We start from the raw sequence: 230,686 nt of genomic DNA on the forward strand, positions 1-230,686 counted from the left end.
ACCTCTCCAAAACTTTTAAATTACTCTTCGAATATATCGCAGAGTTAACACATCCATGATGATCGGCACCCAGTCCGCACATCCATGTCCGGCCGTTCAGCCGGGCGGTGCTTCGCACCTAAAGAGGCCGGCTTCACCCACCTCTCCAAAACTTTTAAATTACTCTTCGAATATATCGCAGAGTTAACACATCCATGATGATCGGCACCCAGTCCGTACATCCATGTCCTGCCGTTCAGCCGGGCGGTGCTTCGCACCTAAAGAGGCCGGCTTCACCCACCTCTGAAAAAACTTTTAAATCGTTACCGTTTTTCGAAATTCAGTCATAAATCTGACATCCCTTGACGACGGGTGCGTATGTTAGGGAAATACGCGTCTGTAAGCAAGTAGAAAAATCAATAATCTGGCGTTTGTAGGGCTATTATCTGCCGTTATTTCATAGAGTTTAGGATAAGTGATGAATACTTGTTCAAAAATCAAGGATGTTGCACTTTTCCATTTATGACCATGATGCAGTCCATGCCAGCGTGCTCTGCTGCTTGTTTGCCTATTTTAGTGTCTTCAAATACGACACATTCATTCGCAGCTAATCCCATATTCTTAGCCGCCGTTAGAAACGTCTCACCATGGGGCTTGCCGTAGGTAACATCGGATGAGGTGACAACGGTTTCTAATCTATCCAGCAATCCGGTTTCCGATAACATACGCAATGCATTTTCGCGATCTGCGCCCGTTCCCACGCCCATTTTAAGTTTACCTTCGTAGCGTTGCATAATCTGAAACGTATCATCAATAACCGTTAGGGTTTCGTCTAGACCTAGCCAAATTTCACGTTTCTTTTGGGCAACTTGGTCTAAATCTCGGTCCAATCCATATTTTTCATTTAGAATTTTCACGATTTCCCGCGTTGGAACACCTCCTAGGGAGTAAATAAAGTCTCCATCACAGGGAATATCAAAGATTTCACAGGTTTTTTGCCACGCCGTGGCATGGGTTCCCATAGAGTCGATTATGGTGCCATCCATATCAAAAACGATCCCTTTGTACTGACTTAAATCGACCATAATGTAATCCTATTTTTTGATTTTGAACGGTAGCATGGTCTTTTGACCATTGGATGACAATACCCGCTCTCGGGGCTAAAGCCGCCGACTACAACGTTACCTGTAGCATGGTCTTTAGGCCATGGGGTGACAATTCGTCCTCTCGGGGCTGAAGCGCCCGACTACAGGTTGTGAATATCCCTCTCTCGGGGCTAAAGCCGCCGACTACAACGGTGCCTGTAGCATGGTCTTTAGGCCATGGGGTGACAACACCCTCTCTCGGGGCTGAAGCCGCCGACTACAGGTTGTGGATATCCCTCTCTCGGGGCTAAAGCCGCCGACTACAACGTTACCTGTAGCATGGTCTTTAGGCCATGGGGGGACAATTCGTCCTCTCGGGGCTAAAGCACCCGACTACAGGTTGTGGATATCCCTCTCTCGGGGCTAAAGCACCCGACTACAGGTTGTGGATATCTCTCTCTCGGGGCTAAAGCACCCGACTACAGGTTGTGGATATCCCTCTCTCGGGGCTGAAGCACCCGACTACAGGTTGTGGATATCCCTCTCTCGGGGCTGAAGCCGCCGACTACAGTTTAGGCGTTGCCGGCTACTTTCATTTTTAATTCTGCGGCGAAATCGAGCATACGATTTAGCGGCACCAGGGCTTTTTGTCTGAGGTTTTCGTCTACAAAAATTTCGTGTCCACTATTATCCATCAACGAATCATAAACAGCTTTTAAACCATTCATTGCCATCCACGGACAGTGGGCACAGCTTTTACAGGTCGCGCCATTGCCAGCAGTTGGGGCTTCATAAAATGTTTTATTCGGTGCCAATTGCTGCATCTTGTAAAAAATGCCTCGGTCAGTGGCAACGATGAATTTTTCGTTATCTAATTTTTGAGAGGCATTAATCAATTGGGTGGTTGAACCTACGGCATCAGCCATCTCAACTACACTTGCGGGTGACTCAGGGTGCACCAATACAGCTGCATCGGGATGCAGATGCTTCATATCATTGAGGGCTTTGGCAGAAAACTCGTCGTGCACAATACACTCGCCTTGCCACATCAACATGTCAGCACCGGTTTGTTTTGCAATGTAGGCGCCTAAGTGACGATCCGGACCCCATAGGATTTTTTCGCCCATGGCATCCAAATGTTCAACAATTTCTAGGGCAATACTCGAGGTAACTACCCAATCAGCTCTGGCCTTAACGGCTGCGGAAGTATTGGCATACACCACGACTGTGTGATCCGGATGAGCGTCACAAAACGCACTAAATTCATCAATTGGACAACCTAAATCTAACGAACAAGTGGCGTCTAGCGTTGGCATCAACACGGTTTTTTGTGGACTGAGGATTTTTGAGGTCTCCCCCATAAACTTCACACCCGCGACGATAAGGGTTTGTGCGTCACTATCACGGCCATAGCGCGCCATTTCTAATGAGTCTGAAATAAAGCCACCGGTCTCTTCAGCCAGTGCTTGAATTTCAGGATCAGTATAATAATGGGCAACAAGAACGGCGTTTTTTTCAACTAATAAACGTTTAATTTCATCAGTGTAAAAAGCGTTTTGTGCTGCATTTAGTACTTCTGGTTTTGCCGGAAATGGGTAATCAATAGAATCAATACGATTCACCTGCGTCATCATGGTCTCTTATAAACAGGGTTAAGATGTCCGCGTATTATACAATTATTACAAACGAATGAAAAACCCAGTATTTTTATTTACAGTATTTTTATGATTTATTTAGTTTTAGGCCAAATAACCATCTAGTGATGGGGGTGCGTTTTACTATTTCGTAGCCTAAACCACAACCAACCATAGTGGCGAGCAATATTACAATGAACTCGATAAAAGTGGGCAAACCATAGGGTTTAAAATACCACGCAAACATAACAATCAGGGTTTGGTGGAACATATACCAAGGCAAAACAGCGTTATTAGCGTAGGTAATCAGTTTATTTTGACGGTTTAAATAGCGCCCTCCGTAACCAATCAACGTCAATATCCATGCCCACATATTGATAATAAAAATACTGCCGTAAATGCCACGAACCAACAGTGAACCTTCGTATTGCTCAGCCAACCAGGTAAAACCATCATTTCGGTCAGCAACAATAAATAAATATCCTAAAATCGCCATCCCTAAAAACCAACGACGTTTGTTAATCACAGTATTCCACCAGCAAGACTGTTGGACAAAGACATAGCCAAACACAAAGATCAGAAAATACTTCCCGTGGTTATACCAATCACTGATGAGATCATGGGTGGTAGGATAAGCAAGACGTAGCGTTAAATACACTAGCAATAACCCTAAAACAATGCAGACAAAGGCGGCACTAAACGGCATATTTTGAACAACACCCGAGCCGATGGCCTTTGTGAGCAATGGCCTAATCGCCAGTATGAGCAAACTGTAAATCCACAAGTAAGGTAAAAACCAAAGGTGATTCCAGGTGAGTAAACCAATAATCGACTGGTGTTCTTTTAATAAATCTGTATTGGGATTGATATATTCCAACCAAAACGTCCACATCCCCTCTGAAACTAAGTTCTGAGCCCGGGCCTCGATATATACCTGAGGCGCAACAATCACAAACATGCCAAATATGAGTGGTACCAGTAAACGGTTGCTTCTGAGCCTCATCAAACTGCCGATGGAATACCGTTTTTCGATTAAAGACAATGCCATCGCACTGATAAAAAACAACAGTGACATACGCCAAGTATTGGTGAGTATCATCACCTCTTGTAGCCAACGGAAAGTATGTTCACTTTTGATATGCCAACCCCAATCAAAAACATAGTACATACCAATGTGATAAAAAATCAGAATTAAAAACGCTAAATTTCGTAGCCAATCGATATCATATCGACGTGGTGAGGATATTTGTGTCATGCTTGGGTCTCGATTCTTATGGAATAAATGGGATGACTTAGCATCAACCTAAAACTTCAATAAAAACAGAGCATAATGACCATTCGAAGGGCAAAAGGGATAAGCGGTGGATTTACGGGATAAACAAAAATCAACGTGGTTTGAAAAATTCGATCAACATAGATACCTGTATAGCTATTTGTTTATCGCGGCTTATCTACTGATCAACAACAGCATTAATGCCTCTAGTGTCTGGATGGAACATAATCGTTCGAGTGATGTACAAATTCAAATATGGGAACCTTATGTATGGGAATATTCTAGTGCTTTGAGCACCCTCATTTTGTTGCCTGTTATATTCCAGTTTTTTCGTCGTTTGCCATTGCGGTTTGCCCATCTGGGTCGGCAACTTTTTATCCACTTTTTGATCACCATTTGTTTTTCCGCAGCCCATGTGGGATTGATGGTGATGTTTCGAGAGTGGATCTATTTTTTGGAAGGTGGAAATTATGACTTTTCCCCATGGTTGCGTGAATTTTGGTACGAATACCGCAAAGATGCGTGGGGTTATGTGTTCTGGCTGCTCCTATATCAAGTGATGCAGTCATTGTACGCCCGCCTCAAAGGTGAAGCGAGTTTGGTTAATAACCAAGAAGAACCTGTATCTGCAGAAGCCGACACTATATCAGCGCCCTCGCCCGCCGCAGCACCAGATTTCTTATTAGTTAAGAAGCTCGATAAAGAGTTTCTGGTCAAAGTGGATGAAATTGAATGGTTAGAATCTGCAGGGAACTATGTGAATTTGCACAAACAAGGGCGTATCTACCCCTTACGTGGCACTTTAAATGACACCACGTCGCGCCTAAATGACAAAGGTTTTAGCCGCATCCACCGCAGTTTTGCGGTGAATTTAGCAGCCATTGACAATATTCAATATCAGCCCAGTGGCGATGGCAAGATTACATTGAAATCGGGGAACACCTTGAATTTGTCGCGACGCTATAAAGATGAACTGAAAGAAAAACTCCGTTTAACCTAATATTTGATTGCCTCATTTTGACTCAACATTTAAGTAGTATCATGTACTTAATTGGTTTCTAAACCTTCGAATATCGTTGTAATATCGATTTAATTTAACTGCATTTGTGTTTACGGAATGAATATGCGCATTACCTTATTAATCTGCTTACTGATGTCCCAAGTGGCTTTTGCCAATCATTTTACTCTCGATGAATATGCCGGTGTAAAACTCGGCTCCCATGGTGACAAGGCTCTGGAGCTTCTCAAAAATTACTATCCAGAAAAAAGCTCATATGATGAAGCTCAGTCCTGTTTTTATTTAATTCCGCCCGCTGATTTCGACGGAGCCTATATTATGGTTTTAGATGGAACCGTGGAACGTTTTGAGGTGGATGAGCAAAGCTCAAAAATAACCACTCAAGAAGGGATTGGAATAGGTTCATCTAAAGCGGATGTTGTTGGGGCTTACAAAGACGTAAAAGTTTCTGTGCACCCTTATCTTGGTGAAGCAGGCGAGTATTTAGAAGTGACTTTAGACAATGGCAACGGTCTTATTTTCGAAACGTACCAAGATAAAGTCAGCAGTTTCAGATTAGGCCGTTACCCTGCCGTTTTATTTATTGAGGGTTGCGCTTAACGGCACAGCTCAACCACTATTACCGGTTTAGTTTATTCCTAGTAACCAAAACAATCTAACCACTTGGGCTTGTACACTCATCTAACGAGGTTTAGCCATTAATCTAGCCTGTGAGCTAATACATCAGCAAACGTCTCATAGCCGCCCCCGTAGCACGGTATTTAGGCCGTAGATGACAATACACCCACCCGTAACACGGCCTTTAGGCCGTGAATATGCAACCAAATAACGCGGACGCGGGACGCGGAGCACGGGGCTAAAGCCACCGCCTACAGGCCGTGGATGACAATACACCCACCTGTAGCACGGTCTTTAGGCCGTGAATGTGCAATCAATTAACACGGACGCGGGACGCGGAGTACGGGGCTAAAGCCACCGCCTACAAGCCGTGGATGACAATACATCCAACCCACACCTGTAGCACGGTCTTTAGGCCGTGAATATGGAATTAATTAACGCGGACGCGGGACGCGGGACGAGGAGTACGGGGCTAAAGCCACCGCCTACAGACCGTAGATGACAATCCATCCACCTGTAGCACGGTCTTTAGGCCGTGAATGTGGAATTAATTAACTCGGACGCGGGACGCTGGGTGCGGAGTACGGGGCTAAAGTCACCGCCTACAGGCCGTAGATGACAATACACCCACCTGTAGCACGGCCTTTAGGCCGTGAATGTGCAATCAATTAACGCGGGACGAGGAGTACGGGGCTAAAGCCACCGCCTACATGCCGTGGATGACAATCTATCCACCCCACACCCGTAGCACGGTCTTTAGGCCGTGAATGTGTAATCAAACAACACGGACGCGGGACGCGGCGCGGAGTACGGGGCTAAAGCCACCGCCTACAGGCCGTGGACGACAATACACCCACCTGTAGCACGGTCTTTAGGCCGTGAATATGCAACCAAATAACGCGGACGCGGGACGCGGAGTACGGGGCTAAAGCCACCGCCTGCAGGCCGTGGACGACAATCTATCCACCACCCACCTCTAGCACGGTCTTTAGGCCGTGAATGTGCAATCAATTAACACGGACGCGGGACGTGGAGTACGGGGCTAAAGCCACCGCCTACAAGCCGTGGATGACAATACATCCAACCCACACCTGTAGCACGGTCTTTAGGCCGTGAATATGGAATTAATTAACGCGGACGCGGGACGCGGGACGAGGAGTACGGGGCTAAAGCCACCGCCTACAACTCATCCTGCACGACTTGCATGATGTTTTGAATTTGGATGTTTAGGAATTTAACGTTGAGGATACTAATAAGATGGTGGGTCGTGCTGGATTTATTCCAGGCATCCTGCCTTCCACCCTTCGGGCAGCCTGCGGCTGTACAAATTGTTCCCGACAATTTGTCGAACGGGCTGGTTCTCATCCTGCACGACTTGCGTGATGTTTTGAATTTGGATGTTTAGGAATTTAACGTTGAGGATACTAATAAGATGGTGGGTCGTGCTGGATTCGAACCAGCGACCAATTGATTAAAAGTCAACTGCTCTACCAACTGAGCTAACGACCCATCTATTGAAGCTTTTTATGAATCCAGCAATGTGTGCTGGATTATTCCGGACATCCTGTCCTCCACCCCTTCGGGGCCATGCTGCGCATGTTCAAAACTGTTCCCTACAGTTTTGTCGAACCAGCGACCAATTGATTAAAAGTCAACTGCTCTACCAATCCTTCGGACGAGTGAACTAACGACCCATCTATTGAAGCTTCTTACTAATTCAGTAAATATTGTACTGAATTATTTTGGACTTCCTGTCCTCCCCGGAGGGATTATTTATTCTAAACTGAAATTGGTGGGTCGTGCTGGATTCGAACCAGCGACCAATTGATTAAAAGTCAACTGCTCTACCAACTGAGCTAACGACCCTTTTTCAGTTTTGTTACAGACCTCCTGCAACGGCGGCATATAATACTCAAATATCTTGTGGGTGCAACCTAAATATGAAGTTATTTTTAAACTAATTGTCTTTTCGATGAAAAACTAAGCAAGGGGAGCAAAAACGGTATGATTTATGTTCACATAAAACTGATTTATACCGCTTTCGACTCTAAAATTAATTCAAATTATTTTTCAAACTAGGGTCTAAATTGTCTATTTGAGAATTAATTCATTGCACTTAAACGAGAATTAGCCAGACGACTGGAAGCAGAATCTGGGTACTCAGACAAAACTTGTTCAAACAATTGTTTTGCTCTTGCCAAATTATCTCTGCGTTGTTCAACCACTCCTAATTTGAATAATGCATCTGCACGTTTTGATGAATCAGGATAGCCACTGACCAAAATTTGGAATTGTTCTGCCGCACTTTCCCATTGCTGTTTATTGAACAACAATTGCCCCAACCAATAGTGAGCATTTGCTGCATAGCTGGAATTTGGGTAGGTTTTGATAAATGACTGAAACTCAGGAATGGCTAAATCATATTGCTTATCACGCAAAATCAAGTTAACCGCGCGGTCATAGGCATCACTCTCACTAACATTAGTAGTAACAGGCATGTCTACTTGAGGTTGCTGTACAGGATTGTTGGTAGTTGAATTGGCCGTTGATTGTTGCTGAGTAGTCTGAGAATTCACAGCGGCGATGCGCTTATCAATTTCCAAGTACAGCTCACGTTGCCTTTCCAAAATCTTTTCAAGCTGATGATTATGCAATTCTAAAGTACCGCGCATTTCGCTGACTTCGTTTTGCATTTCATCTAACTGTTGCTGTATTCGATGCTGCATCTCTGTACGTGAATCTAAGATACGTTCTAACACTTCAACACGTTTAGTAAGGGAACCATCGTTTAAGTCTGTTACAGGCGCAGGAGCCGCATTAACTGCGGCTCCATATACTAGTAATAGACTAATCGCTTTCATGCGTTTAATCATAATGACTCTATTCTATTGATATACCAAAACACCGCGGCGATTTTGTGCAAAAGCAGATTGAGAAGTGCCATTTGCTACAGGTTTTTCTTCGCCATATGAAACCACAGACATCTGTGATGAACTTACGTTAGCATTTAGCAGGTATGTTTGTATTGATTTAGCGCGTCTTTCACCAAGAGCAATATTATACTCTGGCGTACCACGACGGTCACAATGACCTTCAATAACAATTGATTGACTTGGGTTGGCTGCTAAAAACTGAGCATGCTTAGACAATATAGCACGTGCAGATGAGGTCAAATTTGACGTATCAAAATCAAAGTAAACGACTTGATCTTGCTCTAATGTTGCCAAATCTTTAGCGCGCTGCTCAGCTTCCATTTGTTCACGTTGCTGCATCGCCATGATTTCTGCTTTTTCAGCTTCAGCATCTCTTGCTGCCTGATCAGCTGCTGCTTGGGCTGCTGCGGCTTCTTTAGCTGCTGCTTCATCAACACCATTATCTGTTGAAGTACACGCCATAACGGTCACCAATGGCAGAGTAATCACAAGACCTTTTAATACTTTCTTAAGTTGCATTTCGTTATTCCTTCTCGTTTTCGAAATTTCTAACAGTTTTTAGTTTATGTTACAAAAATGGTGACCAGCTAGGTGACTTAACCTGCCCTTCTGACACCGGCAACCTTGCCTTAAATCGTCCATCAAGTGACACCAATGATAATACCTGTCTGCCTTCGTGCAAAGTACTATAGATTATCATACTGCCATTCGGTGCAAGACTGGGTGATTCATCTAGAAATGTTTTCGTTAACACCAACATATCACCTGAGTCTACGCCTTGCTTAGCTATATGGTAATTTCCGCGGGTACGATTAACCATGACCATTTGAGTGCCATCTGGTGTGTAGGTTCCTCCAAGGTTCATATCTCCCTCAAAAGTGACCCGCCGAGTTTTACCTGTATTTAAATTTACTCGATAAATCTGAGGTTTACCACCCCGTTCTGAACTAAAGATTAAATGTTTACCATCTGGAGACCAACTTGGCTCAGTATCGATTGCGCGATTACGGGTAATCTGACGCAAACGCTTAGAGGCCAGATCCATCACGTAAATTTCTGGATTACCATCTTTAGATAAAACCATTGCCAACTGATTTCCATCTGGTGAAAACGTTGGTGCACCATTTATGCCAGGAAAGTCGGTGATCATAGTACGACTGCCTGTATAAATATCCTGAATAAATATCTGTGGTTTTTTGTTCTCAAATGACACGTAGGCTAGCTTTCTGCCATCTGGAGACCAAGATGGTGACATAAGTGGCTCATTGGAGCGCAACAAAACATTCTCATTCTTACCGTCGTAATCTGCCACTATTAATTGAAAAGGCTTAGCTTCGGTTTCTGAGTCTCTGACAATAATGTATGCAATTTGCGTCAGAAAGGCCCCTTTTTCACCGGTAAGCTTCTCATATATTATGTCGCTAATACGATGGGCGTATTGGCGAAAGTCATCACCACTGATCACCCAGCTCCACTCGTCCAGTATATGATCACGGTTAGTGACTAATTGCCCATTGCTCCTCATTTGCGTTTGACCACCGGTTATTTGACCACGGATCACGTCAAGGAGTTGTAAGCTCACTTTGAATTCATCAGCGCCTTGTTGCTGAACATGGCCGATAAGCAAGGCCTCAGCACCCGATGCAGCCCATTCACTGTAATCCACTTCGCTATCTGATTTGGGTAACTGGGGCATTTGTTGACGGTTTAATGCGAAAAATTTGCCACTGCGAGTTAAGTCTGCGGCAACCACTTCATCGATACTACTGGGTAATACAGTTCCAGCAGAAACATGAAAAGGAACAATACCAATGGGACGGGCGTTATTGACGCCTTCGGTAATGTATATTTCCAAGGTCGCGTGTGACTCCAATGAGAAACAGATGAAAAAGAGCGATAGTAAAATACTGTTTATTTTATTCATTCATTAAAAACCAAAGTTAATAGTTATATCTTTTAGATTATTGTAAACCTGTGGATCTGAAGACATCGGTAGCTCCCCAGCCCGTCGAATTGCTTGCTCGCCCGCTACACAGACAACTTTGTCGCCGCCTAAGGTGCGAATTTGAATGACAAACCCAGACGAAGACAAACGAATGTTAATTCGGCATGACTTGCCTTTCATGGAATCATCCTTATAGGTATTTTGATCAATTTTGGCATTGATCAACGCAGTATACTTTTCTGTTTCAGATAAAACCTGGCGCTGTCGTTGTTGATTCCGCGAAGCTTGTTCCATTTCCAGCTGCTCTTGCATTAATCGTTCCTGTTCGCGTAACTCAGCTTCTTCTCGTTTTTTGCGCTCGGCTTCTTTCTTTGCTTGCGCTTCTTTTTCACGCTTTTCTCTGGCTTTACGCTCTCTTTCTTCAGCCGCTTTACGTTCTAGCTCTCGTTGTTTTTTCTGTTGCGCTTCTTTTTGCGCTTTCTCTTGAGCTAAGCGTTTCTTTTCTTTGGCTTCAGCTGCAGCTTGTTTCTGACGTTTGGCATCTTCTTTACGTTTTTTCTCCTTTGCTGCAAGGTCACGTTTTCGCTGTTCAGCTTCGGCTTTACGTCTTTGAGCATCGCGTATTTTTTGCAGCTCTTTTTGCTTTTCAGCTTCTTTTTTCTGTTCAATACGTTTGAGTTGATCATTTACTGCCTTTTGATCAACCACAGTCGCTTCAATGGGCGTAAAAGTAGCGGTACTCAAATCAATCTGTTTAGGAGGCGAATGGAAGTCGACACTTATCGCCAGCAATCCGCCTAAGATAATATGTAAAACAATAGAGATAGAAATAGGGCTTAACTTAAACATGCAAAGCCTATTGTTCAGGGGACTCGGTCATTAAACCCACTGACGGCACACCCGCCCGCTGCAAAAGCACCATTAACTGCACAACATTGGCATAAGGTACTGCACCGTCGCCTTTTACAACAACAGGAGTAGTCGGCTCTTTTTTGATTTGCTGGGCAACAATTACCGCCAAATCTGTGGCTGACATTGGATCTTCTTGGTTATCCCCAACATTGATGAAGTATTCACCATCGGCATTTACCGATGCAATGATGGGCGGTTTTGAGTCATCTTGTAACGACTCTGCCTCAGCCTTAGGTAAATCGACTTTTACCCCTTGTGTTACCAGCGGTGCGGTCACCATAAAAATGATCAACAACACCAACATTACATCAATGTAAGGTACAACGTTGATTTCAGAGACTGGACGTCGGCGTTTACGCTCGTACACAACCATCGTTAAACACTCTCAGCTCGTTGTGACAGGGTTTGGCGATGGAGGATACTAGAAAACTCTTCCATAAAATTACCGTAACTGTTTTCTAACTTTTCAACTTGGTTGCTAAAGCGGTTGTACGCTATAACAGAAGGTATCGCAGCGAAAAGCCCCATGGCTGTAGCAATAAGAGCTTCGGCAATACCAGGAGCAACCATAGCTAAGGTAGCTTGTTGCACTTCACCCAATGCGATAAACGAGTTCATTATTCCCCAAACGGTGCCAAATAGGCCAATGTAAGGACTAATGGATCCTGCTGTGGCAAGAAACGGTAAATTTGCTTCTAGGTGATCTACTTCACGTGACAATGAAACACGCATCGCTCTGTATGTCCCTTCCATTGTCGCTTCGGTAGAGCTACCACTGGCTTTTCGTAAGCGCACAAATTCTTTAAACCCGGCACAAAATAAGCTGCCCATACCTTGCACAGATTGGCGAGCAGAAAGTTCTTGGTACAATTTATTTAAATCAACACCAGACCAAAATTTATCTTCAAACTTTTTGGTTTCTGATTTTGCCTGCTTTAGCACTTTTATCCGCTGGAAAATGAATGCCCAGGACACAACAGATGTTGCCAGTAATAGTAACATTACCAATTGAACTAAAAGACTTGCCTGCAAAAACAGGTCAAAGAATGACAAATTAGATGACACTTGAGATTTCCCCTAAAATGAACGCAGGGATTGCTATGGGTTTCATCTTTTGAAGATCCACACAGGCAACCCTGATTTTCGCACTAACCAAACTTAGGTTGTTCGAATTTGTTATTTGTTGTTGGAACAACATGCTAGCACGTTTTAATTCAATTATTTGTGTATTAATTTGTAAAAAATCATCGAATTTTGCGGCTGCAATATTGTCCATTTCCACCCGTTTGACGACAAAACCCACGGATTGTTCCAAAAGACTATGTTGTTCTATACCAAAACTTCTTAGCCATTCAGTTCTTGCGCGCTCAAAAAACTTTAAATAGTTAGCATAATATACGATACCACCTGCGTCTGTATCTTCGTAGTAGACGCGCACGTTAAATTTGTGAACAGGAAATGGCATCGAATTTTCTACCTCTTTAAATAACGCTAATGCTTAGTCCAGCAGACTTGAAAATAATTCAATTTAAACATCATAATCAAGATAAATATGTCGCAGTTAAAATCACTATTTTAATGGTAAATAGCTAAATTATGCAGTTAACCTCATAAAAGTGAGTTTTAGTTTTTAATAAGCATGCATAAAATCAGCATAAAATTCAACTTTTACACTAGTTTTGTTAATCCAATTTCATTTAAGAAAAATTCATTCAAAATTAACAACCACGATACATTACTTGCCAAATATAGGAATTTACATAGGAATGGAAAACCATTCAAAGTTTTCATCATTAGTTAATCTAATCTGAAAACACAATTTTTTTCAATTGTAGATTTTTTGCTGATGTATAGAATACGCCTCGTTCTCCTGACTAAGGCGACGAGCTTTCGAAGCGGTAGTCAGAAAATGTATCAATTGCTTATTGATAGATGTGTTCCCTGGAATTTTCCTTTCCAAATACTTGTTGCTTTGCCCGCGAATTTCGCGGGCTTTTTTTTGCCTCAGACTTTGTTGCCTGAAACCTAGCCTGCTTAGTTAATTCTGAGGTTTGTAGTCTTTACCAAAATGCAAGAACGCACGTTGAGACACTATGCGCCCTCTTGGGGTTCTTTGTAAAAACCCTTGTTGAATTAGAAAGGGTTCAATTACATCTTCAATGGTTTCTTTTTCTTCACCAATGGCCGCCGCCAAATTGTCTAACCCCACAGGTCCGCCCATAAACTTGTCAATAATGGTAAGCAACAACTTGCGATCCATGTAGTCGAAACCTTCTTTATCCACATCAAGCATGTCTAACGCTTCTGCGGCTACCGCTTCAGATATATCACCGTCGGCTTTAACTTCAGCAAAATCTCGTACTCTGCGCAATAAACGATTAGAAATCCGCGGTGTCCCTCTAGAGCGTCTGGCTATTTCTAACGCCCCTTGATGATGGATATTGAGATTTAAATAGTTTGCTGAACGCGTGACAATTTGAGTGAGATCTTTAAGGCTGTAAAACTCTAAACGCTGCACTATGCCAAATCGGTCTCGTAACGGCGAGGTTAACGAACCAGCGCGGGTAGTCGCTCCCACTAAGGTGAACGGCGGCAAATCTAATTTAATCGAACGCGCTGCAGGCCCCTCACCTATCATAATATCTAATTGATAATCTTCCATAGCGGGATAAAGGACTTCTTCTACCACTGGGCTCAGACGATGAATTTCATCAATGAACAATACATCATGCTCTTCTAAGTTGGTAAGCAATGCAGCCAGATCACCGGCTTTTTCCAATACCGGCCCTGAGGTAGTCTTAATACTTACCCCCATTTCATTGGCTACAATATTCGCCAGCGTTGTTTTACCTAAACCAGGCGGGCCAAAAATAAGCAAGTGATCGAGTGCATCACTTCGATTTCTAGCCGCTTGAATAAAGATATCCATTTGTTTACAAACATGATCTTGGCCTGTGTAGTCGGCCAATAACTTGGGGCGTATAGCACGGTCCACAGCTTCATCTTCGGTATCTGCCGTGGGGTGGATTAATCGATCAGCTTCAATCATGAATGTGTCTTCTGGTTAAATTCTAGCATCGGGTAAAAAGAGTAATTAGCGTGCAAGTAACCTTTTTATTGCAAGCACCTAAACCTCACTAACGAACAGTGTTTTTTTATACAGTAAATCGTAATATCTGTACAGTCTAGTTTATCTGCTCAAGGTTAAACCATTGAACGTAATGCTTCCCGGATCAGCTCTTCGCTGCTAATACCTTGGTGATACACCGAATTAATGGTTTTTGCCGCTTGTGCGGGTTTATAGCCCAAAGCGACCATTGCACTTAACGCATCTTCTTTTACGTCAGTGGGTTTCACTAAGGTGTCTTGTGGACTTTCCACCTGCATAGGCGGTAAATGATGTTTACCTTCACCTTGTTCTTCGAGCTTTTTCAATCTATCGCGCATTTCAACCACAAGTCTTTCTGCGGTCTTTTTACCGACACCTGGGAGTTTCACTAACCCAGTGAAATCATCGTGACTAACACACTGAATAAATTGCGATGCCGACATGCCAGAAAGAATAGTAAGGGCTAATTTAGGACCGACACCATTCACTTTAATTAACTCTCGAAAGAGTGCACGCTCAGATTTATCGGCAAAGCCAAACAGCAATTGGGCATCTTCACGCACCACAAAATGAATATATACAGTGGCTTCTTGACCAATTTCTGGCAACTGGTAAAAGCTTGTCATGGGTAATTGCACTTCATAGCCTATACCACCCGCTTCAATTAAAATTTCAGGGGGTTGCTTTTCTAATAGTTGGCCTCGAATTAAGCCGATCATAAACATGTCCTATTATGCTGGGTGTTAAAATTGGGTATCTAGAAAACCTTGTTACCTTAATCTACCACGTACGGTTTTACTCGCTTTTCCAGCAAGTTTAATTAAGGTTTGATAACTGTGTCCATGACACAATGCTACGGCTAGCGCATCTGCGGCATCGGCCTGCGGGGTTTTAGTGAGTTTAAGTAAGTAGGTAACCATATGCTGAACTTGAGTTTTTTCAGCACTGCCTTTGCCCACAACACTTTGTTTGATTTGTCGGGCAGAATATTCAGCCACGGGTAAATCTGCGTTGGTGGCCGCCACTATCGCAGCTCCACGCGCTTGCCCGAGTTTTAGGGCTGAATCAGGATTTTTCGCCATAAAGACCTGCTCGATGGCAAAAAACTGTGGTTGAAACTGACAAATAATTTCAGTCACACCTTTATAAATTTGATTCAATCTTGGGGCAAGTTCGTCGCCTTGAACACGTATACAGCCACTGCCGAGATAACTAAAGGTATTACCCGTTTGTTTAATCACCCCGTAACCGGTTATCCGCGAGCCGGGATCGATGCCAAGGATTATCGACATCTTTGCTCCTGCGGATCAGTTAGCGAAACATTAGGTACAAACTTTTCAATGGCTGATTTATTGGTGGGCGACCAGACTTTTTCCATGGCCAGGTGTTTAGGCAACCACTGGAAGGCAAGATGTTCTGTTAGCCGAATGGTTTCATTGCCTTGCACTTTCAATGCAAATACATGTTCGGTGTTGAATCGACAATCCGGTGGATAGCGATGCTGCCACCTCTGACGAATAGGGTATTGATTAACACTTCGACAATCCACAATCTCAAGATGATTGAGGGCGATATCAATACCGGTTTCCTCTTCCACTTCTCGAATTGCCGTTTGTAACGGCAATTCGCCGGGCTCTAAGGTACCTGTCACACTTTGCCAGAAATTAGGGTCATCTTGACGCTGCATCACAAGTACATTAGCGGCCTGGTCAAAGATGACAACTAATGCAGATTCTGGACGTTTATACGCCATATTAATCCGCTTTTTTATCCATTACCGTGGCGATAGATAGCTCTTTCAATTGCACTGGATTGGCTTCAGATGGCGCATCCGTTAACGGACATGCTGCTGTGGTTGTTTTCGGGAATGCCATCACATCACGAATTGACGTAGCCCCTGTCATCAACATCACTAAGCGATCTAAACCAAACGCTAGCCCAGCATGAGGTGGCGCACCAAATTTAAGAGCTTCTAGTAAGAATCCGAATTTTAACTCGGCTTCTTGTTCGCTGATCCCCAATAATCGGAACACTTCAGACTGCATCGCCTGATCGTGAATACGCACCGAACCGCCCCCAAGCTCTACGCCATTTAATACCATATCGTAGGCATTAGAAATTGCATTGGCTGGGTTAGCTGCAAGCTCATCAGGTGTCATGTCACGAGGTGCAGTGAATGGGTGATGTAATGCATGGAAATCGCCGTCAACCTCTTCAAACATAGGGAAATCGACAACCCAAAGTGGCTTCCATTCACCTTCTAATAGATCCAGATCTTCACCCAGTTTTAAACGTAACGCGCCTAGGGCTTCAGTTACCACATTGGCACTATCGGCTCCAAACAAAATAATATCGCCATCAACCGCACCGCAGCGTTTAACGATCCCCATAGCGACATCTTCAGTTAAAAATTTTAAAATGGGCGACTGTAACCCTTCCATGCCTGCTGCAAGGTCGTTCACTTTCATCCACGCCAAGCCTTTAGCGCCATAGATACCAACAAAACTGCCATAGTTATCAATGTTTTTGCGGGATAAGGCTGCTCCGCCTGGCACACGAATCACCGCGACTCTGCCTTTGGGATCATTAGCCGGCCCAGAGAACACTTTAAACTCAACATCTTTAACAAGATCAGCAACGTCAACCAACTCTAGCGGGTTACGTAAATCAGGTTTATCACTACCAAAACGACGCATTGCATCTGCAAAGGTCATGTGCGGGAATTCACCCAAATCAACATTTAGCATCTTTTGGAATAAATCTTTGATTAACCCCTCAGTAATCGACATCACCCCTGAGGCATCAAGGAAGGTGGTTTCAATATCAATTTGGGTAAATTCAGGCTGACGATCTGCGCGTAAATCTTCATCTCGGAAACACTTAACGATTTGATAGTAGCGGTCCATACCTGACATCATTAACAATTGTTTGAACAATTGGGGTGATTGAGGCAATGCAAAAAACTCACCTTTATGGGTACGACTTGGAACCAGATAATCCCGCGCGCCTTCTGGTGTTGCCTTGGTCAGAATTGGGGTTTCTATATCGAGGAAACCATCGTTTTCTAAATAACTTCTCACCGCGCTGGTGACTTTTGCTCTGAACTTTAAACGATCACTCATCACCGGGCGACGTAAATCTAAATAGCGGTATTTTAAACGTTGTTCTTCAGAGTTTTCTTGATTCCAATCTAATGGCAATGCCGCAGATCTATTCAGTATGGATAGACCCTTACCTAATATTTCTATTTCACCCGTAGACATGTCTTTATTGATCTGACCTTCTGGACGACTGCGGACCAAGCCCGTAATTTGTACGCAAAATTCATTACGCAGACTATTGGCAGTGGCAAAGACATCTTCCAAGTCAGGATCATACACAACTTGCACAATGCCTTCGCGATCCCGTAAATCGAGAAAGATAACACCGCCCAAATCACGACGTTTATTTACCCAGCCACATAAAGTAACTTCTTGACCTATAAAACTTGCGTTGATGTTTCCGCAATAATCTGTGCGCATGTAAAGCCTCTGTTGCCAGTTCATGACTTGTAATGTAAGTCATGTCACTTAAAATTATCGATAAAATCCGAAAGGATTGAAAAGCCGCATAGTATAAACAAATCCGCGCCAAAGCACAGTGTTCAGAACAAGATTTATGGGGGATTTTGCATCAAGCAGTGAAAAAAATGTAGCTACGGCGATTATTTTAACGAATTTGCACTTTGATGGGCTACAGCAACCAAGATACAGAATCGACTCACCCTGAAAACCAGAGGCTAACAGAGCAAGTCGTTGGTATTGATTTTGGTAAGGGTAATTAGGCGACTTCGGGTTTGAAATCGCTGGAATGTAAATCGTGTTTCTTCATTAATTTGTGCATATCGGTTCGATTACGACCGGCTAGCTCAGCTGCGCGAGTGACGTTTCCGTCGGTCATTTTCAGCAATTTCAGCAAGTAGTTTTGTTCAAATGCATCTCTGGCTTCAGTCAGTGTCGGCCATTTTTGTTCAGAAGCAGACAGCGCTTGTTCCACTAAATGGGAAGCGATGACTGAGGTTTGGGTTAACGCGACACATTGTTCAACCACGTTAACTAACTGTCTAACATTGCCCGGCCATGGCGCGGTTGCTAACAACTGCATCGCATCATCGGAAAAACGGCTGACGTTGACGCCATGACGCTCAGCACTTTTAGCCAACAGGTAGCGGGCCAACAGTGGAATATCTTCCGAGCGCTCACGTAATGATGGTAGGGTTAAATTCACCACATTCAGACGATAATACAAATCTTCCCGGAAATTCTGTTCTTGCATCTCTTTGGCAAGGTTTTTATGGGTAGCAGATATGACTCGAACATTGATAGGGATCTGTTTGCTACTGCCCACAGGGCGAATTTGTTGTTCTTGCAGAGCTCGTAATAACTTCACCTGCAATGGTACCGGCATATCGCCTATTTCATCCAGAAAAAGCGTTCCGCCATCGGCTTCCCGAAAAAGACCTTGATGCTCATTTACTGCGCCAGTAAAAGCCCCTTTTGCATGGCCAAACAGTTCCGATTCCAACAAATTTTCTGGTAACGCACCGCAGTTAATAGCCACAAATGGTTTATTGCCCCGGGTACTTGCTTTGTGTAGAGCCTTAGCAAGTAGCTCTTTACCGGTACCACTAGCGCCGCTGATCAGAACGCTCACATCTCGTTTGGCGACTCTGAAGGCCTGATCTAACAGTTGTTCCATTTGCATGGAGCGCGTAATAATCTCTTCACTCCAGGTTCCATTTTGCGCACTTTGACTTTGACTAACGGCTTTCACGAGTAAGTCACGTAGCGCATCATGGTCAATGGGTTTGGTTAAGAATCCAAACACACCTCTTTGAGTGGCTTCAACGGCATCTTGAATAGTGCCATGGGCGGTCATTAAGATAACGGGAATATCACGTCGAAGGGATACAATTTCTTCAAATAAGCTAAGACCATCTAACCCTGGCATCCGTAAATCACTTAACACCACATCAAAACTTTGTGTGTTGAGTAAACGTAACGCCTCTTTGCCACCTTCTGCAGTGGCAACTTGATAGCCTTCACCTTGCAATCTGATCGTCATCAAACGCAACAAATTTTCATCGTCATCCACTAACAAAATACGTGGTAATGCGTTTGCTTCAGATTTGCTCATTGGCTTATCCCCTCTTTCTTCTCCATCATAGATGCCTCAATTTTTAATAATTGGTCAATTTGTTGTTGCTGTTCAAACAGTTTTTGTTGCTGAACATCAAGTTCTTTGGATTGATTGGTATTCATTCGCGTCAATATGGTTAACGCAGATTCAAATTCTAATAATTCCTGACTGGGTCGGTAAACCAATACGAAAAATAACTGCTTCATTTGTTCCGTAAGGCTAGGCACTAATTCATCTGCCCATCCTTGTGCTCTCAACCTATTTTGATAGGGAGTCCCTTTACCTTGACTTAACAGCACTTTTTTCATCAATTCGGTTTTTGTCTCACCCAACTGCGTGATCAACTCTTTGCGTTTGGTCCAAGACAAGCCGTCATGCTCAACCCAAAAATCCAGCCAGTAGGTTAACTCGCAATTATGTTCAACGGCTGAATCAGGTACAAACACACAAAACTCATTTTCTATAGGTACAATCACCTGTTCTACCGGTATTGGTGTTTCTGGAGTCATTTCGCACCCAGATAACCCCATAAAACAGCCCATTAGGATGAATGTTAACTTTTTCATGCCGCTACCTCATTTTGCGGCAAACTGACACGCATACAAACATCTGCATAGTCAACATCAACTATTTCCACCGTCCCATGCATCATTCGTGCACAATCTGCAACTATCGATAAACCTAAGCCTGAGCCAATCACCCGGTCGTTACGTTTGTGTTCACCCCGTTTGAAAGGTTCGAAAAGTGATTTACGCTGTTCCAATGGAATCTTTCGACCACGATTAGCCACATCCAAAATCAACCTATCCTCTTGATTATAAAGCTTAATATCTATTGGACGCCCTGTTGTTCCATGGGCCAATGCGTTAGACAAAAGGTTATCAATAATCCGTCTATATAAATTGGGATCTACAGTCATATTTATCACTTTGTTTTCAACATTCACTTCATTATTATGTTGTTGTATTGCTAAAGCGTTATCAACTAGCGCCGCATCTAGCAAACTTTTAGTGTCTGTTTTTTCATACACAGGCTTAGCCTGTTGCAATAACAAGTTGTAGTCAAGTAATTGTTCAATCAGCAAGTTCAAACGTTCTGTACTACTGGTTAGTAAACTCACCACTTCTTTTTGTTGATCGTTCAAGGTTCCCACGACACTCTCGGAAAGTAATGAGCACCCTTCTTTGATGCTGGCTAATGGTGTTTTTAACTCATGGGAGGCGTGGCGCAACAGGGCGTGACGAAGATGTTCAAGTTGATTTAATCGCTCAGCCAACCAATGCAGTTTGTGTTCGACTTCAATCAATTCCTTAGGACCGGAAGTCGAAACCTTAGGTAAGGTTTCGGATTGTTTGGCGATTTCGCCAATAATACGTTCGATTTTCGTGACGGGAGAGAGGATCAACTGACTTGCGAAAATAATCAGCAACAATGAAACCGTTACCAATACGCCGGTGGACCAGGCTTGTGTCTGTTGGACAGAATCTACATAATCTTGCTGTTGTTTAATTCTTTCATCGAGTAAATAATCAACCTGCTCTTGGAGTTCTTCAAGAGAACGGCGAAACTCGGCTAACTGCGCATCCAAAAGTAGTTTATCTTCAATTTCCACATTATTTTCAAACCAAGCAATGCGCTTTTGCAGAGCTGAACACACATATTCATTGGGTAGCTCAGCACAAACGTTAATAAGCTTAGTTTCAAGACGATTAATTGAATTATCAGAGAGCTGTTTTAATTCTGGCTTTTTTAACACATGGTACTGTCGAATTAACCGTTCAACGTCAATGGCGATATTTTCCATGTCGCCGATTTGCCGAGCCATGGTGACCGAAAACTGCGCTTCGCTAGCGGCAATTTGGGCCATTTTAGTCAAGGTACTTTGACTGTGCCACAGCAAGACAGCAAGGGGGATCAGCGCAATAAGAAAGCTGATTAATGTGAGTTGTCGCAACGATCCAATTTGCATTTTCATACCTCAGACTACTTTGTACAAATTGGAGTATCCTATCTTAAGACGTGAAATGAAACCAAACAAATTGCTGCTTATTAAAAGAACCTCAACATCAGGTTTTTTTGGGGAGTAATATCGTTTCAGAACCGAAAAAACCAGAATGTTGAGGCAGAAAACCTGTAGCCTAAGATTTCGTTTAATAGAGACCCGTTAGGCTTTTTTATTGATTTGCTTAATTAGATTTGATTCGCTCAGCTCCTCAGCACTAATTTTTCCATCACCGTTGCTATCAATTTTACCAAAAGCTGCCAATAAATTAGGATCGGCAACCGCTTCGCGAATACTAATCATGCCATCATCATCTAAGTCCATTTCGGCAATTAGATCGGATTGAGCAAAGGCGGTATTACTTACCAGTGAGTGCAAGACGGTGGCACCTACAAACACAATGCCCATGAAATTGAACGTTTTCATACAACAATCTCCATTTGAACTGATTAGCTGACCCCTTTAGCGAAAAAAGGAAGAGGCATCCATGCCATGCAATGCGTTAAAACGCATTCAGAATGACTTAAATTAAGTTGCAAACGCCATCGCAGCCAATAACAAAACCGTTATTTATAAGTCACCATCGCTGTGTTCTTCCTTGAATAGTCGTAGGAACCAGTACGACTAACACAGTTACACCCAACGGCTATAACATGTTTCATGCCACTCTTGATTTTACTTGTATTTTCAGTAGGTTATGATTCTTTATAAAGAAATTGAAAGGGAGAATGAGCAGGCAGCGTTACTTATTTGCAACACCTACCACTCAGGTTTTATTTTATTGTTTATATTCAATAAGTTAGCATGTATTCAATTAATGACAATTAGGGTTTTAAGGGCCGTTAGCCTGTATTTTCGGTCACTTTAAGTTTAGATTGAATGAATTCGCTGTGGGGAATATGCAGTAGATCTGATATTCGGCGTATTAAATTAATTTCATGCACATCAAGATGCTTATCAGCGTAGGCGACGCGCCACAGAGATTCCAAAATTTGACGTTTTTCTTGCACATCACAATGCTGATTGATGGTGCGCGTAAACTGATGATAATCCACTGCTTGTTTTGCTTGATCAGAAGATAGCTTCATCAAACTAGCTAGTTCAGACTCGGTTAAATCAAAATGGGTTTTTAGTATCTGTTGGTAAGTATCTTGTTCAGACGCTTCAAACTTACCATCTGCACGCATAATTTCAAACAATAAAACAGCCGTAGCAAGCTCTATGGTTTGTTGCTCTGACACGGGATCATGCTGCTGTAAGTTCTGTTGGAACCAGTCACTTAGTGCTTTAAACATAAATACTCCTAGTTGTTAAAGCGAGCCAACAAAAAATAATACTTTCAAGCAATTCAAAACAAGCTTGATGGGCTGAATAGACCAAGATTTAAGTTTGCTGACCCTGGCACATTTGAGTTGTGTACTAAACCTGCCTATTTATTCTATTTTAGTTATCGGTTTCATACATATAATAATGACTGGGCTGCATTCCAAGTTTTTGGTATGTTTGTTGTGCGATTACATTGTCGTGTTCAACATATAATCGAAAACCGCACACTCCTTGAGTTTGATCTGCCAACTCCTTTACTTTTTCATATAACCCTGAGTAAATGCCCGTGCGTCTGTTTTCTGGTCGCACATACACACTTTGAATCCACCAAAATTGGCTGTTCCGCCAATCACTCCACTCAGTTGTTACCATTAAACTGCCAACAATAACGCCATCTTCTTGCTCCGCAACCAGGTAAAAACCTTTAGTCCTATCCCCAATAAGTGCACTAACTCCGGCAGTTAATACTTCATTTTGCAGTTTTTTCTGTTCCGTTTCCCAAGCCATTGCTTGATTGAAATCGACAATTGCTTGGATATCATTTTCTTCGGCTTGCCTGATTGTTATCACACTTCACACCTTTATTTTTGCTAATACTGAGCGTCCTTCATCAAAGTATTGAACGCTTTGACACAAGGTTTTAATAAGGGAAATCCCTCTCCCATAAGTATCTGATTCTTGATTCGATTGCACCCTTTGATAATCAAACCCATCTCCGGAGTCGGATAGTTTAATCGACAACAGGGTTGCTTGGGGCTCATAGCCGATGGATATTGTAATCTCCCCTTGCTTTAATTTCTGTAATCTTTGGTTGCGAATTTTAAAATATTCAAAGAAGCCTTCCGTAGACTTTTTGATATTGGAATCTAATTTTAAAATTCCATGATCTAACGAATTCATAAATAACTCGCTTATTACCGTAGATAAATCAGAGCGCACTCTTTGCATACCTAACTGACTACAGACCATCACAACTATGTCGTAAATAGGCGTAAACTTGATTAACTGCTCTACTTTCAATTCAACGGTGATGGTAAAAGGCAATTGGGTGATTTCTATTTGCGACTTAAGTTCGCTTAAATCTTGGCAGGTATAACTAATTAAAGTGATGTCGTCTAATTGCTCTGCCTTGCCTCTAAATTTTTCAGTACGGTGACTAATTTCCTCTACTGTTATGGCTGGGTCAGATGTCAGCCAACTCAGTATCGCTTCGTCGCCCAACATTTGTTCTTCAGCATTGGTAAGTTCGATAACGCCGTCTGAGTACCCAATTAACCGATCTCCCAGTCTTGCGTTAAAGTATTCTATGTTTTCCTCAAAATCATCGACTTCTAATATACCCAAGGCCATATGTAACGAAATAAAGCGCTTAGATATGCGTCCTTCAGGTGTGACCACCGCCAGATCGGGCATACCGCCATTCCAAACTGAAAATTGTTGACCAGACACTGAAATTTCCACCACAACTGCCGCAAAAAACATATCTTCTGGGAGCAAAGATAACAGGATTTCATTGAGGGTTTGGGAGATTTCTGAAACCGATAAGCCTTTCCTAGACATCGCTTGAAACGCTCTAGCCACGGGCAGAGCGCCCACTGCTGATGCAAGGCCATGGCCGGTAAAATCTCCCATCAAAAAATACAGACCACCTGATGGACTCGGCTCACTTAAAAAGACATCTCCGTTAAAGGTACTAGCAGGAGCTAATCGATAATCAAAAAACCTTTTAGTGCCTGGATTAAGAGTTAATGCATTGGCAAAAATATGCTCAACAATGGCGTGTTCTCGCTCAACTCCTTTACGAAAATAGTTTAGTTCCCTATTTTGTTTGTTGGTGCGAATACTTAACAAACGAGTGCGGGCGTGGGCTCTTATTTTTGCAGTTAAAATATTCCTGTCGAATGGCTTAGTGGCAAAATCATCCCCACCTACTTCAAGACAACGAGTCAGTGCCGCCTGATCGTCCATTGCCGTGATAAAAATCACGGGCAAATAGATATCGCCTGCCATCTTTTTTAACAGCGGTGCGACTTCATAACCGTCCATATCAGGCATAACAACATCAAGGAGGACTAAATCAGGACGAATTTTTTTCGCCAATTGTAAGGCTTCTCTGCCAGTCTCAGCTTCAAAACAATCTGGGTACCCTGCTTCTTCAAGCATGTGAAGAAGCATAAATCGATTCAAAGACTCATCATCAACGATTAATATTCGCAAAGTAATAACTACCTAATTCATTTCGAACTTTTTATCAAAGCGAGAAATTTTTAAAATTTTGGCTACTTGAGGGCGGCAGTTGATAATTTTGAAGGTGCTGATTTTATCGACCATAGTCTTTTGCATATTCAATAACATACCCAGTGCGGAACTGTCCATGTACTCGGTGTTAGATAGGTCAACAGTAATTGTATTTACCTCATCGGGCGCTGATAAATAAGCGTCTCTAAACTCTTGCACTTTGTCAAAATCAAACCTTTCCTCCATAAAAATGATCAAATCTTTATTGCCGTTAACCAAGCAGGTATCCAAGCTCATTCTCACTCCATAAACTTTCTAGCGTTGAATTAACTATACTTTCTCATAAGGAAGTTAATTGGCAAATATTTTTAGTATGGCCGCTCAAAGTATAGTGCGTTTAGTATAAAGCGTTATTTCGTTTTCGTCGGATTAATACGAAGAACCCACGGATTTGGTTTTAATGGGCTCATTTTTTGTCTAAACTGACGCTATCTTTAGATTAAACTAGTGTAAATATGTCACAAAATAACCTGGTATACAGCACGGGCTTGGGTAGACTAAAGCCACAAGAAGAAACGCCTCACAAACCTAAAAACTCCGATGGAATAGTTAGAATACGTCGCGAGACCAAAGGCCGAAAAGGCAAAGGAATGACGACCATTGATGGAATAGATCTGCCAATGGATGAACTAAAAAGTTTATGTTCCGAACTCAAGAAAACCTGTGGAACAGGTGGTGCGGTTAAAAATGGCGTCATTGAAATTCAAGGCGATAACCGTGATAAAATTAAATTATTACTTGAGAAAAAAGGGTTAACTGTCAAGCTTGCCGGCGGTTAAGTTTTCTACTCCAATTCAGGATTTTTATGGACCACCTATCGTTAAGCGATGTCAATATTCTTTTAATTGAGCCATCAGATACCCAACGAAAAATTATTTCGTCACTGCTGATTAAAGAAAATGTTGGCTCTGTAGATTCCGTTTCAACTCTAGCTGAAGCTAAAAGTGCGCTGCAATCCCACCGCAGTGACGTTGTAGTGAGCACCATGTATTTTGAAGATGGGACTGGCTTAGACTTAATAAAATACATTAAAAGCAACACTGAAACGGCTTCAATTCCGTTTATGTTAGTCAGCAGTGAAAACCACGTAGCCAAATTGGAAGAATTTAAGCAAGCTGGGGTGGCGGCTATTTTGCCTAAACCCTTTAAACCAATTCATTTAACCAGAGCACTAAACGCAACCTTAGACTTAATAAATACCGAAGAACTCGAACTCGAATACTATGATGTTAATAATGTGAGAGTGCTGTTGGTGGATGATAGTCGTTTAGCCAGAAACCATATTCGTAGAGTGTTGGAAGGGTCTGGGTTAACCGATATTAAAGAAGCTGAAAATGGCGCATCGGCATTAACCCTGTTAAAAGATAATGTTTTTGACTTGGTTGTCACCGATTATAATATGCCTGAAATGGACGGACGAGAGTTATCTGAGTACATTCGGTTTAACCCTGAAACCTCCCACATACCCATTATTATGGTGACCTCAGAAGCGACTAACAGTGCTCACATGGCAAATATTCAGCAAACTGGAGTTAACGCTCTGTGCGACAAGCCTTTTGAAGCTCAGGAAGTACGTAAAATTCTGGCTACCCTATTAGGCAACTAGTGATTAGCGAAGATGTACCACATTGCAATTAGCAATATCTAATATCAACTTGCGATTGACAAAATTAGGGTGAATCAATAAATTCAACGCATCACTATCTAATCCAGTGTAATAACTGATTAGTTATTGTTTTCTTACCCATTTGAGTAGCGCTCAATTAAGTCTCGTATTTAAAAACAAAGCGCTCAAAAAATTGGCTACATGAATATGGCTCAATTGAGATTAAGTCATTCTGGTAGTCCAGTAGTCTTCTATAGAGCCTCCTTAGTTGGAGGCTTTATATTTATAGTAAAAATAAAGTGAATTGTATGTCGACCTCAGAGCTAACTAAATTACGAGAACTCATTACCGCCCTTGACTCCCAATTGCTGGAAATGTTGGCAAAACGCCAGCAGTATACAAACAGTGTTGCTGAAACCAAAATTCGCAACCAAATTCCCGTTCGAGATCATGTAAGAGAAGAAGAACTGTTAATTCGTTTGATTAAAAAAGGACAAGAGTATGGTCTTGATCCGCACTACGTCACGCAAATTTTTCATGTCATTATTGAAGATTCGGTGCTGAATCAACAAGCCCTTCTAGCCGAACGAGCTAACCCCGGCAGCCGTTTACCTTTGAGCCGAGTGGCATTTTTAGGGGATAAAGGTTCATACAGCTACCTAGCTACTCAAAAATATTTTTCCAGAAGAGCTGGCGAGTTATTAGAGATTGGCTGTTCGAGTTTCGCTGAAATTATTGAAAAAGTAGAATCTAATCAAGCAGATTACGCCGTTTTACCCATAGAAAATACGACCTCTGGTAGCATCAACGAAGTATACGATTTGCTGCAACATACAAGGTTATCCATTGTTGGCGAGTTAACACACCCCATAAAGCATTCAATGCTAGCCGCAACTGACACAGACATTAGTAAAATAAAAACCCTTTATGCACATCCTCAAGTGTTTGCACAATGTAGTTATTTCTTAGCAGATTTGGGCAATATCGAAGTAAAACCTTGTGAAAGCACGTCTGCTGCTATGTTAATGGTTAACCAAATGAATAGTGAGTCTGTCGCTGCAATTGGCAGTGAAACCGGCGGCGCGTTGTACGGCCTAACGGCAATCAAATCTAATCTTGCCAATCAACAAGAAAACCATAGCCGATTCATTGTGGTGGCCAGAAATGCGGTGAAAGTGCCTCTGCAAGTGCCTGCCAAAACAACCTTAGTAATGTCAACGGTACAAAAGCCGGGAGCCTTGGTTGATGCGCTTCTGATCATTAAAAATAATCAAATCAATATGACAAAGCTGGAATCGCGCCCCATCAATGGCAATCCCTGGGAAGAGATGTTTTATATTGATGTTGAAGGCAATGTGCAAGACGGTCCAATGCAAAAAGCCTTAGAGGAATTAGCTGCCACCACTCGTTATTTCAAAGTACTAGGGTGTTATCCTAACGAAGAAATTAACGCCACTAAGGTGGCAGCGGTCAATGCCCTAACCGCATAAACATTTAATCATATCCATACAAAAAGCCCCTAATTAGGGGCTTTGTTGTATATCGAGGTGTATTTCATTGGTTTGTATTAAGAATTTACATCCATAACTCTGTCATCATCCGCTTTTAACAATAACTTTTTACTACTGACCAAACACTGTTTAGCATATGGCCCAAACCAATGACCAATGGTGAAGAACTGTTTTACAAATTCACCTTTATCGCCCTTCTCTAAAAGCGCTAAGGCATCATCAAATCGGTCTCGAAAGCGTTTAAGCAAGCCGATACTTTCTGCATTCGTAAAAATGATATCTGCGTATAATTCTGGATCTTGCGCAAACAACCTGCCAACCATGCCAAGTTCCAATCGATAAATCGGTGAACTAAATGCAACTAACTGATTAAGATCAGGATCCTCTCCCGCCAAGTGAGCACCATACACGAAGCTACTAAAATGACGCATTACCTGAATAAAGGCCATAGCATCATCGTGCTCTTTGGCGGTACTTTCATGGACGATAGCCCCCCACGTTTTAATCTGTTCAACAAGCCATTGATAAGCTTCCGACTGTCTGCCATCACAAACGACTACCACCTGTTTCACCAAACTTTGTACATCTGGCCCAAACATGGGATGTAATCCAACCACAGGTCCTTGATGGCTTTCCATCATGGTGTTTAATGGGTTGAGTTTGGTACTCGTCACATCAGCTAAAATCGCGTCTTTGGGTAATAGAGGGCCCAACTTTCGAATGATGGACTCAGTTAATTTAATCGGTACCGCCACCAAAACCAATTTGCTATCTGCTAAAATACTCTCTGCATTAGGCCAATCATGCTGTTCTAAAACAGTCACTTCATACCCACTGCGAGTAAACATATCAACAAAAATTCTACCTAGTGCCCCTGCTCCACCGACCACCACAATTTTTTTAATCTCTGGACCTTTGCACAGATACTGATTATTTTGTGTCTGGTAAGACTCACGCATTATTCTGCGCAATAAATCTTCAATTAAATTGGGCGGAACGCCTTTATCCTGCGCTTCATCTCTGCGTTTAGCAATCAGCTCAGCTTCTCGGCTAGGAACATAAATAGGCATACCAGTACGACTTTTAAATTCGCCAACCTGCGTAGTTAACTTGGCTCGTTGAGCCAATATATCGACCAATTGACTATCCAATTTGTCAATTTTAACGCGCAGTTCATCAAGTGAAATCGGGGTATCTGGCATGCTAGTTTTACCTTAAGCAGAATCTTTAAATTTATTTAATCTCATTGGCAATACTGTAATGAGCTTTTCTCTGGATTGATTAATCAACACTTCAGTATCTTCCCAACCAATACAACCATCGGTGATGGAAATGCCATAGTCTAGCTCACTCGGCAGCTTTCCGTCACTTTTTTGATTACCTGCATTTAAATGACTTTCCAACATGATGCCAATAATTGACTGATTACCTTCTAAAATCTGATTTACCACGTTTTTTGCAACCAGTGGTTGACGACGATAATCTTTACTTGAATTAGCATGACTACAATCAACCACTAAACCGGCATGTAAATTAGATTTTTGTAGTTCGATTTCGCATTCAGACACACATACAGAATCATAATTAGGTTGTTTTCCACCACGCAAGATGATGTGACCGTCTGGATTACCCTGAGTTTTAATCACACTCACCTGACCTTGTTTGTTAATACCCATGAAACTATGACCAGAAGCAGCTGATTGCAGGGCGTTAATCGCAATATCTAAACTACCATCAGTACCGTTTTTAAAACCAACAGGCATGGATAGGCCACTGGCCATTTCTCTGTGTGTTTGAGATTCTGATGTTCTGGCTCCAATCGCCGACCAGCTGAAAAGTTCTGCTAAATATTGGGGACTGATAGGATCTAACGCTTCTGTTGCCAGTGGGATCTCTAGTTCTGCCAACCAAATTAGTAATTCTCGAGCTTTACGCAATCCAGCTTCAATATTAAATGTGCCGTCTAATGCCGGATCATTGATCATGCCTTTCCAACCGACTGTGGTTCTCGGTTTTTCGAAATACACACGCATAACAATAAATAGGGTGTCTTTGCATGACTCATGAAGCTCTTTAAGCTTAAGTGCATATTCTTTGGCTGATTCAATATCATGAATAGAACAAGGACCTGAAATCACCAGTAAACGATGATCTCTTCGATGAATAATATCACTAATAATTGCACGGGAATCTTCAATTGCTTTAAGAGCCTTCTCACTCACCGGCAACTCTCTTGCTAATTGGTCAGGTGTGACTAACACATCTTCAGCACTAACGTGTACATTGTTTACTAAATCTTTATGCATAACTATCTTTGATTACCTACATCTAAAAACGCTAAATTTTAACCGCAAAACTAATGTAAACTTTTAAATACACTTACAAATACATCAATTTCCGAAACAGGCTTGACTTTTTACCAGCCTTTAATTGCGAGTGCAACCTGATTTTATCAAAACCAGTAAATTCGCTCGTTTGCTGTACGAAAACAGTAAAGTTTACTTTAAAAAAAGCAGTATGTTGTATTTAGGTGAGTTAGCTGTCGCAAACTGTTGCCTGTGCGATTTTGCAAAAGCTAACTGTTTATCAAGGTTTTGAATCTAAGGTTTAGCAAGTTAATTTGGCTTAATCAGCAATGTTAATTCTACTACAGGCCTCGATTTTTATCGTTCGATAGTTTACCTTTGATAATGGATTATTCGATTTGCCAAGGAATAAAATTCATTCTCCCCTGAATTAAAAGGATTTTTAAATGGCTAGATTACAATTGGTTAGCAATAAGCTGATATCAATTGGTTATCAAGGAAGGTAGAAGTGATAAGCAATTTATTACTATTCGGTGGTTTGAGCCTAATTGCGGTTGCTGTTTTAGCTGCCTTGGTTTTTCCTCGGTTACGTAACCTGAGGTTAGCAAAAAGCCTCGCGTTATATTCATTGCACACAGAAAGTTTAATTATCTTACTGAATAAAAAAGGTCAGGTTGATTTTATCAACTCATCCGCTAGCCTATTCTTACAAAAGCATGGACTTTCAGGCGATAATGGTCAAGGATTGTTGCCAGAAAATTTACACTTTCACCAACAAAATGCCCTAGCAGAAAAATCACATCATCAACACTTTGAAGTAGAAATACAGCAGCATAATTTTGCCTGTGAACTTATATGGCATGCCGAAAATAAACTATGGACCTTAAGTTTAGTTGATGTTTCTGAATACAAATTGAACCAACAAAAACATCGCTCACAAATTCAGGTAAATCCAGATACAGGGTTCGATAACCATTACGCGTTCAAGGAAATTATTGAACAAATGGTGAATGAAAAATCAAACTTTATTGTAGGCCAATTAGAAATTCGGTCTTATTCAAAACTATTAGCCGATGATGATATTGAAACCAACCGTCGAGTATTGAAGCAGCTTGCGACCTTATTAAAACAAACTTGTTTAAAGACGGGTCTAAACATACGTTTATTTCAATTGAGTGAGAAAAGATTTGGCATAATTTTAGCTGATAATAATCGTCATCATACAGTTGAAAATTTAGTGACAACAATCAATACTCAGGTCGAAAAAACGCAGTTTTCTGGTCAACATTCACTGCAGCTTGATTATGGTTTTACGCACTTCCCATCAGATGGAAGCAGTGCTGAGGATATTATTCGCAATACACGTATTGCGTTAGAAAATTCCGCCAGTCAAGAATTTAGCGATTATATGATGTTTAATAATGAGCTAGGACAATCTGTAAATCGTCAAAATACCCTCCAAGACGCTATGCGCACAGCCCTAACAAGTAATCACTTTCAATTGTTTTTTCAGCCTCAATACTCACTTAAAGACAAAAAAGTAATTGGCGCTGAAGTCCTTATTCGTTGGCAATTTGAAGAACAATGGATTTCCCCTTCAGAATTTATTCCGTTAGCAGAACATTCAGGATTAATTTTACCCTTAGGTGATTGGATCTTAGCCAGCGTGTGTCATAAGGCCAAACATATGCTGACAGAAGGATATGAGGATATCGTTATTGCAGTGAATATTTCACCGAAACAATTTTCAGCACCTAATTTCGTAAAAATGGTTCAACACGCATTATTAGCCAGTGGATTGCCAGCCAAAAACCTTGAACTAGAAATAACCGAAGGCGTTCTTTTTAATATTGACACAGAGGCCATCAGCACATTGAATTTACTCAATGAAATGGGAATTAAACTCGCCATTGATGATTTTGGCACGGGTTATTCAAGTTTAAGTTATTTACAAGCTTTCCCAGTAAGCAAACTCAAAATAGATCAATCCTTTGTTCGTAACATGCATCTTAATAAAGCAGACAAATCAATTGTAAAAAGTGTAATAGAATTAGGCAATGAATTAGGGGTAACACTAATTGCTGAAGGTGTAGAGCAAAACGAACAGGTTGAATTGCTAACCCAAATGGGGTGTGACGAAATACAGGGATATTGGTTAAGTAAACCTTTAGATGAAAGTTATTTTAGTCATTTTCTGCATTCTAACCATTGTGTTTCTTAATTGACTGAGCTTGTGTAAAACCGGTTAAAATAGTGTTAATTACACATAGAAGTTTATTAAAAAAGACCTTTTTCTAATTTTAAAGGCCATTTAAACACACAAGTGGTTGACTCTTGCATTAAGCGTAGTATTTTTAGGGTTAATAAACATCCCAAATAGAAAATCGTTATTTTGAAACTATCAACGTTACAAATTTCCCTGTTTTGTTCCTTAATTTTCCTTGGCATTAGTCCTTCAGCCATAGCAAAAGATAATGAAAAACTGCAATTTTCTGGTTTTGCGCGAGTGGTTTTAGGGTACTTTGATGACGAAAACGCTGAATATGTAGGTTACGACAATAGTTTGAGTGTTGATAAACAATCTTTGCTGGGTATTCAAGGAGATTATTTATTTAGTGATGAACTTTCCTTTACTGGACAAGTTGTCGGCTTCACAGACGAACAGCGTAATTCAGGTTTAGAATGGTTGTATGTCACTTATGCGCCAAGTAATGCATGGCAGGTTAAACTTGGCAGGCAGCGAATTCCTTTTTTTAATTACAGTGACAGCCTTGATGTGGGCTTTGCATATCCTTGGTTGACCCTACCGCAACAATTTTATGACACGGCTTTCTTTTCCACTTTTGATGGGGTGTTAGCGAACTATGAGTTTGCGTTTGGCGACTGGCTAATTAGCTATGAAGGTTATTGGGGCCGATTTGACGACAAGATTTATTTGAATAGCCAAGAAATAAACACCAAAGTCATTGGTCTTTTTGGGCTTAATGCCAGTATCTATTACGATAATTTGACAGTTCGTGCATCTTTTAATCAAGGTGATACAAACATTGAGCAAACAGAAGCAGATGAGTTTGGCCAACTATTGCGCCAATTAGGATTTGAAAATAACGCTGATTGGTTAAACGCCAGTGGCGTCATTCAGCTTTATCATTTTAGTGCTAATTATGAAAACGTGGATTATTTTGTGCGTAGTGAGTTCTCTAAATTCAATGGAAAAAGTGGTTTAGTCGCAGATATAGAGAGTTTTTACATCTCTGCTGGTTACAATTTCTATCCCTACACAGTCTACCTATCTTATAGCAAGAAAAACCTTCATTTTGATCATCCGGAAAATGAAATTCCATTTGGTGTCTCTACACAACTAGATACCCTAGCAGCTACCTATCTTGGTGTTTTAGCTGCTTTTCCAGACGATAAAGCAGCAGGTACAAAATTAGGAGTGCGCTGGGATTACCTCGCAAACTTAGCGTTTAAAGCTGAAATGACTTTCGTAGAAGCTAAAGAAAAAATTAGTAATGATTATGCGGTTAAAGATTTAGGTGGTTTCGATGGCCATGGAATCTTATATCAACTAGGGGTAGAGTGGGTATTCTGATGAAAATTTGCTTTATTCTGTTATCTATAATTTTGCTCAATAGTACGCAAATAGCGTCTGCTGAACATATTATTATTATCGCCAATACACGGGAAAAATCCGTTGAGCTCAATCGACAACAAATTAGAAATTTGTTTATGGGAGGGGCTGTTCCTTACCAGTTACATGCCGTTGCGTTAGCCCCTGAAAATAAGAGTCGACTATTGTTTAACAACAAAGTGATTGGTCTGACTGAGTCTCGAATCCAATCATATTGGGCCCAAATGCGCTTTACCGGCCGTAAAAAAGAACCTAAACAAGTTAATTCAGAAAGCGAACTACTAGAATATCTTAAAAATAACGAAGGCTCTTTGGGATATTGCAGTTCCGATTTGGAGATCCCCAGCGAGTTAACTGTGTTGTTGACGGTTGATTAGCGGTTAATTAACGGCACAAGACCCCGCAACCTTACCTAGTCTGATTTGTAGCTATTACATTCACCTTGGCAACACACATACTCATATTATGCAAAAAGATAGCAATAAACAGTCTCAGAGGCTCCTGGAGAGCCTCTATGTGAGAGATTGAGTAAAGGTCTATGGCAAATTACGAAATGCGTTTTCTTTTATATGATTGTTCTTTTTAGGCTATTTCTTTTTAAAAAATGGAGCAACGGCTTGTTTAAATTCCTCAGATTCCAACTGGTTCACAAAATCAATACTCTCTTTAGTCATTTGAATGACTATCTCTTCTCTTTGTGGATTGCGGATCAGTGCTTTACTTTTCATCATGGCATTAACTGGCAAGCGCACAATATGTTGACTAACCTCAGCGGCAAGCGCCTGTAGATTATCGTCGGTCGTCACTCGCGACACTAAACCATAACTCAATGCTTCTTCACTATTAAGTGTGCGACCAGCAAGAAGAATATCGTTAGCAATAGCATGACCTACGATATTTGGAAGTAAAATGGATGAGCCTGCTTCAGGTACTAAACCTAATTTAGTAAAAGGGGCAGTAAAGGTAGCGCTTTGTGACGCTAACACAATATCACAATGCAATAGCATCGTTAGCCCTACCCCTATGGCCTGGCCATTTACCGCAGCAATCAATGGCTTATTCATTTTAGGCAGGGCTCTCAGAAATAACTGTACTGGTGACGCATCAGTCATTTTCTGCTGTAAGAAATCTTTTAGATCATTTCCGGCAGTAAAGGTATCACCTTCAGCACGTATCAAAACACAATGTATTTCATCATCGGTTAAGCTTCGCTCTAACCCATTGGCCAACTCGCTATACATTTGCTGATTGATGGCGTTTTTTTGGGCTGGACGATTAAACGTTAAGGTTAAAACATTATTCTCTAGTGTGGTGATAATTTCTTGCATATAGACCTCTCTCGTTAACTTTTTAACGAATGTTTAGTTTCTAGGGTTTATTGTTATTCTGATCAATCACAATAGCCGGTACTCCTGCTACAGTGGTATTCTCTGCCACATCTTTAGTGACAACAGCGCCCGCGCCAATAATGGCATTATTTCCGATCTTTACCCCTGGTAATATTTTAGCGCCCATACCTATCCACGCACCATCTCCGATACTAATGGGATGGGCAGTTTCCAGCCCTTTTTTACGTTTTTGTGGATCCTTAGGATGGCTGGCAGTTGAAATAAGTACCCCGGGAGCGAGCAGTACATCATCGCCAATGGTAACGGGAGCAGCGTCTAAAATGACAACGCCATGATTGGCATAAAAATTTTTTCCCAGATGAATATTGAAGCCGTAATCACAATAAAAGTGTGGTTCAATCCAAAAGTTGTGGCAATCACCAAATAACCCTTTGAGTAACTTCATACCTTGCTTAAAGTCTTTTGGTGCTAACTGGTTAAACAAGTGGCATTGTGTTTTGGCATGCATTCGCTGAGCTTGCATTTCTTTGTTGCTAGGAAAGTATTCCAGACCAGCAGTTAGCTTTTGTTTTTCACTCAAATCGTTCATTTCAGGCGATTCCCTTTATCATGACAAGCACTCTATATGATGACACTGTTTTTTTCGAATCATTGGCAATGATAACCAAATATAAATAATCTACCGTTGGTATTTAGTTATCATTTGCGGAGGCGGCCTTAGTTTCTAACCTTGATTAAGGAATGATTGCCAAAGCTTTTCGTAACCTTCGAGCCGAAGATGGAAGGATGATTGATTATGTCGTTGCCAATCTTGGGCGGAATAAAAAGGTCCTTTGCCACACAGATTACAATGGTTAGGTTGGTGTTTGCTACTAGGGCGTAAATTCAGCTCAGAATAATCAGATTTATGATCCCCCCAAACATAGGTTTTACTTTCAGTAGATTTAAGTATTTTATCCCGGTCAACATTACGTAGTTGATAACTGGGGAAGCCGGATTGCTTGAAGGTTACCCAGCCTTGAAACTCTATTTTTTGCGGTTGTGGATTTAAGTTCTCAATATTCCAATGGGAGTAAGGTTTGACGTCTTTAGAGGTGACATAAGCTAACTGCTTGCCGTTTGGATCGAGAAAATAATCAAAACTATGCTTCAAAAAATGCAAGATAAGCAATCTATTTAGGGTATTTTTATGTAATTGCCCTTTAGACTCAAACTCGGCTTTATTGCTGAACGCTGGGATTAAAGGGAATTGGAATATAACAACATCAAAGACTTTCGATAAACTTGCTGGAAAACTGCTTATATCACCAATATCCAAGTTATAAACAATCTTCACCCCACGGGCAGATAAATTCGCTATTTCATTTTTATGATATTTGCTAATTAACCTTTGCCTGTCGTCTAAAACAGACGCAGTCACATTTTTAATCGCTAAATCCTTGAAAATAGACCAGGAAAAAGACAAATCACCATCGCCAACGGTCAATACTCGCCAATCTTCGTGTAAATACATTTTTAGTGTTAAAGGTTCCAGTGTTATAACATCAATTTACCTAGACCCCAGATACAAAAACGGTTTCAAAAGAAACCGTTTTGAGATCTGTACAGAAAGATAAAAGCGCACATCTTCGTACTTAATATGATGCCGGTATTATTGCACAGGTATAATCCGCAATTCCACTCGACGATTCTGCTGACGACCGCTTGCGGTATCGTTACTGCTAATGGGTTGTGACTCACCAAATCCCAACGTCTGCAAACGGCTGGTAGCCACTCCATTTGATTCTAAATAAGCAGCCACACTATTTGCTCTTTGTATCGATAATTGTTGGTTGTAGGCTGCATCACCAACAGAATCAGTATGCCCCTCAACGCTCAAGCGAGTCTTTTCATAACGATTGATGACTTTAGCCACATCATTCAGTACCGGATAAAAATTGGTAACGATTGAAGCCTTTCCTGTTTCAAAGGTGATATTACCGGGAATAGCTAAGCGAATGCTGTCGCCTTCTCGATACACTTCAACACCACTTTGCGCCAACTCATCTCGGAACTCTTCTTCTTGATTATCCATGTAGTTACCAATAGCGCCTCCAGCTAAAGCGCCTAGAGCAGCCCCCCAAACATAGCGACTCTTGTCATTGTCGCCTGTGCCTTTTCCAGCCAGCGCTCCCAACACAGCGCCTATTCCAGCTCCTTTTTGCGCATTATTGGCATTAGAAGCACAGCCACTGATAATCAAAGTTGACAGGGTTATTGCTAAAAGTGTTTTTTTCATTCTTTTCTCCGTTAGTGAAAATACAGCAGAACTTTTCAACTTGTTTGCCTTTTTTGCAATCAAATCATTGGTTTTGGTAGTAGGGATTGCAGAAACTATACCAATACGTTACTCACTGTGGACTTAACTTAAATATTGATGCAAATCTGATAATTACAAGAGTAACAGGCAAAAACTGAAGGTTAACTGAACAGGTATTTATGACCCACTAGGTATTTTTTACAAAGTAAGTTGAAAATATGAAATTAAGCCTACAAATCCTCATTCATCAACTATTCATAAACTTCATAATTTTTCTTAGGGCATAAAAAAACCCGCTTTCGCGGGTTTTCACAAGTTAACAATAACGCATTAATTAAAATCTTAGTTAAGCTTTTCTCTGATACGTGCAGATTTACCTGAACGCTCACGAAGATAATAAAGCTTAGCTCGACGTACCGCACCACGACGTTTAACTTCAATAGAAGAAACTGCAGGGCTGTGTGTTTGAAAAACACGTTCAACGCCTTCGCCGTTAGAGATCTTACGTACAGTGAATGCAGAGTGTAGGCCACGGTTACGCTTAGCGATTACAACGCCTTCGTAAGCCTGAAGACGCTCTTTGTCGCCTTCTTTAACTCGTACTTTAACAACAACTGTGTCACCCGGCCCGAAGGACGGAAGATCAGTTTTTAACTGTTCTTGTTCAATTTTCTTGATGATATCTTGATTGATTTTGCTCATCATATCCTCTCATCCTAGATTAACTGTCATCTTGCTGCGAAAACGATTTTTGGAATGCTTCCAATAAACGTTCTTGCTCCTCAGTCAGAGCTAGGTCATTTAACAATTCAGGGCGTCGTAGCCAGGTTCTCCCTAGCGACTGTTGTAACCGCCACTGCCTGATTTTTTGATGATTTCCACTTAATAACACTTCAGGAACATTACGACCATCTAAGCTCTCTGGACGGGTATAATGAGGACAATCTAATAAACCATCAGTAAACGAATCTTGTTCTGCTGATTGTTCATGTCCCAACACACCTGGCACAAATCGCGATATCGCATCCATTAGCACCATCGCCGGAAGTTCTCCACCGCTTAACACATAATCACCAATCGACCATTCTTCGTCGACTTGTGACTGTATGACTCGCTCATCGATACCTTCATAACGACCGGCGACAAATATCAGGCTGTCATTTTCAGACAATGCCTTCACACCGGCTTGGTCTAACTTCTTTCCCTGAGGTGAAAGGTAAATCACCTTAGTTGGTTTACCCGCTGCTTTCTTGGCAGCGTGTATTGCGTCTGTTAATGGCTGAACCATCATCAACATCCCAGGACCACCGCCATAAGGACGGTCATCAACAGTACGATGCTTGTCGTGGGTAAAATCCCTTGGATTAAAGAAATCTACTCTCAACAATCGGTTTTTCACCGCTCGCCCTGTTACTCCCTGCTGAGTAAAGCTGCTAAACATTTCTGGAAACAGACTCACCACACCAAACCAACGAAGTTCGCAAGAGTTAGCCCCTTGCTCTGTCATTAGTGGGTTCATTTAAAACCCGGGATCCCAATCAACCTTGATTGTTCTAGCCTGCATATCAACCGTTTTAATAACCTGCTCTCGCAAGAATGGCAACATGCGTTCTTTTTGACCGAAAGCATCATTTGAATTGGCTTTCACTAACATCACATCGTTAGCACCAGTTTCAAACAGTTCTTTCACTACACCCAAATCGTAACCATTTTCGGTTATAACTTGCATGCCGACTAGGTCTCGCCAGTAATAGTCATCATCGGCCAGTTCAGGTAGCTGTTCAGCTTTAATGGAAATCTCTAGATTTTTGATACTTTCAGCATCATCACGAGATTCCACCCCAACCAGTTTCGCGACAACGCCTTTATTGTGCGTTCGCCAGAGGTCAACGATATATTCTTTTTTACCATCGCCCAAAAGCCATGGTGAATACTCAAATACACCTTGTGTTTCGTCAGTATAGGTAGTGATTTTAACCCAACCTTTCACACCATAAGGTGCACCGATTTTGCCAATCACTATTGTGTCAGACGCTAGACTCATCTATACCTCAATTTCTGTAGTGCTTACGCAGCTACGACTTTTGCATCTTTTACCAAGCGAGCAACGCGCTCAGACAAGGTTGCACCATGTCCTACCCAATGCTCAACACGCTCAAGATCTAAACGCAAACGCTCTGCTCGACCTTGTGCAGTTGGGTTGAAAAAGCCAATGTTCTCAATGAACTTGCCGTTACGTGCACGACGACTGTCTGCAACCACTACTTGATAAAATGGACGCTTTTTAGCGCCACCACGCTGTAAACGAATAGTAACCATATAAATGCCTCAAACTCGTAATAGCGTTACTGTTAACTTGTTTGCCCTGCTCTTCGATATCAAAGACACCGAAAATCAAGGCCGCCGAATTATACTGATATGACGTAGGAATGCAACTAAGAATAGCTTGGAATTGCTAATAATTAAGTAATTATCAATAAATTGCACGATTAACCACCCAATGTAAGGTACGCAATGGCAACTTTAACCACGTTCCTTCTTTTCAGCTCTTGCCACAACTCCATTTCACTTGCTCAATAAACAACCAATCAAAACAAAAATTACCGTGAAAGAGGAAAAAATGCAATCAACTAAAGGGAAATTCAAAAAGTTAGGAATTTAACGATACAGCTTTATTGTAATCAGGTGGGTTATTTCGACATTTTTGCGATGAATATATTCGAGGTTAGGTGTTTTTGATATTAAATGGCGGGGAAAGTGAGAGCTGAAGGTACATCTCCAGCTCAACATCTTAAACTGTTTTAACGCTTAGGTGGAAACATTCCTCCCATACCACCTGGACCAGGGCCACCCATTCCGCCACCTGGAGGCATCATACCTTTCATGTTTCGCATCATTTTTTTCATGCCACCACCGGACATTTTCTTCATCATTTTTTGCATTTGGGTAAACTGTTTTAGCAAGCGATTGACGTCTTGAATCTGCGTTCCCGAGCCAGCAGCTATACGCCGTTTTCGCGAACCTTTAATAATATCTGGTCGCTGACGTTCACCCGGCGTCATAGAATTAATAATGGCTTCCATTTGGGTAAACTGTTTGTCATTGGCCTTTTCTTTCATTTGCGCCGTCATGTTGCCCATGCCAGGCAATTTATCCATCATGCCCATCATGCCGCCCATGTTGCGCATTTGCTCTAACTGCTCTTTAAAATCTTGCAGATCGAAGCCTTTGCCTTTTTGCACCTTTTTAGCCAGTTTTTGCGCTTTGTCTTTATCAACCTTGCGCTCAACTTCTTCAATCAGGCTCAGTACGTCTCCCATGCCTAAGATGCGAGAAGCAATACGCTCAGGATGGAAAGGTTCTAAGGCATCGAGTTTTTCACCCATACCAATAAACTTAATCGGTTTACCGGTAATATGACGGACTGATAACGCGGCACCACCTCTAGCGTCACCATCTGCTTTGGTTAAGATCACCCCCGTTAACGGAAGCGCTTCATTAAAGGCTTTCGCGGTGTTAGCTGCATCCTGACCGGTCATGGCGTCTACCACAAACAAGGTTTCAATTGGCTTAACCGCTGCATGGAGATCTTTGATTTCTCCCATCATTTCATTATCTACGTGCAAACGACCCGCAGTATCCACAATTAGCACATCGAAAAATTGCTTTTTCGCATGATCGATTGCGCCGTTAGCAATATCAATGGGACGTTGTAGAGTACTAGAAGGGAAAAAGCCAACATCTAAATCTTCAGCAAGTGTTTGAAGTTGTTTAATAGCCGCGGGACGGTAAACATCGGCACTGACCACCAATACTTTTTTCTTTTCACGCTCTTTTAAATACTTTGCAAGCTTACCAACACTGGTGGTTTTACCCGCACCTTGTAAGCCTGCCATCAAAATAACCGCTGGAGGCTGAGCCGCTAAATTGAGGCTTTCATTAGCCGCGCCCATAACTGATTCAAGTTCAGATTGAACAATTTTGATGAAAACTTGACCAGGTTTTAGGCTTTTAGTGACCTCAGTGCCCACAGCTCGCTCTTTAACCTGTGCAACAAAATCACGCACCACGGGCAATGCAACATCCGCTTCCAGCAATGCCATTCTGACTTCACGTAGAGTGTCTTTGATATTATCTTCGGTTAATCGGCCTTTACCGCTAATATCTCTTAGGGTTTTACCTAAACGTTCTGTGAGGTTCTCAAACATAATTCTATTGTTTCCTATTTCTGATAATTAGGATTATACCTAATGTATTTGAAGATAAGAACCTTACTATTAAGAAGATTTATTTGGGCTGGTTTAATATATACGGTAAACTTAATCAGTTTTCTCACTCTAACTGTTTGAATTACGACTACTTACCATAGGGCTTTTAAAAGTGTTAATAGAAATTGTCTGCATCGTTTTTTATCTGTTTGCCGCAGGCTGGGTAACCTCACGTTTATTTCACCACCAAGGTCCGAACCCTAAACTTATGTTAATACCGGCTTTTCTAGCCTTAACAACTCACCTTTATTTATTGATAGAGGCTCTCAATCAAGCGCCTGGTGCGAATATGAGTATGCTCAATGTGGCCTCATTGATTGCATGGTTGGTTACGGTCACAATGACAATTGCATCTTTTGCACTGGCAACCGCCATTTTAATGCCAGTTGTTTTTGGGTTTTCCGCACTTATCGTGCTCCTTGGTGCGTTAATTCCAGAAGTACATATCATGCAAATTCAACTGCAACCCGATTTGGTGATACACATCACTTTGGCGTTGCTTGCTTATGGTTGTTTAATTATTGCCGTGTTGTACGCGTTGCAATTGGCTTATATTAATGAACGCTTAAAACAGAAAAAAACATCGCTATTGCATTCGTCCTTACCGCCACTGATGACCGTTGAGACCATATTTTTTAAATTATTATTAGCTGGCACCCTACTTTTGACCTTATCATTGATCAGCGGCTTCCTTTTTCTCGATAATATGTGGGCCAATGAGCAAGCTCATAAAACCGTATTATCGGTTATCGCATGGTTAATATTTTCTGCTACCACCATTGGTCATCATCAATGGGGATGGCGGGGCAAACCAGTTATATCTGCAACCCTAGTTGGCGCATTTTTGCTAACATTGGCTTATTTCGGTAGTCGATTTGTGAAAGAAGTGATATTGAGCGCGTAAAGTAATTACATATTCAGCTTGAATCCTGATGAAGATAAACATACATTCATACCTGACCCATAATATAGGAACTATTTAGTTGGACGACATCTCGACGAGTACGTTAATTACGCTGCTCGGCATTCTGATATTTCTTTCTGCGTATTTTTCTAGCTCTGAAACAGGAATGATGTCGATTAATCGATATCGACTAAAGCATCTTGAAAATGAAGGTCACAAAGGTGCCCTGCGTGTTACTAAACTGCTCGCGCGCCCTGACAGACTAATAGGATTAATCCTGATAGGGAATAACCTAGTCAACATTGCGGCCGCCTCTGTGGCAACAATACTGTGCTTGCGATTATTCGGTGATGTTTGGGGATTAGCTATCGCAAACTTCGGTTTAACCTTTGTCATCCTTATTTTTGCTGAAGTCACGCCGAAAACGGTCGCCGCTCTATATCCTGAGAAAATCGCCTTCCCCAGTTCCATTATTTTGCTGCCACTGATGTTCCTGCTGTATCCCCTGGTTTATTTAATAAATGGCATATGTAATGGTCTATTAATGTTGTTGCGCGTGAACCCGGTGAATAACGATGGTAAAAATCTAAGTCGTGAAGAGTTACGCACAGTGGTGCACGAAGCTGGCGCGCTCATTCCTCAAAAGCACCAAGAAATGCTGGTTGGTATATTGGACTTAGAAAAGGTTACTGCGGAAGATATTATGATCCCCCGCAGTGAAATCGTATCCATTGATATTAATGACGAATGGAAAGATATACAGCGCCAACTGGTCAACGCCCAACACACTCGCGTGCTGTTATACAGAGACAGCATCGACGATGCTGTTGGATTTGTTCACATGCGAGATGCACTTCGCCTTTTATCTAAAGACCAGTTTACCAAGGCGAGTTTACTACGTGCTGTGCGAGAAATTTATTTCACCCCTGAGTCAACACCTTTACACACTTTGATGTACCAATTTCAAGCGGCTAAAGAACGAATTGGATTAGTTGTAGATGAATATGGCGACATTCAAGGATTAGTGACGTTAGAAGATATCTTGGAAGAAATCATTGGTGATTTCACTACCAGTATTGTACCTGACCATTCCAAAGAAGCGAATATTCAGCAAGATGGAAGTGTGTTGGTTGACGGCAGCGCTAACTTAAGAGAATTGAATAAAGAGATGGATTGGCACTTTCCCACAGAAGGTCCTAAAACCTTAAATGGATTGATTCTGGAACATCTAGAAGATATTCCCGATGCCAATATCAGCGTGCGGATTTATGGTTATCCATTAGAAATTATTGAAATTAAAGATAACATGGTCAAAACCGTCAGAGTTTTACCTGCTTATTACAGTATCCCCCCAGAAGACGAAACAAACTAAGGTTACCATTTATAGAATGAATAAGAGGCTGGTAGTCTGCTTAATAGATTAGAAATAACGAACCGAATGCAGGAGGCTTAAGATTGCTTTTGTGAACGTTTAAGCAAAATTGCCTGTTTCATTTTTTCTACGTTTTCATTGAGGTTTGCCAGACGCACGTAAATACTTTCCAACTCATCATCATGAGTTAGTTGCGATTGTTCCACGTGCTGTTGTAAAGCCTGCTGTAAGTAAGCAGGTAAACTTTTACTAGACATAGGCCTCCCCTCAGGTTTTTATCGGAATAAAAATCAAAAACTGTAGGAATTTACACGAGAAATAAGCCGCAAACTACTCAGGGGTAAAAGTTTTCACAATGCGCCCTTTCGACTCTTCTAGATCATAATCAATACACACAATTGTACCGGTAGAAAACAATCTCAGTTCTTCTATTTCGCACATTTCATCTACCAAATAACTCACAAATGGCATATGACTAACTAATAATAATCCAGTCACATTTTGCTGCTCTTGGGCAAAATGGTCGATTGAATAATGCAATGCTTGGCAATTACCACTGGGTACTAAATCTGCATTAGAACGAATATCGGCAATCTTGGTGGCCAGATTTACCTGTTGAAATGTCTGTTGAGCTCGCAAAAATGGACTCACCATAGCGTGACTGAGTGATATTTTAGCGTTTTTTGCAAACAATTTTAGCCAGTCTCCACTTTTTTGAGCCTGGGATATACCATAATCATTTAAAGGTCTTAATTGATCATTTTGTAAAGATGGTTCGGCTTCACCATGACGCATCACAAAAATGTACATAATTGGTCCATATACGAAGTCTTCCAACACAAACTAATGTGCAGATTATTGCTAAAAAATATATTGCCTGAATTCAATTTCATATAGTAGAGCCGAAAGACGAGAAAAACGACCTGTTTTAGCGGTTTATTTTGGAAATTAGATAATTTCACTTTTTATGGTAAGTTAACTTCGCAAACATGAGGTTTCTATTCAGATTTTATAATCTACCCACTATCAGTAAATAACTTCACTTTGCTTATGCTATGAATTTTTGCAGTTGACTATTTTTAGTAAACAAATTCTTTCAGTTTATTTAAAAAAATTTTTAATCAGTTATGCTTGTATCAAACTTCAAAGAAGGTGATTGAGTTGCTGCTAAGTACAAACGACAAGAGAACTTATTTACATGTCACCCTTGCTAATGGCTTGCGAGTATTATTGGTGAACGATACTGCATGTCGAAAATCCGCAGCTGCAGCCTGCATTCAAGGGGGTCACTTTGATGATCCTAAGCATATTCCCGGTTTAGCCCACTTACTTGAACATATGCTTTTTAACGGCAGTGAAACTTATCCAGAGGCCGACAATTTGGATAAGTACCTTTCTCCACATAGTGGCAGTGCAAACGCGTGGACAGGCACAGAATTTTCAAACTACCACTTTGATGTGACGCATTCTCACTTTCTTGAAGGCCTACAACGATTTGCCGACATGCTGTTTAAACCTTTGTTTACTCAAGCCGCCATCGAAAAAGAGATTGCTGCCATAGAGGCAGAATTTCAATTAAAAATACACGATGATTTACGGCGTTTATATCAAGTACATAAAGAAACCTGCAACCCAAATCATCCCTTCAGTAAATTTTCTGTTGGTAACCAAGATACATTTTCTGCACATTCTTTAGCAAGCATACAAACTGCATTGATTAAAATGCATGAGAAACACTATATTCCTAATAACATGACCTTATGCATAGTCAGTGAAATGCCGTTAGAAGAGCAAAAAAAGTGTGTTGAACAGACGTTTTCCCTGTTCGATTCTGGCCAAGATTTTCAACGCCCCACGCTGCCACCGTTGTACTTACCTGAACAGTTAGGTGTGAAAATCAATATTAAACCTATCAAGGATGCCCGCCGATTAATCGTCAGTTTTGCCCTACCCGATATGCAACATTACAACGCATCCAAACCATTGGAGTTTATTAGCCATTTATTAGGTGATGAAGGCAACGGCAGCCTGCTGAATCATTATAAACGACTAAATTGGGCGATGAATTTGAGTGCTGGGGGTGGGATCAATGGTAATGGCTTCAAAGATTTTAACGTCAACTTACAACTGACTAAATGTGGTGAAGACAATATTTCAGGGATTTTGAATAGCTTATTTTACTATATCAACTTAATTGCAGAACAAGGTCTTGAAACCTGGCGTGTTAAAGAGAAAGCTATTTTAGGAAAATTAGCCTTTGAACATATTGAAAATGCGAAACCCTTGGATGAGGCAATGCAATTTTCCAATTTAATGTTTCACTACCAGGATACGGATATATTATCCGGAGATTACCTCATTACTGATTACAGCTTTCATCCCATCAAGACGTGTTTAAGCTTTATGAGTCCACGAAACATGCGCTTAAAATTAATCAGTAAAGACCTACACACAAATAAAGTAGCGAGTTGGTATGAAACCCCATATGCAATTGAGCCTATTGAACAAGATTTATTAACCGCATTATCATCTCCTAGGGCTGTAGAAGACCTTCATTTACCTTCTCCTAACCCATATATTACGGAGTCTTGTACTTTAGTAACGACCAATGAAAAATATCTTTTGCCAAGCAAAATTTTGCACAACGAAAACCTGCAGGTTTGGTTTGCGCAAGATTCACAATTTAGTCAGCCTAAAGGTGATTGCTTTATTTCATTCGATTGCGAGGCGGTTACTCAAGGGATTAAAGTGTCTGCATATAAGCGATTGTGGGTAGCCCTAATGGTTGAGCATTTAAATGATCAATTCTATCACGCAGGCGTTGCAGGTTTGCATTACCACCTATATGCACACCAAGGTGGCTTCTCCATTCATACAAATGGTTATTCCCATAACCAACTTGAATTAAGTTTAAATATTTTAAACCAAATAATGGAAAATGTTGATCTGCAACCCTTATTCGAACAGGTCAAACAAAAGCAACTTAAAAATCTACAAAACTCATTACTAAACAAACCTATTAACCGACTTTTTGCAAGACTATCTGGCTTGATACAGCGTTTTACATACGCCCCTTTAGAGTTGTTACCAATCGTTGAAAATGCCACTCTAGAAGACATTTATTGGCTAAAATCCCAACTGTTTAAACAGTATTCCGTGGAAGCCTTTGTATTCGGAAACTGGACGTTAGCGCAATCCAAGCAGTTTGCTAGCAGATTAGATAACCTACCGAAGCCCACACTCCCTTTAACCCAAATTAAAAGAGAAGTGGTGGATTTGAAAAATGTGATCCATTATGAAAACCAGGTATCTAGTCAACATCCAGATTCGGCAGTTGTGCTATATTTACAAACGCCTTCGGCAGATACAAAAGATGTGGCATTAACAATCTTAGTGGAACAGTTGCTGGCGTCTCCTTTCTTCCACGAAATCCGTAATGAAAAACAACTAGGCTATTTAGTAGGAAGTGGTTATTTACCCCTCAATCAACACCCGGGAATGGTGTTTTATGCGCAATCGCCAAACTACAGTGCGAATCACATATTAGCTGAAATTAAAACTTTCCTTAATGAAATCACCTCAAGTATTGATGATTATCAGGAGGTTTGGTCGCATGTTAGAACTAGCGTTTCTAAACAGTTAGAAGGCAGTGACACTAATTTAACCGCGAAAGCCCAAAGATTATGGCTTGCAATCGGTAACCAAGACCTTGAATTTAATTTACAAAAAGCCATTGCCAATGCCCTGTTTAAATTAACATTTGATGATATTAAAAATTTCTGTCAAAAGCTCATAGCACCGGCTGATGTGGGAACACTTGTTCTTTATTGCTGTGGAAATAAAAATGAACCCGATGACATTCCAGCCCAAGGACAAGCGATAAAAGATTTAACTGCGTTTAAGCAACAGGCAACCTACATAATCTAAATCTTGGTACTCAACGCAAAGCATTGTTGATGTTTAGACGTTCACTATAACTGACAACTTGTATGCAATGTCATTGTTAATAAAGCCTATTTTTAGAACGGTTTTTAAACGAATTTGTAAATATTTGTTATTTATACGGTAAAGAAGTCACTCAGAACTTGTACAGTGACCTTAAATTCGGCATATTACATTTTTAGATTCGTCAAATTGCTACTGCTTTTTATGAAAAAAATAATAATAAAAAAACAAAACGCATTTTCGATAAGTGAATTTTTGATTTGAGTCGATTACTTCAATCTGTTTGGCTAATGGCAGTTATCTTGCTGTTATCCTTCGGCCAATCCAAATCCTTCGCCAATGTAGCTGATATTCAGCTTCGTAATTTCTCAGTGCAACAAGGGCTATCGCAAAGCACTGTACTGGATATTATTGAAGATCAAGAAGGCTATATTTGGGTTGCCACTGTTAACGGCTTAAACCGGTTCAATGGTGTAGATTTCAAACAATACACAGTTAAACTGCCTGACGGAAAACAATTTCCCATCGAAATGATCCGTAAGTTATTTATCGACTCCAATAATAATCTTTGGTTTTCAAGTATTGGGGCAATTGCCAAATACATACCTGAAAAAGATAGTTTCCAAGTTTACACCCAAAACAACTCCAGCTTAAAATCCCAAAACTTTTGGGCCATAGGTGAAACCACCCAAGGAAAATTACTTTTTTCAGGCGAAAAGTCGCTATATGAATACAATCCAGAATTGGATGATTTCACCGCTCTTACCTTTAGCAATGATCTGCAATTGAACGACTCTGTTAGAACAATCTATGCAGAAGACGATATTATTTGGTTGGGTACAGAAAGAAACGGCATCTTTGCGGTCGAACCAAAAACCAACAAACTCTATAGTTTAGAACAAGACAATCCTTGGAATATTCATCTACAGGCTAAAAACCTTTATGACATCATAAAAATTGATGGTCAGTATTGGTTAGGCACATCAATTGGTGCGTTAGTCTTATCAGAAGATTACCAAGTTGAATTACAGTTGGACGCTTCAAGAAGTGATAAACTGAAAATTATTAATAATTTAGTTCGCAGCATTGTTCAAAGCGAAGATGGAAAAATTTGGTTAGGTACAACTGATGGTATTAGTATCTATGATAGTGCTGAGAAAACAGTTTTTTCCATCGATCAAAATAACGGTCGCTATATTGGTCTAGTCAATCCATTTATTATCAAAGCCTTTAAAGACAGTAACAATTCCATTTGGTTTGGTACCCACACTTCTGGTCTATTTCAATACCACAAGCTATTTTCCGCGATCAAACATTTCAAAGTACTAAACGATAATATGCCAAGCATCAGTAATAGTATTTGGGCGTTTGCTGATAATGGTAATAATACCATATGGATTGCCCCATTAAGTGGTGGGGTTAGCCTTTATAGTACGCAAACCGGCGAGTTTCAGCATTTTTTGAAAAGCTCTACCACCCTAGTTTGGGATTTGGAAATTGATGCAGAGAAACGTTTGTGGCTTGCCACTGACAGTGGTATCCACATATATGAATTCAAGAACGAAAGCTTAAGCCATGTGAAATCGTTATTTTCAGGTATCCCCATCACTGAATTAGAACCCATGCAAGAAAAGTTTTGGGTAAAAGACGTCAAAGAACAGTCATTTTTAGTCGATGCCGTGGATCTAAACCAAGCCGTTAAGAAGATATCTTATAAAGGACTTAACAGTAGCGTTATTGCCCAGTTATTATCAGATAGTCAGAACAATATCTGGCTTAAAACCGATTCAGGTATCTATGTAACAGATCAAAATTATTCCAATTCTACGCGAATTTTATTGCAGAATAATTTGGACGAAGCTCAACCGGTAGTTTTCAACATTCATGAAACTGCAGATGCATTTTGGGCATCTACGGGCAAACATGGAATTTTCAAACTTGATAAACAAACCTACGCGCCCGTAGAACAAATTCATCCTCGTGGATACAGTGGTAAAGGCATAGTAGTTAACTCTGTATTAGATACCCAAAATCAAACATCAGTATGGCAAGGTAGTCAATCTGAGATATGGCAAATCTCCCTGGAAACCGGTGAATTACTGCAAACCATTCCCAGGCAAACATTGGATTACAATGATTTAAATCAAGGCGCTACCTTGATGACTCAAGAAGGCATGTTGTTTTTTGGCGGCACCGATGGCTTCCATGTATTTAACCCAGAGAAGCTAACCGATTTAACCTTTCGCAACATCGACAATTTACAGACTTTACCTAAGTTAGACTCACCAAAACTGACTGAATTAAGGATCCACAATAAGCCTGTTGCCATAGGCGTTGAAGGTTCTCCTTTAACCAAACCACTAAACTTAACCAACAATATTTCACTGTCTTACGAAAATATTCCCTTCGCAGTTTATTTTAGTAACGTAAATTCGCTGTACCAAGATGAGTTGAATTATCGATATCGATTGCTGGGTTGGAGAGACACTTGGATTGAAACAGGCAACAACGAGAAGTTTGCCTCGTTTTCCATAGAAACCTATGGAAACCATGTATTTGAAGTACAAGGCCGGATTGGTAAGGGACCTTGGTCTGACTCCGCTAGACTGAATATTGAGATTGCCCCACCATTTTGGCTAGACACGCCAGCGATGGCTCTATACGGCATGTCAGCGATATTAATATTGCTTTTGATGTTACGTCAATATAGTCGTAAACGGGCCGTGCAAAATGCGATTAAAGAAAGCGAAGAGCGCTTAAAACTGACGCTTTGGAGTAGTGGCGATGAACTGTGGGACTGGGATGTATACCGTGGTCAGGTATATCGAGCCAATACATGGGGAACCATGGATTTCCCCCAGGACGATATTCGTTCAAATTCATCTTATCAAGCAAATATTCATCCCAATGACATGGTGCGCGTGCAAGAGGCTTTAAAAACTCATATAGATAAAAAGTCTGATTATTTTCAAGTAACCTATCGAGCTCGCACCTTTAAAGGTGATTGGGTATGGATTTTGGATAGAGGCATGATTGTCAAACGGGACAATAACGATCAACCCATAAGAATGACCGGAACCTTGAAGAACATCAGCCATCTTAAACAAGCTGAAGAACAACTCAAACTCTATAAACGTTCAATTGAAACCATTTCCGATGGTGTTTTTATTGCCGATACAAGCTTTCACTTTATTTCCGTTAACCAGTCGTACTGTGAATATACCGGTGAGACACGGGAACAAGCTTTGGCAAGCTACCTCAAATTTAATCAATACCCTGAAGCGTTTACCGAAGAGGTGAAAAAAGCCTTACGGCAAAAAGGCAACTGGAATGGCGAGGTTGAATCTACAAGGGCCAATGGCGAACGCTATGAAATGGAGCTAAATGTAGATGCCATTCATGGAGAAGATGGGAAAACAACCCATTACGTCGGTGTATTTTCGGATATCACCTCTCGTAAAAGTACGGAAAAAGAGTTGCTTAAACTCGCGAATACCGATCCGCTTACGGAAATGCCAAACCGCTCGTTTTTCCAAGCTAGCCACTATAATTTAGTGCGCAAAGACGTTCCCCATGCCCTCGTTTGTTTAGACATGGACAACTTCAAAAAGATCAATGATTCTTTGGGTCACCAAACCGGTGATATTCTCATTAAGCAAATTGGTAAAAGGCTGCAAAAAATTACCGGCAACAATGCTACCTGTTACCGTTTAGGCGGTGATGAATTTAGTATTCTGGTAGACCGAGAAGAAGATATGCAACGCATAAATCATTATGCACAGCGAATTTTAGATCAGATGGCCCATCCATTTTTAATCAACAAACAAGAATTTGTATTGGGTGCCAGTGTTGGTATCGCATTTTATCCTGAAGACGGCACCTCAACCCAGGAGCTGTTGAAAAACTCTGATACAGCGATGTACTTTGCGAAAAATGCTGGGGGAAATAAATATCAATTCTTCAGTGGTGAAATGAATCAAAATGCGGTCCGTCAATTACAAATTGAAAACCTAATTCGTTACGGTTTAAAAGACGATTTATTTACTGTTTTCTATCAACCTAAGGTTGATATTGCCACTGGAAGATTAGTTAGTATGGAAGCCTTGGTGCGCTTTGAACATCCAGATAAAGGCATTGTAAGCCCAGCTCAATTTATCCCTTTAGCGGAAGAGACAGGCCAAATTATTGATATTGGTGAACAAGTGCTTCGTAAGGCTTGTGAAGATACAAAACGCTGGGTATCCCAAGGATTATTTACTGGACGTGTTGCGGTGAACATCTCTGCTCGGCAATTTGAATTACCCGACCTTGATGATCGTATTTCTCGTATCTTGCAAAAAGTCGGTTTGTCTCCATTACATTTAGAGTGTGAGATAACTGAAGGGACCTTAATGCAAAACCCTGAGCAAGCCTTGCAGATGATGCAAAGATTACGTGAAAAGGGTATCCACTTAGCATTAGACGATTTTGGGACAGGATATTCATCCTTGGCCTATTTAAAGAAGTTTCCACTTAACACCTTAAAAATTGATAAAGCCTTTATTGACGATATCGCCATTAGTAGCGTTGACAAACACATGACAGCGGCAATTATAAATATTGCACACAACTTAGGCTTGAAAGTGGTTGCTGAAGGGGTTGAACAAGAAAAGCAATTAGAGATCCTCAGCCTTTATGATTGCGAAATGTTGCAGGGCTATCTGTACAGTAAACCCCTCAACGCCACCAAATTTGAACGCTTGCTAACCGAGAACGTGCACATTAGCCAGTTTATTGGCAGCCAATAAATCCCCCTGTTTCCGCTAGTTCCATTCAAACCAGTACTCCCTCCCCTTACCCTCATTTGTCAAAATTTGGACGGCAAAATTTTGACCTATCCACTTATTTAGGTGTATCAAAATTTTGTATTTCCAATAAAATTTTAAAAATAGTAAAAAAATCATATAAATTTTAAATCATTGTTTTTATTATATATTTTTAAATAACCAGAACAAAAAACCACCTAATAAAGGTAAGATATTTCAACAAATCCTAAAGTTGGCATATTCCTCGCAGATATATACTTGATTGACAAAAAATTGTCAGTTTTAAAAATAAAATAATTTAAAAGTATCAAAGAGGAACCGAACGATGTTAAAAGCTTATGCTGTAGCACTAATGCTAACTACTACTCCTGCAAGCGCAAATTTAGACGGCGCAAACATTGCAGAACAGCAAAAAACTGTATCTACTGCTTCAAATAAGGCCCTTAAGCCTGGTGGCGGTATTGGATTCGACTCAAACAAGGCTCTTAAGCCTGGTGGCGGTATCGGATTCGACGCTAACAAAGCTCTTAAGCCTGGAGGCGGCATTGGTTTTTAAGTGCTAATGCATTGGAATTTATAACATGACATGGACAGTATTTGAAAAAAGAGAGGTCAATCCTCTCTTTTTTTTATTTGTTTGTTACTAACGTTTGGCTATTAAATTTACAGAATTTAGACTCGACACAATACGTTATTAAAACCACGAGATTGACGTAAAGCTGCTCGCTGAGAAATTGAAAACATGGGGAATATCATCGGACCAAACATAAGACCTGCAACCGCCCACTTTTTTGCTGGCAACGCACTTTTAAAAGCTTCAATATAATAATACGCACTAAAAACCACACAGCTCAGTATCGCTAAAATCATTCTACCTACCAAAGTTGCATTTCAATTGCGCGAATTATACTCAAGTCAGTTTGCGAAACCAGACGTTTTAGTAATATCAAATAAAAAAGTCGAGCAAAGCCCGACTTTTAACAATTAAGTTACATTTTAGACATTATTAACTAAACTTAATAATTACCACCCACTTAAAATTATTAATAAATTCAGTAACTTAATAAAAACTTTGATCATTTTCTGCCATTTCAACTAATTTAGTTGCTGGAATATACTTATCTCCAAACTTATTCTGGTAAAACTGCAGACGTTCAACAACTAATTTTGCGCCTAACTTATCCATATAGTGAAAAGGACCGCCAAGAAAGGGTGGAAAGCCTATGCCAAAGATTGCGCCGATATCGCCATCCCTAGGGTTGCGAATGACCCCCTCTTGCAAACACATAACCGCTTCATTAAGCATTAATAAAACACAGCGTTCAGATATATCGACTGCGCTTAAACTTTGCTGGGGCGTAATACCTAAAAGTTCATAGACACTCTCATCGACTTCTTTTCCTGCATTTTTCCCTGAATAATTGTAAAAACCACGCTTATTCTTTTTGCCTTTGCGATCATCTGCTAGCACTTTATCAAACGCATCTGCCGACTTAAAACGCTCGCCAAACTGGGCCATCAAAATAGGGATTATTTTAGTACCTACATCTATACCTACTTCATCAAGCAACTTAACCGGGCCCACTGGAAATCCAAATTTAACTAAAGATTTATCGATATGTTCAATGGGCTCGCCTGATAAAAGGATATTCGCGGCTTCGTTCATATAAGGAGCAAGTATTCGGTTAACATAAAAACCAGCTCCATCTTTGACAACTATAGGTGTTTTACCCTGTTTTCGGGCTAACTCTACAGTAGTAGATATGGTTTGGTCAGAAGTCTTGTCGTGGGCTATCACCTCGGCAAGGGGCATCTTGTCTACAGGTGAGAAATAATGCAGACCTATTACTTGTTCTGGACGAGCAGCCTTTTCTGCAATTTGGCCAATGGGAATGGAAGAGGTGTTAGAAGCAAAAATAGTATTTTCATTACAATTCTCTTCTACATCTTTGACCATTGCCTGTTTAAGGTCAAGATCTTCAAAAACAGCCTCAATGACAACGTCAACATCTTTAAAACCTGAGTAATCAACACTGCCAGTTAACAATGACATTTGTTGTTGCATTTCTGACTTTCGCATAAAACGACGTTTGACTTTTTTATTGAGAAGGTCATACGAATATTTCATCGCATTTGCTACGCCTTCTGAGCGTATATCTTTAATTCTAGCGGGCAAGCCAGCTTTAGTAGCAGTCACAAAAGCAATGCCACCGCCCATTAAGCCACCACCTAAAACGCCGACTTTTTTCAACTGACCTGGCTCGACACCACTGACACCGGTTTCTTTTTTCATTTCAGTGGTAGCGAAAAAGATATTTCGCAGCTGTTCAGATTCAGGGGTCATGACCAAGTAAGCAAAGTTCTTCGCCTCTACTGTCATACCCGCCTGTATTCCTTTATTGATGCCCGTTTCGATACAGTCAATAATCAACTCAGGTGCCGGATAGTTACCCTTTGTTTTGCTTAGGGTTTGTTTTCTAGCTTGTTTGAAAAGGGTGTTTCGTCCTATGGGCGTTTTTTCTAAGAATTGACTGGTCAAATTCATTTTGACCGGTTTACGTTGAGGTTTTGCCGTTAAGGCCCTTTCTATCGCCACATCCATTAGGATTGAGCGAGGTACCATATCGTCAACAATTCCGTATTTTAACCCTTGTTTAGCACGGACTGGCGCACCAGTGAGCATCATTTTCATGGCTTGCTGAATACCAATTAAACGGGGTAAGCGTTGCGTCCCGCCACTGCCAGGTAATAAACCTAACTGTACTTCTGGCAATCCCAATTGTGTTTTCTTATCGTCACTGCATACCCTTGAGTGACAGGCTAATGCCAACTCAAGCCCACCGCCTAATGCAGGGCCGTGAATTGCGGCAACAAAATGAACTCGCATATTCTCGATGCGTTGGAAGATTTTCTGGCCACCTGTGGCGATCACTTCAACGTCATGGGCAGTTTCACACGAAGCCAACATACTAATGTCTGCCCCGGCAACAAAAGAGCTCTCTTTGCCGCTGACAACCACCACGCCTTTGATTTTACTATTACTTTCGATTTCATCTAACATGACTGAAATTTGTTCTGCAAATTCCATTTTTAGCGTGTTCATCGACTCACCTGGCACATCGATAGTCAAAATCGCAACGCCATTATCTTGCACGTCCAGAGTGAAGGCACTATCTTGTTGAGATGCTTTAGGTGCTTGAGTTTCTTGGTTTACTTGTGTTTCTTCAGTTTCTTTATTTACTTTATCCACGTAATTCCCCTTACTCTGTTTCAACAATCATAGCGGCACCCAGTCCGCCGGCAGCACATGCCGTCACTAAACCAGCTCCACCACCTTTGCGGTTGAGGTCATTCAACATTTGGGTAATCATCCGCGTGCCTGTTGCTGCAAATGGGTGCCCATAAGCAATTGAACTTCCCATTTGATTAAATTTATCCATATCAATTTCACCCGTAGCCTTGCTTCGGCCTAACTTTTCTTGTGCAAATTTGTCACTTGCAAACATTTTAAGGTTCGCCAATGTTTGGGCTGCGAAGGCTTCATGCATTTCAATCAAGGTTAGGTCATTTAAGCTCATTCCAGCTCTATCTAATGCGATTGGCGAAGCATAAGACGGCCCCATCAGCATATCTTCCCACACATCTATGGCAGAAAATGCATAACTGCGAATGAAACCCAGTGGTGTATAACCTAATTCTTTTGCGCGACTTTCAGTCATCATAACGATGGCAGAAGCCCCATCGGTTAATGGCGTGGCATTTGCCGCGGTGACAGTTCCGTGCTTCTTATCAAAAACGGGGCGAAGCTTGGCGTAACCTTCTAAGGTGGAGTCAAACCTCACATTATTGTCTTTCTCCAGAGCTCCTTTATAGGGTTCTGCGTAAGCTGTCATAACTTCATCGGCTAAATTTCCTTCATTCCAGCTCTTCGCAGCAAGCGAATGAGACCGGTGAGCAAGGGCATCTTGATCCTGCCGTGAAATATTGTGGGTTTTGGCCATTTGCTCTGCGGTTTGTCCCATGGATAATCCCGTGGAATATTCGGCAACGGCGGGCGGAACGGGCAATAAGTCTTTAAAACCGAGCTTTTTAAACACATTCCACTTTTGTCCAAGTGTCTTGGTTTTTTGTAGGTCTGTTAGGGCTCTCGCTAAGTTTTTAGACACACCAATTGGCGACACTGAAGTAGAATCGGCTCCACCCGCTATACCAACAGCTATATTGCCAGCCATCATAGATTCGGCGATATTAACAGTGGCTTGGAAGCTAGTGGCACATGCTCTGGAAACTGAATATGCATCTGTGTGAACGTTCATTCCTGTGCCCAACACGATCTCTCGAGCAATGTTCGGCGCTTCTGGCATTTGCACAACTTGCCCGTATACTAATTGCTCAACCAAATTAGCGTCTAGGTTATTTCGGGTCATCATTTCATTTACGACTAACTTCCCCAAATCAACAGCGGGCACGCCGTGAAAATACGTCGCCATTTTCGCAAAAGGTGTGCGTAGTCCCGCGACTATGGCAATCCTGTCGCCACTGCGGGTAGTAACTGTTTGTTTTGCTGACATTGTTTGTCCTCGTTTTATGCTAGCCAGAGTGGTCTGACCTGTAAAATATAAAGCAATTGTACAGAGTGTTAGATAAAATTCAAATTCTAGTTAAGAAATTAACTTTTCGCATAGATTCCTTCCTATTTATCTGATTTGTAACATTGTATTTCGAAAAGGGAACCTTATATAAGAAGATGTGTCAGTATGTAGCGCAAAATGCAGATCGCATTTATCAAATTTTATCCTTTATTCATCCTAGTTAGGACAAATTAATGGCAGTTGAACAATTCAAACGACTACAAGCGTATTTAGATTCGCAAGTCATCGGACAAAACAACCTAACCCACAATATAATGATTGCTTTGTTGGCAAATGGACATCTGTTGGTTGAAGGTCCTCCTGGACTCGCTAAAACGCGTGCAGTTAACGCGTTAGCCCAGGGTGTCGAAGGAAATTTTCACCGCGTACAATTTACGCCAGATCTGCTTCCTGCCGATTTAACAGGTACAGATATCTATCGTCCTGAGACGGGCGAATTCGTTTTTCAAAAAGGGCCTTTGTTCCATAACCTAGTGCTTGCAGATGAAATCAATCGTGCGCCAGCGAAAGTACAATCCGCGTTATTAGAAGCCATGGCAGAAAAACAAATCACTGTGGGTAACAAAACCTATCCGCTGTCAGACCTATTTCTAGTTATGGCCACACAGAATCCCATCGAGCAAGAGGGAACGTATCCATTGCCAGAAGCTCAGCTTGACCGTTTCTTGATGCATTTGGAAATTGATTACCCTGGAGCAGAAACTGAGTTAGAAATTTTACGCTTAACCCGCGGCGAAGCCCTTGGTAGCCAAAACGTTAATGCTGAGATTATGAATCAAGCGGATATTTTTGCTGCGCGCAAAGAGGTACTGCAAATTCATTTAGATGAGGCACTAGAAAATTACATAGTTGAATTGATCATAGCCACACGCACGCCCGAAAAATATGATCCGCAACTGGCGACGTGGATCGAATTTGGCGCTAGTCCAAGAGCAACGATTGCGTTAGATAAGTGTGCTAGAGCGCATGCTTGGTTAATGGGACGAGATTTTGTAGGTCCTGACAATATTCGTGCGGTATTCCATAATGTTTTACGCCATAGAATTTTGCTAAGTTATGAAGCCGAAGCTGAAGGAATTGATGCAAATCAGCTGCTGGACCGCATTTTAACACTTGTTCCAGTACCATAGGTTTTATCCTATGCAAGATGTATCAAACTGGTTAACTCGGTTAAATGCTGATGGTGTTTCCCTCAACATCAAGCAGCTATTGTATTACCAGAAAAAAACGAGCTTACTTAATTTAGTGCCCCGTAAAACCATTCAATCAAAGTTGGCTGGTAGCTACTTAGCGAAAACCAAAGGGCGCGGGATGGAATTTGATGAAGCGCGCCACTACCAACCCGGAGATGACATTAGAGCCATCGATTGGCGAGTGACGGCCCGTTCTGGCAAAACCCATACAAAGCTATACCGAGAAGAAAAAGAACGACCTATTTTTATCTTGGCAGATCTTTCTCCGAGTATGCACTTCGGTACCCAATTATTTTACAAATCAGTACAAGCAGCCCATTTAGCTGCTCTTATTGCGTGGTCAGCTACTAATCGTGGAGACCGAATTGGTGGTTTGGTATTTAACCAACATCAACATCGGGAGTTCAAGCCGCTAACCCGGAAAAAAGCGGTATTAGGCCTGCTTCACGGCTTAGTTGAGGTTCATCAGCCCAATGACTTAGAGCCTGGAAGTTTTCAATTCTCTGATGCTTGCGCCCGTTTGCGAAGACTCGTTCATCCAGGTAGCTTAGTATTCGTTCTCAGTGATTTCCAAAACCTAAATGAAGGGGCAAAACAGCACTTAAGCCGCATCTCAAGACACAGTGAAGTGATTGCATACTCAATAACCGATCCCTTTGAACATGATTTACCTAAGGTTACCAATTCACAAACGGTTGAGATTACCGACGGATTTGATCAACAAACCTTAGTGCTGGGAGAAAAAACGGTTTCTCAACAATATCATCGTTCACATCAACGTCAGTTTGAACAAATATCCCGTATATTGCAGCAAAGCAAAACCCAGTTATTAAATGTTAGTGCTGCCAGTCCTATCGAACAACAGCTAGTTGGAAAACGTGGAGATAATGCATGAATCCACTAGATCAGTTAGCCGACATTCAGCTTCCTCAAGAGGTGAGCATATGGCCCCTCGCTTGGGGATGGTGGATATCCGCTATTTTCGTTTTAATCGTTGTAATGGCTATTGTTTATGCCACGCGACGCTACATGCTTAATCGTCAGGCGAAAAAGGCCGCTCTTGCGGAGCTATCGGCTATCGACTTAAAGCAGAAAAAAGCAATTTCGCAAATTAACATTGTGCTAAAACGCGCAGCCTTAAGTTACTTTCCAGCAGACTACATTGCGCCTTTGCACGGCCCACAATGGAGCGCATTTTTAATTTCTCAATTATCACCCAAACAGCAACAACGTCTTGAGTCGCAGCTGCAAGGACTAGTTAATTCATTGTATCAGGATGCCCCCTTAATCAGTGCAGAACAAGCTTTCTCAACTGCAAAGGTATGGTTATCCTCGGGGTTACCACCAAAGCGCAAAACAAATCTCTCTGCTGATTTGAAGGAGGCGGCAAATGTTTGAGTTTGCTTGGTGGTGGGTATTGTTTGCATTACCCCTTCCGTTATTAGTGTTATTACTGCCTAAAAAAGAAAGACAGCAAGGGGCCGCGTTACGTGTGCCAGCGTTAACTGCGAATATACAAACAAACAGCAGAAAAACCGGCCCTAATCGGTTTAATTTGCTATTAGCGACGTTGGCTTGGATTGCATTAGTTCTTGCAGCTGCACGTCCTCAGTGGTTGGGTGAGCCAGTTAATATTCCCTCCCAGGGACGAGATCTCATGTTAGCGGTAGATCTATCTGGCAGTATGAATCAAGAAGATATGGTGGTGAATGGTCGCCGCGTCAATCGTTTAATTATGATTAAAAGCGTATTGAGTGATTTTATTGAACGCCGTGTTGGCGATCGACTTGGTTTAATCTTGTTTGCTGACACGGCATATTTACAAGCTCCCCTCACCTATGATCGAAAAACCGTTGAGCAACTGCTCCTAGAGAGTCAGATTGGCTTAGTAGGCGAGCAAACTGCAATTGGCGATGCCATTGGACTTTCGATAAAACGTTTTGCGAGTAAAGAAGAGTCTAACAAAGTCATTATTTTGTTGACCGATGGCCAAAACACCGCGGGCAATATTACGCCCGCTCAGGCCAATGAATTGGCCATCAATAATGATGTCACTGTGTATACCATAGGTGTGGGTGCAGACTCGATGATTACCCAAGGATTTTTTGGACAACGTCAAACTAACCCATCAAGAGATCTAGATGAAAAAATGCTAACTGAATTGGCAGAATCAACCGGTGGCCAATACTTTAGAGCCAAAGACACGCAATCTTTGCAACAAATTTATAGCATTTTAGATGCCCTAGAGCCGATTGAAAGAGACAATCGACAAATGCGTCCATTACAAGCACTGTACTTCTACCCCTTAATGCTGGCGCTTATTCTTAGTGCTCTAATTGGCCTGAAAAGCGTTTTGCCGTGGATAAACCAGCGTCTATTTAGGAGGCAACAATGATAGATTGGAATAGCTTCCATTTTTTGCGACCTGAATGGTTTTTTGGATTAATTCCATTGCTGTTGTTACTCGTACTATTGATGAACATACATAGACGTCAATCTGGTTGGCAGTCAGTAGTGGCCAGTCACCTATATCAACACCTTATTGCAGAAAAAGGCAATCGCCAAAGACGCCCTCCATTGAGTCTAGTGGCATTGGGGTGGATTATTGCGGTTACCGCCTTGGCCGGTCCCACTTGGGAACGACTTCCTCAGCCAGTGTTTCAGCTCAGTGCAGGAAAAGCCGTGGTTTTAGATATGTCCATGTCTATGCGTGCCACAGATTTAAAGCCTGACAGATTAACCCGGGCAAAATACAAAGCCATAGACTTAATTAATGAAATCTCAGAAGGTGATGTAGGATTGGTCGCTTATGCCGGTGATGCGTTCACCATCAGCCCATTAAGCTCAGATGCCCAGAACTTGACCACCTTACTGCCAAGTCTATCGCCGGAAATAATGCCGGTTGCAGGTAGTGAACCCTATTTGGGCCTTAAAATGGCAGCCGATTTATTGAAAAATGCAGGTTTTTTAGAAGGCGAAATTTTTTGGATCACTGACGGTGTGGAAGTTTCTCAACTCGCTGAACTCAATAGTTACATTGAAAGTTTACCCTATCGAATTTCCATATTGGGAGTAGGCACAGCCCAAGGCGCGCCTATTCAATTACTTGATGGTGATTTTTTAAAAGATAATAGAGGCGCTATTGTGGTACCTAAAATGGACGCACAAATGTTGTCAGGTTTAGCCCGCAAAAGCGGTGGTAAATTTTATGCTATTTCGGCCAATGACAGTGATATTCAATATTTAACCCAGCAAAGTTTAATTAATCGCGAAACCGCATCGAACAAAGATGACAGTGAACAATTTGGCGATGAATGGCAAGAAGCCGGTCCATATTTATTATTGCTCCTATTGCCCCTTGCAGCTTTTGCATTTAGACGCGGTTACCTGACTGTCTTTGTTGTTATGCTAGTAAGCAGCTCGTTAGTGCCTCAACCGGCATTTGCAGAGGGTTGGCAAGATTGGTTTAAAAACAGCGACCAAAGAGGTTTGGAAGCACTGCAGCAAGAACAGTATGATCAAGCTGCAAAAGAGTTTGCAAGCCCTATGTGGCAAGGTGCCGCCCTTTACAAACAAGGCAATTATCAAGCAGCATTGGATGCATTTTCACAAGCTGAAGGGCCTCAGGCTCTTTACAATCAAGGGAATGCATTAGCCCAGCTTGGGGAGCTCGACGAAGCCATAAAACGGTACGAAGATGTTTTAAAGCTGCAACCAGAGCACCCGGAAGCACTAAAAAACAAGGAAATTCTTGAGCAGCTAAAAGAACAGCAAGAACAACAAGAGCAAGAGCAACAACAACAGCAAGATCAACAAAGTGACGACTCTGAACATCAACAATCAGACGATCAACAGACTGAACAACAAGACAGTCAAAATCAGCAGTCTCAACAGGATCAGCAAAGCCAGGATCAGCAAAATCAGGAATCTCAGCAGGATCAACAAAACCAAGAACAACAGCAATCGCAGAATGAACAAGACTCTGATCAGAAGCAACAAGATCCACAACAAAGTGATTCTGAGCAAAATGATTCACAGCAGAATCCACAATCAGAGCAACAAGAATCTGAACAAGAGCAAGACACTGAACAGCAACAAACCGCTGAACAACTTCAGCAAGCAGAAGAAAGCATGACGGATGAAGAGCGTGAGGAAATGCAGAGATTACAAAACTTATTAAATCGCGTCCCCGATGATCCGTCTTTTCTGTTAAAGCGCAAAATGCAATTGGAAAATCAACAACGACGTCGTCAACGCACGCCAAGCCAGTCGAAGAGGAATTGGTAACATGTTAGTTAAATTGTTCACCCGAAAAACCCTTTTATTTACCTTGTTAGTGTTTAGCTTAATCAAGGTATCTAGCGTGTTTGCTCAAGTTGATAGTGTCACCGCCAGTGTAGATAAAAACCCAGCGATGGCGGATGAATCTATTGTTCTGACAGTGGTCGCTTTTGGTTCTGCTAACAACGCTGATTTTGATCCTAGCGTGTTGGAAGAAGATTTCGTTGTTGGTCGGACATCGGTAAGCAGTCAAACACGTGTCGTCAATTTTGATACCACCCGCTCGACAACTTGGACAACTATTTTAATCCCTCGCCAAGAAGGCACCTTCACCATTCCGGCTTTTAATGTTGGCGGGAAGTCGACACAACCCATAACCGTTAGAGTCATTCCTGTTTCAGCGGCAAGCAATAGTAAGGCACGGGAAGCCTTTATTACTGCCGAAGTCGATGTTGGCCAACCTTATGTACAACAAATGGTGAAATATAAGGTAAAAATTCACCTTGCCACCAGTTTACAACGGGGAAGTTTATCTGAACCTACGTTGGACAACGCAGATATTAGTCTTATTGGGAAAGATAAAGATTATTCTGAAATTGTCGATGGTCAGCGGTATCGCATAATCGAACGCAATTACGCGGTAATTCCGCAAACTAGTGGGCAAGTCAAAATAAAAGGTCCCTTATTCGAAGCCGAAGTAATTGATCGCAGTCAAAATAGTTTTAGTTATTTTAATCAAACCAGACCTATTAACCGTGTGGCTCCAGATATAGTTTTAGATGTTCAACCCATTCCATCAGATTTTGACGGACATTGGTTACCCAGCGAATTTGTGCAGTTAAATGAAGAATGGCAGCCCGACTTATCGCAAGCTAAAGTAGGTGAACCTATTACCCGCACCCTAACCTTATCGGTATTAGGTGTTTCTGAACAACAATTACCGGAAATTGCTGGCCAATACCCACCTAACTTTAAGGTATATCCTGATCAAGCAACAACCGCGTCGGTAACGAGAGATGATAACGTGATTGCGCAACGTGTTGAAAATATTGCAATCATTCCTAACCGAGCGGGAAACTTTGTATTACCCCCAGTAAAAGTGGCTTGGTTTAATACGCTTACTAAGCAAACCGAATACGCAGAGTTACCGGCTCGTAGCATAGAAGTGGCAAGCTCGGCGCCTTCGAATCAAGGTAATTCGTTACCTGAAGCGCAAAACCCATTAATAGAAACTCAGTCGCCTCCCAGTATTGACAGTCCCGCAAGCGGGCCACTGGAACCCCAAATTGTCACCGTCACCGAAAAATCTATTTGGAGTATCAGCAGCTGGGTTTTACTGGTAATTTGGTTATTGACCTTAGCGCTTTGGTGGTTTACCCGCCGTCCAAAATCAATCTCACATGCCAACCAACAAACTCTGAGTACCAACGAGTCTGAGTCAGAAAACTGGAAGTTACTGAAAGCCGCCTTGAAGAGACACAAATCAAATGAAATATATCCAGCATTATTAAAATGGCAGTCTAGCGTGACAGAAACTTATGGCGCAACAATACTGGATGAAAATGCTATAACAAACTCAGATCTACAAGAAGAATTGAAGACAATGTTCGCTAGCCAATATGCCCAAGGTGACAAACAGTGGAAAAGTGATACCCTATCAACTGCGCTAACGACTATACGTCAAAAAATAATAAAAAATAAGAAGAATGCGCCTTCGTTGCATCCCCTTTATGCTTCCTAAGGGATTGCGCCATAACGCCAGGAAAACTACATCATGAAAACATTACAAAAATTTATTCCTTTAAGCCTAATTTCACTCGGACTTATTGCTTGCTCAGAACCTGCGCCAAAGGTCACATCAGACACGCAAACCCAGGTCGAAAAACAGCTAACTGAACAAGTCAATCTCAGTGAATCAGAAAGGCTCGCAGCCTTTTTTGCAGATATGTTCGAAGCAGATTTAAAACGCTCGCCGATGTCACAAAGCTATCTGGGTTATAAGTGGGATTACGGTAAATGGGACGACATTTCAGACCAAGCCGCTGATACAGATATCGCCATTATGCAGCAAAGGCTAAAAGACTTAGAAGAATTTGATCCAGAGCAACTTAGTCAACAAGAAAAAATGAGCTTGGAAATTGCCAAAGTCGATATTCAACGTCGGTTGGAAAATGACAAGTTTAGGCATCACACTTATATAATGGATCAGTTTCGCGCCTTTCATACTGTAGTACCGAGCTTTTTGGTGAACATTCACAGAGTAGGTAATCTTGAAGATGCTCAAGCCTATATATCTCGCTTGGATAAAGTAGATGAATTATTTGCGCAAGTAATAGAGCAACTAAAAATTAGACAAGAGTTAGGGGTTTTTCCACCGAAATGGTCTTATGATCAAATGATTCAGGCATCGCAAAATGTGATTAGCGGTAACCCATTTATCGAATCAGCAGAAGACTCCACCATATGGAAAGATTTTCAAGAGAAGCTAGCAGCGTTAGATATTTCCAACGCCGAGAAGACAGGTCTGAAAAAACAAGCTAGAGATGCATTACAAGAATCTGTTTTACCTGCTTACCAAGCACTTATTAGCGAGCTAGAAATTCAACGTGACTTATCTCCCGAGGGAGATGGCGTTTGGCGCTTACCCGATGGAGATAAATGGTATGACAATCGTTTGGCTTGGTTTACCACTACCGACCTCACTGCCCAGGAAGTTCACGATATAGGTCTTAAACATGTGGAGCGTATCCACGGTTTGATGCAAGAAATTATGGATAAAGTGAATTTTGATGGCTCACTGCAGGACTTCTTCACTTTCATGCGTACCAGTGATCAATTCTACTACGCCAATGATGATACTGGCCGTGAACAGTATCTAGCTGATGCCACTGCCCTAATCAACGAAATGAAAAATACAATCCCAGAATATTTTGGATTAATGCCACAAGCGGAAATGATAGTGAAGCGCGTTGAACCTTTCCGCGAAAAATCTGCGGGCAAAGCATTTTATCAAAGCCCTTCTAAAGATGGATCACGACCAGGGAGTTACTACGCGAACCTGTACAATATGAAAGATATGCCAACCTACCAAATGGAAGCTTTAGCCTATCATGAAGGTATTCCTGGCCATCATATGCAACGTGCAATTGCCCAAGAATTAGAAGGCATCCCTGAATTCCAAAAATATGTGTCTTTCACTGCATATACTGAAGGTTGGGGCTTATATTCCGAAGAATTAGCCAAAGATATGGGATTCTATCAAGATCCGTATTCTGACTTTGGACGTTTAGCCATGGAACTCTGGAGAGCGTGCCGTCTAGTGGTAGATACCGGTATTCATTCGCAAAAATGGAGTCGTGAAAAAGCCATACAGTATTTGGTTGAAAATACACCCAATCCCGAGGGTGACTCCGTAAAAGCAATTGAACGTTATATTGCCATGCCGGGTCAGGCCACCGCCTATATGATAGGTAAATTAAAAATCATGGAACTGCGTGCTTATGCGCAACAAACCCTTGGCGACAAATTTGATATACGAGGATTTCATGATGAAATCTTAAAAGACGGCCCTGTGCCCCTTAATATCTTAGAAGATAAGATAAACGCTTGGGTAACAAGTCAGCAATAAATTGACTACCTACCTATAGTATTTGTTGAAAAATCCGGTATCCACCGGATTTTTTAATGTCTATGGCTCTATCAATCGCTAACATGATAGTCTAGATTTACAGTAAGCATTTTATAAATTTAATTCTTATACTAATCATAAACTTAATAAAAAAGGTTTAAGAACTTATGTTTTTTCGAAAGCAATCTGCCAATGACTCGGTCTCTGAAGATGTGGTAGTAAAACAAAAACGATACGAGACCTTAGTGCATAGCTTGCATGCCGATATATTTCGGTACGCTTACTGGTTAGTTAAAGATAAAGCTGTGGCAGAGGATATCGTTCAGGAGACGTTTTTACGAGCTTGGAAATCGCTGGATTCATTAAAAGATGAGAAAGCCGCAAAGTCTTGGTTAATTACCATATTGCGTCGTGAAAATGCACGAAGATTTGAACGTAAACAATTTGATTTAGTCGATATGGATGATGTGACTTTGGAAGGAGATAATTTGTCCAACGAATTAGAAATTGAGTATCAGGAACTCAGATTGCTAATGGCAGATTTAAACGAAGAATATCGTGAGCCCCTTATACTTCAAGTTATGTATGGGTATAGCGGAGACGAAATTGCTAAGCAATTAAATCTTAATAAAAATACGGTAATGACTAGATTGTTTAGAGCACGTAGTCAATTAAAAGAAGCGTTAGAGAAATCAAATAACAGTAGAGGTTATAAAAATGGATGATTTGACATTCCGTCGTACCATTTACGCAGACCCTAATTGTGCTGATGAAGAAGTAATACAAGCAGCTCAAGAAGATGCTAAAAAACAACAGTTTTGGAACGATGTTAAACAGCTAGATGAATCAATTGCTAAAGCTGCCAGCATTGCTGTCCCTGATAACCTAGCTGAAAAGTTGATTTTAAAACAATCGACAGAAGTGGTTAAAACTCAGCGAGCGAAGAGTCGCATACATTTAGCGGTGGCCGCATCAGTAGCCTTTGTTATTGGTATTAGTTTTAGTCTGTTTCAGCAACCACAAGGGATTGATTTAGGCGAACATGCGTTAGCCCACGTTACTCAAGAAGGCAATGGGTACGCATTACAAGTGAACGGCGACTTTGCCCTAGATAATGTCAATGTACAGTTAGCAAATCTAGGTGCTGAGTTCACTCAGAAAGTCGGACGGATTTATTATGCTAACTTTTGTGTATTCGACAACGTTCGCAGTTTCCATTTGGTTTTGGAATCTGAAGATGGAGAAAAGGTAACTGTGTTTGTGGTACCTCAAACCAATGATATGCACAGCGAAGAAAACTTTTCAGGCCATCATTTGAAGGGGCAAATGTTTACCAGTCATCAAGCCAATGTCATTGTGGTAGGTGAACATGACAAGTCAGTGGGTAAAATGAAAGAAAAGCTACAAAAAACACTACGTTTTAGTGCTTAGTAATCGCAAACACTATAGGTTTAGCTGAAGATAATCTTATTCGCTTTTCAAAGGTTATCTTCAGTTGATATTCCATTAGCCAAGAGTTCCCATTAAAATTTTTTCAACATTCCCTCATTATAATCATTCGCATTTAAGCGTAAATTATATTGTGTTGCTAAGCCGTCGAGTTCTGCTTGATGAATCGCTAACTCTTCCATAGTAATGGTATTGTCATCGAGTTGCCAAAGTTGCCGAGAGCCTGCGTAGCAGTATTGCAAGGTAATCAAAGCATCAACATTGCCCTGTTGAGCAGCCAGCTTAATTTGGGGCATTTTACGATTGATTTTATTCAGCGCTTTTTTCAGTTCCCATACATAAACCACTTCAGTCATAAACTCCGAATAGCGGTATTTATTCAATAGCAAGCCGATGCTAATTGCAGTGACTAAAACCCCGATAAAATTCCAATGAAAATGACTGCCACTTTCGTCTGGAAATAGCAAAATGAGTAGTTGGGAAATAGCTAAACTGCCGGCGGCTAAGGCGATGATACAGGCCACAATGATTCGATTTAAGCGTTTGCGATAGAGAACTTTATTAATGTCATGAAGACGCATAATTACCTGAGTACAACTTTTATCTTTGTTTATTGTATGTCATTGTAACTAAGTTGCTCCGGTAACTAAAAAGTATTTTTTACTGGGTGCGAAAGAATCAAACTCCAATAAATTATTTAGGGAAGTGTCGTGAAGATCATTGCGTCTGTAATACTGTTAATGGGTTGTTTTATGTTTAGTGCCTTCGCCTCTGAAAGTTCCCTTGATATCCCTCTACCTGAACTAAAAAACTATCAGGTGAACAATGAGAAGATGGTGAGCTCGGGTTTGCCCAGCAAAGCGCATTTACAACGTTTACAAACCTTAGGTTTAAGCAACGTTGTAGATCTCATTCCTGATGACAGAACTCAGCACCAAGCACTTATGGATAATATAAATTTGAATTATCATAATATTGCGGTGGAATGGGAAAACCCCACCTTAGAAAACTTTCAAGAATACGTTAGGGTTATGCAAGAATTTACCGCAAGTGACGGGGTTACCCTCACCCATTGCCGCGTCAATATGCGAGGTTCAGTATTTACCTACCTGTACCAAGTAACGCAATTACACAAACCTGAAAAAGCGGCTAGACAAGACATGTTAGCAATCTGGCAACCTAATGATATTTGGTTAGGCTTTATTGACGAAGTTTTAACTGCTTACAAACACCAGAACTAGTTTAAAAGGAGACGGGAATGGACGGTACTAAACGTTCTAATATTAGAATTGGCAGCAGTGTTGCAATTGTACTGAAACAAGATCAGCGCAGCGGTAATCTTACCCAAGGGGTCGTTTCAGCCATACTAACCAAATCACCGAATCATCCACACGGCATCAAAGTGCGTTTAGAAGATGGTCAAGTCGGCAGAGTTAAGGAAATTGAGTCATAACGTGACCTTAAATTAATGGTTAAAAACCCCGGTTTGCTTAAATTAAAATCAGAGAATTCATCCACCAGCTATTTAAAAACGGATGTGAGTACTGTATAAACGCGCCATGAAAATTCCAAAACGTTTACAACCACTAGTCGAAGACGGACTGATTGACGAAGTGCTTTACCAGCTTATGAGCGGTAAAGAAGCCACCGTATTTGTGGTAAAAAGCCAAGGCGAGATCCGTTGCGCCAAAGTGTACAAAGAAGTGATGCAACGCAGCTTCAAAAAAGCCGCGCAGTATCAAGAGGGCCGCAAGGTAAAAAATAGTCGCCGCGCTAGAGCCATGGAAAAAGGTTCTAAGTTTGGTCGCAAACAATTGGAAGATGCCTGGCAAAACGCTGAAGTTGACGCCCTTTTTACCCTTTCTAAAGCCGGAGTACGAGTGCCCCAACCCTTTGGTTGTTATGATGGCGTGTTACTGATGGAACTAGTCACCACAGAAAATGGTGAAGTTGCCCCTCGTTTAAACGATGTTTCCATGTCTAAACAGCAAGCCTTAGAAGATCATGCTCAGGTCATGTTTTACGTGATGCTGATGTTATGCTCAGGTTTAGTCCATGGGGATTTATCGGAGTTTAATGTGTTAGTTGATGATTATGGCCCAGTGATTATTGACTTGCCTCAGGCTGTCAACGCTGCGGCAAATAACAATGCCTTTAGTATGCTGCAACGCGACGTGCGCAATATGACGGATTATTACGGGGAATTTGCTCCAGAACTACATCACACTCACTATGCTGAAGAAATGTGGGCATTGTTTGAAGCGGGCGAGTTAACCCCAGAAACCGAATTAACTGGGCAGTTTGAATTTGATCACAGTGCTGCCGATGTGGATAACGTGCTAGAAGAAATAAAAGCCGCGTTCGCTGAAGAAGAAGAACGTTTAGCCCGTATCCGGGCGGCTGACAATGATGAATAGCCTCTATCAATTCACAAGCATTTGGCAGTCTAAGAAAACTTCGGTCTAAGAAAACTTCGGTCTAAGAACGCTTCAGTCTAAGAACGCTTCGCGACAGTTTTTAATAACGCATATCTTCTGGTATCGGTAAATTCTTGCTAAGTGGTGAAGGTCGTTTTCCTTTGCCGCTCTTGAAGGATTTAACTTGGTACACGTAAGCTAACACTTGTGCCACCGCCATAAACAATTTCTCGGGAATTTCGTTATTTGCTTCCGTTGTGTGGAATATAGCTCGTGCCAATGGTGGTGAAGAAATAATAGGAATGCCGTGAGCCCCTGCTATTTTACGTATGTGCATAGCTAGTTCATCGGTCCCCTTAGCCACCATAATAGGTGCCGTAGTGCCATTTTTATCGTATTTTAATGCTACTGAATAGTGGGTGGGGTTAGTCACTATTACGTCGGCTTTAGGCACTTCTTGCATCATACGTTTCGCCGCGGCTTGATATTGAAGCTTTCTGATTCTGCTTTTAACCAGCGGATCACCCTCTGAGTTTTTGCGTTCGTCTTTGACCTCTTGTTTGGTCATCTTCATTTCTTTGTCATGCTTCCAAGTTTGAAAAGGTACATCAAAAGCAGCAATAGGAATTAACGCACAGCATAAGAATAAAAATGCCCAAGCCAACAGATCCATAGCATGAAAAAGATTGCGCGGATATAACTCCATATCCAAATGCAGCGCTTCATCTTGAAAAACAATGAAAGCAATATAAGCCGCCGATGCGACCACGACAAACTTGGCAATTGCTTTTAGTAACTCCACTAAACCATTGACTCCAAACATGCGTTTAAAACCAGCTAATGGATTGATTTTATTCGCTTTAGGTTTGGCTGATTGCCAAGTAAAGTTATACCCACCTAAAGCAATACTGCCGTAAATACCGGCAATCATGGCGATTAACAGAAAAAACAAAACTGGAACACTGATGGTTTTAAATGCATACCCCCATGCTTGAAACATATGGTTGAAATCGTAGCTTTCATCTCTGGAAAGCTTGAAAGTACGTTGCATTACTTGAAACAAAGCACTGGCAATTCTTTCGCCAATTAATAAAAACGCGATCGCACTGCCCACCAAGACTAAAGTGGTTGATAACTCACGGGATCGGGCTATTTGACCTTTTCTTCGGGTGTCACTTTTCTTTTTTGCCGTGGGGTCTTCTGTTTTTTCACTTGAGTCAGCCATCTATGCTTTCCTTAAGTCGCGCAGACTTGCAACAAATTACACATTAACTGCTGGGCTCTTTGCCACTGTAATTCGAAATGGTGGGTGAAGTTATCCATGGTTAACCAAATAATCAGTAAACCCATAATTTGCGCAATGGCAAAACCAATACTAAAAATGTTTAATTGAGGCGCAGCCTTAGTCATCACACCGAATGCCAAGTTCACCAATAACAACGATACAATGGGCGCTAATGAGAGAGTTACCGCCGCCACAAACATCCAACTTGCCCAATGGGCAATTTCTTTAAATTGTTCTGGTTGAAACCAGGCCTCACCGATTGGAAATGCCTGAAAACTCATAACTACCATGCGGATCATTGCTAGATGCCCGTCCAGCGCCCAAAAGAGTAATGTGGCTAAAATCAAATAAAATTGACCTACCGCAGGCACATTAATCCCATTGACTGGGTCAACAATTGAGGCAAATCCAAGACCGGTTTGCATTGCAACAACTTGTCCGGCAATGACAAAGGTATCCAGCATCATTGCTGAAATAAATCCAATTGCTAAACCAATAATTAACTGCTGAATAATTAACACAAAGGTACTCACTGAAAATATTTCAGATATATCAACAGGTGGCACTACAGGCATAATTAATAAGGTAAGGAAAAGCGTTAGTAAGGTACGGATTGGCGTTGGAACCGTTTTCGCACTAATGCCTATCATAGCGGCAAACAAACCAGAAACACGCATAAAGGGCAGTAACATGTCTGCCATATAATTTGTGATGGTAGAAGCTGCAAACTCCAAAAGCTTAACCTACGACTTCTGGGATGCGTTCAACGATATTGAAAGTGAAATCCATTAACTTTTGTACTAGCCAATGTCCGCCCCAACTTAATGCTAAAAGGGTCACAATCAACCGCGGTAGAAAACTCATGGTTTGTTCATTGATGGAAGTGGCCGCTTGAAAAACCGCAACGATCAGGCCGACAAACAAGCTCGGCAAAATGATTGCCGACACCAATAAGATTACCATTTGTAAGGCTTCTTTTAGAATCTCGACGAAGACTTCTGGTGACATATTAGTATTCCTCTACCCTAACCCAAAGCTTGTTGCCAAGGTGCCAAAAATTAGATTCCAACCATCCACTAACACAAATAACATTAGCTTAAAGGGCAAAGAGACGATCATCGGCGATAACATCATCATCCCCATTGCCATTAAAATGGATGCCACCACTAAATCCAGAATAAGAAACGGAATAAACAACATAAACCCTATCTGAAACGCCGTTTTCAGCTCACTGGTTACAAATGCAGGGATCAACACATTCATAGGGACTTCAGATGGATCGTCAAACTGGCCTTGCATATCCCCTAACTGAACAAAGGTTTCTAAATCTTTTATCCGAGTTTGCGACAACATAAAGGCACGCATTGGCACCTTAGCTTGCTCATACGCCTCTAAGGATGTCATCTCTTCGTTTAGGTAAGGTTGCAATGCATTTTCGTTGATCTGCTCAAAGACCGGCGCCATGATAAACATCGATAAAAACAAACTCACACCAATTAATATTTGATTTGAAGGCGACTGCTGCAGACCTATGGCTTGACGCAATATTGACAGCACAATAATAATTCGCGTAAACGAGGTCATCATCATCACAAATGCGGGCAACAAACTCAGTGCGGTCATAATCGCCAGCACTTGTAAGGTCATGGTATAGTCTTGTGTGCCATCTGGATTTGTAGTGATAGTGAGAGCATCCACCCCCGGGGCCGCAATTGCATCAGCAGGAGCCAATAAAATGACGCTCAACAACACCAGTAAACATCTAATCATTGTTTTGTCCGTTTTTTTGCTGATTGTTTTTATCAAAACTAGGGTTAATTTTACCGGCAAGTGCTTGAGTTAACTTGTCTTTAAAACTATCTGATGTGGAATTTGAGGGCTTTTCTAAAGCGTGTTCGAGCTTAGCTAAGTGATTGATATTCGTTGCCGTAACCCCCACTAAATGCTGTTCATCTCCCACTTCGATGACCATAATACGTTCACGGGTGCCAGCCACCATAGAGGCCACAACCTGAAGTTGACCATTTCCCGTTGCAGTGACGTTAAACCGTCGCATTAACAGGGCTAACACCACCACAATCACGATCACAAGCAATAATGATAGAAAAATTGACACTACTGAGGTGGGGTTTGAAAGACTTTCGACTTGTGCAAAAGCACTTTTGGAAAGGATGAAAAATGGGCTCAGAGACATCCAAACCCATGATTTGTATGAGTTTTTATTACCTGAGCTTTTTGATTCTCTCGATTTGACTAATAACATCCGTTAACCGAATCCCAAATTTATCGTTGACGACCACTACCTCTCCATGAGCAATCAACGTGCCATTTACTAACACATCAAGTGGTTCGCCGGCGACTCGGTCTAATTCAACAACGGATCCTTGGTTCAATTGTAATAAATTTCGGATACTAATATGACTGCGCCCCACTTCCATGGAAATGGTTACAGGAATATCTAAGATTGTATCGAGCTTTTTCTTTTCTTTTTGAGTTATAGGGGCATCTTCAGATAGTTCATCCAGCTCAGCTACTGACACTTCACTATCTTTATCACCCGCTTTACCTTCTGCACCTTCTTCTTCAGCTTGTTCAGCCATAGCTGCAGCCCAGTCGTCCATTGCATCATCTTCACTCATTGTTCTTTACCTCGTTGTTGCAGACGCTCATAAATCTTCTTCAAGTATAGAAAGCTCAGCATCGCTATCTATTCGGCGTCCGCCTTTCGTTAATAATTGCAATTCAGATTTAACTGAAGTGGGTCGTGGAATTTTCTCGGTAATTTTTACCGCGATATTGTCCCGTGAACGACCTAATTTCGCCCTAAATGTAGGTAGGTCTTCAATAAGAACCGTTATGGTCTCGGGCATTTCAATGGGAATAATATCCCCTGGTTCAAAATTCATTATTTTTTGTAAGGAAACATCCACGTCCAACATATGGGTTGAAACAGCTACGGTTACATCTAGAATTTCATCTCGAAGGGCTTTACTCCAGCGTAGATCCGTATCTTCCTTGTCGCTTTGCACACCCGCATCTAATAGCTCTCGAATGGGCTCTAACATGGAGTACGGCAAAGAAACGTGGAAATCACCACCACCGCCATCCAATTCAATATGGAATGAGCTAATGACCACCACTTCAGTTGGACTGACAATATTAGCCATTGCTGGATTAACTTCTGAGTCTAAATACTCAAACGAAACATCCATGACCGGTGCCCATGCTTCTTTGTAATCCTCAAATATCAATTTCAGTAACATTTGCGTAATGCGGCGTTCAGTGGGCGTAAACTCACGTCCTTCAATTTTGGCATGATAACGACCATCACCACCAAAAAAGTTGTCGACTAAAATGAAAACCAATCGGGCTTCCATAGTAATTAAGCCAGTACCTTTGAGGGGTCTGAAACGCACCATATTCAAACTGGTAGGCACAAATAACGTATGAATGTACTCACCGAATTTAATCATTTGAATACCGTTGATAGATACTTCGGCAGAACGGCGCATCATATTAAACAAGCTCACCCGCATATGCCTTGCAAATCGCTCGTTAACAATTTCCAGGGTGGGCATACGTCCACGCACAATGCGGTCTTGGGAAGAAAAGTCATACTCAATCATCGAACCATCAGATTCGAGATCTTCGGTATCCTCTTCTTCAACATCATCAACACCATGAAGTAGCGCGTCAATTTCGTCTTGTGATAATAAATCGCTCAAAGTTTTGCTCGCTTAAATCAACATTTACCGATTATTGCATTACAAAGCCAGTGAAAAGCACTTGCTCAACCACTTCACTGCCAACGGTTTCTTTTAACACTTTTTGTACTTCTCTACCGGCTTGATCCCTTAAGGCAACCTTGCCAGCCTCTGTGACTAAATCATCTGCGTTTGAACTACTGAATACCTTTAATAAGGTTCCTTCAATCAATGGCACATGCATTTTCGCCATCTCTTCATTGTCCGTTCCACGCACCATTAATTGCACTTTGATTTGTGCAAGGCGGTCTTTACCCTGACCAGGAACGTTAAATACAAATGGACGTGGCATAGCGACATATAAGGCTGTTCCTTTATTCGCCGAAGACATCGACCCACTATCATCAGATGAAGCTTCCGCGACTTCTGATTCAGCAGCCATATCAGGCTCATCTGAACTACCCAGTAAAAAATATGCGGCGGCACCGCCACCGATGAGGACAAGGGCTACGATGATAATAATTATCATTTTACCTTTGCCGCCTTCTTCCATTTGTAATTCTTCTTCTGCCATTGTCTTCTCAGTTGTGTTTAGTATGACTGTTTGTGCATTGTATCAATAAATTGCCTGAACTAAACGATTCTAGTCGCTCAATTGCACTTCTATTACACAAAATAGTCTATTCCGCCTAATCTGCCATTAGAAATTCGTTGTTCTATCACCTGAGTCTCCTCTCCGGGGATATTCTCATCAGCTTGATTAGTGCCCACATATTCTGAATCTTGTTGCGTGTCATTGCTATTTTCTTGCTGCACCGAAGACTGTCCAAGTTCAATACCTTGCTGCTCTAAGAGCTCCTTAAGTCTTGGCGTAGCCTGCTCGAGTACGTCTCTTGCCTGCTGTGATTGCACCACAATATTCACGCTAGCGGTATCCCCAGACATATTTAGGCGTACTTTCATTGCGCCCAAATCGGGTGGATCTAAACGAATCTCAGCTTGCAAGTTATTTTGATTCGCCATCCAACGCACTTTTTCAGTCAATTGCTGCAATCCTTCATTGCGAGTAATATTTACCGCTTTGTCAAATTGCGCCATTTGCTGACCTTGTTTAGTTTGCAAATGTTGCGCCTGATTTACGTTTTCTTTGACTAAATTTCTCTCGGACGCAAAATTATGCTGTAGCTGTTCTATTTTGGCGTTTAATTGACTGGTTAATTCTAAGCTTTGATTAAACCGCGTGACCGAATGATCCAATACTTCTGGGACTATGGGCATCGCGTTAACTTTAGTAGCGGCATCACTAACTAATGCCGATAAATCGATTGCAGGCTGATGGCCTTGCTGCAGTTGTGCTTTTACTTCTTCAATCCCACTTTTTAGGGCACTCACAAAGTCAGTTTTAAGGGTGACCTGCGAAGTATCAACTTGACTCGTCGCGGGTTTGATATCTAAACGTTTGGCAAGATTTGTCAACGCAGCATCTAGTTTGTCTGCAGGTATATCGAGTAAAACCGCCAGACTCTCGTCTAACGGTTTCGTAGACAAGGGGATCTCCTGCTCTCCAGTAACAGCATTAACCTGTGCTTGCGCGTTTAAACTTGGATTGCCATCTTGTTGATGCATTTCGCTGTTATCGGCATTGGTTGATTTACCACTTTGATCATTGGCAACATTCAACAAACCAAGCAGCAACTGCATATCTTCAATCACGGCGTTTTCTGTTTCAGAGTCTTCAACTGGGATAACATTGTTGACTAAGGCAACAGACTCAGTCTCATGGGTGAGCCTTTCTCGTAGACTTTCTATAACCTCAGGATCGAGCTGTTCTAAAAACTCGCTAATACGAGTAATGAGTTCATCGGGGCTCTGCACTTCAGTAGTGTCAGTATTTTGTTCAGAAGTGCTCTCAGCGGCGTGTAATTCAGTGATTAAGATGCTCAAAGTGTGCAGCGCGAGTTCGGCTTCTTGCTCCGTCGTTAGACTGTTAGCCAGCTCGCTGGCAACCTCACTACTAGCTTCAGTGTCCACTGTACTTTCAGTCTGGGGATGAACACTATGCGGTATTGACTCGGGACTGTCAGTCTCTACGTCAGTATTTACTGTCGAGGTTTCTTGAACAGCATTTTCATCTAGCAATTCAATATTTTCGTTTTGTGACAATAGCTCAAACAAGGTTAACTCTGAATCCAGCTCCCCATCGGACTCAACCTGCTCACCAGTAATGTTGTGGGTTTCGCTAATTTCGATGTCACCCTTTTCATTGGGCAGTTGCTCACTAGTGTTGCTAGCCTTGGCAATACTTTTTTCTAGTAATAGCAACCAATCGTTTAGCCCTTCTTGGCTTTCGCCAACGTTTCCAGAGTTTACTGTATCAAGTAGCTCATTAGTTTGTTCTTCACCAGTGGTAAAGGCTTTTTCGTCATTTATTGAATGCTCAGAAGTACCTCGTGCTAGCTCTTCTTTACTGCTTTGTAATTCTCCACCTTGCTCTTTTTGAATATGTTTCGACGCTACTTTTTCCACATCAGCGTTGGTGGTTTTATTAAGCTCTTGAGAGACAGGATCTAGGGTCTTTTTTCCAGCCGAAGTTTCTGAAGAATCATCCGTCATGGTTTCAGGAGTCTGGGCCGCTGACTTTTGCTCAACAGGTTTAGCGTATTCTCGCGAATTATCTTTCTTTTTTTCTGTTAAGGCTTGTTTCAGAGTGTCTTCACTGGCTTTGCTATTTTCCTGAGCAATATGGTTTTTACGGGGCTCATCAGGCTGGCCATACACTTTATCAGCTTGTTTTAAATACGAGCGAAACTCTAGCTGTTGACTAATATTGTTGCCAGAATAATCATTCACCTTAGTCATCAAGGCGGCAATTTCTGATTTAGTGGTGGCAATATCTTGCATCTTTAATTCCCGTTTCAGCATTGATTTATGACGTAAACCAATCATATTAGCTGGCTACAGCAAAGAGCGTTCCAATCTGCAAATTTATTATTCGAAAAGACGGGTTAAAAAAGCATGTTTATTGGTTGCGGATAAAGCGTTGGGTGGAAAGCTCATCCATAAATAACTGTTCAAGTTTATTATTTCTCACTTCTCTTGCTTGACGTTTTTTATCCAACAACATTTCCACAGCTTTGCGTTTACGCTGCTGGGCTAACCAAAGCTCTTTTCGTTGTTCGGCGACCAAAACAGCCTGATTGTGTACTTGCATTTGTTGCTGACAAGCTTTATCTAATTTGCCGATGAAAGAATGCAATTTGTTAAATTTATCAATATTGAGGGTATCGGCACTTTTCACTTGGGTTTGACGCAGATAGTCCAAGCGATAACCTTCCAAGCTAGTCAATTTCTGCTTGTTTAACTCAGCATGTTGTTGGGCTAATTGAAAATCTTGAGCAAGACGATCTTCTTTGTCCTTTTCCCACCTTGCCACTAATTCTAGTTGACGTTCTGCCATTAGCCGTTACCTAGCCCTTTCGTCAAGGACATCATCCCTTCGAGACATTCGTCGTAAGGCAATATTTGCTTCATACCTTGTTGTAGAAAAGTATTGATAACAGGCTCTGCAGCTATAGCTAAATCCATTCTAGGATCGCTTCCTTTAGTGTATGCGCCTATATTAATGAGATCTTTATTCTGTTGATAATTGGAATATACCTGTTTGATACGACGACTTGCCATTAGGTGCTCATCACTGACAACCATGGGCATCACACGGCTAATGGACGACTCAATATCTATGGCAGGATAGTGTCCTGCTTCTGCCAAATTTCTAGACAATACAATATGTCCGTCAAGAATAGCCCGTGCAGAATCAGCAATGGGATCTTGTAGATCATCCCCTTCGGTTAACACAGTATAAAAGGCTGTAATCGAGCCTTGCCCCTCTTTTCCGTTTCCGGCTCTTTCCACTAAAGCGGGTAGTCTGGCAAACACTGAAGGTGGATAACCTTTAGTAGCTGGAGGTTCACCAACGGCTAAGGCAATCTCACGTTGTGCCATTGCATAGCGGGTCAACGAGTCGATTAACAATAATACATTCAAACCTTTATCTTGAAAATATTCCGCTATCGCCACTGCGGTCTCACACCCTTTGAGGCGCATAAGGGGCGACGTATCTGCTGGTGAGGCAACAACGACTGATTTTTGTCTTTCTTGATCACCCAAAATGTCTTGTATAAATTCTTTTACTTCTCGACCACGCTCGCCAACCAAACCTACCACGACAACATCGGCAGAGGTGCCACGGGTCATCATTCCCAACAACACACTCTTACCCACGCCACTTCCCGCAAACAAGCCCATTCGTTGCCCTTCACCTACGGTGATCATCGAATTAATAGCACGCACGCCAACATCTAGAGGATTAGAGATAGGTTTACGGGATAAAGGATTAATAGGGGGTTTACTCAATGAAACGCGTTTTTCAGCTTTAATGGCACCTAACCCATCCAAGGGTTGCCCATTGCCATCCACCACTCGCCCTAACAAAGACATACCAACAGGTAGCCCCGGCTCTCGGGTAAGGGGTTCTACGCGGGAACCTGGAACGATCCCCTTTACCGCTTCGGTTGGCATTAAATAAGTAATATTTTCGGCAAAACCAACAACTTCCGCTTCAATTTGTCCATCAACGGTTTGCACTAAACATTGGCTGCCTACAGGCATTTGACAACCGACAGCCTCTAAGGTTAAGCCAATCCCACGAACCAGTTTACCTGAGGCAACAGTATGGGCTTCAGGCACTTGATTTTGCAATGACTTAATACGTTCAAGTAGCTTTTCCGACATCCTTTAAGACTCGCTTTCTATATCGCTAAGTCCTTGTTCTAGCAAAAACTTGTTTAACACGTCTTTCACTCGTCGTTCAACCGAAGTATCAACTGCGTTGGTTTGCGTGCTGATATCGCAGCCTCCTCTGGACATACTCGGATTTTCCACAAACACCCAGGCATTTTTTTCTATTTGCTCTGCAGAAAAACGTTCTTTGACCAGCTCTATATCCTCGGGATGCATGTGGATGGTATATTGAGATTCATGGATAGGCAGTGCTTTTAAGCCCTCGTTTAGAGCATTAAATAGGATTTCGGGATTGGTTTGTATTTCTGCTCTTATCACTGACTTGGCTAAAGAAACGGCCAGTTTGATTAATTCAGATTGTAATTCGTCTTCAACTTGGGATACGGGTTGATGTAATTGCTCCATTAAAGACTGCCATACCTCAATGTGCGACTCAACTTGCTCTTTGCCCTCAGCCAAGCCCTGTTCTAATCCTTCGCTCAGCCCTTGCTCTTTGCCTTCTTGTAAACCAAGTTCTTTACCCTCTGCATAACCGGCTTCATGACCTTGCTTTTTACCTTGTTCAAAACCTTCTTTGTATGCGGACTCTCGTATTTGCTCTATTTCTTCAGCAGTGGGCGGTAAAACCGTTTCTTCTACCTCTGGCGGTTCATACTTCCACGTACGCTTACGATCAAATACGTTGGTTTTGTTGGCATTAGCATCAAATGTTTCTTCTAAGATCGGCAACTCCCAAGCGGCAATATCTTCGTCACTTAAGGTGTTTTCATCTGTCTCTTTATCAGTCACATTTTTTTCCGTCACATCAATACCATTAACTAAAAGCAAGCGTGTTAAAGGCTACTTTATAGGAACTCTTCGCCGCCACCGCCGCCAAGCATTATTTCACCAGAATCAGCTAACCTTCTGGCCACCGATAAAATTTCTTTTTGGGCAGTTTCTACTTCACTTATACGCACAGGTCCGAGTGCTTCAAGGTCATCAATCAACATTTCAGCGGCTCGTTTAGACATATTTTTGGTAATTTTGTTTTTCAGCTCATCATCAGCGCCTTTGATTGCCTTGAGCAATGAGTCTTGTTGAACTTCACGTAATATTGCTTGAATAGCGCGATCATCTACATCTGCAAGGTTGTCGAAGACGAACATCAAGTCTTGGATTTGCTGACTCATCTCCTCATCTTGTTCACGTATTGCATCCATCAACTGGCCTTCAATATTGGTATCGAGATAGTTCATGATATCTGCCGCTGATTTCAAGCCGCCCATTTTAGCGGCTTGTGTACCTGCCTGACCGGCAAATTGTTTCTCCATAATTTCATTTAATTCTTGCAAGGCTGCCGGTTGCACCTCTTCAAGGTTGGCTACCCGCATCATTAAGTCTAACCGCACTTTTTCTGGGAATTGAGCCAGAATTTCCGCAGATTGCTCTGCATCTAGATAAGACATAACAATGGTTTGAATTTGTGGATGTTCATTACGAATGATGCTGGCAACCTGCTTAGAGTCCATCCACTTAAGGGAGTCGAGACCTTTAGCTCCGCTGCCCATTAGAATTTGATCAATTAAGTTGGCCGCTTTGTCTTCGCCCAAGGCTGCAGTCAATGCACGCTTCACAAAGTCTTGGCTTTGGAAACCAATGGTACTGTAATTTTGAATCTCTTCGATAAAATGTTTATGCACAGCGGTAATTTTTGGCTGCGTCATATCATCAATTTGCGCCATTGCTTGCCCTAAACGTTGGACTTGTTTGGGCTCTAAATGCTTAAGAATTTGCGCAGCGTCTTCTTCTGATAAACTCAGAAGTAAAATGGCGGCTTTATCTACACCCTCTAATTTTCCAACGTCATAGCCGCTGGATTCAGGTAATTCTTCTTCAGGCATGTCTATTCCTACTCATCTTGCATCAACCAGCCTTTTACTACCTGAGCTGATAATTCAGGTTCATTAGCAACTAATGCGCGAACCGCTTTTAGTACATCTTCATCTTTATGTAAATCTGGTAACATCAAGGAACCGTCTGCAGCAAAACCAACTTGCCCCTCATCAAACTCCTGAGACAGCATACTAATAGTTTCATCACCTAAGTCTAATGCGCTATCGACATCAAAATCATCGCTTTCAGTGGTATCTTGAGGATTAATAAGTCGACTCAACATAGGTTTAACCAGCGCAAATATTAATACGATAATGATAAGGGCACCCGCCGCTACTTTTACCGTTTGCGCAAACCATTCTTCTTTATAGTAAGGCACCACTTCGGGTACAAAATCATTTTCCCGACTAAAGGGAATACTTACCACCTCTAAAGAGTCACCACGAGTAACATCAAAGCCGATACCACCTTGCAACAAGCGACGAATATTGAGTAACTCTTGTTGCTCCCTAGGCGATGTTGACTGCGTACCATCTTCTGCAACCTTAGTGATATAATCCACTGCAACAGACACGCTCAACCGCTTAATGAAACCAGTCTGCTGTTTGGTATGACTAATTGTAGTATCTAACTCGTAGTTTCGCGTTTCTTCTTTTGAATTTCGACCCGGTAAGGTAGTTCGTGAATTGCTAGCCGTGGCATTTTCGGGGATTGAAGAGTCTAAAGGAGGTTGATTGGTTAGCGCGCCAGGAATGCCGGCGATTGCGCCACCTACACTGTTTTCTTCCACTAACATTTCACTGCGTATTGCAGGCAAATCAGGGTTGTAGCGACGCTGAGTTTGTTCAACTGCGGTAAAATCCATGGTTACATCAGCTTGGGCAGTATAATTTCCCAATCCAAGAACCGGAATTAATATCGAATCGATCTTTTCTAAATAGGCATTTTCCCGTTGCTTCTCTAATTCATACTCTTTTCTAGAGCGCGCAGAGGCGGCATCTTGAGAACCAGAATTCAGTAACCGGCCATTGCTATCTGTTACTGTAACGCGACTAGGCTCCATTCCTTGCACTGCCGACCCCACAATATCAATAATAGCGTCAACTTCTTCATTGGATAAGCTAGAGCCCCGTCCAGAAGTCACCACGACTGTAGCACTGGCTTTTTTCTCTCTCCGTGCAAAAACATTTTCAACCGGTAACGCAAGGAGCACTTTGGCTCGTTTAACCCCGTTAATTTCCTCGATAGTGCGGGCGATTTGCTGTTCTCTAGCATGCTTTAAGCGCTCTTTTTCTACTCGCTGTGACACCCCAAAACCCATATCTTGCATGATGATTTCAGCACCGGTGTTTTCCGAAGAAGAAGCGAGCCCTTGGCGAGTCATATTTAATTTAATCGCTTTATAGTCACTTTCTAGAACTTTAACCACATTACCTTCAAGAATGTAATCTGGGTAATTTTGATCAAGGTAATCAAGGGTTTCAATGAGCTCTTGGGTTTCCATTTTACCCAATGGACGGTAAGTAGGTTCTTGTGCCCAAATAACGATAAAAATAGCAATAGCGATACAGATCACCAGGGCAATCACTATGGTTACTTGACGCATTATATCGACATTGCCTAATGCGTCCATAAAACCAGATTTATGCTCTAATTCTGTTGAATCTGAATAGTTGTCATTGTCACTAAGTGCAAGCTCAGTGCTAGTTGCCTCGGCCACGAGTTATCCTCTTGCTATGTTAAACGGGCATGTTCATGATTTGTTTGTACGCTTCTAGTACTTTGTTCCGTACCTGTACAGTAGCTTCAAAAGCAATGCCGGATTTCTCTTTGGTCAACATCACGTCAGCTAAACTCATATTCGGATCACCCATCTCAAATGCGATTTGTTTGTCTTTCGCATCCAGTTGCATATCGTTCACAGTATTAATTGCCTGCCCTAACATTTCGGCAAAATTATGAGAAGAAGGGTTAGTGCCAGGAAGCTGTGCAACATCCATTTGTGCACCTGACGCCATTGCCTGCATTTCTTGGTATAAAGATTGTGCTTTGATTTCCATGTGTCGCTCCGGTGGTCAAATCAAAAGGCTTTGCGTATGTCAAAAAAAAATGGCAAAGCACGAATTTATTACAGCTATAGCTTAACTAAGCAATCTCAGTGCCAAACTTTAAAACCTATAAATATCAGCAAGTTAGAGTATTTGTCATTTTATTGACGGAGTTGTTTTATAGGATTTAACCGATAACCAACTTAATGGCTGGTTAACCATTTCCGGGAATAACGTAAAATGGAGAAAAACCGAGGGGTAATCTCGATGGAGGATGTAAAAAAATAGCCGTTAATTAACGGCTATTAGTGAAAGTGGTATTACTAAGCGGGAAGTTCAATTCCCACTTCACGCATACGCGCTAATTTATAGCGTAAGGTTCTGGGACTGATCCCCAAGCGTTCCGCCACATCTTTACGACGACCATTGCAAGATTGCAGTGTGTCGAGAATAATTTGATGTTCTTGATGACGTAATTCACTGCCTAATTTACTGTCATCCACTTCAGTTGGGTTTTCTTGTTCGGTGATAATTGTTTGGCCAGTCTCAATTTCAATCATCAAATCATTGGCGTCAATGCTTTCTCCATCAGACAAAATAAGGGCGCGTTGGATCACGTTTTCCAACTCTCGAACATTACCAGGCCATACATGCTGCATTAACTTACTTCTAGCCGAAGCCGTCAAGCTAGGCGCGGGTTGATTACCTTTATAGTGTCTTTCTATCATGTGTTCAGCCAGCGGCACTATGTCACCTGCTCGCTTATCCAACGGATGCCACATCAAAGGGAATACATTTAATCGATAGTACAAGTCTTCTCTGAATTTGCCATCGCTGACAACCTGTTTTAAATCGCGATTACTAGTGGCAATCACGCGTACGTCTAAGGCAATGGTTTTACGCCCCCCTAACCTTTCGACTTCTTTTTCCTGCAAAACACGCAATAGTTTTGCCTGTAATGCGAGATCCATTTCAGTGATTTCATCGAGTAAAATACTGCCACCCTGAGCCAATTCAAACTTACCAGGAGAAGCTTGTAGCGCTCCTGTAAACGCACCTTTTTCATAACCAAATAAGGTCGCCTCTAGCATATTCTCAGGTATAGCTGCACAGTTAATGGCAACAAAAGGCTGGTCTTTGCGGTTAGATTGGTCGTGAATATATCGCGCCAAAACCTCTTTACCCGAACCACTTGGCCCCAAAACCATCACAGTCGCATCTGAAGCAGCAACCTTTTTGGCTAAATTGAGCAAGTTGATACTGGTAGGATCGGCAGCGATAGGATTGCGAGATTCCACTTGTTGAGCTGGTGCATATCGGCCAACTAAATTTAACAGCACTTCAGGACTAAAGGGTTTTGACAGATAATCAGTTGCGCCATCTCGCATTGCTTGAACCGCATCATCTATTGTTGCATAAGCTGTCATAAGTAATGTTGGTAAGCTAGGGAATTTATTTTTGATACTGCGCAATAGAGTTAGGCCACTCATTTCGCCCATTTGAATATCACTCACTACCAAGTCGACCTTGTGTGAACTTAGTTTGACCATCGCTTGCTCAGCCGAGTTGGCCTCGATAACCTCATAACCCCCTAGTAATAAGGTATCGACTAATGCCTCTCTTAACCCGGCATCATCTTCTACAATTAGTATGCTGGTTTGACTCACGATTTCTCTCCCAAAGCCTGTTTAGTTGTTTGACTTGATTTAATGATTGGTAACATGAGACTAAAACATGCTCCTGAGCCCGGCATATTTGACACTGTAACCGATCCACCGTGGGACTTAGCCACAGTAGCAACTACCGATAACCCTAAGCCTGTGCCATGACTTTTAGAGGTATAAAAAGGTTCAAAAATGCGATTTAAACACTGTGTATCCACACCCGGCCCATTATCTTGAATGTGCAAACTCACCTGTTGATCATCGTGTAAACAACTAATCGCTATTTGACAATCTTCAGGCTGTACTTGAATTGCATTATGAATAATATTTTGCAGCGCCCCTAAAAGTGCGGGTTTGTTGCCTAAGATCATTAGTTGAGGATCAATATCTTTGACAATTAACTGGGCATTAGCTTGCTGAACCATATTCTCTGCGGAAACCGTCAGTTCTGATATGAGTTCGGCAATAGAGATATTTTGTACAACTTGTTCTTCGCCACTTTTGGCAAACAACAACATATCGTTTACCTGCCCTTCTAAATCTTTTAACCGCAACATTAACTTTTCACCAAAGCGCTCCCGTGCGCTGTCACTAAGTTGATTGCTAGCTAAATTTGAAGCGTATAAAACCGCTGCAGATAAAGGCGTACGAATTTGATGGACGATGGAAGCCACGGTTTTGCCTAAAGAAGACAGACGTTGCATGTGGCTAATTCGCTGTTGCAGTTGTCTGGTTTCAGTTAGATCAGTGAGTACAATAAGCTGTCCGGGTTCGGCAGTTAAAGGGGTAATAGATAATTTTACTTTTCGACCATCATGTAACGAAACTTCATGGCCATCATCGGCTTGGGGCTTAAACGAACGAGCTATAATTTTACGCCACGCTTGGCCTTCTAATGGCTCACCCAACAAGTCTTTGGCCAAAGCATTCGCCTGTTTTACCTGTCCTTGTCCATTTATCACGACAACCCCGGCCGGCATTACCTGTAATAAATGTTCCAGTCTGGTAGCCTGGCTTTTTAACTGCTCAAATTCTTGCTTGGAAACTTCTGTAGTTGAAGTTGATGACGCCTGAGGTGCAACAAACTGCGATGCACGCTCACGTGAGCGAGACGAGGAAGTACAGCTTATTTCCCGGTGTTCGTCTTCATACGATATGTTGAATGCACTGTCGAGCGCCATAATGTCCTCACGTCAAAAATATTACTTACCGTGAGATTAGCATATCCCATGCCAATTATTTTACCCTACATATCAATAAGTTATACCGTTGCAAACGGAGAGTTGAACGTCAACAAAATGACGGGAGAGGATTTAAGGGGTTATAAAGATTAAACAAGATGCGTTACCAACATGGCAAAAAGTACAGCCGTTCTAATCGCGGACTATTCCATATTTACGCATTTTTTCGACCAAGGTAGTTCGACGCATACCTAAGACTTCTGCCGCTCTTGCAACAACCCCGTCTTGTTGGTCTAGGGCTTGGTTTATCATACTGATTTCCAATTCTGAGAGATACTCTTTCAGGTTCATACCGTCTGAAGGCAAGGCTGAACTGGCATTCAAGTCAGTTTTTTGAACTATTTCCTGATTTTCGTCGAGATCAGCAAATTCGTTTTCATCACCTTCGCTTATATCACTATCACCGGTATCGTTAAACAAGGCGATTATTGCCTCACGTTCCAATAACTCTTCAGGGTAATCTGGTTCGAAATTGTCGCCATCGGTATATTGGTATTTGGAGGGTAAATCCGTTACATCCACCACTTGGTTGGGATATAAAATCAGTAACCTTTCCACCAAATTAGAAAGTTCACGGACATTGCCCGGCCACAGATGTTCGACCAGAGAATTAATTGCACTTTCGGTAAAACGTAAAGACTTTTCATTTTCTTGTTCTAACCGTGAAACTAGTTCCTGCAACAACAGCGGAATGTCTTCTTTGCGTTCTCTCAATGCTGGACTTTCAATGGGAAAAACATTCAATCGGTAATATAGGTCTTCTCGAAATGATCCTTCGGCGATCATGTTTTCAAGTTCTCTGTGTGTAGCGGCTACAATGCGCACATCACATTTAATGGGTTTGTTCCCTCCTACTCGCTCATATTGCCGCTCTTGCAACACTCGCAGCAATTTAACTTGCATTTGCAGAGGCATATCACCAATTTCATCCAAAAATAAGGTGCCACCTTCGGCTAACTCAAAACGCCCTTTACGTGCGTTTATCGCCCCTGTAAATGCGCCTTTTTCATGACCAAATAGCTCACTTTCTAACAGTTCTGCAGGAATAGCGCCGCAATTAACTGGAATAAACGGACCATTGTTCCGATTCGACATAAAATGCAGATTTCGGGCGATGACTTCCTTACCCGTGCCAGACTCACCTAACACAAGCACATTCGCGTCAGAGCTTGATACTTGCTCGATTAAATGTCGGACATTTTGAATTTCTTCGCTTTTTCCCACTAAACTGCGAAATAACTTGGTTTTACTGGTGTTGGTGCTTTTAGCGGGGCGTCTACGCAAGTACTCTTGACATCGATGAAGCATCTGAGTCAAAACGGGATAGGTTACTGGCTCTTCTAGTTGCCCAACAATGTTAGCTCTAAATTCAGCATTCGCTTGGGCATTGCCAATCACAATAAAAGGTTGGGCTGGAAATTTGCTTACCACATCATCGGTCAGCTCAGGGGAGTCAAAATCGATGATTACAGCTTCAAAGCTGTCTTGTTTTTTCAACGAAGACATTGCTTCAGAAAAAGGTACCATCGCACAACGTTCGCCTAAAAAAGACAAGATTGTTTTGAGATTATTGGCGCGCGACATATGCCCGCTGATAATCAGAATTGTGCTCATCCTTTCCCCATCTTTGTTATTTTTATTGTTTTTTTTCAAGGGTGTGTCAATTCCAAGTAAATATTTGCCAAGCTTCTCTGCTTATAAATAGACAATAACAAAATACCTATTTGCCGCAGTCCGTCTATTAAAAGATTAGCGTATATTTTTACTCGTGTCAGTAAGCTATAAAATGAAATTGAAACACACATACCAATTCTGTCTTGATTTTAAACATTCGTTGTCGGATAGCAACTATCAATTTTTATGTTTATGAATAAAATCAATTAATTGAACAAAATAAAAGCAGCCGAAGCTGCTTTATCATTAAATTTAATTTTAAACGTTCAATTAATCGCTTATATCGAGAATTAACTCAACAAAGACAATACTTGACCTTGCTGCTGATTCGCTTGAGATTGCACAGAAAGCGATGCTTGGCTTTGGATGCCAGCTGCAATATTGTCTGCTGTTGCTTGAGCGTAATCGGTATCTTGCAATCGACTTCTGGCGGCAGAAACATTAACATCGGTTTGACTTAGGTTTCTCGCTGCACTTGCAAATTGATTTTGCGTGGCTCCTAAATCCGCCCTAGCCCCACCTACAAATTCAAGGGCATTATCGGTAATCTCTAAGGCTTCTTCAGCCCCCTCAGACGTGGACACATCAATATTTAGCACATCATCAAGTTGTGCCGCCACATCTTGCGTCGCTACACCGATGCGCTGACCTGAGTTCGCACCAACTTGAAAATCAATGTTACCTTCTTCTGATAATAAAGATTTTCCACCAAAATTGGTCTGCTCAATGGTTTGGCTAATGTTACTTTGCAATTGAGAAATTTCGGATTGCAGCGCTTCTCGATCAGAATCGCTTAAGATCCCGTTCCCTGCTTGCACGGATAATTCACGAATTCGATTTACATCGGTATTAATACCTGACAAACCACCTTCGGCTACCTGAGATAGGGAAACGCCATCGTATGCATTAGAGATAGCTTGTCGATTACCTTCAACTTGGGTAGTTAACCGATCGATAATTTGTTGTGCAGCAGAATCATCGGCAGCACTATTCACTCGCTTACCTGAAGCCAACTTTTCAAACAAGGTTTCTTGTTTCTGTTGTAACTGCTGTAAAACGGATGAATTGTTACTGGCATCAAGATTGATCATAGATTTTCTCCTCCTACACCTTGTGTTAAGGATAGCAAAATATTGCCGATAAAGTAAGCAACCGACAATAAACACAGTCTAAACTAAGTATTAAAATTCATAACTATGTATAAATATCTATCATGAAAATGCAATTCAAGTAAACTCAATTGACTCCGATACCATCATCAGGTCACAATCATCCTAAGTATTAAATATCAAAAAGATAACCGTTTAACAGTGACAAATATTCAAATGACGTCACAGGCTGATAATAACGAGTTAACGTCTAGCACCATAAAAATTAGAAACCATGCTTAAAAATATACGATTACATATTGAAAAAGATGAAGAAAAACAACAAGAATTGGATCGCTCTTTAGCGGCAACCATTGTAGAAATGCAGCGCAAGAATATTAATAGCTTTGCGCGTAATATTCCCTCTTTAGTTCCGACAATCAAATCTACATCGCTGCAAAATCACTCGTTGTTTAATAATAAGTATGGTGAAATTAATATCGTAGATTACGGTATCGGAAGAACCTTGTATGGATTCCATCCTCTAAACGAAGTAAGCCAGCAAGTAAGCCGTTTTGAACATCACTGCCCAAAAATAACATTAGCTCAAAGCAGCGAAGTAAAATCAGATACAGAAAGCGCAACCTCATCTTCATTAGATTTTCATCAGCTTGCCGCATATCAAAATAGACAAAGCCAGCCGCAGTTAGACGAAGAAATAGAATGCTTAGTCGTATTAGGCTGTGGTTTGGGTTTGCATTTAGAGATGCTGCTTCGTCAACACAAAATCAAATACCTGATTGTTTATGAACCACAGATTCAATTTTTTCAATGCTCGGCATTAGCCATTGATTGGTCTTCAATTTTCGCATTAGCCAAACAAAATGGTACTGGGATTTTCTTACAAATAGAAAAAGATGGACGAAATTTAATTGAAGATATAGAACAATTACAAGAACATGAAGGTATTTCTGAGTTCCGTATTTTCAAACACTACAACCACCCAATTTTTGACGCTATTTTCAATGAACTAACCAAGCGTACTTGGGCTGATATCAAAAAGAATGGCTTTAAAGTCAGCGCTACTGAAAATTACCTCACCTATGTACCTAGCTGGACTCCAGAAATCGATCTTCAAAAATGTAAACCAGTCTGTGAAGAACAAACGCTATTTAGTAAAAACCTAAATGCGTTTAAAAAGTTCTATCCGGCTATTTATGAACAATTTAAATCTTATACTCCAGTCAATTGGCTACCTATTGATAATCAAGATAATGAAGTTAATTTATTAAATAAAGAAAATCTCACCACTTGGTATGGTGAATCACCTATTCAAGATTGTGAATTAAACTTCAAAAACTTTTACTCCCAACCCAATAAAGATGGATTAGTTTTAGGTTATACGGGTACCAAATTAGCCCACTACGAACACTACAAATTTGTAAAGAAAACCGAAGAGCTTTTAAAAGAAGCCGAAGATGAAATTGGCGAATTACCCGAAACGGTTGCATCTATCATCATGTTTGGTTTGGGTGTGGGTTATCAGGTAGAGCGTTTGTTGGCAGATCATAAAGTAGAAAAGCTGTTTATTTGTGAACCTAACTCAGATTTTTTCTATGCCTCATTATTTGCCATTGATTGGACCGCAATTTTCGAAAAAATTGAAAAAACAGATGCACGAATTTATCTTAATATTGGTGATGACGGTACGAACTTATTCAGGGATTTATTAACTCAATTCCACTCCATTGGCCCTTACATTTTAAACAATACCTACTTCTATCAAAGCTATTATAACTCTGCATTGAACAGTGCTATTGGCCAACTTCGCGAGCAGTTGCAAGTGGTTATATCCATGGGAGAATATTTTGATCATGCATATTATGGCATCGCTCATACCAAAGAAGGAATGAGACGAAAGATCCCAGTTTTAACTAAAAACCCATCTGCAAAGTTGAGCTACGATGACAAAGAAGTCCCAATATTTATTGTTGGCAATGGACCGTCGTTGGATAGCTCTATAGCGGCGATTAAAGAATGGCGAGAGCAAGTCATTGTTGTAAGTTGTGGGACCGCACTTCAGGCCCTGCATAGGAATGGTATCACACCTGATTTTCATGCAGAAATTGAGCAAAATCGAAGCACATTCGATTGGGCGTCTTTAGTAGATGACTTAGCTTATTTGAGAAGTATCACATTAATTTCGTGTAACGGTATCCATCCTGATACGTGCGAATTATACAAAGAAGTTTTAGTAGCGTTCAAAGAAGGAGAATCATCTACGGTTTCAGCATTGAACGTGCTTGGTCAAGAACACTTTGAAGTATTGCGAAATGCATTTCCTACTGTAAGTAATTTTGTATGTGATTTATTTAGTACATTGAGATTTACTAGCATCTATTTAGTAGGTGTAGATTTAGGATTTATAGATGTTAAACATCACCACTCGAAATCCTCTGCATACTACCTTGAAGATGGAGAAGAAATTTATCAATATACGAACTCTGCTAATACTTCTCTTATTGTGCCAGGAAATTTCAGAGCGACTGTAAATACTAAGCACGAGTTTAAAGTATCAAGGCAAGTAATTGAGCAAGTTACAAACCAAAAAAACAAAGATCAAACTTTTTATAATTGCAGTGACGGGGCAAAAATTAACAACACTCAGCCATTAAGAACTGATGAAATACTGGTTTTATCTAGTAGTGAGCAAAAGCAGCAAGCCGTAAACCAAATGAAAACCGCGGCTTTTTCAAATAATAAAACATCAAACTTTATAGAACGTTTTGAAAATAAATTCTCTCAGAAAAGGTTAATGAAAGAGCTCGGTTATTTTGAATTACTTTTAAAAAATGAAGTGAATACTCAAAAAGACATAGAGCACATAATCAATAAACAAAAAGAAATGTTATTTGCTTCCTATAAGCAAGGAAAGTCTCTGCTGTTTTACTACCTATACGGTACTGTGAATTATGCCAATGCGGTTTTAACTAAATTATCAAGCAACGTAGATAACGATGCCAATGGACTTGAGCGTAATAGGCAACTATTAAACGATTGGAAAAAAACCATCAGTCAATTAAAAACATTTATTTTAGTAAGCGAAAACTGCCACTATTTTGATACATCCGGCTTTAAAACCTATAAAAGAGAGCAGCTAATCTTACCTAAACATATAGCAGGTAAAACGATACTGGCAATATCAGATAATATTGAATTTCAAAAGTGTATCGCGTGGCTCTATACCCAAAACTTACCAACAATAAAAAACTTAAAAATTGCGAATAAAAGTGCAGATGTTGGCCCAAATAATAAGTATGATTTTGTTGTATATTATGAAGATGAAACTAACCAAGGGCTTCGAGGTGAACACAATTCGATTTGTATCACGAGAAGCAATGACGTTGCAATTATTCAAGGTAAGACTACCAGCTTTATTTCCTTTCCTAATATTGATAGCCCAGTAATTCTCAATAGCTTAGCGTTCGTTGTCAGTATCGCGATTCGTGCAGCTTTCGGCGTGACCCAAACCGCGTTTTATATTCCTAAGCTATTCACCTCTGATGCCTCAGAGTTCAACGAAAGAGTCATCTACACTGTACCTGAAGGTTTCGTAGCAATAGACTTTAGGCACTTCATCTGTATATCGGAGATTAAAGACGCGGGATTAGTATCTCGCTACTCAGGGACAAGAGGAACTATTGTATTAGGCGACATTAAAATGAAGCATTTACTTTTAGGTGTTTTATCTCAAAACAAAATAGATGAGTTTAAGCGACAACAAATTCAAATAACTGAATCAGAAATGTCACACATATAATATGGATAAAGTAAACTAATATGCCAGGAATATATGGTTACACCAAAAGCCAAGTTAGTGATAACTTTCTACCCTTAATGACGTCCTCGCTGTGCGAAATCACCTCAACTAATTCAAATGATGAAATAAACGATGATTTAATCCAAACATCCCACCTTTTTTTAACTAATTCCAATAGCGAACAAATATCCAGCAACGGAATTCATGTACTTATTGAAGGTGAGAAATACAATTATTCAAATATTAGTTTCAAACAGTTATTAACCGAAGCCTATTTAACTGGTCAGCTTAAATCTGTTTTAGCTGAAATAGACGGGTTATTTAATGCGTTAATTTACGACAACGTAACCAAAAAAATTCATTTGATTAGTGATAGATATGGTATGAAATTTCTATATTATTGCTTCGAAAATCAAAGACTCTCATGGTCACAAGAGGTAAAAGCGCTGCTGGCTTTACCGTTTATAAGCAAAGATGTCGACCCCATTGCTGTCGATTCGTTTCTGGAACTTGGATATGTTTTAGAAGATCGCTCACTTTTTTCAAACATCAAGCTTATTAAACCAGCCTCAATAATGACTTTTGATCTATCGACGAAAACACTTACCGAAGAGCATTATTGGAAATGGTCAGCCATCAAGTCTAGAGATATTACCTTTGAGCAAGCCACAGAGGAACTGGGCAAACTATTTTTAGACGCGGTGAAAAAGCGATTTGATTCAAGCAAAAAAATGGGTATAACCTTAAGTGGAGGTTTAGACAGCCGTGCTATTGTTGCTGCTGTAACAACGCTTTATCCAGATTATAAAGGTACGCTATCTACATTTGGAATCGAAGGTTGTGATGATATAGAAATTGCTAAAATTGTTGCAAGAAAAACAAACTGGAACCATAAAATATACCATTTTAAAGCTCACAATTGGTTTGAGCCAAGGTTTGATTCCATATGGCGAACAGATGGCATGCTCAGTATGGAACACATGCATGGTTCAGAGTTTTTAGATGATATTGCAAAGGAAGCTAACATCAACCTTAACGGTTACGCTGGCGATGTTGTATGTGGGGGGGGATGGTTTAAATTGTTACCGTTAAACACAAGAGCAAAAGCTGAGGGAATGCGACTATTTTATAAAAACCAAACAGATAAGACCCACTTTGACTCTGATTTCTATGACCTAGATAAAAGCGAACCCCACCTATTTATGAATAGAGTTAGACGATTTACCAATATGGGGACGGTTAATAGTTTAGATAAAATAGAACAAAGAAAACCTTTTTTTGACAATGCACTTATGGAGTTTGCATTGTCCATTCCCGATGAATATAGAAAAGATAACAAACTTTATGCTGCAATGTTACTCAAGTTTTTCCCTGACTTCTTCACAGATATTCCTTGGCAGAAAACTCGCAAAACGATTTTAGGAGAACAAAGCCAGTATCTAAAAAGTGAAAATATTATTCGCGGCTATATCAACTACGCTCGAGAAATAAGAGAAGATTCAATTCTTACCAAAATTAATGATTTATTATCCGTAAAGGGTTCAAAATATTCTGAATTTACCGATATAGATGCAATTGAAGAATATTTAACCCCACACCTTGTGTCTTTCAAGTACAACTATGTGTCAGAAATATTTCGATTTTTAACTTTAGAGTATTATTTGCGAAAAGTCGCAACGCTTTCCTAAATTGTCTAAGTGAACTGCCTAAAACGAAAACGAGGCAAATATAAATGAAAAAAGTTCTTATATACGGAACATCAAACAAAGCGATCAGAGAGCTCCCAGGGATCTTAATCACTTTTAATTTAGTGGGCTTTGTTGACAGTAATCCTAAAAAAAGTGACCAGCATTTGCTCGGTTATCAAGTATTTCACTATTCTGAATTAAAAAATGTAGATTTTGATCTTATTGTAATATGCAGTGCATTCTCTGCGGAAATAATAGAAACCTTAAAGTCACTTCAAATTACCAATTATATTAATTCGTCTGAGCACCCCCTTCTACAAAGTGTAAATAAAGATCTTGCCAATTACCAAAGTGAACTGAAATCGAAGGAGTTGCAAAACATTCCACAAACTCCTTTGCTCGAGCAACATATTGATTGTTGCCAAATGTTGACAAATCGCATTGAGCTTTTGAAAAAATTACCTAAGCATGGGACTGCTGTTGAACTAGGTGTAGCAACCGGCAGCTTTTCGAAATGTATTTTGGAGTATGCCAGCCCTAGCAAACTATACCTAGTAGATGTATGGGGCTCACAAAGATACAACCAAGGCTTACTGGATAATATTCAACAGCTATTTAACACTCAAGTTCAAGCGAACGAAGTGGTGATTAAGCGAAAACTATCCCATGAGGCAGTGTCAGATTTCCCTGATCAGTACTTTGATTGGATTTATATCGATACCACCCATAAATATAAACAAACCAAATTAGAACTAGAGCTCTATGCCGCCAAAATGAAACCCGGTGGCATAATTGCTGGTCACGATTATAGTATGGGTAATTGGGCGAAGTCTTTTCGTTATGGCGTTATTGAGGCGGTACATGAATTTTGCGTAACGCATAATTGGCGCTTAAAATATCTCACTATGGATATTAGTGAAAATCAAAGTTTTGCCATCGAGAAAATAAACTAGCGAAATCAGACATATAATAACATTTACTTCAACATGGGATAAAAAATTGATTAAATATGTTCACATTATGATCTCAGAAAAGTTTATGCCCCCCTACATGGACTTTATTCAGGAAAATTTTGACGAATCTGAACACTTATTCATTTATATCACCAGTGAAAAATATCAGTTTGGACTGACGCCTTCCCATAACGTCAAATTTATGCACACCGATGATGACTTTTTACATTTAGCCAACATTTTAAAAGCTGCAGAAAAAATTATTCTTCACGGTCTATGGCGAGATAAAATTAATCATTTGTTAGTCACAAACCCTATTTTATTAAAAAAAGCCTACTGGGTTATGTGGGGAGCTGATTACTACTTACCTGAATCAAAAAGTGAGGAGCATCGAGAAGTGATTAAAAATGTGGGGTATTGCGTTACCCATATTAAAGGGGATATTGCATTAATCAAAAAATCGTACCAGGCAAAAGGTCAACATATTAATTGCTTCGCTTACACTAGTAACTTATATAGACAGGCACCGATAAATATAAATAGAGATCATAAAAAGAAAATTATTGTTGGAAATTCTGCAGCATTAAATAATAATCATATTGCGATATTCGACAGATTATATGAACACTCCTCGGATATAAACCAAGTAATAGTTCCCTTGTCTTATGCAAAAATAGGGGGAAAGCGTTATATAAATCAAGTTATTGAACATGGACAATCTTTGTTCGGTGAAAAATTTAAACCTTTATTGGATTTTTTAACTTTTGATGAATATATGACATACCTAAAAAACATAGATATCGCAATTTATGATCATAATAGACAACAAGGAATGGGTACTTTAATCACGTTGCTAAGCCTAGGGGTAAAAGTGTTTATTCGTCCATCGGTAGCAACATGGGATTTACTAACTAGTCAGAACATTCAAATATTTGATACCAATAAGTTATCTCTAGAAGGTATGAGTGAAAAGCAAATTAATAACAATATCTATAATTTGAAAAAACACTATTCAGAAAAGATGTTAGTTAAACAATGGCAATCAATTTTCAATTGATAAAAGGTAATTGATTGATAATATACTAAACTTCTGTGTGATTATTTTTGAAACATAAAATCAGTTTAAAACATTTAGCTTGAATCGATTCTATCAAAAATCAAATCAAAATATGTTTGTGGTAATCATTATTTACTTTGATGATTTTGAAACCTAAATTTTGATAGAGCGATAGAACCCCCATATTTGCTGCTGATATAGTCGATGAGATTTTTAAATAACCACTTTGTTTAAAATAGTCAATTATGCTCCCCCAAAAGAAAGGTGAATGAAGTTCATAACCTTTTTTACTACCTCCTAAAATGAGCTCGATACTATTTCCTTTAATGAGTTTAAATATCATAAACGAAAGTATTTCATTTGAATGTGACTTGTTAACTAAACAGGTAACATCCTGATTTGCTAAATCATTAACCCATTGTGACATTCTTGCATTCGCACGATTTATAGGAATAAAAGGATCTTCATGAAATCTAGAATACTTAAACATATCTTGAGAAATATTAGCTATCTTCCAGTAATCAGTGTTATCCAAAATAGATAATTCTAATTTTCTCCTAGCATAAATACTAGGTAACACATATGTATCTAATTTTTTGAGGTTAACAATTAGACTGGTTTCACAAATAAAATACCCAGATTTTAGTAATACCTCTTTTATTTTTAAGTTACTAGATAAAAACCTACCGTAAATTAGGTTAGCATCGCAAAAATCATTAGTCTTTAAAAGTTCAAGACACAATTTTTCATCACTTAAATCTATATCTTGAATTTCAAAAGTTCTGACTTTTAGTACACTTTCATCCCAAGGAGTATATCTTCCTTTTATCATTTTTTCCCTTAAGCGGTACTGCCAGCATCAACTGTAAATGTAGTTCCTGTAATTCCTGCAGCATCTTCAGAAAGTATATATAACATCATGCTGGCTCCATCTTTTATAGTAGCAAGTCGTCCTAAACAACTGCGTCTTTTTATCTTTTCTAATTTATCTCCAATCAAACCATTAGTCATATTTGTTTCCATATAACCTGGAGCAAGTGTATTTACTGTAATTTGTGATTTTCCAAGTTCTCGAGCTAATGACTTAGTAAAACCGGTTAACGCAGATTTTGTTGCACCATATACACTGAGTCCATTAAATCCTGTTGATCCTATGATGGATCCGACATTAATAATACGCCCTTTGCGGTTAAGAAGCATAGATCTAGAAACGTATTTTGTTAGGAGAATAGGAGCCTCCACATTCACTTTCAACAGCGATGAAATATCAGATTCATGCATTGTTGCAAGCACTCCATCATGCCCTATTGCCGCGTTGTTGATCAATCCAAAAATTCGCCCATGTTCTTTTGTTATTTGTTTTACTAATGCGGAAATACCTTTAACGTTATAAAAGTCGAATTGATAAAAAAATACGCTATTTGGGTGTTCTAGTTTTACTTTTTCATAGTCGTCAGTAGGCGTGCGGCTGACTCCAAGTACTTTATATCCTGCTTTAGCAAGCATCTTAGATGTTTCAAGCCCAAGCCCTTTTGCACAGCCTGTAATTAATATGTTTTTCATTAATTTCTTGCCTTTTTTCCTGTGGCATTAATAGATATTGAATCTACTCTTTTCAAGAGTACTGGTACTTCAAACGATTCTAGGTGTAGTTTGCAAAATGAGAAAATATCTCGCTTCACAGCAGCTAATGAAAGACATTTAAAACTATCTTCGACAACAACCTCACAAGCGACTATAGAACCTAAAACTGGATTAGTTTTTGAAAAAACCTTTGCCATTGCCACAGATGGATGATGCTCAAGAATTGATTCGACTTTTTCAGGCATCACTTTGTTGCCACCCACATTAATAGCACCGCTCTGTCTGCCTAAAAAAATGACTCGTTCACCTTCAATTTTTACCATGTCACCAGTATTAAGAAATCCCTCGCTATCTATATCAAGATTTCCATTTATGTATTTTGAGCAACCTTTTGTACTTTTAATCCACAGGTTTCCATTTGTTATTTTAAGTTGGCATTCTAGGTCAGGCTTATGCGCTAAAAAAGAAACTGGAAAGCCTTCCTTCTTATCTTTAACAACAAAACCAACACCAGCCTCTGTAGATGCATAAATATGAACGATAACTGCAGAGGAATAACGTTGACTCAAGGCTGATAGAACACTCTGGTCACTGATTTCTCCACCTAGTGTAATGCGCTTCAATTGAAGCGCGCCATGGCTTGGCGCCATCAAAAGTTTACGCCAAAATGAGGGCGTTCCAGATAAGGAATTAACTGATTTCCTAGAGAAAAGCGTTATTAACTCGGTCATTGTTGCTGATATTGAAGGAATAACTAAGGTCGAACCGGATGAAATAGACTGAAGATAAACTTGTAAACCAGCGAAACGATTAATATCGTACGTTAATCCCCACGTGAAATTTTTTCCCTGATTAATATCACTCTTTGCTGTTGCAACGAGTGTATCAAGACTATAGCTGGCCAGTTTAGGTACGCCAGACGTTCCTGATGTCGCAAGTATATATGTAGACGATTCATTAGCATGTTCAACTTGAACTTTGGATACCGCAACGATACGACTCACCAATCCCGCTGAAAGGTGGATCAGGTAATCAATTTCAGCGGACTTCAAAAAAATACCTTCATATTCCACCGCATCTTTAGGTAATAGCAGAATAGTGTGGAAAATACTGTCAAAAACAGGGAGATATAGAGCTAACGACTCTCGATCATCAGAAATCACTGCACACTTACGTCCAATAAAACTGGGATTTTCAGACTTAAATTGATTACTTAGCTTCACTATGTCGTTATAAGTGTAGTGTAATTCTTTGGTAGTAAGAAATATTCTATCTAGAGGAACACGTTTTACAATATCTATCAGCTGATTAGACTTATAGAGAGTATTTTTCATAAATCGCCACAAATTCACCAAATGTAGTCGGATATACAGCATCTTTCATTTGTTGAAATGGATCTAGGTCTAACTCTTCTTCAAGAAGCGCTACCAGAATTGCAAAGCCGAGTGAATCTAACCCACTCTCTAGTAAAACCTGATCATCATTGATATCCTCAAAACGTTGGTCAACATCCGTTTGTTCAAGAGCCTCGTTAAATTTTTCTAAAATAATATCTTTCAATGTATCGCCTCTTAAAAGGGAAAAACTAACATATAAATGCTAAGCGCCATCATATAAAAGCGCAAGATTTGTCATATTATATCAATTTATATCTGTGCTGTGTCGTTCCCTGAGATTCACTGTTTACAATAACTTTAAGGATCATTTGGTAGCAGTACTTAACTCTCTAAATCCCGCTCCACAAGCATCAATTTTTTAACGCAGTGACTGAATTTTTTTTGATGTTTAAAATCAGAATGAGTCGATTATAAAAGCTACAGAAACAACTAGAGAAGGTGGCTGATATTATCGATTACTTCGAACCACTGAATAAATATCAACTCCCTCAAATTAATGAACGTCCCTATCTTGCGCCGATTGCTTTTTGCATACCAGTTATGAAATATAAACTACTTTGGTTCGAATATAATAATCATTATATTCAGTTTATTACGTCACTTTTCCATTAGGCAATCACGGTCTGAACACTACTGTTAGACATTTGGAAATACTGACTGAGATTTTGACTAATGTATTCAATTTCCTGATTTTTTAATCCAAAATAAAGAGGCAAGCGCAGTAAGCGTTGCGATTCAGTTATCGTGTTTTTCATAGAGGTACGGCACTCTCCTATTTTCATCCCCATAGGAGAACTGTGCAATGGAACATAATGAAAAACACTTACAATTCCTTTTGTATTGAAGTAATCGATCAGGCTTTTACGACATTGAACATCCTTAACCCGCACGTGAAAAATATGTCCATTATGCTCGCACGCTTCAGGTATCGATGGCAATTGTATATAACCCAAAGCTTCAGTTTCAGACAAAATTTCAAAATATTTGTTCCAACTTTTCATCCGACCTTCATGAATTTGCTTTAAGTTTACTAACTGAGAATACAAATACGCTGCGCTCAATTCACCTAATAAATAACTACTACCAATATCTACCCAAGTATATTTGTCTACTTTGCCTTCAGAAAATTGGCGCCTATTCGTTCCTTTTTCTCTTAATATTTCAGCTCGGTCGACTAAATCAGGATCATTGATAACTAGCATTCCCCCTTCACCACCTGCCGTAATATTCTTAGTTTCGTGAAAACTGAAGGTAGCAATATGCCCATGCACGCCAACTGGATTTTCTTTGTATTTGCTACCAATACATTGAGCAGCATCTTCAACCACTTTGATATTATATTTATTGGCGATTTCCATAAGCTTATGCATATCACAACTAACACCAGCGTAGTGCACTGGGACGATTGCTTTTGTTTTAGAAGTGATAAGGCTTTCTAAGAGACTAACATCCATATTTAATGTTAAGGGATCAATTTCAGCAAAAACAATTTTTGCACCACGTAGCACGAACGCATTAGCTGAACTAACAAACGTGTATGAAGGTACAATTACCTCATCACCGTCTTTAATATTGAGAAGTATTGCGGCCATTTCCAATGCATGTGTACAGGAAGTGACCAACATAGCTCTTTTACAGTCTAGTTTTTCTTCAAACCATTTTTCACATAGTTGGGTATATTTGTTGTTTCCGGACATAGCAGAGCTATTCATAGCATCTATTACAAAAGAATCTTCATGCCCTGTTCTTGCTGGTTTATTAAACGGAATCATTGATTACCACCTAATTTGAACGTTTCATAACGCTATATTACCGCGTCTCTGGTTTACTTTTATCGACCTTATTATAAAAAGCTTTAAAATGGGTATATAGCCATTCGACTTATAGGTTTTAACGCAGAGCAATAATTTTATTCGCTTATTAAATTAAGATTCTTTCCATATTACTAACCTAATCTGTTTTTCCTTTTTTAGTAAGAAAACAGATTTATAAAAGCTAACTTTTGCCACCAAATCTGAAAGAAATTTAGGAAGAAATGAGCTTTTAAACCTTTTATTTCTATAACGCTCAAAGTATAGCTCTTCTAAATCAACTATTTTGAGATTAGGGAAGTTATCCAGATATTCCTTCAAACTATGACTTGTTATCCAGTTTAGCGTATCTAAACCTTTAGCTGGCTTATTCAAAAATTTCAAATATAACTTAGCTAGTTTTTTATTCATTCTAGGCAGAAATGGAACAGCATAATGAGGCTCATAAAAACTATTATAGTCGGGGGCCTGAATTTTTAATTTACCACCAACTTTTAATACTCTGATCAGTTCATTTAAGGTTTTTTCTACATTCTGCACATGCTCTAAGGTTTGGTAGGTAGTGATATAGTCAAAACTGTTATCTTCAAACGGGATATTTTCGCCGACTCCCTCAATAATTCTATCTCTATAATAGTCGGGATAATTGAGCTCTTTCATTTTCATATCCATATAGGATAGCTTCCATTTTTCAGGTTCAATTCCGTATATGTCATAACCTTTTTTCAACCCATAAAACAGAAATGTACCGACTCCACATGCCATATCAAGGATTTTACCCTTATGATCATCAAAGTTCTCAATCTCTTTCCATCGACCATTTAAATTCTTAGAATCATCGTGCCAGATTCTAGCAAGCTCTTTGGTCACTGCAATATTGTCATAACCAAAATATTCGATACTGTCCTCTACAAGCTTTTGCTGCAAAAAGGTTTTACTATCCATTGTCACGTTCCTCCAAACATGGTTCGGATTCAAAAAAACGAATAACGTGAGGCGTTCGACGCAAACGCTTCGCAGCCAACAAAATTTGATCAGTGATCTGCTCGACTTGAGATATACTTGCTATAACGATAACGCTTGGTTCTTTCATTACAGAAAAAGCTTCCTCAAGGGTAAATTCGTCTTTTTTCTTTGTAGCATTTTTTGCAAACTTTTTATCAATAAACCCTTTAATGATAAATGATTTTGGTAGGCATGCTTTCAGCCTTAGCCAAGTATCCCCGGTACCATAAATATATAAGTTTCGTATTCCACTTTTTTTAATATTCTTAACCAATCCGACCAATTTAGGATCTTTTCCAGCCCCATAATTCGCCTTCGCTAAGGCAATATCATTTTTGGGAAAAAGTGAGATAAATGCAGTTCTTCCAACAATTATTGAATCATCTAATGCTTTGTAAATGAGATTCCAATACTCTGATGGGATAGCCAATTTAAAATACTGTAGAGTTTGTTCAGACAATAATTGAGGTTGGCAAAGTGCTTGATAAAAATGACGTAAAAGATCTTCGCGTTCACTCCCTACGGTAAATTTATCAATATTGTTAAACCTCACTTTAATCGTGCGTATTATACTTCGTAAGAATGGAAGCTTATATGTTTCAAATATTCCCTTATCCAGCAAAAACCCTTTTCTCACGTTCATTACATCTATGGTTTCTGAGATTCTAATTGGATTTATAGTCTGACTTTTTGACCCTTCTAAACGAAACCATTGATACAAAGAGTTAAATACAAAATTAACGGAGTTAGCAAAATAAAGTAGCTTCAATAAGGTCGCATTGTCTTCATTATTTCTGATGGTTTCAGAGAAAAAACACTCACTATTGAGAAATAAATCACGATGATAAATCTTTGCCCAAACTGCGGAGGGTTTAACTAAAGCGACAATATCTGAAAAATAATCCCTTGCATTATAATCAGGCGAAAATAAATGTTTTTTAACAGTCTTATTGGGTTTAATTTCTTGGTGCCCACAAACCACAATATCTTTGTCAAACATAGCTTTTTGAAAAAGGAAATTAAGCATTTCCGTATCAGCAGAATCATCACTATCCATAAAAGCGATATATTCACCTTTTGCTGAACGTATTCCAGCATTTCTCGCGGCCCCCGTGCCTTTATTTGTTTGAGTAATGAGCTTCACTCGAGTATCTAGTTCGGCTAAGTTTTTAAGTATCTCAGCACTACTGTCGGTAGAACCATCATCAACGAAAATGATTTCGATCTCTTTCAGTGTTTGTTTATGAAGCGACTCAAAACATCTGCGAATATATAATTCAGAATTAAATACGGGGATAATTACCGATACTTTATACTGCATGCGTTAGGCTGTCTTTGTTGCATTCGTGACTAGATGAACATCACCTTTAATTTCACATTGAACTTGTGAAAATCCAACTTTAGACATAATAAATTGCATTTTACGTTGGTTATATCCCGACTTATGAACATCCCAGTAACTAGTGTTATAGTCTTCTTTTCGAGGATCACATTCTGCTTGCCATCCCCAAAAACCGCCTTCACTGTATCGCGCATCAGACCGTTTTTCAGAATAAGTCTCTTCATTCCATTTTGCATTCAGCCATTGTTGACAGTGAAAATCCATATTTGGCACTATTATTCTCACACTTCCGCCTGGGGCAAGTGCCGAAAACCAATCTTGAAGTGTTAACATAGCCTCAGCTTGAGTTAAATGTTCAAGCATATGTCTAGAATATATATGCTCAACCTTGGAGAAGTGTTTTGACACCTCCCAAGCTTTACAAACACAATCGACATGTGGCAAAGGTCTTAAATCACAATGCACAAAACCTTCTCGTATATCTGGACCACAACCAACGTATAAATTGATAGCCATTTCTTTATTTAAATTTTCCATATTAAGGTTTAACCGCCGTAGCTATTGTGAAATGCCCATCTGTTCCAGCTACGACCTTCCCGGCAACAGGATCATGTTGTGCAAAAAGTTCTATTTTTACGAATCCAGCCCCGGTCAATAACTCAACTAGCTCATCATTTGTATAGTGCTTTTCATGGAATCTAAATTTGTCTGAATCGAAAGGCATAACATCTTGATTTGGAGTAGAACAAATTAGTGTACCGCCCTTTTTGAGTGACCGATAAAATATAGCTAATAATTCCCTATCAAAAGATACATGTTCGATAGTTTCAAAAGAAACAACGGCATCAAAGGATGCTATTTGTAAATCACACTTTTTTGCATCCTCACAGATAAAATTAGTATTGTCATTTTGGTAATACAGATTGGCGTATTCAATGGCATTTTTTTCAATATCAACACCGGTTACTTTGGCATCTGTGGCTTTTGCTAGCATCAAGGTGCCATAGCCAATACCACAAGCCAAATCAAGTATTTGGGACGGTTGTCGTTTTGCTAATTGATCACAAGCAAATTGATAACGGTTTTTATGATCTGCTCGAATATTTTTATAATCGGTAGCTATTTGCCGTTCACCTTTATCCATAGATTTTATGGCACTAGCGATCAACTGACCATCATCAGTTTCTTTGATGTCTGAGACAATAAACCCAGCACGCTCTAATAGGAAGTTTAAACGTTTTTTATTATATGCCGATTTAAAAACATCCTGGTGTTGTTCATCATAATTTTCATCGCGAGGGTTGCCGGTTTGTTGTGCACCCCATAAATGAGAAAAAGATTGTCGAGCATCAGATTGAATATCTCTTAAGGTTTCCTCTGACCAACTCGCATCTAACCACATACGTGCATAGAAATCAGCGTTTGGTACATGAATGATTAATTCGCCTCCTACCTCTAAGGCAGCAAACCATTTTAATAATGTGTAATCAGCTTCCATTGAAGTCAAAAATTGCAGGATGTTATCTGCAGAAATATGACTGACAGAATTTTTTTTTGCTGTGATTAGCCATGGACTAGGCATAGAAATGGATCCCACTTCATCCGTCAATATAATTTCATTTTGCTTGCGGTTTAACAATACCCTGGTCAATATCCATTCCTCACATTTAACTACAACGTTAGAGTAACTATAGATCTCTAACCCCTAAATATCGGCTTAATAGAATAGTTCTTTAATTAGTTTAAAGCTTTGAGCTTCCGTCTATTCGTTTACAACACCTGAGCTATTTATAGGTTTAAATTGATACTCACATTGATCTTCTTGCTGTATTTTTTCGATATAATACAGAGTCTTATTTACGAGAGAAGTTGTAGCACCGTTACTCAACCAAATTCGACATTTATTTAGTGGCCAGCAAAACACAATTATGTGGTGTTCAATCACTAATTGTTCATCTAACAAATGAACATTACTCACCCCAATGGTTTGCTCGCAATCGGCGGGCAGATCAGAACTGAAGGTAAGGTTATACTCAGAGAACTCGGCGAAATGATAACTGAAAGTTCCAGAACCTATCACTAGTACTTTATGCTCCATATTAATATCAGTTGGAGGTTTCAGTTTTATTCGACCAACTTTGGCATTTGGCATCAATGACATACCCAGTTGCTTGTGTTGTTTTGTTACATTCAAAGTATCTTCAGTCCGTAAAATTTGAATCGCCGATATATTGTTTAATCGGTTCCATATTTCAGTTTTATTCCTTGGACATAAATGATGGAAAATTAAGCCACATAAATAATGTTTAGCAACCTGTAGTTTTTTTTCAGATGGATGCCACCCTGCCAATAAACGAGTTAATTGGACTTGAATGGTTTCTCTGTCTGTTGCTTGCAAGCAAAACATCTCGACAGAATAATAGGGATTACCGCACACTAAGAGTGGTTTATCACGATAGATCATTTCCAGTCCACTCTGACTATTCGCGACAACACCAAAGTCGACCAATTCCATCAGTTGGTAGGTGTTACAATCATCCCCACTGAACAATATTACTTGAGGGTGATTACCAAATTGTTGGTGAAGGTGCTTCACTGTGTCATCACCGTATCTAGCTTCTAGCGGATGTAGTCGACAAACAATCGTATCATCAGCTGTACACTGAGAAAGGAACTCCGTGATGATAAAGCTAAGAAACTCAATTTGGGTTGGAAAAGCTGTGAGGTCATTAACAATCACGGCATCATGGGGCATTTGTCCCAGTAACAACCCAATTTTACCTTTATTTTTACGTTTGCGTTCAGCAACTACAAGTAACTGCTCTGGCAATTCCTGACTAGCTGCAGGCATCGAAATATAGCCATTTAAAAGTCCATGACATTCTCTGTCTCGCATGAGTCGTTCAAGAATTTCAAGTTGTTCAGACGTCACTTTTAGGTTACGTATAAAAGGCCACTTTTGAACAAACCCATGATGATTGGCTATTTGTGTACTATTTGCTTCCAAATAAAAGTAATTCTGTAAAAAGAAACTTTCAATGCAGATTAATTGAGCTTGATATTTTTCACTAAAATAAGCGGCTAGCTTTGTTTCGATTCTATAGTTACCAAATATAATCGCTACTTTTACATTTTTAGTCGTAAATGCATTCTCCATTTTACTGGCGTAAAGTTTAAATTGGTTAATAAGTTCTATTTTTTGTTGTGGAGTTTCAACTTTGTTGCTGTATCGACCATTCAAACGAGCAATTGTGTGCCGAGCCATTTCATCCCAATCTAACTCGCTAAGGTAGTCATTTTCCACTTTGTCACAATCTGTCAATTTGGTGTTTTTTTTCCAAGGGGGGATTTCATCATCAAGAATATTAAATCCTATTGAAAAAAAATACTCCCTCAGCCACAGGTGCACCAAGCCGCTAGCAAAAGGCCTATCTAAAAACAAAACACTCGGAATATTTAATAAATCGACACTGTTCATCGACACTCCAATAAATTCATAGCTTCATCAAAAATCACTGCAGAGCTTTTTCCGATATTGTTAGTTTCATACAGCTTTTCCTTTAGCTCTTGTCTTTTGCTTTCAAAGTCATCCTTGTCTAATGAACTTAAAATACTGGCAAATAAACTTGGTAAATCCTCAGGTTTTAGGCCGGGGGTGCTTTTCTCGAAATCGAGCATGAAGTCGCCGTGGCGCTTTACGTATTCCAATTTGTCATAAATAAAAAATACGATGGGCTTATCCAAAAGCAGATAATCAAAATAGATTGATGAATAATCTGTAATTAATAACGATGACATGGCTAACAGCGGATAAATATCACTGGTACTGGGATAAAAAACAATATTGTGTTGATAGTCCGGTGTAAACTGATAATCATCATTTTCCATTGAGTCAAAAAATGATTCTGGACGAATGAAAGGGTGCATCTTCAATACAATAAGTAAATCATGTTGCTTAGCAAACTTATTTAACTTGTCTAGATTGATGGGGTTGTTATCAAAAGAGTCCCCACGCCATGTTGGGGTATAAACAATCAGTTTATTATTTGAAGTTTTCGCCCAAGCATATATATCTTGATCAACCAGCGCTAAACTTTTTTTATTATCGCCTTGTTCAAATAGTACATCGTTTCTGGGATACCCAGAGTTAATAATTCTTTTATAATCAAAAATTTCTGAAAAGGCGTAATCTGTCACAAAATCTGAAGTTGATATAACTAAATCATATTTTACGGCTTTGTAATTAGCCAGATGACCAATTTTTTTAAGAGGAATACCATGCCATATTTGAATGGTTTTCGCATCATTAATTGCGTAGCGTAAATCTTGGGTGATGGGGTTATGATCTAACACCATCAGTTTAGATCTTAGGCTGTACAAAATGAATAACCATGAGTTAATGTCGATTATCTTGAAACCAAGAGGTTTTAACAACGCGATTTGATTTTTATTGTCGGTGGCTATTACCGCATTAATTCTTTGCTGATTTTCAAAGTACAAGTAGAGCTGTTTGATGTTAAGGTCAATGAACCCCTGCCCTAAAAATAGTACGTTGTTATCACGTTGCATGTATTTTTTAAAATGTCGCTGTAATACTAAATGGATTCCTGGCAAAGCATTACTTTTGGTTTTTTGCCACCAGAGTTTGAAGTTAGATATTTGTCGGAAACCCTCATTGTAAATCACCAACTGTCGTTTTGAATTGGCAAGGCCAATTTGTTTCAAAGATTTGTTTATTTCTAGCCCATAATTAGGGGAAATAATAAGTACTTTATCGAACTTTTTCTGAGCTAAATCATCAGGAGAGATGATATCTTGCCCCTGCTTGCTTTTATCCACAAAACCTAAAAAATTGATACTGGAGTCTTGCTCAAGATAACGCTTAAGCTTTTCAGACATTGGTGTAAATGGGGTAATATAAACGGACTGTCCAGGTTTGAGGCCAAGCAGCTCTATTTGTGGTGACATATTATTTCCATAACTGCTTTTTGACTCTTTCTCTTCGTCCAACATCTTGCAAAACAACAATCATTATAAAATCACCTATTCCAATGCTTTTACAATATCCAGCACACCATCCAAACCTTGTTTGATTTTTTGGATTGCTTCACTATCTATTTGTGACAGTGCTTTTTTTAAACTTGTTGTTGAAATACTAGGAGTACGTGGCAAATAAATGACCTCACACAACGTCTGAAGCTCATCAAATTTTCCTTGCCAATCTGCGCCTATTCCAAAGACATCAATATTGTACTCTTTAATATCCTCGCTTTTTTGCTCCCAATTGTGTTCGGGTATTACTAAATCAACACAACCTAAAGCGCCAACAATCTTTGCCCGTTCAGCGTAACCGTAAATGCACTGTTTACCCTTTAAAAGATTAAACTCGTCGGTAGACACACCTACAATGAGTTTGTCTCCCAACGCACTTAGACGTTCCAATAAATTAACATGACCAACATGAAGTAAATCAAAGGTGCCATAAGTTAGAATCGTTTTCACAAGGTTTTCTCGTCATATAATGTTGATGACTGAATATCATCCAAGGTCCAATCAGATTTAGGGGTTTGCCAATCACCGTAGTGGCGACTTAAATACCCTTCTACATCACTGGGTATAAATATAGATTTATCACGAAATGTAAAAGAAGCCAGTTGAAGCATGTGACGACTTGGCATGGAAAACCCTCGAGATGCAATAACATAATCCATTACATGCTGGTCTACATACTTTACAAATAAATCAATTAAAGGAAGCTGACAGTTAGCATCTGTTGGCTCTAACTTAAAACTCCGCGTATCACCAGCCTTTACTAGACCGAAAGCTTGTTCTGCGTAATACTCGGTAATTTTCCATGGCTGATTAGACACTCGTTCTAAGGCCGTCAACAGTGTACCTTGATTGCTTCTTATTTTTTCAATGTCATCCCTTAAAACGGCAATATCAAAATCATCGTCCCAAGGGATAAAAGCATCATCTCGATAAATACCTAATAAGGTACCAGCGTCCACATAATACTTTATGCCACTTTCCGTTAATGCATCACACAAAGCCAATAATACCTCTTCACATACCTGTTTTGTCAGGTCACTATCACCAAAGTGGAAGCGTTTCATTGCAGTTGCATGCAATACTTTAATTTTTTTCTCGGCAATATTTTCTTGTTGTTTTAACTGTGTTTCTATTTGTTCAAAATATTCACTGGCAATCATAATTACATCATAATTGAGATTATGTAGTTCTTTCACCGAAACAATTGGGATGCCATCGATCTCTAAGCCGCTCTTTTGTGGGTCGTTGTCACAAAAGGCGATAATTTGGTAATCAGAGTGCAGATTATTCTTAGCAGCCATACCGGCATTTCCCGCTCCAAATATAATCACTTTTTGCTTCAAAATATTTGCCTCTATTTCTGCACTTATCTCACTAACCGATCACATTTAATCGTGAAAGTTGATCAAACAGGTTATACCCATCCCAAACCGGAGAAAAATCTAATGCCTGGCCCACAGGCACAATTCTATCTATTCCCTGTATCGACGGTTGCTGAGCAAACTTGACTAAGCTTTGTTGCTCTAGCCCCCAGTAGCTCAAGGTTTGTAGTTTAGCATTGCTTGTTGCTGCTATGTCTTCCAAGGTGTCTATTTGCATCAGTAAAAAGTAACCACCACCGAGATGCCAATCTAGCCAATGCTCGTCAAAACAGCTGACAGGAATCACTCCCACGGCGCTTTGAATGATGGGCTCAGCAGCTTCCCCGGTACTTTTTAGCAACTGACTCGTAACCAGGTGATCATTTAAACTATTAATCGTTTGTTCGTTTTGCGTGGCCAGACAATTTACTTGTTGAAATAACTCGAGTTGCAAAGCCCTATCGCCTAACCAATAAATCAACCTCGGTGATGAACACGCCAACTGCCCATGAGGCTGAGTATCTTGCCATAAGAGTTGCGCTAATTTTGGTACATTCTCTCTGGTTAATTGGTCACCGTTGATCACAGCAGCAGAATACCTATCAGCAAAACTAATATCGCGACAACGGGGCTGACAAGGTAATTGCCGAATAGCATTAACACTTTCGTCTCCACCCCAGATAACACGCGCATCCGCTTTACTGCTGAGTATTTTCGAATATTCTGACTGCTTATCGTAATGTATAAACAGGTTATACTGCCCTAATCGAACGAAGGCTGGCTGCGCAAAAAGCCGGTTTATGATACCCAATAAGCACCCTCTTAATTCGGTGCTTTTGGTTGCCACTCGAACGACATTGTGATTCCCCATTAGCAAGGAACATATCCAGCTGTAGATAAACATAGTGTCCACATTTGCAGGGGTGAAATGCAAAACCCATCCTAGGGGTTTAACAATCCCGGTAGGAGCAAATTCATGTAATTTTTTCAGGTTAGATTTCCGTAACCAGAACCCCAAAGCCACTAATTCTGGAAAAGATTTGGCTTCGCTATCTTTTAACAATGCAGTAGACAAAGCCTCAATAAAACTCAACACTTCAGGATCAAAACACCTAAACCCTTCAGCGCGGTGATTGATCATATTCAAATCACCTCCCACTGGCGCTAAGATAGTCAACGAGCTCATAATGATGTCTCTGAGTGTGTATCACTACAACCGCGCACTTCGGTCTTAGGGAGTCGACCTTTGATTGCAAAATACTTGCCTTTGGCGCCGCACAGACAATCGTCCACACCTTTTAAAATACCTAAATCTTCAGTAAGTAAGCTATGTCCAGGATAGCTGCTTGGCAAGGCTGATAAAACTTGCACTAAACCTGTTTCGCCCATGGCTGACTCCTTCAATGTAAACGGATCACGAATCACCACATCGGCAAATATGGGGGCATGTAAATGGCCCTGTGAACACTCTACAAACACCGACCCTACTTGCTCCGCCATGCCATAAAAATTAAAGCATTTTGAAATGCCAGTTGTTGCCATCAACGTCTGCTTGAAAGTGACGTTGTCAACCTGTTGTTCAATTAGCTTTTTCCATCCGCCACTGTGAATCAAAATGCCATTTGGTAAGGATATTGTCTTGCCGTTATTTTGTAATGCTTTTATAAAATACAACCAGACCATGAAAGTAAAACCAAAAATCAACACGGGCTGTTCAGCGTACTTTTGGCAAAATGCTTCAATAACAGGCCAATTAGGCTGCATATTTTCATCCAGGGCATAGGTATGGTCTCGACCAAAAAAGGCTAAGCCTTGAATACCCGCAGCTCTGGCACTGAATTCTGGTTTTTTAAGAATATCGGGAGAGTCGATAATCAACATTGGCAAACGCTGTCGACCTATAGTTTGCTGTAAAATTTTAACCAAAACCTTACTTTGCCTGGCACTGGTGGCCTTGTCTAAATAGATGGTTGCCGGTGTTTGAGAGGTTGTTCCTGAAGATTGCAGTACCTTGAACACATTTTCGTCAGAGATACTTTTTAAGTTCAACTGTTTAAACAAGCGCACAGCTAAATAAGGTAATTCATCGATTTTCTTTGCATCGCCTACGTGGTGATCAACAATGTTCTGATACGCTTGGCAATGTTGCTGATGAAGTTGATGTAACTGGTTTAATACCGGCAGCAATAAGGCTTCTTTTTGGCTTTGTTCAAGGGCATAAACATCCGACGCTAGCAGCTCTTCGAATAAACTCAGGTATTTTACTAGTATTGGGTTACTATCATTAATCATAGTGATTCAGCCAATACCGAATTAAGCACGCCTTGATAATCTTTTTTGCCATTTTCAGTTAACGGCAAAACATCGTAATAAGTCACTTTGATCATCCTTGGATGTAAATCAAAACGTTGGCTTAGCCATTTTTTGACATCCACATTAGGTTGCTGATGCTTCTCAGACACAATTGCCACCACCAGACAACTATCGTTACCTGTGGCTAATCCGGCAATATTCAGCTCTTGCAAACTCACCTCAACTTCATCTAAGTCAATTCGCAAACCAAATAATTTAACAAAACGCGATTTACGCCCGGTGATAAAATAATCACCATCGTCGTCAAAATAAGCCAAATCTCCTGTCCCTAGCCATCTATCCTTAGATGGGTTTGAATCGATGGATAAGCCATTTAAATCGGCCTGATTATTAACATAACCAAGCATCACATTGGCACCAGAGTAAAACAGTTCGCCGACCCTATTAGGTTGCTCAATTACTTGATTTTGCTCATCAACTAACTTAAATCGTCCTCCAGGAATAGCACGACCAATTGACTCAGGCTTTTGAGTGACGAGTTTGGGATCTAAAAAAGCCATTCTTGGACTTGCTTCGGTTTGGCCGTACATCACAAAAAACTCGCTTCGATTCTGTTTCGCAAATTGACCTAATGTTTTAATGGCGTCACAGGCCAGTTTTCCACCCGCTTGGGTAAAGTAGCGCAAATGAGGTAATGATTTGCGATCAAAGCGCAACCTGAGAAGCATCTCATAGGTAAAAGGTACACCGGCAAAACTATTGATCTTGTGTTGCTCAAATAACTGCCAGTAGTCACGACTCACCGGACTTGCATCCGAAAAAATACAACAAGCCCCTTTGTGCAAATGGGAATTGATGATTGAGAGCCCATAAGAATAGAAAAAAGGCAAAGAACACAGCGTCTTGTCCGTATTCTCTATGGGCAAATACGCACAAATAGCCTCGGCGTTGGCCTGCAAATTATGCGCGCTCAAGGCAACTTGTTTAGCCGTCCCCGTTGAACCTGAGGTAGATAGCAATAAACTCCCTTGGCAATCATGCAAAGTGCTACTTGTTTGATGATATTGAATCGTACTTTTTTGCAGTGCCGAACAGCTTATGGTCGCACTTGGATCAAACTCTTTATACAATTTGCGTAAAACAGAATTATCTGTATCTGGACTGAGTAGCATCCCACAGTGACCTTGCCTCATTACACTTAGATAAGCCACCAAAGTAGATAAGCCATTAAACGCCAATATAAAAATCACACCTTTGCGGCGACCTAAATGTTGACTGAGGTCCCCTTCCAAACGTCTGCAAGCTTGTTCAAGCTGCGCATAGCTAAGTTGCTGCTCTCCTTCAATGGCAGCGATATTGTTAGCATGTTGGGAAAGTGCGTCATAAAACATTGTTTAGAGGCTCAATCCACCATCGATACCGATAATCTGACCGGTAATAAATGATGCATTATCGGATAACAAGAACGCGATGAGTTTAGCGACATCTTCAGGAGTCCCTGCCCGTTGCAACGATGTAGCATCAATCAAAGTTTGGCGTTTTTGCCCTTCATAGGAGGCTGTCATGGGGGTATCTATAAAGCCTGGGGCTACACCGTTCACACGGATCCCCAAAGAACCCAACTCTTTTGACAATGATTTAGTTAAACCCGACAACGCAGATTTACTCATGGCGTAGGCTGCTTGCCCTGCACTGCCGTTTTCACCGACGATGGAACAAAGATTGACGATGCTACCGCTGCGATTTTTGGTCATCAGTCGCATAGCTAATTGACTGTGAGTAAACGCAGAAACACTATTTACCGCAAATTGCGTTTGCAGATCAGCAGAACGAGTCAGCATAAACCCAGAATCCAGCATAACGCCAGCACAGTTTGCTAAGCCATGCAATTGTCCCGACTCTTTCATTATGCTTGCAAACCCTTGCTTCACACTGCTTTCATCAGTGACATCATAGGTAAGCACCTTAGTGTTGACTAACTGACTCGACAACTCTTGTAGCTGATCTTTATTACGCCCAGCCAGATACACAAATGCGCCTTGTTTAGCGCATTCAATTGCTGTCGCCCGACCGATTCCACCGCTAGCCCCGGTAATTAGCAGTGTTTTTTGCTTAAGCATCAAACTCGATTTCATATTTAGCTAATATTTCTTTTGCCTTGGCCACTGAACTCATGTCTATTATATCGTCGGTATCTAGCATTACGTTAAATAGGTTTTCCAACTCCGCAATTAAAATCATGTGGGCAGTGGAATCCCATTCAGGAATACTGTTGTAAGCTAAATCATCACTTACCTTTTCCAGCGGTATGGCTAAACTGTCGGAAAAGGCTTGTTTTATTCGTTCTTGGTTATTCATTAAAGTTTCCTTTATTACTCTCTATGCTTCCTAGGAGTGCGAGAAAGTAAGGCTTTCAGTGCTTTGCTATCCCGTTGATAATCATCGAAATTCAAACTAATTTCAATTAAATCACCTGGTTTGACTATTTGATAACCTAATTTTAAATTGTAATTAAGTGCAGCCTGATTATTTGACTTTACTTTAGCGACTAATTTTTGGCACTTTAAGGATTCAAAACAGTAATCGTTAATTAATAATGTAGGAGAAAAGGCGATTATGTTATTTCGGTATTTTGCTTCACCAATATACAAACCAGGCTCGATGATCTTTGCTTGGGAAAGAGGCTTACCCAATTCTCTCGATTGAATATTAACACTACCAATATCCTGATCTTTATACGAAATCATAAAATGTTGTTGGCTAGGATCACGACTCACTTTGCGAAACCAAGCAGATTGCTGCTCTTCAGTAATTTCTGTTTGAGAAACCATAAACTGGCGAATTTCTGTGTCATTTCGCCACTGTCGTAGAAGCGGAAGATCTTTTTCCTGCACTTCTCTTAGACTGACTTGATAACCTGTTAGTATCTGATTCTGTTCCATAATTTTACTTTTTGTTGGCAATACATAAAGTTTGTATTTGCTCAATCACCCGCTGAGCACCTCGGCTATCTCTGCTGGCTAAAGCTCTACTTTGCATATTTAACAACGCGGCCTCATTAGACCATAGGGAAACAACACGCTGTACAACCTTTGCGACGCGTTGTTGTGTTTCATTGTGTCCTACAATAGCGCTAAAATCTTCCGTAATACACCAACCTTGGAGTACTGCAGCCTTAGTTGCTTCAAGTTGATTATCTGCCACAGTTAATAAACAACTGGGTGTGGCAGTAGCATGTAACTCAAATTGACTGCCACCAGCGGCAGAGATGGCCAACCGCGTTTGTAAAAACCATTTTGCTATCTGCTGGCAGTCATGAAGATGTTCTACCTTTATCTTAGTATGATTAAGGTGGTTTTTTAGTTGTGTGAGAAAGGGATAAGCGGCCCCACTGATTATCAATAGTTTTCCGGAAAACCCCATCCGTTCCAAACTCACAAATAAGGGTATGATTAAATTTGCCGGGTCACTGCCCCCCATTACTATGGTTAGGTACTCACGCTGTTCTATTGGCTTGCTTTGTAAATCACAAAACTCCTGACGCAACACACGGAAAGAATCCCCTAAACAAAGTTGCGTATCCGGTTGGTTCAATGCATAACCCAATTGATTTGCACTTGACGCACCGTTGATAATAAGGTCAGCGTACAGGTTTCCAGCATTATTCATATCATCGAAACACACTACAGGATAATTTAGCGAAGCAAGTTGCTGACGATATTCTGCAGAAAAATGATACCCATCAATCACGATGACATCGATGTTATGATTGATGCAACAATCACTTATCTTTTCTATTTCCTGGATATCTGTTTTAAACTCAGGCATCACATGCACTTGTCCAATCCAATCCTGACGGTTTTGACTGAGTTTAGCGCCTTCCGAATTAAGTAAAAAAACAGCTGAAAATTGGTTTTTAGAAGCAGCTTGAGCCAAAGCCAAACAGCGCATTAAATGGCCTAAACCTGAGGTAACACCCGCATTTACTCTGAATAAAATATGCTGCATAGAATCGTTAATGGGCTGTGGTTTTAGTGGTCATTCAAATAAATCCCATGTTAAAGCCGTACCAGGCGGAAGTGTTTTTTTGGCTTTTTTACCTAGAACAGAATCCCAATGTTTTGGCTCAAGGCCGCTAGCGGGACGCACGATTCGCAAGTTTTGACGGGTTAAAGTTTGACCTACTGGTATCTCACTACTCACAAAAATAGAACGTCGGTAATGCTTTGACTTTTCCTCAGCAACACTTCCACCATAGGTCACACTTCCCATGGCTTCAAACCCACGCTCACTCTCTTCTACAAGGGATTTTAACTCGCTGGGCTCCAAAGAAAATGCTGCATCCACGCCACCCGCGTTGCGATCTAGAACAAAGTGTTTTTCAATCACAGTCGCACCTAAGGCCACTGCAGCAACGGAAACCCCGATACCAGCAGTATGATCAGATAACCCCACTTGCGTATTAAATGCAGCTTGTAAGTGAGGGATGGTCAATAAATTCGTATTGCTCGGCTCCGCAGGATAAGTACTGGTGCACTTTAGGAGAATAATATCGTCACAACCCGCTGTTTTAGCACAATCTACAGCTTGTTCGATTTCAGCTAAGGTTGCCATACCCGTTGACATAATTAATGGCTTGCCTGTGGCAGCGGCTTTGCGGATCAAAGGAATGTCAGTGAGCTCAAAAGAGGCTATTTTATAACAAGGAACATCTAAGGTTTCTAAAAAATCCACCGCATCTTCATCAAAAGGTGAACTAAATGCCAGCATGCCGAGTTCGTTAGCGCGTGCAAATAAACAACTGTGCCACTCGTAGGGTGTAGATGCCTTTGCGTATAGACCATGTAATGCCTCACCATGCCATAAGCTGTTTTTTTCTTGGATAACAAAATCAGCTGAATCAACATTGAGGGTCATACTATCGGCAGTATAAGTTTGTAATTTGATGGCATGGGCACCAGCTTTTGCCGCAGCTTCTACCATCGCCATGGCCAGTTCGAAATTCTGGCTATGGTTTCCGCTTAGCTCAGCAATAATAAAAGGCCGATGAGATGGGCCAATTAAACGCCCACCAATGGCGATATCACGCATTCTGTTGCGCCTCAAATATGGAGGTTATGCTTTGTGCAAGATCTTTTGGCTGAGGAAATTCATCGCTCTGGTCGGTGGCATAATCAGGCATCAAAATTCGCGGGTCCAACTGCCCGGGAATTAACAATGTAGGGGTTTCTACACAAGCGGCTAAAGAGAACATCGCATTCGGCAGACAGACCAAAAGATCACTGGATTTTAATCCTTGTAAACGCAGGCCTAAGCTTTCTTGCTCATTGTCTTGAATGACCAAATAGCCGATATTCTGCAGTATTGTTTTTAGCTCGTGGAAATAGGGATATGGATGCTGCGCATCATTAAGTGCCAAATAGATAATACGTTGGTTTGCGTCTAAGTACTTTTGTGCCGGTTTAATATCAATATGCCAATCCAATGGCATGCTATTAAATCCACAACAGCGGGTTAGATAAAATTCGGGATAACCGCCGTCAGGCAGATTATCACTTATCCACCATTGACTATGCCAACGGCTCATCCCCATAAATGAACTTTGCATATACTCAGCTGCATTGTTTACATACTCAGGCTGTAAACTTTGATTTTGTATCTGTTCAATTAACTGTTGCAGCGGCACATTTAAATAATTGCCCTGCACTGGCTCACCGGCATCTTTTAGAAAGCGGGCAAGTACACAGGGCATAAATGCTGTATCGAGGTTAATTATTTGTTCGAAGCCAATTTCAATGATGGTTTCTGCCAAACCAAGAAATGCCTCCAATGACTGCAAAATGTTATCCGGCCAATAATGCTTGGGCAAAGTTAAGAGCTTTGCACTGGGGGTAGCTAACTTCAGCACTTCGGCCCCTAAACCATGGGTCAGACAATAAATCTCAGTGTTCGGGTTTTGCTGTTGCAACTGACGAACAGTCGGCACAGCTATGCTAGCAACATCCCCCATTTCCAACATACGGATAACCAAAATTTTACTCATATTAGATTCCTTTGATATAGGCTTGATACATTAACTCTGCTCGCTGCCAATCTTCTGGTGTATCAATATCTTGGACCAAATGACGAGGGAGAATTACGGGCACACTGTGTTGAGAAAAAATGCCTTTTTTAGAAAGATAATCATCAGTTCTGCCCCAATAGAACTGACCTGCATCGTGGTAGGCCTCTTCTAAATCCTGAGAGCGTTTAAAAATATCTTGTTTAAACATTGGCTCAACATTGCCTTGTTTAACGCTGATTGCCCGTTGAATCGGAAAAGCAAAACTGGTGACAGAAAAAGAAAAGGATTTACTTTCATCTTGCTGCAACAAGGCTAACCCTTTTTGCAAATACTCAGCTTGTAAAAAAGGAGCCGTTGCATAAATACAGCAACAGAACTCAGGTTTTTCAAATTTATCGATGCAATATTCAATACCATGATTGGTGACAGGCCGCGTGCCTATCACATCGTTAGATAAGTTTTCAGGCCGTAAAAAAGGCACTTCAGCACCATATTTACGCGCAATATCTGCCACTTCTTGGGAGTCCGTTGAGACCCAAATTTTATCAAACAAGTTTGATTCTTGCGCGGCTTGTATTGAATAGGCAATCAGGGGTTTGCCCGCAAAATTACGAATATTTTTTGCTGGTATACGTTTACTTCCACCGCGGGCGGGAATGATAGCTAAATTCAAGCTAATACCTCATTTAATGCTTGTACTACTCTGTCTTGTTCATCGGCAGTCATACTGGGAAATAAAGGTAAAGTTAACGCATTCTGATAATAATTTTCTGCATTAGGGAAATCCCCTCGGGAAAACCCCAACTTTTGAAAGTAGGGTTGCAGATGAATCGGAATATAATGCACATTGACACCAATACCTCGCTCAACCAAAGCGGCATAAATAGCGTCTCTTTTATGCTCGTTAAGCTCGATAATGTAAACATGCCAAGCACTTTTATCGGCATTATTCATGGTCGGTAACGTCAATGGTAAATGTTTCAACATTTGGTTATAACGTTGTGCCAACATCTGACGTTTATTAATAAAGCCATCTAATTTTTTGAGTTGAGACAAGCCCAAGGCAGCATGAAGATCACTTAGACGATAATTATATCCCAGCGCTACCTGTTGATAGTACCAAGGCCCTTCAGAAGGTCCTTCCATCTGTTCTAAATCTCGGGTAACACCATGTTTGGCGAACAATTTGCTGCGTTCGAATAAGGTTTCATCGTTGGTCAACACAGCCCCTCCTTCGGCGCTTGTAATCGACTTAACAGGGTGAAAACTCAACACGGCTAAATCGGCGTATTCACAGCTCCCTATTTTGTTCTGTTGATAACTACCTCCCAGTCCGTGGGCCGCATCTTCGATAATACCCACCTTGTACTTGCGGCATAACTTAGCAATTTCTTGCATCTGACAACTGGCACCGGAAAAATGCACAACAACAATGGCTTTGGGTAATAAATTCGCGCTTTCAGCGTTTGCTAGCTTGCGTTCAAGGGCTTCTACACTAATATTTCGGGTTTCTGTATCGATATCTATAAAATCAATGGTTGCGCCGCAATATAAAGCACTGTTTGCGCTGGCCACAAATGAAATAGGTGAGGTCCAAACGCGATCGCCGTTAGCAACTCCCAATGCTAAACACGCCACATGTAAACCAGAAGTGGCACTGTTTACAGCAGTGGCATAGTTTGCGCCTGTATAGGTGGCTAAGGCCTTTTCGAATTTGGGAACGATGCTCCCTTGAGTAAGAAAGCGATTTTGCAGGACATCAACCACGGCAGCAACATCTTCATCATCAACGAAATGCTTTCCGTAGGGAATATTATCAACTGATTTGCTCACAATTGCGCCTTAATCTAACGTTAATTTATCTAAGGCTTCGAGTTCTTTAACCGTTAAAAAGTGGGGATTTGTACCAGAATGATATTCGAATTTATCTTCCACAGCTCGCCCTTTTTCACCCAATTTATTTAGGCGATAATCAACGGTTTTATCAAAAAACTTAATGGCTGGCGTAATCACATAATGATCATCAAACTCTAACGAATGGTGGGCCATTTCTTCTGGCACCATGACTTCGTGTAGTTTTTCTCCAGGGCGAATTCCGATAGTGTCGTAATCTCGACTGCCACTCATGGCTTCAACCAAATCTAGTATGCGAATTGACGGGATCTTAGGCACAAATATTTCGCCACCTTGCATCCGTTGGAAGTTAGTAATAACAAACTGAACGCCTTCGTCTAAAGTGATCCAGAAGCGGGTCATTTCCTCATGGGTGACAGGTAATTTGGTTTTGCCCTCGGCTAATAAATTCCGGTAAAAAGGGACAACTGAGCCCCTAGAGCCCACAACATTGCCGTAGCGAACCACTGCAAACCTTGGGCCCGACGCGCCAGAAATATTATTTGCAGCGACAAAAAGTTTGTCTGAAGCTAACTTAGTTGCACCATATAAATTGACTGGGTTTGCTGCTTTATCTGTTGATAATGCAATTACCCGTCGAACATCGGTTTCAATGGCCGCATCAATTACATTTTGCGCACCATTAATATTCGTTTTAATACATTCATTGGGATTATATTCAGCTGCAGGGACCTGTTTTAAAGCTGCTGCGTGAATCACATAATCAACATCTTTCATCGCTGATTTAAGACGATGTTTATCTCTTACATCACCAATAAAATAGCGCATACAAGGGGCATCAAACTGTTGCTGCATTTCGTATTGCTTTAATTCATCGCGGGAATAAATGATAATTTTTTTAGGTTTTTCATTCTTTAACAAATGCGAAACGAAACGTTTGCCAAACGACCCTGTTCCACCGGTAATCAATACGCTTTTATTTTCAAACATTTATCTTGTCTACCTGACACTGTTGTAACGCGAAGAAAGTTAACTGCGTTTTCGCTGCAATTGTATGTTGGCTTAAGTGCATTCGCAATTTGTTTTAAAATTATAGACTTATATTAGCCTAATGGAATGAAAGCCACTCACCCACTGTCAAATTTTTGAAACAGCAACTCTGTATGAAATGGATAAGCAATTATTATTCCTTCTATTATTTAGCAGAATTTTCCACAGCTAACAAACTATTCGCTAACATAGAAACGTAAAATAAAGTAAAGGACAGGGTTTTGATATAGAACGAGTTCCCAAACGCCTGCGAAGTGAAGTTTTGCCAAGAACGGGATTATTTGTATTTATTGACGCTTTTTTTGCCGCGGATTAAACCGCTCAATTGTTTCAACGATTCTTTAAGCTGTGTGTCTATGACCTTTGTCAGCGATTTATTAGTTTCTAACTCGCTCTCACTAAACAGTTTTTCAGCGGTTTGGTCTAGGGACTTTAGGTGATCAACCACAACTTCATCCCGTGTTTCGATAAGTTGCTTAAGCAATTTGTCATCTAACTCTGCAGCCGCCAACACAGTTTCGATTTGTGTGTTAATGGCTTTCAAGTTTTCTGGCGTATATTGGTGGCTCAGAGTTAGTTTAATCACACGACCGCTGTTCGTTTTTGTCGTTGCGCTTCATAGGCTTCTTGTTTTGCATCTTCAGGGATACTCGCCCACGCATTCTTAATAGGTAACATCAGGTTAATCACTTCATCCATGATGTTCAAGTCATTCTGAATATTGGCATCTGTGATACGCTGAATCATATAATCATATAAATTAAATAAGTTCTGACTCACTTCACTACCAATATCTAAATCTAGGGTGTCTCTAAGGTTCATCAAAATCGCTGAAACACGAGATAAGTGATCCGACTTACCTTCGAAATCTCTGCGCTCTATGCAACCTTTTCCATAGGCCATGCGATCTAACGCGCCTTGCATCAACATGAGTGTGATTTTATGGGGATCTGCAGAAGCAACATCCTGCTTTAAGTTGCCTTTTTTATAAGCATTGATGCCTTTTAATGCCATCGTTTTTACTCCTTATACTTGACCCAGAGAAGCCATTAGCGCATTACCTGTCTGATTTAGTTTTGTTACCGTTTGATCAAGGTTTAAATATTTATCACGCAATATTTCTTCAAAACTTAACATGCGAAGTTCGAATTGTTCTCTTTCTTCAGACAACTGATCTTTTTCATCTTTTGCTGATTGCTCCCTTGTCGCCAATAACCCACTGAAGGTTGTATACTCTTTTGTATATTCATACATGCGAGCAGCGATACCTTCATCTTCATCAGTAAACAAAGCCGCTATCTCGTCAAAGTTATCTTCTAATGCTTCGGCAAGGCGATCCTCTCCACTGCCTAAACCAAATTCATCATATGAAGAGATTTCTAGTTTGCCCTCAGAGTTAAGTTCAACACCAATTGCAAACAGTCCCCCTAGCGCAGAAGAGCTTACATTTGAGCCAACAATACTGCTTAACCCTGAGGTAATACTCCTGGCCATAAAATCACCAGCTAACGCTCCATCATTTTCTAACTCAGAAGTACCATATTTGGTAAGTGTATCAATCTCACTTGCCAAGGCATTAAAGTTATCGACAAAGTCTCTAATTTTTTTATCTAAACCTTCGGTATCATAGCCAATTTGTAACGTAGAGGTTTGAAATTCCCCCAGAGCATCTTTCGTTGAGACCGTTGATGCCTCAAAGGAAACGCTTGAAATCGTATTTTCGAATTCGTTGGTGCTAGATTCAACCGCAATACCATCAATGGTAGCTTGAGCATTTTGGGCGCTCAGAACTGGATCTAAATAAGACGCCGTTTCTGTTGAATCTGTGGTTGCTACTCGGTTTAGGTCTGCCAAGTCATTATTATTCACAATGACTAAATCGTTACCATCACCTGTAGTTGTTGAGGTTAAAACAAGCTTAGCACCACCATCAGCTGTACCCGTATCGATGATACTTGCATTCACACCAAAATTATCTTCTGAACTGTTTATTTTATTAGCAAGTTGCTGCAGTGTCTGACCGGCAGAAACGTTAATATCAAAACTATCGCCAGTACTATCAATTTTAAACGTTAGACTGCCGCTTCCAGAGGATAAAACCGTATCAGTTGAATCGCTAAAGCCGCCATCTACAGCATTCTCTGTTTCAAAGCGGCTGCCGCTAGCTAATTGGGTAACAGCAATTTGATATTCGCCTTTTACAGCACTATTGGCAGCTTCCGCAGTAAAAGGTTCGACGCTTTCATCGGGATTCGTGATAGAAGGTTCGCGACCTTGCAGATTGATATCACTGCGTAATTCATCAACGGTGTCGAGAAAGTCACTCATTTTAGACTTCAACTGGCCGATAGCAGAAATTTCAGAATCCAGTGACTCTTCTTTTTCGTCCAAACGAGCCTGTTTTGGCTCTCTTTCGGCGGCAATTAATTGCGTGACTAAATCATCTAACGCCAACCCCGAGCCTACACCTAATGATTGGATTGTCATGACGAACCTCTTTAAATAAATTAAGCTTGTTTGTTAAACAATACCCCCACTGCGCTACCTACGTCAGATTGGAGATCTTTGATTCTCTCAGACAAAGCGAGTACTTCTTCAGTGGGGATTTGTCTTATCACTTCCCCAGACTCCGAGTCTGTCACTTTAACCACTTGTCGTTCGCTCTTCTCATCAACAGAAAACGATAGTTGACGATTAGAAGTCTGCAGAAAATCACTTATTTCGCTAACTGCACTTTCAATGTTTACAGAACTTTCTGTGCTTTCATTGTTTGATACAGTTTTATCGGCCTGTCTCTGATTTTCTTGACCATTTTGCCCAGAATCGGCACCTTGCTTTTTTTCATTTCTGAGCTGATTTTGTTCAGATACGTTTACAGAAACCGACGGTGTTATGTCTTGCTGTGCAAAATTCTGGCCATACTGTGAAAAATTAACATCCATCTTTCACCTCCACTTCAAAGCAATTTGCCACTAACCATACAAGTATAGTGGCATTATCGTTGATAGACTAACCTAAAAAGCTAATCAAATTATCCTAGCAAAGACAACGCCGATTGAGGTCGCTGATTTGCTTGACTAAGCACAGATAAAGATGCCTGTTGAACAATTTGATTTCGGGTTAGCTCGGCAGTTTCAGTAGCAAAGTCGGTGTCACGAATACGTGAACGAGCACCAGCAATGTTTTCTGAAATGTTACTCAGGTTACGAATAGTGGATTGGAAACGGTTTTGCAACGCACCCAAATCAGCTCTTACTGCACCCACAGTCGATATTGCATTGTCAATTGACGTCAATGCGCCAGATGCACCTGCGATAGTGGCAACTGACAATGACCCAATGTTCAAACCTGAAGAACCGTATCCACCAGAGCGCGACAAGTTTACTGAAATAGTCTGTCCGCCATTTGCGCCAACTAGAAACGCAGCTGAAAATGTCCCTTTAAGAATATCTACGCCGGCGAACTGTGAGTCAGTCGAGATTCGTGAAATTTCAGTTTTCAGCGCTGAAACCTCTTTTTGTAACGCGAGTCTATCAGCAGAAGTATTGATACCATTTTGCGATTGCACCGCTAAGGTACGAATACGTTGCAAAGATGATGTTACTTCGCCCAAAGCGCCTTCAGCCGTTTGTGCTAATGAAATGGCATCGTTAGCGTTACGCACTGCTTGGTTTAGACCTTGAACTTGAGTCGTAAGACGATCTGAGATTTGCAGACCAGCCGCATCATCTGCTGCTCGGTTAATACGAAAGCCAGATGACAATCTTTCAAATGATGTGCTAAGTGACTGTCCTGAATTAAACAACTGACGCTGCGCATTCAAAGACGACACATTGGTGTTTACATATAAACCCATATTTACCTCCTGAGAACTACCTATTAACTGATAAGGTAATTCGCCTCAATTTTGACTTCCAAGAAATACATCTTGAAAGCCACCTCTCTTTGATTGAGAATCGGCACCTCTACCAACCCTCAACATAAAATTCTTTAAAAAGAATTCCCCTCAACTAATGTTATCGACCACTACTTGAAGATCTTTAGTTTTTTTATCTATTTTTTATAAAACTTAACATGTTGATAAATAAAGGTTTTTAAAAATACTCTAAAAATAATAAAAATTTAGTTAAAGAAAATAGGCTTAAATCGAAGAAAGTCAGGTGTTTTTTGGGAATAACGAATCACAGGGCTAAGCGGGTAAAATAAAGCGGGTATAAAGAAAAGGTTGAACAAATAAGCGTTCCTTGTGTCACAGACAGTTCAGATGGCGCTTAATGCCTAATATCTGCTTGCGCGAAATTTTGACTTTCGAGGGGTGTAGTTGAAGTTGAGCCACATCTACATGCAGATTAATTCATTGCCTTAATTTTACCCTGTAAGGAAAAATAATCCTTTGTCAGGTAACAATGTTAATTACTGGCACAGCGATTGCTAAATTAATTTCATATAAACGTGAGACAAATAACAAAAGCCATTTTTTTGGCATAAAAATAAAAAAAGGCCAGATCAAATGACCTGGCCAACTTGCTCACGTTAGGAGTACGAGCAAATACTGTTTCTGTCCGGCTGGCAGGGTTAGAGAATGAATACTGGCCTCTCAACCAAACTTCTACACTCTCAGTCCTGTTAGTCGGCTTTTTATTTAGGTGGTGCCGACACCACCGCCATCCTTGGCCAATCTAGACACATTTCCAATGTGCCTCTGGGTTGGCCTCTCAATTCCTACCCTCAGAAATATGATCCTCTAATTTGTTTACCGCTATTATCCAAGTAATTGCAATGCAGCTTGTGGCCGCTGGTTAGCCTGGGACAAAACCGTTAAATTCGCTTGTTGTAAAATTTGTGCACGGGTAAGACTTGCCGTTTCTGTGGCAAAATCTGTATCCCGAATACGCGATCTTGCCGCTGAAACGTTCTCAGATATATTACTCAGATTACGAATTGTGGATTGAAAGCGATTTTGTATTGCACCTAAATCAGCTCTCTTAGCGTCAATTATTGAAATAGCTTGGCTTACGCGAGTTAATGCTGCTGAAGCTTGGGCCTCTGATGCCACTGAAATATTGTAACCGGCAAACAATCCTGACGTACCGAATCCCCCGGAACGGGAAATATTCACGCTGATTGTCTGACCAGCATTAGCCCCGACGAGAAATTTTGCTGAATAAATACCATCCAACAAGTTGACGCCACCAAATTGACTATAGCTGGCGATACGACTTATTTCTGTTTTTAATGCGGAAACTTCTTTTTGTAAAGCTAGGCGATCGGCTGAATTATTAATGCCGTTTTGAGATTGGACCGCTAGCACTCTTATTCTTTGCAGTGCCACTGTTGTTTCGGCCAATGCACCTTCGGCGGTTTGCGCCAAAGATATACCATCGTTTGCATTCCTGACTGCCATATCCAACCCTAAAATTTGTGTGGTTAGACGATTGGATATTTGTAAACCTGCCGCATCATCTTTGGCTCCATTAATTCGAAAACCCGACGATAAACGCTCAAAAGCGGTACTTAAATCATTGTTGGTGGTAATCAATTGCCGCTTGGCATTAATTGACGAAATATTTGTGTTTACAAACAAAGTCATTATCCACACTCCTAAACTTTAATTAACTAACTGTTTATTAATAGTTTTACTTAAAAAATGTGTTGATAACTCAGTTAAATATAAATTTGGCACACTAAATGCTAAAATCATATTGTCAGTCATTACCATGGCTGACAGTTTTGCCAAGCAATTATGGTTGACAAAGCTGTACAAAAGTAAGAGCGAAAGCTCTGGTCGACGGGCGGAATTGATGGCCTATACCTCAATACCTCTCACTACCTCCTGGCGTCTTTTCTGCCCAGTCGACTGCCAATTAAAAAAGCCTATGGCTTGATAATGGAGTGAGAATTCGCCCGCGCTTTTATACAGCGTGAGTTATCTAGTTGTTTAAGTAAAACGTATCTTCTTCGGTCGGTTGCAGCCTGCCCCCACATTTTGCAATCCGGCCGTTTTCTTTTCTTCAATCAATCTTCAATGTTGCAGCCTGCCCCTGTTGCTTGCTCAGCATCATATTTCATGATCTTTCTCTCTTATTATTGCAACAGTTGCAAAGCAGCTTGTGGACGTTGATTAGCCTGTCCTAACACTGTGATACTGGCTTGTTGAATTATTTGCCAGCGAGTCAATTCAGCTGTTTCAGCAGCGAAGTCTGTATCGCGGATGCGAGATCTAGCCGCTGATACATTTTCTGAAATGTTACTTAAATTTCTGATGGTAGATTGAAACCGGTTTTGTATGGCACCTAAATCCGCTCTTTTAGCATCAATTATGGAAATTGCACCTAATACAGCAGTCATAGCACGAGATGCAGCGGCCTCAGAAGCAACAGAAATTAAATTTGAATCAATACTCTGCGAACCGAATAAGCCGGAAGTCCCGTACCCACCAGGTCTAGAGATATTGACACTGATTGTTTGACCTGGATTCGCACCGACCAAAAATGCAGAAGAATAAGCTCCACCAAGAATGTTGACGCCACCAAACTGTGAGGTTGCGGCAATTCGACTGATTTCTTGTTTTAAAGCATCGACTTCTTTTTGTAGTGCTAAACGATCAGCCGAGCCATTAATACCATTTTGAGATTGCACAGCAAGTACACGAATACGTTGCAATGCGGACGTGGTTTCAGCCAATGCACCTTCTGCGGTTTGCGCTAGAGAGATGCCGTCATTGGCATTTCTGACGGCCATATTAAGGCCAAGAATCTGAGTGGTAAGTCGGTTGGAAATTTGCAGGCCGGCGGCATCATCTTTCGCATTGTTTATGCGCAAACCTGAGGATAAGCGTTCAAACGCTGTACTTAAATTATTGTTCGACGTGAATAGCTGACGACTAGCATTCAACGACGACACATTTGTGTTGACGTATAAAGACATTTTTTTTCTCCTAACGATTTAAGCAATCCGCCTGACCTATTATTATTATTAGTGATCATTGCGGTGATTCTAAGTGCGCTATTATTAGTTTTATTACGTCACTTAATTAGGCGTGTACTTATTATTTTTTTAGTTTGTACATCGCTCTTGAAATCTTTATCGAACAGGATCGAAAAATTCTTTAGCCTAATTTCTAACTAAATATTAATTCCTATTATTTTCAATTACTTAGGTTGAGAAAAAAGCCGACTAAATTAGCCGGCGAAGCGCTCTTACGTTAGGAGGGAAAGAGCGCACTCTCTACGTTTTGGGCCATTAAATACAGATTCACTACCCCCTGGCTTTAATTTCCCAATCGTATTCTATTAACCTAGAAGCTGAAGCGCTGATTGTGGACGCTGATTAGCCTGAGACAAAACAGTTAAACTGGCCTGTTGGATAATCTGGTTACGTGTCAATTCAGCTGTTTCTGTCGCAAAATCTGTATCACGAATACGTGAACGAGCTCCAGCAACATTTTCAGATATATTACTTAAGTTTCTGATAGTTGATTGGAAACGATTTTGCAGGGCACCTAAATCGGCACGTACAGCTCCAACGGTTGAAATTGCAGCAGTAATTTCTGTTAACGCTGCAGATGCCTCTGTAATACTGGCAACTGAAGTACCAGCGATACCTAGGCCTGACGCTCCGAAACCACTGGTTCTAGACAAGTTCACAGAAATAGTTTGACCACCGTTTGCACCCACTAAGAATGCGGCAGAAAATGCCCCATCAAGGATGTCTACGCCGGCAAACTGTGAAGTTTGAGCAATACGTGAAATTTCAGTTTTAAGGGCGGAAACTTCTTTTTGCAGGGCTAAGCGGTCAGCAGAGGTGTTAATACCGTTCTGTGACTGTACCGCTAAAGTACGGATACGTTGAAGTGAAGTTGTTACTTCCCCTAACGCGCCTTCAGCAGTTTGTGCTAAAGAAATCGCATCATTTGCGTTTCTAACAGCTTGGTTAAGACCTTGAACCTGGGTGGTCAAACGGTCGGTGATTTGCAAACCAGCAGCATCATCCGCTGCACGGTTTATACGGAAACCAGAAGACAAACGCTCAAAAGACGTGCCTAAACGGTTAGATGAATCAAATAATTGACGTTGCGCATTTAAAGACGAAACGTTGGTGTTAACGTATAATCCCATGGGATTTCTCCTACACTCTCAGTCCAGCGTTTCGCTGGCAACCGATAAAATCGGTGGTTAAAAAACACATTCAAGAACATCAATCTTAGTCAAAACTAGATCGGTGTTACTGGCTCTCTCAGATAGGGTATCGACGGATAGAAAAATCCCTTTAACTAAATTTTGCCGTTTTTTATAAAAACGGCAAAAAATTTCCGCTTTGCAAAATGTAATTAATTGAGATTCAATAGGTTTTTAGACAAAAATAAATTTTAAAAAAGATGATTAATTGGACTAATTCGATTTGGAAAACGGCTAAACACTGCGCATTTACTGATATGTGTGTGTATGTAGACAAGCTGTTCGTTAGTTTTAGAGAAGCCACAGATCACATGAGCAAAGATGGAGATATACGCATTGTGACTTGTGACTTTAATGGTAAAAAAATAAATAGCGTCAGTCTTAAAATGGCTAATTGCGATCTGCGCGATCCCAAATTAACCGTAATGCCCGATGGTAAATTATTAATCAACGCCTATGCTCGTTGTTATGATAAAAATGGCAAATGGCTACATAGCCGCTCTTTATGTTGGTTTTCGCAAGATGGATTGAGTTGGTCTAGTCCACATTGGTTTGCTGAAAAAAATTGGTGGGTGTGGCGAATTCGTTGGCAAGGTGAACAGGCCTATGGATTTGCTTACAAACGCGCGCAACAACAACTCGACCTATACAAAGGCAATCCATTGCGTACTTTTGAATGTTTTAAACCCGATGCACTCAGTTTGGCCACCCATGGTCTTGGTTATCCCAACGAAAGTGACTTATGTTTCAGCGACAGCGGAGAAGCTTTTGCCGTAGTGCGTAGGGATGCAGACTCTTTTAGTGCGCAATGGGGAGTGTCAAAGCCCCCCTTCACCCGGTGGCAATGGTTTGATCTAAAAATATACATAGGCGCACCGGTGATCATCCAATTCGATCCTAAAACTATTTTAATTTGCGGCAGGGCCTGGCTAAACAGACAATTTAAAACGGCACTTTGGAAAATGAATGTTGAAACTCAAAAGCTGACCCTAGTAATGGTGTTACCTTCAGGTGGAGATTGCAGCTATGCAGGTATGATCAAACGCAAAGAAGGCATATTTATTAGCTATTATTCCAGCCACATAGACAATCAAAGCCATATTTACTTAACAAAACTTGAACTGTAAATTCAAACACTAGATGTAATCAAACAAGGTAAGCCCTGTTACTCTGGAAAAAGTAGCCTGGGCAGCTTGTAAAGCCGTTTCTTGTTTACTCAATTCAGATACGGCTTCTGCATAATCCACATCTTCAATATTTGCCCGGGCTGTTTTATTGGCAATTTCAAGATCCAAATTCGATTCATAAACAGATTCTGCTACATTCATGCGTCCACCTAAAGATGAAGTTGCATTGGCTAAAGATTTTGAGCCGTTATCAATTCCAACCAATGCATCAGCAATTGCCTCATTCAGTCCTTTATCACTTAAATCACCGGCATTTAACGCCAAATAAAAATTGTTTAAGGTTTCCGCGATATTATTTTTTTCCGGCTTATCAAGTTGAAAGTCAAAAGTATCCCCTACACTTCCTTCTAGATTGAACTCAATACCTTTAAATACAAATGGTTCGCCAGAAGTAAAATTGACGGTGTCAATGATGTCCCCAGTACCAACATTTTCAATTTGAACTTGATTACCCGCAATAATCGTCCCTTGAAATTGATTATTCGCTGCGGTCACCGCGTCATAATTATTTTCATGAAATTTATCAAAAGCGGATTGTTCACTAATGACAGAAGAAAATGATGCCAGTCCACTGTCCCCAGTAACGCTGAAATTAAGTCTTGCCAGAACGTTTTCAAATACCGACTTTCCTGAGCTATTAGACTGAATATTCATCGCATCTGATACTTGGATGTGCTTAACGCCATCATCCCCAGAAAACGTGTATTTTTGATCTGCCGCTGATGGGTTGTAGGTAAATGCTTCAGTTTGAGACTGATAGCCAGCAAATATATACTCGCCATTGGAATTTTGGGTATTCATGAGACTAAATACTTCATCTCGAATTGCGCCAATCTCTATGCCGATGGCCTGCAAATCAGATTCATCGTATACGCCATTTCCAGATTGGATCATCAATTGTCTGGCTTTATCCAACGCGTTATTAATATTGCTAAGAACCACCTCTTCCTGTTGCAATGAATTAGTCAGTAAATCGTTATTACGCTTGTATTGTGTAATTTTGTCGAGATCTTCAGTGAGTCTAACCACCTGCGCGGCACCCACAGGATCATCCGAAGGTCGCAACAACTTTTTCCCTGATGAGAGTTGCTGTTGAACATCTGATAAAGTTCCCTGATTTTGCGTAATTGTATTAATACTGCGGTCATACAACTGGTTTGTGGATATTCTAGCCATAGTACAATTTACCTTGTAGCACTATAAATGGTGTCAAATAATTCGCTTGCGGTAGTTAATATTCTTGCTGCCGCCGCATAGGTTTGCTGAAAGCGGATCAAGTTTGCCGCTTCTTCATCTAGATTCACACCAGACACGGATTGAAACCAATCGCTGGACTGGGTTTGCATCGCTTGTGCAGCCTGCATCGAAATATCTGCAGACGCCGTTTTAGCACCAATATCACTGACAATATTGGCGTATGATTCGTGGAATGTGATCAAATTTCCGACATTATTATTACTTTGTTGCATGATATCCACGTCTTGTAGACCAGCCAACTTTAAACCATTGCGATTATCATCTACCCCATCGGTGTTGTAGTTAATGGTAAACTCATCGCCCGCCACAGGTGTACCTTGTAGACTAAAATCATAGCCAGGAAAATCCGTCAAAGCAGAAAATGGCCAACTACCATCACTTGCCGCTTGTTCCATTAAATTATTGTAGTCAGTCACACCAGAAATCACGACTAATGATGCACCGGATTCATCAAAAATTTCGAATTCAGATTCGCTATTGAACACGATACGTGCCGGGCTGCCGCTAACAAAACCTCCACTACCGTCAAAAGCGGATGCCTGAGGATCAGTCAAAGTGCTATCAACAAAGGTGTTAGTGACAGTCGAATCAGTTAAACGTGCATCACCTAAATTATCCAAATTACTATCGACACGAAATGGCGAAGCTAAAGCAATATCCTCAGGTCTGGTCATAACCACTTCAATTGATTGGGCTGTGCTTTTTGTTGGTTGGAATAAATATCGATCTCCCACTGCGTAACTATCGCCATTGGGAAATTCGAGTTCCAAACCACCGATCACTTCAGTAAAGCTATCGGCCTGCGCATCCAAACCCGTATAAGATTGTGTTATGGCATTACCGTCTATATCAGTCACATAAGAGCCATCAGGGTTGACTAAGGTAACACTGATATCAACCGTATCGGGAGAACCGGGCGTGGTGCCGGTGATCTCCACCAAATAATCAGCAGCGGTAATTTTACTGGCGCCATCTTCGGTCATTCTGCCGTTCATGGTTAACGATAAATCAGAATTTGCCGAATAATTCAAACCTTGAAACTCTGGATTAGAAAATATGTTAACGCCTAGTTGGCCATCATAATCCATCCCTAGTCTATTCTGCTGATTTACGGCGCTAGTTAAGGCCATGGAAATTTGCCCGAGCTCTCGCTGCCCTTCAGCCAAAATCTCATCACGATAACGAAATAAACCGCCCATTTGTCCACCTAAGTTTTGCTCTGGTAGTCTTAACGTTGTAGGTTTTCCGGTGCTAGCTAAAAACAAATTTCGGTAATCGGGGTCAGGATCGCCACTTAGCTGAAACAAATTAAAAGATCCATCTTCCAGCACCAATGATTCACCAGAGGTTAAGTTCACCATCAATGAACCGTCATCGTTACCGTTATCACGGGTCTCAATGGACATTATCTCGGCTAATTCTAAAATTGCGTTATCACGTTGATTTTTGAGTACGCCGGGTTCATCAAATAAGTTGTTGCCTTCGGCTATTCGAATATTCGCGTTAAGGTCGGCTATGGTTTCAATTAGCTTATTCGCGGTATCTATGGTGGACTCTAATTCTAAATTGAGCTCTTTTTCCTTGTTGTCCATAAATTGCGACAAGGTACTCACCTGGCCCACCAAGGCATTGGCTTCGCCCAATACGAGTTGTCGAGCGGCCATATTTGTAGGTTCATCAGTGGCGGTTTGCAAAGAGCTAAAAAACCGACTCATGCTACTTGAGATGCTATTTGCTTCACTGGCAAAAATGTCATCTAACACACTAGAGCGTTGAAAATACGTTTCAAATTCACTTACTTGGGTGGTGTCTCGGCGCAGTTGATTTTGCGCAAACGTATCTAAAACACGTTCAGTGGTACCGCGGCCAACCCCTCCAACCAATTGGCTTTCGAAGGTTGTGCGTTCGCGAACATAGCCTTCGGAATTAACGTTGGCAATATTATTACTGGTGGTGGCGAGCAATTGATTGCTTGCCCTAACACCGCTGGTCGCAATAGTGTATAAATCGGCAGCTCTGATCATCTTTTTAACTCCCGCGAAAAACTGTTATTGCGCATTTTGTTTGCCAAACCCTAGTGTAGAAAACGCTGACTTAAAGGTGTCGCTATTCAATACCGACAGAATTTTATTAGCGTATTGAGGGTCGGTAGCGTATCCAGCGGTTTGTAGCGCACTGAAATACGCTTCAGGGTCATTCACGTTTTCTAACGCTTGTTGGTATCTTGGGTTGTCCGTTACAAAAGAAACATAATCTTTTAGACCATCGGCAAAAGAGTCATAGGTTCTAAACTGCGCTTTTTGTTGTTTAGCCACACCTTGATCAAATTCAACAGTATTGATTGCAGTGGTCTCTCCTTGCCAGCGATTGTCCGCTTTGATGCCAAACAAGTTGTGGGTATTTTGTCCACTTCCCGTATGGATCATGTATTGCCCCCACCCTGTCTCCACTGCAGCTTGAGCCAACAACGCTTTAGGATCGATACCCATTTTTTGAGCGATTTCTTGTGCATGGGGTAGCAAAGTTTGCATAAACTCCGACGGAGACGCAAAAGCACTTTGTTTAGTCGCACTCTGTTTAGGCGCATTTTGCATCGCTGAATTTTGTTGCATGACACTTTGATTAGTCTGTAAGGGATCATTATGACTTAGAGGAGCTGCGTACTCTTTAGCCCTCTGATGAACCATATTCATCAAATTGGCGTTATCCCTAACCGCACTGGCAGGCATAAAACCGTTTTCACCGGGACTAAGTTGTTGCACAATCAACTCAGCAATCCCCACTCCTCCACGAGACGACAAATCAACGGCTAATTGCTGATCATGCATATCGCGATAAAACTTAACTTGCTGAGAATTGAACGGACTCTCTTTGTCAGCCAACGCATCTTGTGCTTTTCGCATTGATTTGAGCATCATTTGTACAAATATGGCTTCAAATTGCTTAGCGGCTTCGTCTAATGCTTGTTTGTCACCACTTTGAGCTGCCTGACGCAAACTATCTATGCCCTTAAAATCATGGACATTGCGCGACATTTCTAGTTGTTGATCAATGTGGTTGTTCATTTCCATAATAAATTCACTGATTCACAAGCAATTAAATAACGATTAGCTCGCCTTGTAAGGCGCCAGCTTGTTGTAAGGCTTCAAGAATCGCCATTAAATCACCAGGTGCAGCGCCCACTTCGTTAACCGCACGAACTAATTCATCTAAACTCACACCTGGGTCAAATTTAAACATTCGACTATCATCCAAACTCACATCAACAATCGACTGATTAGTAACAGCAGTTTGCCCTTGGGCAAGTGCATTGGGTTGCGAAACCGTCTGATATTCTGAAATTGTGACCGTAAGGCCACCATGGGTTATTGCAGCTGGCAATAAACGTACATCTTTGCCAATCACAATAGTGCCTGTGCGGCTATTAATAATGACTTTTGCTGGCGCATCAGCTGGGGTAAACGTGAAGTTTTCCAAAGTCGCGACGAAACTCACCCTCTGCCCCACATCTCGAGGCGCAGAAACTCTCACCGAAGCGGCATCAATGGGCGTAGCTATCATATAGCCCATTTCAGGATCAGCGCCCAAACGCTGATTAATGGTGTCTGCCAAAGATTTGGCGGTGGAAAAATCTGGATAGTTCAAATTCAGGGTTAAGAAATCATTTTGCATCAAGCCACTAGGAACGGCTCGTTCCACCAAAGCGCCATTAACGATACGCCCGACAGTAGGGGTATTGGACACAATTTTAGAGCCATCAGCCCCTTCTGCACCAAAACCACTGACCACTAGACTGCCTTGTGCTACGGCATAGACTTTGCCATCCAAGCCTTTTAAAAATGTTTGTAATAAGGTGCCGCCACGCAAGCTGGCCGCCTCACCCACTGATGAGACCGTAACATCTATTGTTTGCCCAGGTTTCATGAACGCCGGTAATTCAGCATGAACCGCCACAGCTGCCACATTCTTGATTTTTGGTTTTACGGTTGAAGATAGGCTAATCCCAAAATTACTTAACATAGTTCGGAAACTTTGTTCGGTAAACGGACTTTGCTCGCCGGTGCCAGGTAAACCCACAACTAAGCCATATCCAACTAGCTGGTTACTTCGCACCCCTTGAATAGAAGCAAGATCTTTAATTCGCTGTGCATGGGCAAATGGAGTCACTAGCACCACCATCAGCAAATAAATAAGAGATGAACGTAAGGTTGAAGTTTCCATTAAAACGGCCACCACTGTGAAGAGAAGAATTTATTCAACCAGCCTTGTTTTTGCGCATTCGCAAAGGTACCCGTGCCACTGTATTGAATACGTGCATTGGCAATTTTGGTTGAAACGATTTCATTGGTGGGACTAATATCAGCGGGACGTACAACTCCCGTTAAGCGGATATACTCATCGCCATTGTTTAAGGTTAACCATTTTTCGCCACGTACAACTAAATTTTGATTGGGTAAAACTTGTATAACGGTTACCGAAATATTACCGCTCAAATTATTACTTTGGTTCGCTTGGGCATCGCCTGTGAATTCGTTGTCGGCCCCCACACCTAGCTGGATACTTTGACCGCCAATGTTAACTGCTTCGCCACCTAAACCAATGACAGTATCAACATTAACATCTGTCTCTTTCGAGGTTGTTGTACCAGCAGATTTGGTAGCACTGGTATTTTCTTGCAGATTCACCGTAATAATATCGCCGATGCGTCGCGCTTTAACATCGGAATAAATACTGTTTGCCATGTCTGCCTGAAAAATTGCGCCATCTTGAGTTAGCTTTTGACGAGGCATATCTGGGATCACTGGTGCATAACTTGGATCATTAGGCGAAGGCCCTGCAATGGGAGAACTTACGCAGCCGCTAAGAACCAATGCACTCAGTGTAAATAGAATATAAGCGAACCTAGTCATAATTAACCCCACTATAGTTGCTGAATCACCTGACCCAACATCTGGTCAACGGATGAAATCACTTTTGAGTTCATTTCATACAGTCTCTGACTTTCAATTAAGTTAACCAATTCTTCGGTGACGTTAACATTGGAAGTCTCTAACGCGCCCTGAACCACAGTGCCTAACCCTTCCAGTCCTGGCACTCCTTGTATAGGTGCACCGCTTACTGCAGTTTCAACATACAAATTTTGACCAATTGGCTGCAACCCAGTTGGATTAATGAAGTTCGATAAACTCAATTGCCCCAACACTGTGGGATCGGCTTGGCCACGAATAGAAGCTGATATTTCGCCATCTTGTGAAATGGTTATTTGCTGAGCATCTTCAGGGATTGTGATATTTGGCTGCAATAAAAAACCTGCGCCTGGTGTCACAATTTGTCCTTGATCATCTAAGGTAAATTGCCCGTTTCGGGTATAGGCAATACTGCCGTCAGGTTGAAGAATTTCGAAAAATCCGTGCCCTTGAATTGACATATCTAAGGCGTTATCAGTGGTCAGCATATTGCCTTGGGTATGAGATTTTTGGGTAGCAACAACTTTACTACCTGCACCTAACATTAACCCCGATGGCAACTCAGTATCCGCCGAAGAGCGACCGCCTGGTTGATTAATATTTTGATAGAGTAAATCTTCGAAGATCGCTCTATCCTTTTTAAATCCCACTGTACTGGCGTTCGCCAAGTTATTAGAGATCACCGATACATCTGTTTGTGCTGCATCAAGTCCGGTTTTACTTATCCAAAGTGCTGGGTGCATTATTCACCTCCGCTATTTAATGTTTAGTACTAAATTATTCTAAGTAGTTGATTGCCGCGCGTGTCTAACGTGTCGGCCTTTTTCATCATTTTCACTTGCAATTCGTAATGACGTTGTAAGCTGATCATATTCACCATCTCGTCGATGGCATTTACGTTACTGCCTTCAACCATTCCAGTACGAAGTCGCACGTTGATATCTTCATTCGCTTCTTGACCGTTTTTCAGTCGAAATAAACCGTCTTCCCCACGCTTCATATCCGCCACATTGGGGTTAACTAGCTTTAACCTGCCTACTTCTTCCAATACCGTTTCAGGCGCTCCCTGGGGTCGAACTGAAATGGTACCGTCGTTAGCAATATTGATATTCGAAAGTGGAATGGGCAAAAATATGCCACCAGCGTCCCCTAACACTGAGTTTCCACTGGCATCTTCAAGACCGCCATCTGGCCCCAATTGAAGACTACCTGCTCGGGTATAAGCTTCATTGCCTTGGGCATCAATTACGCTAAGCCAACCATCACCTTGAATTGCCACGTCTAATTCGCGATCGGTTTGGATCATTGCGCCACCCGCATAATTATTGAAGGGTGATTCTGTCATTGAAAATACCCGAGTCGGCAAACCTTCGCCGTATGCCGGCATGGCTCTCGCATTTTCCAACATGGCTTTAAAACCATTGGTTTGCGCATTGGCTAAATTATTTGCGCGCACAGCCGTGCCCAATAGGTCTTGGCTGGCTCCGCTGGCTGAAATATAGAGTAATTTATCCATGACAACTTATTGACTCTGGTTAACGTAACCTAAAGGATTGCAATAAAGATGCCATCGGCACAGAAAATAGGGATTAAGATCACCCGAGTTCGACTAAATGATTAGCTAATGGGGATGCATTGAAAAACAAACAAAAAAATACCGCTCGTATTGGAGCGGTATTATGAAACTCAAACTAAGTTATCGAATATTTAAGATAGTTTGATTAAGCTGATTATTCACCTCAAGAGCCCGTGAGTTGGCCTGGAAGTTCCGCTGAGCAATAATCATGTCAATCAATTCCGTGGTTAAATTCACATTCGCTTGCTCAAGTGCTGATGAATTAACATCTCCAAAGGTTCCTGTGGTCGCCTCACCTGCTAGGGCTTCACCAGACAAAATACTCTCTTTCCACTGGGTACTACTTTGTTGAGTTAACCCCTGTTCATTAGCGAAACGAGCTAAAGCTACACGCACAACAGGCTCTGATGTACCGTTTGAGAAAGTGGCTCGAACTAATCCATCTGGGCCAATATCAATACCCGTGAGCCGCCCTACTGCAAGTCCATCTTGCTCCAATGAAGTAACTTCGAACGAAGAGGCAAACTGAGTTGGCTCATCAGCAGTTGCACTGCCAGTTTCAAGTGCGAAGTTAGTTGTAATAGTCTGAGTTGCATCAGAACCGTTTATCAACGGCGGGTTACCTAACTGAACAGTCGTCACATCGCCGGTGGCAACAGGCGTACCATCACCATTCTGAATACCAATAAAATCACCGCCGCTGCTGAATTGCATTCTAAAACCGGAAACCGCATCTGCCCCCAATGATACTGAACCCGCTATATTATTCGGATCTGTACCTGCTACGTTTTCAGTGTCACCTGCGGTATCAATGGCAGTGTCATCAACATAATTAACGACTACCCACTCATTGGTTGCAGCAGAGTCTTTCATAAAGTAGTAAGTCATTACATGGCTATCACCAAGGGAGTCGTATACGGTGATAGATGTAGCTGCGTTATAGGTAAGTGGATCGTCAGGATCAAAAAGGGTTATATCTTTAGCATCATCACCTGCTGGCAAATTAAAGCGAGGTGAAACTTCGGTGGTTTGTTGTGGTGAGCCTGAAGAATCTGGAATTCTCACCGGAATAGTTGTGCTCAAAGCCACAGATGAAGACGTACCGTCAGCGTTAACCGGGAAGCCCATTAAATTATCACCGTTGGAGTTAACCACAAAGTTATCTTGATCAAGTTTAAACTGCCCAGCTCGCGTAAATGAAAAATCACGAGAGGTTATTTCAGGAGTAGTGGCAAAAAATCCGTTTCCAGTAATCGCCAGATCCAGTGCAGTATTGGTAAACTGAAGACTACCTTGAGAAAATTGCTGAGCAACATCTTGGGTTAATACCCCGTCACCTACTTTTGTATTGCCGGCTGCCAATAGCGACGAAGCATAGACGTCACCGAATTCAGCTCGCGATTCTTTAAAACCGACAGTATTTACGTTTGCAATATTATTTGCAGTGACATCTAGATCTTTTTGAGCAGCTGAAACACCGCTTAATGCTATGTTAAAAGACATCGTTTATTCTCTCCTAAACTAAAGGGCTAACATTTTTAATTAACCACCGATTTGAATGACATCACTCAAATTGACACTTGTTTCGCCATCCAAATTTAAAATGACACCTTGATTGTTACTTGCAAAACTGACGCTATCCACATGTCTATTAACCGCTGTGGGTAAAGTCGTCGATTCTCCGTTTTGCGTACCTTGTGCATACACAGCATAATCGCCAGCAGGCAAATCATTGCCGTTTGCATCTTTACCATCCCATGAAAATTGAATATTTCCCGCGGTCTGCGTACCCGCATCAATGGTTTTAATTAATTCACCGGATGCTGATTCAATGGTAATTTGTAAGTCTTGGGTAGTCTGGTCGGTAATCACCACCCCTGTCACACCAGTGCTGGTATCACTTAAATGACCAACATTACCTTGCAATAACACATCTTGACCGATTAGGCTTGATGCCTGTAGCGCTTGGTTTGAAGTCATGCTAGTGGCAAACTCAGTAAATTTAGTATTCAATGAATCTATGCCCTCAGAAATACTGAAACTAGTCATTTGTGACACCATTTGATCATTGTCCACAGGTTTAGTGGGATCTTGATTCGCCAATTGCTCGGTGAGCAAAGAGAAAAAATCTTCCTGGCTTAACCGTTCATTACTACCATCATCAATTGGTACAGTTTCTTCTTGCACATACAGGTTAGAGTCTAATCCTGTTGTTTTTGATATTTCCACGTTACTTTCCTCACTAAATCAGTGATTTACTGACCCTGACCAAGTTGCAATACACGTCTAAATATACGTTTGGTAGTGTCTGCCAGTTGAACATTGGTTTCATAAGATTTTGATGCAGACATCATGTCCGCCATTTCTTCAACCACATTCACATTGGGTTTATAGATATAACCGTTACTGTCTGCCATGGGGTGGCCTGGACTGTATTCGATTTGCAGTGGCTTTTGACTTTCGACTATACCTAGCACCTGCACGCCTGAACCTTGTGACTGTGACTCTGTTGCTCGTTGCATCTCAGCAGCAAAAACAGGATGGCGAGCCTTGTAAGTTTCGTCATAGCTACTGCTAACGCTGTTGGCATTGGCAATATTACTGGCTGTAGTATTCAATCGAACGCTTTCCGCACTCATGCCAGTGCTAGCAATGTCCATAACTCTAAATAAACTCATCCGCCTTGCCCTCCAGCTAGTGCTTTTTTCATACCTTTAATCTTGCCATTCAAAAATTGTATGCTTGCTTGATACCGCATGCCGTTTTCTAAAAAAGCATTACGCTCAGCTTGTACTTCTACGGTGTTACCGTCTCCAGTATCGGGCTGCAAAGGAATACGAAACTCAATACTGGCTTGAGATTGCATGGTTCCTTCGAAATGCTTTTCATGGGTACGGGTCATATTTTGCTGACGATCTTGATTTGCTGATTGCATGGCTTTTTGAAAATCGACACCACGTGCTTTATAACCAGGGGTGTTAGCATTAGCTAAATTCCCAGAAATAACTTCCATGGTGTCGGTTCTCACCTGCATTGCTCGACTATGAAGGCCGGTTAATTTATCAAGACTAATTGCCATACTGTTCTCAACTTAAAACTCGCTTGAGAAAAATTTAGCAAGGCCTATGCCAAGACATTTAGAATAAAAGGGAGGTAAACAGATGAAACACTGTAACCGATTGAATCAATTGCTTTTTTTAATATAAAAGATACCTGGATTATTGCGTTCCAGACTAAACAATTGATTTAACTCTGCGATAGACTCAGAGGCGCCAAGGAATAAAGCTCCATGGTTTTGCAGGCAAGCGGCAATTTGTTGCAGGATTTTCCGCTTATTACTTAACGAGAAATAAATAAGCACATTTCGACAAAAAACCACATCAAAGCGACCTAAGCCGGAATAACTGTTTAACAGATTCTGCGGTTTAAAATGCACCATAGAAACGATTTCGTGATCCAGTTGCATATGGTTATTATCAACGGCTTTAAAAAAACGGTTTTTACGCTCGTCGGCTAAGCCTCTGCTTATTGAAATACTATCAAACTTACCTGTTTTAGCTCTTTTCAGCATCTCAGTTGAAATATCGGTGGCAACAATCTCAATACCATAAGGAAAAGCACGAGGATGAGACCTTTTGAACTCCTGAATACACATGGCAATGGAATAAGGTTCTTGCCCAGACGAACAGGCAGCACTCCAAATTCTAACTTTACGGTTTACACTCGCCAATTTAGTAAGCAGGGTTTTAGATAGAATCTCGAATGGATACTTGTCACGAAACCACAAGGTTTCGTTGGTTGTCATTGCGTCCACTACTTTTTCCCGCAGTTGGGCGGAACTGCCTTTATAGGCAATCTGAAGTAGTTCAGAAATACTCGTCAGATTCTCCTGACGCACTAAAGGACCAAGACGACTATAAACTAGATAGCCTTTTTGCTCACTTAATACAATACCGCATTGTCGCTCTAAAAATTCCGCAAATTCCGAGAGTTCATGGGGCGCTAATTGATCTAATTTCAAATATCAAATTCCAACATAAAGTAAGCGCTTTATTTGTTAAACCATTTTTGCACCGCAGAGGCTAACTCATCGGGATGAAATTTAGCGATAAAGTCATCTGCCCCTACTTTTTGCACCATTGCTTGATTAAAAACACCGCTTAAGGAGGTGTGCAATACGACCTTAAGTTTACTCAACTCTGGCGTGTGCTTAATCTCTGCAGTAAGGGTATAACCATCCATTTCCGGCATTTCTATGTCAGACACTAGGACGCCGACTTTATCAGTGACATCGCCAGTTTCTGCCGCGATTTGTTTTAAACGATTAAGGGCTTCGAGTCCGTTTTTAGCCATTTCTATCTTTAAACCCAGCGCTGTCAGCGCTTTCTTAACTTGGCTTCTCGCCACCGAAGAGTCGTCTGCAATAAAAATAATTTTATCATTTGCAGGGGATTCAGACATATTTAAATTAGCCGCTAAATCTTCACTCACTTCGGTTTTCAAAGGCGATATTTCGTTTAGAATTTTTTCCACATCAAGAATTTCAATTAACTCACCATCGACTTCGGTTACTGCGGTTAAATAACTCGCTTTTCCGGTACCTTGGGGAGGTGGCATAATAGCATCCCAATTGGTATTGATAATCCGCTCAACGGAACCGACTAAAAAGCCCTGCACAGAACGATTATATTCAGCAATAATGATAAACGCATTGGCGATATTTTCGATTTTTTTCCCGCCAGTAGCCATGCTTAAGTCGATCACTGAGATTGTTTGCCCCCGAACATGGGCTACCCCTCTAATTAGCGGGTTTTGTCGAGGTATTGAAGTCAATTGGGGGCATTGCAATACTTCACGCACTTTAAATACGTTAATGCCGAATCGTTGCCTGCGGTTTAGCCTGAATAACAACAATTCAAGTCGGTTTTGACCAACTATCTGTGTTCGCTGATTAACTGAGTCAAGAATTCCCGACATAAACCACCTCAATAAAATTTAAAATAGGCACAATTGTTGCGTTATCCCTATCAGAAAATACAAGTTTAACTAATATTAGCGTCAAAACTGGCTTTTGTGACTGAATTTTGACGTTTATCTTTGTTTGCTTTAAGAATCAATAAGCATAGACAAAACGGCGGCAACTGAACATGAAAATATCAACAAAACATGTAACTCGAAACATACTGAGTACTTTTTTCATTGCCGCTTTTGCCTTAAACAGCGCTTATGCTGGGCAGTCTAATGATATTGATACTAGCAAACAACAATTAACTCATGCCGTAGAAAACTACGTAACAAGTCAATTAAAACAATATACGCAAGTGAGCGATGGTAATTTGACGATAAAAGCAATGCCGCTAGATGAACGCATTGTCATTCCAGATTGTCCTGTACCCTATACAATTTCGGCAAGCAAAGAAGCCCTAGCGCAAAGCAACATTACCGTAAGAGCCAGTTGCGAGGAAACCAATTGGTACCTTTATATGATGGTAAAGGCAACCCGGGTACAACCTGTTGTGGTACTCACAACCTCTGTCAGCCCTGGCACAGTGTTAAATGAAAACGATGTTCGCGTAGTGATGCTGGATAAAAATCTAATACGCACCAGCACCTTTGCCGATATAAGTACAGTGGTGGGAGCGAGAATGAAAAAACGCAGTCGCCCTGGCCAACCGGTGGTTCCTGGTCAACTGTGTTTTGTTTGCAAAGGCGATAGTATATTAATTACAGCAAATACCGGTGGCGTCAGCATAAAGACCAAAGGAATTGCACAGCAAGATGGCAATTTAGGCGACACCATTGCGGTGAAGAATAGTAAATCTAATCGAGTGGTACACGCACAAGTTGTGAATCCACATCAAGTAGTTGTGCAGATATAATTTAATTAGCGTAAACTGTCTGTTATTACAGCTAATTAGCGACGGTTTAAGGTTATCTAAAAAATAGTTAATTTATTTCCAAATTTTTCTAAAGATCGTAAAGTTGCGGCCGATAAGATAAGTGAGGTAAATTAGGTATTCGAGGTCATTATGGCAATTAACAATGTAAATAGTGGAAATCAAAAGCCACAACTTGAGAATCAGAGGTTGAATCAACAACAATCTCAGAATCAAGCGACTGCGCAATCTGCAGCACAACAATCTAAATCTGCGGCAGTACCAAGACAGGACTCTGTATCCTTGACCCAATCTGCTCAGCAGTTAAGTCAGGTTCAAAAGAAATCATCAGAAGCGCCTGTTAATCAGGAAAAGGTCGACAAATTGAAAAAAGCCATCCAGAATGGTGAATATCGTGTTAACCCTGATGTGTTAGCGCAAAAAATTAGCAAACTCGAAGCTCAAGTATTTGGCATTAAAGATTAGATTTTAATGCCAAACTGGTTTAGCTTCTCAAAATAAAAGTAAAGCTAAATGAAGAACCTAATTACCCTCCTCGAAAAGCAAAAAGAACAACTCGATTCACTTATCGTATTACTTGAATCTGAACTGCATTTAATTGGCACCAGAGACGCTGAATCTTTAACGACTGTTATCAATGACAAATCCAACCTATTAGAATCTATTGCCCTGACAGACAAAGCCATAGAGCAACAAATTGAGAAACAGCCTGATTGGGCAACAGAGCAAGGGGTGAAGGATTTATTTGATAAAATTAACCAATCTTTATCGCAATGTAAATTTAGAACTGAAATCAATCAAAAAGCAGTTGAACAAGGCCAATTGCGTCTGCAACATCTTCGCAGCTTATTGCTAGAGTCTCGTGCAAAAGAAACCATGACTTACGACAAGAGCGGTAAACCTAAAGGCGGCTCATCTGGCAAAAGCGTCACCGTTTAGGCGTTAGTTGCTGACGGAACCTAATAACCCACTCTAGTTTATCGACCTTGACTTTACTTTATTGAGCTTAGTAATAACGCACTTTTTTAACTTGCTTAGGCTTGGCCGTACTCAAATATAGATCGTGTACTAAACTGAAATCCAATTCCAATTCTGTGGCATAGGAATCATTTCCAATAGGGTAACTTTTCACCACTCTGGCACCGCGAATAACACCTTGTACACTGGCCATCAATTGAGTATCGGTGAGCACTAAATTAGCTAACGATTGTTCACCGTCAATTTTTTGTCCATACACCTGTTCGGTCAATTCACGATAAGCATCCAGCTTCGAGGCTTTCACCGCCATTAACACTTTAGCCGATCTATCATTTCCACGTTGAGCGTCGATTGGCGCATAACCAATTGAACGGATAACAGGATAAGTTTCAGGCTCGATGGTTTCCCACTCCACCTGCTTATCGATGAGATTTTGACACCCGACTACACCGACTAAACAACCTACAATCACAAAGCTATATAGTAATTTCATATTTTTTCTCAATAATATTTAACAGCACATATTTGCTATATTGGATTTTCGTCATTTTTAAACCCAATTCGAACTGTCATCAGATTGTTTGCACTGCAATATTTGTTCCTTAAGATAAAAATCCGCCGGCAAATGTCGAAAATATGTATCCAATCAGAAGCAAGTGGTTAAATAATCCCCTTCCAAGAGAAAATAGGTACAAAAGATGCATTGAATTGTAACTACTATTGTTAATGCATTCCTTAGCAGTGGTAAGCACACAACTGACTGGGTGCTTACCGTTGTGAGTCTAAGCGCTAATTGGATATTTTGTAAATGAAACCAGCACATAATCGAATTTTCTCTGTGAAGTTAATCACATTCTTTTGTGCTTTTTCCGCTTTACTATTCTCTGCTTTATCCTCAGCAGCTTGGTTCGAGTCCAGTGGCCAAGCGGCAATTAGAAACGGCAATATTGAGCTAGCCCGGCAAAACGCGACCCAAGAAGCCATTAAGCAAGTGCTATTATTTGCCGGAGCGTCAGTTCATAGTGTGCAAAAGATGGCAAATGGGGTGTTGCAAAATGATGATTTAACCATTCGAGCCAGCGGCGAAGTAAATAGTATTGAACTCATTGATGAAATTTCGAAAGATGGCTATCTCACCGTTTCCATACGAGCAGATATCTTTCCCAATAAAAGTGTATGTCAGGCATCGCAATACCCTAAAAACATCGTCACCACCTGGCATCCTTTGGAAAAAAGAGAACAGGCTACCACGGGTAATATCTTTGAAATTGGCACGATTTTGCCAGAAATGCTGCAACGAAATTTCCAACACTTCGCTCAGCAATCAAGTATCCAAACCATTTTGCCTTTTTACTATAAACAACAACCTATCACGTTGATAAATGATGCGATGGCGTTAGCAAAGCAATCAAACGCTCAGTACGTATTAACCGCTAAGGTCAAAGATATTAGTCTAAACAAAACAAAATCATCAAACTGGGCACTGTGGAATAGCTCTTCCCCTTCCCGTAACTTCAGCTACCAAGTCGCCCTGATTGACGGTTATACAGGTTCATTACTGTGGCAAAAATCCTATCATTCCACCGCACCTTGGGAGTTCGATACCCATCAAAGTGTTGATATCAACAGTAATGTGTTGTGGCAAAGCCCTTACGGAGAATCAATATCATCCATTATGCAAGACATAGCCATCAATGTGGATGAACAGCTAGCCTGCGCGCCTACCTATGGACGCATTATTCAAGTAAGAGGTGAACAACTCACATTGGATATTGGCAGCAACCAAGGCATTTTAAAAGGCGATGAGTTCACCCTTTTTCAGCTGCAACAAATTCTGAATCCACAAGGTAAAACCTTTACTCAGTTCAACTTACACCCTACGCCAGTTAAAGTAGTGAGCATTTCCCCAAACACCGCGGTGGCAATATCCAAAGACGGTAGTTTATTGGGAAATATTCAAGCCAATGACTTTGTCTCCAAACAATAATTGAAGTGATCAGTTTAAATATCTGAGCGGCTAGCGGGCATATTTAGACTAACCAAAGATATACTGAAACCTATCAGCCTAATCTAATTAATCATTAAAATCTGATGACTCCAGACTTGTTTTATTACCATCAAATTAGGTATAGTCTTGCCCCTTAAAAATTTCGAAAATGTCTCCTTAGCTCAGCTGGATAGAGCGACCCCCTCCTAAGGGGTAGGCCAGAGGTTCGAATCCTCTAGGAGACGCCACTTCCTGAATAAATGAATAACTTGGAAACTTGTTTGAGGGTTAGGTTAAGCGTGACACTTAAATGGATAGGCGCTAATCAATGATAATTTGCGCTTGGCAGAACCAGAAGTTGATCAAATCTTTCATTAATTCCACTAAATCAACGTAGTTATTAGGCTTTGTTAAATACGCGTTGCTGCCCAGAAAATAACATTCTTTTATATCAATTTCAGAATCTGATGTGGTGAAAATTATCACTGGAATATGTTTAATTTTTGGATTTTGTTTAATTTCCTCTAACGCTTCTCTTCCAGATTTACGCGGCATATTTAAGTCTAACAGGATTAAATTTGGCAATACTTCTGCTGTGTTCAGTAGAGAAATTAGTTCTTCTCCATCTTGAGCAAACTTAATTTTTTCCAACGCCAAATTATTTTCAGTTAGCGCATCTCGGATCAACTCTTGATCATCTAAATCATCTTCAGCGACTAAAATATGATTGACCGCCCGAAGATTTTTAGCAACTAAACTCATATCGTTCATGGTTGGAACCCGCCTTCCCTTACAGAGGTTTTTATTATAATTTTCCGTCTAAAATATATCACAAGGTTGTGATTGATAATAACGATAAAACCGCCTAGCGCGGAAGACAAATTAAGCTCTCAACTAGATTGTTAAGATACATTTTAACAAAACGGAAACCCACCCCTTTGCTTGCCATTAACCTGAATATCCCGTTTCATCACACCACAATAAGCAGACCGGTTTTCTTATCTAATAGCAAGTGTAAAGAATATTATTATCGTTAATTGACAGTGGTTGCCTTACTTTTGTTATTTATCATCCTTCGAATTAGTCGCTGGTTCAGAATCGGTCTCCTTAGGGATAACCAAACTCATTATGCGCCATCCGGCCTTAGGATCAACAGACTTTTTATTGGTCAGCATTCGCAATTTATTATGGCTATCGAAGGCACATAAAACCAGTAAATTACCTTCGTACTCTTGTAAATAATCATCCATTGAAAAACTTTCAGTTAATTGAGTGGTTTTAATTTTTGCGCCTTTTGCTACCCAACTCGCTAACTTTCCATAGGTGACGCCATCAGCAAATAACCCCAGCTTTTTTGCATACGACTCTGATATTTGATGGCTAGGTCGTTGTTGCTGCTCATTATTGCTCAAGCCTAAAACGGTTCCTTTACCCAATTCATCTTCAAAATGAAAAGTCACCATAGGATTCAGTTGGCGATAGGGTGACATAACTAGCACTCGTCCAAATAATGTTAGATCCAACGTCCGAGATGCATGTTCAGACATCGGGTTGCCAAAATAAGTGGGGATATTTTCCATTCTAGCGGAACGAATAGCATCCCAGTTAGTGTCTGCAACACAGACATTAATATCATTGTCCATTAGTTCTTTAGCAAACATCCGACAGAACGCACCGCCACCAAATATCAAATAGCCATTCGGTTTAGGGGCTCGAATACCCAACCATTGGGCAACATGAACTGCGGTTAGGCTTTGCACCACAACAGTAGAAATAATGACTAAAAAAACCAGGGGCACAAGAATTTCTATTTGTGCATAGTTAAGGGCTTCTAACTTTAATGAGAACAAAGCAGACACTGCAGCGGCAACAATCCCCCTTGGCGCTACCCAGCTTAAAAACGCCTGTTCTCGCCAATTAAGTCCTGTTTTAAGGGAGGAAACCATCACCGAAATCGGCCGGACGATAAACATAATCGCCAGCAGAACAATGATAGCGCCCCATCCAACATTGAGAATTGAATCTAACTGAATTCTCGAGGCCAGTAAGATAAATAAGCCAGAAATTAACAATACACTTAAGGTTTCTTTAAATTCTAAAATATCATCAACATCCACATCACGCATATTGGCCAGCCACATCCCCATAATCGTCACAGTCAGTAAACCTGACTCATGGGCTATCATGTTGGAACCGGCAAATGCACCTAACATTAACGTTAGAACGGCTGTATTGCGCAAATAATGAGGAATGAGATTTTTTCTCAAAGCAAGTCCCATTAGATACCCCATAACGGCCCCTACTCCCAGTCCTATACTGACGGTAAGACTAAACGCCCATAAGGTGTGACTGAGGGCATCTTGAGTGGAAATGATGTACTCATAAACGAGCACCGCCAACAATGCACCTATGGGGTCTATAATAATACCTTCCCACCTCAGAATGTTGGCTAATTTGTTACTAGGGCGAACAGTACGAAGCATGGGAACAATGACTGTAGGCCCAGTCACAGTAACAATAGCGCCAAATAAAAAGGCCATTTCCCATGACATATCTAACACAATATGGGTTATCACAGCCACTAAACACCAGGTTAAAACAGCCCCTGATGTACATAGGTTTCGGACCATAGAGCCATGACCGCGTAAATCTTCAAATCGAAGGGTTAAGGCTCCTTCGAACAGAATAATGGCCACAGAAAGTGATACGACAGGAAACAATAAGTCGCCAAAAATTTGGTCTGCATTTATGATCCCGGTTCCAGGACCAACAATAATACCAACCAAAAGAAGCGGCAAAATTGCAGGTAATTTTATCCGATAGGCGAAATACTGACAAAAAATGGATAACAATCCAACCAAAACCAGTCCAGCAGTAATATCAATCAAATACTTTCCTTAATGTGTGTTAGTTACACTTTTTGATTACGTTCATAGCTTCACCACATAGTCGTTGTGAGCCTTAGATACTCGAAACAAAGACTAAAGCATGTTGTAAATTATTCAACCGCCCCCACATAGACAGCAAATCACTTTTATACAGGTTACTAAGCTTCGATACAATTAAACTTCTCGGCATTTTAACTACGTTAACTCTGGCATAAAAGTTTACAGTCTCAGTAGCATTCTAAATCAAAAACCTAACAACTAATTTCATTGGAAACGCCTCATAAAACATAACCTATTGCACTCGCTCCTTTAATTAATGAATACAACCGCAACACCTAACCCTGTAATCAACTGATATATTCAACGAGAATTAATGAAAACATGATGGAACAAATACTAAATGACTTTTTGATAATTTGGGCAACGATCGACCCAATCGGGACCATGGCACTATTCGCTGGCCTCACAGCCAGTCTTTCCCCGTCAGAGCGCCGTAAAACCGCATTTAAAACGATCATCTATTCAAGTGCGGTACTTTTAGGCGCAATTGTAGTTGGCCAGATAATTCTTACCGCGATGGGAATTAGTTTGCTTTCATTTAAAGTTGCCGGCGGCATTATTTTATTTTTATTTGGGCTTAAAATGATTTTTGATGACAGCTCGCCCAGAAACGAAATGGATCGAGAGCACAACATGGCGGTGTTTCCTCTTGCTATACCCGCCACAGCATCACCAGGTGCAATTTTAGCAGTCATCCTATTAACCGATAACTATACCCACCCCATTCATCAACAAATAACCACCACTTTGGTGATGTTTAGTATTTTGCTAATTACCCTGGGGTTGTTGTTATTGTCAGGGCGCATACTGCGCATTATTGGCTCAGGAGGCGCATCCATTCTTACCCGCATAATGGGCATAATTTTAGCAGCGCTCTCTGTCGAATTTGTCGTCGAAGCCTTATCCATTGAGAAGTGGATAAGCAGTTTTTCGTAAACAAAAGAACAAGAATCAAAAAGGGAGCTGATTAAGCTCCCTTTTTCAAACGTTCAAATAAACGAATGGTTAAAGCCGATTATTCAACAAATTTCTTATTAACACGCACAGTGAGCGGATGATAACCAGGTTTAGCTTCTTCAAACGCTCGTTTAGCAAATGCCTTACCTTCCACGGTTTTTGATAACTCTTTGTACAGTGGTTTCACTAATTTATTACGACCAATGTTTACCAAGTAACTATGCAGCCTCTCGTAGGCAGGCTTATATTGGTTTTTAACCGCAATAAGTAACCAGCTATGGGCAATTTCATTATTCTTGCTTGCTGTAAGTTGAAAAGCATCATCAAGGGCGCTTAATTGTGATTCATTTAACTCATCTGGCATATTGTTTAGGAAATACAACCACTGATGAACAGTCCAACCTTGAGTATCAACTTGTTTGGCACTCAAACTTCCCTCTAACCAAGCATTGCGAGCGGTATCAACTTTACTAAAGGCATCTGACTCAGGAACAGGTGCCCCCTCGGGAATACCCGGTTCAAAAATCCACTGTTGAATACGTTCTTTGTCTAAAACATCAGCATAAGTGGTCAATAGGGTTTTATCTAAATAGTTAACAAATTGGTCGGTTGTGATGCTCTCAAACGCAAAGTGATTGAAATATTCGAGTAGAAACTTATCGAAGTTATCACGCCCAATTTTTTGTTCTATTTCACGTAAAAATAATGCGCCTTTTTCATAAGGGATATTTGAAAACACATCATCAGGATTACGCCCACGCAAATCTATCGCTAATATTTCATCGTTATCTGGCAAGGCTGCAATATCAGCTTCTAGATCTTGGTATCCCAATACAGCTTCCATATTGTAGCGATCAGTACCGTAGATCATTTCCATAATCCGATAAGTTAAGTAGGTAGTGAAACCTTCGTTAAGCCACAGGTCACGCCAAGTGGCATTCGTCACAGTATTACCTGACCAACTATGGGCAAGTTCATGGGCAATGAGAGACACTAAACTCTTGTCGCCAGCGATAACCGTTGGGGTAATGAAAGAAAGTCGAGGATTTTCCATCCCACCAAAGGGAAATGATGGCGGGAGTATCAATAAATCGTAACGATCCCAGCTATAAGGTCCATAGGTCTTTTCTGTTGCCTCTAGCATACTTTCTGTATCTTCAAACTCTTTGGCTGCTGCATCAAGTATTGAAGGTTCAGCGTAAACACCTGTGCGTTCCCCCATAGCCTTAAAGTGCAAGTCACCAATAGCCAACGCAATCAAATAAGAAGGAATGGGTTGTGGCATATTAAATTCATACACACCATCGCGCTCTGTATCTGGGTCATTGGCGGCACTCATCACCGCAAGTAGCTCTTCAGGAGTGCGAATGGTAGCCGTATAAGTCACTCTCACCTGTGGTGAGTCTTGCAAAGGTATGAAACTACGTGCGTGAACGGCTTGGGCTTGGGTAAACAAAAATGGAAATTGTTTACCTGCGGTTTGCTCAGGAGTTAACCACTGCGCGCCTGAAGCCTCTTTTGAAGTATGATAATTAATCGTTACCTGATTGCCTGATTTTGGCAATGTAATGCGTAAAGCAGAGCCTAAATTCGGATCTTCTTTTTGCAATTCAAACGCTAAAGGGACATTGCCGGCTGTCACCTCTAAAATGGTTAATCCGCGAGTATCTAAAATTAAGGTTTCACTTTGCTCATCCACCTTTTGATAGGTCAGCGTTGCCGTGCCTATCAGCTGATGTTTTTCAAAGTCAGCGGTTAGATCTAAATCGATATGTGACACTTTCACTTCATCGGGATTAGCAAAAGAATGATAATCTTTAGCATTGTCTATTTGCGTTTGTTTTGGTGTTTGTTGTACTTTGGTTTCGGAAGGTTGTTCTGGATTGGAGCAAGCCAATAAGGTGGTTACCCAAAAAAACGCAAGATAGCGAATACTTTTCATATATTTTCCTAGTGAACTTTTTCGCTAATTGTGACATAAAACTAGTTAGAACCGAAATCAAAGGCCGCAAATTATCTGCAGGTTAACTAAAAGCATAATTTTCAAAAGGGGTTGAGATGTCTAGACAAAATAACGAAGAAATTTCGACGTTTATGGATGCTATGCAAGATGTCAAACCACTTCCTAAACAAGATAAAGTGCTATCCTTAAAAGCAAAGCCAACCCTCGCACAGAGCTTAAAGCGTGAGGCATTGCAACGAGATTTAAATTTAGCTCAGAATTACTTGAGCACTGAACACGTAGAGCCTCTTGATCCCTATGATCACCTCATATACAAAAAGCCTGGGGTACAGGAAGGTGTATTTAAAAATTTACGTTTGGGGAAATACAAAATTGATTCTGTGCTGAATTTACAGCAGTACAAATTTGAACAAGCTCGACAAGCTCTGTTTGAAACCATTCTTCAATCTCAACAAAAAGGTATTCGCACATTATTAGTTAAACATGGAATCGGATTGAACAGCCAACCCTTCCCAGCTTTTCTGAAGAGTTACGTGCAAAAATGGTTACAGCAAATGCCGCAAGTTTTGGCTTTTCATACGGCGCAAAAATACCATGGTGGTTCGGCATCAGTGTATGTTCTGCTGAAAAAAAGTGAGACAGAGAAAGCCACTAATCGAGAATTACATCGAAAAAAGTAATATCAATACGAGCCAAAAAATCTGTGAATAAGTATTTGCAAACAGTATTAATATAATGTCTTTCTAAGTAAAAGTACTCAATTAGATTTGAGTATGTTTAATCTCATCAGACATTGTCTGCGAACTTGCGGGAGTGCTAACAACGGCTAAAACAACGAGGAAAAGTACGGTGGCGAACACACCTGTTAATCCAAAACCTTTTGACGAACGATTCATTTTATTTCTCTTATTATTATTTTGAAATTGTAATTGTTGTCGGTAAGTTTATGTAAAGTCCATTTGCGGGTAGAATCATCGCTGATAACTATACCTATTGTAGACTTTAGTCTAAACCTGTTTTTTTAAATTGACAAGGGTTTATTTAATTAAATCAAGGATCTAACTAATAAAAACAAATTAAAAAAAAAGCGCCTAAAAAATTAGGCGCTAGAAATTTTAACTTTCTAAGATTACTTTATATGCCGCGTGTAAATTATTAACCTGCAAATACACGCGCATTTCTAAACATTCTCATCCAAGGGCCATCTTCTTGCCAATCATCGGCTTGCCAAGAGTTTGCCACAGCCCTAAACACCCGCTCTGGGTGAGGCATCATAATAGTCGCGCGACCATCACTGGAAGTCAGTCCTGAAATGCCATCCGGTGAGCCATTGGGGTTTGCGGGGTACTGTTGAGTCACCTTTCCAAAATTATCCACATATTTCAATGCAATATGTTGATTATTTTGAACTTGTCGAAGGTGACCAGTATGTTTAAATTCCGCCCTTCCCTCACCATGAGATACCGCTATGGGTAAGCGAGAACCCTGCATGCCGGCAAAGAAAATAGATTTACTTTCTTGCACTTCTAACATGGAAACCCGTGCTTCAAAACGTTCCGATTGGTTAGTCACAAAATGCGGCCATAAATCAGCACCTGGTATCAGTGACTTTAAGTTTGAAAGCATTTGGCAACCATTACAGACACCTAAACTAAAAGTTTCATCTCGGTGGAAGAATTGCTCAAACTGGTCTCGTGCATAATGATTGAATAAAATGGACTTAGCCCATCCTTCACCTGCGCCTAGCACATCACCGTAGGAGAAGCCGCCACAGGCAACTAACCCAGCAAATTTATCTAAGCTTAGATTCTGACCAATAATATCACTCATGTGAACATCAATAGCGTTAAAACCCGCTCGATTGAAAGCTGCAGCCATTTCGTTTTGCGAATTAACACCTTGCTCGCGTAAAATGGCTATTTGTGGTTTAAGCCCTTTCGAAATATACGGAGCAGCAACATCTTCGTTGATATCGTAGCTTAATTCACAATGCAAACCAGGATCTTGGGCATTTCCTTTTGCCGCCCACTCTTGATCAACACATTCAGGATTATCACGTAATCGCTGCATTTTATCTGTGGTCTCTGCCCAAATTAAGCGGTAGTAACCGCGTTCTTGTGAGATGACCTTTTGTTGCTTGTGGCTAATTTCAATTCTGTCTGAAGTGTTGAGCGTGCCAATCAAATGGGTCACGTCTGTAAGTCCATGCTGACTAAGTACTTGATTCACTTTATCCAAGTCGGCTGTCGTTACCTGAACCACTGCCCCTAGTTCTTCGTTAAACAATACTGACTGCGCATCACCTGTTAAGCTATCCAGTTCAACATCAATACCAGAGTGTCCAGCAAAGGCCATTTCAACTAGCGTGGTAAATAAACCACCATCAGATCTATCGTGATAAGCCAATAATAGATTTTGATGCACTAATGTTTGCATAGCTTCAAAGAAAGATTTTAGTAACTTAGGTTTGGTCACATCAGGTGCTTGATTACCCAACTGACTGTATACCTGCGCCAAACAAGATCCGCCAATGCGGTTACGCCCTTCCCCCAAATCTACGCACAATAAAACCGTTTCACCTTGGTCGGTTCGCAACTGCGGAGTCATGGTATTACGTATATCCTGCACGGCACCGAATGCGGTAATGATCAGGGATAATGGTGAGGTAACCGATTTATCCTGCGGCCCATCAGCCTGCTCTTCTTGCCATTGAGATTTCATTGACATTGAATCTTTGCCAACGGGTATGGTTAACCCTAGTTCTGGACATAGCTCTTCACCTACGGCTTTAACAGCTTCGTACAAACCAGCATCTTCACCTGGGTGTCCAGCGGCAGCCATCCAATTAGCCGATAATTTGATCCGATTTAACGAACCGATATCTGCAGCGGCAATATTTGTTAAAGACTCACCCACAGCCATTCGCGCTGACGCGCCATGATTTAATAATGCAATAGGCGTGCGCTCACCCACCGCCATAGCTTCACCTTGATAGCTATCAAATGAAGACGCTGTCACGGCAACATCCGCCACCGGAATTTGCCAAGGGCCGACCATTTGATCACGACTCACTAAACCAGTCACGCTGCGATCCCCAATGGTGATCAAAAAGGTTTTCTCTGCCACTGTGGGCAAACGTAAAAGACGTTCTGCAGCTTCATTTATGTCTACCGACTCAGCCCTAAAATCATCTCCAACGGATGTTTTAGATGTTACATCACGATGCATCTTAGGTGGTTTACCGAGTAAAACATCCAGCGGTAAATCAATGGGTAAGTCATTGAAATGTTCGTCATGCAATGACAAATGAGGCTGTTGAGTAGCCTCTCCCACCACCGCAAAAGGCGCTCTTTCACGTCGACAAATTGATTCGAACAACGGCAGTTTGTCTGGAGCAACAGATAACACATATCGTTCTTGTGATTCGTTACACCAAATTTCATGGGGAGCCATACCAGGTTCGTCATTGGGTACATTTCTAAGCTCAAATTTTCCGCCGCGTCCACCATCATTAACGAGTTCAGGGAAAGCATTTGATAACCCCCCTGCACCCACGTCATGAATAAACTGGATGGGGTTTTCATCTCCTAACTGCCAACAGCGGTCGATCACTTCCTGGCAACGTCTTTCCATTTCAGGATTACCCCGTTGCACAGAAGCAAAGTCTAAATCTTCATTTGACTCACCGGATGTCATTGAGGAAGCGGCACCTCCCCCTAACCCGATGTTCATGGCTGGTCCACCTAAGGCAATTAACTTAGCCCCTACGGTGATTTCGCCTTTTTGAGTATGCGATTGACGAATATTTCCTAATCCACCAGCCAACATAATTGGTTTATGATAACCCCGTACTTCCTCACCATTGAAGCTATTTACCTGTTGTTCATAGGTACGGAAATATCCCAGAATATTAGGACGACCAAATTCGTTATTAAACGCCGCCCCACCTAATGGGCCTTGTTGCATAATTTCTAACGCATTCACAATTCGCTCTGGTTTGCCATAAGCGGTTTCCCAAGGTAATGGGTAGCCAGGAATATTCAAGTTTGAAACACTAAAGCCTACTAACCCCGCTTTGGGTTTAGAACCTCTTCCAGTGGCACCTTCATCACGAATCTCACCGCCCGACCCCGTTGCGGCTCCAGAAAAAGGAGAGATAGCAGTTGGGTGGTTGTGGGTTTCTACCTTCATCAAAATATCGATATTTTCATGGTGATATTCGTATTCATGGGATGCCGGGTTAGGGAAGAAACGACCGGCTTTCCATCCCTCCATAACCGCCGCGTTATCGCTATAAGCGGAATGCACATAATCTGGGTTGAGTTCGAAGGTATTCTTAATCATTTTGAACAAGGATTTAGGCTGTTTCGCACCATCAATTGTCCAATCTGCGTTGAAAATCTTATGTCGGCAATGCTCTGAGTTAGCCTGAGCAAACATATACAGCTCAATATCGTTTGGATTACGACCTAAGCGTTGGAAGTTTTCCACCAAATAATCAATTTCATCATCAGCAAGCGCTAGCCCCATTTCAACATTGGCAGAGCGTAAAGCCTCTCGCCCTCCACCGATCACATCAACACTACTGAAATGTTTAGGCGAGTCTTCTACAAATAACATTTGCACTTGCTCAAAATCAGCCATGACCGCTTCAGTCATACGGTCATGTAATATGTGTTGCAACTCGGTGCGTTGTGTTTGGCTAAACTCAGCGGCAAATTTCAAATAATATGCACAACCACGTTCAATTCTCTTAACGTTATTAAGACCACAGTTGTGAGCAATATCAGTTGCTTTAGAAGACCATGGGGAAATAGTTCCGGGTCTTGGTACTACCAAAATTAACTCGCCTTCTGGATCGTGGGCGGGTATCGCCGGGCCGTAAGTGAGTAATTGAGTTAAAACTTGTTTCTGCTCCGCTGTTATTTCCGACTCAATTTGCGCAAAGTGCACATATTCAGCGTATATTTCAGCAATGGGAAGTTGAGCAGATGTAAAACGTTGAAGTAATTTTTCAACACGAAAATCAGATAACGCAGGAGCACCACGAAGGACGAGCATAGGGCTATTACCAAAGTTACTGGAACTTGACCATTTAGTCTGACTAAGTTCACGATTTTTAGGAAGTTTTGAGGCGCGAATTATAGTGTAAAAACAATCGATTTATAAGCATCAATCCACTTGATTTAGAAGTTTTTACTCATCAATTGCATTATTTGTGTAGATGAATCCAAACAATTTCGTCACAATGAGGTAATTAACTAAGTTTAAAAGGGAATCTGTGAAGAAAACAGTTTTTCGGTTTTTTTTACTGAGCGTATTTTTTGTACTCAGTGCATGTGAAAAACCGCAACAATCCAGCACCCTAGCCCGCATCTTAGACCAAGGTGTACTCAAAGTTGGAACCAATTATGGTTTGACAACATATTATAATGGGCCTGTTGGGCCTGAAGGCTTTGAATATGAATTAGCCAGCGGTTTCGCTAGCTACCTAGGCGTGCGTCTGGAAGTTTTCCCCTATTACACTTTAAATGAACTATTTCCCCAACTTGCTAATCATCATTTGGACTTAATTGCTGCCGGAATTAGTGTTACCAATGAGCGAGCCGATATATTCCGCTTTGGTCCAGCCTACCAAAGTATCAGCCAAAAAGTGGTATTTAAACAAGGTAATGAACGGCCCAGAAGTGCGACGGATTTGACCGAAGAAATGTTGGTTATTGCTGGCAGTAGTCATGCTGAAACACTGCGAGAATTTAAGCCATTTCATCCGCAATTAGCCTGGCGAGAAACCGACGATAAAGACGCAGAAGAACTTATGGAAATGGTTTTAAACGATGAACTCGCTTACACCATAGTAGATTCTAACATTTTAGCAGTTTTGCGCAGAAGACATCCTGAGCTGAGTATTGGTTTTACTATCAGTAAAGAACAAAGCGTAGCCTGGGCATTAGACAAAAGCCAAGATGACTCATTATTAGCAGCACTGATTGAATATTTTGGTTTAATTCAATCAAATGGCACCCTGGCGGCTTTAGAAGACAAGTACTTTGGTCATGTTAGGCAGTTTAACTATGTGGACACTCGGGAATTTATCCGTTCAGCTCGAAGCAATTTACCAAACTTTAGACAATGGTTTGAGAAACATGCTCAAAATCTTGATTGGCGTTTGTTAGCCGCCATGAGCTATCAGGAAAGCCACTGGAACCCTAACGCAAAATCCCCCACAGGGGTTCGTGGCATGATGATGTTAACCCTAGCCACAGCAGAAGATCTAGGTATTGAATCACGATTAGACCCTGAGCAAAGCATCCGTGGGGGAGCTGAATACTTCGCTAATTTATTAAGTAGAATTCCTGCTCGCATTCAGGAGCCAGATCGTATCTGGTTTGCCTTAGCAGCATACAATATTGGATTAGGTCACCTTGAAGATGCCCGGGTTTTAACTCAAAAACAGGGCGGCAACCCTGACATGTGGATAGACGTTAAACAACGTTTACCGCAATTACGTCAGAAAAAATACTACAAAACCACCCGTTATGGATACGCGCGGGGTGACGAAGCGGTGACTTATGTTGACAACATACGGCGTTATTATGATACATTAGTGTGGCTAGACGGGCAGGATGCCGAAACCCTCGATGAAGCTGAAGACGCAGCTCAAGCGCCAGAAAATTAAACCATCCGATATTTACGCTGTTTATTGACTTGTCATATAGCAGTCACATTTGCATGCCAATCTAATTAGAAGTAAATGATTCATTTGTTTCAATGGAAATAATTTTGAAACTAATGGATAGTTTAGTTGTCTACATCAATTAACCCGTTTTATTACAAGAAATAGGAGAAAAATCCTTAAAGGAGTTACCATGAGAAAAAGAAATACATTTACTAGAAAAGTGAAACCAAACAATAGTAGCCGTAGAAGGCTAATGTTAAAAAAAGTACACCAAAGAGTGTTGGTTAGACGTCAAAATTTCCAACAATTTGATTTACAAGAGTCTTTTGCTGAAGCAAGTTAAAATAAGCTTCAGCCAACTGGCTATGTTGTTTTCAACAAATTGGTTAAGAGCAAGTAAATCATCCTCCAATCCGATTTGACTATGCACCCCTCCTCCGATATTGAAAATATCTTTGCTGAAATACTAAACAGCACGATTCGGTGCCGGGTCATCTATTCAACAAAATTTGTCTAAGATCATTTCAATTGAGTGCCAGTTTTAGCAATTTGCTTAAGGGCTTTTTTCTGCTCACGTCGCATTTTAAAAAAGTCGGATATTTTGCTGGCACATTGTTCGCCCAATACATCGCCTTGCACTTCAATTTGATGATTCAATCTTTCATCATTCAAAAGATTCATTAAACTGCCTGCGAAGCCTGTCTTATAATCCTTTGCGCCAAAGACCAAGCGTTTGATACGAGAATGGACCAGTAGCCCAGCACACATTGGGCAAGGTTCTAGGGTTACGTAAAGGGTGCAGTCCAGCATGCGATAGTTGTTTAGCAACTTTCCCCCTTCTCGAATGGCGATCATTTCTGCGTGGGCAGATGGATCATTTAAGCTAATGGACTGATTCCAACCTTGGGATACTAACTCATTATCTTTTACCAACACCGCTCCCACTGGAACTTCACCAATTTTCCAAGCGTTGTCTGCTAAAGATAGCGCATATTCCATCCAATACTCATCTTGTGATTGAATTTTATTTGGCGAATTTGGAGTTGTCATTTATTGGTCATACAAAACATTGGTTAATTTGCTCAATAAGTTGTTTTTTTAACTAATACACATATCAAGCATTGCCTATGAAAAAACATAAGCCATTGATATTTAAAAGAAATAAAAGTTGGTTAAAAATATGCAAAACAAGATCATAACGCTAAAACATACTAATACGATAACACCATACCAGTCAAAGGAGACTACGCTATGAATTTAACCGCCATCGCCATAATTGCCATCATTTGCTGGACCATTGTAAAATTAACCGGGAAAGATAAAAAAGCCCCTAAACAGGTATCTGAACCCGATCTGCAAAATGACGAATTAATACAACAACTTGCTGCGATGCAGGAACGAATTGCAGTACTAGAGGCCATTGTAACCGATGAAAAATATGTACTAAAGCGCGAGTTTGACAATCTAACACGTAGCAAAGCAGCGTAAGCTGTATAAAAAGGCGATATTACTATCGCCTTTTTTGTACCTTACAGCTTAGCTACTATACAGATCAGCGACTATTCCCTATTTAACATCATCTCAAACACAATTTTAATTAAACAAGACCCGGGGCTTGCAGAAAATGGACGGCTATTATATTGTTGTTACTAACAACTTAAGCCAGAGACATTCGATGAACACAAAACTCAAGCGTGCCGAAGCACTTTATGAAGCGGTTAACCAACTGATCCGCGTACATCAGTTTCGTGATCGTGAAAGTATTTGCTGTCATAACGTGTCGGTCGCTCAATGTTATGCGCTGGAAACACTGGTAAAACGAGGTCCCTTAAGGCTTAAAGAACTAGCTGAAGAAATGTGCCTTGATAAAAGTACCACAAGCCGAGTAGTTGACTCGTTACTGCGTAAAGGCTATGCACTGAAGACCTTAGACCCCCTTGATCAGCGCGCAGTGCAGCTATCACTGACCCCTGAAGGCCATGAGTTATATGCAACCATTCGAAAAAGCTTGATTGAAGAAGAGGCATCAATGATATCTGATATCTCTGATGAAGTTGTCGATGCGGCTCTTGTACTCTTGGGAAAACTTACCGTCGCAGCGCGGAACCGACTCGGCGATTAACTATTTTTTTAACCACATTGTTGTTACTAACAACACTATTTTGGAGGTTTATCTATGAATTACAATGTCGAAAACTTGCCCATTGCCATCATAGGCGCCGGTCCTATCGGTTTGAGTGCAGCAGTTAACCTGCTCGATGCAGGCCTTACACCCATTGTGTTTGAATCAGGTGATTGTGCCGGTTCCAACATAGCAAAATGGGGTCATGTGCGTATGTTTTCGCCCTGGTCATACAATATGGATCCAAAAGCGGTTTCATTACTTAAGAAAAAGGGCTGGGTAGAACCAGTTTCGACCGAGTTTCCAACCGGAAGCGAACTGCTTGAGCGCTATATACTTCCTTTGGCGTCCCACGAGAAGATTGCTCCGCACCTACATTTGAATACCCGTGTTAACAACGTCAGCCGCCAATATCACGATATTTTACGAAATAATGGCCGGGAGAGTACGCCCTTCGTGATCCGTGTTTCCGACGTTGAAGGTGAGCGTGATATTCTTGTTCAGGCCGTAATTGATGCCTCTGGTACATATCAGACCCCCAACTGGCTTGGCGCTCATGGTATTCCTGCTATTGGTGAGCTTACTGCTTCGCAATCAATTTCTTACGGTGTGCCTGATATTCTTGGCGCTAGCAATAAACAATATGCGGGCAAGTCCGTACTCGTCATCGGTGGCGGCCATTCAGCATTTAACGCATTACAAGATTTAGTCAAACTTTCTGAACAAACTGATGGCATGCATATTTTATGGGGAATACGCGGCTCCTCCGTGGATAACATCGTGCGATCACCAAAAAATGATGAGCTGCAAGAGCGCAGAAGTCTCGAAGTTCATATTCAAACATTACTGGAAGAAGGAAAAATCGAAGTATTTACCGATATAGCAATAGAAAAAATCAACTGTGAAAATGGCAAACTGATCGTAAATAGCCATTCATATCAACTACCGCCTGTAGATCAGATCATTGCAGCAACCGGGTTTCGTCCTGACCTTCAGCTGCTGTCTGAGCTGCGCACCTCCATTGATCCTGCAACCCAAAGTCCGGTTCAACTCGGCCCTCTTATTGATCCCAATCTTCATAGTTGTGGTTCAGTCCCTGAGCATGGTTCGGCTGAGCTTTCGCACCCAGAGATCGGGCTTTATATTGCTGGAATTAAAAGCTACGGCCGTGCGCCAACCTTTTTACTAAGAACTGGCTATAAACAGATTAAGTCAATAACGTCTGCGTTAGCTAGTCAGGAATACAAAGACTTTGCTGTTATAAATAGCTCTCTTTCTCGTAATGACTGTGCCCTTAATCAAAGTTGCTTAGAATAAGCGTCTCGCCCTCTAATCAAAGCTTTATTAATGGATTTAAGGTTTATTGGAGGGCATTTTTCTTTTGGTCAATAGGGTGAGAGAAATGACATACTTTATTCGAAGTCATCCGCTATTTATTGTCGTGCTCGCTCAGTTATGTGGTACTTCCCTTTGGTTCTCTGTTAATGGGGTGGGTTTGGCTCTCATTCATGATGTTGGGCTAACTGAAAAAGATCTTGGTTGGTTAACTCTCACTGTTCAGGCAGGTTTCATTACTGGTACGCTATTTATTGCCACCACAGGTTTGGCTGATCGAATAGCTGCCAGCCGCATTTTCGCTATTTCCTGCCTAGCGGGTGCGCTAGCAAATGCCAGCTTTGTGTTTGTGGCGGCTCATCAGCCATTCGATCTGCTGTTACGGTTTTTCACCGGTCTGTGCTTAGCCGGTATTTACCCTTTAGGTATGAAGCTAGTGATTGGCTGGACACCTAAATATGTCGGAGCAGCGTTGGCATGGTTAGTCGGAATGTTAACCCTAGGCACTGCCCTACCTCACCTTCTGCGCGGCATGACGCTCGGGTTACCTTGGCAGTGGACTTTACTCGTTGCTTCCTTATTAGCATTGTTAGGTGGCGCGGCTATCTTCATTTTGGGTGATGGCCCACACTTACCTTCCTCAAGTACTAAGGTACGACTCAAAGATGGGCTAGCCGCCTTAAGTGAACGGCGTTTCCGCGCAGTTGCAATCGGCTATTTTGGTCACAGTTGGGAGCTTTATGCTATGTGGACGCTGATTCCGTTTATGGTATCCCGCGAAATGGGGCGTCTCGACGCGCAGGGTTTCTCGACCCCTTTGATATCGTTTAGCATCATCGCCCTTGGCCTGATGGGCTGTGTGGGTGGAGGGGCACTGAGCAGACATATAGGAAGTCTGGCAGTGGCGCGCTTGGCACTTGGGTCCTCTGGACTTATCTGCTTGCTTTATCCGTTGGTTGCCTTTTTGTCGCCCGAAGTAATGCTAGTTTTACTCTTTATCTGGGGCCTAACAGTGATTGCGGATTCTCCTCAGTTATCGGCTCTGGCCGCTGAAGCCGCTCCAAGAGAGCGAATCGGCTCAACCTTGGCCATGTTAAATGCTATTGGCTTTGCTTTGACCATTCCATCAATTGCATTGACCACAGCCCTGTGGCAATGGCAGGGTTTGTGGGTAGTATGGTGGCTACTCCCGGGGCCAGCTTTAGGGCTATGGGCGATGCACAGACTAGGTCGGCAACGGTAATCTGCAAAACGTCAGAAGGCGAATATTCGAGGAAAAGATAAAATTTCGACCTCTCCCTCAGTGGATATATGGTTGAGCTGCGCGATACTTGCCTGGGCTTGTTGACCTGCAACGTATAGAACGGCTGCATCTGCCTAACCAAGCTCAAAAGTCAGCTTTGTTCTCTTAGATAAACGAAAAGCCCAGCACGAACGCTGGGCTTTGAAATTTATTCTGTTATTGATAGCTATTCTCAGATGTTACCTAACCGTACCTTTTATTCCCACTCAATGGTCGCAGGGGGTTTGCCTGAAATATCATAAACCACGCGAGAAATACCATCAATTTCATTAATAATGCGATTCGATACTTTGCCTAAAAAGTCGTAGGGTAAATGGGCCCAATGGGCTGTCATGAAGTCAATGGTTTCTACAGCACGTAGGGAAACCACCCAGTCATACTTGCGAGCATCGCCCATTACACCAACCGAGCGCACCGGCAAAAACACGGTAAATGCTTGACTGACTTTATGATACAAGTCAGCGCTGTGAAGCTCTTCAATAAAGATAGCATCAGCGCGGCGCAATAAATCACAATATTCCTTTTTCACTTCACCTAACACGCGCACACCTAAACCCGGTCCAGGGAAAGGATGGCGATAAAGCATGTCGTAAGGCAAGCCTAGTTCTAAACCAATTTTACGCACTTCGTCTTTAAACAATTCACGTAAAGGTTCAACAAGCCCCATTTCCATGTCATCAGGTAAACCGCCCACATTGTGGTGAGATTTAATCACATGAGCTTTTCCAGTCGCCGAGCCTGCAGATTCAATGACATCTGGATAGATAGTACCTTGAGCTAACCACTTGGCATTTTTTAGCTTTCTCGATTCTTCATCGAATACACCAACAAATTCACGACCAATAATTTTGCGTTTAGCTTCTGGATCCGCTTCCCCGGCCAGGGCTTCTAAAAAGCGTGGTTCAGCATCTATTTTAATAATGTTAAGACCAAAATGGTCACCAAACATTTCCATCACCTGCTCGCCTTCATTGAGTCGCAACAAGCCGTTATCAACAAACACACAAGTGAGATTTTTACCTATAGCTTGATGCAACAACATGGCTGTTACTGACGAATCAACACCACCAGATAAACCCAGAATAACTTCATCGTCACCCACTTTTTTCTTAATACGCTCAACGGCATCTTCAATAATGCTAGCCGCGGTCCACAGTTTTTGACAACCACAGATGTCCATCACAAAGTGAGATAAAACGCGCATTCCCTGACGGGTATGGGTCACTTCAGGGTGAAATTGCACACCGTAAAATTGACGAGAAACATCAAACATTGCGGCATGGGGACAACTCGGTGTTTGTGCACCTGTAACAAAGCCTTCTGGTATTTCCAATACCTTGTCACCATGGCTCATCCAAACATCCAACAAGCCATTTCCATTACTGCCAATGTGATCTTCAATATTTGCTAACAATGGAATATTACCAATGACTTCCACTTGCGCATAACCAAATTCACGTTTATCTGAACCCAGCACTTTCCCGCCCAACTGGGCCGCCATGGTTTGCATTCCATAGCAAATACCCAATACAGGGACTCCGGCATTAAATACATATTCGGGAGCGCGCGGAGAGTTGGCTTCAGTCACCGACTCAGGACCACCAGAAAGAATAATCCCATTAGGATTAAACTCTTTAATTTGTTCCTCACTCACATCCCATGCCCAAAGTTCACAATATACGCCAATTTCACGGACGCGACGGGCGATGAGTTGGGTATATTGAGAGCCAAAATCAAGAATTAAAATACGTTGATCATGAATATTAGTGGTCATGGAAAGTCTCGTGTTAATAATATAAAAGTAGGTATTGGCATCAAAGCCAATACCTAAGATTGAACCAATAGTTAGATTAGCCTAATCGGTAATTAGGTGCTTCTTTAGTGATGCTGACATCGTGAACATGGGACTCTCCCATACCAGCTGCAGTCACTTTCACAAACTGTGGTTTGGTGCGCAAAATATCAATGGTAGCACTGCCAGTTAGTCCCATTGCTGAACGTAAACCGCCCATTTGTTGATGGATAATATTTGAAATTGGGCCTTTATAAGCAACACGGCCTTCAATCCCTTCTGGCACCATTTTTTCTTCTGATTTTGTATCTTGGAAATAGCGATCAGAAGAACCATGACTTTGGTTCATGGCACCGAGTGAGCCCATACCACGATAAGACTTATAATAACGGCCTTGGTACAACTCAACTTCTCCTGGCGCTTCTTCGGTTCCGGCCAACATACTACCTACCATCACACAACTTGCACCTGCCACTAATGCTTTAGCAATATCGCCTGAGAAACGAATTCCACCGTCAGCAATAACAGGAATATCTCGCCCTTCAAGAGCTTCAACAGCGTCTGCAACTGCGGTAATTTGCGGCACACCACAACCAGTCACAATGCGAGTTGTACAAATTGAACCAGGGCCTATCCCCACTTTTACAGCATTAACGCCAGCATCAGCTAGAGCTAGTGCGCCCTCTCCAGTTGCCACATTACCGGCAATAATTTGTAATTCAGGAAATGCTTGGCGGGTAGCAGCAACACGATCAAGTACGCCTTGCGAGTGACCGTGAGAGGTATCGATTAATAACACATCTACGCCAGCGTCAACTAGGGCTTGGATACGTTCTTCAGTACCTGGCCCAACACCTACTGCCGCGCCTACGCGCAAGCGTCCTAATTCATCTTTACAGGCATTGGGTTTATTTTCAGCTTTTTGAAAATCTTTAACGGTGATCATGCCCTTGAGTTTGAACGCATCATCTACCACTAGAATTTTTTCAACACGGTGTTCATGCATCAGCTCAAGTACTTCTTCTGAAGCAGCGCCTTCAGGCACAGTTACCAATTTTTCTTTAGGAGTCATCACGCTAGATACGGGCTGATCGACTTTATTTTCAAAACGTAAATCACGGCCAGTGACAATTCCGATAAGGTTATTATCATCATCCACAACAGGAAAGCCCGAGAAACCATGATGTTTGCTCAGAGCATTGATTTCACCTAAGGTGGCTTGAGAGCTAACCGTAACCGGATCAGATACCACGCCACTTTCATACTTTTTAACAGCACGAACATGGTTAGCTTGTTCTTCAATGGCCATATTTTTGTGGATAAATCCCATTCCGCCTTCTTGTGCAAGGGCAATAGCTAACCGAGCCTCAGAAACTGTATCCATGGCGGCAGAGATTAATGGAATATTCAATGATACACTGCTGGTTAATCTGGTGCGCAGATCGGCAGTGTGAGGTAACACAGTGGAGTGCCCAGGAACTAAGAGTACATCATCAAAAGTCAGGGCTTCTTTAGCAATCCTCAACATGCAATTACACCTATATTTAGCGGGTTTTAATTGCGGCGTGATTGTAGCGGTTTTGCGTTATCAGGTAAACTGAATTTGTAGTAAAATTTCAAAACTTTTTGCGGTTAATCTCATTTGCGTATAGATTTATTTGCATTAACGCCGATTCTACTCAAAATAGCGTGTTTAAAGCACGACACATTTTACCCTGGTGTTTATTTTAATTAAGCTCACTGCTTAGAAATATCGTCAAGACTGAAGTTAAGATAATTCGGTTTACCATTAAGGATTTTATGCCAAACCAATCTTCCCCTTCCAAAAATATATTTACTGTTAGCCAATTAAATCGACTTGCTCGCTCAGTGTTAGAGTCGCAGATTGGTCAAGTCTGGTTGTCTGCAGAGATATCAAATTTTGTCGCGGCGGCTTCTGGCCATTGGTACTTCACCCTCAAAGATCCGCGAGCCCAAGTGAAAGCAGCGATGTTTCGTGGCGCAAACTCTCGGGTAAAAGTACGCCCTAAAGAAGGTGACAAGATACTGGTTCGTGCTTCGGTGGGTTTATATGAAGCCCGTGGTGACTATCAAATTATTGTCGATTTCATGGAGCCAGAAGGTGAAGGTCAATTAAAACAACAGTTTGAGATGCTAAAAGTCAAACTCGCAGCCGAAGGCCTGTTTTCTACTTCACATAAAAAAGCGCTGCCTGAGAGGATTCAACGTGTGGGAATTATCACCTCAGCCACAGGTGCGGCGCTGCACGACATATTAACGGTATTAAAACGACGAAATCCGTTGATTTCTGTGATTGTTTACCCTTCACAAGTTCAAGGCGAATTAGCCCCCTACCAGCTATGCCAAGCAATTGACAAAGCCGTGCAACGCAACGAGGTAGATGTGCTACTGATTGGCCGCGGTGGCGGCTCCCTTGAGGATTTATGGTGTTTCAATGATGAAACATTAGCACGTAAATTATTTTCCTGTGTTATCCCAACCATTAGCGCGGTTGGCCACGAAGTGGATGTAACCATTGCTGATTTTGTAGCCGATGTGCGCGCCCCCACCCCCTCAGCGGCGGCCGAATTGGTCAGTACAGACATGCTTGATGTGCTGCAAAACTTGCAACGTTTGAAGTCTCGCCTACATCGTAGCATGGTCTCGCAAACGCAATTTCACAGGCACAGATCGCAAATTGCTAGCCAACAGTTAAAGACCTTGCACCCGGAAAATCGCATCAAACAGCAAGCTCAACACTTAGATCAAATGCAGATGGCATTAGAACAACGTATGAAACGCAAATTAGACCAGGTCGCCAATACTGTGAATAGTTTGAGCCAGCATTTATACAGCCGCTCGCCTATCAATAGGTTAGAAAGGTTAATGGAAAATAACAAAAGCCTGACGATGCAATTGAAAAAGTCGACAACCAATCTGTTGGTGAATAAACAACTTCAACTCGCCAAAGCATCTGAGCTGCTCGATAGCGTAAGCCCACTTTCTACTCTATCCCGAGGATACAGTATTACCTACAAAGACAATGAAATCATAAAGAAAAGCAGTCAGTTAAAGCCAAACGACGAGATAACCACGCGCTTCCATGATGGCTCTATTAATAGCAAAGTGACGGGTACAGACTAAGGATTAAAATAACAACAGTCACAGACCAGTCTTGTCGACTAGCTGTGACTAAGAAATTCAACTAAATTTGAGGGATTAAGGCTTCTTATGATGGGTCATTAAACGCTTGCGCTTGCGTTGTTGTGACAAGGTAAGTTTGTTGGTTTTACCTTCAAACGGGTTCGCCCCCTCTTTAAACTCAACCCGTATTGGTGTTCCCATGGTTTGCAGAGATTTGCGATAGTAGTTCATCATGTAGCGTTTATACGCTGATGGTAAATCTTCTACTTGGTTACCGTGAATAATGATCACCGGCGGGTTATAGCCACCCGCATGGGCATATTTCATTTTCACTCTGCGTCCACGCACCATGGGTGGCTGGTGATCTTCTTGGGCCATTTCCATAATGCGAGTAAGCATGGATGTATTGATTCGTTTAGTGGCAGAAGCATAGGCTTCTTGTACAGATTCGAATAAATGCCCTACTCCGGTACCATGTAACGCTGAAATAAAATGTATTCTGGCAAAATCAACAAACCCTAAACGGCGGTCTAGTTCTCGCTTAATATCGTCTTTCACGTCTTTCGACAAGCCATCCCATTTATTTACCGCGATAACTAACGAACGCCCTGCATTAAGGACAAAACCCAGTAGGCTCAAATCTTGATCGGCAATCCCCTCTCTGGCATCAATGCATAACAACACAACATTGGCTTCTTCAATGGCTTGTAAGGTTTTAATAATGGAAAACTTTTCTACCGCATCTGACACTTTTTTGCGTTTTCTAACACCGGCCGTATCAATCAGGACATATTCGCGATCATCACGCTCCATTGGGATAAATATACTATCTCGTGTGGTACCCGGCATATCAAACACCACCACCCGCTCTTCACCCAGGATACGGTTCGTTAAGGTCGATTTACCCACATTAGGTTTGCCGACAATTGCCAACTTAATAGGTAAACTTTGTAAACGCAGTAATTCAGCTTCGGCATTTTCACCATCATCATCGCGCACAACTTCAGGGATGTGCATATCGGGATAAAGCTTTTCAATTGGTTTAAGCGACTTTTCAAGAAGTTGAGTGACACCACGACCATGGGCCGCCGCCACTTGCGATATTTCTCCTAAACCTAACGAATAAAATTCAGCTGTTTCACTGTCACCATCGATACCATCGACTTTATTGGCGACCACGTAAACGGTTTTTTCTTGTTTACGCAAATGATTAGCAATACCAATATCGGCAGGTGTTAACCCCGCTCTGGCATCGACTAAAAACAACACCACATGGGCTTCATCTATGGCTAATAACGATTGTTCAGCCATCTCTGCATCAATTCCCTGCTCATCGCCACTGATCCCGCCGGTATCAACCACAATAAACTGCAAGCCTTCGTATTTAGCTTGACCGTATTTGCGGTCACGGGTTAACCCAGGATAATCAGCAACCAAGGCATCTCGACTATTGGTTAGCCGATTGAATAAAGTAGATTTTCCCACGTTAGGGCGACCAACGAGAGCGATGACAGGTAACATATTATCATTCCAATAAAAAAGTTACGGCTCAAGTACCTAAATTAGATAGTTGAGCCGTTAATAGTTTGTACTTAAGCTATGTAGTCCACATTCATGCTATAAAGCCAATCCATGGTGGCCAATATCTGTGAACTTACACAATCGATGGTGCCAAATCAACAAAAGTTAATTAGATTATAGGCACTTCAATGGCAACTAATTCACCATCTCGAGTCTGAGTATATATTGTATCGCCAAAGGCTACGGGAGCGACATAAATTCCTTCATCTTCATCATCACCACCGACATCCATCCGCGAGACTATGCTGCCATCGGTTTTATCTAACCAATGTAAAAACCCGTATTTATCCCCTACTACCATGTATTTTCCAATAGGTTCAGGTGAGGTTAGATTGCGTTTTTTAAGACCGCCTTGGCTCCATAGTTCAACACCGTTACGTCTATCGATAGCATAAATATTACTGTTTTTGTCAGTTACGAACAGACTATTGCCATCAATTCCAAGACGTCTATAGGAGTTATATTCACGCTTCCAAATAATACGTCCGCTGCGCAATTCTACTGCGGCTAAAGTACCGTCAAAGGAAATGACATAAACATTTGGTCCGACTACCAAAGGTTGACTATCAATATCAACGATTCGCTCTAACTCAGTTGCGCCTGAAGGGGCTGAAATAGTTTGCTCCCAAGCAGTTTGTCCACTAGCGAGAATGTTGACCACCAATTTCCCTGTCGCTGTCCCTACCAAAGCACCACCATTCACCGCAACTGGCGCTGAAATTCCTCTTAAACTCAAAGCGGGCACGTCAGATTCAAACATCCACAATTGCTCGCCAGTGTTTGCGTCCAACGCAAAAAGTGTCCCTGAACCTGTATTCACCAAAACGACATTTTCATCGACAGCGGGAGAGGCAATAATTTCACCACGGACTTGGGTCACCCATTTGGTTTCCCCGGTGTTCGCGTCTAACGCATAAACTTCGCCGTTCTCCGAGCCAAGAAACACAGTTTCATATATAACCGTAAGGCCACCGGAAATTTTAGCAGTTACCCCATCCGACCATAAATTGGTAATAAAGCTATACCAGTTATCGTTAGGATATTCGGCAAAATCACGCTCCCACACTTGTTTACCCGACTCAAGCTCAAAAGCCGCAACCGTCCCTTGACGACTAGCAGCAAAGACTTTGTCATAGGCAATCGCTGGGCGTAATCTTGAATAGAATTTATCAATACCGCCGGTCAGATCTTTTGACCATAACTGCTTGGGTGTAAACTTAGCATCTATTGGTTTGAGGGTGCGGATTTCAATTTCTTCGTCATCCATAAACCAGCCAGAAATAGTTGAACAACCTGCTAGTGTCATTACACTTACAAATGTAATCACTTTAATCCAACTTAACCTCATACTGATATTACCCATTTATCACAACCGCTAAGTTATCCAACTTCATTTTAACCGGTTGATTACCTGCATTGGCTTCTAAAGACGCAGTATATGCCGCTTTGGCAGCGTCAAAATTCGATTGATTAAAGTAAATATCGCCCTTGATTTCTTCAACCTGAGCAACAAATGCAGGTTGCGTAACCAAGTCTAAACTCGCCATAGCTTGGTCAAATTGATTCAATGAATTTTGTACTCTAGCCAAACGTAAATTCGCAACACTTTTTAATGCTGGGTCTTGGGCATTATTGGCTGCATATTTTAAATGAGTAACAGCTTTTTCTAAGTCGCCATCTTCAGCTGACAATTTCGCCAACTGTAAGGCTGTTAGAATCGAGTATCCGCCTTGGTTATTTTCAACAAAAGCTTCCGCTTCTTGCGTATTTTTAGAGTTTAACGTCGTGTTTATTTGCTCATAGGAGAGTGACGCAGCTTCTTTTTCTGCTATTTGCGTATCGTTGTAATATCTCCAACCATACAAACCACCCACACCTAAAACCACGCCAACCGCAATTGCTAAGCCATTTTCACGCCAAAAACGCTTAATCGCTTCGACTTGTTGTTCTTCTGTTGCAAACTCTTCCATCTAATTTTCCTCGTACAAACTGTAATAGGTAATTGTACTTTATCTTATTTTGTAAAATATTGAGCTAAAACTGTGTCCAATTCAGCACTGGCTATTGTCACCTGCGGAATATCTTCACGAAGGTATTTAACCACTACTTTCTGTTCGTTCATTTCATTTTCACCAATCACTAACACTATTGGTGCTCCGCTCTTATCAGCGCGTTTCATCTGTTTTTTTAAGTTTCCGCCACCACAATGCAATTGCACTCTAAGCTGTGGAGAAGAATCTCTCAATTGCTCAGACAATTTCATGGCGTAAAGTTCCGTAGAATCACCAAGGGCCGTCACATAAATATCAACAGGGTCAGGAACTTCGGAAGTTAATTCTAAGGTTTGTAACATTAAAACAAGTCGCTCAATGCCCATGGCAAAGCCCACAGCCGAGCTCGGTTTACCACCTAATTGTTCAATTAGACCATCGTATCGGCCTCCGGCACACACTGTACCTTGAGCTCCTAGACTGTCGGTAACCCATTCAAAAACCGTGCGATTGTAATAATCTAAACCACGAACTAAACGGGAGTTAATCCGGTAATTAATGCCCATATCCGTTAATTTCGAGCACAAGGTTTCAAAATGCTCTTTTGAGTCCTCGTCTAGATAATCTAATAATGTGGGAGCATCTTTAATAGCAGCCTGCACATCAGGATTTTTACTGTCCAAGACGCGCAATGGGTTTGACTCTAAACGGCGCAAGCTATCTTCATCTAACTGGGATTTCCGTGCCGTTAAATATTCCACTAAAGCTTCGCGATAATTAGCTCTAGCTTGGTTAGAACCCAATGAATTCAATTCCAACGTAACCTGCTCACTGATACCAAAGGCTTTCCACAGACGAGCGCTGAGTAAAATCACTTCAACATCAATATCTGGACCTTCAAGACCAAAGGTCTCAATACCAAATTGGTGAAACTGACGGTAACGCCCTTTTTGTGGACGTTCGTGTCGGAACATGGGGCCCATATACCAGATACGTTGTTGCTGATTGTAGATAAGACCATGCTGATTGCCGGCGCGAACACAACTAGCCGTATTTTCTGGACGCAGGGTTAAGCTATCGCCATTACGATCTTCGAAGGTGTACATCTCTTTCTCAACGATGTCAGTTACTTCTCCGATAGAGCGTTTAAATAAATCGGTACTCTCTACAATAGGAGTGCGCAATTCTTGATAGCCGTATGCACTAACTACATTGCGAATTTTGTTTTCTACCCATTGCCAAATACCGGAATCAGCGGGTAAGCAATCATTCATCCCGCGAACTGCTTGAATTTGTTTTGTCACTAAATACGTACTCTGAAATTCGATTCTGCATTGGCGCTCAGTTTGCCAACACCCTAATAAAAAAGCCCCGTATTATAGGGGATAATAACCAAATAATCTAAACACAAGTAAACACGCCAAAACACCATATCACGTTGTTTTAATTAGATTATTTTAAGTTCCACCTTTTTCAAGCATGGAATAATTGTGCTTGTTTGTGTTCCCTTGTTCTTCCATAATGTTCCCCTTCTGTTCCCTTTTTTAACGGTAACTAGGCATATGGCAAAGGTAAGTGAAACCTCGATCACAAAAACGGACGCATTAAACCATTTAAGAAGCGCCAAAGCAATGTCAGAGTTGACTTGCGAGAAGATTATAGGCTTCCATTTGGTGAAAACTCAAAAGGGCGCAACATGGCGGTTACGATATACGGATTTTAGCGGCGCAAGAAGAAAAGTAAGCTTGGGTAAATTTGTTGACGGAACCGCAGACAGAATTGACTCAGCCCAGTTAGCTAGAAAGTATCGTGATGATTTAAAGGCAGGAAATGATCCAGTTGAAAATATAAGGCTTAAGAAACGCAATTTTGCAGAACAACAAGCAACGAAACATCAAAGGCTATTTAGAACTTATCTAGATGAAGTTTATACACCTTACCAAATGACCAAGCGAGGCGGTAAAAAAACACTAGCCACTCTCAATTCAGCGTTTAAAGAGCTGGAAAGCTTGCCAATGGATGAAATAACAGTTACCGACCTTAATGCATGGTGTAAACGATATTCAGTTGATAGAGCCGTTACAACAGTGGAAAGAACCTACACAGCATTAAGAGCTATGTTATATCACGCAAAAGAATCAGGCGTTATTAGTAAGCTACAAAATAAAGGGTTCAAAATCCCCAAACGTACATCTCAAGAAACAGATGCTGAATTAAGCAGTGAAGAACTAGCGAAACGTCGAATGCTCACAGAGGAAGAAATTGTCGGCATTAAAAAAGGTTTAGACAGCTATAAAATTGAAGTTGGTGAAAGCCATTGGTTTTTTCCCTTTTTCAGATTAGCCGAATATTCAGGAATGCGACCAGGTGATCTGTATTCTATGACATGGCAAGAATTAAACCTTAACTTCAAAGTCATTCGCAAACACCCGAATAAAACTCGTCACCACAATAACCCTGTCGAAGTTGTACTTCCGTTAGATGATGATATTTTAAATTTAATGCGCGAGTGGTACCAATTTATTGGAAGCCCTCAAAAGGGTTTAGTATTCCCTTCCCCAAAGACAGGCAGAGAAATAACTAACACGATGCACCTAGGGCATTGGAAAAAGGTACTGGCATTAGGTGGATTAAAAGAGAACCTAGATTTCTATGCTTTGCGCCATAACTTCATTAGTAAGCTACTCCAAGCGAACGTTCCACTATCCACTGTAGCGAAGCTAGCAGGCCATAAAACAACAAAAATGATAGAGAAGCATTATCACCACATGTTACCAAAAGCAGCCGCAGAAGCTCTCTCAATGATTGCTGGGGATTTTTCAAAACCAAATAATTTAGAGGTAAAAGCTAAATGAAATATGTACAAGGAAGTAAAGGCTTAGATTTAATCGCTACGCACCTTCGAAAAAACCAAGGTGCTTTATTAATATTCAAAGAATATTGCGACTTGTATGAGGGCGGAATTATACATGAGTATAACCTCGCTAGAATGTATGAATTACTTAAACCCCTCATAAATGACCCTATTTGTGAATTTGAAAACACAACTGCAAAAAACGCAGGAGCTTTAGGGAAAAAGTATTTAGTTAAATCACGTCCTGCGCACAGAAAATCCGATCCCACCGAAAAATATAGAAAAGGAATGACAATCGCCTTGCGGTACTTGGAGCTCAAAGAGCAAGGAATGAGTTTCGAAACTGCAGCTAGCTTAGCAGGAGAAAGCGAGTTTGTTGGTTTAGAAGCCGCAAAAAAATTCATTACTGAATATAAAGAAAAAGCTTTGGCCCATAAAAACCATTTAAAAGGTAGTAAAAAAGGGTAGCACTTATTTACCCTGACCACCTTTATCAATTCACTTAATCTTCTTCATGTCGCCACAAGACACATAAACTACATGAGGAATTACATACATGACCACTCAATCTACAACTGACTTTTCACACAAACTTCTTTTCCCAAGTAAGGAAGCTGCAAAATTTATTGATGTTTCAGACGAGACATTAAGACGTTCGCGCTGCACTGGCTATTTGTTGGGCGCACCAGCACCTAAACATATCAAATTTGGTAGAGCAGTAAAGTATCGTTTAACCGATCTAACAGATTGGGTAAATGCTGTTGACGAAAATGGCGTGGAGGGGCTTTAAAATGAATAAAGCCGCTACCCAAATGAGCAACGACCTTAGACGTGAGAATCAGAAGGTTAAACTAAATTTAATCCCATATAAAGAAGAAATTTGCTTAGTTGAATTTCTCAATCGAGATACTGCAGGGATGTATCAGAAAGAAGCGGATAGAGCCTATGGCGAATCATGCTTACACACGATGGTAAGTAACTTTCGACAGCATGGCATTTACTTCGCTCGACGACCCAACCCAATCACGCACAGGCATGGAGGCAAAGCCACATATACCCGATATTGGCTGATTGACGAGACCGCAGTGCAGCGGGCTATATTCAGAGTCAACAAGCTGCGCTCTCAGCGGGGTTTAGAGCCTTTGAGGGGCTTACCGCCCTACTCCATTTATAGCCAAGCAGCTTAGCCCTTCGGGGCTATTTGGGGCTTATATGTCCAATGTCACACCGATAAAGAAGCGGGGCGAATCAGCTCGCCCTGAGAACATATTTCTATTGACCAGATGCGTTGAAATATTCGGTATTTTAGACGCTGCCATTTTAGCAGACTTATATTACTGGATTGCCCAAGGTAAAGAGCCATGGAGAAAGGCACAGGAGCATGCTGATCTTTTTGCAGTAAATGAAAAAACTATTCGCGCCCACTCCAAGTATTTAGCTGAAAAACATAAATGCTTTGGAAGGCGAATTTCTATGCTCAAGAATGGAAAACAAGGAGCATGCAAATACTTCCCCACCAAATCAGAAAATTCTAAGGCATTAAAGGAACAATATTACGCCTTATTTAATAACGGCTTTAAGAAAACTGATTTTGGTAAATTTATGGCTGAAGAAGTAATAGAGGTACCAAAGTATATAACTTTACCGATAGCATTTATTGAACGGTTAAAAAATATAAATCTCGCGTATTTGTTAGCTAGATTGTATTGGATAACTTTCTCTGAAAACCCTGATCCCGTTTTTAGATTTAGATCTCAAGCTAAACTCGCACGAGCAATGCTATTAAACAGAACCACTCTCCTTAGGTATCTAAATTTATTAGAAGATTATAAGTATCTGACTCATTCAGACCAAGCCAACGGAATAGTAATCTCGATTAATACTGACTCTGATTTATATGAGATTTTGAGTGATTGGATAGTTGATAACCAAGAAGCGCGAGTAGAGTTAATTATGGAGAGTAATTACTAATGCAAATAGTGACCGTTCGAATTTACCGACCACCCTGTTCAAATTTACCGACCACCCTGTTCAAATTTACCGACCACCCTGTTCAAAATGTCCGGACATGTAATATGAATCTTGTAATATTATTCTTTAATATAAATCTAGTAATATCGGGTGTGATACGAACAAGTTCGCATACACACTCACCTCATTTTTTTAATTTTTTCCAACAAGCATCTTTAACCCATTCAGAGAAAGGTTGTTCTTTTCTATCAGCATCAATCTTTTCAACCAAATCATCATCAAAGCGTATATTTTTTCTTGTTGAACCTTTGCGTTCATCTGACCTTTTAAATTTTTTTTCCGATTCTTCTTGCATTGGGTGTGTACCACTATTATATTGTAAGGGTGTGTACCACAGTTTACAACAAGATGACGATCTTGCCTAACCTTAAATTGGAGAACGATATGAATAACCTAGATAAAGCCAGCATTAAATTAGGCAAAGCCGAAAGCATTCTTATGATGATGTCTGCTCACTATCAAACTGGCGAACAAGAGTTGTTTAACAGTGATATGGATTTGATAGCCTGCACCGTTGGCGATTTGGTCTCAGACGCTAAACAGCTTATTGCTGACATTGGCAATACTGACGCACCTTTAATTCAAAATAAACCCACAACCAAAACAAGCGGAATGTAAAGGAGATTTAATCATGGTAAGACGTAAAGCTTTAAAGTCACTTAAAGAGTTAAGATTTATGGACACAGCAACAATGAACGTCGATAAGTCGTTAGCAATTCTTAACTTAGTAGAAAATAAAGTATTAGAAGAGTTAGGCGAAAGCGACACCGCGAAAGATTATAAAAATACTATGTGGGCGATTAAAGATCTTTTGTTTGAAATACAAGAAGCGGCTAAAGACATGGAAGGCGATAAAATCGAATATGCTGATACATTGGAAGAGTTCCAAGCAGCGGAAATAGCAGGAAAAGAAGAAAACAGGCTAAATTAATCAAAATCCCCTCCAACAGCCGGATTAATTTCCGGCTTTTTTATGCCTTAAAAAACAATAGCACACCCCAAGCCATAAACACACACAAAACCCTTAAAAATCAATAATTTAAATGATTTACAGCCATTTTTAAATAGGTTATATTGGTTTTGCTTAGAGATTAACGTCTTTGGGCAACTTTCTAGCTTTAAAGTGGATAGCCCACCAGCCAAGATTCCATGAGTATAAACCTGCGAGACGTAGGCGAGTACAGATTGAAAGGGGTTTCTGTATGTCTTGTTCCCTTTCCGTCTTATTCCCTGGTCAGTTGCCCGATTTTTTTACTAATTGGAATACTTGACTATGAAAAAGCTACTACAACTACGCAACACCAAAGCCGATTTGCATAAGCAAATGAAGGCTATCGTCACCACCGCAGAAACTGAAAAACGCTCGTTAACTAACAATGAGTCAACCAAGTTCGAAGAACTGCAAAACCAAATCACAGATTTAAATCAACAAATTGAATGCCAAGAAGTCTTAGCAGATAACGAGCGTTCACTTATCACTGGTGAAACACCAGAGAGCAAAACCGACAAACCGAGCAATGAAGAACTAAGAGCGTTTGTTCAAACAGGTGATCAACGAAGCCTAAGCGCTGGCACAAACGCTGATGGTGGTTACACTGTTATTCCAGCGATTGATAAAGACATTACAAAGGTTTTAAAAGAAACCTCAGTTTTCCGTCAAAACGCAACTACTAAAACAATCTCTACTGAAAAGTATGAAAAATTAGTCAGTGTTGGCGGCACAAGCGCTACCTGGGCAGACGAAGGCGACACCCGCAGCGAAACCAACACTAGCCAGTTAGAAAAGGTTCAAATACCTGTTCACTCTCTATATGCCTACCCTAAAACAACCCAAGAACTTTTAGATTGGTCTGATTTCGATGTAGCTGGCTGGTTAAGTTCAGAAGTCGCAGACGAAACCGGATTGAAAGAAGAGGCAGCATTTTGGACTGGTGACGGCTCCAAGAAACCTAAAGGCCTTCTTACTTACACCCGCGATTCAGCAAACGATGATAGTCGCTCATTCGGTGAGGTACAAGAAATCGAATCTACAACTACCGGAGTGATTGACGGTGACGATTTGATTACCTTATCTCACACACTACGCACAGCTTACCGAATGGCCGCAAAATTCTATATGAATGATGCAATGTTAGAAAAGGTACGCAAGCTGAAAGACAATGATGATAATTATCTATTTAGAGCGGGAATTGTAGAGGGAGCGCCAAGCACCCTGCTCGGTAAACCGATTGTCATTGCTGAGGAAATGTCAGACGACCTAATAGGTTATGGAGATTTAGCTCGAGCATATTACATTGTTGACCATACCAGCGGCACCAGAATGATTAGAGATAACATCACACTACCAGGCTGGGTAAAAATGCTAACAACACGATATGTAGGCGGTGGATTAGTTGACTCAAACGCTATCAAGTTCTTAGCACCTAAAGCAGCGTAAACAAGCATAAAGAGAAGGGGCATAAATAGCCCCTTTTTTATCGAGGTGAATATGAATCAAATCGAAATCAGAGCAACAGCAGAACTTAGCCTTAAAGGTAAAAAAATTATTGGTAGGCCAGTTGTATATAACTCCCCTTCTCAGGACTTAGGTGGCTTTGTAGAAGTAATTAAAGCAGGTGCTTTTGGTAACAGTGTTAACAACGACATTCGGGCTTTAGTCGAACATGACCACAAATTAATACTTGGCAGAACGGCAGCTGGAACAATGAAGATTAAAGAGGACTCACAAGGCCTACTCGTAGAAATTGACCCACCAAATATACAAGCCGCTAGGGACTTAATGACAAGCATAGAGCGCAAGGATATTAGTGGAATGAGTTTTGGCTTTACTGTTAACCCTGAGGGCGCTCAATGGGACTTTGACCAAACACCAGCACTCAGAACAGTAACAAGCGCAAATTTGTTGGAGGTGACAATCACAGGGATGCCCGCTTACAAAGCGACAAATGTTGAAGTTGCTATGCGCTCACTCCACCAGCAACAAGAATCACACGACATTGATTTAATGCTTAAGCGCATGGAGATGATGGCACTATGAACTTACTGAAAATATTTAAACGAAGTGAACCGGTAACAGATTCATACGAATTACTCCAATCAATGGGAATAGGTGCGCCGACTTCAAGCGGTAAACATGTTAATAGCGAAATAGCGCAAACATTACCCGCTGTTTATTGTGCGGTGGCAACAATAGCTGAATCGGTAGCAAGTTTGCCAATCCATGTTTATAAGCGCACTGATGAAGGCAAACAAAGACAATCACGGCATCATGTAGAGCAACTATTAAATCATAGGCCAAATGCTTACCAGACAGCCTATGACTTTAAAATGGGACTTCTAAGGTCAGTTTTACTGCGCGGCAACGGTTACGCGCATATCTCTTATGACGGGACGGGAAAAGCTAACGCATTAACATTGCTTCACCCTGACTCGGTACAAGTTGAATTACTAACTACAGGCCGATTAGGTTACAAGCACACTAATACTAGAGGTAAACACTCAAGTTACCTTCAAGAAGAAATCTTACATGTTCGGTACCACTCCGATGATGGAATATTGGGTAAAAGTCCCATTCAAGTATGCAGAGAATCAATAGGTTTAGGATTAGCCCAACAAGAGCATGGAGCCAGCCAGTTTAAGAATGGGGTCCGTGTCTCAGGAGTGTTAGAAACTGACGCTAAACTCACTGACGAGCAATTCAAAGCATTATCTAAAATGTTCGATAAGCATCAAGGCTCAGGCAACACTAACAAACCGTTACTATTGGAAGGCGGCTTAAGATGGAATCAAATAGGCTTAGCTAACAATGATGCTCAGTGGTTAGAGTCAAGACTGTTCACTATTTCGGACGTTGCTAGAATGTTTAAGATTAGCCCAATCTTTCTAATGGATTATTCCAACAGTACATACAGCAATTTCAGTGAAGCAAGTAGAGCCTTCCTTACACAAACGCTAAGACCTTGGCTAAGCAATCTACAAGAAGCAATAGCAAGTCGTCTCATAAGCGATAGTAATCGTCCCAGCATTGCTATCGAATTCGAAACAAAAGACCTACTTAGAGCAACTGCAGAGGATAGGTTTAGCGTTTATGACGTAGCAATAAGAAACGGAGTAATGAATCCTAATGAATGCAGAGCAGCCGAGAATCTACCACCAAGAAAAGGTGGAGATGAATATAGTCAAAGCTGGATACAAAAAGGCCAGACAGAGACAACAGAGTAATAGACGGAAAAGGTATTACTACGGCTTTTAGGGTACGGGGGTATATCAAAGACCACAGGCATTGATTCCCTGTACCGCCGCCCAGTTTAATTTACACACCGTCAGTTGAAAATTTGAGACATAAACATGTAGGAATGGGACATGAAACAATCAAAAACACCACTTGAGAAGTTACTAACAGGTACACACAGAAAAGACAGAGATACGCCCAAACTTAATATTGACGGGGCGTACAGCTTCCCGCATTGCCCTAAACACTTGAAAGGTGAACATCGTAAAATCTGGGGCGAAGTTAATAAAGCAATGACTCAATACAAGCTTATTACAACCCCTGATAAGCCCCTTTTAGAGCAATACTGCTTCCTTTTGGCAAAGTTACGATATGAACCTGATGCTTTTACAGCCTCTTTACATGCTCAATTAAGAGGGCTAGCCACTGATCTATGTTTGACACCAGAAAGCCGCGCTAAGGCAAAATTGGGAACTGTTGATCCAAGTGATTGCCTACTTGCTAAGTATAGCCTTTAGATATATAAAGTATTAATCGAGTAAAAAAATGGAAGATATAAATGGCAACTACAATGTACTTTGAAGGCACTGTAAAAGATAAGAAAAGAGAAAATGCAATTGAATTAGAATTTGGAAGATCTTCATTCTATGGCGAAAATAGTTTGTATTTAGAAGTAGATGGAAAACATATAGTGTTGGATTATGCCGACGCAAAAAAGCTCATAAACAGTATGATGGATGTCGGCCAATATTTGCGTATAGTAGACTAGCTTAAAGAGTCTGCTTAATTGAATCACTCAAACCACGATCCGGATTTAATTTTCTCATCGATTGAAGTAACGCAGTTTATCCAAACATGCATCAGCGCTGTTGAGGGGTTAACTACAAACCCTTTGGAAAAAAGAAAACTGTTAATAATGCAGTTTTCTCTTAGGGTTTTGTACAACACACAAGCTTCAATGTTTTTAATTAGCAACAATGATAACGGTACAGTTTCTTGTATTTTGAGATCAACTTTCGAGTTTCTTTGTCGAGGCCTATGGCTTAGTTTATGCGCTACCGACCACCAAATTGATTTCTTTATAAAAAATGACAAATTAACAAAGCAAAGAAATGTTGGCGAACCAGGGAAAAGCTGGGAAGTAAAATTAGGGCCGATGGCCAAGGAAATTGATGAACGTTTAGGTAGTATGGGATTCCCCGTAAAATTGCATGAAATTTTCGAGCAAAACAAGAAAGTTTTTAATAGTTTAACTCATGGAGGAATGGCAATTTTAACTAAAACATATAATGGAAAAAACGTTACAAATACATTCGGGAAAAAGGACACGTTACTCCAAAGTTACTACCAACTTCTCATGAGCGCATATGCGACCACTTCCCTCTTAGCAACTTTCGAGAAACATAAGCTGGCTGAAGATATAGTCAAGCATTATATTCCAATAAATGACTCCTTATACGGAATGGTACAAGAATGAATTTCATAGAGCGCAACGTTCCCCAATCGCTCCCTAAAATTCATCAAAAAATACGAAAACACCAAATAAAAAACACAACACATTGATTTATTTATATTTATTTAATTTACATATAATAAAAAAGCCCCGTATTATAGGGGCTTTGATAGTAGTGTTACAAGTGCTAAAAAATTTTAACCCACTTGCTTCACATCAATTTTGCGACTGGCATCTAATTGCGATGCCTTGGCTCTGATCCGTTTTTCCAATTGATCGACTAAATCATTATTTGCAAGGCGTTCTTTTTGACGCTGCCCATCTAAATAAAAGCCACTCATATTGCGAGCCCCTGTCAGCCCTAAATCGGAAACTTCAGCTTCACCCGGTCCATTTACAACACAGCCAATAATGGACACGTCCATGGGTGTCAAAATATCTTCAACACGTTGCTCAAGGGCATTGACCGTGGCAATCACATCGAACTCTTGACGGGAACAACTGGGGCAAGCAATAAAGTTAATCCCTCTTGATCGTATCCGCAGGGATTTTAATATATCAAACCCAACTTTTATTTCTTCTATGGGATCGGCGGCCAATGAAATTCTAATGGTATCGCCAATACCTTCTGCTAATAACATCCCTAAACCCACAGAGCTTTTCACCGCCCCCGAACGAAATCCTCCAGCCTCGGTGATCCCAAGATGCAAGGGTTGATCAATCTTTTTGGCCAACTCTCGATATGCGCCTACGGCCAAAAACACATCAGATGCTTTCACACTGACCTTAAATTGATCAAAGTTGAGCTTGTCTAAGATATCCACATGACGCATAGCGGATTCAACTAACGCTTCGGGTGTAGGTTCACCGTACTTTTCTTGCAACTCTTTTTCTAAAGAGCCACCATTTACACCAATGCGAATAGGAATATTTTTATCCCTCGCACAATCGACAACAGAACGCACACGTTCCATACTACCTATGTTGCCTGGGTTAATACGCAAACAATCTACACCGTACTCCGCTACTTTTAAGGCAATCCGATAATCAAAATGAATGTCTGCTATAAGGGGCACATTCACTTGCTCTCGAATGAGTTTGAATGCTTCAGCCGCATCCATGGTCGGAACCGATACTCTTACGATTTCGCCACCCACTGCTACTATTCGATTGATTTGAGCCACAGTCGCTGCAACATCTGTGGTATGCGTATTGGTCATAGATTGCACGGCAATAGGTGCGCCATCACCAATGGGGACATTTCCAACGTTTATACGAGTCGATTTACGACGTTTTATGGGAGATTCAGAAAACATATAAATACCTTAACCTATGAAGCAAATGGCAGAGAAAATTTAACTGACTTGCCCGCTTCAAAACGCGACATGTCAACCAACACACCGTCATAACGAATCTGCACAACACTTGGTGCACCTAATGTCACTTCGAACGGTGCAACCCCAGACACGGTCATCACCCGACCTTTCTTTTTAACCCCATATGCAATGGCTTCACCCGTTGCATCTTTAAGATTCATCCAGCAATTGTCTGAAAATTCGAATACTAACTCTATATTGTTCGCCGCATCTTGCGACTCTTCAGGTACATTTACTACGTCAGCTTGTTGAGCAACATCAGCAACAATAGAATCGTCTTCGGTTATTTCAGTTTGTTCATTAGTGTCAATGTCATTAACTTCTTCGCTGATTTGTGCACTGATAATTAAATCATCCGCAGTGGGCTGTTCAGACATATTAGTCTGTGAAAGATCCTCTGGCGTATTCTGTTCAGCGCTTATCCCTGACGCCTGTTGCTGGGCAATTGGCTCATCAATCTGATTGGTTGCTGTGTCTGTATTATCCGACGAGTCTTGTTGTAACCACCAAATCACCACTAACGCTAATAATGCAGCGATAATACCGTAAGTAATTAACATCAACCTGTCATCGCTGGCTTGTTTAGCTACTCGCTTCGAGAAACTTTGTAGCTTTGCAGGTTCTTTTTCAACTTCTGTTTGTGAAGCAAATGCATCAACCACAACCTGCTCATCCACATTCACTTGTTTTGCATATAATTTCAGATACCCCTTGGTGAACGTCATGGAGATTTTGGGGTCGTATTCATCAGATTCAATTGATTCAATAATATTCACTTTGAGGTGTAATTTATTGGCAATATCAATGGATTTTAAGCCTAATTTCTCCCGTGCTTCCTTTAGAATTGCACCTGGGCCTTTTACGCTAATGGGTTGTTCTTGCTGTTCTTCTGTCATTTATTTTCTACCGCTTGGGGATCAATCACTATTAACTTTTTTCCTACGAATAAAGCCGCGCCGTCAGAAAGATTATTCCAATCCATTAAGCGCTGCATTTTGACATTATACTTCAAAGAAATTCGATATAAATTTTCGCCTTTCTGCACAATATGATATTTCTGCACTGACTCTTCATTAACTTCTTGCCTTTTAAGCAAAGTCGCAACCTCCTGCTCAGACTCTAACTCCGAGGTCTCTTTCAGGATTTCCTCAGGCTGGGAGTCTTCAACTGGATAATCTTGCACCACACTATTTTGGTTATTTTCCTGGCTGTTTTGGTTGTTTTTTTGAGGTTGAGCAGAGTTATCAGTGTTAACGTTTTGGCTGGTATTAAGCTGTTCTGCTACCGTGTTTTGATTATTAATATTATCTATTCCGCTCTTATTCGGCGTAAGCTTTTTTGCAACTTTTTTATTATCCACTAAGTTGGCTAAGTTTTGTCTGTTTTGAATATATTTTACCGTATTAGGATGCTTAGGGTACATGCTAATTAGCATGTCGCCATAGCCCTTGGCTAAGTCATTATGATTTAATGCCTGTTCTATAATAATCGACTTCCAAAGCGTATCCGCGGTGACTCTGGCAGTTTTCTCCAAACGACGAAGATTCAGTTTTGCCTCTTCCCACTGTTGTTGTTGCATTTGCAGTTCAACTAACAAATTTAACGCTTTGGCCCGAGACGGTTGATGATTTAAAGAGCTTTGCAGATAGGTTAAGGCGTCTTCGATTTCTCCTTGGCTTTGACTGCACAAGGCTAAGTTCTCGTAGGTCTCCGCAGTTGAAATATAATTACTACTATTAACCGCCTTAAGAAAATAGCTTTTGGCTTCTGTGTATTGCCCATTTTCACATAAAAAAGCACCGTAAGAGTTGGCGATATCTGGGTTTTTAGGGTCAAATGCCAGCGCTTTTTGATAGGCTTCATCTGCCAATTTATCTTCATCTACCTGTTGATAATAATACGCCATACTAAAGTGAGCATCCGCTAGGCGAGGAGCAAATTTCAACGCTTTGTCCAGATTAAACTTAGCTTGACTGTAGTTACCATTTTTTAGATAGGTTAAACCCAGTGAAATTCTATTTTTGGCCGCAGCGATAGGATCAAAGTCGTCACTTGCTTTAAAACCTTCCGGCAAAGGTTCGCTCACACAAGCGGAGAGAAATATCATTGCGATAATCAAAAAACTACGCATATAACTCACTTACGTTAGGGATTATTTAGATTCACCTATGCTAACTGCTTGTTAGGTACGAATCCAACTAGTTAGCCATTTTTACTGAAATTTGTTGACCTTTTTGCTGCTTTTTCAACATACGCTTAGTACGATCCACAACGTCTCCGACTAATTGCCCACAAGCAGCGTCAATATCGTCGCCGCGAGTTCGACGCACCACCACAGTAATGCCATATTCCATTAACACTTTAGCAAAGCGATCGATTCGAGAGTTACTTGAACAAGTATAAGGTGAACCTGGGTAAGGATTAAAGGGTATTAGGTTAATTTTGCAAGGCGTTTCTTTAAGCACTTTAGCTAATAGATGAGCTTGGTCAGTACTGTCGTTAATGCCATTTAGCATAACATACTCTACCGTGACTTTACCTTGATTGGCATTTGACTTCGCCAGGTATCGTCTAACCCCAGCTAAGAACTCTTCAATGGGGTATTTTTTGTTGACTGGCACTATTTCATCACGTAAATCATTAGTTGGTGCATGCAAAGATATGGCTAATGCCACGTCAATCATGTCACCTAATTTATCGAGTGCAGGTACAACCCCTGAAGTACTTAATGTTACCCTACGTTTAGATAGACCGAAGCCAAGGTCATCTAACATAATTTCCATGGCTGGCACCACATGTTTTAAATTTAACAGAGGTTCGCCCATGCCCATCATAACAACGTTGGTAATGGGTCTTTTTGCCGTATCTTTTGATAAGCCGATGGTGATCGCAACGCGCCAAACCTGTCCGATAATCTCAGCTACCGTTAAGTTGCGATTGAAACCTTGTTGTGCAGTGGAACAAAATGTACATTCTAAAGCGCAGCCCACTTGTGAAGACACACATAAAGTGGCTCGGTCGCCATCAGGTATCCAGACTGTTTCTACTTCCTGTCCACCTTCTAATTTTAATGCGAACTTAATGGTGCCATCGGTAGCATTTTGCTGATAAGCAATTTCTGGAGCACGTATTTCGCAACGTTCAATCAACTTAGCTCGCAGGGATTTATTCAGGTTCGTCATTTTCTCGAAGTCTGTTTCACCTTGCTGATAAATCCATTTCATCAATTGATCAGCACGAAATGGTTTCTCGCCCATAGACGCGAAAAACTCTCGCATACCTTGACGATTAAAATCTAACAAATTGGTTTTAGCCACTTGATGGACTACAGACATAAAACAATTAACCTCAATTCAAACTAACTAGATTGTACATTTTATAAGCTAACTTTACTACGACAAAAGGGGAGCAAAGCTCCCCTTTTGAATAAAGCGATTAGCTTATCGAGTGCGAGGGCAGATTTCTTCGTCAGAGAAGAAGTATGCTATTTCGCGAGCAGCAGATTCTGTAGCATCAGAACCGTGAACTGCATTTTCGTCGATAGAAGCAGCATAGTCAGCACGTAAAGTACCCGCTAAAGCTTCTGCAGGGTTAGTGGCACCCATAATTTCACGATGACGTAAAACTGCATTTTCACCTTCTAGTACCTGAACCATCACTGGACCAGATGTCATGAAAGATACCAAAGCATTAAAGAAAGGACGCTCGCTATGTTCTGCGTAAAAACCTTCTGCTTGCTCTTTGCTTAAGTGCACCATTTTTGAAGCAACGATGCGTAAACCCGCTGACTCGAAACGATTATAGATCGCACCGATAACATTTTTTGCTACAGCGTCTGGTTTGATGATTGAAAAAGTACGTTCTAAGGCCATTGACAGGTCTCCGATTACATATAAAAAAGTATTTGCTTAAATTTCCGCGCGGATTATATGCAACTTTGCTCTCAATGACTAATTTATCTGACAAATAGACTAAATATTTTTATTTAAGCTGTAATAAAAACTCAACAGTGCTGAAAAAAACCACTTCAAAAACCCAATTAAACCTAAGTTATAGGTGATTACAGCGACAAATCGTCACAATTACTTCATACAAGTGTAGCAAATGTTTAATTTCCAACTCTTAATGTAAACGACTGATTTTAATAACACATAGATAACATGGAATAATAATGAAAGATCAGCTAAACAAACTAAAATTAGGCCTAGTCGCCTTAGCAGTAGTGACTGCATTAAGTGGATGCACCTTAGATGGTGATGACGGTCAAGATGGCGCAACAGGTGCGGCAGGTGTAGACGGAATTGATGGAATTGACGGCGCAGATGGACAAAGCCTACCTCGCGAGCTAGCAATTGAAGTGGTTGGCAGATTTTCCGCAGGTGGTGAAGAGATTTATGGCAAGAGCGCTGCTGAAATCGTTCAATTCCATGAAGCATCTCAATCAGCCTTTGCAATTAATGCCGCACTTAACCAAGTGGAAGTTATTTCGTTAACTAATATACCTACCGCTGCTGTGGGCAACCCAATCACAGATACCAGCTTAACGTCACAAGCATTCACTTTCCCTAGTAGTGTGACGGTTAAAGACGCAGATGGCGCTGATCAAACAATTTCTCTTGGGGTAGCAAACTCTGTCGCCATTAATGGCGATATGTTGGCCTTAGCAGTTGAAGCTGAATCGAAAACAGATAATGGCGCAGTATTGTTCTATACCCTAGATGCTTTAGGCCAAGGAACTTTTGTAAAAGCAGTTGAAACCGGTGCGTTACCGGATATGGTTACTTTCAGTGAAGATGGAAGCTTAGCCCTTATTGCCAATGAAGGTGAGCCAGATACCGATTATGATGTTGATCCTGAAGGCAGTATTTCGGTAGTTACCATTACCGACGATGTGCCAGCAGACGTTGCTAACACTATCAACTTATCAACCGATATGGTGTTCTCAAATGACACCTTAGACGAAGAAGACTACGATACGGATGAAAAGCGTAGAGCTTTGCTTGAAGCTATGGGTGTTAAGTTTGCAGGACCTGCCGGGACCACTGTCGCTCAAGACTTAGAGCCAGAATACATTGCCATGGGCGCTGATGGCGAAACGGCTTATGTTTCTTTACAAGAAGCGAATGCTATCGGCATTATTGATTTAGATGACATGACCATTGAAGTGAAAGGGTTAGGATTCAAAAATTGGAGTGAGTTTGAACTAGACTTCACCAATGAAGATGAAATCCCAAGCTTCAGCAGCGTACCTGGCTTATACGGCATGTATCAACCAGATACGATTGCAACTTATCAGTGGAATGGCGCTACTTTTATCTTAACGGCAAATGAAGGTGATTCACGAGACTGGGACGAATACTCTGAAGAAGTCCGTGTTGAAGACATCATTGATCCTGACGAATTAAATATGCAATTGTCTGACGAATTACAAGCATTTTATGATGCAAGTGGCGCAGACGATGGCCTAGGCCGTTTGAAAGTAACCACTGTTTTAGGCGATGCCGACAGCGATGGCGTATATGAAGAACTTTACGCTTATGGATCTCGTTCATTCTCGATTTGGGACCAAAGTGTTAATCAAGTCTTTGACTCTGGTGATGATTTTGAAAAAATTTCGTCGGCCATTTTAGGTAACGATTTCAACAGTGCCCATACTGAAAACAAGGGTGATAACCGCTCTGATGATAAAGGTGGTGAACCTGAAGCCATTGCCGTGGGTGAAATTAACGGTAGGACTTATGCGTTCATTGGTTTAGAACGTTCTGGAGATTTATTCACCTATGACGTTACCAACCCGTTCAATGTCGCCTTCGTGGCCCATAACAATAACCGTGATTTTGATACTGATTTTGAATTAGATGACGATCTAGATAACCCTTGCGACGAGAGTGAAGGTATGGATTGTTCTGAAGTAGCAGAGTCTGGGGATCTTGGTCCAGAGAGCATTAAGTTTGTTTCTGCAGAGCAAAGCCCGAATGGTAATGCATTACTTATTATCGGTAATGAAGTCAGCGGAACCGTGACTGTCTACCAAGTGACTGAGTTATAGTGATTAGCTAGGCTAAGTTAAATACGAAAAAACCCGGATTATCCGGGTTTTTTATTTTTAACAAATGAAAGAGGAAACTAATGCCCTTCACTCACCTGATTAACTGTGTATTTAGGTATTTCTACAACTAAATCTTCGTCTTGAATCACGGCCTGACAACCTAACCGAGATTCTGGCTCAAGTCCCCAGGCTTTATCTAACATATCTTCTTCTAAATCATCGGCTTCACCTAATGACTCTAGTCCTTCTCGAATAAGCACATGGCAGGTAGTACAGGCGCAAACTTTTTCACAGGCATGTTCAATTCCAATACCATTTTTTAAAGCAACGTCTAATACTGATGTTCCTTTATCACCTTCTAAAACAGCGCCATCTGGACACAACTCTGCGTGGGGTAAAAATATAATTTGTGGCATTACTGCTCCTTAAATATCGTTAACTGAATGACCAGTCAGTGCTTGATTGATTGACTTGTCCATTCGTCTAGCGGCAAATGCTTGACTAATGCTGTCGACTCTCTCTATGGCTTGCTTAATGGCTTCGATATCTTCGCCTTTTGCTAACTCCAGCATCTCTGACAGGGCATTGTTGATTGCCGCACTTTCTTCGTCGCTAAGCAGCTCATCACCATCTTTTTGCAGTGCACTATTCAAAGTTTCAGCCACTCTTGTTGCTTCTACTTGCTGCTCTTTTAGCATTCTAGCCTGCATATCTTGTTTGGCATATTGCATGGAATCCTTCAGCATTTCTGCCACTTCTTCGTCTTTAAGTCCGTAAGACGGTTTAACTTGAATCTCCGCTTTAACACCGGTGGATTTTTCCATAGCGGTAACATTCAGAAGACCATCCGCATCAACCTGAAAAGTGACACGAATATGTGCCGCGCCCGCAGTCATGGGTGGAATACCGGTTAAATTAAATTTTGCCAACGACCGGCAATCTTTAACCAATTCACGTTCCCCTTGCAGCACATGCACCATCATCGCTGTTTGACCGTCTTTAAAGGTCGTAAATTCCTGTGCCTTAGCAACAGGGATAGTAGTATTTCGTGCGACAATTTTTTCCGTTAAACCGCCCATGGTTTCTATCCCCAACGATAGAGGAAGCACATCCAATAACAACATTTCACTGTCGGGCTTGTTACCCGCAAGTATATCTGCCTGAATAGCGGCTCCGATAGCAACAACCTTATCGGGATCGATTGAGGTTAATGGCGTTTTATTAAAAAACTCACCGACCTTATGTCGTACTGAAGGCACACGAGTAGAGCCCCCTACCATCACAACTTGCAGCACTTCTTCGATATCGATTTCTGCATCTTTTACTGCGCGTTTACAAGCCCGTAATGACTTTTTAATCAAGGGTTCAATTAATGACTCGAAAGTCATACAGCTAATGACCACTTGATGGGATTCACCGTTATCATCGCTAAATTCAATATCCACAGCCGAATCGTTGCTGAGGGCTTCCTTAGCTTCTTTTGCATCATCGAGTAAACGACGTCTTAAGCCTTTGGAAATATCTGCTGGCAGATTGGCTTGCTTACAAATATGCTCAAACAGTAATTGGTCGAAGTCGTCACCACCTAATGCCGTATCACCACCTGTGGCTAACACTTCAAAGACGCCTTTGGATAAACGTAAAATAGAAATATCAAAGGTGCCGCCGCCTAAATCATAAATGGCAATCACACCTTCTTGTCCGGAATCTAAACCGTATGCGATTGCGGCTGCTGTTGGTTCATTTAATAACCGTAAAACGTGTAATCCGGCCAACTGAGCTGCGTCTTTTGTACCTTGTCGCTGGGCGTCATCAAAATAAGCAGGAACAGTGACCACTGCGCCTGTAAGTTCATCACCTAAAGAGTCTTCAGCACGAGCCTTTAAGGTGGCTAAAATCTGCGCTGACACTTGAATCGGATTCACAGTCGCACCTGGCACCTGGATAGCTACTTGCTCACTGTTTTTAACAAATTCATAAGGTAAATTTGTATCCTGACTTAGGATATCTTGCAGACTTCTTCCCATCAAACGTTTGATTGACACTATGGTGTTGGCTGGATCCAAATTTGCTGATTGTTTGGCTTGCTCACCCACCACAATTCCGTCTTCGGTATATTGGACAACCGATGGCAAAATGTGTTGGCCAAGATGATCTGGCAATGTTTCGGCAGAGCCACTGCGCACAGTAGCAACTAATGAGTTGGTCGTACCGAGATCAATTCCAACAGCTAATTTACGTTGATGGGGGGCAGCCGCCTGACCCGGCTCAGCAATTTGCAATAATGCCATAATAGGTTCTAACTCGCTTTTAAATGTTTAGTGAATCGCAGTCGCGCTAATCTTCAAACAGTACATCTTCTTTCAGCTCTATTTCTTTATGCAACTTATTCAAAAACTTTAATTTTCTGACTTCAGCAGCAGCAAGATTGTTGGCTTCATCGTTTTGTTGTTCAAGGAGCTCTTGCAACGTTTTAAAATGCTGCTTGGTATGTATTGCAACTTCTTCATCCAGTGCCTGAAGGATCTGCTCGGGATCGCCGGCGGATTCCACTTCGGATAATTGTTCGCGCCATTCCATTTGTTGCATCAAAAATGCAGGTTCTTGCATAGTTTGAGTTTCATGTTGCAGGGAAATTCCTCGAAGTTCCAACATATGTTCAGCGCGAGATAGAGGGTTTTTGAGAATTTGATAACCGTCATTAATCTGTGCGTTTTTTTGCACAGCCATGAGTTTTTCTTGACCACCCGCGTTGGAGAATTTATCAGGATGGGTAACTTTAGCCAACGACTGGTATACGTTGGCTAATTTGGCGTTATCGATGTGATATGTTTCTGGAAGGCCAAAAAGCGTAAAAAAGTTCATAGCTTTATTTTTCTTTCAATCAAATGATCAGTACAAAAATTGCAACGAACAGCATTAAACATTAAAGCTTTCGCCGCAACCACACTCACCGTTCGCATTCGGATTATTGAATAAAAAGCCTTCATTCAATCCTTCTTTAGCGAAATCTAGTTCAGTACCGTCAAGATAAACCAAGCTTTTTCCGTCAATGATAATTTTCACACCATTGTCTTCAAATACTTCATCATCTGCATTTAGTTCGTCAACAAACTCCAAAACATAAGCTAGGCCGGAACATCCCGTAGTTTTCACCCCAAGGCGTAATCCTACTCCTTTTCCGCGGCTGTCTAAAAATGTTCTCGCCCGCTTTGCAGCGGCGTCTGTCACTTTAATTCCCAAAACTGGCTCCTATCACTTTGTCTATTAAGCTTTAGAGTGCTTTGACTTGTAATCATCCACCGCAGCTTTGATGGCATCTTCCGCCAAAATCGAACAATGGATTTTTACAGGTGGCAATGCAAGCTCTTCAGCGATGTCTGTATTTTTAATCGTAACAGCTTCATCTAAAGTCTTACCTTTAACCCACTCTGTTACCAAGGAACTTGACGCAATAGCAGAACCACAACCGTAAGTTTTAAATTTGGCGTCTTCGATTAAACCGTTTTCACCTACTTTAAGTTGCAATTTCATCACATCACCACATGCTGGTGCACCTACCATTCCAGTAGCGATAGTTGGGTCGTTTTTATCAAATCCACCAACGTTACGTGGATTTTCGTAATGATCGATTACTTTTTCACTGTAAGCCATGTTACTTACCTCTTAAATTACGATTTCTCGCGTTAATTCCAATTTGAGCGATTCACCAATTAGTGATGAACCCACTCAACTTTAGTCAGATCCACACCGTCTTTGAACATATCCCAAAGCGGTGACATTTCACGTAATTTGTCGATGGCGTTTTGCACCACACTCACAACGTGATCAATTTCTTCTTCAGTGGTAAATCTACCAATGCTGAAACGGATAGAACTGTGCGCTAACTCATCATTTAGTCCCAATGCTCGTAGCACATAAGACGGTTCCAAACTTGCAGATGTACAAGCTGAACCAGATGACACAGCCATATCTTTAAGGGCCATAATGAGTGATTCGCCTTCTACATAGGCAAAGCTCACATTTAAATTACCCGTAATACGCTGCTCAAGATCGCCATTCAAGTAAACTTCTTCTATGTCTTTCAAACCGTTCCATAAACGGTCACGAAGTTTTAGAATGCGGGCATTCTCTTCAACCATTTCTTCTTTAGCAATGCGGAAAGCTTCGCCCATACCAACAATCTGGTGAGTTGCCAGGGTTCCTGAACGCATACCACGTTCATGTCCACCACCGTGCATTTGAGCTTCTATTCTCACCCGTGGTTTACGACGCACATACAAGGCGCCTATACCTTTAGGACCGTATATTTTGTGGGCTGAAAAAGACATTAAATCGACTTTCAAAGCTTGTAAATCTATCTCAATTTTTCCGGCGCTTTGTGCTGCATCAACATGAAACAAGGTTTTGTTTTCTCTACAAATTTCACCAATTTGTTGAATATCTTGAATCACCCCGATTTCGTTATTTACATGCATGATGCTAACTAGCACTGTATCAGGACGCAAATTCGCTTTAAATTCCTCTAAATCCAACAAACCATTTGGTTTTGGATCCATATAGGTGACTTCAAAGCCTTCACGCTCTAACTGACGGCAGGTATCAAGTACCGCTTTGTGTTCAGTTTTAAGAGTAATAATGTGCTTACCTTTCTTACTATAAAAGTGAGCAGCACCCTTAATGGCTAAGTTGTTAGATTCTGTTGCACCTGAGGTGAACACGATTTCACGAGGGTCAGCATTAACCAATTCAGCAATTTGATTTCTGGCAAGATCGATGGCTTCTTCTGCGATCCAACCATATTTATGGGACCGAGAAGCCGGATTACCGAAATTCCCTTCAAGGGTTAAACATTCCATCATTTTTTGGGCTACGCGGGGATCAACCGGTGTGGTTGCCGAATAATCCAAGTAGATAGGTAAATTAATATTGCTCATTTTTGGCTCCACTTATAGTTGCAAGCTAATTTCAATTTCATTTGCAACAACAGTATTAAGTTGTTTAGTTCTGTCTTGTCTTCCTGCTACCGTTTTTACGTCTTGTTTGGCCATTAGTTCACCTAACGTAATATTATTCAGAAATTGACTGATCCGTTCACTCAAATCATGCCACAGGCTATGAGTAAGACATCTCTCTCCACCTTGACAATCTGAATTACCTTGGCATCGTGTTGCATCAACTGACTCGTCTACCGCACGTATAACCTCGCCTACGGCTATTTCTTCAGGGACACGCCCCAATTTGTAGCCACCGCCTGGTCCACGAACACTAAGTACAAGATTTTCTTTTCTTAAGCGTGAGAACAATTGCTCTAAATATGACAATGAAATTTCCTGACGCTCCGAAATATCGGCTAACGAGACCGGTCCTCTACGGGAATGTAATGCAACATCTAACATAGCAGTTACGGCGTATCGGCCTTTGGAAGTTAGTTTCATAGAAAATACCAGTTAACAAGATACTGTGAATTTTCACATACCTGACCATTTTAGTCAAGTATTAGACCTAGTAATTTAGTCAAGTATTCCTGAGGAGAAATAAAGTTTAGATGGATGGATCAAATGCATCCTTTTCTTTCTGAAAATCGTCAACTAAATCAGAGTCTTGAAAGTTATCCAAATTAATAGAAGGTAATGAATCGCCACACACACTGCCGCCCATTTTATTAATTTCTTTACACATTTCTTCTACTTTGGTGTCGATCAAATGCACATGATCTAGCATAACACCAATGGCATTTGCCACAGGGTCTGGATTATCAGGGGCAACCGCATAAGCGTCAAAGCCATATTTGCGCGCGATTTTATCACGTCGTTGATGTTTATCCTGATCTTTTTGCTGCTTTTGTACGACAATTCTGCCAGGAATACCAATCACGGTGGCATTTTCAGGTACATCTTTAACCACCACAGAATTAGAGCCTACTTTTGCACCTTTGTGCATGGTAATGGGACCAAGCACTTTAGCCCCCGCCCCGACGACTACGTTATCTTCTAACGTGGGGTGGCGTTTACCGCCGTTCCAACTAGTCCCACCCAAGGTGACACTATGATATAGGGTGACATCGTTACCAATTTCTGCGGTTTCGCCAATCACCACTCCCATGCCATGATCAATGAAAAATCTACGGCCAAGGGTCGCGCCAGGATGTATCTCTATTCCCGTTAACCAGCGTGAAAAGGTAGAAATGCTGCGAGCAAGCCACAACCAGTTAGACTTCCACAGTTTGTGCGCAATACGATGTAACCAGATAGCGTGCAAACCTGGGTAATTGGTGAGTACTTCAAAGGTGGTACGTGCTGCTGGATCACGATGAAACACACTTTGAATATCTTCTTTTATTCGCTCAAACATATTATTACTTTCGAAAATCCTAATCTTTGGCTTTGATTGACTTATCTACTGATGCCAATATACCTCTCAATATATTCAATTCCTGGCTCTCAGGGCGGGCACGATTAAACAGACGTCTTAATTTGGTCATCACCATACCGGGATGTTGGGGAATGATGAAATTCGTTTTTGAAAGGGTTTGTTCCAAATGACTATAAAAACGCTCTAAATCATCGGCCAGTGGGTATTCATTTGGCTCACTTTCGATCCGTGACTTATTTAAAAAGGCCATCCTTATTTCGTAACACAAGGTTTGCACTGCGGCGGCTAAATTCAAGGAACTGTACTCTGGGTTGGCAGGAATACACACATGAAAGTGACACTGCTGGAGCTCATCATTACTTAACCCATTATTTTCCCGCCCAAACACTAATGCAACTGGGTATTTTTCCACTTCACTAATGAGCTTTTCACCGCACTCCCTTGGCTCAAGCATTGGCCATGGTAAGGTTCTAGACCGGGCACTTGTACCAACAACTAACCCACAATCTTGCACTGCTTCTTCCAGGGTGGAGACAATTTTTGCATTCGCAAGTACATCACCAGCCCCAGCGGCAAGTGCGCTGGCTTTGCCATCTGGCTTATCCACAGGATCCACTAACACTAGTTGGCTTAACCCCATGGTTTTCATCGCTCTAGCGGTTGAACCAATATTGCCAGTATGAGAGGTATTCACCAACACAATACGCACATTCGACAGAAGCGCAGAATCAGGGTTAGGGGCAGAATTTACAGAGTTAGACATAATTATTTTCTTTTATTCGTCACAATTTAATAAACCCATCAGTGTGAGCTCTACATATATGCAATATTAACACAATGACAGACTAGTTTATTCTTCAGGCTAACTCTTCAACAAGGCTAACAGTCCATCAGCGGCGCAAAACCGAAGTGCAGCATCCGCTTGCTGGCGCACAACGGGTTTTGCATGATATGCCACCCCCATTGCTGCTTGTTCCATCATCACCAAATCGTTGGCCCCATCCCCTAGGGCAATAGTTTGCGACGCCTCAATTTGATAACGTTCGGCCAGTCGATTAAGGGTATCTGCTTTGCTTTGTGCGCCGATGATGTCGCCTAGTACTTTCCCAGTCAGTTTGCCCTCTACAATCTCGAGTTGATTGGAAATAGCAAAATCTAACCCTAAACGTTCAGCAAGGTAATCTGCGAAGAATGTAAAGCCGCCTGATGCAATGGCGAGTTTCCAGTTAGCTTGTTTAAGCTTTGCCAACAAACGGGTGATCCCTGGGTTGATGGGAATGCCATCGCGAACCTGTTTGAGGATTGATTCCTCTGCCCCTTTTAAACAGGCGACTCGGCTATTCAGGCTTTGCGCAAAATCAAGTTTACCTTGCATAGCTAATTCGGTGACTTCTGATACTTGTGCACCAACACCTGCTAACTTTGCTATTTCATCAATACATTCAATACCAATGACAGTACTATCCATATCCATCACTAATAGCCCGGGCTTGGCCAATGTGGGGCGTTGTTTTAAAAAACTAATATCCACTTGAAAGTTCACCGCAGCTGACTCAATCACCGCCCCTAAGTCTGATGATCGTTTCACTTCAACTTCTGCTTCGTAGGCGCAACCATTATTTGAGTCATAGCCCGGTTGGAATACCTGAATAGTCATAACATCAGCCAATGCAATTTGCACCTGATACAGCTTTTCCAAATTTAAGCTTTCTGAAAATAGGATCAATTGTTGAGTACAGGCTTCACGGGTTTCAGCTAATTCAATTTGCTGATCTTGTGGTAATGTAAAACTCACATTTTTATGGTGAAGATTGGTCAGATATTTGGCCGATAGCCATTCTTGTTGTGATAATTTGGTCGAAAGCACAATTAACTCACCGGGTTATTAATCAGGACAGGGATTTTACCGATTTCAATAGGTGACGCAATAAGATATCCCTATGACTTAGAACAAATCACTAAGTGAGGTCAAATTAATAAATAAAACAACAACTAATATTGGCAAACGTAGCAAATTGTCTTATTGTCATAGCCATGGATATGACAAAATTCGGATTGGCTGATTCAGCCTTAAAGGTCCCCAGTAATTACTCAATTTTTAAACGAGTAGCAAACCTCACGTTGCTAGTAGTGGCTGCGGCTATTTGTGTCAATATTTGGTTGTTAAATACTGAACAGTCACAAAATTGGCACAACAATCAATCTTCGCAATTAGGTCGAAGTTTAGCCAAATTTACAGCGGATATAATCGCCCCTCACCTAAATGAAAAACAAAATGAACAAATACTTCGATATATCAACTTATTGTCGAGAGATAATCACGTAGCAGGCGTGTCGGTTTATAATCGACTTGGTGAGGTGGTTGAAAGTAACGAGCAAAATGCCTCTGTATTGGCCAGCTTTTTAATTGAAGATGAGTTTCCACTCGTGTTTGTTGAAGAAGTGGTTTCGGAAGGCAAATTGCTCGGTTATGTAAGATTATTGCTGGATAAAGAGCAAGTCATGCTGTATCACCACGAATATCAAAATCAAATTTATAAACAACTACTTATGTTAATGCTAGTGGCTGGACTGGTGGGTTTATTGATCACACGAGCTTACTATAAAATACGCTTTCGTCATTATGAAAAAGTCAGTAAAACCGCTAGAAACTAGTACTCAGCAAAAAACAAGTTGGCCAACAACTTTCCCCTAATCCTTTATAGAAAAGAGCTCACAACTGTTAGCCGTGGTATGATTAATTACCTCATCAAGGCTAACCCCCTTAATTTGCGCAATTTGCTGGGCTATTTCAGGTAAAAACTCTGGGCTGTTGCGTCTTCCTTGTTTACCACAAATAGGCATATCTGGAGCATCAGTTTCCAACACGACGGCGTTCAGTGGAATGCGTTTTAGAACATCTCTTGTCTTGCGAGCTCGCGGATATGTGATCACGCCACCAAAACCCAATTTAAACCCCAAATCTAAGTAAGTTTTAGCCTGCTGATAACTACCAGAAAAAGCGTGGATGACTCCAGCTTGTTGAAAGTTTTGGTGTTTTAAGGATTGGATAATAGCATTGTGAGAACGACGATGATGAATAATGACAGGCAGTTTATACTGATTAGCAATATCAAGTTGCTGTGAGAAGAAATCCTGTTGTTTGATTTCGCTTTGCTGATCAGTATCAAAAAAATCGAGACCTATTTCACCAACGGCTCTTACAGATGAATGCTGTTCTAGCAAAGTAATCAGATTATCTAAATGGGCTTGTTCACTTTGCTTGATAAAATAGGGATGTATACCTAATCCATATTCTAACATTGACGTCTTATCACAAAGCTCAATAAGTGACTGCCATTGGCTTGCTTGGGTTCCGGGAATAAGAATTCTTTTTATGCCTAATTCCCAACAACGCTTTAGAATATCCATTCTATCGACGTCAAAGGCTTCAAAGTCTAAATGGCAGTGGCTATCAATCATTGCCGCCATTATTCCATTAGGGCATTAAACGTTGAATTTGCCAATGTTGATGCTCCCCACCTTGGCTTTGGTTTGAATCTCCTAAGCTATACACAAAGCGATTATGCAGACGATGCTCTCCCCCTTGCCAGAATTCGATTTCATGGGGAACCACTCGATAGCCCCCCCAAAACTTGGGAAGTGGTATTTCACCCGCTGAAAACTTCTTTTTCACTTCATCAAATTTACTCATTAGCATTTGTCGGGTGGAGATGGGTTGGCTTTGTTTAGATGCCCATGCGGCAAGTTGACTTTCTTTTGGTCGAGAAAAAAAGTACTTTGCCACCTCACCAGTACTAAGGGGCTGGGCAACACCACAAATTTTGACTTGGCGCTCCATGAAATGCCATGGGAAATGCAAGGATATTTTTGAATTATGGGCTAATTCGGTTGCTTTTCGGCTGCCTAAATTTGTGTAGAAAACAAAACCGCTATCATCTACGTCTTTGAGTAACACGATACGTTGCGATGGCTGGCCGTCGGGTGAGACTGTGGCGACCGTCATTGCAGTTGGATCTGGTGTTCCAGAATCAATTACCAGTTTAAGCCAATGGTTAAATTGCGTAATCGGGTTTGAATCAAGATCTTCTTCCCGCAGTTCACCCAGATTGTAATTTCTCCGCAAACCATGAATATTGGCCATCCCATTCACCTATTTTATTTAACACAAGCTTAAAAACAGAGGTATTTAATAATTGTTATCACCGTAGCCCAAGCTTCTGAGTGCTCGTTCGTCATCTGCCCAGCCGGATTTAACTTTTACCCATAATTCCAAAAATACTTTATTCTCGAATAAGTTTTCTAGATCTTTGCGTGCCTCAGCGCCAATGGTTTTGAGCCGTTGTCCGCCCTTTCCTATCACCATGCGTTTTTGTGTTTCACGCTCAACTAAAATTAAACCATTAATACGATAAACACCATTTTCGGCAAGCAAGAACTGTTCTATTTCTACGGTCACAGAGTAAGGCAGTTCATCACCGGTAAAACGCATTAGCTTTTCCCGTACGATTTCTGCAGCCATAAATCGACTCGACCGATCGGTGATGTAATCTTCAGGAAAATAAAACTCACTTTCCGGTAAAGTTTCATGCACCATTTCTCGCAATTCATCCACATTACGTCCTAACTTAGCTGAGACAGGCATGATTTTTTCGAAATCATGTTGTTCCTGTAGCCATTGCATATGTGTCATCAATTGAGTTTTATCTTTAACGTTGTCACTTTTATTGATCAACAACCAACAGGGTAATTTGGACTGTTTAATTTTACTCAGAACCATTTGGTCATCGTCAGTCCATTTTGTACCTTCAACTAAGAACAAAACGAGTCCCACTTCCGCCAAAGAGCTAGAAGCAGCGCGATTCATTAACTTGTTAATGGCGCGTTTTTCTTCAACATGTAATCCAGGGGTATCAACAAAAATAGCTTGATGCTGGCCTTCAGTATCAATTCCCATGATGCGATGACGCGTGGTCTGAGGTTTACGAGAAGTAATACTGACTTTTTGCCCTAACAGCTTGTTCAGTAACGTCGATTTACCAACATTGGGGCGGCCAACAATAGCAACCATGCCACAATGTGTTTTTGCCTGTGTCACTTTAACTTCTCCAAAACCTGTTGGGCAGCGTGTTGTTCTGCTTTACGACGAGAACTGCCACGACCCGCAATTTTTTCAGATAAACCTTCCACAGAACAGGTAACCACAAAAATTTGGTCGTGATCTTTGCCGAGCACTTCAAGCACTTCGTATTCTGGTAAAGGCAACTTCCGACCTTGCAGAAACTCCTGAAGCTGAGTTTTATTATCTTTTGGGTGAGCCGTGGGATCTAAGTCACTAAAGCGAGAATCAAACCAATTCAAAATCAACTGCTTACAGCAATCTAATCCGGATTCTAAATAAATAGCTCCAATAATCGCTTCAACGGCATCAGCAAGTATTGAACTACGTCGATAACCACCACTTTTCAGCTCTCCTGAACCCAGTAGCAAAACATCGCCTAACTCAAATTCTCTACCTACTTCGGCTAAGGTTTCCCCTTTCACCAAAGTCGCTCTCATTCTGGTGAGTTTGCCTTCTGGCTGTTTAGGAAACCGTTTGAATAACTCTTCAGCTACCACCAGCCCTAAAACTGCATCTCCTAGGTATTCCAAACGTTCATTATGAACATTTTTATAACTGCGATGGGTAAGTGCCAAGGTTAGATTATCTGCATCTAAAAATTGGTAACCAAGTCGCTGGTATAACTTTTTATATAATGGGTTTAACGACATTTATTGAATGCCACCAACACGTTCAAAACGCACACCGGTAGGTATCCATGTGGGTAAAATATCTTCAGGAACACGCTCAAATTCAAAACTTATCCAAATGGCAACCGCTTTACCGACTAAGTGGTCATCGGAAACAAATCCCCAAAAACGACCATCTTCGCTGTTGTCACGGTTATCACCCATCACAAAATAGTGCCCTTCTGGCACTACCCACTCACCAATTTTGGTACCAGGTTGTTCATAGTAGCGACTGATATCATCTAGTCTTCTAGGATAAATAAGGATCTCGTGATTCACATCACCCAATTGTTCACTTAACTTGTTAATTTGGTACCCCTGATAGGCGTATTGTCCTAAAAAGTCTCTTTCCACCTTGTATTCCGGTAGACAGCCTTGTCCCGACGGACAAGCAGGTTTGATGTACAGGTCTTTTGAAGAATAACTAATGGTATCGCCGGGTAAACCAACTACGCGCTTAATGTAATCTAACTTAGGGTTTTCTGGATATTTAAAAACCACCACATCACCGCGTTCTGGATCGCCAGTTTCAAAAAACTTAGTGCGAGTGACCGGGTCTTTTAAACCATAAGAAAACTTCTCCACAAGAATGAAATCCCCTACTAACAATGTGGGCATCATTGATCCTGAAGGGATCTGGAAAGGTTCATACAAAAAAGAACGCAACACCAAAACGAACGCAATCACTGGGAAAATTTGCTGAGCAGTGTCGACAATATAAGGAATTGGCAACTCTGTGCCTTCGGGTAACGCATTCCCACCGTTAGCAGCAATCACCTTTTGCCGACGCTTTGGCGCAAACACTTTCGCATCTATCAACCAAATCAAGCCAGAGGCAACAGTTATAAAAACGAGCAATAATGAAAAGTAATTGGCCATTTATTTTCCTACCTTGAGTACGGCTAAAAATGCATCCTGCGGTAACTCAACATTACCCACTTGTTTCATACGTTTTTTACCTTCTTTTTGCTTCTGTAAGAGCTTCTTCTTACGACTCACGTCACCACCGTAACATTTGGCAATAACGTTTTTACGCAATTGTTTTATAGTACTTCTAGCAATTACGTGGTTTCCGATAGCTGCCTGAATGGCAATATCGAACATTTGTCTGGGGATTAATTCCCGAAGTTTTTCAACTAAATCACGACCACGACCTTGAGCGTTATCTTTATGGGTGATAACCGCTAAGGCGTCGACTCGCTCGCCATTAATTAAAATGTCTAATCGCACCATGTCAGCAGCATTAAACTTAATAAAGTTATAATCCAATGAAGCAAAGCCACGGCTGGTTGATTTCAAACGGTCAAAGAAGTCCATAACCACTTCAGCCATTGGTAATTCATAAACCACTGCTACCTGCTTACCGTGGTAGGTCATATTGGTTTGTACACCACGTTTTTCGATACACAGAGTAATTACGTTTCCTAAATAGTCTTGGGGCACCAAAATATGCGCTTCAACAATAGGTTCGCGAATTTCTGCGATATCATTCAAAGGAGGTAATTTCGATGGATTATCGACTTTTAGTAATTCACCTTTAGTGGTTTCTACTTCATATACCACTGTAGGTGCGGTAGTAATCAAATCTAAGTCGTACTCTCGTTCCAAACGTTCTTGGATGATTTCCATGTGCAACATGCCTAAGAATCCAATTCGGAATCCAAAGCCTAGGGCAGACGAGCTCTCAGGCTCATAAAATAAAGATGCATCGTTTAAGGTAAGTTTAGCCAATGCATCACGGAAATCTTCATATTCATCAGAACTGACAGGAAACAATCCAGCGTACACTTGGGGTTTAATTTTTTGAAATCCAGGAAGGGCCGATTCAGCAGGCTCTTTGGCTAAGGTGATGGTATCGCCAACAGGTGCTCCTTGGATATCTTTAATTCCTGCAATAACATACCCCACCTCACCGCTTTTTAGCATACCGGTTTGGGTTTGTTTAGGCGTAAATATGCCCACATTATCTGCTTGATGTACCGCCCCATTAGACATGATTTGTATTTTGTCTTTCGCGTTTAGTGTTCCTTCCATCACTCGAACCAAAGAAACCACACCTTGGTAGTTATCGAACCAAGAATCAACAATTAGGGCTTTTAGGGGCGCATTAGGGTCACCTTCGGGAGGTGGCACTTGACGCACTATCACTTCCAGTACATCTTCAATGCCAATTCCGGTTTTTGCAGAACAGCGTACTGCATCTATGGCATCGATACCGACAATATCTTCTATTTCTTCGGCTACACGGTCAGGCTCGGCTTGTGGCAGATCGATTTTATTCAATACTGGAACCACTTCCATATCTAAATCGATGGCGGTGTAACAATTTGCTAAGGTTTGTGCTTCCACTCCTTGTCCGGCATCTACCACTAACAACGCACCTTCACAGGCGGCTAAAGAACGAGAAACTTCGTAGGTAAAATCAACATGCCCTGGCGTGTCGATGAAATTTAATTGATAAGTTTCACCGTCTTTGGCCGTATAATTTAGGGTGACACTTTGGGCTTTTATCGTAATCCCGCGCTCACGCTCAATGTCCATCGAATCCAAGACTTGCTCAGACATTTCACGTTGGGTCAAACCGCCACAATGTTGAATAAGTCGATCTGAAAGAGTCGATTTACCATGATCAATATGGGCTATTATGGAAAAGTTACGAATGTGCTTATGTTGCATAGTTTAAGACTGTTACCTACAGCTAGTGCTCTTGTTATCAAAAGTGAATAAACAGGAACGAATAAAAAATAATTTGGCGGGGATTTTACAGTGTTCTGATGCACATTGCGATAATGTTCTGACGAATACACAGACAATTGATTTTAATACTTCGTTATTAAGGGATTTTTAACACCTTAGAGCGGCTATCGACAACACTAATTCAACGAATACTGCCTTCACAGCGCTTCAAGTTAACTCATTTTAACCGCTTTTGTAGCGAATCTAATATTGAGTCTGCCCTTTGGAATCAGCCAAAACGGGATCTTCTTGCGCGGGTAAAATAGCCAAAAGCTTAGGCTGAAATCGATTTGTATGGGGTTGGTTAGCGTACTTTTTAAGGAATCTAAAAGTAAGAAATGTCGTAATGAAGGCCGCACCGACAATCCAAAGTTCATGTTGCAAGTCCATCAAAGGCAACAAATATTGCCCACTCAAAGCCGTAACTATCATAACCAAAAGTGGTAATAAATACATCATTGCTGAGGCCGTCAGTAGTTGACTTTCTGCTACCCCAAGCTTAACTTTTTGGCCCACTTTTGCAGTGTGATGGCATCTTAAGATCAATTGTTCTTTTTTAGGAGTAAAGGCTTTAGCAACCACCCCGGTACCGCAGTTATCTTGTGCCTGACAACCACCACAAGTGGATTTAATTTCGGTTTCAACCCAAATATGATCCTTATCAACAGCCGTGATGACGCCAATTTCCTCAATCACGTTATTGCACCCGAGTCACTGACGTGGCGATAGAATTAGCGGTATTAGCTGGAATTTTACCAATGACTGTGACCAACACAGCGCCCTGCTTTCTTGAAAAGTAAATATCTGAACCAAAACGCGCAACTATGTCACTTTCTGCTGAAGATGCTGTAGCTTGTTGCATATAAATTGAAATATCTACCAGACCATCACTTAACATTAAATATTCGAGTGAGCCGGCGTTATCGGGTAACTGACGCACGCTATGTTTTACTTGCTTCATTCCTACTGGGATGTAATCAACTTGCCAAAGTTTCTCCGCGTCTTTAGTTGGTACCAATTGAATAACAGCGGGCATGGTCGCACTTTGTAGTTTAGCGAAGTATGGATCCGGCTGTTCGGTTACATTTAGTGCTGTAACTTGAATTTGCTCTACTTTTTGACCGTTCAAATCCATCACATTGATTTTTAACGGTAGTCCAGTCTGCTGATCTAACCAAAGGTTATACCCATAACGACTTTTATCTTTGCTTATCATGCGGATTTGCTGAGCCACTTTACCAGAAATGCGGCTCTTACCGATGATGACAAAATCATAGGAACTCAATAAAGACTTAGGTTCTGTAAGGAGTACGTTTGGCATAGGTCCAATGATGTAGCCTGAAGCAAGGCTATAAGGCGCACGATGCGATTCAAAATAGCTGACCTTTTCCCCCATTCGCACCACTTCGCGACCAGGACCATTTAACTGATCGAGCTGTTCCATTTCAATGCCTTCCTCATTAACGCCATGACGCCAAAGGTAAGGCTGAGGATCTGCACCCGGTTTGGTTAGTACATATGAAACTGTGTAGTTGAGATTGGCTTTAGCATCTGCCATTTTATCGAGCCACATTAAAACGTTTGGATCTTGAATTAATCCAACCTGTGCACTCGCCAGTTTGACACAACTAAAAAAGAGTATTGCAGCCCAAAGGTTATTGAGCTGCAGAGAGTATTTATTCAGGAAGATTCTCACGTTCTTGGCTTACTTCTGGTTGATTAGCTTCAGATTTAACTTCATCTACCAAAGCACTTTCGTCTTCCAGATAGCGTTGGCTATCTTTTAATAAGACTTGCTCCATGTGATCGTTGATAAACGCGTTGATACGACGTTGATGATCGCGAACGCTTACCGCCGGAGTCACCTGTGTTTGCTCAAGGCTAACTGGTGACAATCCACCTTGGATACCAGGGTATGAAGCTGGAGCGGGATTAAAAACCTGTTGCTCATCTTGATTCAGTTGTTGAACGCCAACCACCACTGCAACGGCAACGGATGCGGCTATAGCTAATTGCCCACCTGAACGAACTAAAGGCACCACATTACTAATCACCGGTAGATCACGCCAAGTGCGTTTAGGCGCTAGAATAGCAGGCTCAGACTCCAATGCAGCCGCAATAGATGCGCTTACATCAAAATCCGCGCTTATTGGCATTTCTTTACGCATGGATTGACGAATAATGTGATAGCGCTGCCACTTCGCAGCCATTTCATCATCATTGAGAATATCAGACACAAAGTTCTCGTCTTGATTCTCACCGTCAACAAATGCGGACAAATTTTCATGCTTATGCGTCATAAAAGGTTCCTGAATTAACGCTTCATTGTTCAACATTTTTTTACAAATGTCATTTATTTATCTTTGTAAGAGCGGATTTAAGACTTTATCTATCGCCTCTCGCGCTCTAAAAATTCTTGAACGGACGGTGCCCACTGGGCAATCCATCACATTCGCTATGTCTTCATAGCTCAACCCTTCCAATTCACGCAATGTAATGGCCATACGTAAATCTTCAGGTAGTTTATCTAGTGCATCAAACAACACTTTTTCAAGTTCTTCTGACATCAGACTACGTTCAGGGGAGTTTTGTTCCTTTAACGCGTCACTTCCGTCATAATAATCTGCTTCTTCTGCATCTACATCGCTGGCAGGAGGCTTTCTCCCCTGCGAAACTAAATAATTTTTTGCGCTATTAACCGCAATTCTATAAAGCCAAGTGTAAAAAGCACTGTCACCGCGAAAGTTAGGTAAAGCTTTATAAGCCTTAATAAATGCTTCTTGGGTTACATCAGCTACATCACCTGAGTTTTTGACATAGCGTGATACCAAATGCGCGACTTTATGTTGATACTTAGTAACCAACAAACCAAACGCATTTTTATCTCCTCGCTGTACTTTTTCAACAATTTGTTGATCCGTTATCTGCTCGCTCATTCGAGCCATCACTCCTAATATAAATACTACCACGGCTCTCGCAAGCACAAATATAGACTGTACGTTTTGCGAAAAGTTCGATTTAAATTAAATTAATACAAACTTTCTATTAAAAGGCTTATTTTCACAAGCTGTCAATTCTGATAGGGTCTGCAAATTCATTCCAATTGGCTATTATACTATATGAGCTCTACTGTTGAACATCGTTGTGACGTTTTGATTATTGGAAGTGGCGCAGCAGGTCTTTCTTTAGCATTGAAGTTAGCGGACAAATATAACGTAATCGTATTAAGTAAAAGTACTTTATCAGAAGGTTCCACCCGGTACGCTCAAGGTGGAATAGCTGCCGTATTTGACGAGCAAGACTCCATCGAGTCACATGTTAAAGACACCCTTGAGGCCGGAGCAGGACTATGTGAAGAACAAGCCGTTCGCTTCACTGCCGAACAAGCAAAGTCTTGTATGGAATGGTTGATAAATTATGGTGTCCCTTTTGATCAGGAGAAAGATGAGCAAGGTAATTCTCGTTTCCATTTAACCCGAGAAGGCGGTCATAGTCATCGTCGCATTTTACATGCAGCTGATGCCACCGGGTACGCTGTGCAAACCTCTTTGCAAGAAGCCGTTAAGCAAAACCCTAATATTCATCTATTCGAAGGATATAATGCTATTGATTTAGTGCGCCATGAAGCTGCGCCAAATCAGTGTTTAGGGGCCTATGTTTGGAACCGCAAAAGAGAACATGTTGAATTTATCCGCAGTCGTTTTACCGCCCTGGCGACAGGTGGAGCCAGTAAAGTCTATCAGTATACCTCTAATCCAGATGTTTCCAGTGGTGATGGTATTGCAATGGCGTGGCGTGCGGGTTGCTCTGTAGCAAATATGGAATTCAATCAATTTCATCCAACCTGTTTATTCCACCCTGAAGCTAAGAACTTTCTGATCACCGAAGCGTTGCGCGGAGAAGGGGCATTTTTATGCCATGAAGATGGCAGTAAATTCATGCACAAATTTGACCCTAGGGGCGACCTAGCACCTAGGGATATTGTTGCACGAGCAATTGATTTTGAAATGAAGCGTCTCGGAAAAGACTGCATGTATTTAGACATTAGTCATAAATCAGCAGATTTCATTGTTAAGCATTTTCCTAATATATATCGTAAATGTCGTTACCTTGGAATAGATATTACCCGTCAGCCTATTCCTGTGGTACCTGCAGCCCATTATAGTTGTGGAGGCGTAAAAACCGATTTTAACGCTAAAACAGATTTAGACAATTTATATGCAATAGGTGAAGTTGCTTATACAGGTTTACATGGTGCTAACCGTATGGCCAGTAATTCATTATTGGAATGTGTGGTATTTGCCCATGCTGCAGCCAAAGATATATTGTCAAAAGCAGATAAGCCAGCTTTCGAGCAGGTCATTCCGCCTTGGGATGAAAGCCAAGTGGGTGACTCTGACGAGGAAGTAGTCATTCAACATAACTGGCATGAACTGCGCTTATTTATGTGGGATTACGTTGGCATCGTCCGAACCAATAAACGTTTGGAGCGAGCACTGCGCAGAATCGAATTATTACAACAAGAGATTCACGACTATTATGCCAATTTCCGCGTGAGTAACAATTTACTCGAGTTGCGCAACTTAGTCACAGTAGCAGAACTCATCGTGCGCTGTGCTATGAGCCGTAAAGAAAGCCGTGGCTTGCATTACAACCTTGATTACCCAGACACCTTGGATAGCGCTGAAGTGACAGTACTTTGTGGTCGTCGCAGTTCGCCTTCCCAGCGGCTTGATACTTAGACAGCCTAAGAGATGAAATAACAGGGGGAGTGTCAAGCTCCCCTTGTTTTAAATTTGACTCAACATGTTATTAAAATCTCATTTGTCCGCTAAAGTGACAAATTCGATTGTCGTCGCTCGTAAGTACCAATTGGGTTTCATTAGGATTGTTTTGGGATTTCCATAAGCAAACCTTAGATGGTAAAAAAACTGGCTTTAAAAAACGAATGTCTACAAAAAAATCGTCAGAAACGTGTTTCTGAAACTCAGACACACTTCTTGCTTTACTCCACATGCCGTGTGCAATAGCAGACTTAAACCCAAAAAGCTTGGCGCTAGTTTGACTCAAGTGAATGGGATTAAGATCACCTGATACTTTGCCATAACGGCGGCCTATGCCGGGCTCGCAATGCCATTTATTGACGAGTTGCTGATCAACATCTAGTTGATAGGGATCTGAACGAGATTTTCCCGCAAAGGCCGACTTATTAACGGCCAAAAGTTCACTTATCGATTGCCATATGATTTGTTGTCTTTGGTAAAATGTGGTTTTTATTTTAAAACTGATACCTTTTACATGCCGCTCAAAGCCAATAACGCGACTTTCAATCTCTAACTCATTGCAACAATCTAATGATGTAAACGTTTTGATTTGATTGCTTAAGTGAACAATCCCTAGCAAAGCAAACGGAAACTGCTTATTGAGCATTAACTGCATATGTTGCTTAAAAGCATACAAATGCAAAAAACACGGATGTATTCTACTATCTTGTGTTTCTTGCCACTGGACGACTTTATGATATGCCTTGATTTTGGACTCATCGACTCTATTTATTTTTTGTCGAATATTCAGGTCTAAATTGGGCAACAATGCCGAGTCGAAAACAAAGGCATGATTTCGTTTCAGTCCTGCTTTTAAAAAATCCAACATACATCCCTTGGGCATTTGTTTATAAATATAGAAGTCGTGAGCTCTGGTTTGCTATTTATCTGGTTTAACAACCCAGTGATTGTTGTTGGCATCTCAATACAACTCTGCAAAGACGCCTAAAATCTTGCTCAGAAACTTGGTCTTTTGCTAACCAAATAAAACGAGATCGATTGTCGAAGATGTTTTTTTGAAAAAACAAACAGATAAACACCCCACAAATTTTACTTTTATGGCTAAGCTTCCAACACCCTTGTTCTGTTCCTTGTAACCAGTTCACTTCTCCGTCAGCAGTTAAGCTCATTACGTTTGCCGACGGCGTTCGACTGAGCCTGATTAACCAAGTAAGGCCTAACATTGCGACCAGCAAGGTACACAAGCATTGCAGCAAAAGTTGACCAGGTATAACCGCCTCTTTCCACAACCAAAAACTGGCGATTAAGAAGCTGATCCAAGTGATTTGCAGACAAATCATTAGACGGCTTTTGTTTATGCAAATCCTATACTTTGACACGACTCAAAATATATTCGACCATTTGCGCAAGCTCGGGATCGTCACATTCTTGATGGCCCATAAACCAAGCAAATAAATCAGGGTCATCACAGGTTAACAAACGTTCAAAAAGCAATTGCTGAGATTCATCTAAATCGTCAAACGCTTCATCAACAAACGGCATAAAAAGGACGTCAAGTTCGAGCATGCCTCGTCGACACGCCCACTTCAATCTAGACAATCTTTTTTTATCAAACATCCTGGCTCCAGGTAAAATTTAAAACATAATGGGAAAACTATTCCCTCAATCAAATCTTGAGAAATCAGCTTTTGCTAATTGTATTCTGATTATCCTAAAAAATCTCAGACAAATTCACGATACACTTGCATCTGAGTCGCAAAACCCCATTATAGTGGTCATGATAGATAGATTAACAAGGTATTAGCGAATATGCAGTCTAGTTTTTCAGCGCCTGACAGTTTTTACGGTGAACTAACCAACCTAGGGATTATTTCCGTTGAAGGTGAAGAAGCAGTTAGTTATCTGCAAGGTAAAGTCACCAATGACATGGATTCATTGCAAAAAGAAAAGGTACAACTTGGTTGTCATTGTGATTTTAAAGGTAAAACCTGGAATATTTTTCATGCTATAAAAACCGCGCAAGGGGTAGATTTATTGTGTCATCGTGAAAGTATTCCAGCATCTTTAGGTGAACTTAAAAAATACGGTGTATTTTCTAAAGTTGAGTTCAATGATATTACAGCTGACTGGCAATATTTTGCAGCAAGTGGCGCTCAGGCAGAACAAGTATTAGAAGAACTGTTTGGCGAGCTACCAGGTGAACACTTAGCCATAATCGAAAACCAAAACGCGAAGGTAATCCGTTTCGATGTGCCATTCACTCGTTATTTAGTGCTAGCCAAAGATTCCGTTGCACAACAATTAAATCAACAGCTAAGCCCATCAAACATGGCACAGCAGTATTGGGAAGCAGCCGACATACTGAGCGGCTTAGCAAATATTCAAGCCGCCACATCAGAGCAATTTGTACCGCAAATGATGAATTTACAAGCGCTTCAGGCCATCAGTTTTGAAAAAGGTTGTTACATGGGCCAAGAAGTCGTTGCCCGTACCAAGTATTTAGGTAAAAACAAAAGAGCCGCTTTTATACTAAAATCGGATGATAGCAGTCCTCGACTTGCAGGCGACATTTTAGAGGCTAAAATGGGTGATAATTGGCGACGGGGTGGTACAGTATTACGCAGTGCTTCGCTAGAGCAAGGTACGTGCTTGTTGGCGATTTTGCCAAATGATACAAGTAATGAGCAAATATTGAGATCTAAAGAGTATCCAACGCAACTTTTTACAGTAGAGCCTCTGCCCTACGACCTAGATTAATTAAATCGGTTTAACCGACCAAACAATATAGAGAATACCCTTATATGCTAATTTCTGAAAATGCCATTGTGACAATGCACTTTACCGTGAAGACTCAAGATGGAACCCAAATTGATTCATCACGTGATGGTGAGCCTATGATTTACATGCAAGGTAGTCAATACCTCATAAAAGGCTTAGAAGATGCCTTAGAAGGACGTCAAAAAGGAGACAAATTTGCTCTCGACGTACCTCCTGAATTGGCCTATGGCGAGCGTCACGATGAACTCGTTCAAATGGTTCCCAAAACCATGTTCGAAGGCATGGAAGTTGAAGTTGGCATGACCTTTAGAGCCACAACCGACAATGGTGAACAATCTGTTATGGTGATTGATGAAACCGATGATGAAGTGGTGATTGATGGCAACCACCCGCTTTCTGGTGTGCCTCTGAACTTTGACGTAGAAATATTAGAAGTAAGAGAAGCGACTGAAGATGAAATTGCCCATGGTCACCCCCATGCTGAAGGTGGTTGCGGACATCACCATTAAAAACGAATCATTGACTTAGAAGACGAAATTCAACCATATAGGTTGAGTTTCGGTCTTCCTATGAAGATTAAACCGCTTCTTCATTTTCTTCCCCTGTTCGAATGCGGATCGCTCTGTCGATTGTAGAAACGAAAATCTTCCCATCACCAATTTTGCCTGTACGCGCTTTGTCCATAATGACTTCAATTGCACGCTCGACCATATCATCAGGAATAATAATTTCTATTTTATGTTTGGGTAAAAAGCCAATGTGATACTCTGCACCACGATATAATTCTGAGTGACCTTTTTGTCGACCAAAGCCTTTGACTTCGGTAACGGTCATACCTGAAATCCCTATGCTAGAAAGTGCTGCTCGCACATCTTCCATTTTGAAAGGTTTGATAATGGCTTCAACTTTTTTCATCAGACGTCCTTAGGATCCTACTACCAGCATGGGAATTTTAGCGTAATCGGATGGGCAATTTAGCTAACCGCTAATTCGCCACCCTTAGTTTACATTTAATTTACATCAGGTTAATAAAATATACCATCAGCAATTACGCAAGCAGCAAAAAATCGTCCAGCTCTATGAAAAAAAGCTGGATAATGTATCGCACTTTAGAGGAGCACTGTTTTTAATCAATCATAAAGCGTGGGAATAGGCACTCTTTTATGTTGTGTTTTAGTGAATATTTCGATTAATTTAAGTTCCACGTCTTGTGAAACTTCTTTACCTTCTAGGAAGTCATCAATCTGATCATAGGTCATACCCAATGCTTGCTCATCCGCCTTTTGCGGAGACAGGGTTTCTAGATCAGCTGTTGGGGCTTTATTAACGATTTTATCCGGGGCTCCGAGATGGGTAGCAATTTGTCTAACTTGACGCTTATTTAATCCAAATAAAGGAACTAAATCACAGGCTCCATCGCCATATTTGGTGTAAAATCCAGTAATATTTTCTGCTGAATGATCTGTACCTAAGACAAGACCATCCATCATCCCAGCAATCTCATATTGAACGACCATACGTGAGCGTGCCTTAACGTTTCCTTTCACAAAATCTTGCTTATGGGCATCGTCAGGTAATAAACACGCTTCTGCTAACGAACCGCATGTTTGGTCATGAATTGCATCTGCACCAGGTTGAATATTCACACTAACAGCATGACTTGGCTGTATAAAATCAATACTTATTTGTGCATCCTCTTCGTCAGCCTGAACACTGTATGGTAAGCGAACGGCGACAAACTGATATCCACCATTAGACTGTTTATTTAATCCATCAACAGCCAATTGGGCCAACCGCCCCAAAGTGCAAGAGTCAACCCCTCCACTGATCCCCAACACCAACGTTTTCATTCCTGAAAGCGTAAGTTGGTTCTGAATAAATGCGACTCGTCTTTCAACTTCTTTTTGTGGATTAATTTCAGGAAGTACGTGCATTTCTTCTAAAATGGCTTTTTTGTGCATCTCAGTTCTCGTTTCTATGTTGTAAGGCTGGATATGACGTTCAGTTGATGAACGACTAAACTTAGTTAGGCAATAGGTTTCGAAATAAACATACTGCCTTTCAAAATTAAAATATTCTCAGATACTTTGATGTGTAATTGTATACCTAAAAGTCATTTAAATACGTTATTGTATTGGCCAATCACGTAATTTTTAGTTCTGTCAGTAAGCTAATAACCTTTGGAGTATCTTTGAAAAGCGTAAACATCTCTTTGATGTCCAATACTTTACAAAAAGGCGTCACACTTGTCGAATTAATGATAGGTCTGGCAATAGTTGCGATAGTTTTAACCATATCCGTTCCCGCCGCTCAAGGGATCATCATTAAAAACCGTATTGTATCAGAAGTAAATGAAATCAGCGGTGTCATTCAATTTGCTCGGGCTAACGCGGTGGATGAGCAACTGACCACAATTGTCTGCCCCACCGCTGACTTTTCAACCTGTTCGACCAATTGGAATCAGGTTAAAATGGTGTTTGGTGATGAAGATGGTAATGGCTCAAGAGGAGATGATGAAGATATTTTGGCGGCTACAGCATTACTTTCTGATAACAATTATGTGACAGGTCCTGCGCAAGCCATTCAATTTAACCCCAACGGCTCGGCAAATACTCAGTCTACTCTACTTATTTGTCATAAAAATAAGGAGGCCACCTACGCTCGGCAACTTACGGTTACGCCTCAAGGAAGGGTCAAAATGAGTCAAGATACAGATAAAAACGGGGTCCATGAAAACATCTCTGGTGGAGCACTAAGTTGCAGTTAAACACAACTCTCCTGAGGCCCTAATCCATTTTTCCTTATTCAATTTGGCTGATGGCTTTTAGTTTTTTTTCAAACTGTTCTAAGTGTTCAGCTTTTTCATAGTCAAAATGATATTGGTTATGAAAACCAAATCGTAAACTAACCAATGCATCTTCTAAAAAAACGGTATAGCCATCAAGATCAGTATAAGCTTTGACCCCCTGAAATAGATGCCCACCTTCAACAGCCTCCCCTTTTTCGCGGATTTTTTCGAAGACATTTAAAATAAAACGACTGTCTAATTCATTTTTCATATAAACCTCCATTCACGGCGAATATGCTTAAAAATAATCGAAATTGCATCAGCACAACTTTGCACCTGCTGGAATATAATGAGTAAATTTAAAATTAATTAAAATTATATCGTAAGCCGATATAAGCCCCATTGTGTTCAAATCCCTGTTCGCCGCGTATATGTTCAACTTCTGTGCGGAGTAACAAGTTAACCCCAAGATAAAAATCAAAGCCAATACCAATTTGTCCTGCAGCGACACCTTCATCAAACTCGCACAAAGTTAAACTTTCGCCACTATCTAAATTAAATGGGGCTGGGGTGCCAAATTCACAACCCTCCCCTGAAGATAGATTTTGCCCTTCAACATCTACGTTTAATATTCCCAGTCGATAATATAGTTCACCGTAATTGCTAGTGGCCTTACCTAACACCGAAATCCCCAATGCATCAGCTTTAAGTCCGAAATCGGTTGCGCTTAAGCCTTCAATTGTAGTGGGAAGCTGCTCAACCAGTGATTGATTGGCAAGTTGATGATAACCAAATTCTGCATACCATTTTTCAGCGAATTGGTAGCCAACCGCCAACTTGTAACTTGTTTTACTGGCACTAGTGGATTCTAGACTAGTTTTGGCATATCCAAGAGTCGTTACACCATACATATTGTCTGTAGCAACAGCATGACCGCTTAGAATGAATGAAGTGGCAATAAATAGACAACGAGAGAGTTTCACACATAATCCTTCAAAATGAGCTAAAAACACAGTGATACTGTATAAGTTTAAATAGCCTTAGTAAGAAAAAAACTAAGCCTATTAGGCATTTTATATTAACCCAATTTATGCAGGATGTGCTTATTTTTTCTAGTAAAATTAAATTCAAACGACTTTTAATAAAGCATATAAACAACTTAAAATTTAAGCTTAAGATAGCGTCCGTAATGAGTGGATAGCGATTGTCTTGTTATGACTTGTATAATAGAGCCACACGCCATTTTGATTTCACCCTATTGTTTAAGCTATATTTTGCGAGTGCTTTGCCTATTAGCGGTGTTCAAGCATATAGACCACTAAAATAGTGAAGTACGATTGTTAATTGACTGGTTCATACTTTTGAAAATACCTATATCACCATTTTTAACCATAGCGATTATCGTTTTCGTTTGCTTATCAGGCTGCGTTTCAAATAAAGATACACAGCTACAAATTCGACATGTGTTTGACAAGCAAATTACATCATCACAGTCTGGCTTCGAATTTGTACTAGTTTGGTATTTACCGCCGGCAGAGCTGGTGCGCGGTAAACAAAACAATTTGTATATGAATACTAGGTTGAGATCTACGAGTGCAGAAGCCTCACGTTTCTCCCTCGATAATGAAACACGACTAAGATTAGAAGATATTGCAATTCAGCGATTAGAAAACGAACTTGAATCTAATCGAATGTGCCCACATGGATATAAAATTGATCAAATTAAATGGCTTGAACGTTCTATCGGCTTTATTGGAAAATGCCAATAAATCTAGATAAATCAGATAGTCGTAACATAGGAATGAAATATGGAAACCATTAAGACGCGCGCTGCAGTCGCTTGGGAAGCTGGAAAACCACTCAGCATCGAAGAAGTTGATCTAATGCCACCACAAAAAGGCGAAGTATTAGTAAAGATAGTGGCAACGGGTGTTTGTCATACCGATGCATATACACTGTCGGGTGATGATCCTGAGGGACTTTTCCCAGCGATTCTAGGCCATGAAGGTGCGGGAATTGTAGAAGCTGTTGGCGAAGGAGTGACTTTGGTAGAAGTTGGCGATCACGTGATTCCTTTGTATACGGCTGAGTGCGGAAAATGCAAATATTGTCTATCGGGTAAAACTAATTTATGTCAGGCTATTCGTGCCACCCAAGGCCAAGGTTTAATGCCAGATGGTACTACTCGTTTTTCTAAAGATGGCAAACCAATTTATCATTATATGGGCACCTCCACTTTTGCCGAACATACCGTTGTACCGGAAATTGCACTAGCAAAAATCCCCAAAGAAGCCCCCCTTGAAAAAGTATGTTTGTTAGGTTGTGGTGTGACTACAGGCATGGGCGCGGTAACCAATGCTGCCAAAGTCCAAGAAGGTGACACAGTTGCCGTATTTGGTCTAGGCGGAATCGGTTTGTCTGTACTTATTGGTGCTAGAATGGCCAAGGCCGGTCGCATTATTGCCATTGATATCAATGAAGATAAATTTGAAATCGCCAAACAACTGGGAGCAACAGATGTTATCAATCCCAAAGATTTTGATAAGCCAATTCAAGAAGTCATTGTAGATATGACCGAAGGTGGTGTGGACTACTCATTCGAGTGCATTGGCAACGTCAATGTTATGCGCTCAGCTCTTGAATGTTGCCACAAAGGTTGGGGAGAATCAGTGATAATCGGTGTCGCGGGTGCAGGCCAAGAAATCTCAACCCGCCCCTTCCAGCTTGTGACTGGCCGGGTTTGGCGAGGGACTGCGTTTGGGGGAGTCAAAGGTCGCAGCCAATTACCTGATTATGTACAAAGGTATATGGACGGAGAGTTTGAACTCGATACATTCATCACCCATACAATGGGATTGGAAGACATCAATAAAGCCTTTGATTTGATGCATGAAGGTAAGTCTATTCGTTCGGTAGTGCATTACTAATGTCTGCCTTAGAACTGGTCTCATCAGTAAAGAGTTTTGGCGGTCATCAGCAGCGCTTTAAGCACCAGTCAAAAGTGCTTAATTGCGAAATGAACTTGAGTGTATTTGTACCGCCACAAGTTGAACAGAACAAACCCCTACCGGTTTTATATTGGTTAAGTGGGCTTACTTGCACAGATGAAAACTTCGTCACTAAAGCAGGCGCGGCAAGAGTTGCAGCAGAGCTTGGCTTAATTGTAGTGTGCCCAGATACCAGCCCTCGGGGTGAAAAGGTTGCTGATGACCAAGCTTATGATTTAGGACAGGGCGCGGGATTTTATGTAAATGCGACTCAGCCACCATGGAACACCCATTACCATATGTACGATTACATTGTTGATGAGTTACCTGACTGCATAAATCAAACCTTTAATTGCATACCCAAAGTGGCCCTCGCGGGTCACTCGATGGGTGGCCACGGCGCACTTACTCTAGGCTTGTCGAATATACAGAAATACACCTCTATTTCTGCATTTGCCCCCATTGTAAACCCGTTGGATTGTCCATGGGGCAAAAAAGCATTTCAGGCTTATTTAGGAGATGACGTCACTGAATGGGAGCAATATGACGCGTGCAAATTACTCCAGCAACAAGGACAATTTTTGCAAGTTCCCATACTCATCGATCAAGGTTTAGATGATGATTTTTATCAAAGTCAAAAATTAACTAAGCCATTTGATGAGTTAGCACAAACATTAAATTACCCAGCTATCGTTAATTATCATCCTGGTTATGATCATAGCTACTTTTTTATCGCCAGCTTTATTGAAGAGCATTTACGTTTCCACCATAAATTTTTGACCGCGACAGACTAGTCAAAAAAGCACCATTACACTCAATTTGTTATTGCGTCTGTTATCAATAAAAATCCCCTGCAAAACAGGGGATTTTTGTTTGTATCAAGTTCGTCTATTTTTAATGGTGGTGGTGCTGATCTGGCAAGGATTCTAAATACGTTACCAGATGATCAATTTCTTTTGGTTTTAAGAATCCCCCCCAAGGTGGCATCAGCGGACTTTTACCCACCGCAGCTCCCCCTTCCACTATGATAGATTTAATCGCTGAAGTATCAGTATTATGATGATACAAAGGTGATGTGAAATCTGGCATTGGAACACCTAGCAGCGCTGCATCAGGCCCTTTCCCGTCCCCATTAACACCGTGACAACGAGCACAGTTAACCGCAAAAAGACCTGCGGTGGCATCTTGGTCATAATCTTCAGGTGTATTGTCTACCTCTTCTCTGAAAACGTTAGCTTGATCAGCATGGACCAATTGCAATACCTCTCCACTAGGTTCAGATGCTGCACCTAAGGTTGTGATCAGAATTTCGCCACCGCTTAATTGCACCACAGAACTGATCCCTCGCTGCGCATATTGATTGGCTCTGGCTATCAATTCGACGCTTTCAACCTGGGCTTTATCAGAGTCCATTACAAATACTTTCGCCGAATAATTATCCGCAAACACATATTTATCTTTTAATTCCGGATACATATCAGAGCGATTTACTATTCCGCCTATCACTGCTCTGTCGTAGGCATTGTGTTCATATGTATAAACAGGGCCTTGCTGGGGAATATCCAGCGTTTCCCAAGCATCTACTCCACTTTCACTGCGCCCTTCTATGACTGGGAATTGATAGTGTTTTCCGGCTTCAATTTTATTTACTTCTTCCCAAATAGTCGAACCCACATCACCTAACCACAAATCATTAGTTAAAGAGTCGAATTTAAATCGAAATGGATTGCGTAACCCCAAGGCATAATACTCATTACGTATGTTCTCATTATCCAGAAACGGATTGTCTTTAGGGATGAAATAATTTTGAACTACGCCGTATTCCATTGGCTTGCTGATTGGCACGCTTTTTTGCGGATCCATATCCACATCAATACGTAAAATTCCAGACCGTAACACTTCTGAAGACGTTTTTGCCTCGGGTGGATGAACACCTTCACCTAAACCAATATAAAGAAAACCATCAGCTCCAAACTCCAATGCGCCACCATTGTGGAAGCCTGAATCATTGCGAATTAGATCAAATAATACTGTTTCTGAGGCAGTATTAACGAGGGTATCTTGTGACGTTATTGCAAATCGAGAAATTCGATTATGTTGGATCTTTTCTTTACGTGTATCGGTGTAATAAAGATACAAATAAGGCTTAGGTTCGTTAACATTGGCAAAGTCTGGATGAAAATCGAAACCTATAGCACCATTTTCCATTTCCACTTCCCCCATCAGCGCCGAAACATCCACCACAATTTCAGCATTATCAGATGTTTGAGGAGAAACTCTTTTAATTTTACCGCCTCTTTCTAATACGTAAACCGTACCGTCATTTTCTGGTCCTTCGCGGACTAAAACAGGCTGTGCAAATTTAAGCTTGGGTAAGTAGTTTTTGAACCCCCAATCAGATGTTTCAACAGGATTGAACCAAATACGGACCTGGGTAATAGCATTGGCAATGTCACGATCGGAAGTAAACGCTTTTCCCATCGCTAGTGGAACCAAAAAGTATATTAACGCTAAAATGCCGGTCACACTGAACACACGTTTAAACGTAGCGGCAACCCCATTTCCCAAACTACTTAAAAAAGCCCCATTGAATAGCAAGCTATGGATCAGTATGAATGCAACAAAGTAAAATACAGTTGCAAACAAACCAATAGCGGCTATTAATTGCGGATCGTAATTAATGGTGGTAGCCAGAAACAAATATAAGGATGCCGTTGTGTAAGCATACAGAAACCAAATATACTCATTAGCAAATCGTTTAGGGCTAGAAAATGCACTACTACCATTTCGCCAATACGCAAGACCTATCTGAATTCCATAGGTGATCACAAAGATTTTGACTATTTGCAGCATGTCTGCGTGACTCACGTAAACATCAGGCAGATGTAAAATGCTATCTGGTATTATTTCAAAGTGTTTGGTAAAGCTGAAACTAAGCGACACCGTTAAAGCAACTAAGATAAGCTGAACAAGTACGCTTAAGATAAAGTATTGACGACTAGTGTTTGACACATTCAATCCTATAAAATGTTTAAATCTAAAAGGCTTTTTAGCAGATAGTGAGCTTACACCTGCAACTTAACAATGTTAAACACGCCCTTTTAATTAACGCCAGAAAATTCGTTGTGTTTAATAAATTCAATGGTGTAATTTTCGACTTCTTGTTTAAATTCTTTGCTTGAAAAAGTATGATCCGCTTTAGAAATTCGGTGAACAGTGCTATCACTGCTTTTCAATTTTTTCCACGCTTTATTATTTAGGGTTTGCTGTTCAAACTCTTTCGCTGTTAAATCTACCCCACTTAAGACTAAACAGACCTTACCAGAGAATGCTTGCAAACCTTGTTGCATTTGAGCTTGATAGCTTTGCTGTTGATTGTCTTGACTAGAAACACTGTCGCTAACAAAGCCTTTTGCATCACCTATACTCCCGGCCACATTCACCTTTCCACGGATGAGTTTTGACCAAAACTCTTTTGAAAGTAAGCGCTGTACATAATAGTATTTCAACATAGTTTTGCCCATAGCCGCATCACTTCTCAACCATGGGTTTAGCAAAAATAACCCTTTCACTCGGTTGTCTTGCGGGGCGTAAATCATTGCCGCCGATGCCGCATCGCAAAGCCCCCATATGACAACAGAATCTATACCTAACTCCTCGCAAAGTAGATCACAAGCAGCCTTAATATCATCGCTAATATTTTCAAAGGATTTTTTGTCGCCTTCGCTATCGCCCATACCTGTGTAATCAAACCGCAATGAAGCAATATTTGCCTTAGCGAGGGAACGGGAGAGCTGCACAAATTGCCGATGGCTACCTACACGATACTGTGGTCCACCGACGACGATAAGCACTGCAGTTTTAACGGCTGGAGAGGGACGATGTAAGATCCCCATGAGCTGAGCACCACTGCTGTTAATTACCACTGCAGACTCGGTGATTTTTGAGGACATTATGCTTCTCCCTGCAACGCGTTCAAAGTAGGCAAATGCAATTGACTTTGTTCAAATATTTCTGGAATCTGCCAAAAAGCAGAACCTTCAAAACATGCCGTTTTAAGGAGCTGTTGATCCCACTCTTTAGTCTGTATTAATACCGCTGGGGGAATGGAAGCCGAGGCCAATTCGAACCAGGTTAATGGACAAGTTAGGGCTAATGCTTTAGAGACTTCGAGGCTATCGATAGACGACAGGAAGTCGGCGGTAATTTCGTAACCAGCTACCTCAACATTAGTACCGGATAGGATTCGTTCACGCCAATTTACTTTTTGCTCTCCCTGCATCATCGAATTAGCCTGCTTTAAACGCAAAAACTGAGTCATGAATTGCTTACCTTTCATGACAGGTTTCCACAACAGAATCTGCTCTACGGGTAATATTGATTCGATGCTTTGTAATGTTGTCAACGCCATCAACCCACCAAAGCGCACCCCCCAAAGGGTAATACTTTGAATATCTTTAGATTGTAACCACTTAACAGTTGTAACAATATTATCTCGCCAGATAGCAACATTGACTTGTTCGATGTCTTGTTCACTGTCACCAGTTCCAAGATAATCGAGGGCATAAACACAATACCCCTGTTTAGCTAAAAATAACGCTTGTTTGGTAAGTATTGCCCTACTTAGATTTAGCTCTTCGAAAATAGACGGAAGCAATAAAATTGTTTTTTGCGAATTTGTTTGTCCGTATTGACTAACAAACAAGTTACCTTTGGCACAAGGTAGGAAATAACCTTTAATCACATTTGCTTCCTATAGGTACATGTTTTTTATCAAAGATAATAATATCTTACTCCAAATAAAAAGGCACCTAGATGATTAAAAAACGTCAAATAATTGTCCAAGCACATATACAAAAATAGGACTTTATGATGACATTTCGGTTAACTGAATCATCAATATAGCAATTTTGCTAAACATACCTTAGCATAAGCTTAGGAATTCTCTGTTTTTCATGAAGAAAAGCGATATCAGGCATAGTTTAGCGGAATCACATGGCAGTAAAATTTTTAAAACCCCTTGCCGATGCAAGTCAATTTCCGGCTCCCAGCGTCACAGCCACACCTAAATTTAGATTAAGGGATTTAGATTTAGCCCAACACACTAAAGGGGATGTGAGGGAAACCACCTTTACGCGCAATGGCCGCGGTGCAATAGGTATTGCCGGAACGGCCTTAAGGAAGGACAATTGTAAGAATGTTATCTTAATCCCCGCTTATCATTGCCCAGCTCTAGTGGAACCTTTCATATGGTTAGACTACGAAATTCGATTCTACCCTGTTCGTTCGGATTTATCGGTGGACATCAGTGTTTTAGAAGATGCCATTTCTTCCGGTGATGTGACCCATTGCGTGGTGGTTAGGTATTTTGGATTTGGTCAAAATAATAATGACGTTATTCAATTTTTGCATGCCCAACCAGTTAAAATTATTGAAGATTGTGCTCACTCGATGTTTCGCTTCGTTGATCATTTTGCTGATTCAGGTAAACAGATCCCAGATGTTGATGCAAGTATATGTAGTATCAACAAGATTCTTCCTACCATTGACGGTGGTGCGCTGTATTTGAAAAGTAAGTATCAAGCCGAATTAACGCATGTTGGCTGGAGTGAAGAAGCTAAAGCCTGTGCATTTATCGTTGGCATTCCACAAATGGTTGGGAAAATAAAAGCGTTATTTAAAAAGACTGAAATTGAACCTACTCAGCAACACACGGATCCGACAGAAGAAGATATGCACTTACGGTATTTTCAACCAATAGATTTGGTGTCTGCAAGTTACCGTCATACTAAAATGATATTTTGTCACAGTAATTTAAAATACATACGCAATAAAAGACGTGAGAACTTCGAGTTCATAGTCAAAAACATTAATAACCCAGATGTAGGGAATGCACTTTTCAAACAATTAGAAACTGAAGATATTCCCTATGTTATTCCATTTTTATTAGAAGACGAAAAGTTCTTTTTTGATTTACGAAAAAAAGGGATTCAAATTCTAAGATGGGAAGAAGTTGCAGTGAGTGATTGCAGTGTAAGTCAAGATTATCGCTCTAGACTTATACAGATACCTTGTCATCAGCAACTGTCTACCCGTCAGCTTACTTTTATTGTCGACACTTTTAATCAATTACGCCCTTAGGATAGTTTAATGAATTGGTCAGTTTTAAGTTGTTCTGAATTTTCTACCCATCAAAAAGCATGGGCAGAACTAAATAATAAAACCATGAATCTAGCGTTTTTCGAACCTGACTTTGTAAACGGGCTTATTGCACACTTTTTTGACGGAGATGAAAAACTAGTTGTTGCTTATAAAGACGATGAATTGCAATACGCAGGATTCTTTAAACCCTTAGGCAAAGGACGTTGGGCGACAGCCATGCCCTCACAATGCCCGCTAGGACTATTTTTACACCACGAGTCGCAAATAAGTAGCAGTGTGATGAAATCACTTTGTAATGCCCTACCCGGTACAGTTGCAATGCTAGATATGCTACAAATGGATTCAAAATATAGTCACTTTACCCCAGCAAGTGATTTTGAAATTATGCCGTATATTACTTCCGGCAATCGCCCTATACCTGAAGACTTTGACACGTACTTTCAATCACTTGGCAAAAATATGCGGCAAAATTACAACAAAGTAATTAATCGAGCTGCACGAGCGGAAGATAAATTATCTTGGCAGAAGGTAACCAAGCCAGCTGAAGTGAAGCAAGCTATTATTAAATACGGTGAATTAGAAAGTCGTGGTTGGAAAGGTGAAGAAGGTACCGCTATCTCCCCAGACAACACACAAGGAAAATTCTATCAGCAAGCCCTCAGTAGCATGGCTGAACAAAATAAAGCCTGCTGTTGGTACTATCTAATTAATGATGAAATTGTCGCTGTGGATTTATGCATACAGCAAGATGATTGCTTAATTATCTTAAAAACCACCTATAACGAACAATTTAATAAACAATCTCCAGCATTAATGCTTAAAATTGAAATGATTAAATATTATTCTAATCAACGGGAACTCGAAGGAATTAATAATATAGAGTTTTACGGAAAAGCAATGGAGTGGCATAAGCGACTTGATTCAACCTTAAGAGAAATAGAACATGTCACCTATTTTCCAAATAAATTGGTGAAAAGTGCCATAAATCTCATAAAAAAAGTAAAAAAGTAACTAATTGATTATGAATAACTCAGTATCGGTAATTATTCCGTTTTATCAAAGAACAAGTGGTCTGCTAACCAATGCTTTGAAAGGGATCCAGGCACAAACAGCCCTATCACGTATAGCAAATATTATTGTTATTGATGATGGATCTCCTACCCCAGCAAAACCGGAAATCGATGCTTTTAATTCAGATTCGGAATTTTATCGAAAAATTACCCTGATTAAACAGAATAATTCGGGGGTATCTCGCGCAAGAAATGTGGGACTAGAGGCAGTCACTGATGAGACAGAGTATGTCGCTTTTCTAGACCCCGATGATTTTTGGCAACCTGAACATGTAGAGCTTTCACTTAAGGGCTTAGATTTGGGGAGCGATTTCCACTTTTCCAATTTCACACATATGGGGGTGACAATTGGAGCCTTCGAACGAGCTGGCTATATTGATCCTTCTAAGCACCCTATAATTGCAGATGAAAAAATTCATGAGTACGTTGGCGACATGGTGTTACAAACGACCACTGCCAATATAATCGGCACATCAACAGTGTTTTATCGGATTACCAAAACTCCTCAATTACGTTTTGATGAAAATTTCAAATTTGCTGGTGAAGATTACTTGATGTGGTTATCTATTCTAAAGTACGCCCAAAAAATCACCTTTACAAACTCCATCACGGTTAGATATGGCGAAGGAATTAATTTATTTTCTGGGGCTAAATGGGGTAGTAAACATATGTGTAAAAGACTGTTTGATGAAATTAATTATAGGTACTTTTTACTGCATAATATCACCATGACAGAAGCAAACCGAAAAAAAGTAAAAGAAATGCTCTACGACAATCGCCAAGCTTATATTGGCAACTTACAATCTATGCTTAAAAGACTTAAACTCTCAGCTTTAGGGCTTTTTTATAAGCACTATACTCAGAATAAACCTTTTCGTGACACTTTACTAAAACGAATAGATTAATGTACGAGTCCAGTTGCACTGCCGACGGTAACAATAATTAGTATTAGGAATAAACTTTGAAACTAATAGTACAAATTCCCTGCTACAACGAAGAGCACACTTTACCTGCAACATTTAATGATATTCCTAAAACAATTGAAGGAATTGATCAGGTAGAAATTATGATAATTGACGATGGTTCAAAAGACCGTACTATCGAAGTGGCTAAAGAGCTCGGTGTCGATCATATTGTCATAAACAAAAATAACAGAGGTTTGGCTCGCACTTTTCGTAAAGGCATTGATGAATGCTTAAAACGAGGGGCAGATATTATTGTCAATACTGACGGTGATAACCAATACGCGGGTTGGGACATTCCTAAACTCATTCAACCTATACTTGATCGCAAAGCAGATGTAGTGGTTGGAGATCGACGCACAGGGCAAATAGATCATTTTTCTGGACTTAAGAAATTTTTACAACGACTCGGTAGCTTCGTGGTCCGTCAACTGTCAGGCGTTGACGTACCCGACGCAGTGAGTGGTTTCCGGGCATACAGCAGAGAAGCGGCCCTGCAGTTAAACATTGTGTCGCCATTCAGTTATACCATTGAAGCTTTAATTCAAGCCGGCAAGAAACACATGGCTGTAACATCAGTGCCTGTCGAGACAAATGAAAAAACACGGGAATCTAGGCTATTTACCAGTATCCCCAAATTTATTGAACGACAGCTAACTACCATTGTGCGCATGTACACCATGTACCAACCCCTTAAAGTGTTTTTTATAATAGCGGTGACATTGTCCGTTCTGGGTATAATTCCGATAATTAGGTTTCTTTTCTTCTATTTTACAGGTGACGGTAGTGGTCACATTCAATCATTAATACTTGGCGGAGCTCTTACAATCTTAGGTTTTATAACCTTTTTAATTGCTTTGTTAGCTGACCTAATCAACTTCAACCGACAATTGGTAGAGCAAACTTTAGAAAAAGTTAGACGGCTTGAGCTTGAAATTAAAGATCAAACGAAAGATAAAAAGTGAAAATATTAGTCGTTAGCTCTAACTACCCCAGATGGAAAGGGGATAGCACAACACCTTTCGTGCATAACTTTGCAAAACAATTGGTCGAACTAGGTCATCAAGTAAGAGTGATTGCGCCACACTACGAAGGTGCGTTAAAAAAAGAAACCATGGACGATGTGGAAATTAGACGATTTCAATACTTGCTCCCTCAATCCGCTCAAACCGTCTGCTACCAAGGTGGTGCTTTAGGCAATTTAGAAAAAAACACCTCAAACAAATATAAGCTTCCCTTTTTACTTATTTTTGAGTGGTTGAGTATTTTAGTGCAAACCTTGATATGGCGGCCAAATGTTATTAATTCTCACTGGTTGGTTCCGCAAAGTTTTTTGTGTTCAATTGTGTCTATAGTTACCCGCACCAAACATGTGGCTACTGTGCACGGAGGAGACGTATTTGCGTTAAATAGTGGCATAATGAAAAAGGTCAAAACGTTCGCTATTAAACAAGCCCACCGCGTTAGTGTAAATAGCAGCGTTACTGAACAAAAAGTGCTAGATTTAGCCCCCAAAGTCGATGATAAATTATTTCGATTGCCTACTGGAATTTTACCTTTACCTCACATCAATAGTGAAGATGTCAAAACATTACGCGCTAAATTATGTCAGTCTACAACACAAAAATTAGTCTTGTTCGTCGGCAGATTAAGTGAAGAAAAAGGTGTTGGGGATGCCATTTTAGCGATCAAAAGGCTAATTGATAAAGGGCTAGATGTTCGCCTTGTTATAGCAGGTGAAGGGCACGATAAACAAAAAT

The 230,686-nt window shown here is 41.0% G+C and carries 223 protein-coding genes and 4 tRNA genes (1 of these 227 cut by a window edge); 70 read left to right on the forward strand and 157 right to left on the reverse strand.

From position 1 onward, the window contains the following. Nucleotides 1-476 precede the first annotated feature (476 nt). The 3 genes from Q4574_RS00005 to Q4574_RS00015 all read right to left on the reverse strand — a co-directional run bounded on the left by Q4574_RS00005 (nt 477) and on the right by Q4574_RS00015 (nt 3,953). Entirely contained in the window at nt 477-1,064 is a 588-nt protein-coding gene (locus tag Q4574_RS00005) for an HAD family phosphatase (protein WP_303470031.1), read from the reverse strand. A 572-nt stretch (nt 1,065-1,636) separates the two neighbouring features. Then, nucleotides 1,637-2,695, reverse strand: coding sequence for a quinolinate synthase NadA (nadA, locus tag Q4574_RS00010; RefSeq protein WP_303470033.1), 1,059 nt, complete (start codon nt 2,693-2,695; stop codon nt 1,637-1,639). 91 nt (nt 2,696-2,786) lie between these two features. After that, nucleotides 2,787-3,953 (reverse strand): acyltransferase family protein, encoded by a 1,167-nt coding sequence (locus Q4574_RS00015; protein WP_303470036.1) that lies wholly within the window; start codon nt 3,951-3,953, stop codon nt 2,787-2,789. 106 nt (nt 3,954-4,059) lie between these two features. On the opposite strand from Q4574_RS00015, the gene Q4574_RS00020 reads away from it, so the two are divergent. Further along, nucleotides 4,060-4,971: a LytTR family DNA-binding domain-containing protein gene (locus Q4574_RS00020; protein WP_303470038.1), complete on the forward strand. Its 912-nt coding sequence runs from the start codon at nt 4,060-4,062 to the stop codon at nt 4,969-4,971. 123 nt (nt 4,972-5,094) lie between these two features. Continuing rightward, complete coding sequence (locus Q4574_RS00025) at nt 5,095-5,589, forward strand: hypothetical protein (RefSeq protein ID WP_303470039.1); 495 nt, start codon at nt 5,095-5,097, stop codon at nt 5,587-5,589. Nucleotides 5,590-7,040: 1,451 nt separating this feature from the next. Here the strand turns inward: Q4574_RS00025 and Q4574_RS00030 are convergent. The 23 genes from Q4574_RS00030 to Q4574_RS00140 all read right to left on the reverse strand — a co-directional run bounded on the left by Q4574_RS00030 (nt 7,041) and on the right by Q4574_RS00140 (nt 25,547). Next, nucleotides 7,041-7,116: transfer RNA gene (locus Q4574_RS00030), tRNA-Lys, on the reverse strand. Nucleotides 7,117-7,188: 72 nt separating this feature from the next. Next, a tRNA-Lys gene (locus tag Q4574_RS00035) sits at nt 7,189-7,301 on the reverse strand. A gap of 96 nt (nt 7,302-7,397) precedes the next feature. After that, a tRNA-Lys gene (locus Q4574_RS00040) sits at nt 7,398-7,473 on the reverse strand. A gap of 236 nt (nt 7,474-7,709) precedes the next feature. Then, on the reverse strand, nt 7,710-8,480 hold the full coding sequence (gene ybgF / locus Q4574_RS00045) for a tol-pal system protein YbgF (protein ID WP_303470041.1): 771 nt from the start codon (nt 8,478-8,480) through the stop codon (nt 7,710-7,712). Nucleotides 8,481-8,492: 12 nt separating this feature from the next. Continuing rightward, entirely contained in the window at nt 8,493-9,059 is a 567-nt protein-coding gene (gene pal / locus Q4574_RS00050) for a peptidoglycan-associated lipoprotein Pal (RefSeq protein WP_303470043.1), read from the reverse strand. A 49-nt stretch (nt 9,060-9,108) separates the two neighbouring features. Beyond that, entirely contained in the window at nt 9,109-10,464 is a 1,356-nt protein-coding gene (gene tolB, locus Q4574_RS00055) for a Tol-Pal system beta propeller repeat protein TolB (protein ID WP_303470045.1), read from the reverse strand. A gap of 3 nt (nt 10,465-10,467) precedes the next feature. After that, nucleotides 10,468-11,334 carry a cell envelope integrity protein TolA gene (tolA, locus tag Q4574_RS00060; RefSeq protein WP_303470047.1) on the reverse strand — a complete coding sequence of 289 codons (867 nt, stop codon included), beginning with the start codon at nt 11,332-11,334 and terminating at the stop codon, nt 10,468-10,470. A gap of 7 nt (nt 11,335-11,341) precedes the next feature. Further along, nucleotides 11,342-11,764, reverse strand: a complete 423-nt coding sequence (gene tolR, locus Q4574_RS00065; RefSeq protein WP_303470825.1) for a protein TolR — start codon at nt 11,762-11,764, stop codon at nt 11,342-11,344. 8 nt (nt 11,765-11,772) lie between these two features. Beyond that, the gene (tolQ, locus tag Q4574_RS00070; protein ID WP_303470049.1) at nt 11,773-12,462 is read right to left on the reverse strand and encodes a protein TolQ; all 690 of its coding nucleotides are present in this window, start codon (nt 12,460-12,462) and stop codon (nt 11,773-11,775) included. Then, entirely contained in the window at nt 12,452-12,862 is a 411-nt protein-coding gene (gene ybgC, locus Q4574_RS00075; RefSeq protein WP_303470051.1) for a tol-pal system-associated acyl-CoA thioesterase, read from the reverse strand. The genes tolQ and ybgC overlap by 11 nt, the downstream gene beginning before the upstream one ends. Before the next feature lie 573 nt (nt 12,863-13,435). Next, nucleotides 13,436-14,446, reverse strand: coding sequence for a Holliday junction branch migration DNA helicase RuvB (gene ruvB / locus Q4574_RS00080; protein WP_303470052.1), 1,011 nt, complete (start codon nt 14,444-14,446; stop codon nt 13,436-13,438). Between the two features lie 155 nt (nt 14,447-14,601). Beyond that, nucleotides 14,602-15,225 (reverse strand): Holliday junction branch migration protein RuvA, encoded by a 624-nt coding sequence (ruvA, locus tag Q4574_RS00085; RefSeq protein ID WP_303470053.1) that lies wholly within the window; start codon nt 15,223-15,225, stop codon nt 14,602-14,604. A gap of 51 nt (nt 15,226-15,276) precedes the next feature. Further along, nucleotides 15,277-15,798, reverse strand: coding sequence for a crossover junction endodeoxyribonuclease RuvC (gene ruvC / locus Q4574_RS00090; protein ID WP_303470055.1), 522 nt, complete (start codon nt 15,796-15,798; stop codon nt 15,277-15,279). After that, complete coding sequence (gene nudB / locus Q4574_RS00095; protein ID WP_303470056.1) at nt 15,789-16,259, reverse strand: dihydroneopterin triphosphate diphosphatase; 471 nt, start codon at nt 16,257-16,259, stop codon at nt 15,789-15,791. The genes ruvC and nudB overlap by 10 nt, the downstream gene beginning before the upstream one ends. 1 nt (nt 16,260) lies before the next feature. Then, on the reverse strand, nt 16,261-18,027 hold the full coding sequence (gene aspS / locus Q4574_RS00100) for an aspartate--tRNA ligase (protein ID WP_303470058.1): 1,767 nt from the start codon (nt 18,025-18,027) through the stop codon (nt 16,261-16,263). A 298-nt stretch (nt 18,028-18,325) separates the two neighbouring features. Next, complete coding sequence (locus Q4574_RS00105) at nt 18,326-19,681, reverse strand: sigma 54-interacting transcriptional regulator (RefSeq protein WP_303470061.1); 1,356 nt, start codon at nt 19,679-19,681, stop codon at nt 18,326-18,328. Then, complete coding sequence (locus Q4574_RS00110; RefSeq protein WP_303470064.1) at nt 19,678-20,250, reverse strand: hypothetical protein; 573 nt, start codon at nt 20,248-20,250, stop codon at nt 19,678-19,680. Before Q4574_RS00110 ends, Q4574_RS00105 begins: the two co-directional genes overlap by 4 nt. Beyond that, a complete protein-coding gene (locus tag Q4574_RS00115; RefSeq protein WP_303470067.1) occupies nt 20,247-21,653 on the reverse strand; it encodes a HAMP domain-containing sensor histidine kinase in 1,407 nt (468 codons plus the stop codon). The genes Q4574_RS00110 and Q4574_RS00115 overlap by 4 nt, the downstream gene beginning before the upstream one ends. A 195-nt stretch (nt 21,654-21,848) precedes the next feature. Further along, complete coding sequence (locus Q4574_RS00120) at nt 21,849-22,112, reverse strand: hypothetical protein (protein ID WP_303470069.1); 264 nt, start codon at nt 22,110-22,112, stop codon at nt 21,849-21,851. Nucleotides 22,113-22,528: 416 nt separating this feature from the next. Next, complete coding sequence (locus tag Q4574_RS00125) at nt 22,529-22,981, reverse strand: TerB family tellurite resistance protein (protein ID WP_303470070.1); 453 nt, start codon at nt 22,979-22,981, stop codon at nt 22,529-22,531. Nucleotides 22,982-23,129: 148 nt separating this feature from the next. Next, the gene (locus Q4574_RS00130) at nt 23,130-23,582 is read right to left on the reverse strand and encodes a GNAT family N-acetyltransferase (RefSeq protein ID WP_303470072.1); all 453 of its coding nucleotides are present in this window, start codon (nt 23,580-23,582) and stop codon (nt 23,130-23,132) included. A gap of 3 nt (nt 23,583-23,585) precedes the next feature. Further along, a complete protein-coding gene (locus tag Q4574_RS00135) occupies nt 23,586-25,229 on the reverse strand; it encodes a SpoIIE family protein phosphatase (protein WP_303470074.1) in 1,644 nt (547 codons plus the stop codon). Between the two features lie 12 nt (nt 25,230-25,241). Beyond that, nucleotides 25,242-25,547, reverse strand: coding sequence for an STAS domain-containing protein (locus Q4574_RS00140; RefSeq protein WP_303470076.1), 306 nt, complete (start codon nt 25,545-25,547; stop codon nt 25,242-25,244). A 218-nt stretch (nt 25,548-25,765) separates the two neighbouring features. Between Q4574_RS00140 and yciH the strand changes: the two genes are divergently transcribed. From yciH to pheA, 3 genes are all read left to right on the forward strand, one after another. Continuing rightward, on the forward strand, nt 25,766-26,089 hold the full coding sequence (gene yciH / locus Q4574_RS00145; protein WP_303470078.1) for a stress response translation initiation inhibitor YciH: 324 nt from the start codon (nt 25,766-25,768) through the stop codon (nt 26,087-26,089). Nucleotides 26,090-26,115: 26 nt separating this feature from the next. After that, a complete protein-coding gene (locus tag Q4574_RS00150; RefSeq protein ID WP_303470080.1) occupies nt 26,116-26,916 on the forward strand; it encodes a response regulator in 801 nt (266 codons plus the stop codon). A gap of 308 nt (nt 26,917-27,224) precedes the next feature. Then, on the forward strand, nt 27,225-28,406 hold the full coding sequence (pheA, locus tag Q4574_RS00155) for a prephenate dehydratase (RefSeq protein WP_303470082.1): 1,182 nt from the start codon (nt 27,225-27,227) through the stop codon (nt 28,404-28,406). Between the two features lie 77 nt (nt 28,407-28,483). On the opposite strand, the gene tyrA is transcribed toward pheA, so the two are convergent. Both tyrA and Q4574_RS00165 read right to left on the reverse strand, forming a co-directional pair. Beyond that, a complete protein-coding gene (tyrA, locus tag Q4574_RS00160; protein WP_303470085.1) occupies nt 28,484-29,629 on the reverse strand; it encodes a bifunctional chorismate mutase/prephenate dehydrogenase in 1,146 nt (381 codons plus the stop codon). A gap of 12 nt (nt 29,630-29,641) precedes the next feature. Beyond that, nucleotides 29,642-30,733: a 3-deoxy-7-phosphoheptulonate synthase gene (locus Q4574_RS00165; protein WP_303470088.1), complete on the reverse strand. Its 1,092-nt coding sequence runs from the start codon at nt 30,731-30,733 to the stop codon at nt 29,642-29,644. A gap of 508 nt (nt 30,734-31,241) precedes the next feature. Here Q4574_RS00165 and Q4574_RS00170 point away from each other — a divergent pair. The 3 genes from Q4574_RS00170 (at nt 31,242) to Q4574_RS00180 (ending at nt 34,744) form a co-directional block, all read left to right on the forward strand. Continuing rightward, on the forward strand, nt 31,242-32,954 hold the full coding sequence (locus Q4574_RS00170) for a bifunctional diguanylate cyclase/phosphodiesterase (protein ID WP_303470091.1): 1,713 nt from the start codon (nt 31,242-31,244) through the stop codon (nt 32,952-32,954). Between the two features lie 213 nt (nt 32,955-33,167). After that, nucleotides 33,168-34,328, forward strand: a complete 1,161-nt coding sequence (locus Q4574_RS00175) for a hypothetical protein (protein WP_303470827.1) — start codon at nt 33,168-33,170, stop codon at nt 34,326-34,328. Beyond that, nucleotides 34,328-34,744, forward strand: a complete 417-nt coding sequence (locus tag Q4574_RS00180) for a hypothetical protein (protein WP_303470093.1) — start codon at nt 34,328-34,330, stop codon at nt 34,742-34,744. The genes Q4574_RS00175 and Q4574_RS00180 overlap by 1 nt, the downstream gene beginning before the upstream one ends. Nucleotides 34,745-34,954: 210 nt before the next feature. Here Q4574_RS00180 and Q4574_RS00185 read toward each other — a convergent pair whose 3' ends face one another. The 9 genes from Q4574_RS00185 to ffh all read right to left on the reverse strand — a co-directional run bounded on the left by Q4574_RS00185 (nt 34,955) and on the right by ffh (nt 42,223). Beyond that, nucleotides 34,955-35,695 carry an enoyl-CoA hydratase-related protein gene (locus Q4574_RS00185; RefSeq protein ID WP_303470094.1) on the reverse strand — a complete coding sequence of 247 codons (741 nt, stop codon included), beginning with the start codon at nt 35,693-35,695 and terminating at the stop codon, nt 34,955-34,957. Nucleotides 35,696-35,735: 40 nt separating this feature from the next. After that, nucleotides 35,736-36,305 carry a sugar O-acetyltransferase gene (locus Q4574_RS00190; protein ID WP_303470096.1) on the reverse strand — a complete coding sequence of 190 codons (570 nt, stop codon included), beginning with the start codon at nt 36,303-36,305 and terminating at the stop codon, nt 35,736-35,738. Nucleotides 36,306-36,440: 135 nt separating this feature from the next. After that, complete coding sequence (locus tag Q4574_RS00195; RefSeq protein ID WP_303470098.1) at nt 36,441-37,229, reverse strand: Rossmann-like fold-containing protein; 789 nt, start codon at nt 37,227-37,229, stop codon at nt 36,441-36,443. Nucleotides 37,230-37,367: 138 nt separating this feature from the next. Beyond that, complete coding sequence (locus Q4574_RS00200; RefSeq protein ID WP_303470101.1) at nt 37,368-37,994, reverse strand: OmpA family protein; 627 nt, start codon at nt 37,992-37,994, stop codon at nt 37,368-37,370. Between the two features lie 363 nt (nt 37,995-38,357). Then, nucleotides 38,358-38,717 carry a 50S ribosomal protein L19 gene (rplS, locus tag Q4574_RS00205; protein ID WP_303470829.1) on the reverse strand — a complete coding sequence of 120 codons (360 nt, stop codon included), beginning with the start codon at nt 38,715-38,717 and terminating at the stop codon, nt 38,358-38,360. Between the two features lie 19 nt (nt 38,718-38,736). Then, nucleotides 38,737-39,534: a tRNA (guanosine(37)-N1)-methyltransferase TrmD gene (trmD, locus tag Q4574_RS00210; RefSeq protein WP_303470104.1), complete on the reverse strand. Its 798-nt coding sequence runs from the start codon at nt 39,532-39,534 to the stop codon at nt 38,737-38,739. Then, a complete protein-coding gene (gene rimM, locus Q4574_RS00215) occupies nt 39,535-40,059 on the reverse strand; it encodes a ribosome maturation factor RimM (RefSeq protein WP_303470106.1) in 525 nt (174 codons plus the stop codon). 23 nt (nt 40,060-40,082) lie between these two features. After that, on the reverse strand, nt 40,083-40,334 hold the full coding sequence (gene rpsP, locus Q4574_RS00220; RefSeq protein WP_303470109.1) for a 30S ribosomal protein S16: 252 nt from the start codon (nt 40,332-40,334) through the stop codon (nt 40,083-40,085). Nucleotides 40,335-40,816: 482 nt separating this feature from the next. After that, nucleotides 40,817-42,223, reverse strand: a complete 1,407-nt coding sequence (ffh, locus tag Q4574_RS00225) for a signal recognition particle protein (protein WP_303470111.1) — start codon at nt 42,221-42,223, stop codon at nt 40,817-40,819. Nucleotides 42,224-42,395: 172 nt separating this feature from the next. On the opposite strand from ffh, the gene ccsA reads away from it, so the two are divergent. Further along, complete coding sequence (ccsA, locus tag Q4574_RS00230; protein ID WP_303470113.1) at nt 42,396-43,187, forward strand: inner membrane protein YpjD; 792 nt, start codon at nt 42,396-42,398, stop codon at nt 43,185-43,187. A gap of 79 nt (nt 43,188-43,266) precedes the next feature. Next, nucleotides 43,267-44,559: an HlyC/CorC family transporter gene (locus tag Q4574_RS00235; protein WP_303470114.1), complete on the forward strand. Its 1,293-nt coding sequence runs from the start codon at nt 43,267-43,269 to the stop codon at nt 44,557-44,559. Nucleotides 44,560-44,636: 77 nt separating this feature from the next. Here the strand turns inward: Q4574_RS00235 and Q4574_RS00240 are convergent, their stop codons facing one another. Both Q4574_RS00240 and sixA read right to left on the reverse strand, forming a co-directional pair. Beyond that, nucleotides 44,637-44,816, reverse strand: coding sequence for a hypothetical protein (locus tag Q4574_RS00240; protein ID WP_303470116.1), 180 nt, complete (start codon nt 44,814-44,816; stop codon nt 44,637-44,639). Nucleotides 44,817-44,889: 73 nt separating this feature from the next. Continuing rightward, entirely contained in the window at nt 44,890-45,369 is a 480-nt protein-coding gene (gene sixA, locus Q4574_RS00245; protein WP_303470119.1) for a phosphohistidine phosphatase SixA, read from the reverse strand. Between the two features lie 351 nt (nt 45,370-45,720). Between sixA and Q4574_RS00250 the strand changes: the two genes are divergently transcribed. The 3 genes from Q4574_RS00250 to Q4574_RS00260 all read left to right on the forward strand — a co-directional run bounded on the left by Q4574_RS00250 (nt 45,721) and on the right by Q4574_RS00260 (nt 53,865). After that, nucleotides 45,721-48,486, forward strand: coding sequence for an insulinase family protein (locus Q4574_RS00250; protein WP_303470121.1), 2,766 nt, complete (start codon nt 45,721-45,723; stop codon nt 48,484-48,486). A gap of 278 nt (nt 48,487-48,764) precedes the next feature. After that, on the forward strand, nt 48,765-53,291 hold the full coding sequence (locus Q4574_RS00255; RefSeq protein ID WP_303470124.1) for an EAL domain-containing protein: 4,527 nt from the start codon (nt 48,765-48,767) through the stop codon (nt 53,289-53,291). A gap of 343 nt (nt 53,292-53,634) precedes the next feature. Next, nucleotides 53,635-53,865, forward strand: a complete 231-nt coding sequence (locus tag Q4574_RS00260) for a hypothetical protein (RefSeq protein ID WP_303470126.1) — start codon at nt 53,635-53,637, stop codon at nt 53,863-53,865. A 116-nt stretch (nt 53,866-53,981) separates the two neighbouring features. On the opposite strand, the gene Q4574_RS00265 is transcribed toward Q4574_RS00260, so the two are convergent. The 3 genes from Q4574_RS00265 to fadI all read right to left on the reverse strand — a co-directional run bounded on the left by Q4574_RS00265 (nt 53,982) and on the right by fadI (nt 57,880). Continuing rightward, nucleotides 53,982-54,179: a hypothetical protein gene (locus Q4574_RS00265; RefSeq protein ID WP_303470128.1), complete on the reverse strand. Its 198-nt coding sequence runs from the start codon at nt 54,177-54,179 to the stop codon at nt 53,982-53,984. A gap of 190 nt (nt 54,180-54,369) precedes the next feature. Further along, nucleotides 54,370-56,559, reverse strand: a complete 2,190-nt coding sequence (gene fadJ, locus Q4574_RS00270) for a fatty acid oxidation complex subunit alpha FadJ (protein WP_303470130.1) — start codon at nt 56,557-56,559, stop codon at nt 54,370-54,372. A 10-nt stretch (nt 56,560-56,569) separates the two neighbouring features. Beyond that, on the reverse strand, nt 56,570-57,880 hold the full coding sequence (gene fadI / locus Q4574_RS00275; protein WP_303470133.1) for an acetyl-CoA C-acyltransferase FadI: 1,311 nt from the start codon (nt 57,878-57,880) through the stop codon (nt 56,570-56,572). 254 nt (nt 57,881-58,134) lie between these two features. Here fadI and Q4574_RS00280 point away from each other — a divergent pair, with 254 nt between their 5' ends. The 9 genes from Q4574_RS00280 (at nt 58,135) to Q4574_RS00320 (ending at nt 68,494) form a co-directional block, all read left to right on the forward strand. Then, nucleotides 58,135-59,091 carry a MoxR family ATPase gene (locus tag Q4574_RS00280; RefSeq protein ID WP_303470135.1) on the forward strand — a complete coding sequence of 319 codons (957 nt, stop codon included), beginning with the start codon at nt 58,135-58,137 and terminating at the stop codon, nt 59,089-59,091. A 10-nt stretch (nt 59,092-59,101) separates the two neighbouring features. Beyond that, entirely contained in the window at nt 59,102-60,049 is a 948-nt protein-coding gene (locus Q4574_RS00285) for a DUF58 domain-containing protein (RefSeq protein ID WP_303470138.1), read from the forward strand. Continuing rightward, complete coding sequence (locus tag Q4574_RS00290; RefSeq protein ID WP_303470141.1) at nt 60,046-60,552, forward strand: DUF4381 domain-containing protein; 507 nt, start codon at nt 60,046-60,048, stop codon at nt 60,550-60,552. The genes Q4574_RS00285 and Q4574_RS00290 overlap by 4 nt, the downstream gene beginning before the upstream one ends. Continuing rightward, on the forward strand, nt 60,545-61,549 hold the full coding sequence (locus Q4574_RS00295; RefSeq protein WP_303470143.1) for a VWA domain-containing protein: 1,005 nt from the start codon (nt 60,545-60,547) through the stop codon (nt 61,547-61,549). The genes Q4574_RS00290 and Q4574_RS00295 overlap by 8 nt, the downstream gene beginning before the upstream one ends. Then, the gene (locus Q4574_RS00300) at nt 61,546-63,441 is read left to right on the forward strand and encodes a VWA domain-containing protein (protein WP_303470144.1); all 1,896 of its coding nucleotides are present in this window, start codon (nt 61,546-61,548) and stop codon (nt 63,439-63,441) included. The genes Q4574_RS00295 and Q4574_RS00300 overlap by 4 nt, the downstream gene beginning before the upstream one ends. Before the next feature lies 1 nt (nt 63,442). Then, entirely contained in the window at nt 63,443-65,176 is a 1,734-nt protein-coding gene (locus tag Q4574_RS00305; protein WP_303470146.1) for a BatD family protein, read from the forward strand. A gap of 33 nt (nt 65,177-65,209) precedes the next feature. Beyond that, nucleotides 65,210-67,063: a DUF885 family protein gene (locus Q4574_RS00310; protein ID WP_303470149.1), complete on the forward strand. Its 1,854-nt coding sequence runs from the start codon at nt 65,210-65,212 to the stop codon at nt 67,061-67,063. Nucleotides 67,064-67,230: 167 nt separating this feature from the next. After that, nucleotides 67,231-67,788, forward strand: coding sequence for a sigma-70 family RNA polymerase sigma factor (locus tag Q4574_RS00315; RefSeq protein ID WP_303470152.1), 558 nt, complete (start codon nt 67,231-67,233; stop codon nt 67,786-67,788). After that, entirely contained in the window at nt 67,781-68,494 is a 714-nt protein-coding gene (locus Q4574_RS00320) for a DUF3379 family protein (protein WP_303470155.1), read from the forward strand. Before Q4574_RS00315 ends, Q4574_RS00320 begins: the two co-directional genes overlap by 8 nt. A gap of 92 nt (nt 68,495-68,586) precedes the next feature. Here the strand turns inward: Q4574_RS00320 and Q4574_RS00325 are convergent, their stop codons facing one another. Then, nucleotides 68,587-69,093, reverse strand: coding sequence for a DUF3087 domain-containing protein (locus tag Q4574_RS00325; protein WP_303470158.1), 507 nt, complete (start codon nt 69,091-69,093; stop codon nt 68,587-68,589). Nucleotides 69,094-69,222: 129 nt separating this feature from the next. Here Q4574_RS00325 and Q4574_RS00330 point away from each other — a divergent pair, with 129 nt between their 5' ends. From Q4574_RS00330 to Q4574_RS00340, 3 genes are all read left to right on the forward strand, one after another. Continuing rightward, a complete protein-coding gene (locus tag Q4574_RS00330) occupies nt 69,223-69,753 on the forward strand; it encodes a protein tyrosine phosphatase family protein (protein ID WP_303470160.1) in 531 nt (176 codons plus the stop codon). A gap of 17 nt (nt 69,754-69,770) precedes the next feature. After that, on the forward strand, nt 69,771-69,965 hold the full coding sequence (locus tag Q4574_RS00335) for a YwbE family protein (protein WP_303470162.1): 195 nt from the start codon (nt 69,771-69,773) through the stop codon (nt 69,963-69,965). 106 nt (nt 69,966-70,071) lie between these two features. Then, complete coding sequence (locus Q4574_RS00340; RefSeq protein ID WP_303470164.1) at nt 70,072-70,929, forward strand: PA4780 family RIO1-like protein kinase; 858 nt, start codon at nt 70,072-70,074, stop codon at nt 70,927-70,929. Between the two features lie 100 nt (nt 70,930-71,029). Here the strand turns inward: Q4574_RS00340 and flhB are convergent, their stop codons facing one another. The 19 genes from flhB to Q4574_RS00435 form a co-directional block, all read right to left on the reverse strand. Continuing rightward, nucleotides 71,030-72,154: a flagellar biosynthesis protein FlhB gene (gene flhB / locus Q4574_RS00345; protein ID WP_303470166.1), complete on the reverse strand. Its 1,125-nt coding sequence runs from the start codon at nt 72,152-72,154 to the stop codon at nt 71,030-71,032. A gap of 11 nt (nt 72,155-72,165) precedes the next feature. Further along, nucleotides 72,166-72,948 (reverse strand): flagellar biosynthetic protein FliR, encoded by a 783-nt coding sequence (gene fliR / locus Q4574_RS00350; RefSeq protein WP_303470168.1) that lies wholly within the window; start codon nt 72,946-72,948, stop codon nt 72,166-72,168. Between the two features lie 4 nt (nt 72,949-72,952). Beyond that, nucleotides 72,953-73,222 (reverse strand): flagellar biosynthesis protein FliQ, encoded by a 270-nt coding sequence (fliQ, locus tag Q4574_RS00355; RefSeq protein ID WP_303470170.1) that lies wholly within the window; start codon nt 73,220-73,222, stop codon nt 72,953-72,955. 12 nt (nt 73,223-73,234) lie between these two features. Continuing rightward, nucleotides 73,235-73,984: a flagellar type III secretion system pore protein FliP gene (gene fliP / locus Q4574_RS00360; protein ID WP_303470172.1), complete on the reverse strand. Its 750-nt coding sequence runs from the start codon at nt 73,982-73,984 to the stop codon at nt 73,235-73,237. After that, nucleotides 73,977-74,477 carry a flagellar biosynthetic protein FliO gene (gene fliO / locus Q4574_RS00365; protein WP_303470174.1) on the reverse strand — a complete coding sequence of 167 codons (501 nt, stop codon included), beginning with the start codon at nt 74,475-74,477 and terminating at the stop codon, nt 73,977-73,979. The genes fliP and fliO overlap by 8 nt, the downstream gene beginning before the upstream one ends. Next, on the reverse strand, nt 74,437-74,853 hold the full coding sequence (gene fliN / locus Q4574_RS00370) for a flagellar motor switch protein FliN (protein ID WP_303470176.1): 417 nt from the start codon (nt 74,851-74,853) through the stop codon (nt 74,437-74,439). The genes fliO and fliN overlap by 41 nt, the downstream gene beginning before the upstream one ends. A gap of 27 nt (nt 74,854-74,880) precedes the next feature. After that, nucleotides 74,881-75,939 carry a flagellar motor switch protein FliM gene (gene fliM, locus Q4574_RS00375; protein WP_303470178.1) on the reverse strand — a complete coding sequence of 353 codons (1,059 nt, stop codon included), beginning with the start codon at nt 75,937-75,939 and terminating at the stop codon, nt 74,881-74,883. Between the two features lie 31 nt (nt 75,940-75,970). After that, nucleotides 75,971-76,492 carry a flagellar basal body-associated protein FliL gene (fliL, locus tag Q4574_RS00380; protein ID WP_303470180.1) on the reverse strand — a complete coding sequence of 174 codons (522 nt, stop codon included), beginning with the start codon at nt 76,490-76,492 and terminating at the stop codon, nt 75,971-75,973. Between the two features lie 92 nt (nt 76,493-76,584). Continuing rightward, the gene (locus Q4574_RS00385) at nt 76,585-78,819 is read right to left on the reverse strand and encodes a flagellar hook-length control protein FliK (protein ID WP_303470182.1); all 2,235 of its coding nucleotides are present in this window, start codon (nt 78,817-78,819) and stop codon (nt 76,585-76,587) included. 118 nt (nt 78,820-78,937) lie between these two features. Next, on the reverse strand, nt 78,938-79,375 hold the full coding sequence (gene fliJ, locus Q4574_RS00390; protein ID WP_303470184.1) for a flagellar export protein FliJ: 438 nt from the start codon (nt 79,373-79,375) through the stop codon (nt 78,938-78,940). After that, nucleotides 79,375-80,709: a flagellar protein export ATPase FliI gene (gene fliI / locus Q4574_RS00395; protein WP_303470186.1), complete on the reverse strand. Its 1,335-nt coding sequence runs from the start codon at nt 80,707-80,709 to the stop codon at nt 79,375-79,377. Before fliI ends, fliJ begins: the two co-directional genes overlap by 1 nt. Before the next feature lie 3 nt (nt 80,710-80,712). Beyond that, on the reverse strand, nt 80,713-81,522 hold the full coding sequence (gene fliH, locus Q4574_RS00400; RefSeq protein ID WP_303470188.1) for a flagellar assembly protein FliH: 810 nt from the start codon (nt 81,520-81,522) through the stop codon (nt 80,713-80,715). A 41-nt stretch (nt 81,523-81,563) separates the two neighbouring features. After that, nucleotides 81,564-82,601: a flagellar motor switch protein FliG gene (gene fliG, locus Q4574_RS00405; protein ID WP_303470190.1), complete on the reverse strand. Its 1,038-nt coding sequence runs from the start codon at nt 82,599-82,601 to the stop codon at nt 81,564-81,566. Nucleotides 82,602-82,609: 8 nt separating this feature from the next. After that, nucleotides 82,610-84,313, reverse strand: coding sequence for a flagellar basal-body MS-ring/collar protein FliF (fliF, locus tag Q4574_RS00410; protein ID WP_303470191.1), 1,704 nt, complete (start codon nt 84,311-84,313; stop codon nt 82,610-82,612). A 19-nt stretch (nt 84,314-84,332) separates the two neighbouring features. Beyond that, the gene (gene fliE / locus Q4574_RS00415) at nt 84,333-84,653 is read right to left on the reverse strand and encodes a flagellar hook-basal body complex protein FliE (protein ID WP_303470193.1); all 321 of its coding nucleotides are present in this window, start codon (nt 84,651-84,653) and stop codon (nt 84,333-84,335) included. 311 nt (nt 84,654-84,964) lie between these two features. Then, complete coding sequence (locus Q4574_RS00420) at nt 84,965-86,308, reverse strand: sigma-54 dependent transcriptional regulator (protein ID WP_303470195.1); 1,344 nt, start codon at nt 86,306-86,308, stop codon at nt 84,965-84,967. Beyond that, on the reverse strand, nt 86,305-87,486 hold the full coding sequence (locus tag Q4574_RS00425) for a PAS domain-containing sensor histidine kinase (RefSeq protein ID WP_303470197.1): 1,182 nt from the start codon (nt 87,484-87,486) through the stop codon (nt 86,305-86,307). The genes Q4574_RS00420 and Q4574_RS00425 overlap by 4 nt, the downstream gene beginning before the upstream one ends. A gap of 192 nt (nt 87,487-87,678) precedes the next feature. Then, nucleotides 87,679-89,160 (reverse strand): sigma-54 dependent transcriptional regulator, encoded by a 1,482-nt coding sequence (locus Q4574_RS00430; protein ID WP_303470199.1) that lies wholly within the window; start codon nt 89,158-89,160, stop codon nt 87,679-87,681. A gap of 350 nt (nt 89,161-89,510) precedes the next feature. After that, nucleotides 89,511-90,311, reverse strand: coding sequence for a flagellin (locus tag Q4574_RS00435; protein WP_303470201.1), 801 nt, complete (start codon nt 90,309-90,311; stop codon nt 89,511-89,513). A 292-nt stretch (nt 90,312-90,603) separates the two neighbouring features. On the opposite strand from Q4574_RS00435, the gene Q4574_RS00440 reads away from it, so the two are divergent. Genes Q4574_RS00440 through Q4574_RS00455 form a run of 4 tightly spaced genes read left to right on the forward strand, consistent with a single transcriptional unit; the run spans nt 90,604 to nt 97,826 of the window. Next, nucleotides 90,604-94,128, forward strand: a complete 3,525-nt coding sequence (locus Q4574_RS00440) for a 6-hydroxymethylpterin diphosphokinase MptE-like protein (protein WP_303470203.1) — start codon at nt 90,604-90,606, stop codon at nt 94,126-94,128. Between the two features lie 20 nt (nt 94,129-94,148). Next, nucleotides 94,149-95,816 carry an asparagine synthase-related protein gene (locus tag Q4574_RS00445; protein ID WP_303470205.1) on the forward strand — a complete coding sequence of 556 codons (1,668 nt, stop codon included), beginning with the start codon at nt 94,149-94,151 and terminating at the stop codon, nt 95,814-95,816. Nucleotides 95,817-95,860: 44 nt separating this feature from the next. Continuing rightward, nucleotides 95,861-96,769 carry a class I SAM-dependent methyltransferase gene (locus Q4574_RS00450; protein WP_303470207.1) on the forward strand — a complete coding sequence of 303 codons (909 nt, stop codon included), beginning with the start codon at nt 95,861-95,863 and terminating at the stop codon, nt 96,767-96,769. A 46-nt stretch (nt 96,770-96,815) separates the two neighbouring features. Then, a complete protein-coding gene (locus Q4574_RS00455; RefSeq protein WP_303470209.1) occupies nt 96,816-97,826 on the forward strand; it encodes a TDP-N-acetylfucosamine:lipid II N-acetylfucosaminyltransferase in 1,011 nt (336 codons plus the stop codon). A 100-nt stretch (nt 97,827-97,926) separates the two neighbouring features. Here the strand turns inward: Q4574_RS00455 and Q4574_RS00460 are convergent, their stop codons facing one another. The 33 genes from Q4574_RS00460 to Q4574_RS00620 form a co-directional block, all read right to left on the reverse strand. Further along, complete coding sequence (locus Q4574_RS00460; RefSeq protein WP_303470211.1) at nt 97,927-98,658, reverse strand: hypothetical protein; 732 nt, start codon at nt 98,656-98,658, stop codon at nt 97,927-97,929. An 8-nt stretch (nt 98,659-98,666) separates the two neighbouring features. Next, nucleotides 98,667-99,389 carry an SDR family NAD(P)-dependent oxidoreductase gene (locus Q4574_RS00465; protein ID WP_303470213.1) on the reverse strand — a complete coding sequence of 241 codons (723 nt, stop codon included), beginning with the start codon at nt 99,387-99,389 and terminating at the stop codon, nt 98,667-98,669. Then, nucleotides 99,389-100,744 carry an AMP-binding protein gene (locus Q4574_RS00470; protein ID WP_303470215.1) on the reverse strand — a complete coding sequence of 452 codons (1,356 nt, stop codon included), beginning with the start codon at nt 100,742-100,744 and terminating at the stop codon, nt 99,389-99,391. Before Q4574_RS00470 ends, Q4574_RS00465 begins: the two co-directional genes overlap by 1 nt. Further along, nucleotides 100,725-100,961 carry an acyl carrier protein gene (locus Q4574_RS00475; protein ID WP_303470831.1) on the reverse strand — a complete coding sequence of 79 codons (237 nt, stop codon included), beginning with the start codon at nt 100,959-100,961 and terminating at the stop codon, nt 100,725-100,727. The genes Q4574_RS00470 and Q4574_RS00475 overlap by 20 nt, the downstream gene beginning before the upstream one ends. Nucleotides 100,962-101,415: 454 nt before the next feature. Continuing rightward, a complete protein-coding gene (rffA, locus tag Q4574_RS00480; RefSeq protein WP_303470217.1) occupies nt 101,416-102,579 on the reverse strand; it encodes a dTDP-4-amino-4,6-dideoxygalactose transaminase in 1,164 nt (387 codons plus the stop codon). Between the two features lie 153 nt (nt 102,580-102,732). After that, nucleotides 102,733-103,563, reverse strand: a complete 831-nt coding sequence (locus Q4574_RS00485; protein ID WP_303470219.1) for a class I SAM-dependent methyltransferase — start codon at nt 103,561-103,563, stop codon at nt 102,733-102,735. Further along, complete coding sequence (locus Q4574_RS00490) at nt 103,556-104,944, reverse strand: glycosyltransferase family 2 protein (protein WP_303470222.1); 1,389 nt, start codon at nt 104,942-104,944, stop codon at nt 103,556-103,558. The genes Q4574_RS00485 and Q4574_RS00490 overlap by 8 nt, the downstream gene beginning before the upstream one ends. Before the next feature lie 3 nt (nt 104,945-104,947). Further along, nucleotides 104,948-105,502 (reverse strand): hypothetical protein, encoded by a 555-nt coding sequence (locus Q4574_RS00495; protein ID WP_303470224.1) that lies wholly within the window; start codon nt 105,500-105,502, stop codon nt 104,948-104,950. A 1-nt stretch (nt 105,503) separates the two neighbouring features. Next, nucleotides 105,504-106,616, reverse strand: coding sequence for a bifunctional 2-polyprenyl-6-hydroxyphenol methylase/3-demethylubiquinol 3-O-methyltransferase UbiG (locus tag Q4574_RS00500; RefSeq protein ID WP_303470226.1), 1,113 nt, complete (start codon nt 106,614-106,616; stop codon nt 105,504-105,506). Nucleotides 106,617-106,727: 111 nt separating this feature from the next. After that, nucleotides 106,728-108,443 carry a hypothetical protein gene (locus Q4574_RS00505; RefSeq protein ID WP_303470228.1) on the reverse strand — a complete coding sequence of 572 codons (1,716 nt, stop codon included), beginning with the start codon at nt 108,441-108,443 and terminating at the stop codon, nt 106,728-106,730. Beyond that, nucleotides 108,440-109,933 (reverse strand): CDP-glycerol glycerophosphotransferase family protein, encoded by a 1,494-nt coding sequence (locus tag Q4574_RS00510; RefSeq protein WP_303470230.1) that lies wholly within the window; start codon nt 109,931-109,933, stop codon nt 108,440-108,442. The genes Q4574_RS00505 and Q4574_RS00510 overlap by 4 nt, the downstream gene beginning before the upstream one ends. 75 nt (nt 109,934-110,008) lie before the next feature. Continuing rightward, the gene (locus Q4574_RS00515; protein WP_303470231.1) at nt 110,009-110,467 is read right to left on the reverse strand and encodes an adenylyltransferase/cytidyltransferase family protein; all 459 of its coding nucleotides are present in this window, start codon (nt 110,465-110,467) and stop codon (nt 110,009-110,011) included. After that, nucleotides 110,464-111,360 carry a LicD family protein gene (locus tag Q4574_RS00520; RefSeq protein ID WP_303470233.1) on the reverse strand — a complete coding sequence of 299 codons (897 nt, stop codon included), beginning with the start codon at nt 111,358-111,360 and terminating at the stop codon, nt 110,464-110,466. Before Q4574_RS00520 ends, Q4574_RS00515 begins: the two co-directional genes overlap by 4 nt. 31 nt (nt 111,361-111,391) lie before the next feature. After that, nucleotides 111,392-112,564, reverse strand: a complete 1,173-nt coding sequence (locus tag Q4574_RS00525) for an acyl-CoA reductase (protein WP_303470235.1) — start codon at nt 112,562-112,564, stop codon at nt 111,392-111,394. Continuing rightward, a complete protein-coding gene (locus tag Q4574_RS00530; RefSeq protein ID WP_303470237.1) occupies nt 112,561-113,670 on the reverse strand; it encodes an acyl-protein synthetase in 1,110 nt (369 codons plus the stop codon). The genes Q4574_RS00525 and Q4574_RS00530 overlap by 4 nt, the downstream gene beginning before the upstream one ends. After that, nucleotides 113,667-115,082 carry an AMP-binding protein gene (locus Q4574_RS00535; protein ID WP_303470239.1) on the reverse strand — a complete coding sequence of 472 codons (1,416 nt, stop codon included), beginning with the start codon at nt 115,080-115,082 and terminating at the stop codon, nt 113,667-113,669. The genes Q4574_RS00530 and Q4574_RS00535 overlap by 4 nt, the downstream gene beginning before the upstream one ends. A gap of 3 nt (nt 115,083-115,085) precedes the next feature. Further along, entirely contained in the window at nt 115,086-115,811 is a 726-nt protein-coding gene (locus Q4574_RS00540) for an SDR family NAD(P)-dependent oxidoreductase (RefSeq protein ID WP_303470241.1), read from the reverse strand. Further along, the gene (locus tag Q4574_RS00545) at nt 115,804-116,049 is read right to left on the reverse strand and encodes an acyl carrier protein (protein WP_303470243.1); all 246 of its coding nucleotides are present in this window, start codon (nt 116,047-116,049) and stop codon (nt 115,804-115,806) included. Before Q4574_RS00545 ends, Q4574_RS00540 begins: the two co-directional genes overlap by 8 nt. Before the next feature lie 14 nt (nt 116,050-116,063). Continuing rightward, the gene (locus tag Q4574_RS00550; protein WP_303470245.1) at nt 116,064-116,633 is read right to left on the reverse strand and encodes a GNAT family N-acetyltransferase; all 570 of its coding nucleotides are present in this window, start codon (nt 116,631-116,633) and stop codon (nt 116,064-116,066) included. A gap of 4 nt (nt 116,634-116,637) precedes the next feature. After that, on the reverse strand, nt 116,638-117,699 hold the full coding sequence (pseG, locus tag Q4574_RS00555) for a UDP-2,4-diacetamido-2,4,6-trideoxy-beta-L-altropyranose hydrolase (protein WP_303470248.1): 1,062 nt from the start codon (nt 117,697-117,699) through the stop codon (nt 116,638-116,640). Nucleotides 117,700-117,729: 30 nt separating this feature from the next. Continuing rightward, nucleotides 117,730-118,782 (reverse strand): pseudaminic acid synthase, encoded by a 1,053-nt coding sequence (gene pseI / locus Q4574_RS00560; protein WP_303470249.1) that lies wholly within the window; start codon nt 118,780-118,782, stop codon nt 117,730-117,732. Continuing rightward, a complete protein-coding gene (locus Q4574_RS00565) occupies nt 118,775-119,734 on the reverse strand; it encodes a glycosyltransferase family 9 protein (RefSeq protein ID WP_303470250.1) in 960 nt (319 codons plus the stop codon). Before Q4574_RS00565 ends, pseI begins: the two co-directional genes overlap by 8 nt. Before the next feature lies 1 nt (nt 119,735). Then, nucleotides 119,736-120,428 carry a pseudaminic acid cytidylyltransferase gene (gene pseF, locus Q4574_RS00570; RefSeq protein ID WP_303470253.1) on the reverse strand — a complete coding sequence of 231 codons (693 nt, stop codon included), beginning with the start codon at nt 120,426-120,428 and terminating at the stop codon, nt 119,736-119,738. Then, nucleotides 120,425-121,588, reverse strand: coding sequence for a UDP-4-amino-4,6-dideoxy-N-acetyl-beta-L-altrosamine transaminase (pseC, locus tag Q4574_RS00575; protein WP_303470255.1), 1,164 nt, complete (start codon nt 121,586-121,588; stop codon nt 120,425-120,427). Before pseC ends, pseF begins: the two co-directional genes overlap by 4 nt. Before the next feature lie 9 nt (nt 121,589-121,597). Continuing rightward, nucleotides 121,598-122,599 carry a UDP-N-acetylglucosamine 4,6-dehydratase (inverting) gene (gene pseB, locus Q4574_RS00580; protein ID WP_303470256.1) on the reverse strand — a complete coding sequence of 334 codons (1,002 nt, stop codon included), beginning with the start codon at nt 122,597-122,599 and terminating at the stop codon, nt 121,598-121,600. 337 nt (nt 122,600-122,936) lie between these two features. Next, the gene (locus Q4574_RS00585) at nt 122,937-123,245 is read right to left on the reverse strand and encodes a hypothetical protein (RefSeq protein ID WP_303470259.1); all 309 of its coding nucleotides are present in this window, start codon (nt 123,243-123,245) and stop codon (nt 122,937-122,939) included. Further along, nucleotides 123,242-123,673: a flagellar export chaperone FliS gene (gene fliS, locus Q4574_RS00590; protein WP_303470261.1), complete on the reverse strand. Its 432-nt coding sequence runs from the start codon at nt 123,671-123,673 to the stop codon at nt 123,242-123,244. Before fliS ends, Q4574_RS00585 begins: the two co-directional genes overlap by 4 nt. 12 nt (nt 123,674-123,685) lie before the next feature. Continuing rightward, nucleotides 123,686-125,146, reverse strand: a complete 1,461-nt coding sequence (fliD, locus tag Q4574_RS00595) for a flagellar filament capping protein FliD (protein ID WP_303470264.1) — start codon at nt 125,144-125,146, stop codon at nt 123,686-123,688. 20 nt (nt 125,147-125,166) lie between these two features. Continuing rightward, nucleotides 125,167-125,601: a flagellar protein FlaG gene (locus tag Q4574_RS00600; RefSeq protein ID WP_303470268.1), complete on the reverse strand. Its 435-nt coding sequence runs from the start codon at nt 125,599-125,601 to the stop codon at nt 125,167-125,169. A gap of 89 nt (nt 125,602-125,690) precedes the next feature. Beyond that, nucleotides 125,691-126,515, reverse strand: coding sequence for a flagellin (locus tag Q4574_RS00605; RefSeq protein WP_303470271.1), 825 nt, complete (start codon nt 126,513-126,515; stop codon nt 125,691-125,693). A 906-nt stretch (nt 126,516-127,421) separates the two neighbouring features. Then, entirely contained in the window at nt 127,422-128,249 is an 828-nt protein-coding gene (locus Q4574_RS00610) for a flagellin (RefSeq protein ID WP_303470272.1), read from the reverse strand. Nucleotides 128,250-128,743: 494 nt separating this feature from the next. Next, nucleotides 128,744-129,586, reverse strand: a complete 843-nt coding sequence (locus tag Q4574_RS00615) for a flagellin (protein WP_303470273.1) — start codon at nt 129,584-129,586, stop codon at nt 128,744-128,746. Between the two features lie 365 nt (nt 129,587-129,951). Beyond that, nucleotides 129,952-130,776 carry a flagellin gene (locus tag Q4574_RS00620; protein ID WP_303470275.1) on the reverse strand — a complete coding sequence of 275 codons (825 nt, stop codon included), beginning with the start codon at nt 130,774-130,776 and terminating at the stop codon, nt 129,952-129,954. 260 nt (nt 130,777-131,036) lie between these two features. Here Q4574_RS00620 and Q4574_RS00625 point away from each other — a divergent pair, with 260 nt between their 5' ends. Then, nucleotides 131,037-131,963, forward strand: coding sequence for a hypothetical protein (locus tag Q4574_RS00625; RefSeq protein ID WP_303470278.1), 927 nt, complete (start codon nt 131,037-131,039; stop codon nt 131,961-131,963). 9 nt (nt 131,964-131,972) lie between these two features. Here the strand turns inward: Q4574_RS00625 and flgL are convergent, their stop codons facing one another. The 13 genes from flgL to Q4574_RS00690 form a co-directional block, all read right to left on the reverse strand. After that, nucleotides 131,973-133,199, reverse strand: a complete 1,227-nt coding sequence (gene flgL, locus Q4574_RS00630) for a flagellar hook-associated protein FlgL (protein ID WP_303470279.1) — start codon at nt 133,197-133,199, stop codon at nt 131,973-131,975. Between the two features lie 8 nt (nt 133,200-133,207). Then, nucleotides 133,208-135,304, reverse strand: a complete 2,097-nt coding sequence (locus Q4574_RS00635) for a flagellar basal body rod C-terminal domain-containing protein (protein WP_303470281.1) — start codon at nt 135,302-135,304, stop codon at nt 133,208-133,210. A 24-nt stretch (nt 135,305-135,328) separates the two neighbouring features. Further along, nucleotides 135,329-136,351: a flagellar assembly peptidoglycan hydrolase FlgJ gene (gene flgJ / locus Q4574_RS00640; protein WP_303470283.1), complete on the reverse strand. Its 1,023-nt coding sequence runs from the start codon at nt 136,349-136,351 to the stop codon at nt 135,329-135,331. A gap of 25 nt (nt 136,352-136,376) precedes the next feature. After that, complete coding sequence (locus tag Q4574_RS00645) at nt 136,377-137,501, reverse strand: flagellar basal body P-ring protein FlgI (protein ID WP_303470286.1); 1,125 nt, start codon at nt 137,499-137,501, stop codon at nt 136,377-136,379. Continuing rightward, nucleotides 137,501-138,190 (reverse strand): flagellar basal body L-ring protein FlgH, encoded by a 690-nt coding sequence (flgH, locus tag Q4574_RS00650; RefSeq protein WP_303470289.1) that lies wholly within the window; start codon nt 138,188-138,190, stop codon nt 137,501-137,503. The genes Q4574_RS00645 and flgH overlap by 1 nt, the downstream gene beginning before the upstream one ends. 11 nt (nt 138,191-138,201) lie before the next feature. Next, complete coding sequence (gene flgG, locus Q4574_RS00655; protein ID WP_303470291.1) at nt 138,202-138,990, reverse strand: flagellar basal-body rod protein FlgG; 789 nt, start codon at nt 138,988-138,990, stop codon at nt 138,202-138,204. 29 nt (nt 138,991-139,019) lie between these two features. Continuing rightward, nucleotides 139,020-139,763: a flagellar basal body rod protein FlgF gene (locus Q4574_RS00660; RefSeq protein ID WP_303470294.1), complete on the reverse strand. Its 744-nt coding sequence runs from the start codon at nt 139,761-139,763 to the stop codon at nt 139,020-139,022. A gap of 180 nt (nt 139,764-139,943) precedes the next feature. Beyond that, nucleotides 139,944-141,326 carry a flagellar hook protein FlgE gene (gene flgE / locus Q4574_RS00665; protein WP_303470295.1) on the reverse strand — a complete coding sequence of 461 codons (1,383 nt, stop codon included), beginning with the start codon at nt 141,324-141,326 and terminating at the stop codon, nt 139,944-139,946. A gap of 39 nt (nt 141,327-141,365) precedes the next feature. Continuing rightward, the gene (locus Q4574_RS00670; RefSeq protein WP_303470296.1) at nt 141,366-142,052 is read right to left on the reverse strand and encodes a flagellar hook assembly protein FlgD; all 687 of its coding nucleotides are present in this window, start codon (nt 142,050-142,052) and stop codon (nt 141,366-141,368) included. A 26-nt stretch (nt 142,053-142,078) separates the two neighbouring features. Beyond that, the gene (gene flgC, locus Q4574_RS00675; protein WP_303470298.1) at nt 142,079-142,501 is read right to left on the reverse strand and encodes a flagellar basal body rod protein FlgC; all 423 of its coding nucleotides are present in this window, start codon (nt 142,499-142,501) and stop codon (nt 142,079-142,081) included. Continuing rightward, complete coding sequence (gene flgB, locus Q4574_RS00680) at nt 142,498-142,902, reverse strand: flagellar basal body rod protein FlgB (protein ID WP_303470301.1); 405 nt, start codon at nt 142,900-142,902, stop codon at nt 142,498-142,500. The genes flgC and flgB overlap by 4 nt, the downstream gene beginning before the upstream one ends. A gap of 105 nt (nt 142,903-143,007) precedes the next feature. Further along, on the reverse strand, nt 143,008-143,844 hold the full coding sequence (locus Q4574_RS00685) for a protein-glutamate O-methyltransferase CheR (RefSeq protein ID WP_303470303.1): 837 nt from the start codon (nt 143,842-143,844) through the stop codon (nt 143,008-143,010). A gap of 29 nt (nt 143,845-143,873) precedes the next feature. Beyond that, entirely contained in the window at nt 143,874-144,800 is a 927-nt protein-coding gene (locus tag Q4574_RS00690; RefSeq protein WP_303470305.1) for a chemotaxis protein CheV, read from the reverse strand. A 170-nt stretch (nt 144,801-144,970) separates the two neighbouring features. On the opposite strand from Q4574_RS00690, the gene flgA reads away from it, so the two are divergent. The 3 genes from flgA to Q4574_RS00705 all read left to right on the forward strand — a co-directional run bounded on the left by flgA (nt 144,971) and on the right by Q4574_RS00705 (nt 146,659). Further along, nucleotides 144,971-145,702 carry a flagellar basal body P-ring formation chaperone FlgA gene (gene flgA / locus Q4574_RS00695; RefSeq protein ID WP_303470310.1) on the forward strand — a complete coding sequence of 244 codons (732 nt, stop codon included), beginning with the start codon at nt 144,971-144,973 and terminating at the stop codon, nt 145,700-145,702. A gap of 150 nt (nt 145,703-145,852) precedes the next feature. Continuing rightward, complete coding sequence (gene flgM / locus Q4574_RS00700; protein WP_303470313.1) at nt 145,853-146,185, forward strand: flagellar biosynthesis anti-sigma factor FlgM; 333 nt, start codon at nt 145,853-145,855, stop codon at nt 146,183-146,185. A gap of 48 nt (nt 146,186-146,233) precedes the next feature. Further along, nucleotides 146,234-146,659 (forward strand): flagella synthesis protein FlgN, encoded by a 426-nt coding sequence (locus tag Q4574_RS00705; protein WP_303470316.1) that lies wholly within the window; start codon nt 146,234-146,236, stop codon nt 146,657-146,659. A gap of 67 nt (nt 146,660-146,726) precedes the next feature. Here the strand turns inward: Q4574_RS00705 and Q4574_RS00710 are convergent, their stop codons facing one another. Then, nucleotides 146,727-147,191 (reverse strand): LPP20 family lipoprotein, encoded by a 465-nt coding sequence (locus tag Q4574_RS00710; protein ID WP_303470318.1) that lies wholly within the window; start codon nt 147,189-147,191, stop codon nt 146,727-146,729. A gap of 315 nt (nt 147,192-147,506) precedes the next feature. Between Q4574_RS00710 and Q4574_RS00715 the strand changes: the two genes are divergently transcribed. Next, nucleotides 147,507-148,685, forward strand: coding sequence for a flagella assembly protein FlgT (locus Q4574_RS00715; protein ID WP_303470320.1), 1,179 nt, complete (start codon nt 147,507-147,509; stop codon nt 148,683-148,685). 171 nt (nt 148,686-148,856) lie between these two features. Next, nucleotides 148,857-148,933: transfer RNA gene (locus Q4574_RS00720), tRNA-Arg, on the forward strand. Nucleotides 148,934-149,006: 73 nt separating this feature from the next. On the opposite strand, the gene Q4574_RS00725 is transcribed toward Q4574_RS00720, so the two are convergent. Beyond that, nucleotides 149,007-149,456: a response regulator gene (locus Q4574_RS00725; RefSeq protein WP_303470322.1), complete on the reverse strand. Its 450-nt coding sequence runs from the start codon at nt 149,454-149,456 to the stop codon at nt 149,007-149,009. 290 nt (nt 149,457-149,746) lie between these two features. Further along, nucleotides 149,747-151,573 carry a sodium:proton antiporter gene (locus Q4574_RS00730; RefSeq protein ID WP_303470324.1) on the reverse strand — a complete coding sequence of 609 codons (1,827 nt, stop codon included), beginning with the start codon at nt 151,571-151,573 and terminating at the stop codon, nt 149,747-149,749. 384 nt (nt 151,574-151,957) lie between these two features. Here Q4574_RS00730 and Q4574_RS00735 point away from each other — a divergent pair, with 384 nt between their 5' ends. Continuing rightward, nucleotides 151,958-152,569, forward strand: coding sequence for a MarC family protein (locus tag Q4574_RS00735; protein WP_303470326.1), 612 nt, complete (start codon nt 151,958-151,960; stop codon nt 152,567-152,569). A gap of 79 nt (nt 152,570-152,648) precedes the next feature. Here Q4574_RS00735 and Q4574_RS00740 read toward each other — a convergent pair whose 3' ends face one another. Continuing rightward, a complete protein-coding gene (locus tag Q4574_RS00740) occupies nt 152,649-154,532 on the reverse strand; it encodes a M1 family metallopeptidase (protein WP_303470328.1) in 1,884 nt (627 codons plus the stop codon). 116 nt (nt 154,533-154,648) lie between these two features. On the opposite strand from Q4574_RS00740, the gene smrA reads away from it, so the two are divergent. Continuing rightward, nucleotides 154,649-155,233, forward strand: coding sequence for a DNA endonuclease SmrA (gene smrA, locus Q4574_RS00745; RefSeq protein ID WP_303470330.1), 585 nt, complete (start codon nt 154,649-154,651; stop codon nt 155,231-155,233). Nucleotides 155,234-155,314: 81 nt separating this feature from the next. Here smrA and Q4574_RS00750 read toward each other — a convergent pair whose 3' ends face one another. Next, nucleotides 155,315-155,449 (reverse strand): hypothetical protein, encoded by a 135-nt coding sequence (locus Q4574_RS00750; RefSeq protein WP_303470333.1) that lies wholly within the window; start codon nt 155,447-155,449, stop codon nt 155,315-155,317. 259 nt (nt 155,450-155,708) lie between these two features. After that, nucleotides 155,709-159,614 carry a phosphoribosylformylglycinamidine synthase gene (gene purL, locus Q4574_RS00755; protein ID WP_303470335.1) on the reverse strand — a complete coding sequence of 1,302 codons (3,906 nt, stop codon included), beginning with the start codon at nt 159,612-159,614 and terminating at the stop codon, nt 155,709-155,711. A gap of 220 nt (nt 159,615-159,834) precedes the next feature. Here purL and mltF point away from each other — a divergent pair, with 220 nt between their 5' ends. Then, on the forward strand, nt 159,835-161,232 hold the full coding sequence (gene mltF, locus Q4574_RS00760) for a membrane-bound lytic murein transglycosylase MltF (RefSeq protein WP_303470337.1): 1,398 nt from the start codon (nt 159,835-159,837) through the stop codon (nt 161,230-161,232). A gap of 519 nt (nt 161,233-161,751) precedes the next feature. On the opposite strand, the gene tadA is transcribed toward mltF, so the two are convergent. Next, nucleotides 161,752-162,282, reverse strand: a complete 531-nt coding sequence (tadA, locus tag Q4574_RS00765; RefSeq protein ID WP_303470339.1) for a tRNA adenosine(34) deaminase TadA — start codon at nt 162,280-162,282, stop codon at nt 161,752-161,754. A gap of 201 nt (nt 162,283-162,483) precedes the next feature. Between tadA and Q4574_RS00770 the strand changes: the two genes are divergently transcribed. The 4 genes from Q4574_RS00770 (at nt 162,484) to Q4574_RS00785 (ending at nt 165,932) form a co-directional block, all read left to right on the forward strand. Then, nucleotides 162,484-162,720, forward strand: a complete 237-nt coding sequence (locus Q4574_RS00770; RefSeq protein ID WP_303470341.1) for a hypothetical protein — start codon at nt 162,484-162,486, stop codon at nt 162,718-162,720. 187 nt (nt 162,721-162,907) lie between these two features. Next, nucleotides 162,908-163,354, forward strand: a complete 447-nt coding sequence (locus Q4574_RS00775) for a MarR family winged helix-turn-helix transcriptional regulator (protein WP_303470343.1) — start codon at nt 162,908-162,910, stop codon at nt 163,352-163,354. Between the two features lie 54 nt (nt 163,355-163,408). Further along, nucleotides 163,409-164,671, forward strand: a complete 1,263-nt coding sequence (locus tag Q4574_RS00780; protein WP_303470345.1) for an NAD(P)-binding domain-containing protein — start codon at nt 163,409-163,411, stop codon at nt 164,669-164,671. Between the two features lie 85 nt (nt 164,672-164,756). Further along, nucleotides 164,757-165,932, forward strand: a complete 1,176-nt coding sequence (locus Q4574_RS00785) for an MFS transporter (protein ID WP_303470346.1) — start codon at nt 164,757-164,759, stop codon at nt 165,930-165,932. Nucleotides 165,933-166,188: 256 nt separating this feature from the next. Here the strand turns inward: Q4574_RS00785 and guaA are convergent, their stop codons facing one another. Both guaA and guaB read right to left on the reverse strand, forming a co-directional pair. Continuing rightward, on the reverse strand, nt 166,189-167,766 hold the full coding sequence (gene guaA, locus Q4574_RS00790) for a glutamine-hydrolyzing GMP synthase (RefSeq protein ID WP_303470347.1): 1,578 nt from the start codon (nt 167,764-167,766) through the stop codon (nt 166,189-166,191). Between the two features lie 76 nt (nt 167,767-167,842). Next, nucleotides 167,843-169,312 (reverse strand): IMP dehydrogenase, encoded by a 1,470-nt coding sequence (gene guaB / locus Q4574_RS00795; protein WP_303470350.1) that lies wholly within the window; start codon nt 169,310-169,312, stop codon nt 167,843-167,845. A gap of 272 nt (nt 169,313-169,584) precedes the next feature. Here guaB and xseA point away from each other — a divergent pair, with 272 nt between their 5' ends. Continuing rightward, complete coding sequence (xseA, locus tag Q4574_RS00800; RefSeq protein WP_303470353.1) at nt 169,585-170,928, forward strand: exodeoxyribonuclease VII large subunit; 1,344 nt, start codon at nt 169,585-169,587, stop codon at nt 170,926-170,928. 75 nt (nt 170,929-171,003) lie between these two features. Here the strand turns inward: xseA and der are convergent, their stop codons facing one another. The 4 genes from der to hisS all read right to left on the reverse strand — a co-directional run bounded on the left by der (nt 171,004) and on the right by hisS (nt 175,804). Continuing rightward, nucleotides 171,004-172,449 (reverse strand): ribosome biogenesis GTPase Der, encoded by a 1,446-nt coding sequence (gene der / locus Q4574_RS00805; protein ID WP_303470356.1) that lies wholly within the window; start codon nt 172,447-172,449, stop codon nt 171,004-171,006. A gap of 169 nt (nt 172,450-172,618) precedes the next feature. Further along, a complete protein-coding gene (bamB, locus tag Q4574_RS00810) occupies nt 172,619-173,857 on the reverse strand; it encodes an outer membrane protein assembly factor BamB (RefSeq protein WP_303470358.1) in 1,239 nt (412 codons plus the stop codon). Nucleotides 173,858-173,864: 7 nt separating this feature from the next. Then, a complete protein-coding gene (locus Q4574_RS00815) occupies nt 173,865-174,479 on the reverse strand; it encodes a tetratricopeptide repeat protein (RefSeq protein ID WP_303470360.1) in 615 nt (204 codons plus the stop codon). A 44-nt stretch (nt 174,480-174,523) separates the two neighbouring features. Next, nucleotides 174,524-175,804, reverse strand: a complete 1,281-nt coding sequence (gene hisS, locus Q4574_RS00820) for a histidine--tRNA ligase (protein WP_303470362.1) — start codon at nt 175,802-175,804, stop codon at nt 174,524-174,526. Nucleotides 175,805-176,062: 258 nt separating this feature from the next. Here hisS and Q4574_RS00825 point away from each other — a divergent pair, with 258 nt between their 5' ends. From Q4574_RS00825 to Q4574_RS00845, 5 genes are all read left to right on the forward strand, one after another. Continuing rightward, a complete protein-coding gene (locus Q4574_RS00825; protein WP_303470364.1) occupies nt 176,063-177,355 on the forward strand; it encodes an integrase family protein in 1,293 nt (430 codons plus the stop codon). Next, a complete protein-coding gene (locus tag Q4574_RS00830) occupies nt 177,352-177,822 on the forward strand; it encodes a hypothetical protein (protein ID WP_303470366.1) in 471 nt (156 codons plus the stop codon). The genes Q4574_RS00825 and Q4574_RS00830 overlap by 4 nt, the downstream gene beginning before the upstream one ends. An 88-nt stretch (nt 177,823-177,910) precedes the next feature. Further along, a complete protein-coding gene (locus tag Q4574_RS00835) occupies nt 177,911-178,144 on the forward strand; it encodes an AlpA family transcriptional regulator (protein ID WP_303470368.1) in 234 nt (77 codons plus the stop codon). 1 nt (nt 178,145) lies between these two features. Beyond that, the gene (locus Q4574_RS00840) at nt 178,146-178,541 is read left to right on the forward strand and encodes a hypothetical protein (protein ID WP_303470370.1); all 396 of its coding nucleotides are present in this window, start codon (nt 178,146-178,148) and stop codon (nt 178,539-178,541) included. A 25-nt stretch (nt 178,542-178,566) separates the two neighbouring features. Next, nucleotides 178,567-179,325, forward strand: coding sequence for a hypothetical protein (locus Q4574_RS00845; protein ID WP_303470373.1), 759 nt, complete (start codon nt 178,567-178,569; stop codon nt 179,323-179,325). A gap of 184 nt (nt 179,326-179,509) precedes the next feature. Here Q4574_RS00845 and Q4574_RS00850 read toward each other — a convergent pair whose 3' ends face one another. After that, nucleotides 179,510-179,680 (reverse strand): DUF3950 domain-containing protein, encoded by a 171-nt coding sequence (locus Q4574_RS00850; RefSeq protein WP_303470375.1) that lies wholly within the window; start codon nt 179,678-179,680, stop codon nt 179,510-179,512. A gap of 89 nt (nt 179,681-179,769) precedes the next feature. Between Q4574_RS00850 and Q4574_RS00855 the strand changes: the two genes are divergently transcribed. The 8 genes from Q4574_RS00855 to Q4574_RS00890 all read left to right on the forward strand — a co-directional run bounded on the left by Q4574_RS00855 (nt 179,770) and on the right by Q4574_RS00890 (nt 185,093). Then, nucleotides 179,770-180,003, forward strand: a complete 234-nt coding sequence (locus tag Q4574_RS00855) for a hypothetical protein (RefSeq protein WP_303470377.1) — start codon at nt 179,770-179,772, stop codon at nt 180,001-180,003. A 13-nt stretch (nt 180,004-180,016) separates the two neighbouring features. Next, nucleotides 180,017-180,316 carry a hypothetical protein gene (locus Q4574_RS00860; RefSeq protein WP_303470379.1) on the forward strand — a complete coding sequence of 100 codons (300 nt, stop codon included), beginning with the start codon at nt 180,017-180,019 and terminating at the stop codon, nt 180,314-180,316. A gap of 342 nt (nt 180,317-180,658) precedes the next feature. Next, nucleotides 180,659-181,822: a phage major capsid protein gene (locus tag Q4574_RS00865; RefSeq protein ID WP_303470382.1), complete on the forward strand. Its 1,164-nt coding sequence runs from the start codon at nt 180,659-180,661 to the stop codon at nt 181,820-181,822. A 51-nt stretch (nt 181,823-181,873) separates the two neighbouring features. Next, a complete protein-coding gene (locus Q4574_RS00870; protein WP_303470384.1) occupies nt 181,874-182,422 on the forward strand; it encodes an HK97 family phage prohead protease in 549 nt (182 codons plus the stop codon). Next, nucleotides 182,419-183,606 carry a phage portal protein gene (locus Q4574_RS00875; protein ID WP_303470386.1) on the forward strand — a complete coding sequence of 396 codons (1,188 nt, stop codon included), beginning with the start codon at nt 182,419-182,421 and terminating at the stop codon, nt 183,604-183,606. Before Q4574_RS00870 ends, Q4574_RS00875 begins: the two co-directional genes overlap by 4 nt. 141 nt (nt 183,607-183,747) lie before the next feature. Next, nucleotides 183,748-184,134 (forward strand): hypothetical protein, encoded by a 387-nt coding sequence (locus Q4574_RS00880; protein WP_303470389.1) that lies wholly within the window; start codon nt 183,748-183,750, stop codon nt 184,132-184,134. Between the two features lie 41 nt (nt 184,135-184,175). Then, nucleotides 184,176-184,385 (forward strand): hypothetical protein, encoded by a 210-nt coding sequence (locus tag Q4574_RS00885; RefSeq protein ID WP_303470392.1) that lies wholly within the window; start codon nt 184,176-184,178, stop codon nt 184,383-184,385. Between the two features lie 18 nt (nt 184,386-184,403). Further along, nucleotides 184,404-185,093, forward strand: a complete 690-nt coding sequence (locus tag Q4574_RS00890; protein ID WP_303470395.1) for a hypothetical protein — start codon at nt 184,404-184,406, stop codon at nt 185,091-185,093. Between the two features lie 173 nt (nt 185,094-185,266). Here the strand turns inward: Q4574_RS00890 and ispG are convergent, their stop codons facing one another. The 5 genes from ispG to ndk all read right to left on the reverse strand — a co-directional run bounded on the left by ispG (nt 185,267) and on the right by ndk (nt 190,317). Next, nucleotides 185,267-186,385, reverse strand: a complete 1,119-nt coding sequence (gene ispG, locus Q4574_RS00895) for a flavodoxin-dependent (E)-4-hydroxy-3-methylbut-2-enyl-diphosphate synthase (RefSeq protein WP_303470396.1) — start codon at nt 186,383-186,385, stop codon at nt 185,267-185,269. 14 nt (nt 186,386-186,399) lie between these two features. Continuing rightward, the gene (locus Q4574_RS00900; protein ID WP_303470398.1) at nt 186,400-187,341 is read right to left on the reverse strand and encodes a RodZ domain-containing protein; all 942 of its coding nucleotides are present in this window, start codon (nt 187,339-187,341) and stop codon (nt 186,400-186,402) included. Then, the gene (gene pilW / locus Q4574_RS00905) at nt 187,338-188,576 is read right to left on the reverse strand and encodes a type IV pilus biogenesis/stability protein PilW (RefSeq protein ID WP_303470401.1); all 1,239 of its coding nucleotides are present in this window, start codon (nt 188,574-188,576) and stop codon (nt 187,338-187,340) included. The genes Q4574_RS00900 and pilW overlap by 4 nt, the downstream gene beginning before the upstream one ends. Nucleotides 188,577-188,643: 67 nt before the next feature. After that, nucleotides 188,644-189,780 (reverse strand): bifunctional tRNA (adenosine(37)-C2)-methyltransferase TrmG/ribosomal RNA large subunit methyltransferase RlmN, encoded by a 1,137-nt coding sequence (locus Q4574_RS00910; RefSeq protein ID WP_303470404.1) that lies wholly within the window; start codon nt 189,778-189,780, stop codon nt 188,644-188,646. Between the two features lie 105 nt (nt 189,781-189,885). After that, nucleotides 189,886-190,317: a nucleoside-diphosphate kinase gene (ndk, locus tag Q4574_RS00915; protein ID WP_303470406.1), complete on the reverse strand. Its 432-nt coding sequence runs from the start codon at nt 190,315-190,317 to the stop codon at nt 189,886-189,888. Between the two features lie 299 nt (nt 190,318-190,616). On the opposite strand from ndk, the gene Q4574_RS00920 reads away from it, so the two are divergent. After that, complete coding sequence (locus tag Q4574_RS00920; protein ID WP_303470407.1) at nt 190,617-192,494, forward strand: choice-of-anchor I family protein; 1,878 nt, start codon at nt 190,617-190,619, stop codon at nt 192,492-192,494. 77 nt (nt 192,495-192,571) lie between these two features. On the opposite strand, the gene fdx is transcribed toward Q4574_RS00920, so the two are convergent. The 10 genes from fdx to serB all read right to left on the reverse strand — a co-directional run bounded on the left by fdx (nt 192,572) and on the right by serB (nt 200,736). Further along, nucleotides 192,572-192,910, reverse strand: coding sequence for an ISC system 2Fe-2S type ferredoxin (gene fdx, locus Q4574_RS00925; protein WP_303470409.1), 339 nt, complete (start codon nt 192,908-192,910; stop codon nt 192,572-192,574). A 9-nt stretch (nt 192,911-192,919) separates the two neighbouring features. Continuing rightward, nucleotides 192,920-194,785, reverse strand: coding sequence for a Fe-S protein assembly chaperone HscA (gene hscA / locus Q4574_RS00930; RefSeq protein ID WP_303470411.1), 1,866 nt, complete (start codon nt 194,783-194,785; stop codon nt 192,920-192,922). Between the two features lie 46 nt (nt 194,786-194,831). Then, entirely contained in the window at nt 194,832-195,359 is a 528-nt protein-coding gene (hscB, locus tag Q4574_RS00935; protein WP_303470413.1) for a co-chaperone HscB, read from the reverse strand. 54 nt (nt 195,360-195,413) lie between these two features. Continuing rightward, nucleotides 195,414-195,737: an iron-sulfur cluster assembly protein IscA gene (gene iscA, locus Q4574_RS00940; RefSeq protein ID WP_303470416.1), complete on the reverse strand. Its 324-nt coding sequence runs from the start codon at nt 195,735-195,737 to the stop codon at nt 195,414-195,416. A gap of 24 nt (nt 195,738-195,761) precedes the next feature. Beyond that, entirely contained in the window at nt 195,762-196,148 is a 387-nt protein-coding gene (gene iscU, locus Q4574_RS00945; RefSeq protein ID WP_303470418.1) for a Fe-S cluster assembly scaffold IscU, read from the reverse strand. 59 nt (nt 196,149-196,207) lie between these two features. Next, the gene (locus Q4574_RS00950) at nt 196,208-197,431 is read right to left on the reverse strand and encodes an IscS subfamily cysteine desulfurase (RefSeq protein ID WP_303470420.1); all 1,224 of its coding nucleotides are present in this window, start codon (nt 197,429-197,431) and stop codon (nt 196,208-196,210) included. Between the two features lie 12 nt (nt 197,432-197,443). Beyond that, the gene (gene iscR, locus Q4574_RS00955; RefSeq protein ID WP_303470422.1) at nt 197,444-197,932 is read right to left on the reverse strand and encodes a Fe-S cluster assembly transcriptional regulator IscR; all 489 of its coding nucleotides are present in this window, start codon (nt 197,930-197,932) and stop codon (nt 197,444-197,446) included. A gap of 106 nt (nt 197,933-198,038) precedes the next feature. Further along, nucleotides 198,039-198,848 (reverse strand): serine O-acetyltransferase, encoded by an 810-nt coding sequence (cysE, locus tag Q4574_RS00960; protein WP_303470424.1) that lies wholly within the window; start codon nt 198,846-198,848, stop codon nt 198,039-198,041. Nucleotides 198,849-198,867: 19 nt separating this feature from the next. Beyond that, a complete protein-coding gene (gene trmJ, locus Q4574_RS00965; protein WP_303470427.1) occupies nt 198,868-199,632 on the reverse strand; it encodes a tRNA (cytosine(32)/uridine(32)-2'-O)-methyltransferase TrmJ in 765 nt (254 codons plus the stop codon). A 99-nt stretch (nt 199,633-199,731) separates the two neighbouring features. Next, complete coding sequence (gene serB, locus Q4574_RS00970) at nt 199,732-200,736, reverse strand: phosphoserine phosphatase SerB (RefSeq protein ID WP_303470430.1); 1,005 nt, start codon at nt 200,734-200,736, stop codon at nt 199,732-199,734. 173 nt (nt 200,737-200,909) lie between these two features. On the opposite strand from serB, the gene Q4574_RS00975 reads away from it, so the two are divergent. Next, nucleotides 200,910-201,524 carry an AhpA/YtjB family protein gene (locus Q4574_RS00975; RefSeq protein WP_303470432.1) on the forward strand — a complete coding sequence of 205 codons (615 nt, stop codon included), beginning with the start codon at nt 200,910-200,912 and terminating at the stop codon, nt 201,522-201,524. A 36-nt stretch (nt 201,525-201,560) separates the two neighbouring features. Here Q4574_RS00975 and Q4574_RS00980 read toward each other — a convergent pair whose 3' ends face one another. From Q4574_RS00980 to rpoE, 10 genes are all read right to left on the reverse strand, one after another. After that, nucleotides 201,561-202,331 (reverse strand): TatD family hydrolase, encoded by a 771-nt coding sequence (locus Q4574_RS00980; RefSeq protein ID WP_303470435.1) that lies wholly within the window; start codon nt 202,329-202,331, stop codon nt 201,561-201,563. A gap of 16 nt (nt 202,332-202,347) precedes the next feature. Next, nucleotides 202,348-203,013 carry a pyridoxamine 5'-phosphate oxidase gene (gene pdxH, locus Q4574_RS00985; protein WP_303470437.1) on the reverse strand — a complete coding sequence of 222 codons (666 nt, stop codon included), beginning with the start codon at nt 203,011-203,013 and terminating at the stop codon, nt 202,348-202,350. 45 nt (nt 203,014-203,058) lie between these two features. Next, the gene (era, locus tag Q4574_RS00990) at nt 203,059-203,967 is read right to left on the reverse strand and encodes a GTPase Era (RefSeq protein ID WP_303470441.1); all 909 of its coding nucleotides are present in this window, start codon (nt 203,965-203,967) and stop codon (nt 203,059-203,061) included. Then, on the reverse strand, nt 203,964-204,641 hold the full coding sequence (gene rnc / locus Q4574_RS00995; RefSeq protein WP_303470445.1) for a ribonuclease III: 678 nt from the start codon (nt 204,639-204,641) through the stop codon (nt 203,964-203,966). The genes era and rnc overlap by 4 nt, the downstream gene beginning before the upstream one ends. Further along, nucleotides 204,642-205,538 (reverse strand): signal peptidase I, encoded by an 897-nt coding sequence (lepB, locus tag Q4574_RS01000; RefSeq protein WP_303470446.1) that lies wholly within the window; start codon nt 205,536-205,538, stop codon nt 204,642-204,644. Beyond that, complete coding sequence (gene lepA / locus Q4574_RS01005) at nt 205,539-207,335, reverse strand: translation elongation factor 4 (protein ID WP_303470451.1); 1,797 nt, start codon at nt 207,333-207,335, stop codon at nt 205,539-205,541. It abuts the gene before it with no gap. Nucleotides 207,336-207,599: 264 nt separating this feature from the next. Next, the gene (locus Q4574_RS01010; RefSeq protein ID WP_303470453.1) at nt 207,600-208,091 is read right to left on the reverse strand and encodes a SoxR reducing system RseC family protein; all 492 of its coding nucleotides are present in this window, start codon (nt 208,089-208,091) and stop codon (nt 207,600-207,602) included. A gap of 1 nt (nt 208,092) precedes the next feature. Then, the gene (locus Q4574_RS01015) at nt 208,093-209,091 is read right to left on the reverse strand and encodes a MucB/RseB C-terminal domain-containing protein (protein ID WP_303470455.1); all 999 of its coding nucleotides are present in this window, start codon (nt 209,089-209,091) and stop codon (nt 208,093-208,095) included. Beyond that, nucleotides 209,072-209,695, reverse strand: coding sequence for a sigma-E factor negative regulatory protein (locus Q4574_RS01020; RefSeq protein ID WP_303470457.1), 624 nt, complete (start codon nt 209,693-209,695; stop codon nt 209,072-209,074). The genes Q4574_RS01015 and Q4574_RS01020 overlap by 20 nt, the downstream gene beginning before the upstream one ends. A 57-nt stretch (nt 209,696-209,752) precedes the next feature. Beyond that, a complete protein-coding gene (gene rpoE, locus Q4574_RS01025) occupies nt 209,753-210,331 on the reverse strand; it encodes an RNA polymerase sigma factor RpoE (protein ID WP_303470459.1) in 579 nt (192 codons plus the stop codon). 183 nt (nt 210,332-210,514) lie between these two features. Here rpoE and nadB point away from each other — a divergent pair, with 183 nt between their 5' ends. Further along, on the forward strand, nt 210,515-212,137 hold the full coding sequence (nadB, locus tag Q4574_RS01030; RefSeq protein ID WP_303470462.1) for an L-aspartate oxidase: 1,623 nt from the start codon (nt 210,515-210,517) through the stop codon (nt 212,135-212,137). Nucleotides 212,138-212,207: 70 nt separating this feature from the next. Here nadB and Q4574_RS01035 read toward each other — a convergent pair whose 3' ends face one another. From Q4574_RS01035 to Q4574_RS01045, 3 genes are all read right to left on the reverse strand, one after another. After that, nucleotides 212,208-213,047 (reverse strand): MaoC/PaaZ C-terminal domain-containing protein, encoded by an 840-nt coding sequence (locus tag Q4574_RS01035; protein ID WP_303470464.1) that lies wholly within the window; start codon nt 213,045-213,047, stop codon nt 212,208-212,210. A 64-nt stretch (nt 213,048-213,111) separates the two neighbouring features. After that, nucleotides 213,112-213,558 (reverse strand): protein YgfX, encoded by a 447-nt coding sequence (locus tag Q4574_RS01040; RefSeq protein WP_368411625.1) that lies wholly within the window; start codon nt 213,556-213,558, stop codon nt 213,112-213,114. Further along, entirely contained in the window at nt 213,545-213,796 is a 252-nt protein-coding gene (locus Q4574_RS01045; RefSeq protein ID WP_303470470.1) for a succinate dehydrogenase assembly factor 2, read from the reverse strand. Before Q4574_RS01045 ends, Q4574_RS01040 begins: the two co-directional genes overlap by 14 nt. Before the next feature lie 192 nt (nt 213,797-213,988). Between Q4574_RS01045 and ygfZ the strand changes: the two genes are divergently transcribed. Both ygfZ and Q4574_RS01055 read left to right on the forward strand, forming a co-directional pair. Beyond that, on the forward strand, nt 213,989-214,936 hold the full coding sequence (gene ygfZ / locus Q4574_RS01050; RefSeq protein ID WP_303470473.1) for a tRNA-modifying protein YgfZ: 948 nt from the start codon (nt 213,989-213,991) through the stop codon (nt 214,934-214,936). Between the two features lie 44 nt (nt 214,937-214,980). Continuing rightward, the gene (locus Q4574_RS01055) at nt 214,981-215,466 is read left to right on the forward strand and encodes a peptidylprolyl isomerase (protein ID WP_303470475.1); all 486 of its coding nucleotides are present in this window, start codon (nt 214,981-214,983) and stop codon (nt 215,464-215,466) included. 67 nt (nt 215,467-215,533) lie between these two features. Here Q4574_RS01055 and Q4574_RS01060 read toward each other — a convergent pair whose 3' ends face one another. Further along, entirely contained in the window at nt 215,534-215,872 is a 339-nt protein-coding gene (locus Q4574_RS01060) for a P-II family nitrogen regulator (protein WP_303470479.1), read from the reverse strand. A 215-nt stretch (nt 215,873-216,087) separates the two neighbouring features. Then, nucleotides 216,088-216,918 carry an ammonia-dependent NAD(+) synthetase gene (gene nadE / locus Q4574_RS01065; RefSeq protein ID WP_303470480.1) on the reverse strand — a complete coding sequence of 277 codons (831 nt, stop codon included), beginning with the start codon at nt 216,916-216,918 and terminating at the stop codon, nt 216,088-216,090. Between the two features lie 230 nt (nt 216,919-217,148). On the opposite strand from nadE, the gene Q4574_RS01070 reads away from it, so the two are divergent. Beyond that, the gene (locus Q4574_RS01070) at nt 217,149-217,724 is read left to right on the forward strand and encodes a GspH/FimT family pseudopilin (RefSeq protein WP_303470482.1); all 576 of its coding nucleotides are present in this window, start codon (nt 217,149-217,151) and stop codon (nt 217,722-217,724) included. Nucleotides 217,725-217,758: 34 nt separating this feature from the next. Here Q4574_RS01070 and Q4574_RS01075 read toward each other — a convergent pair whose 3' ends face one another. Both Q4574_RS01075 and Q4574_RS01080 read right to left on the reverse strand, forming a co-directional pair. Further along, nucleotides 217,759-218,016 carry a DUF3081 domain-containing protein gene (locus Q4574_RS01075; protein ID WP_303470483.1) on the reverse strand — a complete coding sequence of 86 codons (258 nt, stop codon included), beginning with the start codon at nt 218,014-218,016 and terminating at the stop codon, nt 217,759-217,761. A 94-nt stretch (nt 218,017-218,110) separates the two neighbouring features. Next, the gene (locus Q4574_RS01080) at nt 218,111-218,728 is read right to left on the reverse strand and encodes a hypothetical protein (RefSeq protein WP_303470485.1); all 618 of its coding nucleotides are present in this window, start codon (nt 218,726-218,728) and stop codon (nt 218,111-218,113) included. Nucleotides 218,729-219,106: 378 nt separating this feature from the next. Between Q4574_RS01080 and Q4574_RS01085 the strand changes: the two genes are divergently transcribed. The 3 genes from Q4574_RS01085 to fghA are packed head-to-tail and all read left to right on the forward strand — an operon-like array spanning nt 219,107 to nt 221,526. Further along, nucleotides 219,107-219,514, forward strand: a complete 408-nt coding sequence (locus Q4574_RS01085; protein ID WP_303470488.1) for a hypothetical protein — start codon at nt 219,107-219,109, stop codon at nt 219,512-219,514. Between the two features lie 39 nt (nt 219,515-219,553). Continuing rightward, on the forward strand, nt 219,554-220,672 hold the full coding sequence (locus tag Q4574_RS01090) for an S-(hydroxymethyl)glutathione dehydrogenase/class III alcohol dehydrogenase (protein WP_303470491.1): 1,119 nt from the start codon (nt 219,554-219,556) through the stop codon (nt 220,670-220,672). Next, nucleotides 220,672-221,526: an S-formylglutathione hydrolase gene (gene fghA, locus Q4574_RS01095; RefSeq protein WP_303470493.1), complete on the forward strand. Its 855-nt coding sequence runs from the start codon at nt 220,672-220,674 to the stop codon at nt 221,524-221,526. The genes Q4574_RS01090 and fghA overlap by 1 nt, the downstream gene beginning before the upstream one ends. 100 nt (nt 221,527-221,626) lie before the next feature. Here fghA and Q4574_RS01100 read toward each other — a convergent pair whose 3' ends face one another. The 3 genes from Q4574_RS01100 to Q4574_RS01110 all read right to left on the reverse strand — a co-directional run bounded on the left by Q4574_RS01100 (nt 221,627) and on the right by Q4574_RS01110 (nt 225,476). Next, complete coding sequence (locus Q4574_RS01100) at nt 221,627-223,744, reverse strand: PQQ-dependent sugar dehydrogenase (RefSeq protein WP_303470495.1); 2,118 nt, start codon at nt 223,742-223,744, stop codon at nt 221,627-221,629. Between the two features lie 89 nt (nt 223,745-223,833). Then, nucleotides 223,834-224,685 (reverse strand): hydrolase 1, exosortase A system-associated, encoded by an 852-nt coding sequence (locus Q4574_RS01105; RefSeq protein WP_303470499.1) that lies wholly within the window; start codon nt 224,683-224,685, stop codon nt 223,834-223,836. After that, nucleotides 224,685-225,476 (reverse strand): alpha/beta fold hydrolase, encoded by a 792-nt coding sequence (locus Q4574_RS01110; protein ID WP_303470500.1) that lies wholly within the window; start codon nt 225,474-225,476, stop codon nt 224,685-224,687. Before Q4574_RS01110 ends, Q4574_RS01105 begins: the two co-directional genes overlap by 1 nt. 251 nt (nt 225,477-225,727) lie before the next feature. Between Q4574_RS01110 and Q4574_RS01115 the strand changes: the two genes are divergently transcribed. The 5 genes in view from Q4574_RS01115 to Q4574_RS01135 are tightly spaced (at most 56 nt apart) and all read left to right on the forward strand, a layout consistent with a single transcriptional unit that may run on beyond the window. Then, nucleotides 225,728-226,873 (forward strand): DegT/DnrJ/EryC1/StrS aminotransferase family protein, encoded by a 1,146-nt coding sequence (locus tag Q4574_RS01115; RefSeq protein WP_303470503.1) that lies wholly within the window; start codon nt 225,728-225,730, stop codon nt 226,871-226,873. A 9-nt stretch (nt 226,874-226,882) separates the two neighbouring features. Beyond that, nucleotides 226,883-227,905 carry a GNAT family N-acetyltransferase gene (locus Q4574_RS01120; RefSeq protein ID WP_303470505.1) on the forward strand — a complete coding sequence of 341 codons (1,023 nt, stop codon included), beginning with the start codon at nt 226,883-226,885 and terminating at the stop codon, nt 227,903-227,905. A 10-nt stretch (nt 227,906-227,915) separates the two neighbouring features. After that, nucleotides 227,916-228,869: a glycosyltransferase family 2 protein gene (locus Q4574_RS01125; RefSeq protein ID WP_303470507.1), complete on the forward strand. Its 954-nt coding sequence runs from the start codon at nt 227,916-227,918 to the stop codon at nt 228,867-228,869. Nucleotides 228,870-228,925: 56 nt separating this feature from the next. Continuing rightward, complete coding sequence (locus Q4574_RS01130; protein WP_303470509.1) at nt 228,926-229,891, forward strand: glycosyltransferase family 2 protein; 966 nt, start codon at nt 228,926-228,928, stop codon at nt 229,889-229,891. Next, nucleotides 229,888-230,686 carry the 5' portion of a glycosyltransferase family 4 protein gene (locus Q4574_RS01135; protein ID WP_303470512.1) on the forward strand. It continues 428 nt past the right edge of the window, so the window shows 799 of its 1,227 coding nt (coding positions 1-799); the start codon lies at nt 229,888-229,890; the stop codon falls past the right edge of the window. Before Q4574_RS01130 ends, Q4574_RS01135 begins: the two co-directional genes overlap by 4 nt.

Source organism: Aliiglaciecola sp. 3_MG-2023 (genome assembly GCF_030548205.1).
In the GTDB taxonomy this organism is placed as follows: domain Bacteria; phylum Pseudomonadota; class Gammaproteobacteria; order Enterobacterales; family Alteromonadaceae; genus Aliiglaciecola.

Excerpts from the sequence above, each read along its gene's own strand:
- Q4574_RS00110 (WP_303470064.1), bottom strand. The coding sequence starts at position 20,250 with ATGAAAAAGTTAACATTCATCCTAATGGGCTGTTTTATGGGGTTATCT.
- tyrA (WP_303470085.1), bottom strand. The coding sequence starts at position 29,629 with ATGCCAGATACCCCGATTTCACTTGATGAACTGCGCGTTAAAATTGAC.
- Q4574_RS00305 (WP_303470146.1), top strand. The coding sequence starts at position 63,443 with ATGTTAGTTAAATTGTTCACCCGAAAAACCCTTTTATTTACCTTGTTA.
- fdx (WP_303470409.1), bottom strand. The coding sequence starts at position 192,910 with ATGCCACAAATTATATTTTTACCCCACGCAGAGTTGTGTCCAGATGGC.
- Q4574_RS00605 (WP_303470271.1), bottom strand. The coding sequence starts at position 126,515 with ATGGGTTTATATGTAAACACCAATGTGTCGTCTTTGAATGCGCAGCGT.
- Q4574_RS00430 (WP_303470199.1), bottom strand. The coding sequence starts at position 89,160 with ATGAGCACAATTCTGATTATCAGCGGGCATATGTCGCGCGCCAATAAT.
- Q4574_RS00265 (WP_303470128.1), bottom strand. The coding sequence starts at position 54,179 with ATGATTTTAGCGATACTGAGCTGTGTGGTTTTTAGTGCGTATTATTAT.
- Q4574_RS00850 (WP_303470375.1), bottom strand. The coding sequence starts at position 179,680 with ATGCAAGAAGAATCGGAAAAAAAATTTAAAAGGTCAGATGAACGCAAA.
- Q4574_RS00770 (WP_303470341.1), top strand. The coding sequence starts at position 162,484 with ATGAATTTAACCGCCATCGCCATAATTGCCATCATTTGCTGGACCATT.
- Q4574_RS00840 (WP_303470370.1), top strand. The coding sequence starts at position 178,146 with ATGAATAAAGCCGCTACCCAAATGAGCAACGACCTTAGACGTGAGAAT.
- Q4574_RS00185 (WP_303470094.1), bottom strand. The coding sequence starts at position 35,695 with ATGCAAGAAATTATCACCACACTAGAGAATAATGTTTTAACCTTAACG.
- guaB (WP_303470350.1), bottom strand. The coding sequence starts at position 169,312 with ATGTTGAGGATTGCTAAAGAAGCCCTGACTTTTGATGATGTACTCTTA.
- Q4574_RS00870 (WP_303470384.1), top strand. The coding sequence starts at position 181,874 with ATGAATCAAATCGAAATCAGAGCAACAGCAGAACTTAGCCTTAAAGGT.
- Q4574_RS00470 (WP_303470215.1), bottom strand. The coding sequence starts at position 100,744 with ATGAAAAATACTCTCTATAAGTCTAATCAGCTGATAGATATTGTAAAA.
- Q4574_RS00425 (WP_303470197.1), bottom strand. The coding sequence starts at position 87,486 with ATGGCGCTCGACAGTGCATTCAACATATCGTATGAAGACGAACACCGG.
- flhB (WP_303470166.1), bottom strand. The coding sequence starts at position 72,154 with ATGGCTGACTCAAGTGAAAAAACAGAAGACCCCACGGCAAAAAAGAAA.
- ygfZ (WP_303470473.1), top strand. The coding sequence starts at position 213,989 with ATGCAGTCTAGTTTTTCAGCGCCTGACAGTTTTTACGGTGAACTAACC.
- Q4574_RS00195 (WP_303470098.1), bottom strand. The coding sequence starts at position 37,229 with ATGTATTTACACGAAGATTGGCGAGTATTGACCGTTGGCGATGGTGAT.
- flgB (WP_303470301.1), bottom strand. The coding sequence starts at position 142,902 with ATGGCAATTAGTCTTGATAAATTAACCGGCCTTCATAGTCGAGCAATG.
- rffA (WP_303470217.1), bottom strand. The coding sequence starts at position 102,579 with ATGATTCCGTTTAATAAACCAGCAAGAACAGGGCATGAAGATTCTTTT.
- flgE (WP_303470295.1), bottom strand. The coding sequence starts at position 141,326 with ATGTCTTTTAACATAGCATTAAGCGGTGTTTCAGCTGCTCAAAAAGAT.
- Q4574_RS00530 (WP_303470237.1), bottom strand. The coding sequence starts at position 113,670 with ATGATTAATGATAGTAACCCAATACTAGTAAAATACCTGAGTTTATTC.
- Q4574_RS00615 (WP_303470273.1), bottom strand. The coding sequence starts at position 129,586 with ATGTCTTTATACGTCAACACAAATGTGTCGTCGTTGAATGCTAGTCGT.
- rpsP (WP_303470109.1), bottom strand. The coding sequence starts at position 40,334 with ATGGTTACTATTCGTTTACAGCGTGGTGGCGCTAAAAAGCGTCCATTT.
- yciH (WP_303470078.1), top strand. The coding sequence starts at position 25,766 with ATGTCACAAAATAACCTGGTATACAGCACGGGCTTGGGTAGACTAAAG.
- Q4574_RS00315 (WP_303470152.1), top strand. The coding sequence starts at position 67,231 with ATGTTTTTTCGAAAGCAATCTGCCAATGACTCGGTCTCTGAAGATGTG.
- Q4574_RS00645 (WP_303470286.1), bottom strand. The coding sequence starts at position 137,501 with ATGGAAACTTCAACCTTACGTTCATCTCTTATTTATTTGCTGATGGTG.
- Q4574_RS00240 (WP_303470116.1), bottom strand. The coding sequence starts at position 44,816 with ATGTCTAGTAAAAGTTTACCTGCTTACTTACAGCAGGCTTTACAACAG.
- Q4574_RS00735 (WP_303470326.1), top strand. The coding sequence starts at position 151,958 with ATGGAACAAATACTAAATGACTTTTTGATAATTTGGGCAACGATCGAC.
- fliN (WP_303470176.1), bottom strand. The coding sequence starts at position 74,853 with ATGAGTGAAGATGATGCAATGGACGACTGGGCTGCAGCTATGGCTGAA.
- Q4574_RS00690 (WP_303470305.1), bottom strand. The coding sequence starts at position 144,800 with ATGTCGGGAATTCTTGACTCAGTTAATCAGCGAACACAGATAGTTGGT.
- Q4574_RS00875 (WP_303470386.1), top strand. The coding sequence starts at position 182,419 with ATGAACTTACTGAAAATATTTAAACGAAGTGAACCGGTAACAGATTCA.
- Q4574_RS00710 (WP_303470318.1), bottom strand. The coding sequence starts at position 147,191 with ATGAAATTACTATATAGCTTTGTGATTGTAGGTTGTTTAGTCGGTGTA.
- Q4574_RS00825 (WP_303470364.1), top strand. The coding sequence starts at position 176,063 with ATGGCAAAGGTAAGTGAAACCTCGATCACAAAAACGGACGCATTAAAC.
- pal (WP_303470043.1), bottom strand. The coding sequence starts at position 9,059 with ATGCAACTTAAGAAAGTATTAAAAGGTCTTGTGATTACTCTGCCATTG.
- iscR (WP_303470422.1), bottom strand. The coding sequence starts at position 197,932 with ATGAAACTAACTTCCAAAGGCCGATACGCCGTAACTGCTATGTTAGAT.
- Q4574_RS00860 (WP_303470379.1), top strand. The coding sequence starts at position 180,017 with ATGGTAAGACGTAAAGCTTTAAAGTCACTTAAAGAGTTAAGATTTATG.
- Q4574_RS00465 (WP_303470213.1), bottom strand. The coding sequence starts at position 99,389 with ATGAAAAACATATTAATTACAGGCTGTGCAAAAGGGCTTGGGCTTGAA.
- fliG (WP_303470190.1), bottom strand. The coding sequence starts at position 82,601 with ATGCCTGAAGAAGAATTACCTGAATCCAGCGGCTATGACGTTGGAAAA.
- Q4574_RS00325 (WP_303470158.1), bottom strand. The coding sequence starts at position 69,093 with ATGCGTCTTCATGACATTAATAAAGTTCTCTATCGCAAACGCTTAAAT.
- Q4574_RS00975 (WP_303470432.1), top strand. The coding sequence starts at position 200,910 with ATGACAAAATTCGGATTGGCTGATTCAGCCTTAAAGGTCCCCAGTAAT.
- Q4574_RS01055 (WP_303470475.1), top strand. The coding sequence starts at position 214,981 with ATGCTAATTTCTGAAAATGCCATTGTGACAATGCACTTTACCGTGAAG.
- rimM (WP_303470106.1), bottom strand. The coding sequence starts at position 40,059 with ATGAGTCTAGCGTCTGACACAATAGTGATTGGCAAAATCGGTGCACCT.
- Q4574_RS00335 (WP_303470162.1), top strand. The coding sequence starts at position 69,771 with ATGGACGGTACTAAACGTTCTAATATTAGAATTGGCAGCAGTGTTGCA.
- Q4574_RS00980 (WP_303470435.1), bottom strand. The coding sequence starts at position 202,331 with ATGATTGATAGCCACTGCCATTTAGACTTTGAAGCCTTTGACGTCGAT.
- Q4574_RS00485 (WP_303470219.1), bottom strand. The coding sequence starts at position 103,563 with ATGGATAGTAAAACCTTTTTGCAGCAAAAGCTTGTAGAGGACAGTATC.
- Q4574_RS00190 (WP_303470096.1), bottom strand. The coding sequence starts at position 36,305 with ATGAACGATTTGAGTGAAAAACAAAAGCTAACTGCTGGTCTGGAATAC.
- Q4574_RS00290 (WP_303470141.1), top strand. The coding sequence starts at position 60,046 with ATGAATCCACTAGATCAGTTAGCCGACATTCAGCTTCCTCAAGAGGTG.
- tolB (WP_303470045.1), bottom strand. The coding sequence starts at position 10,464 with ATGAATAAAATAAACAGTATTTTACTATCGCTCTTTTTCATCTGTTTC.
- Q4574_RS01060 (WP_303470479.1), bottom strand. The coding sequence starts at position 215,872 with ATGAAAAAAGTTGAAGCCATTATCAAACCTTTCAAAATGGAAGATGTG.
- smrA (WP_303470330.1), top strand. The coding sequence starts at position 154,649 with ATGTCTAGACAAAATAACGAAGAAATTTCGACGTTTATGGATGCTATG.
- fliJ (WP_303470184.1), bottom strand. The coding sequence starts at position 79,375 with ATGGCAGAACGTCAACTAGAATTAGTGGCAAGGTGGGAAAAGGACAAA.
- pseB (WP_303470256.1), bottom strand. The coding sequence starts at position 122,599 with ATGTTTGAAAATAAAAGCGTATTGATTACCGGTGGAACAGGGTCGTTT.
- Q4574_RS00885 (WP_303470392.1), top strand. The coding sequence starts at position 184,176 with ATGGCAACTACAATGTACTTTGAAGGCACTGTAAAAGATAAGAAAAGA.
- ispG (WP_303470396.1), bottom strand. The coding sequence starts at position 186,385 with ATGTTTTCTGAATCTCCCATAAAACGTCGTAAATCGACTCGTATAAAC.
- Q4574_RS00535 (WP_303470239.1), bottom strand. The coding sequence starts at position 115,082 with ATGTTTTATGACGCACTTTCCCAACATGCTAACAATATCGCTGCCATT.
- tadA (WP_303470339.1), bottom strand. The coding sequence starts at position 162,282 with ATGACAACTCCAAATTCGCCAAATAAAATTCAATCACAAGATGAGTAT.
- purL (WP_303470335.1), bottom strand. The coding sequence starts at position 159,614 with ATGCTCGTCCTTCGTGGTGCTCCTGCGTTATCTGATTTTCGTGTTGAA.
- fadI (WP_303470133.1), bottom strand. The coding sequence starts at position 57,880 with ATGTCAGCAAAACAAACAGTTACTACCCGCAGTGGCGACAGGATTGCC.
- Q4574_RS00340 (WP_303470164.1), top strand. The coding sequence starts at position 70,072 with ATGAAAATTCCAAAACGTTTACAACCACTAGTCGAAGACGGACTGATT.
- Q4574_RS00625 (WP_303470278.1), top strand. The coding sequence starts at position 131,037 with ATGATTAATTGGACTAATTCGATTTGGAAAACGGCTAAACACTGCGCA.
- Q4574_RS00600 (WP_303470268.1), bottom strand. The coding sequence starts at position 125,601 with ATGGATGTTAATTTTTCACAGTATGGCCAGAATTTTGCACAGCAAGAC.
- ybgC (WP_303470051.1), bottom strand. The coding sequence starts at position 12,862 with ATGCCATTTCCTGTTCACAAATTTAACGTGCGCGTCTACTACGAAGAT.
- Q4574_RS00025 (WP_303470039.1), top strand. The coding sequence starts at position 5,095 with ATGCGCATTACCTTATTAATCTGCTTACTGATGTCCCAAGTGGCTTTT.
- Q4574_RS00490 (WP_303470222.1), bottom strand. The coding sequence starts at position 104,944 with ATGCAGTATAAAGTATCGGTAATTATCCCCGTATTTAATTCTGAATTA.
- Q4574_RS00775 (WP_303470343.1), top strand. The coding sequence starts at position 162,908 with ATGAACACAAAACTCAAGCGTGCCGAAGCACTTTATGAAGCGGTTAAC.
- fliO (WP_303470174.1), bottom strand. The coding sequence starts at position 74,477 with ATGTTATTAGTCAAATCGAGAGAATCAAAAAGCTCAGGTAATAAAAAC.
- Q4574_RS01035 (WP_303470464.1), bottom strand. The coding sequence starts at position 213,047 with ATGTTGGATTTTTTAAAAGCAGGACTGAAACGAAATCATGCCTTTGTT.
- ruvB (WP_303470052.1), bottom strand. The coding sequence starts at position 14,446 with ATGATTGAAGCTGATCGATTAATCCACCCCACGGCAGATACCGAAGAT.
- Q4574_RS00705 (WP_303470316.1), top strand. The coding sequence starts at position 146,234 with ATGAAGAACCTAATTACCCTCCTCGAAAAGCAAAAAGAACAACTCGAT.
- Q4574_RS00280 (WP_303470135.1), top strand. The coding sequence starts at position 58,135 with ATGGCAGTTGAACAATTCAAACGACTACAAGCGTATTTAGATTCGCAA.
- rnc (WP_303470445.1), bottom strand. The coding sequence starts at position 204,641 with ATGTCGTTAAACCCATTATATAAAAAGTTATACCAGCGACTTGGTTAC.
- pheA (WP_303470082.1), top strand. The coding sequence starts at position 27,225 with ATGTCGACCTCAGAGCTAACTAAATTACGAGAACTCATTACCGCCCTT.
- flgJ (WP_303470283.1), bottom strand. The coding sequence starts at position 136,351 with ATGGAAATGAACAACCACATTGATCAACAACTAGAAATGTCGCGCAAT.
- Q4574_RS00295 (WP_303470143.1), top strand. The coding sequence starts at position 60,545 with ATGTTTGAGTTTGCTTGGTGGTGGGTATTGTTTGCATTACCCCTTCCG.
- Q4574_RS00510 (WP_303470230.1), bottom strand. The coding sequence starts at position 109,933 with ATGTCACCACAAATAGAGCTGCTTGGCCTCAAACCTGGACAGTCCGTT.
- Q4574_RS00660 (WP_303470294.1), bottom strand. The coding sequence starts at position 139,763 with ATGGATAAATTACTCTATATTTCAGCCAGCGGAGCCAGCCAAGACCTA.
- nadE (WP_303470480.1), bottom strand. The coding sequence starts at position 216,918 with ATGCACAAAAAAGCCATTTTAGAAGAAATGCACGTACTTCCTGAAATT.
- aspS (WP_303470058.1), bottom strand. The coding sequence starts at position 18,027 with ATGCGCACAGATTATTGCGGAAACATCAACGCAAGTTTTATAGGTCAA.
- guaA (WP_303470347.1), bottom strand. The coding sequence starts at position 167,766 with ATGACCACTAATATTCATGATCAACGTATTTTAATTCTTGATTTTGGC.
- Q4574_RS00550 (WP_303470245.1), bottom strand. The coding sequence starts at position 116,633 with ATGGAACAGAATCAGATACTAACAGGTTATCAAGTCAGTCTAAGAGAA.
- Q4574_RS00115 (WP_303470067.1), bottom strand. The coding sequence starts at position 21,653 with ATGCAAATTGGATCGTTGCGACAACTCACATTAATCAGCTTTCTTATT.
- rplS (WP_303470829.1), bottom strand. The coding sequence starts at position 38,717 with ATGAGCAAAATCAATCAAGATATCATCAAGAAAATTGAACAAGAACAG.
- Q4574_RS01115 (WP_303470503.1), top strand. The coding sequence starts at position 225,728 with ATGGCAGTAAAATTTTTAAAACCCCTTGCCGATGCAAGTCAATTTCCG.
- bamB (WP_303470358.1), bottom strand. The coding sequence starts at position 173,857 with ATGAGGTTAAGTTGGATTAAAGTGATTACATTTGTAAGTGTAATGACA.
- Q4574_RS00525 (WP_303470235.1), bottom strand. The coding sequence starts at position 112,564 with ATGAGCTCGTTGACTATCTTAGCGCCAGTGGGAGGTGATTTGAATATG.
- der (WP_303470356.1), bottom strand. The coding sequence starts at position 172,449 with ATGTTACCTGTCATCGCTCTCGTTGGTCGCCCTAACGTGGGAAAATCT.
- Q4574_RS00300 (WP_303470144.1), top strand. The coding sequence starts at position 61,546 with ATGATAGATTGGAATAGCTTCCATTTTTTGCGACCTGAATGGTTTTTT.
- lepB (WP_303470446.1), bottom strand. The coding sequence starts at position 205,538 with ATGGCCAATTACTTTTCATTATTGCTCGTTTTTATAACTGTTGCCTCT.
- Q4574_RS00865 (WP_303470382.1), top strand. The coding sequence starts at position 180,659 with ATGAAAAAGCTACTACAACTACGCAACACCAAAGCCGATTTGCATAAG.
- fghA (WP_303470493.1), top strand. The coding sequence starts at position 220,672 with ATGTCTGCCTTAGAACTGGTCTCATCAGTAAAGAGTTTTGGCGGTCAT.
- ndk (WP_303470406.1), bottom strand. The coding sequence starts at position 190,317 with ATGGCCTTAGAACGTACTTTTTCAATCATCAAACCAGACGCTGTAGCA.
- fliP (WP_303470172.1), bottom strand. The coding sequence starts at position 73,984 with ATGATTAGATGTTTACTGGTGTTGTTGAGCGTCATTTTATTGGCTCCT.
- Q4574_RS00830 (WP_303470366.1), top strand. The coding sequence starts at position 177,352 with ATGAAATATGTACAAGGAAGTAAAGGCTTAGATTTAATCGCTACGCAC.
- ruvA (WP_303470053.1), bottom strand. The coding sequence starts at position 15,225 with ATGATCGGCTTAATTCGAGGCCAACTATTAGAAAAGCAACCCCCTGAA.
- Q4574_RS00150 (WP_303470080.1), top strand. The coding sequence starts at position 26,116 with ATGGACCACCTATCGTTAAGCGATGTCAATATTCTTTTAATTGAGCCA.
- hscB (WP_303470413.1), bottom strand. The coding sequence starts at position 195,359 with ATGAACTTTTTTACGCTTTTTGGCCTTCCAGAAACATATCACATCGAT.
- Q4574_RS00620 (WP_303470275.1), bottom strand. The coding sequence starts at position 130,776 with ATGGGATTATACGTTAACACCAACGTTTCGTCTTTAAATGCGCAACGT.
- Q4574_RS00460 (WP_303470211.1), bottom strand. The coding sequence starts at position 98,658 with ATGATAAAAGGAAGATATACTCCTTGGGATGAAAGTGTACTAAAAGTC.
- rpoE (WP_303470459.1), bottom strand. The coding sequence starts at position 210,331 with ATGAGCGAGCAGATAACGGATCAACAAATTGTTGAAAAAGTACAGCGA.
- flgH (WP_303470289.1), bottom strand. The coding sequence starts at position 138,190 with ATGACTAGGTTCGCTTATATTCTATTTACACTGAGTGCATTGGTTCTT.
- trmJ (WP_303470427.1), bottom strand. The coding sequence starts at position 199,632 with ATGTCTAACTCTGTAAATTCTGCCCCTAACCCTGATTCTGCGCTTCTG.
- fliE (WP_303470193.1), bottom strand. The coding sequence starts at position 84,653 with ATGGAAATCAAAGCACAATCTTTATACCAAGAAATGCAGGCAATGGCG.
- Q4574_RS00565 (WP_303470250.1), bottom strand. The coding sequence starts at position 119,734 with ATGAGTAAAATTTTGGTTATCCGTATGTTGGAAATGGGGGATGTTGCT.
- Q4574_RS00435 (WP_303470201.1), bottom strand. The coding sequence starts at position 90,311 with ATGATCAATCTTGATGCCAGTAACAATTCATCCGTTTTACAGCAGTTA.
- Q4574_RS00540 (WP_303470241.1), bottom strand. The coding sequence starts at position 115,811 with ATGCTTAAGCAAAAAACACTGCTAATTACCGGGGCTAGCGGTGGAATC.
- pdxH (WP_303470437.1), bottom strand. The coding sequence starts at position 203,013 with ATGGCCAATATTCATGGTTTGCGGAGAAATTACAATCTGGGTGAACTG.
- nadA (WP_303470033.1), bottom strand. The coding sequence starts at position 2,695 with ATGACGCAGGTGAATCGTATTGATTCTATTGATTACCCATTTCCGGCA.
- fliD (WP_303470264.1), bottom strand. The coding sequence starts at position 125,146 with ATGACAATCCAATCATTAGGTGTAGGCTCGGGGTTGGCGTTAGATGAT.
- Q4574_RS00715 (WP_303470320.1), top strand. The coding sequence starts at position 147,507 with ATGAAACCAGCACATAATCGAATTTTCTCTGTGAAGTTAATCACATTC.
- fliQ (WP_303470170.1), bottom strand. The coding sequence starts at position 73,222 with ATGTCACCAGAAGTCTTCGTCGAGATTCTAAAAGAAGCCTTACAAATG.
- flgA (WP_303470310.1), top strand. The coding sequence starts at position 144,971 with ATGAAAATATCAACAAAACATGTAACTCGAAACATACTGAGTACTTTT.
- ruvC (WP_303470055.1), bottom strand. The coding sequence starts at position 15,798 with ATGTCGATAATCCTTGGCATCGATCCCGGCTCGCGGATAACCGGTTAC.
- fliS (WP_303470261.1), bottom strand. The coding sequence starts at position 123,673 with ATGGCATTAAAAGGCATCAATGCTTATAAAAAAGGCAACTTAAAGCAG.
- Q4574_RS01105 (WP_303470499.1), bottom strand. The coding sequence starts at position 224,685 with ATGTCCTCAAAAATCACCGAGTCTGCAGTGGTAATTAACAGCAGTGGT.
- flgG (WP_303470291.1), bottom strand. The coding sequence starts at position 138,990 with ATGCACCCAGCACTTTGGATAAGTAAAACCGGACTTGATGCAGCACAA.
- Q4574_RS00610 (WP_303470272.1), bottom strand. The coding sequence starts at position 128,249 with ATGACTTTGTTTGTAAACACAAATATTTCGTCAATTAATGCCAAGCGG.
- pseI (WP_303470249.1), bottom strand. The coding sequence starts at position 118,782 with ATGCGTGATATCGCCATTGGTGGGCGTTTAATTGGCCCATCTCATCGG.
- Q4574_RS00140 (WP_303470076.1), bottom strand. The coding sequence starts at position 25,547 with ATGAGCTTGGATACCTGCTTGGTTAACGGCAATAAAGATTTGATCATT.
- hscA (WP_303470411.1), bottom strand. The coding sequence starts at position 194,785 with ATGGCATTATTGCAAATTGCTGAGCCGGGTCAGGCGGCTGCCCCCCAT.
- Q4574_RS00880 (WP_303470389.1), top strand. The coding sequence starts at position 183,748 with ATGAAACAATCAAAAACACCACTTGAGAAGTTACTAACAGGTACACAC.
- pilW (WP_303470401.1), bottom strand. The coding sequence starts at position 188,576 with ATGCGTAGTTTTTTGATTATCGCAATGATATTTCTCTCCGCTTGTGTG.
- trmD (WP_303470104.1), bottom strand. The coding sequence starts at position 39,534 with ATGAACCCACTAATGACAGAGCAAGGGGCTAACTCTTGCGAACTTCGT.
- xseA (WP_303470353.1), top strand. The coding sequence starts at position 169,585 with ATGCCAAACCAATCTTCCCCTTCCAAAAATATATTTACTGTTAGCCAA.
- Q4574_RS00285 (WP_303470138.1), top strand. The coding sequence starts at position 59,102 with ATGCAAGATGTATCAAACTGGTTAACTCGGTTAAATGCTGATGGTGTT.
- Q4574_RS00120 (WP_303470069.1), bottom strand. The coding sequence starts at position 22,112 with ATGAAAACGTTCAATTTCATGGGCATTGTGTTTGTAGGTGCCACCGTC.
- Q4574_RS01090 (WP_303470491.1), top strand. The coding sequence starts at position 219,554 with ATGGAAACCATTAAGACGCGCGCTGCAGTCGCTTGGGAAGCTGGAAAA.
- Q4574_RS00385 (WP_303470182.1), bottom strand. The coding sequence starts at position 78,819 with ATGCAAGATATTGCCACCACTAAATCAGAAATTGCCGCCTTGATGACT.
- Q4574_RS00445 (WP_303470205.1), top strand. The coding sequence starts at position 94,149 with ATGCCAGGAATATATGGTTACACCAAAAGCCAAGTTAGTGATAACTTT.
- flgM (WP_303470313.1), top strand. The coding sequence starts at position 145,853 with ATGGCAATTAACAATGTAAATAGTGGAAATCAAAAGCCACAACTTGAG.
- Q4574_RS00725 (WP_303470322.1), bottom strand. The coding sequence starts at position 149,456 with ATGAACGATATGAGTTTAGTTGCTAAAAATCTTCGGGCGGTCAATCAT.
- Q4574_RS01075 (WP_303470483.1), bottom strand. The coding sequence starts at position 218,016 with ATGAAAAATGAATTAGACAGTCGTTTTATTTTAAATGTCTTCGAAAAA.
- Q4574_RS01125 (WP_303470507.1), top strand. The coding sequence starts at position 227,916 with ATGAATAACTCAGTATCGGTAATTATTCCGTTTTATCAAAGAACAAGT.
- lepA (WP_303470451.1), bottom strand. The coding sequence starts at position 207,335 with ATGCAACATAAGCACATTCGTAACTTTTCCATAATAGCCCATATTGAT.
- Q4574_RS00845 (WP_303470373.1), top strand. The coding sequence starts at position 178,567 with ATGTCCAATGTCACACCGATAAAGAAGCGGGGCGAATCAGCTCGCCCT.
- ffh (WP_303470111.1), bottom strand. The coding sequence starts at position 42,223 with ATGTTTGAGAACCTCACAGAACGTTTAGGTAAAACCCTAAGAGATATT.
- Q4574_RS00740 (WP_303470328.1), bottom strand. The coding sequence starts at position 154,532 with ATGAAAAGTATTCGCTATCTTGCGTTTTTTTGGGTAACCACCTTATTG.
- Q4574_RS00165 (WP_303470088.1), bottom strand. The coding sequence starts at position 30,733 with ATGCATAAAGATTTAGTAAACAATGTACACGTTAGTGCTGAAGATGTG.
- Q4574_RS00495 (WP_303470224.1), bottom strand. The coding sequence starts at position 105,502 with ATGGAAAATTTAAATAAAGAAATGGCTATCAATTTATACGTTGGTTGT.
- Q4574_RS00815 (WP_303470360.1), bottom strand. The coding sequence starts at position 174,479 with ATGGAAGAGTTTGCAACAGAAGAACAACAAGTCGAAGCGATTAAGCGT.
- Q4574_RS00320 (WP_303470155.1), top strand. The coding sequence starts at position 67,781 with ATGGATGATTTGACATTCCGTCGTACCATTTACGCAGACCCTAATTGT.
- Q4574_RS00125 (WP_303470070.1), bottom strand. The coding sequence starts at position 22,981 with ATGTTTAAAGCACTAAGTGACTGGTTCCAACAGAACTTACAGCAGCAT.
- Q4574_RS00780 (WP_303470345.1), top strand. The coding sequence starts at position 163,409 with ATGAATTACAATGTCGAAAACTTGCCCATTGCCATCATAGGCGCCGGT.
- tolA (WP_303470047.1), bottom strand. The coding sequence starts at position 11,334 with ATGTTTAAGTTAAGCCCTATTTCTATCTCTATTGTTTTACATATTATC.
- Q4574_RS00950 (WP_303470420.1), bottom strand. The coding sequence starts at position 197,431 with ATGAGCAATATTAATTTACCTATCTACTTGGATTATTCGGCAACCACA.
- Q4574_RS01120 (WP_303470505.1), top strand. The coding sequence starts at position 226,883 with ATGAATTGGTCAGTTTTAAGTTGTTCTGAATTTTCTACCCATCAAAAA.
- Q4574_RS00005 (WP_303470031.1), bottom strand. The coding sequence starts at position 1,064 with ATGGTCGATTTAAGTCAGTACAAAGGGATCGTTTTTGATATGGATGGC.
- iscU (WP_303470418.1), bottom strand. The coding sequence starts at position 196,148 with ATGGCTTACAGTGAAAAAGTAATCGATCATTACGAAAATCCACGTAAC.
- Q4574_RS00450 (WP_303470207.1), top strand. The coding sequence starts at position 95,861 with ATGAAAAAAGTTCTTATATACGGAACATCAAACAAAGCGATCAGAGAG.
- Q4574_RS00920 (WP_303470407.1), top strand. The coding sequence starts at position 190,617 with ATGAAAGATCAGCTAAACAAACTAAAATTAGGCCTAGTCGCCTTAGCA.
- Q4574_RS00105 (WP_303470061.1), bottom strand. The coding sequence starts at position 19,681 with ATGAGCAAATCTGAAGCAAACGCATTACCACGTATTTTGTTAGTGGAT.
- Q4574_RS00180 (WP_303470093.1), top strand. The coding sequence starts at position 34,328 with ATGAAAATTTGCTTTATTCTGTTATCTATAATTTTGCTCAATAGTACG.
- sixA (WP_303470119.1), bottom strand. The coding sequence starts at position 45,369 with ATGTACATTTTTGTGATGCGTCATGGTGAAGCCGAACCATCTTTACAA.
- Q4574_RS00900 (WP_303470398.1), bottom strand. The coding sequence starts at position 187,341 with ATGACAGAAGAACAGCAAGAACAACCCATTAGCGTAAAAGGCCCAGGT.
- ybgF (WP_303470041.1), bottom strand. The coding sequence starts at position 8,480 with ATGATTAAACGCATGAAAGCGATTAGTCTATTACTAGTATATGGAGCC.
- Q4574_RS00015 (WP_303470036.1), bottom strand. The coding sequence starts at position 3,953 with ATGACACAAATATCCTCACCACGTCGATATGATATCGATTGGCTACGA.
- Q4574_RS00505 (WP_303470228.1), bottom strand. The coding sequence starts at position 108,443 with ATGAACAGTGTCGATTTATTAAATATTCCGAGTGTTTTGTTTTTAGAT.
- nudB (WP_303470056.1), bottom strand. The coding sequence starts at position 16,259 with ATGGCGTATAAACGTCCAGAATCTGCATTAGTTGTCATCTTTGACCAG.
- Q4574_RS00545 (WP_303470243.1), bottom strand. The coding sequence starts at position 116,049 with ATGAATAACCAAGAACGAATAAAACAAGCCTTTTCCGACAGTTTAGCC.
- Q4574_RS00785 (WP_303470346.1), top strand. The coding sequence starts at position 164,757 with ATGACATACTTTATTCGAAGTCATCCGCTATTTATTGTCGTGCTCGCT.
- Q4574_RS00440 (WP_303470203.1), top strand. The coding sequence starts at position 90,604 with ATGCTTAAAAATATACGATTACATATTGAAAAAGATGAAGAAAAACAA.
- Q4574_RS01020 (WP_303470457.1), bottom strand. The coding sequence starts at position 209,695 with ATGACGCATAAGCATGAAAATTTGTCCGCATTTGTTGACGGTGAGAAT.
- flgL (WP_303470279.1), bottom strand. The coding sequence starts at position 133,199 with ATGGCTAGAATATCCACAAACCAGTTGTATGACCGCAGTATTAATACA.
- flgC (WP_303470298.1), bottom strand. The coding sequence starts at position 142,501 with ATGAGTTTATTTAGAGTTATGGACATTGCTAGCACTGGCATGAGTGCG.
- fliL (WP_303470180.1), bottom strand. The coding sequence starts at position 76,492 with ATGGCAGAAGAAGAATTACAAATGGAAGAAGGCGGCAAAGGTAAAATG.
- Q4574_RS00310 (WP_303470149.1), top strand. The coding sequence starts at position 65,210 with ATGAAAACATTACAAAAATTTATTCCTTTAAGCCTAATTTCACTCGGA.
- Q4574_RS00835 (WP_303470368.1), top strand. The coding sequence starts at position 177,911 with ATGACCACTCAATCTACAACTGACTTTTCACACAAACTTCTTTTCCCA.
- Q4574_RS00855 (WP_303470377.1), top strand. The coding sequence starts at position 179,770 with ATGAATAACCTAGATAAAGCCAGCATTAAATTAGGCAAAGCCGAAAGC.
- Q4574_RS00910 (WP_303470404.1), bottom strand. The coding sequence starts at position 189,780 with ATGTCTGTAGTCCATCAAGTGGCTAAAACCAATTTGTTAGATTTTAAT.
- fliI (WP_303470186.1), bottom strand. The coding sequence starts at position 80,709 with ATGTCGGAAAAGCTACTTGAACGTATTAAGTCATTGCAAAATCAAGTG.
- Q4574_RS01045 (WP_303470470.1), bottom strand. The coding sequence starts at position 213,796 with ATGTTTGATAAAAAAAGATTGTCTAGATTGAAGTGGGCGTGTCGACGA.
- nadB (WP_303470462.1), top strand. The coding sequence starts at position 210,515 with ATGAGCTCTACTGTTGAACATCGTTGTGACGTTTTGATTATTGGAAGT.
- pseG (WP_303470248.1), bottom strand. The coding sequence starts at position 117,699 with ATGCAGCATATTTTATTCAGAGTAAATGCGGGTGTTACCTCAGGTTTA.
- Q4574_RS00200 (WP_303470101.1), bottom strand. The coding sequence starts at position 37,994 with ATGAAAAAAACACTTTTAGCAATAACCCTGTCAACTTTGATTATCAGT.
- Q4574_RS00635 (WP_303470281.1), bottom strand. The coding sequence starts at position 135,304 with ATGATCAGAGCTGCCGATTTATACACTATTGCGACCAGCGGTGTTAGG.
- cysE (WP_303470424.1), bottom strand. The coding sequence starts at position 198,848 with ATGTTTGAGCGAATAAAAGAAGATATTCAAAGTGTGTTTCATCGTGAT.
- Q4574_RS00750 (WP_303470333.1), bottom strand. The coding sequence starts at position 155,449 with ATGAATCGTTCGTCAAAAGGTTTTGGATTAACAGGTGTGTTCGCCACC.
- Q4574_RS00260 (WP_303470126.1), top strand. The coding sequence starts at position 53,635 with ATGTTAAAAGCTTATGCTGTAGCACTAATGCTAACTACTACTCCTGCA.